Source organism: Vibrio sp. 2304, assembly GCF_033339475.1.
GTDB lineage: Bacteria > Pseudomonadota > Gammaproteobacteria > Enterobacterales > Vibrionaceae > Vibrio > Vibrio alginolyticus.
Map to the genome: position 1 here is coordinate 137,935 of NZ_JAWOUQ010000006.1, position 225,800 is coordinate 363,734.

At 44.3% G+C, this 225,800-nt stretch carries 200 protein-coding genes, 5 tRNA genes, 1 rRNA gene and 1 pseudogene; 83 read left to right on the forward strand and 124 right to left on the reverse strand.

Annotation, left to right across the window (positions count from 1 at the left end; translation table 11 throughout):
- Positions 1–1,001 precede the first annotated feature (1,001 nt).
- Positions 1,002–1,919, forward strand: a complete 918-nt coding sequence (locus tag R7P64_RS13830) for a 1,4-dihydroxy-2-naphthoate polyprenyltransferase (RefSeq protein ID WP_318123632.1) — start codon at positions 1,002–1,004, stop codon at positions 1,917–1,919.
- A 76-nt stretch (positions 1,920–1,995) separates the two neighbouring features.
- Positions 1,996–2,502 (forward strand): ribonuclease E activity regulator RraA, encoded by a 507-nt coding sequence (rraA, locus tag R7P64_RS13835; protein ID WP_005379537.1) that lies wholly within the window; start codon positions 1,996–1,998, stop codon positions 2,500–2,502.
- Positions 2,503–2,637: 135 nt separating this feature from the next.
- Here the strand turns inward: rraA and zapB are convergent, their stop codons facing one another.
- Positions 2,638–2,880: a cell division protein ZapB gene (gene zapB, locus R7P64_RS13840; RefSeq protein WP_005379536.1), complete on the reverse strand. Its 243-nt coding sequence runs from the start codon at positions 2,878–2,880 to the stop codon at positions 2,638–2,640.
- A gap of 348 nt (positions 2,881–3,228) precedes the next feature.
- Between zapB and glpX the strand changes: the two genes are divergently transcribed.
- The 3 genes from glpX (at position 3,229) to R7P64_RS13855 (ending at position 6,250) form a co-directional block, all read left to right on the forward strand.
- Positions 3,229–4,236 (forward strand): class II fructose-bisphosphatase, encoded by a 1,008-nt coding sequence (gene glpX, locus R7P64_RS13845; protein ID WP_005383180.1) that lies wholly within the window; start codon positions 3,229–3,231, stop codon positions 4,234–4,236.
- Between the two features lie 882 nt (positions 4,237–5,118).
- Complete coding sequence (locus R7P64_RS13850) at positions 5,119–5,739, forward strand: helix-turn-helix transcriptional regulator (protein WP_005379532.1); 621 nt, start codon at positions 5,119–5,121, stop codon at positions 5,737–5,739.
- Positions 5,740–5,899: 160 nt separating this feature from the next.
- Positions 5,900–6,250 carry a DUF3135 domain-containing protein gene (locus R7P64_RS13855; RefSeq protein ID WP_154204880.1) on the forward strand — a complete coding sequence of 117 codons (351 nt, stop codon included), beginning with the start codon at positions 5,900–5,902 and terminating at the stop codon, positions 6,248–6,250.
- Here R7P64_RS13855 and R7P64_RS13860 read toward each other — a convergent pair.
- The 3 genes from R7P64_RS13860 to R7P64_RS13870 form a co-directional block, all read right to left on the reverse strand.
- Complete coding sequence (locus R7P64_RS13860; RefSeq protein WP_054574236.1) at positions 6,244–6,537, reverse strand: GIY-YIG nuclease family protein; 294 nt, start codon at positions 6,535–6,537, stop codon at positions 6,244–6,246. The genes R7P64_RS13855 and R7P64_RS13860 overlap by 7 nt on opposite strands.
- A 726-nt stretch (positions 6,538–7,263) precedes the next feature.
- A complete protein-coding gene (locus tag R7P64_RS13865; RefSeq protein WP_222712346.1) occupies positions 7,264–7,686 on the reverse strand; it encodes a DUF805 domain-containing protein in 423 nt (140 codons plus the stop codon).
- Positions 7,687–7,848: 162 nt separating this feature from the next.
- Positions 7,849–8,196 (reverse strand): 5-carboxymethyl-2-hydroxymuconate Delta-isomerase, encoded by a 348-nt coding sequence (locus R7P64_RS13870; RefSeq protein WP_017820736.1) that lies wholly within the window; start codon positions 8,194–8,196, stop codon positions 7,849–7,851.
- A gap of 269 nt (positions 8,197–8,465) precedes the next feature.
- On the opposite strand from R7P64_RS13870, the gene tpiA reads away from it, so the two are divergent.
- Positions 8,466–9,236, forward strand: coding sequence for a triose-phosphate isomerase (gene tpiA / locus R7P64_RS13875; RefSeq protein ID WP_222712347.1), 771 nt, complete (start codon positions 8,466–8,468; stop codon positions 9,234–9,236).
- A 97-nt stretch (positions 9,237–9,333) separates the two neighbouring features.
- Here tpiA and galU read toward each other — a convergent pair whose 3' ends face one another.
- From galU to wecA, 14 genes and pseudogenes are all read right to left on the reverse strand, one after another.
- A complete protein-coding gene (gene galU / locus R7P64_RS13880) occupies positions 9,334–10,212 on the reverse strand; it encodes a UTP--glucose-1-phosphate uridylyltransferase GalU (RefSeq protein ID WP_021487153.1) in 879 nt (292 codons plus the stop codon).
- 67 nt (positions 10,213–10,279) lie between these two features.
- A complete protein-coding gene (locus R7P64_RS13885; RefSeq protein ID WP_222712348.1) occupies positions 10,280–11,446 on the reverse strand; it encodes a nucleotide sugar dehydrogenase in 1,167 nt (388 codons plus the stop codon).
- A gap of 97 nt (positions 11,447–11,543) precedes the next feature.
- Positions 11,544–13,643, reverse strand: a complete 2,100-nt coding sequence (locus tag R7P64_RS13890) for a YjbH domain-containing protein (protein ID WP_222712349.1) — start codon at positions 13,641–13,643, stop codon at positions 11,544–11,546.
- A gap of 258 nt (positions 13,644–13,901) precedes the next feature.
- Positions 13,902–14,086, reverse strand: a pseudogene (locus tag R7P64_RS13895) (transposase); the annotation flags it as partial.
- 411 nt (positions 14,087–14,497) lie between these two features.
- The gene (locus R7P64_RS13900) at positions 14,498–15,754 is read right to left on the reverse strand and encodes a glycosyltransferase family 4 protein (RefSeq protein ID WP_222712350.1); all 1,257 of its coding nucleotides are present in this window, start codon (positions 15,752–15,754) and stop codon (positions 14,498–14,500) included.
- Between the two features lie 2 nt (positions 15,755–15,756).
- A complete protein-coding gene (locus tag R7P64_RS13905; RefSeq protein WP_222712351.1) occupies positions 15,757–17,400 on the reverse strand; it encodes a heparinase II/III family protein in 1,644 nt (547 codons plus the stop codon).
- The gene (locus R7P64_RS13910) at positions 17,397–18,281 is read right to left on the reverse strand and encodes a glycosyltransferase family 2 protein (protein WP_222712352.1); all 885 of its coding nucleotides are present in this window, start codon (positions 18,279–18,281) and stop codon (positions 17,397–17,399) included. Before R7P64_RS13910 ends, R7P64_RS13905 begins: the two co-directional genes overlap by 4 nt.
- The gene (locus R7P64_RS13915; protein WP_318118486.1) at positions 18,274–19,461 is read right to left on the reverse strand and encodes an O-antigen ligase family protein; all 1,188 of its coding nucleotides are present in this window, start codon (positions 19,459–19,461) and stop codon (positions 18,274–18,276) included. The genes R7P64_RS13910 and R7P64_RS13915 overlap by 8 nt, the downstream gene beginning before the upstream one ends.
- Positions 19,442–20,554, reverse strand: a complete 1,113-nt coding sequence (locus tag R7P64_RS13920; protein WP_222712354.1) for a glycosyltransferase family 4 protein — start codon at positions 20,552–20,554, stop codon at positions 19,442–19,444. The genes R7P64_RS13915 and R7P64_RS13920 overlap by 20 nt, the downstream gene beginning before the upstream one ends.
- A gap of 4 nt (positions 20,555–20,558) precedes the next feature.
- A complete protein-coding gene (locus tag R7P64_RS13925; protein ID WP_222712355.1) occupies positions 20,559–21,641 on the reverse strand; it encodes a polysaccharide pyruvyl transferase family protein in 1,083 nt (360 codons plus the stop codon).
- A complete protein-coding gene (locus R7P64_RS13930) occupies positions 21,610–22,830 on the reverse strand; it encodes an oligosaccharide flippase family protein (RefSeq protein WP_222712356.1) in 1,221 nt (406 codons plus the stop codon). The genes R7P64_RS13925 and R7P64_RS13930 overlap by 32 nt, the downstream gene beginning before the upstream one ends.
- Before the next feature lie 10 nt (positions 22,831–22,840).
- A complete protein-coding gene (gene wecC / locus R7P64_RS13935; protein ID WP_222712357.1) occupies positions 22,841–24,100 on the reverse strand; it encodes a UDP-N-acetyl-D-mannosamine dehydrogenase in 1,260 nt (419 codons plus the stop codon).
- Between the two features lie 36 nt (positions 24,101–24,136).
- The gene (gene wecB, locus R7P64_RS13940; RefSeq protein WP_222712358.1) at positions 24,137–25,264 is read right to left on the reverse strand and encodes a non-hydrolyzing UDP-N-acetylglucosamine 2-epimerase; all 1,128 of its coding nucleotides are present in this window, start codon (positions 25,262–25,264) and stop codon (positions 24,137–24,139) included.
- 376 nt (positions 25,265–25,640) lie between these two features.
- Positions 25,641–26,720: a UDP-N-acetylglucosamine--undecaprenyl-phosphate N-acetylglucosaminephosphotransferase gene (wecA, locus tag R7P64_RS13945; protein ID WP_222712359.1), complete on the reverse strand. Its 1,080-nt coding sequence runs from the start codon at positions 26,718–26,720 to the stop codon at positions 25,641–25,643.
- A 1,145-nt stretch (positions 26,721–27,865) separates the two neighbouring features.
- Here wecA and R7P64_RS13950 point away from each other — a divergent pair.
- Both R7P64_RS13950 and R7P64_RS13955 read left to right on the forward strand, forming a co-directional pair.
- Positions 27,866–29,182: an MBL fold metallo-hydrolase gene (locus R7P64_RS13950; protein ID WP_222712360.1), complete on the forward strand. Its 1,317-nt coding sequence runs from the start codon at positions 27,866–27,868 to the stop codon at positions 29,180–29,182.
- Between the two features lie 239 nt (positions 29,183–29,421).
- Positions 29,422–30,429 (forward strand): sugar transferase, encoded by a 1,008-nt coding sequence (locus R7P64_RS13955; protein WP_005384832.1) that lies wholly within the window; start codon positions 29,422–29,424, stop codon positions 30,427–30,429.
- A 110-nt stretch (positions 30,430–30,539) separates the two neighbouring features.
- On the opposite strand, the gene R7P64_RS13960 is transcribed toward R7P64_RS13955, so the two are convergent.
- The 13 genes from R7P64_RS13960 to R7P64_RS14020 all read right to left on the reverse strand — a co-directional run bounded on the left by R7P64_RS13960 (position 30,540) and on the right by R7P64_RS14020 (position 45,800).
- Positions 30,540–31,304, reverse strand: coding sequence for a glycosyltransferase family 2 protein (locus R7P64_RS13960; protein WP_213972946.1), 765 nt, complete (start codon positions 31,302–31,304; stop codon positions 30,540–30,542).
- 46 nt (positions 31,305–31,350) lie between these two features.
- Positions 31,351–32,409, reverse strand: coding sequence for a glycosyltransferase family 2 protein (locus R7P64_RS13965; RefSeq protein ID WP_213972948.1), 1,059 nt, complete (start codon positions 32,407–32,409; stop codon positions 31,351–31,353).
- Positions 32,394–33,662 (reverse strand): ATP-grasp domain-containing protein, encoded by a 1,269-nt coding sequence (locus R7P64_RS13970; protein ID WP_005384826.1) that lies wholly within the window; start codon positions 33,660–33,662, stop codon positions 32,394–32,396. The genes R7P64_RS13965 and R7P64_RS13970 overlap by 16 nt, the downstream gene beginning before the upstream one ends.
- Positions 33,663–33,680: 18 nt before the next feature.
- The gene (locus R7P64_RS13975) at positions 33,681–34,946 is read right to left on the reverse strand and encodes a polysaccharide pyruvyl transferase family protein (RefSeq protein WP_213972949.1); all 1,266 of its coding nucleotides are present in this window, start codon (positions 34,944–34,946) and stop codon (positions 33,681–33,683) included.
- Positions 34,943–36,058 (reverse strand): DegT/DnrJ/EryC1/StrS family aminotransferase, encoded by a 1,116-nt coding sequence (locus tag R7P64_RS13980; RefSeq protein ID WP_206957946.1) that lies wholly within the window; start codon positions 36,056–36,058, stop codon positions 34,943–34,945. Before R7P64_RS13980 ends, R7P64_RS13975 begins: the two co-directional genes overlap by 4 nt.
- A complete protein-coding gene (locus R7P64_RS13985) occupies positions 36,059–37,492 on the reverse strand; it encodes a lipopolysaccharide biosynthesis protein (RefSeq protein ID WP_213972950.1) in 1,434 nt (477 codons plus the stop codon). It abuts the gene before it with no gap.
- A gap of 6 nt (positions 37,493–37,498) precedes the next feature.
- Positions 37,499–38,362, reverse strand: a complete 864-nt coding sequence (rfbA, locus tag R7P64_RS13990) for a glucose-1-phosphate thymidylyltransferase RfbA (protein WP_213972951.1) — start codon at positions 38,360–38,362, stop codon at positions 37,499–37,501.
- Complete coding sequence (gene rfbB, locus R7P64_RS13995) at positions 38,362–39,438, reverse strand: dTDP-glucose 4,6-dehydratase (RefSeq protein ID WP_213972952.1); 1,077 nt, start codon at positions 39,436–39,438, stop codon at positions 38,362–38,364. Before rfbB ends, rfbA begins: the two co-directional genes overlap by 1 nt.
- 36 nt (positions 39,439–39,474) lie before the next feature.
- On the reverse strand, positions 39,475–40,284 hold the full coding sequence (locus R7P64_RS14000; RefSeq protein ID WP_005384816.1) for a glycosyltransferase: 810 nt from the start codon (positions 40,282–40,284) through the stop codon (positions 39,475–39,477).
- Positions 40,271–41,521 carry a hypothetical protein gene (locus tag R7P64_RS14005; RefSeq protein ID WP_250155475.1) on the reverse strand — a complete coding sequence of 417 codons (1,251 nt, stop codon included), beginning with the start codon at positions 41,519–41,521 and terminating at the stop codon, positions 40,271–40,273. The genes R7P64_RS14000 and R7P64_RS14005 overlap by 14 nt, the downstream gene beginning before the upstream one ends.
- 37 nt (positions 41,522–41,558) lie before the next feature.
- Positions 41,559–42,461, reverse strand: a complete 903-nt coding sequence (locus R7P64_RS14010) for a Wzz/FepE/Etk N-terminal domain-containing protein (protein WP_213972954.1) — start codon at positions 42,459–42,461, stop codon at positions 41,559–41,561.
- A 53-nt stretch (positions 42,462–42,514) separates the two neighbouring features.
- The gene (locus tag R7P64_RS14015) at positions 42,515–45,217 is read right to left on the reverse strand and encodes an SLBB domain-containing protein (RefSeq protein WP_213972955.1); all 2,703 of its coding nucleotides are present in this window, start codon (positions 45,215–45,217) and stop codon (positions 42,515–42,517) included.
- A 64-nt stretch (positions 45,218–45,281) separates the two neighbouring features.
- A complete protein-coding gene (locus tag R7P64_RS14020; protein WP_017820722.1) occupies positions 45,282–45,800 on the reverse strand; it encodes an outer membrane beta-barrel protein in 519 nt (172 codons plus the stop codon).
- A 403-nt stretch (positions 45,801–46,203) separates the two neighbouring features.
- Here R7P64_RS14020 and R7P64_RS14025 point away from each other — a divergent pair, with 403 nt between their 5' ends.
- The 11 genes from R7P64_RS14025 (at position 46,204) to R7P64_RS14075 (ending at position 57,227) form a co-directional block, all read left to right on the forward strand.
- Positions 46,204–46,422, forward strand: coding sequence for a hypothetical protein (locus R7P64_RS14025; RefSeq protein ID WP_031780921.1), 219 nt, complete (start codon positions 46,204–46,206; stop codon positions 46,420–46,422).
- A 69-nt stretch (positions 46,423–46,491) separates the two neighbouring features.
- Entirely contained in the window at positions 46,492–47,172 is a 681-nt protein-coding gene (locus R7P64_RS14030; RefSeq protein WP_167415631.1) for a YjbF family lipoprotein, read from the forward strand.
- The gene (locus R7P64_RS14035; RefSeq protein WP_213972958.1) at positions 47,169–47,927 is read left to right on the forward strand and encodes a capsule biosynthesis GfcC family protein; all 759 of its coding nucleotides are present in this window, start codon (positions 47,169–47,171) and stop codon (positions 47,925–47,927) included. The genes R7P64_RS14030 and R7P64_RS14035 overlap by 4 nt, the downstream gene beginning before the upstream one ends.
- Positions 47,924–50,116: a YjbH domain-containing protein gene (locus tag R7P64_RS14040; RefSeq protein WP_213972959.1), complete on the forward strand. Its 2,193-nt coding sequence runs from the start codon at positions 47,924–47,926 to the stop codon at positions 50,114–50,116. The genes R7P64_RS14035 and R7P64_RS14040 overlap by 4 nt, the downstream gene beginning before the upstream one ends.
- A 148-nt stretch (positions 50,117–50,264) precedes the next feature.
- Entirely contained in the window at positions 50,265–51,206 is a 942-nt protein-coding gene (rfaD, locus tag R7P64_RS14045; protein WP_170893635.1) for an ADP-glyceromanno-heptose 6-epimerase, read from the forward strand.
- A 127-nt stretch (positions 51,207–51,333) separates the two neighbouring features.
- Positions 51,334–52,323, forward strand: a complete 990-nt coding sequence (gene lpxM, locus R7P64_RS14050) for a lauroyl-Kdo(2)-lipid IV(A) myristoyltransferase (protein ID WP_085343407.1) — start codon at positions 51,334–51,336, stop codon at positions 52,321–52,323.
- Positions 52,320–53,378, forward strand: a complete 1,059-nt coding sequence (gene waaF / locus R7P64_RS14055; RefSeq protein WP_213972961.1) for a lipopolysaccharide heptosyltransferase II — start codon at positions 52,320–52,322, stop codon at positions 53,376–53,378. Before lpxM ends, waaF begins: the two co-directional genes overlap by 4 nt.
- Complete coding sequence (gene waaA, locus R7P64_RS14060) at positions 53,372–54,643, forward strand: lipid IV(A) 3-deoxy-D-manno-octulosonic acid transferase (protein WP_171344433.1); 1,272 nt, start codon at positions 53,372–53,374, stop codon at positions 54,641–54,643. Before waaF ends, waaA begins: the two co-directional genes overlap by 7 nt.
- The gene (locus R7P64_RS14065; RefSeq protein ID WP_213972962.1) at positions 54,640–55,365 is read left to right on the forward strand and encodes a glycosyltransferase family 25 protein; all 726 of its coding nucleotides are present in this window, start codon (positions 54,640–54,642) and stop codon (positions 55,363–55,365) included. Before waaA ends, R7P64_RS14065 begins: the two co-directional genes overlap by 4 nt.
- The gene (locus R7P64_RS14070) at positions 55,362–56,243 is read left to right on the forward strand and encodes a glycosyltransferase family 2 protein (RefSeq protein WP_047103797.1); all 882 of its coding nucleotides are present in this window, start codon (positions 55,362–55,364) and stop codon (positions 56,241–56,243) included. Before R7P64_RS14065 ends, R7P64_RS14070 begins: the two co-directional genes overlap by 4 nt.
- Positions 56,244–56,270: 27 nt before the next feature.
- Positions 56,271–57,227: a polysaccharide pyruvyl transferase family protein gene (locus R7P64_RS14075; protein ID WP_318123643.1), complete on the forward strand. Its 957-nt coding sequence runs from the start codon at positions 56,271–56,273 to the stop codon at positions 57,225–57,227.
- A gap of 45 nt (positions 57,228–57,272) precedes the next feature.
- On the opposite strand, the gene R7P64_RS14080 is transcribed toward R7P64_RS14075, so the two are convergent.
- Positions 57,273–57,992 carry a 3-deoxy-D-manno-octulosonic acid kinase gene (locus tag R7P64_RS14080; protein ID WP_238777365.1) on the reverse strand — a complete coding sequence of 240 codons (720 nt, stop codon included), beginning with the start codon at positions 57,990–57,992 and terminating at the stop codon, positions 57,273–57,275.
- An 11-nt stretch (positions 57,993–58,003) separates the two neighbouring features.
- A complete protein-coding gene (locus R7P64_RS14085) occupies positions 58,004–58,411 on the reverse strand; it encodes a diacylglycerol kinase (protein ID WP_005395798.1) in 408 nt (135 codons plus the stop codon).
- A gap of 107 nt (positions 58,412–58,518) precedes the next feature.
- On the opposite strand from R7P64_RS14085, the gene R7P64_RS14090 reads away from it, so the two are divergent.
- Genes R7P64_RS14090 through R7P64_RS14100 form a run of 3 tightly spaced genes read left to right on the forward strand, consistent with a single transcriptional unit; the run spans position 58,519 to position 61,162 of the window.
- Positions 58,519–59,574, forward strand: coding sequence for a glycosyltransferase family 9 protein (locus R7P64_RS14090; protein ID WP_017820712.1), 1,056 nt, complete (start codon positions 58,519–58,521; stop codon positions 59,572–59,574).
- Positions 59,575–59,609: 35 nt separating this feature from the next.
- Positions 59,610–60,377 carry a glycosyltransferase family 2 protein gene (locus R7P64_RS14095; protein ID WP_005395793.1) on the forward strand — a complete coding sequence of 256 codons (768 nt, stop codon included), beginning with the start codon at positions 59,610–59,612 and terminating at the stop codon, positions 60,375–60,377.
- Positions 60,374–61,162 carry a glycosyltransferase family 2 protein gene (locus tag R7P64_RS14100; protein ID WP_005379421.1) on the forward strand — a complete coding sequence of 263 codons (789 nt, stop codon included), beginning with the start codon at positions 60,374–60,376 and terminating at the stop codon, positions 61,160–61,162. Before R7P64_RS14095 ends, R7P64_RS14100 begins: the two co-directional genes overlap by 4 nt.
- Before the next feature lie 29 nt (positions 61,163–61,191).
- Here the strand turns inward: R7P64_RS14100 and R7P64_RS14105 are convergent, their stop codons facing one another.
- From R7P64_RS14105 to R7P64_RS14140, 8 genes are all read right to left on the reverse strand, one after another.
- On the reverse strand, positions 61,192–62,127 hold the full coding sequence (locus R7P64_RS14105) for a glycosyl transferase family 90 (protein WP_136976544.1): 936 nt from the start codon (positions 62,125–62,127) through the stop codon (positions 61,192–61,194).
- Positions 62,114–62,596: a pantetheine-phosphate adenylyltransferase gene (gene coaD / locus R7P64_RS14110; protein WP_005379411.1), complete on the reverse strand. Its 483-nt coding sequence runs from the start codon at positions 62,594–62,596 to the stop codon at positions 62,114–62,116. Before coaD ends, R7P64_RS14105 begins: the two co-directional genes overlap by 14 nt.
- A gap of 86 nt (positions 62,597–62,682) precedes the next feature.
- Complete coding sequence (gene mutM, locus R7P64_RS14115) at positions 62,683–63,492, reverse strand: bifunctional DNA-formamidopyrimidine glycosylase/DNA-(apurinic or apyrimidinic site) lyase (protein WP_053349744.1); 810 nt, start codon at positions 63,490–63,492, stop codon at positions 62,683–62,685.
- Positions 63,493–63,594: 102 nt separating this feature from the next.
- Positions 63,595–64,071, reverse strand: a complete 477-nt coding sequence (locus R7P64_RS14120; protein ID WP_031777180.1) for a hypothetical protein — start codon at positions 64,069–64,071, stop codon at positions 63,595–63,597.
- A gap of 275 nt (positions 64,072–64,346) precedes the next feature.
- Positions 64,347–64,517, reverse strand: coding sequence for a 50S ribosomal protein L33 (gene rpmG, locus R7P64_RS14125; RefSeq protein WP_004410866.1), 171 nt, complete (start codon positions 64,515–64,517; stop codon positions 64,347–64,349).
- Positions 64,518–64,530: 13 nt separating this feature from the next.
- Complete coding sequence (gene rpmB / locus R7P64_RS14130) at positions 64,531–64,767, reverse strand: 50S ribosomal protein L28 (RefSeq protein ID WP_005384783.1); 237 nt, start codon at positions 64,765–64,767, stop codon at positions 64,531–64,533.
- A 302-nt stretch (positions 64,768–65,069) separates the two neighbouring features.
- Entirely contained in the window at positions 65,070–65,744 is a 675-nt protein-coding gene (gene radC, locus R7P64_RS14135; protein ID WP_213972968.1) for a RadC family protein, read from the reverse strand.
- Positions 65,745–65,858: 114 nt separating this feature from the next.
- Positions 65,859–67,532: a methyl-accepting chemotaxis protein gene (locus R7P64_RS14140; RefSeq protein WP_318123646.1), complete on the reverse strand. Its 1,674-nt coding sequence runs from the start codon at positions 67,530–67,532 to the stop codon at positions 65,859–65,861.
- A gap of 193 nt (positions 67,533–67,725) precedes the next feature.
- Between R7P64_RS14140 and coaBC the strand changes: the two genes are divergently transcribed.
- The 3 genes from coaBC (at position 67,726) to R7P64_RS14155 (ending at position 70,644) form a co-directional block, all read left to right on the forward strand.
- Positions 67,726–68,925 carry a bifunctional phosphopantothenoylcysteine decarboxylase/phosphopantothenate--cysteine ligase CoaBC gene (coaBC, locus tag R7P64_RS14145; protein WP_154204912.1) on the forward strand — a complete coding sequence of 400 codons (1,200 nt, stop codon included), beginning with the start codon at positions 67,726–67,728 and terminating at the stop codon, positions 68,923–68,925.
- Between the two features lie 171 nt (positions 68,926–69,096).
- Complete coding sequence (slmA, locus tag R7P64_RS14150; protein WP_005379386.1) at positions 69,097–69,687, forward strand: nucleoid occlusion factor SlmA; 591 nt, start codon at positions 69,097–69,099, stop codon at positions 69,685–69,687.
- Positions 69,688–69,693: 6 nt separating this feature from the next.
- A complete protein-coding gene (locus tag R7P64_RS14155) occupies positions 69,694–70,644 on the forward strand; it encodes a Kdo(2)-lipid IV(A) acyltransferase (RefSeq protein ID WP_318123648.1) in 951 nt (316 codons plus the stop codon).
- Between the two features lie 84 nt (positions 70,645–70,728).
- On the opposite strand, the gene pyrE is transcribed toward R7P64_RS14155, so the two are convergent.
- Positions 70,729–71,370 (reverse strand): orotate phosphoribosyltransferase, encoded by a 642-nt coding sequence (gene pyrE, locus R7P64_RS14160; RefSeq protein WP_005379384.1) that lies wholly within the window; start codon positions 71,368–71,370, stop codon positions 70,729–70,731.
- A 104-nt stretch (positions 71,371–71,474) separates the two neighbouring features.
- Positions 71,475–72,191 (reverse strand): ribonuclease PH, encoded by a 717-nt coding sequence (gene rph / locus R7P64_RS14165; RefSeq protein WP_031780917.1) that lies wholly within the window; start codon positions 72,189–72,191, stop codon positions 71,475–71,477.
- Positions 72,192–72,375: 184 nt separating this feature from the next.
- On the opposite strand from rph, the gene R7P64_RS14170 reads away from it, so the two are divergent.
- Complete coding sequence (locus tag R7P64_RS14170; protein ID WP_047103771.1) at positions 72,376–73,242, forward strand: YicC/YloC family endoribonuclease; 867 nt, start codon at positions 72,376–72,378, stop codon at positions 73,240–73,242.
- A 55-nt stretch (positions 73,243–73,297) separates the two neighbouring features.
- Here R7P64_RS14170 and R7P64_RS14175 read toward each other — a convergent pair whose 3' ends face one another.
- From R7P64_RS14175 to R7P64_RS14200, 6 genes are all read right to left on the reverse strand, one after another.
- Positions 73,298–73,723, reverse strand: coding sequence for a phosphate-starvation-inducible protein PsiE (locus R7P64_RS14175; protein WP_025768316.1), 426 nt, complete (start codon positions 73,721–73,723; stop codon positions 73,298–73,300).
- Positions 73,724–73,891: 168 nt separating this feature from the next.
- Positions 73,892–74,731, reverse strand: a complete 840-nt coding sequence (locus tag R7P64_RS14180) for an ABC transporter ATP-binding protein (RefSeq protein WP_005379372.1) — start codon at positions 74,729–74,731, stop codon at positions 73,892–73,894.
- Between the two features lie 35 nt (positions 74,732–74,766).
- Positions 74,767–75,624: an ABC transporter ATP-binding protein gene (locus R7P64_RS14185; protein WP_080960121.1), complete on the reverse strand. Its 858-nt coding sequence runs from the start codon at positions 75,622–75,624 to the stop codon at positions 74,767–74,769.
- 9 nt (positions 75,625–75,633) lie between these two features.
- Positions 75,634–77,460, reverse strand: a complete 1,827-nt coding sequence (locus tag R7P64_RS14190) for an extracellular solute-binding protein (protein WP_047103768.1) — start codon at positions 77,458–77,460, stop codon at positions 75,634–75,636.
- A gap of 38 nt (positions 77,461–77,498) precedes the next feature.
- A complete protein-coding gene (locus tag R7P64_RS14195) occupies positions 77,499–78,542 on the reverse strand; it encodes an ABC transporter permease (protein WP_005379369.1) in 1,044 nt (347 codons plus the stop codon).
- Position 78,543: 1 nt separating this feature from the next.
- A complete protein-coding gene (locus R7P64_RS14200) occupies positions 78,544–79,569 on the reverse strand; it encodes an ABC transporter permease subunit (RefSeq protein WP_005384771.1) in 1,026 nt (341 codons plus the stop codon).
- An 820-nt stretch (positions 79,570–80,389) separates the two neighbouring features.
- Here R7P64_RS14200 and R7P64_RS14205 point away from each other — a divergent pair.
- From R7P64_RS14205 to R7P64_RS14265, 13 genes are all read left to right on the forward strand, one after another.
- Complete coding sequence (locus R7P64_RS14205) at positions 80,390–82,990, forward strand: TonB-dependent receptor plug domain-containing protein (RefSeq protein WP_213972980.1); 2,601 nt, start codon at positions 80,390–80,392, stop codon at positions 82,988–82,990.
- Between the two features lie 65 nt (positions 82,991–83,055).
- The gene (locus R7P64_RS14210; RefSeq protein ID WP_005379365.1) at positions 83,056–83,820 is read left to right on the forward strand and encodes a DUF3450 domain-containing protein; all 765 of its coding nucleotides are present in this window, start codon (positions 83,056–83,058) and stop codon (positions 83,818–83,820) included.
- Between the two features lie 3 nt (positions 83,821–83,823).
- On the forward strand, positions 83,824–85,185 hold the full coding sequence (locus tag R7P64_RS14215; RefSeq protein WP_017634999.1) for a MotA/TolQ/ExbB proton channel family protein: 1,362 nt from the start codon (positions 83,824–83,826) through the stop codon (positions 85,183–85,185).
- Between the two features lie 9 nt (positions 85,186–85,194).
- Entirely contained in the window at positions 85,195–85,722 is a 528-nt protein-coding gene (locus R7P64_RS14220) for a MotA/TolQ/ExbB proton channel family protein (protein ID WP_005379363.1), read from the forward strand.
- Between the two features lie 25 nt (positions 85,723–85,747).
- Positions 85,748–86,155: an ExbD/TolR family protein gene (locus tag R7P64_RS14225; protein WP_005379359.1), complete on the forward strand. Its 408-nt coding sequence runs from the start codon at positions 85,748–85,750 to the stop codon at positions 86,153–86,155.
- A 4-nt stretch (positions 86,156–86,159) separates the two neighbouring features.
- Positions 86,160–86,792 carry an energy transducer TonB gene (locus R7P64_RS14230; protein ID WP_005379353.1) on the forward strand — a complete coding sequence of 211 codons (633 nt, stop codon included), beginning with the start codon at positions 86,160–86,162 and terminating at the stop codon, positions 86,790–86,792.
- A gap of 9 nt (positions 86,793–86,801) precedes the next feature.
- Positions 86,802–88,025, forward strand: coding sequence for a tetratricopeptide repeat protein (locus R7P64_RS14235; RefSeq protein ID WP_213972981.1), 1,224 nt, complete (start codon positions 86,802–86,804; stop codon positions 88,023–88,025).
- 435 nt (positions 88,026–88,460) lie between these two features.
- The gene (gene gmk / locus R7P64_RS14240; protein ID WP_005379347.1) at positions 88,461–89,084 is read left to right on the forward strand and encodes a guanylate kinase; all 624 of its coding nucleotides are present in this window, start codon (positions 88,461–88,463) and stop codon (positions 89,082–89,084) included.
- Positions 89,085–89,266: 182 nt separating this feature from the next.
- Positions 89,267–89,539 carry a DNA-directed RNA polymerase subunit omega gene (gene rpoZ / locus R7P64_RS14245; RefSeq protein ID WP_005379346.1) on the forward strand — a complete coding sequence of 91 codons (273 nt, stop codon included), beginning with the start codon at positions 89,267–89,269 and terminating at the stop codon, positions 89,537–89,539.
- Between the two features lie 39 nt (positions 89,540–89,578).
- Entirely contained in the window at positions 89,579–91,699 is a 2,121-nt protein-coding gene (gene spoT, locus R7P64_RS14250) for a bifunctional GTP diphosphokinase/guanosine-3',5'-bis pyrophosphate 3'-pyrophosphohydrolase (RefSeq protein ID WP_005379340.1), read from the forward strand.
- A gap of 52 nt (positions 91,700–91,751) precedes the next feature.
- Positions 91,752–92,435: a tRNA (guanosine(18)-2'-O)-methyltransferase TrmH gene (gene trmH, locus R7P64_RS14255; protein ID WP_017635001.1), complete on the forward strand. Its 684-nt coding sequence runs from the start codon at positions 91,752–91,754 to the stop codon at positions 92,433–92,435.
- A 253-nt stretch (positions 92,436–92,688) separates the two neighbouring features.
- Complete coding sequence (gene recG / locus R7P64_RS14260; protein ID WP_213972982.1) at positions 92,689–94,770, forward strand: ATP-dependent DNA helicase RecG; 2,082 nt, start codon at positions 92,689–92,691, stop codon at positions 94,768–94,770.
- Between the two features lie 227 nt (positions 94,771–94,997).
- Positions 94,998–96,386: a uracil-xanthine permease family protein gene (locus R7P64_RS14265; RefSeq protein WP_005379335.1), complete on the forward strand. Its 1,389-nt coding sequence runs from the start codon at positions 94,998–95,000 to the stop codon at positions 96,384–96,386.
- A gap of 71 nt (positions 96,387–96,457) precedes the next feature.
- On the opposite strand, the gene envZ is transcribed toward R7P64_RS14265, so the two are convergent.
- From envZ to R7P64_RS14290, 5 genes are all read right to left on the reverse strand, one after another.
- Entirely contained in the window at positions 96,458–97,750 is a 1,293-nt protein-coding gene (gene envZ, locus R7P64_RS14270) for a two-component system sensor histidine kinase EnvZ (RefSeq protein ID WP_318123653.1), read from the reverse strand.
- A gap of 102 nt (positions 97,751–97,852) precedes the next feature.
- On the reverse strand, positions 97,853–98,572 hold the full coding sequence (ompR, locus tag R7P64_RS14275) for a two-component system response regulator OmpR (protein ID WP_005379333.1): 720 nt from the start codon (positions 98,570–98,572) through the stop codon (positions 97,853–97,855).
- A gap of 129 nt (positions 98,573–98,701) precedes the next feature.
- Positions 98,702–99,097, reverse strand: coding sequence for a DUF1090 domain-containing protein (locus R7P64_RS14280; RefSeq protein WP_005379332.1), 396 nt, complete (start codon positions 99,095–99,097; stop codon positions 98,702–98,704).
- A 105-nt stretch (positions 99,098–99,202) separates the two neighbouring features.
- On the reverse strand, positions 99,203–99,694 hold the full coding sequence (gene greB, locus R7P64_RS14285; RefSeq protein WP_005379321.1) for a transcription elongation factor GreB: 492 nt from the start codon (positions 99,692–99,694) through the stop codon (positions 99,203–99,205).
- A gap of 117 nt (positions 99,695–99,811) precedes the next feature.
- On the reverse strand, positions 99,812–101,692 hold the full coding sequence (locus R7P64_RS14290; RefSeq protein ID WP_086013892.1) for an ATP-dependent zinc protease: 1,881 nt from the start codon (positions 101,690–101,692) through the stop codon (positions 99,812–99,814).
- 229 nt (positions 101,693–101,921) lie between these two features.
- Here R7P64_RS14290 and R7P64_RS14295 point away from each other — a divergent pair, with 229 nt between their 5' ends.
- Positions 101,922–104,243 (forward strand): Tex family protein, encoded by a 2,322-nt coding sequence (locus R7P64_RS14295; RefSeq protein WP_005379317.1) that lies wholly within the window; start codon positions 101,922–101,924, stop codon positions 104,241–104,243.
- A gap of 104 nt (positions 104,244–104,347) precedes the next feature.
- Here the strand turns inward: R7P64_RS14295 and R7P64_RS14300 are convergent, their stop codons facing one another.
- Entirely contained in the window at positions 104,348–104,812 is a 465-nt protein-coding gene (locus R7P64_RS14300) for a hypothetical protein (RefSeq protein ID WP_005379316.1), read from the reverse strand.
- 124 nt (positions 104,813–104,936) lie between these two features.
- Positions 104,937–105,704 carry a pimeloyl-ACP methyl ester esterase BioH gene (gene bioH, locus R7P64_RS14305; protein ID WP_213972983.1) on the reverse strand — a complete coding sequence of 256 codons (768 nt, stop codon included), beginning with the start codon at positions 105,702–105,704 and terminating at the stop codon, positions 104,937–104,939.
- An 84-nt stretch (positions 105,705–105,788) separates the two neighbouring features.
- Here bioH and R7P64_RS14310 point away from each other — a divergent pair, with 84 nt between their 5' ends.
- From R7P64_RS14310 to cysQ, 4 genes are all read left to right on the forward strand, one after another.
- Positions 105,789–106,514, forward strand: a complete 726-nt coding sequence (locus R7P64_RS14310) for an amidophosphoribosyltransferase (protein WP_033905914.1) — start codon at positions 105,789–105,791, stop codon at positions 106,512–106,514.
- Between the two features lie 97 nt (positions 106,515–106,611).
- On the forward strand, positions 106,612–107,196 hold the full coding sequence (gene nfuA / locus R7P64_RS14315) for a Fe-S biogenesis protein NfuA (RefSeq protein ID WP_005379313.1): 585 nt from the start codon (positions 106,612–106,614) through the stop codon (positions 107,194–107,196).
- Between the two features lie 176 nt (positions 107,197–107,372).
- Positions 107,373–107,942: an ADP compounds hydrolase NudE gene (gene nudE / locus R7P64_RS14320; protein WP_005379309.1), complete on the forward strand. Its 570-nt coding sequence runs from the start codon at positions 107,373–107,375 to the stop codon at positions 107,940–107,942.
- Between the two features lie 44 nt (positions 107,943–107,986).
- The gene (gene cysQ, locus R7P64_RS14325; protein ID WP_005379308.1) at positions 107,987–108,814 is read left to right on the forward strand and encodes a 3'(2'),5'-bisphosphate nucleotidase CysQ; all 828 of its coding nucleotides are present in this window, start codon (positions 107,987–107,989) and stop codon (positions 108,812–108,814) included.
- A 292-nt stretch (positions 108,815–109,106) separates the two neighbouring features.
- On the opposite strand, the gene R7P64_RS14330 is transcribed toward cysQ, so the two are convergent.
- Genes R7P64_RS14330 through gspC form a run of 12 tightly spaced genes read right to left on the reverse strand, consistent with a single transcriptional unit; the run spans position 109,107 to position 120,415 of the window.
- Positions 109,107–109,868: a type II secretion system protein N gene (locus R7P64_RS14330; RefSeq protein ID WP_258480472.1), complete on the reverse strand. Its 762-nt coding sequence runs from the start codon at positions 109,866–109,868 to the stop codon at positions 109,107–109,109.
- Between the two features lies 1 nt (position 109,869).
- Positions 109,870–110,361 (reverse strand): type II secretion system protein M, encoded by a 492-nt coding sequence (locus R7P64_RS14335; RefSeq protein ID WP_005383002.1) that lies wholly within the window; start codon positions 110,359–110,361, stop codon positions 109,870–109,872.
- 7 nt (positions 110,362–110,368) lie between these two features.
- Positions 110,369–111,571, reverse strand: a complete 1,203-nt coding sequence (gspL, locus tag R7P64_RS14340; protein WP_165401605.1) for a type II secretion system protein GspL — start codon at positions 111,569–111,571, stop codon at positions 110,369–110,371.
- A complete protein-coding gene (gene gspK / locus R7P64_RS14345; protein ID WP_005379302.1) occupies positions 111,540–112,550 on the reverse strand; it encodes a type II secretion system minor pseudopilin GspK in 1,011 nt (336 codons plus the stop codon). Before gspK ends, gspL begins: the two co-directional genes overlap by 32 nt.
- A complete protein-coding gene (gspJ, locus tag R7P64_RS14350) occupies positions 112,543–113,220 on the reverse strand; it encodes a type II secretion system minor pseudopilin GspJ (RefSeq protein ID WP_005382998.1) in 678 nt (225 codons plus the stop codon). Before gspJ ends, gspK begins: the two co-directional genes overlap by 8 nt.
- Positions 113,207–113,596: a type II secretion system minor pseudopilin GspI gene (gene gspI, locus R7P64_RS14355; RefSeq protein WP_005379300.1), complete on the reverse strand. Its 390-nt coding sequence runs from the start codon at positions 113,594–113,596 to the stop codon at positions 113,207–113,209. Before gspI ends, gspJ begins: the two co-directional genes overlap by 14 nt.
- Complete coding sequence (locus R7P64_RS14360) at positions 113,583–114,182, reverse strand: prepilin-type N-terminal cleavage/methylation domain-containing protein (protein ID WP_017635010.1); 600 nt, start codon at positions 114,180–114,182, stop codon at positions 113,583–113,585. The genes gspI and R7P64_RS14360 overlap by 14 nt, the downstream gene beginning before the upstream one ends.
- Positions 114,183–114,211: 29 nt before the next feature.
- Complete coding sequence (gspG, locus tag R7P64_RS14365) at positions 114,212–114,655, reverse strand: type II secretion system major pseudopilin GspG (RefSeq protein ID WP_005379298.1); 444 nt, start codon at positions 114,653–114,655, stop codon at positions 114,212–114,214.
- A 59-nt stretch (positions 114,656–114,714) separates the two neighbouring features.
- Positions 114,715–115,932: a type II secretion system inner membrane protein GspF gene (gene gspF, locus R7P64_RS14370; protein ID WP_005382993.1), complete on the reverse strand. Its 1,218-nt coding sequence runs from the start codon at positions 115,930–115,932 to the stop codon at positions 114,715–114,717.
- On the reverse strand, positions 115,932–117,434 hold the full coding sequence (gene gspE, locus R7P64_RS14375) for a type II secretion system ATPase GspE (protein ID WP_005379296.1): 1,503 nt from the start codon (positions 117,432–117,434) through the stop codon (positions 115,932–115,934). Before gspE ends, gspF begins: the two co-directional genes overlap by 1 nt.
- Positions 117,434–119,452 carry a type II secretion system secretin GspD gene (gspD, locus tag R7P64_RS14380; protein WP_005379295.1) on the reverse strand — a complete coding sequence of 673 codons (2,019 nt, stop codon included), beginning with the start codon at positions 119,450–119,452 and terminating at the stop codon, positions 117,434–117,436. Before gspD ends, gspE begins: the two co-directional genes overlap by 1 nt.
- Before the next feature lie 36 nt (positions 119,453–119,488).
- Positions 119,489–120,415, reverse strand: coding sequence for a type II secretion system protein GspC (gene gspC / locus R7P64_RS14385; protein ID WP_115385654.1), 927 nt, complete (start codon positions 120,413–120,415; stop codon positions 119,489–119,491).
- Between the two features lie 253 nt (positions 120,416–120,668).
- Here gspC and hslR point away from each other — a divergent pair, with 253 nt between their 5' ends.
- The 4 genes from hslR (at position 120,669) to R7P64_RS14405 (ending at position 126,238) form a co-directional block, all read left to right on the forward strand.
- Positions 120,669–121,055, forward strand: coding sequence for a ribosome-associated heat shock protein Hsp15 (gene hslR / locus R7P64_RS14390; protein ID WP_005379292.1), 387 nt, complete (start codon positions 120,669–120,671; stop codon positions 121,053–121,055).
- 31 nt (positions 121,056–121,086) lie between these two features.
- On the forward strand, positions 121,087–121,962 hold the full coding sequence (gene hslO, locus R7P64_RS14395; RefSeq protein WP_248487220.1) for an Hsp33 family molecular chaperone HslO: 876 nt from the start codon (positions 121,087–121,089) through the stop codon (positions 121,960–121,962).
- A gap of 336 nt (positions 121,963–122,298) precedes the next feature.
- Positions 122,299–123,927, forward strand: a complete 1,629-nt coding sequence (gene pckA, locus R7P64_RS14400) for a phosphoenolpyruvate carboxykinase (ATP) (protein ID WP_005379288.1) — start codon at positions 122,299–122,301, stop codon at positions 123,925–123,927.
- Positions 123,928–124,117: 190 nt separating this feature from the next.
- Entirely contained in the window at positions 124,118–126,238 is a 2,121-nt protein-coding gene (locus R7P64_RS14405) for an AsmA family protein (RefSeq protein ID WP_318118502.1), read from the forward strand.
- On the opposite strand, the gene R7P64_RS14410 is transcribed toward R7P64_RS14405, so the two are convergent.
- The 3 genes from R7P64_RS14410 to R7P64_RS14420 all read right to left on the reverse strand — a co-directional run bounded on the left by R7P64_RS14410 (position 126,224) and on the right by R7P64_RS14420 (position 128,598).
- Positions 126,224–127,141: a bifunctional GNAT family N-acetyltransferase/hotdog fold thioesterase gene (locus R7P64_RS14410; RefSeq protein WP_005379283.1), complete on the reverse strand. Its 918-nt coding sequence runs from the start codon at positions 127,139–127,141 to the stop codon at positions 126,224–126,226. The genes R7P64_RS14405 and R7P64_RS14410 overlap by 15 nt on opposite strands.
- Before the next feature lie 106 nt (positions 127,142–127,247).
- Positions 127,248–127,682, reverse strand: coding sequence for a D-aminoacyl-tRNA deacylase (dtd, locus tag R7P64_RS14415; protein ID WP_005379282.1), 435 nt, complete (start codon positions 127,680–127,682; stop codon positions 127,248–127,250).
- Entirely contained in the window at positions 127,654–128,598 is a 945-nt protein-coding gene (locus R7P64_RS14420) for a virulence factor BrkB family protein (protein WP_033905908.1), read from the reverse strand. The genes dtd and R7P64_RS14420 overlap by 29 nt, the downstream gene beginning before the upstream one ends.
- A gap of 34 nt (positions 128,599–128,632) precedes the next feature.
- Between R7P64_RS14420 and R7P64_RS14425 the strand changes: the two genes are divergently transcribed.
- On the forward strand, positions 128,633–129,274 hold the full coding sequence (locus tag R7P64_RS14425; RefSeq protein WP_005382972.1) for a DUF2959 domain-containing protein: 642 nt from the start codon (positions 128,633–128,635) through the stop codon (positions 129,272–129,274).
- 31 nt (positions 129,275–129,305) lie between these two features.
- On the opposite strand, the gene R7P64_RS14430 is transcribed toward R7P64_RS14425, so the two are convergent.
- Together R7P64_RS14430 and typA are read right to left on the reverse strand one after the other, a co-directional pair.
- Positions 129,306–129,848 carry an AAA family ATPase gene (locus R7P64_RS14430; protein WP_005382971.1) on the reverse strand — a complete coding sequence of 181 codons (543 nt, stop codon included), beginning with the start codon at positions 129,846–129,848 and terminating at the stop codon, positions 129,306–129,308.
- Positions 129,849–129,920: 72 nt separating this feature from the next.
- On the reverse strand, positions 129,921–131,750 hold the full coding sequence (typA, locus tag R7P64_RS14435; RefSeq protein WP_005379276.1) for a translational GTPase TypA: 1,830 nt from the start codon (positions 131,748–131,750) through the stop codon (positions 129,921–129,923).
- A gap of 530 nt (positions 131,751–132,280) precedes the next feature.
- On the opposite strand from typA, the gene glnA reads away from it, so the two are divergent.
- From glnA to add, 6 genes are all read left to right on the forward strand, one after another.
- Positions 132,281–133,690 carry a glutamate--ammonia ligase gene (gene glnA / locus R7P64_RS14440; protein ID WP_005379275.1) on the forward strand — a complete coding sequence of 470 codons (1,410 nt, stop codon included), beginning with the start codon at positions 132,281–132,283 and terminating at the stop codon, positions 133,688–133,690.
- A gap of 195 nt (positions 133,691–133,885) precedes the next feature.
- Positions 133,886–134,467, forward strand: coding sequence for a DUF4124 domain-containing protein (locus R7P64_RS14445; RefSeq protein ID WP_047103732.1), 582 nt, complete (start codon positions 133,886–133,888; stop codon positions 134,465–134,467).
- Positions 134,468–134,599: 132 nt separating this feature from the next.
- The gene (gene glnL, locus R7P64_RS14450; RefSeq protein WP_017821940.1) at positions 134,600–135,646 is read left to right on the forward strand and encodes a nitrogen regulation protein NR(II); all 1,047 of its coding nucleotides are present in this window, start codon (positions 134,600–134,602) and stop codon (positions 135,644–135,646) included.
- Between the two features lie 57 nt (positions 135,647–135,703).
- Positions 135,704–137,107 carry a nitrogen regulation protein NR(I) gene (gene glnG, locus R7P64_RS14455; protein ID WP_005379267.1) on the forward strand — a complete coding sequence of 468 codons (1,404 nt, stop codon included), beginning with the start codon at positions 135,704–135,706 and terminating at the stop codon, positions 137,105–137,107.
- Between the two features lie 102 nt (positions 137,108–137,209).
- The gene (locus tag R7P64_RS14460; RefSeq protein ID WP_138939675.1) at positions 137,210–139,756 is read left to right on the forward strand and encodes an EAL domain-containing protein; all 2,547 of its coding nucleotides are present in this window, start codon (positions 137,210–137,212) and stop codon (positions 139,754–139,756) included.
- Between the two features lie 147 nt (positions 139,757–139,903).
- Entirely contained in the window at positions 139,904–140,908 is a 1,005-nt protein-coding gene (add, locus tag R7P64_RS14465; RefSeq protein ID WP_005379257.1) for an adenosine deaminase, read from the forward strand.
- 69 nt (positions 140,909–140,977) lie between these two features.
- Here add and hemN read toward each other — a convergent pair whose 3' ends face one another.
- From hemN to R7P64_RS14490, 5 genes are all read right to left on the reverse strand, one after another.
- Entirely contained in the window at positions 140,978–142,369 is a 1,392-nt protein-coding gene (gene hemN / locus R7P64_RS14470) for an oxygen-independent coproporphyrinogen III oxidase (protein WP_318123656.1), read from the reverse strand.
- 184 nt (positions 142,370–142,553) lie between these two features.
- On the reverse strand, positions 142,554–143,042 hold the full coding sequence (locus tag R7P64_RS14475; RefSeq protein WP_005379254.1) for a DUF2489 domain-containing protein: 489 nt from the start codon (positions 143,040–143,042) through the stop codon (positions 142,554–142,556).
- A 7-nt stretch (positions 143,043–143,049) separates the two neighbouring features.
- Positions 143,050–143,592, reverse strand: a complete 543-nt coding sequence (gene yihI, locus R7P64_RS14480; protein WP_005379252.1) for a Der GTPase-activating protein YihI — start codon at positions 143,590–143,592, stop codon at positions 143,050–143,052.
- On the reverse strand, positions 143,592–144,230 hold the full coding sequence (locus R7P64_RS14485) for a class I SAM-dependent methyltransferase (RefSeq protein WP_005379250.1): 639 nt from the start codon (positions 144,228–144,230) through the stop codon (positions 143,592–143,594). Before R7P64_RS14485 ends, yihI begins: the two co-directional genes overlap by 1 nt.
- A gap of 838 nt (positions 144,231–145,068) precedes the next feature.
- Positions 145,069–145,686 (reverse strand): c-type cytochrome, encoded by a 618-nt coding sequence (locus tag R7P64_RS14490; RefSeq protein WP_318123658.1) that lies wholly within the window; start codon positions 145,684–145,686, stop codon positions 145,069–145,071.
- 159 nt (positions 145,687–145,845) lie between these two features.
- Here R7P64_RS14490 and yihA point away from each other — a divergent pair, with 159 nt between their 5' ends.
- Positions 145,846–146,505 carry a ribosome biogenesis GTP-binding protein YihA/YsxC gene (gene yihA, locus R7P64_RS14495; protein ID WP_031779017.1) on the forward strand — a complete coding sequence of 220 codons (660 nt, stop codon included), beginning with the start codon at positions 145,846–145,848 and terminating at the stop codon, positions 146,503–146,505.
- Positions 146,506–147,252: 747 nt separating this feature from the next.
- Here the strand turns inward: yihA and polA are convergent.
- The 3 genes from polA to hemB all read right to left on the reverse strand — a co-directional run bounded on the left by polA (position 147,253) and on the right by hemB (position 152,282).
- Complete coding sequence (gene polA / locus R7P64_RS14500; RefSeq protein WP_005379246.1) at positions 147,253–150,039, reverse strand: DNA polymerase I; 2,787 nt, start codon at positions 150,037–150,039, stop codon at positions 147,253–147,255.
- 619 nt (positions 150,040–150,658) lie between these two features.
- Positions 150,659–151,093, reverse strand: a complete 435-nt coding sequence (locus R7P64_RS14505) for a GNAT family N-acetyltransferase (RefSeq protein WP_005379245.1) — start codon at positions 151,091–151,093, stop codon at positions 150,659–150,661.
- 127 nt (positions 151,094–151,220) lie between these two features.
- On the reverse strand, positions 151,221–152,282 hold the full coding sequence (hemB, locus tag R7P64_RS14510; RefSeq protein ID WP_031777176.1) for a porphobilinogen synthase: 1,062 nt from the start codon (positions 152,280–152,282) through the stop codon (positions 151,221–151,223).
- Positions 152,283–152,466: 184 nt separating this feature from the next.
- Between hemB and R7P64_RS14515 the strand changes: the two genes are divergently transcribed.
- Positions 152,467–153,228 (forward strand): TatD family hydrolase, encoded by a 762-nt coding sequence (locus tag R7P64_RS14515; RefSeq protein ID WP_017635020.1) that lies wholly within the window; start codon positions 152,467–152,469, stop codon positions 153,226–153,228.
- Between the two features lie 459 nt (positions 153,229–153,687).
- Here R7P64_RS14515 and tatC read toward each other — a convergent pair whose 3' ends face one another.
- The 7 genes from tatC to rmuC form a co-directional block, all read right to left on the reverse strand.
- A complete protein-coding gene (gene tatC / locus R7P64_RS14520; RefSeq protein WP_171343029.1) occupies positions 153,688–154,440 on the reverse strand; it encodes a twin-arginine translocase subunit TatC in 753 nt (250 codons plus the stop codon).
- A 68-nt stretch (positions 154,441–154,508) separates the two neighbouring features.
- Entirely contained in the window at positions 154,509–154,907 is a 399-nt protein-coding gene (gene tatB / locus R7P64_RS14525) for a Sec-independent protein translocase protein TatB (protein WP_017635021.1), read from the reverse strand.
- A gap of 3 nt (positions 154,908–154,910) precedes the next feature.
- The gene (gene tatA / locus R7P64_RS14530; protein ID WP_005382958.1) at positions 154,911–155,156 is read right to left on the reverse strand and encodes a Sec-independent protein translocase subunit TatA; all 246 of its coding nucleotides are present in this window, start codon (positions 155,154–155,156) and stop codon (positions 154,911–154,913) included.
- A gap of 52 nt (positions 155,157–155,208) precedes the next feature.
- Positions 155,209–156,843: a ubiquinone biosynthesis regulatory protein kinase UbiB gene (gene ubiB, locus R7P64_RS14535; RefSeq protein WP_033905891.1), complete on the reverse strand. Its 1,635-nt coding sequence runs from the start codon at positions 156,841–156,843 to the stop codon at positions 155,209–155,211.
- Positions 156,840–157,475, reverse strand: a complete 636-nt coding sequence (locus R7P64_RS14540) for an SCP2 domain-containing protein (RefSeq protein WP_005379213.1) — start codon at positions 157,473–157,475, stop codon at positions 156,840–156,842. Before R7P64_RS14540 ends, ubiB begins: the two co-directional genes overlap by 4 nt.
- Positions 157,476–157,486: 11 nt before the next feature.
- Positions 157,487–158,266 (reverse strand): bifunctional demethylmenaquinone methyltransferase/2-methoxy-6-polyprenyl-1,4-benzoquinol methylase UbiE, encoded by a 780-nt coding sequence (gene ubiE, locus R7P64_RS14545; RefSeq protein WP_005379210.1) that lies wholly within the window; start codon positions 158,264–158,266, stop codon positions 157,487–157,489.
- Positions 158,267–158,343: 77 nt separating this feature from the next.
- The gene (gene rmuC / locus R7P64_RS14550) at positions 158,344–159,876 is read right to left on the reverse strand and encodes a DNA recombination protein RmuC (RefSeq protein WP_005379209.1); all 1,533 of its coding nucleotides are present in this window, start codon (positions 159,874–159,876) and stop codon (positions 158,344–158,346) included.
- A 168-nt stretch (positions 159,877–160,044) separates the two neighbouring features.
- Here rmuC and R7P64_RS14555 point away from each other — a divergent pair, with 168 nt between their 5' ends.
- On the forward strand, positions 160,045–160,950 hold the full coding sequence (locus R7P64_RS14555; RefSeq protein ID WP_064368891.1) for a DMT family transporter: 906 nt from the start codon (positions 160,045–160,047) through the stop codon (positions 160,948–160,950).
- A gap of 194 nt (positions 160,951–161,144) precedes the next feature.
- On the forward strand, positions 161,145–163,592 hold the full coding sequence (locus tag R7P64_RS14560) for an EAL domain-containing protein (RefSeq protein WP_318118504.1): 2,448 nt from the start codon (positions 161,145–161,147) through the stop codon (positions 163,590–163,592).
- 18 nt (positions 163,593–163,610) lie between these two features.
- Here R7P64_RS14560 and R7P64_RS14565 read toward each other — a convergent pair whose 3' ends face one another.
- Genes R7P64_RS14565 through R7P64_RS14580 form a run of 4 tightly spaced genes read right to left on the reverse strand, consistent with a single transcriptional unit; the run spans position 163,611 to position 165,852 of the window.
- On the reverse strand, positions 163,611–164,681 hold the full coding sequence (locus R7P64_RS14565; RefSeq protein WP_005379202.1) for an AI-2E family transporter: 1,071 nt from the start codon (positions 164,679–164,681) through the stop codon (positions 163,611–163,613).
- Positions 164,682–164,726: 45 nt separating this feature from the next.
- Entirely contained in the window at positions 164,727–165,053 is a 327-nt protein-coding gene (locus R7P64_RS14570; RefSeq protein ID WP_005379200.1) for a hypothetical protein, read from the reverse strand.
- A complete protein-coding gene (locus R7P64_RS14575) occupies positions 165,043–165,555 on the reverse strand; it encodes a phage holin family protein (protein WP_213968522.1) in 513 nt (170 codons plus the stop codon). Before R7P64_RS14575 ends, R7P64_RS14570 begins: the two co-directional genes overlap by 11 nt.
- Before the next feature lie 48 nt (positions 165,556–165,603).
- Positions 165,604–165,852, reverse strand: coding sequence for a hypothetical protein (locus R7P64_RS14580; RefSeq protein WP_005379196.1), 249 nt, complete (start codon positions 165,850–165,852; stop codon positions 165,604–165,606).
- A 361-nt stretch (positions 165,853–166,213) separates the two neighbouring features.
- Here R7P64_RS14580 and R7P64_RS14585 point away from each other — a divergent pair, with 361 nt between their 5' ends.
- Positions 166,214–166,651, forward strand: coding sequence for a DUF2383 domain-containing protein (locus R7P64_RS14585; protein ID WP_318123662.1), 438 nt, complete (start codon positions 166,214–166,216; stop codon positions 166,649–166,651).
- 148 nt (positions 166,652–166,799) lie between these two features.
- On the forward strand, positions 166,800–167,198 hold the full coding sequence (locus tag R7P64_RS14590) for a hypothetical protein (RefSeq protein WP_005379193.1): 399 nt from the start codon (positions 166,800–166,802) through the stop codon (positions 167,196–167,198).
- 203 nt (positions 167,199–167,401) lie between these two features.
- Here the strand turns inward: R7P64_RS14590 and R7P64_RS14595 are convergent, their stop codons facing one another.
- The 5 genes from R7P64_RS14595 to R7P64_RS14615 form a co-directional block, all read right to left on the reverse strand.
- Positions 167,402–169,066, reverse strand: coding sequence for a diacylglycerol kinase family protein (locus R7P64_RS14595; protein ID WP_258474622.1), 1,665 nt, complete (start codon positions 169,064–169,066; stop codon positions 167,402–167,404).
- Between the two features lie 144 nt (positions 169,067–169,210).
- Positions 169,211–169,642: a hemerythrin domain-containing protein gene (locus R7P64_RS14600; protein WP_005379185.1), complete on the reverse strand. Its 432-nt coding sequence runs from the start codon at positions 169,640–169,642 to the stop codon at positions 169,211–169,213.
- Positions 169,643–169,746: 104 nt separating this feature from the next.
- Positions 169,747–169,944 carry a hypothetical protein gene (locus R7P64_RS14605; protein WP_005379178.1) on the reverse strand — a complete coding sequence of 66 codons (198 nt, stop codon included), beginning with the start codon at positions 169,942–169,944 and terminating at the stop codon, positions 169,747–169,749.
- 8 nt (positions 169,945–169,952) lie between these two features.
- A complete protein-coding gene (locus R7P64_RS14610; RefSeq protein ID WP_005379177.1) occupies positions 169,953–170,129 on the reverse strand; it encodes a DUF1328 family protein in 177 nt (58 codons plus the stop codon).
- A gap of 45 nt (positions 170,130–170,174) precedes the next feature.
- A complete protein-coding gene (locus R7P64_RS14615) occupies positions 170,175–170,726 on the reverse strand; it encodes a BON domain-containing protein (RefSeq protein WP_005379174.1) in 552 nt (183 codons plus the stop codon).
- A gap of 436 nt (positions 170,727–171,162) precedes the next feature.
- Here R7P64_RS14615 and R7P64_RS14620 point away from each other — a divergent pair, with 436 nt between their 5' ends.
- Complete coding sequence (locus tag R7P64_RS14620) at positions 171,163–172,506, forward strand: sigma-54 interaction domain-containing protein (protein ID WP_005382945.1); 1,344 nt, start codon at positions 171,163–171,165, stop codon at positions 172,504–172,506.
- Positions 172,507–172,599: 93 nt separating this feature from the next.
- Here R7P64_RS14620 and R7P64_RS14625 read toward each other — a convergent pair whose 3' ends face one another.
- The 3 genes from R7P64_RS14625 to ftnA form a co-directional block, all read right to left on the reverse strand.
- Entirely contained in the window at positions 172,600–173,793 is a 1,194-nt protein-coding gene (locus R7P64_RS14625) for an NAD(P)/FAD-dependent oxidoreductase (RefSeq protein WP_205391072.1), read from the reverse strand.
- 179 nt (positions 173,794–173,972) lie between these two features.
- Positions 173,973–174,296: a universal stress protein UspB gene (uspB, locus tag R7P64_RS14630; protein WP_005379169.1), complete on the reverse strand. Its 324-nt coding sequence runs from the start codon at positions 174,294–174,296 to the stop codon at positions 173,973–173,975.
- A 91-nt stretch (positions 174,297–174,387) separates the two neighbouring features.
- The gene (ftnA, locus tag R7P64_RS14635) at positions 174,388–174,915 is read right to left on the reverse strand and encodes a non-heme ferritin (RefSeq protein ID WP_005379167.1); all 528 of its coding nucleotides are present in this window, start codon (positions 174,913–174,915) and stop codon (positions 174,388–174,390) included.
- A 282-nt stretch (positions 174,916–175,197) separates the two neighbouring features.
- Here ftnA and uspA point away from each other — a divergent pair, with 282 nt between their 5' ends.
- Both uspA and R7P64_RS14645 read left to right on the forward strand, forming a co-directional pair.
- The gene (uspA, locus tag R7P64_RS14640) at positions 175,198–175,623 is read left to right on the forward strand and encodes a universal stress protein UspA (protein WP_005379165.1); all 426 of its coding nucleotides are present in this window, start codon (positions 175,198–175,200) and stop codon (positions 175,621–175,623) included.
- Positions 175,624–175,687: 64 nt separating this feature from the next.
- The gene (locus R7P64_RS14645) at positions 175,688–176,566 is read left to right on the forward strand and encodes a carboxylate/amino acid/amine transporter (RefSeq protein WP_005379164.1); all 879 of its coding nucleotides are present in this window, start codon (positions 175,688–175,690) and stop codon (positions 176,564–176,566) included.
- A 72-nt stretch (positions 176,567–176,638) separates the two neighbouring features.
- Here the strand turns inward: R7P64_RS14645 and R7P64_RS14650 are convergent, their stop codons facing one another.
- The 3 genes from R7P64_RS14650 to R7P64_RS14660 form a co-directional block, all read right to left on the reverse strand.
- Positions 176,639–177,211, reverse strand: coding sequence for a hypothetical protein (locus R7P64_RS14650; protein WP_005379163.1), 573 nt, complete (start codon positions 177,209–177,211; stop codon positions 176,639–176,641).
- A 186-nt stretch (positions 177,212–177,397) separates the two neighbouring features.
- Entirely contained in the window at positions 177,398–178,177 is a 780-nt protein-coding gene (locus tag R7P64_RS14655; RefSeq protein WP_005379162.1) for a class I SAM-dependent methyltransferase, read from the reverse strand.
- Between the two features lie 89 nt (positions 178,178–178,266).
- Positions 178,267–181,392, reverse strand: a complete 3,126-nt coding sequence (locus R7P64_RS14660) for an EAL domain-containing protein (RefSeq protein ID WP_005379161.1) — start codon at positions 181,390–181,392, stop codon at positions 178,267–178,269.
- Between the two features lie 113 nt (positions 181,393–181,505).
- On the opposite strand from R7P64_RS14660, the gene asnC reads away from it, so the two are divergent.
- Positions 181,506–181,970 carry a transcriptional regulator AsnC gene (gene asnC / locus R7P64_RS14665; protein ID WP_005389595.1) on the forward strand — a complete coding sequence of 155 codons (465 nt, stop codon included), beginning with the start codon at positions 181,506–181,508 and terminating at the stop codon, positions 181,968–181,970.
- A 66-nt stretch (positions 181,971–182,036) separates the two neighbouring features.
- On the opposite strand, the gene prlC is transcribed toward asnC, so the two are convergent.
- Positions 182,037–184,079, reverse strand: a complete 2,043-nt coding sequence (gene prlC / locus R7P64_RS14670) for an oligopeptidase A (RefSeq protein WP_017635033.1) — start codon at positions 184,077–184,079, stop codon at positions 182,037–182,039.
- A gap of 399 nt (positions 184,080–184,478) precedes the next feature.
- Here prlC and R7P64_RS14675 point away from each other — a divergent pair, with 399 nt between their 5' ends.
- A complete protein-coding gene (locus R7P64_RS14675) occupies positions 184,479–185,318 on the forward strand; it encodes a 23S rRNA (adenine(2030)-N(6))-methyltransferase RlmJ (protein WP_248487186.1) in 840 nt (279 codons plus the stop codon).
- A 259-nt stretch (positions 185,319–185,577) separates the two neighbouring features.
- Positions 185,578–186,933, forward strand: coding sequence for a glutathione-disulfide reductase (gorA, locus tag R7P64_RS14680; protein ID WP_005379157.1), 1,356 nt, complete (start codon positions 185,578–185,580; stop codon positions 186,931–186,933).
- Positions 186,934–187,014: 81 nt separating this feature from the next.
- On the opposite strand, the gene R7P64_RS14685 is transcribed toward gorA, so the two are convergent.
- Positions 187,015–187,920, reverse strand: coding sequence for a LysR family transcriptional regulator (locus R7P64_RS14685; RefSeq protein WP_025533060.1), 906 nt, complete (start codon positions 187,918–187,920; stop codon positions 187,015–187,017).
- 121 nt (positions 187,921–188,041) lie between these two features.
- On the opposite strand from R7P64_RS14685, the gene xapA reads away from it, so the two are divergent.
- The gene (gene xapA, locus R7P64_RS14690) at positions 188,042–188,866 is read left to right on the forward strand and encodes a xanthosine phosphorylase (RefSeq protein WP_005379149.1); all 825 of its coding nucleotides are present in this window, start codon (positions 188,042–188,044) and stop codon (positions 188,864–188,866) included.
- A 105-nt stretch (positions 188,867–188,971) separates the two neighbouring features.
- Here the strand turns inward: xapA and R7P64_RS14695 are convergent, their stop codons facing one another.
- Both R7P64_RS14695 and R7P64_RS14700 read right to left on the reverse strand, forming a co-directional pair.
- Positions 188,972–189,583: a bifunctional 4-hydroxy-2-oxoglutarate aldolase/2-dehydro-3-deoxy-phosphogluconate aldolase gene (locus R7P64_RS14695; RefSeq protein WP_025624148.1), complete on the reverse strand. Its 612-nt coding sequence runs from the start codon at positions 189,581–189,583 to the stop codon at positions 188,972–188,974.
- A 9-nt stretch (positions 189,584–189,592) separates the two neighbouring features.
- On the reverse strand, positions 189,593–190,969 hold the full coding sequence (locus R7P64_RS14700; protein WP_012841240.1) for a GntP family permease: 1,377 nt from the start codon (positions 190,967–190,969) through the stop codon (positions 189,593–189,595).
- A gap of 153 nt (positions 190,970–191,122) precedes the next feature.
- On the opposite strand from R7P64_RS14700, the gene R7P64_RS14705 reads away from it, so the two are divergent.
- Positions 191,123–191,647 carry a gluconokinase gene (locus tag R7P64_RS14705; protein WP_005379140.1) on the forward strand — a complete coding sequence of 175 codons (525 nt, stop codon included), beginning with the start codon at positions 191,123–191,125 and terminating at the stop codon, positions 191,645–191,647.
- Positions 191,647–193,443 carry a phosphogluconate dehydratase gene (edd, locus tag R7P64_RS14710; protein WP_318123664.1) on the forward strand — a complete coding sequence of 599 codons (1,797 nt, stop codon included), beginning with the start codon at positions 191,647–191,649 and terminating at the stop codon, positions 193,441–193,443. Before R7P64_RS14705 ends, edd begins: the two co-directional genes overlap by 1 nt.
- A 1,244-nt stretch (positions 193,444–194,687) precedes the next feature.
- Here edd and R7P64_RS14715 read toward each other — a convergent pair.
- The 4 genes from R7P64_RS14715 to R7P64_RS14730 form a co-directional block, all read right to left on the reverse strand.
- Positions 194,688–195,017 (reverse strand): SMR family transporter, encoded by a 330-nt coding sequence (locus R7P64_RS14715; RefSeq protein ID WP_005478614.1) that lies wholly within the window; start codon positions 195,015–195,017, stop codon positions 194,688–194,690.
- A complete protein-coding gene (locus R7P64_RS14720) occupies positions 195,014–195,418 on the reverse strand; it encodes an SMR family transporter (protein WP_318123666.1) in 405 nt (134 codons plus the stop codon). The genes R7P64_RS14715 and R7P64_RS14720 overlap by 4 nt, the downstream gene beginning before the upstream one ends.
- 269 nt (positions 195,419–195,687) lie before the next feature.
- Positions 195,688–196,623 carry a LysR family transcriptional regulator gene (locus tag R7P64_RS14725; RefSeq protein WP_005379132.1) on the reverse strand — a complete coding sequence of 312 codons (936 nt, stop codon included), beginning with the start codon at positions 196,621–196,623 and terminating at the stop codon, positions 195,688–195,690.
- Between the two features lie 55 nt (positions 196,624–196,678).
- The gene (locus tag R7P64_RS14730) at positions 196,679–197,686 is read right to left on the reverse strand and encodes a LacI family DNA-binding transcriptional regulator (protein ID WP_318123668.1); all 1,008 of its coding nucleotides are present in this window, start codon (positions 197,684–197,686) and stop codon (positions 196,679–196,681) included.
- A 219-nt stretch (positions 197,687–197,905) separates the two neighbouring features.
- Here R7P64_RS14730 and R7P64_RS14735 point away from each other — a divergent pair, with 219 nt between their 5' ends.
- From R7P64_RS14735 to R7P64_RS14760, 6 genes are all read left to right on the forward strand, one after another.
- The gene (locus R7P64_RS14735; RefSeq protein WP_005384231.1) at positions 197,906–199,258 is read left to right on the forward strand and encodes a serine/threonine-protein kinase; all 1,353 of its coding nucleotides are present in this window, start codon (positions 197,906–197,908) and stop codon (positions 199,256–199,258) included.
- Between the two features lie 13 nt (positions 199,259–199,271).
- Entirely contained in the window at positions 199,272–200,744 is a 1,473-nt protein-coding gene (locus R7P64_RS14740) for a chromosome partitioning protein ParA (RefSeq protein ID WP_248487177.1), read from the forward strand.
- Between the two features lie 2 nt (positions 200,745–200,746).
- Positions 200,747–201,319: a sigma-70 family RNA polymerase sigma factor gene (locus R7P64_RS14745; RefSeq protein ID WP_104979902.1), complete on the forward strand. Its 573-nt coding sequence runs from the start codon at positions 200,747–200,749 to the stop codon at positions 201,317–201,319.
- A 2-nt stretch (positions 201,320–201,321) separates the two neighbouring features.
- Positions 201,322–202,881 (forward strand): hypothetical protein, encoded by a 1,560-nt coding sequence (locus R7P64_RS14750; RefSeq protein WP_318123670.1) that lies wholly within the window; start codon positions 201,322–201,324, stop codon positions 202,879–202,881.
- Positions 202,882–203,142: 261 nt separating this feature from the next.
- Positions 203,143–205,464, forward strand: a complete 2,322-nt coding sequence (locus tag R7P64_RS14755) for an acid phosphatase (protein WP_318123672.1) — start codon at positions 203,143–203,145, stop codon at positions 205,462–205,464.
- Positions 205,454–205,597, forward strand: a complete 144-nt coding sequence (locus R7P64_RS14760; RefSeq protein ID WP_012841245.1) for a hypothetical protein — start codon at positions 205,454–205,456, stop codon at positions 205,595–205,597. Before R7P64_RS14755 ends, R7P64_RS14760 begins: the two co-directional genes overlap by 11 nt.
- Before the next feature lie 75 nt (positions 205,598–205,672).
- Here R7P64_RS14760 and R7P64_RS14765 read toward each other — a convergent pair whose 3' ends face one another.
- From R7P64_RS14765 to R7P64_RS14785, 5 genes are all read right to left on the reverse strand, one after another.
- Positions 205,673–206,692 (reverse strand): SPOR domain-containing protein, encoded by a 1,020-nt coding sequence (locus tag R7P64_RS14765; RefSeq protein WP_318123674.1) that lies wholly within the window; start codon positions 206,690–206,692, stop codon positions 205,673–205,675.
- A gap of 157 nt (positions 206,693–206,849) precedes the next feature.
- Positions 206,850–207,800 (reverse strand): ABC transporter permease, encoded by a 951-nt coding sequence (locus tag R7P64_RS14770; protein ID WP_005384239.1) that lies wholly within the window; start codon positions 207,798–207,800, stop codon positions 206,850–206,852.
- A 2-nt stretch (positions 207,801–207,802) separates the two neighbouring features.
- Positions 207,803–208,780 carry an ABC transporter permease gene (locus tag R7P64_RS14775; protein WP_005379110.1) on the reverse strand — a complete coding sequence of 326 codons (978 nt, stop codon included), beginning with the start codon at positions 208,778–208,780 and terminating at the stop codon, positions 207,803–207,805.
- 147 nt (positions 208,781–208,927) lie between these two features.
- Positions 208,928–210,481 carry an ABC transporter substrate-binding protein gene (locus tag R7P64_RS14780; protein ID WP_005379109.1) on the reverse strand — a complete coding sequence of 518 codons (1,554 nt, stop codon included), beginning with the start codon at positions 210,479–210,481 and terminating at the stop codon, positions 208,928–208,930.
- A gap of 92 nt (positions 210,482–210,573) precedes the next feature.
- Positions 210,574–212,289, reverse strand: coding sequence for an ABC transporter ATP-binding protein (locus R7P64_RS14785; protein ID WP_318118508.1), 1,716 nt, complete (start codon positions 212,287–212,289; stop codon positions 210,574–210,576).
- 661 nt (positions 212,290–212,950) lie between these two features.
- Here R7P64_RS14785 and R7P64_RS14790 point away from each other — a divergent pair.
- A complete protein-coding gene (locus R7P64_RS14790; RefSeq protein WP_005379107.1) occupies positions 212,951–213,676 on the forward strand; it encodes an HAD family hydrolase in 726 nt (241 codons plus the stop codon).
- A 195-nt stretch (positions 213,677–213,871) separates the two neighbouring features.
- On the opposite strand, the gene R7P64_RS14795 is transcribed toward R7P64_RS14790, so the two are convergent.
- The 5 genes from R7P64_RS14795 to R7P64_RS14815 form a co-directional block, all read right to left on the reverse strand.
- Positions 213,872–213,948: transfer RNA gene (locus R7P64_RS14795), tRNA-Pro, on the reverse strand.
- 64 nt (positions 213,949–214,012) lie between these two features.
- A tRNA-His gene (locus R7P64_RS14800) sits at positions 214,013–214,088 on the reverse strand.
- A gap of 48 nt (positions 214,089–214,136) precedes the next feature.
- Positions 214,137–214,213: transfer RNA gene (locus R7P64_RS14805), tRNA-Pro, on the reverse strand.
- Positions 214,214–214,282: 69 nt separating this feature from the next.
- Positions 214,283–214,358 (reverse strand) — tRNA-His (locus tag R7P64_RS14810).
- 33 nt (positions 214,359–214,391) lie between these two features.
- Positions 214,392–214,468, reverse strand: a tRNA-Arg gene (locus R7P64_RS14815).
- Positions 214,469–214,803: 335 nt separating this feature from the next.
- Between R7P64_RS14815 and R7P64_RS14820 the strand changes: the two genes are divergently transcribed.
- Positions 214,804–215,217, forward strand: coding sequence for a c-type cytochrome (locus R7P64_RS14820; protein ID WP_005384252.1), 414 nt, complete (start codon positions 214,804–214,806; stop codon positions 215,215–215,217).
- Between the two features lie 74 nt (positions 215,218–215,291).
- Here the strand turns inward: R7P64_RS14820 and rep are convergent, their stop codons facing one another.
- Entirely contained in the window at positions 215,292–217,307 is a 2,016-nt protein-coding gene (rep, locus tag R7P64_RS14825; RefSeq protein WP_005379104.1) for a DNA helicase Rep, read from the reverse strand.
- A gap of 170 nt (positions 217,308–217,477) precedes the next feature.
- Between rep and R7P64_RS14830 the strand changes: the two genes are divergently transcribed.
- From R7P64_RS14830 to ubiK, 4 genes are all read left to right on the forward strand, one after another.
- Positions 217,478–218,059, forward strand: coding sequence for a TetR/AcrR family transcriptional regulator (locus R7P64_RS14830; RefSeq protein WP_005384254.1), 582 nt, complete (start codon positions 217,478–217,480; stop codon positions 218,057–218,059).
- 18 nt (positions 218,060–218,077) lie between these two features.
- On the forward strand, positions 218,078–219,184 hold the full coding sequence (vmeC, locus tag R7P64_RS14835; protein WP_005379101.1) for a multidrug efflux RND transporter periplasmic adaptor subunit VmeC: 1,107 nt from the start codon (positions 218,078–218,080) through the stop codon (positions 219,182–219,184).
- Positions 219,185–219,196: 12 nt separating this feature from the next.
- Entirely contained in the window at positions 219,197–222,319 is a 3,123-nt protein-coding gene (vmeD, locus tag R7P64_RS14840; protein ID WP_005379100.1) for a multidrug efflux RND transporter permease subunit VmeD, read from the forward strand.
- A 131-nt stretch (positions 222,320–222,450) separates the two neighbouring features.
- Positions 222,451–222,702, forward strand: coding sequence for a ubiquinone biosynthesis accessory factor UbiK (gene ubiK, locus R7P64_RS14845; RefSeq protein WP_005379099.1), 252 nt, complete (start codon positions 222,451–222,453; stop codon positions 222,700–222,702).
- Between the two features lie 266 nt (positions 222,703–222,968).
- On the opposite strand, the gene ilvC is transcribed toward ubiK, so the two are convergent.
- Positions 222,969–224,453, reverse strand: a complete 1,485-nt coding sequence (gene ilvC / locus R7P64_RS14850; protein ID WP_005379098.1) for a ketol-acid reductoisomerase — start codon at positions 224,451–224,453, stop codon at positions 222,969–222,971.
- 143 nt (positions 224,454–224,596) lie between these two features.
- Between ilvC and ilvY the strand changes: the two genes are divergently transcribed.
- Entirely contained in the window at positions 224,597–225,487 is an 891-nt protein-coding gene (gene ilvY / locus R7P64_RS14855; RefSeq protein ID WP_005379097.1) for an HTH-type transcriptional activator IlvY, read from the forward strand.
- 91 nt (positions 225,488–225,578) lie between these two features.
- Here ilvY and rrf read toward each other — a convergent pair.
- Positions 225,579–225,695 (reverse strand): 5S ribosomal RNA (gene rrf / locus R7P64_RS14860).
- Positions 225,696–225,800 lie beyond the last annotated feature (105 nt).

The following is a 225,800-nucleotide window of genomic DNA, read 5'->3' on the forward strand; positions in this document are numbered from 1 at the left end:
AATCTGGTAACAACAGACGCCTATTCTTCCTCGCTCACCTTAATCACCGCACAATCGGATGATCGATTCTGAATCACCTCGTTCCTCGTTGTTCAGAATGACGGTGACTTAGACAACATCTAAATCAAAAGGCCTGGTCATTCTAGCGAGCTCAAGCGAGACTAAGAATCTGGTAACAACAGACGCCTATTCTTCCTCGCTCACCTTAATCACCGCACAATCGGATGATCGATTCTGAATCACATTCGTTCCTCGCTGTTCAGAATGACGGTGACTTAGACAACACCCAAATCAAGGATCTCGTCATTCTAAGAGCTCAAGCGAGACTAAGAATCTGCTAACAGCAGACGCCTATTCTTTCCAACTCACCTTAACCACGGCACTATTGGGACGATAGATTCTGAATCACCTCGTTCCTCGCTGTTCAGAATGACGGTGACTTAGACAACATCTAAATCAAAAGAGCTCGTCATTCTAGCGAGCTTAAGCGAGACTAAGAATCTGCTAACAGCAAACGCCTTTCTTTCCCCACTCGCCTTCACCACCGCACAATCGGATGATCGATTCTGAATCACACTCGTTCCTCGCTGTTCAGAATGACGGTTACTGTGACAACACCTAAATCAAAAAGATCTCGTCATTCTAAGAGCTCAAGCGAGACTAAGAATCTGCTAACAGCAAACGCCTTTCTTTCCCCACTCGCCTTCACCACCGCACAATCGGACGATAGATTCTGAATCACACTCGTTCCTCGCTGTTCAGAATGACGGTTACTGAGACAACACCTAAATCAAAAAGATCTCGTCATTCTAGCGAGCTTAAGCGAGACTAAGAATCTGCTAACAGCAAACGCCTATTCTTTCTCTCTCACCGTAACACTTCACAATCGGATGATAGATTCTGAATAACTCTTTGACTTCTAGTTGAGTTGTTTTAGGTCAATAGCGTATCTGCCTCTTTGTGCTTATACTGGGCACATTGGTTACTAGCACGAAATTTCCATGAAACAATCTCTACAGATCTGGCTTGAAGCCGCTCGTCCAAAAACATTACCTCTGGCATTGGTCTCTATCTTAACAGGTAGCGTGCTCGCCTACTCGGCGGGTCATTTCTCACTGACGATTGCCATCATGGCTTTCGTAACCGCGACATTGCTGCAAATTCTGTCCAACCTGGCAAACGACTATGGCGATGCCGTTCAAGGTACAGATAACGACAAACGCCTCGGCCCATTACGAGCGATGCAGTCTGGCGCGGTAAGTGCTAAACAGATGAAACACGCGATTATCTTTAACATCGTTCTGACCGCCATTTCAGGCTTGGTGTTGGTTTTCTATTCACTAAGTTCACTGGAAAGCATTGTCACATTTATCGGGCTGGGAATTCTGGCCATTCTCGCCGCCATTGCTTATACCATGGGTAGCAAACCATACGGTTACGTGGGGCTTGGCGATATATCAGTGTTCTTGTTTTTTGGTCTACTCGGCGTATCCGGTACCTACTTCTTGCATACTGGTCACGTAGACACCACGCTATTCTTACCTGCTTTAGGCTGCGGTTTACTCGCCGTTGCAGTACTCAATATCAACAATATGCGTGATATAGAGAACGACCGAGAGTGTGGTAAACGCACGGTGGCGGTACGCTTAGGTCAACGTAAAGCCAAACAGTACCACTTTGTTTTACTTGGCGGAGCTATCCTTGCCTTTGCGGCTTACTTGTTAATTCAAGACAAACCCGTTTGGATTAGCTTGCCATTCTTACTTAGCATTTATTTCGTGGCCGATCATGGTAAAGCGGTTTGGCATACACAAAAGCCTGCTCAAATAGCACCAATGATGCCAGTCATCGTGAAATGCTCTCTAGTCACCAACGTTTTGTTTGCAACAATTGTGGTAGCTCAAACTCTAGTAAGTTAAAAAAGGATTGTCATTGCATTGACTTAATGCCTAGATATACTCAAAGACAACCAATTTCTGTTTAGAAAGGTACGCTATGGAATACAATACCTCAGCACTCTGTGATATCTACCTCGATCAGGTAGATGTGGTTGAACCAATGTTCAGTAACTTTGGCGGTCGCGCTTCATTTGCCGGGCAAATCACCACCATCAAGTGTTTTGAAGATAATTCGTTGATCCGCGAGACATTAGAGCAAGATGGACTTGGTCGCGTTTTGTTAATTGACGGTGGCGGTTCCCTACGTAAAGCCCTTATCGATGCAGAAATCGCAACCATTGCGGAAGAAAACGAGTGGGAAGGCATTGTCGTTTACGGCTGTGTTCGTGAAGTAGATGAACTTGAAGATATGAACTTAGGCATTCAAGCCCTCGCCTCTATTCCTGTTGGAGCGACCAGCCAGGGTATTGGCGAATTAGATGTACCAGTCAACTTTGGCGGCGTCAGCTTCTTACCTGAAGATTATATTTATGCCGATAGCACCGGAATTATCCTGTCGCCTGAACCATTGAATATTGATTTAGAGTTGGATGAAGAAGCATAGCGAGTCTTAGGTGTCTAAGTTATAGGGTCTTCTCTTAGCTATCAGCGCCTAGCCTTGTCTTAACATTTTCTACTTCCCTAAAACACAAACACCCGCTTAGCGCGGGTGTTTTTAATTTGGAATGAAGAAGCTGAATTATTCCACTTCGTCCATTTTGCCAAGTAGTGCACGAATGCGCTCTTGCCATTGTGCGTGCTCTTGCTGTGCTTGTTGTGCTTTTTGCTCTAGCTCTTCACGTTGAGAGCGAAGCTCGTTAGCTTCTTCCGCAAGTTTAGCTTTATCTTCTTTCAGCTCTTCGACTTCCATCTGAAGAAGAGTGATTGTGTCAACTGCAGTTTGAATTTTAGATTCTAGTTGTTCTAGTACTTCAAAAGACATCTTGGCCTACCTATGTTATTCCGTTGGGACGATGTGCGAGATTGATGCACACCTAACCTATATAAGGTTCATTCTACTCAGCGTCGCGATGAGAAACACTCACTATATTCGATATTTTGCATCATTCGGTCAAAAAATCAGCGCAATCTCACTAAACGCTGACTTTTCTTGTCGCCGAAGCATTTTTGAGCAAGGATTTTGCGTCTCGCTACGCTGAAAATCGCCCTAAGTATTGATCAAATTCAAGTTAGATAAAGTAAAAGCCTCGCAAAAAGGCAAACGTTTACTCGACCTTGTGATAGAATCGCCGCGCAAATTCTTCTTCCCTCTTGCTTACTTGGAGACATCATGAAACGCGATTTAGCAATGGCATTTTCCCGTGTGACTGAAGGTGCAGCTCTGGCTGGTTACAAATGGCTTGGCCGTGGCGATAAAAACGCAGCCGATGGCGCAGCTGTTGAAGTTATGCGCACGCTACTGAACAAAACAGATATCAGTGGTGAAATTGTCATTGGTGAAGGTGAAATCGATGATGCGCCAATGCTGTACATAGGTGAGCAAGTGGGTATTGGTGGTGATGAAGTGGATATCGCTGTCGACCCGATTGAAGGGACGCGTATGACGGCAATGGGACAATCGAACGCACTAGCCGTACTTGCCGCAGGTGAGAAAGGCAGCTTTCTTAAAGCGCCAGATATGTACATGGAAAAACTGGTTGTTGGCCCTGGTGCAAAAGGCGTAATTGACTTAGAAAAGCCGTTAAAAGAAAACCTAGAGAACGTAGCAAAAGCCCTGAACAAGCCACTTGATACCCTAGTCGTTATTACCCTTGCGAAACCTCGCCACGATGACGTTATTGCAGAAATGCAAGCAATGGGCGTACGTGTTTTTGCGGTGCCTGATGGTGACGTCGCTGCCTCTATTCTAACTTGTATGCCAGACAGTGAAGTGGACATGATGTACTGTATTGGCGGTGCGCCAGAAGGGGTTGTATCAGCAGCGGTAATTCGAGCGCTAGACGGTGACATGCACGGTCGCCTGCTTCCTCGTCATGAGGTAAAAGGCGATACTGAAGAAAACCGCATTTACGGCGCAGATGAACTAAAACGCTGCGATGAAATGGGCGTAAAAGCGAATGTTGTCCTCAAAATGGAAGACATGGCTCGTAGCGACAATGTGGTATTTTCAGCAACAGGCATTACTAAAGGTGACTTGCTGGAAGGTATCTCTCGTCAAGGCAATATAGCGACCACAGAAACGCTGCTCGTGCGCGGTAGATGCCGAACTATTCGCCGCATCAAATCGACTCACTACTTAGATCGTAAAGATCCAGAAGTGCGTGATATTATTCTTTAAGCATTTCTCGAGGCTCTCGCTCAGTCTGAGTTTGAGCCTTTCTTTCCGCACAACGGGCAATAGATTCTGAATCACACTCGTTCCTCGTTGTTCAGAATGACGGTGACTTTAATAAGCTCTAAATCGAAAGAACTCGTCATTCTAGCGAGCCCCAGCGAGACTAAGAATCTAGTAGTAACAAGCTCCTATTCTTTCCTGAACACCTCAACCACTACTCAACCGGACGATAGATTCTGAATCACCTCGTTCCTCGCTGTTCAGAATGACGGCTACCATAGCAAGCTCTAAATCGAAAAAACTCGTCATTCTAGCGAGCCCCAGCGAGACTAAGAATCTAGTAGTAACAAGCTCCTATTCTTGCCTGGTCACCTTAACCACTACTCAACCAAAAGATAGATTCTGAATCACCTCGTTCCTCGTTGTTCAGAATGACGGTGACTTTAATAAGCTCTAAATCAAAAGAACTCGTCATTCTAGCCAGCTCCAGCGAGACTAAGAATCTGGTAACAGCAAACTCCTATTCTGTCCTGCTCGCCTTAACCGCTGCTCAACCAGAAGATGGATTCTGAATCACCTCGTTCCTCGTTGTTCAGAATGACGGTGACTTTAATTAGCCCTAAATCAAAAGAATTCGTCATTCTAGAGAGCCCCAGCGAGACTAAGAGTCTAGTAGTAACAAGCTCCTATTCTTTCCTGATCGCCTTAACCGCTGCTCAACCAGGAGATGGATTTTGAATCACCTCGTTCCTCGCTGTTCAGAATGACGACATATATTGGCTCATATGAACATAGCCCCTACAAATCCACACTCAAATTAAGTCAACACTTTTCTTTACTAACCCTATCGCGCATAATATGTACTGACGTATAAATGGTGGGTATATGAAGACCGTAGATAGGATATTGCAAATCGTTAAGCGTGATGGCTCCGTCACTGCAAAACAACTCTCTTCTGAGCTAGGTATGACAACCATGGGGGCTCGTCAGCACCTGCAAAGTTTAGAAGATGATGGCATTCTTTCTATCCATGACGTAAAAGTAAAAGTTGGTCGCCCTGCTCGTCATTGGTCTCTCACTCAAAAAGGTCATGAGCAATTTGCTGACCGTCACGGTGAGTTGACCATTCAGTTTATAGAAGCTGTCGAACATATCTTTGGCAAAGATGGACTGGAAAAAGTCACATCAGAGAGGGAAAAACTCACGTTACAAAGTTATCGTCAGCATCTTGAGCAATGCGACTCTCTGCAAAGCAAACTAGAAACACTCGTCACATTAAGAGAGCAAGAAGGCTATATGGCTGAACTCGAGAAAGATGAGAACGGATTTATCTTAATCGAAAATCACTGTCCGATTTGTAAAGCAGCAACTCGCTGCCCAAGCTTGTGCCAATCAGAATTAAGTGTCTTTCAGTCTTTACTTGGACGTGACACCAAAGTAGAGCGTACCGAACACATCATTAGTGGCCAAAGACGCTGCGTTTACCGCATCCAACAACTGCAGTAACCACCACAACAAAACATCGACATGCCGCACTTATTCAATCTCAAGCTTGAAAGCTTCTCTTATAAGTGAGACGGCTGAAGAATTCATCCTCTCTCCTCTTTCTAGTGGTATAGGCTTTTAGTAACTAAAAGCAATTTCCATAAGGATTTGGAGAGCATCGATGTCTACTCTACGTCATATCCCATCCCAAACGCTTCCGCCATTCGATGAAATGGTTCGAATGGCAGAGCGAGACCCAGAAGCTTTTGAGCAATTTCGTCATGAGATGGCGAAAGAAATGATCGAGAGCGCATCAGAAAATATGAAAGAAAGATTGTGGGCTCAACAAAGCCACATCGATAGAGTCATCAGCACGTGTAAAAACCCTCATCACACCAATGTGGTATTGATGAACGAGTTGCAAAAACAGGTCGTGAAGTTCAAAGCAGCGCTACAAGGGGAAGCCGCACCGACACAAAAAGCGGATGTGGTTAGCTTAAACGCGTTTAAAGATAGGGATGATTTTTACTGATACTCAGTAGATAGATCGAGAAAGTTAGGGTTCGTTTCTCTTACCAAGGCTAACTTCCACTCACGCTTCCACTGCTTGAGCTGCTTTTCTCGGTTTATAGCCATAGCCATATCGTCGAATAACTCAAAGTAAACGAGCTTATGAACGTTGTATTTCTTAGTAAATCCTTCCACTACTCCATTTTTATGTTGCCATATTCTTTGGGGCAGCTGACTGGTAACGCCTATGTAGAGAACGGCGTTGTTATTTGACGTTAGGATATAAACGCAAGGTGCCTTATCGATGATTCATTCTCCTTCATTATTCGCTGTTACTTTTCCATTGTAATTCGCGAGCTCAGTCAGTTTATTTCAAACTCGGAGCACTCTGTGCGTAGATTCTGAATCACACTCGTTCCTCGTTGTTCAGAATGACGATGACTTTAAGAGCCTCTAAATCAAAAGAGTTCGTCATTCTAACGAGCCTCAGCGAGACTAAGAATCTGGTAACAGCAAGCTCCTATTCTTTCCCGCTCAGCTTAACCACTGCTCAACCGGACGATAGATTCTGGACCACGCTCATTCCTCGCTGTTCAGAATGACAGTGGCTTTAACAGCCTCTAAATCAAAAGAGTCCGTCATTCTAGCGAGCCTTAGCGAGACTAAAAATCTCGTCACAGCAAGCTCCTATTCTTTCCCGCTCAGCTTCACCACTGCTCAACCGGACGATAGATTCTGGATCACGCTCATTCCTCGCTGTTCAGAATGACGGTGGCTTTCACAGACTCTAAATCAAAGGAGCTCGTCACTCAATCGAGCTTTAGCGAAACTAAGAATCTGGTAACAGCAAGCTCCTATTCTTTCCCGCTCAGCTTAACCACTGCTCAACCGGACGATAGATTCTGGACCACGCTCATTCCTCGCTGTTCAGAATGACAGTGGCTTTCACAGCCTCTAAATCAAAAGAGTTTGTCATTCTAGCGAGCCTTAGCGCGACTAAGAATCTACTTTCAGCACGCACGATACTTGAAGCAATTACTCCGGCTCAGGGCCATATTGGTTTGGTCCTGATGTTCCCTTTAAGAAACCACATTCAATTAGAATCCATAAACCACAAATCAGAGAAATGGAAGCAACGAACATCTGTGGGGTCGACGGCTCTTGCGCGGCAGGGCTGGTCATTGGCGTGGCAATTCGTCCGATAATCAACGGAATATTCAGTGCTAGCCAATAGATCGATTTGTTGCGGTCGTGCCAACGCTTGGTGGTGATCGCCAAATCAGGGATCAACAGAACCACCAAGAAAATAGGAAGAAGCACATAGGAGAGAGTAGGAAGCAGTTGGCTGATACCGGCACCAAAGCCTATAATGGACACATAGTAAATGACGTTCCAAATCCAGTAGGTTTTACGGTTTATACGTCCTTGAAAAGAAAACAGTAACTCTTTAGTCGACATCAAATTTTACCCCAAAGTAGAAAGGTTATAGATTAGCCGAGTCGATATAGTTTGGAAAGGACACCGATAGCTTGGGTGCCCACAACGCCCTTATAACAAGCAGAGCCAGGCTAAGAATTTGTAACAATAACCCCTCGCTATTCTCAGGCAATTCAGCACAACCTAGTTCACTACCTTTTGGAAGCTATCTATATCCATATCTCGGATATTGACCGTTAAACTGTGCACGTGACTGGCTTGCTCTTGAAGTGTCGCCATCAAGGCTCGTGACAGTTCTCGCTTTTGTTCTTGGGAGCGACCAGATAACAAATCAAAGTTGATATGGATAAAATCGAGGCTATCTCCCTCCTCTCCTATTAACCAATTATGGCACCGGAGCGTTCTAGATTTCACTGATGCGAGTTCAAAAAGGCCACTTTCTAACGCCGTTTTATGTAAATCCTCCAGTAACCCCTGAACATTGACGCGTTCTTCCACCGAGTTTGAATACTCTAAAACGAGATTTGGCATTTTGATTCCTTTCTACAACAATTAATTCCAGCGCGTAGTAATACCAATCTCAGCAGCAATTTCCGAGGAATGAACTATCATTCTGTCTACGCGATCACCAATCGGTTGCTTTTGACAAAAATAACAGGATCGATGCTTGGTCGAATCAGCAAAGAAAGCCGGACAAGACATGACGCCAATCATGATCTGTTCACATTATTCTGTTATATTCCTACGTAGATTTTTTACATTAATTGACTATTTACATTAAAGATAAGGGAGATATTCCTATGCGTCGTCCTGTAGTGATGGGTAACTGGAAACTAAACGGCAGCAAAGCAATGGTAACTGAGCTGCTAACTGGTCTTAACGCTGAACTTGAAGACGTTGAAGGTGTTGACGTAGCAGTCGCTCCACCAGCACTTTACATCGACCTAGCAGAGCGCGTAATCGCTGAAGGCGGTAACAAGATCATCCTAGGTGCTCAAAACACTGACCTAAACAACAGCGGTGCGTTCACTGGCGATATGTCTCCAGAAATGCTGAAAGATTTCGGTGCTACTCACATCATCATCGGTCACTCAGAGCGTCGTGAATACCACAACGAATCTGACGAGTTCATCGCTAAGAAATTCAACTTCCTAAAAGAAAACGGCCTAACACCTGTTTTCTGTATCGGTGAATCTGAAGCGCAAAATGAAGCTGGCGAAACTGAAGCTGTATGTGCACGTCAAATCAACGCAGTTATCGACACTTACGGTGTTGAAGCTCTAAACGGCGCAATCATCGCTTACGAACCAATCTGGGCTATCGGTACTGGTAAAGCAGCAACAGCTGAAGATGCACAACGCATCCACGCTTCTATCCGCGCACTAATCGCAGCGAAAGACGAAGCAGTTGCAGCACAAGTAATCATCCAATACGGCGGTTCTGTTAAGCCAGAAAACGCTGAAGCTTACTTCTCACAACCAGACATCGACGGCGCTCTAGTTGGCGGTGCTTCTCTAGACGCTAAGAGCTTCGCAGCAATCGCTAAAGCAGCGGCTAAAGCAAAAGCTTAATCTCGTTTTTACTGAGAGTAGAAATAACAAAGGGATGCATCATGCATCCCTTTTTGTTTGTGTTGTACCGTCGGAATACCTAATAGGAAGTTCCGACTTACGCTGGCTCAGCAATTTTCACGGTTGGCTTTTTCGCGAGCTCCGCACTGGAATCTTTCTTATAAAGGTTCTCGTAGCAGTAATTTGTGGCTTCAATGTAGCCTTCTACGCTACCGCAATCAAAGCGCTGACCTTTAAATTTGTATGCCAAAACACAACCAGATTGAGCTTGTTGCATCAGCGCATCGGTGATTTGAATCTCACCACCTTTACCTGGCTCTGTATTTTCAATCAGTTCAAAGATATCAGGTGTCAGAATGTAGCGACCAATAATCGCTAGATTGCTAGGTGCAGTGCCTGGCTCTGGCTTTTCAACCATGTTATCAATGCGGAAGATATCATCTTTGATCATCTCGCCAGCAATCACACCGTACTTATGCGTTTCTGATTCCGGAACTTCTTGTACGGCAACGATTGAACAGCGGAACTGTTTGTACAACTCAACCATTTGAGCTAGAACGCCTTGGTCCTCATTCACACAAAGGTCATCCGCGAGCACAACAGCAAACGGTTCATCACCGACCAGTTCACGTCCCGTAAGAATAGCGTGACCTAAGCCTTTCATTTCACGCTGACGAATATAAGTGTAACTCGCAGAATCAATCAAAGAACGAATATCATCAAGCAGCGCTTCTTTACTTGTACCGCTAATTTGATGCTCTAACTCATAGTTTTTATCAAAGTGATCCATTAACGAGTGCTTACCACGACCCGTGACGATGCACATACCGTCCATGCCGGCTTCAATCGCTTCTTCAACACCGTATTCAATCAATGGCTTGTTCACCACTGGCATCATTTCTTTCGGCATCGACTTAGTTGCAGGAAGGAAACGTGTGCCGTAACCCGCCGCTGGGAATAAACATTTTTTAATCATAACCATTACCAACTAAAAAAAGGCTCCCTTAAGGGAGCCTATTATATTATTTGAATATAAAGACTAATTAATCGCTACCAAACAGGTCACGGGTGTAAACTTTATCAGCAACATCAGCTAGTTCTTCCACCATGCGGTTAGAAACAATAACATCAGACATCTGTTTGAACTCTTCAATATCGCGGATAACGGCAGAGTGGAAGAACTCATCATCCTGAAGTACTGGCTCATACACCACGACTTCGATGCCTTTTGCCTTAATACGCTTCATAATGCCTTGAATAGACGAAGCTCGGAAGTTATCTGAGCCAGCTTTCATAATTAAGCGGTAAATGCCCACAATTTTTGGTTCTCGCTTGAGAATAGACTCTGCGACAAAATCTTTACGCGTGCGGTTTGCATCAACAATAGCGCCGATAATGTTATTTGGAACATCCTGGTAGTTTGCTAACAATTGCTTTGTATCTTTCGGTAAGCAGTATCCACCGTAACCGAATGATGGGTTGTTGTAGTGATTGCCAATGCGAGGATCTAAACCTACACCTTCAATAATTTGACGCGCATCAAGGTTGTGTGCTTCAGCATACGAATCTAACTCATTGAAATAAGCCACGCGCATCGCGAGGTATGTGTTTGAGAACAACTTAACCGCTTCTGCCTCTGTAGAGTCAGTAAACAAAACCGAGATGTCTTCTTTTACTGCACCTTCAACTAAAAGGTTAGCGAACTTCTCTGCACGTTCGCTACGCTCACCAACGATGATGCGAGACGGGTAGAGGTTATCGTAAAGTGCTTTACCTTCACGAAGAAACTCTGGAGAGAACATGACATTCTGACAACCGAGCTCCTCTTTAATACGTACAGTATAACCCACAGGTACAGTCGACTTAATCACCATAACCGCACCTGGGTTAATCGCCATCACATCTTTAATCACTGCTTCAACTGAAGAGGTGTTAAAGTAGTTCGTTTGAGGGTCGTAATCCGTTGGTGTGGCAATGACAACGAACTCTGCGTCTTTGTAAGCCAGCTCTTTATCTAGCGTCGCGACAAAGTTGAGTTCTTTGTTTGCAAGAAAATGTTCGATTTCCGAATCAACAATTGGAGACTTCTTATCGTTCAACAAGTCCACTTTTTCTTGGATAATATCAACCGCCACAACCTCATGGCTTTGTGACAATAACATGGCATTGGACAAACCGACGTAGCCCGTGCCTGCTACAGCAATTTTCATTTTTATTTCCTATTATTTAACTGACGCTAGCATATCAAAACACCTACACTCTCGGTAGAGTACAGTGATTAACTCAAAGCCTAACTAGCAACACAACTTAATTCAATTGAGTACCCAAGTAACGCAAATAAGCATTGCGAATGCGCTGCCTGTTATGTTCAAAGTACTCTTGACCATAACGGCCTCGGTTAAAGTAGCGACGAAGCATGCTATTATCCATCACAAGTTCATCCCCTTGGCCTGCTGCTAAGTAATTATAATCATTGCCAACTCGCGTCGTAACGTTGAAATCATAAGCCTCGTTACCACGAACTTGTATCACTCCCGGAGACATATCACGCCATGGCGTTAATGGCAGCTTTACCGACACAGTGACAAACTGCTCTTCGTCTGTATCGTTAAACTTTGTCACCTGATAACTTGCAGATACTTCTATGTCCTCAAACCAATGTGATGTCGTGAATTTTGCGCCAACATCCCCTTTCCAAAACTCGCCAGCAGTTGCGTTAAACTGCCAATCCCACTCTGGCATAGAGAATGTGTAACGAGTTAAAAAGGTTTGGCGATCTGGGTTCGCATAACCATTTTTGTCTTTTTCGTCTTGATGTTGGAAATAGCTCATCTCTAATCCCAACCAATGGTTGCCCGATTGAGAGAACCAAGATGATTCACTACGCGCACCGATATAATCCGATTTAACCAAGCCTAGAGATACTTGGTTGGCTATATCGACATATGGCAAACGGAAGAACTGATGCACCATTGCACGCTCAATCTCGTTCTCGTATACGCTGTCTTCGAAATGCCCGCCCTCTTCAAAATCATCACTTTCTGCTAAAGGTAAAATATGACGAACATCAATTGCCGCGCCAGACCATAGGTAGGTGTATAAGTTGCTAGACATAGCAAAAGAGTAATCATACACACCGTACTCGGTTGCTACGCCATGCCTTACCATAGGGGAAAATACGATCTGCGAATCTAAAGTGCCTGAATTAACTCGCTCCGTTTTCCAATCAACCATGTCTAATCTTTCCGGCAAATCGCGCGTGATAAACTGAATGTCATCACAAGATGCGCTGCCATTTACAAAACTTTGATAACAGTTAGAGTTAGACAAAACGCTGACCACGGGTTTTTGGTTGGCAAGCATCACAAGTTCAAATTGATCCGATGCAGCGCCAATATCTTGCACCGCATTTTGACCGAAATAACTAGATACAATCCCCAGAGCCACACCTAATCCATCTGCTTGATTATGGTTGTATCGACGGTTCTCTAAAGCCACCACAACTTTGTCATTTGATACGCCAACTTGAACATTAACGAAGCCTTCATTTTTTAACGCACTCACCAAAGTTGAGATCGAAGCATCTTGAAACTTCTTCTGTTCTACAAAAAGCTTATCTCTCACAGATATATCGTTTTGAGAAAAGTTTACTGAGCGTGTATAGTCAGATATTAAGGGTATTGAAATAGCAGCATTCCACACCGTCGCCTCGTCAGAATCATGTCCTGAATAAAGCTGATAGCTGAGTGAAGCAGCTATGTCGTGTGGCAACACTCCTTTTGGTGTGAAAAATTTCACTGAAGAGTTAAACTCTACAGCATCGTACTCTGCTGTGAGTTGCATAAAACGAAATGGCTGATATTCCACACCTCCAAATACCCCATCCATGACTCCTAGATCGATATCTGAAATACTATAACCAGCAGAAAAACGTAATGGAGCAAAATGGGTTGTATAATCACCAACCACATAATTCGTCTGGAAATGGTTGGCCGCTCCTCCTAGATCCTGAACACCAACGGCAAGGTTAAAACTATCGACATTCAACCAATTGGGTAACTGATATTTAAATGACATAGATAGGTCTCGGATCCCACATCCCGCTTCCAAAAAAGCTCTACAATTATAAGTTTCAGTCACTATACGTGCATGTGCTTCCAAGCCTTCCAGCATCCCAAGCGAGAACTTAAGTGAATCTAGCTCGTTAATCCGCTCTCGCCATGGTAGACCTTGTGCATAGGTGAAAGAAAAATCACCGAAATTTAACGACTGAGCATTAGGTGTCAACGTTAACCCAGTAAAGCTCTGATTAGAGGGTAAGCGCTCTAACTGTTCAGTTCCCTTTGCTGCCCCTACATAAAAAGGCAATGAACACGCCACAGCCCCCACAGTTATCATTTTTATCATTGATCATGCCACTACTGAAGTTTCAAATACGTAATAAGGAGCCTAAGCACCTCTATTAAACTACTTATTTTTCATTAACTTTACATTTGCATCAAGTTTCATTTTAATTAATGCGCCGTCTACCCAAAGCTAACAACCAAGCTTGATATAAAAACTTCCACACAAATAGCCTCGAAAGAGACATATTTACCTACTAACCCTAGCTCTTCCAATACACATATTGCTACATTATTTTATGCTGAGAGCGGCTTTGATGTCAGCTCCCCTGGTTTTGGTTTTAAATGAAACCTCAACTTCGTTAACTCGACGGCTTATACAGGAGTTGCGGGGGGGGGGGGGGGACAAACAAGCGGGATATTAGCCAGCTTAAATACTGGGCCTAGAAAACCTTGCATCGCTCTCAATGGCATAGAGAAAACGCGTTTTACCATGAGCGCTGTAGTATGGAACATTGATTCATTTACAGTCAAAAGAAGTAAGAGAGTTTACTGTCACTACAGGAATTGTTCAGACGAAGTGATAAAGATAAGTATGGTGCTTGGATATGGGAGAGAATGAACTACTTATCTTACAATAGATCAAAATTGGTGATTGGCATCAAGGCTTACATCAATAAAAAACACTAAAAATCAATGCCTTATTAAATTTTAAATCATAAATTACGTTGCGAAATAAAGGTTAAATGGCAGGACGTTCGTTACTGAGGAAAGAACATCCTTAGGCCTCAACAAAGCAACAAAAAGCGCCTCACTCCTGTCTCACCGCTGAGACAGATGATATACTAACGCTCTGTTAATCAAAAAAAGGAGCCCCAACTATCACCACCAAGAGTTTTGACGATTGGAATTTAAACACTACTGATCGTTAATAATTTCGTTCTTCACACTTTGTGGAGCGTGAGATTCGAAAATTTGGCTCATTTTAACTGCCATTAAATCACGGCTGAAACTGGGTGCAGCGACTATACTTGAAGACCGAATATCCGAGTACAACTTAGCATCAGTTTGCAAACGTTCGATCGCTTGAGTTATCTGCTCTACATTCTCACTTTCTACAACAATACCTGACTTGGTTTCTTCAATAATTTGCGTTGCTTCACCTTCAGGCACACTCATGACCGTTGGAATCCCCATTCCCATGCATTCAAAAATTTTTGACGGGATAACGGTTCTAAACAATTCGCTATTCACTAAAGGAACTAACGAAACATCACACAAAGACCAAATTTTTGGCATCATTTCTTTTGGCTGTCTATCAATAAGAACCACGTTGGTAAGATTCTTCTCCTTGACTAAATCAACCACTTTTTGCCTTGCAGCACCTCCACCTGCAAACACAAATCGAATATTGTCATTATGTTTGAGTTTTTCTGCAACTTGAACGATGTGCTCAAGGCCATGAGCCATACCATGCGTACCAACATAACCCGCTACAAATTTTCCGGTCAAACCATATTGGTTTGCAAGTTCCGTATCTTTACCTTCTACTGGCTCATATTTTGTTAAATCAACACCATTTCTAACGACATCAATTTTATTAGAATCTATTCCTCTATCAACAAGCTCCTTCTTAAATGCATGCGTCACTGCAATTATCGAATCGGCTCGTCGATATAAAAACATTTCTATTTTTTCGAGCGTGCGGATGGCAAAGCTTTCTTTCATTGCGCCTACTGCAGTAATAGAAGCTGGCCAAATATCTCTTAACTCAAAGATGAATGGTTTTCTTCTTACTGCAGATAGAGCCCACCCTGCACACGCACAGAAAAACTGTGGGGATGTTGCAACTATTACATCAGGTTTCTTTTGAAATAATCCGGCCAGAAAGCCCGATACCATAAATGACATATAATCGAGAATACGCTTTACAAACCCTTCATTGGCAGTGATGTAGGTTTTAACCCTAACAACATCAATACCATCAAGTTGATGGGTGTCATACCAACGGTTTTTATACCCCTCGAACACTTTTCCTTCAGGAAAGTTCGGAGTACATGTTATCACAGTGACTTTATGACCTGCTTTCACCCAACGAACTGCGTGCTCATAAGTTCTAGTTGCAGGCGCGTTGCCTTCAGGAGGAAAGTTATCAGTGAGAAAAAGAATATGCATTTCTAAGCTCTTGTAAAAAAGAATTTAATTTCGTTCTGTTGAAAATTTAATACCAGCTTTTTATTCGCGATAGATAAACCAAACTCAGGGTGCCATGTCGTGTCTTGCACCCTTATATCAGCACCCTCAGCTCTTACCTTATATGAAGTGCCGTTTGGCAGGCGAAGTGTAACATGACCATCAACACTTGGGCTTTCCACATGAACTTCAGGGTGGATATGATAATGAGCTTCTGCATGATTGAACACACCCGATAATAGATCGCAAATAAGCAACTCGTCTTTTGCTAATTTCCATTTTCGTGTGTGCATAACTTTACCAGGTAAGCGCATATAGCCATCATGAGAGCACTCAACAATAACTTCATTATCACTCTCAGTGATAATGGGGTTGCTTGGATAAGCTCGTCTAGCTACGCGAAATCCGCTCCACACTTCTGAAGAATCTTCATCGTCAACAACTACCGTATTGTGAGCTTTAGTTTTTCGTTGTCTCAGTCTCTCATCACTTAATCCGTAAACTGAGGTTCCGCTGTTCACAAATACCCGCTGATCACCGACATTTAACTCAAACGAGAGGTTATCTGCATGGGCGTGACCAGGAATATAGTCAGGACCAACTTTTGCAACATCTAAAATAGCCTTAAAATGTTTATTCTGAGCAACTATGTATCCAGAACTCTCTAAAACATTACATACTATCTCTTTGCCCAATACTAAATTCTCTGAGCGGACATTAATGCCTAAACTATTTGCATACTCAAAAATACTTTCTAATTTTGGGGCAATTCCATTGGCAGAATCGTTAAAAAAAGCGACTTCATCATTAGGGTGGCCCATTAGATGAGACCAATTATACATCTTAACAATAATGCTCTCCCACTTTTCTTTTCTTGCCAAGGATAGTTTAGAGTCGTAGGCAATGCATAAACTATATAGATCCAACATGTCACTCAAAATTATATTGTGATACATTGGGCTTAGTTCAAAGTTTCCACCATCATTTAATATTTGTTCATTGATTTCTTTATCTAATATAAATAAACCTAACTTTAACCATTTTTCTGCATCTTCACCATCAAAATAACACCCCGCAAAAACAAGCGCTTTAGCATTTGCAAATAAATGATTTCCAAGCAAATGATACTCTAAGGTTTGATATAAAACATTAACTTGGTTATGCAGACTTTCTAAAGCTTCGTTTTTAAAATTGTCTGTTGATAAAAAAAATTTAACCCAGTTAACTATTCTCAAGGAAAGTGGGTAAGGTTCCCATCCATTACCGGTAGGAAAAGGATTGTTATCTATCCAGTGCTCAATCAGCGAAAAGTAGTCGTTTTTGTATTTTAATGGCTTATATTGAATATAATCAAAATAATGCAAATTATAAAGCCATAACTTTTCTAAATGTATATCGTTCCAAGTAATAACTTTGTTATACTCATTTAGAAAGTTAAAACTCATATCACCAAAAAAGCATCTAGTTCTAATTTGTTGTATCTTAACATCACCACTAACTTTACGTATAGAAAAGTTATAATTTGAATTTATGAGTTTTGGTTTAATAATTTTAATTTTAAGTCTATAAAAAACTTGAATTGGTTTGACATGAATGAGAGTGTGAAAAATTAAAGAAATTTTTTTCATTTTAAGAAAAACCTTTTCACTGACGTGCTATTTAAATATTTTATTAAACCAACACCGTTACTTTTAAAATATGCAATGGTTTTAACAAACTCTTTAAGACCGTACTTTCTACTCATATAGATTAAAGAAAGTGGAGACATACCGATAATTTTTTTTATTTCATAAGGAAGTAAGCTATACATTCTAGTGAAAACTTCCAAACGGATTCTAAATAACTCAACGTTATGAATTTTAGTTAAACTATCGTTTGATACTGTTACTTCATAAACTTCACGTTCTTTGCATTGAATACCACGTGAATTAAGTGAGCATTTAGCAGAGAACATACCATCATTAGCAATTAGAGTTTCATCAAAATGGATATCATTCAAATCAACTAAAGATTTCCTAATAACTTTACTCCAAGGTACATAATGACTATAAAGAAGCTTAACTTTATTCTCTATTGAATTGTCTTGAATGTATTCCTGAACTAAACCAGAATACTTTAAGTGCCTAGTGGCAGGAATTCCTGTAGATATGTAGGAAGATGTAGGTTTGTAAAATATAATATCAACAAAAGCAGGAGAAATAGCTATATCTTCTAATATATATTCAAATGCACCTGCATGGAAAAAATCATCTGCATCAGAAAAAATCAGCCATTGTCCTTTAGATACCGAAATGCCTTTATTTCGTGCACCTCCTGCCCCCTTACCACGATCGTTCAGATAATAATTAACATATGGAAATTTATCGACTAAGTCATTAATTGGAAAATATTCACTGTTATCGTCTACGACTATGACTTCAATATATTTGTCATTAGGTATTGAACTTAACAATGTAATTAATGAGTCAACAGAATTATAATGGGGAATTATGACAGATATTTTAATCATTATAATACTCTTTATGTTTATTACTATATTTAGAAAAAATTAGACTTATAGTTAATATTGGAAAAAGCAATCTAAGCCCCACGATCGAATAAGACTTCATAAAGTTGAATAAAACAAAAATTAATACTGTATAAAAAAACAATCTATACGTCGAGTTAGAACAAACACACCGAGAACATGCAATAATAATAAAAGCGAACGAAAACAACCCCATCAATCCCATTTCAAATAATATCTCTAAAGGGACGTTATGAGGATAATAATATTGATCAACTCCGTAAACAATAACACCAAAGGAACCAAGACCTTCGCCAAAAAAGATCGAAAAGTAACTATCGAACCCCTTTTCGTAGGTCATATTCAACGCATAGAAACGTTCACTTAAAGAATTACCACCACCATCAAATAGTAATAATAGCCTACGCCAAGAACGATCAAAAACATCCATAGAGAAGACATCAAAATAATAAACAAAAAATAACAAAAAAATTACAACTGAGATGGTAATTATTATTTTTGCTAGTTTTTTTCTTACTACCATAGATATCATATCTTTAGAAAACAAAAGAAGCAGACAGAAGACTAGAGCAATTAAAGGCCCTCTGGCGCCAGATATTAATATTGCAAAGATATTTATAGAAAGTGTTGAAATATAAATAAATTTATTATTTCTAAATGCGACAATAGAAAAAATTGCAGATATTGATAAATAAAATGGCAAGCTAAGGTATATGCTTCTTTCAACACTGGAATCATTGCCCGTAAATAATGTTGGAAGTATATATATGAAAAATATCGATAGAGGTATAGAAAAAAAGCAAAAAAATCTTAAAAAAGAGTCAAAAGAATATTTATGATAATCGATTGACATTATTAACATCGTTAATATTAGGCCGGGTGCCGTAGCCAGTAACTTATACAAATTGACATTATCAGACTTGCTATAAAGTGAAGATATCATCAATACACAAATAAATAAAGTACAGCCCAACATTACACTTCGACTAACTACGACTTTGTCCAAAAAACAAAATGATAATGATGCCACTATGAATGAAAGTGCTGTTATATCAACAGGCAAAGTTATAAGTTGCTTTATTACACTACTATATAAAAACAGAACTATGCTAAAAGCAAAGACGTTAAAAGTAATATCACCTTTATTGTAAACAGTTTTCATTACTTACTTTACCAATAAGTTTTTTCCATTTGCTTGTCCATCTAGCCTTAGAAAATGCTCCTTCAACTGATTTATAAGAATTTTCAGATAAATAATCCAACATATCTTTATCATTGATAAGAGATTCTATCGCATCATAAATAGACTGCTCATCAGGCTCTATCAAAAGGCCATTATATCCATCTAGTATAATGTTAGTCATACCTCCAACATTTGAAGCCACTACAGCACATTTTGCTGCCATTGCTTCTAATAAACTAAGAGATGTACCCTCACCAGCTATTGTAGGAACAACAGCTATATCAAAATTAGAATGAAACTCTATTGAGTCTTTCGCCTCATATGAAGTAATACAAACCCTATCATTATTAAAAAAACGGGATTCAATGTATGACTTCAAAGGTCCATCGCCAGCAAATGTTACTTCAAATGTATCGTAGTTTGATAATAACTTTTCAATGGCATTGCAAAAAACATAGACACCTCGTTTTTCAATAAAGCGTCTGGCAAAAACAATTTTTATTCTATTTTCATCTACTACTTTATTAGTGTAAATATTAGGAACTTCTGTAAAATTCGGTATCGTAACTAGCTTACTAGAAGTGTTGCGTCTTGTGTATGTTCGATACCAGTTTAGATAATTATAATCCACACAAACAATATAGTTAGACTGGGTTGAAAAATATAATGACTTTAGTCTTTGCACAAGCTTAAAAACATGCCCAAAAGGTGAGTGCATTATATATTTCTTCAAAACAGATTCAGTATTAGTATAATCAAACCCTACTCCATGTTGAATAGATATTGAGATAAAATCCCCTTTTTTGGAATAGCTGTCAGTACCCCAAATAACAATATCTGACTTTTTAATATCAAGATGTTGACTATTTACTATATCACATACCTTCTTCGAAGGTACATCAACAACATCAACACCTTCGATATTTCTAATGGCATAATTCTCTCCAATCTGACAAAGTCTCACCTCATTTTCAGATGCAAGTATATATGCTAAGTTATATAAGTATGTTTGAATACCGCCGATACATAATTTGTTATTATGAAAAATCTTATCATGTATGATATAAATCATTTTATTACCCTAGTCTACCTTTTAAATTATCAAACATTTCTAAGGACTGAGTATATTTCGAGTTTCTTATTTCAGAAAGAAACTGCATATATTCATCGTAATTTATTTCTAATTTTTTAATTAATTGTTCAAGGTTATCTAAAGTAAATTCGCCATTCCATATCAAACCTGTATTTAGTTCAGCACCAATCTTTAACTTAGGCTCTATCTCTATAGAAATGGCAGGAATATTTAACAACGTCGAGTAAATGATGCCATGAAATCTAGAAGAAATAACCAACTTGTATTCGGCTAACTTTTGAATAAATTCATTACTACTATATTTAGTTGAATCCCAAACTAAATAGTTAAGCTGATGTTCTATAGCAAAATCAATCCAATATTTGTCATTTGAAAATAAAATCAAATCACAACATTCACGGTTAATAAGCAAATAATCTCTTATAGCCTTAAAATGCTTCTTACCGAACTCATCATGCTTCCAATCACGTAGTATAACTGCAACTTTTCTTTTATCTAAAGAATTGGTTAATTTAAATTTTTTTGAGAAACAAAGATCTGTATTAAGCTCTATTTTATTTATATTGTGATCAACACAAAAATCATAGCTCTTCTTGTCTCTTAAATATAATTTATCAAATGAATTGAGCTCATTTATTATTCTGTTGAATTTTTTGCTCTCTCTTGTATAAAATGGACCTAAACCTAATCCAATACCAATTTTATTATCATAATCAACGCTCAAATTAAGAGATAACAGTTTTTTAATTATGTAAGTCGGATTTCTTAAGTGGTAATTTATCTTGTAAAATAGAGAATTTGTGTTAGGAAACATATAAAACTGAGTCCCTCCACCAAAAATATAATATTTACACTTAATATTTACCGAAGAGTTCGGATGGAATACTTTAACATTTTCAAAATTTGATTCTAGATACTCAGAATCTCTTGCAATAACTGCAACTTCCACGCCTTTAGGTAATTTATCATAAATAACTTCAAATAGGGCGTCGTCACCAAAATTACCAGTTCCATAAGCACCTTTAATTACAAAATCAAACTCGTATTCTTTTTTTTTCTTTAACATTAGTTAAACCTCCACAAAAATACAACACAATAGAAACGAATAGGTTTGATATAAGAGTACCATAAGGAAGATAAACAATTCCTTTATTAGCAAAAAAACTTAAATAGATAAAATATATCAGCAAACCTGATATGGAACTTATTGTCACAACTTTGACCTTGCCTACATAAACAAAATAGTTTGTTAGCAATAAATATGGTGCAAGTGTACTATTACCAATAGAAAATATGACTAGAAAGTACTTTAGGTTTTGATCCTGTATTCCTAAAATTTGGAACAAAACAGTCTCTGGGATTAATATCGTAACTAAAGAAAATACACATGATAGTATTAGTACAACAATACTCAATGACTTAACCTTACTAAAGTTAAGCTTTCCATTTTTTAAAAGTTGGAAATATCTAGGTTGAATGGCTTTATTTAAACTTAAGATTACCATAGTAAATGGCACAGCAAGTTGATATGCAGCACTGTATGCTCCAAGCTCATTTAGAGAGTAATACTCGTTAATATATAACCGATCTACTTGCCCTTTAAGTAATGCGGTAAACTGTATAAGCATTAGGTAAGGTGCTATTGATACAAGATATAGATATCCCAATCTTCTCTTTCTAAAACTAAATGAGTATTTTATATTTTCAGTTTTAAATTTTAATGATAAAAAAAACCAAGTTATATTTGAAACGAACATTGCTATTAATCTCATTTCAACACTAGGTTCACATAAAGAGAAAAGAGTAAAAGTCAATGCTATTGAAGTGGCCGAATAAAAGACATTTATAACCACATACTCTTTTACATTTTTTTGACAGATTCTTAGCGTTAATTGAGATAGATATAGTTCGGTAGTTAATGCGATAGCTATAATTAAAAAGTAAATTTCTTCATTATAAATTTGATAAAGAACAAAGGAACACAATAAACTAGAAAATAAACTGTAAAAATTAGCATTAGAAACAATTAAACCAATGGTTTTTTTTCCGTACTTATAATAATACTTGGATAATATTCCTCCTTGTGTCGCACCAAACAATATAGAAGTAAATGAAATATAGAATTGAAATAAAGAAAGCCTCCCAAAATCTTCACTTCCAAGCGTGTTGGTCAAATAAGGCAAGAGTAAAAAAGGTATTATTTTTACTAAAATATCACCTAGGAGATATAGGAAGCTATCTTTAACTAATTTCATTGTGGGAAATTTACCAAATACCTTTAGTGTCAATTACAAATGCATCATTCAATTTTATTTTTTTAAACTGCTTATGATCGACTAACATTACATGTATGTCTGTTTTAGACAATGATTCATCAATAGTTACTAAACGTATATTTTCTTCGTTCAAAGATTCGATATTTGGTTCAACAGCCAATACTTCAGATGAGTGCTGAATTGCAATGGTTCTTGCGATGGATAATGCAGGGCTTTCACGCAAATCATCAATATCAGGTTTAAACGCTAAACCATAACAAGTAATAGTGACATCTTTCGCAGTCTTACTCGGGTTAGCCTGTAAAAAATCCGCAATCGCAACTTTAACTTTTTCAATAACCCACTCTGGTTTGTAATCATTTACTTTACGAGCAGTATGAATAATTTGAGCTTGATTAGGAGTTTTCGAAACAATAAACCATGGGTCAACAGCTATACAGTGACCACCGACACCAGGACCTGGTTGTAAAATATTCACGCGCGGGTGGCGGTTAGCCAAAGCGATTAACTCCCACACATCAATATCTAATTCATCACAGATAATAGAAAGTTCGTTAGCAAAAGCAATTTGAACATCACGAGAGCTATTTTCAGTTAATTTCGCCATTTCCGCTGTTCTTGCGTTAGTGATTACGCATTCTCCCATGACGAATGTTTTATACAACTCAACAGAACGCTCTGAACAACGCTTTGTCATACCGCCAATAACACGGTCATTTTGAACTAATTCTGTAACGACTTTACCTGGTAACACTCGCTCAGGGCAGTGGGCAACGTTGATGTCGGCTATTTCACCTACTTGTTGTGGAAATGATAAGTCATTACGATATTCAGCTAACCATTCTGCCAGTTGCTCAGTTGCCCCCACTGGTGAGGTTGATTCGAGAATAACTAAGTCGCCTTTTTTTAACACGGGTGCAATGGCTTTAGCCGCGCTGTGGATATAGCTTAAATCCGGTTCAGGAATATCACCTTCGTTACATGGTTTAAATGGTGTAGGTACAGCAATTAAGAAAGCATCTGCAGACTTCGGTTCCGTGGTAGCTTCAAGATAACCCTGTTGTACCGCTGCGCTAACCAACATGTCTAGATCAGGCTCAACAATATGTATTTCACCTTTATTAATGGTATCCACAGCATGCTGATTTACATCAATACCTATCACTTTTTTCTTACGGGAAGCAAACATGGCTGCTGTTGGCAAACCAATATAACCAAGACCGATCACTGAAATCGTTTCAAAAGACATAATATGAACCTTAAAAAATTTATTTGGTATTAATACTTACTGCGCTGTTAACGCGTCTAAAATTCGTTCGCATGCTTTACCATCACCATAAGGGTTATGAGCAAAACTCATCTCTTGATATGCTTCTTCGTCATTTAATAGTGAACCGAGACTGGCCGTAATTTTTTCTACGTTAGTACCAACTAATTTCACTGTACCTGCAGCAACAGCTTCAGGACGTTCTGTTGTATCACGCATAACTAGTACTGGTTTACCAAGAGATGGTGCTTCTTCTTGAATGCCACCAGAGTCAGTTAGGATGATATGGGAACGACTCATTAAATAGATAAATGGAAGGTATTGTTGCGGTTCAATTAACAACACATTTTCAACATCTCCTAAAATTCGGTTAACAGGTTCACGAACATTAGGGTTCAAATGCATTGGATAAAGAATCTGTACATTGGGGTGTTGTTTCGCCGTTTGAGCTAATGCCTCGCAAATACGCTCAAATCCACCACCAAAGCTCTCTCTGCGATGCCCTGTTACCAAGATTAGTTGCTTGCTTTCATCCAAGAACGGAAATTGCGCCGCTAATGTTGCACTCAAATCACTGTCAGATTCGATTTTGTCTTTAACCATTAGTAGCGCATCAATAACCGTATTACCCGTAACAAAAATATCCTCTGGTGCAAAGTTTTCGCGCAGAAGGTTTTCTTTGGAGGTTTCAGTTGGGGCAAAATGATAGTTGGTGAGCACACCGGTCAGACGACGATTGGCTTCTTCCGGCCATGGCGAGTATATGTTCCCCGTGCGAAGTCCTGCTTCCACGTGACCAACTTCAATTTGTTCGTAATATGCGGCTAAGCTAGCAGCAAAAGTCGTCGCAGTGTCTCCATGAACCAAAACGACATCTGGCTGAAATTCTTGAAGGACAGGCTTTAGCTCTTGTACTATTCGAGCTGTCACATCATTAAGCGTTTGACCCGCTCTCATCAAATTCAGATCGTAGTCTGGCGTGATCTCGAATAACTCGAGTACCTGGTCTAGCATTTCTCGGTGCTGAGCGGTTACGCAGCATTTTGCTTCAAAGCGATCATCTGCTGCTAATGCGTGCACAAGAGGGGCCATTTTTATAGCTTCTGGACGAGTGCCAAAGACCGTAAGGATTTTCTTTTTAGTCATTAATATTTTCCTAGACAACTTAGTGACCCTAGACGTAAGGGACATATAATGCTTTACATTGTTCAACACGAGACACGTACAGAAACGTACTGACGTTATCAAATCCAAAGTTTGCAGCCAGCGTTTTTCTTATTGATTTTTGTTGTCTCTGTTTATTGCCGCATGCCCACTGTGTTAAATAGAAGCGGCTTTTAGAGAAGTGTCTGTAGAACTATTCACTTTAAATCGTGAAGTTTTTCTACATTTCATCTCAGACTTCGGATGAACTTGAGACAGTTTTTATTCATTTTGAGACTGTCAGATTTCACGAACTAATTGTAATTGTTTGATTTGTAATATTTTTCCTACCCCACCCCAATAGGCTTTTTTTAAATTTCTACTTAGACGTAAACTGAAGTCCTAAAGTATGAAACAGTTTATTGAACCAAGAAGAAATGCGCCAAATATGGCTAATTACCGAAAAATAGCATGCAAACAAAATCAAGAAAGCAATAAACATTATTGATTCACTAATGCCAACAAAGTCAGCCCACAAGCCGATAGCGGCACAAATTGATGCCATCGAACAGATGAAAATTAACGTTGCACCTGGAGAAAGCCCAATACGCTGACAAATATGGTGTAGATGTTCTCTGTCTGGTTGGAATGGTGACTGACCTTTACGAATACGACGGATCATAATGGTTGCCATGTCCATCAACGGTAAAGCTATTAACCACAGTGCTGTGACTGGCTTGAAGGCTACCGCTCCTGGTTCTTGCGTGCCGCGAATCAGCATCCAGACCACTGTAAAGCCGATAAACATACTGCCAGCATCACCCATAAAGATTTTAAAGCGACGACCAAGTGGGAAACCTAAGTTCAGGAAGATGTAAGGAAGCATCGCAGTCACGATCATTAAACAGATCGTGGCTAAATATTCGTTTCCGTTGTAGGCAAACACAATACCTAATGCTGTAAAGGTGACCGAGGCTAACCCGCCCAGCAAGCCGTCTATGCCATCAACCATATTAAATGCGTTAATTGCGCCTATTACCGCAATAACGGTGATCACTGCGCCAGCGACTTCATTAAGGGCAATGGTTTCGCTCCCCATCAAGTAGCCTAAATCGTGTAAGCTGTGGCCTCCGATGTAAATCATCGCAAGGGATATTCCGGCTTGGATAATAAGACGAATTTTGAAACTTACATCGTAGTAGTCATCTAATGCGCCGAGCACTATAAGCACAGCCGAACAAGATAAGTAGAGTGATAGGTTGTCATTCATTGGTAGGAACAGAAGGAACCCGACCAGTATAGTAGAGAAAATGGAGATGCCTCCTACAAGGGGTACTACTCCTTGGTGGAGCTTTCTTGCATTGGGTTTATCTACTAGACCTACGCGCTTAGCAACTTTGCGCATAACAAAAAGTAGAACGAACGACAAAATAAATACAAATAAATATGCATTATTCATGGTAGCCAACTGTGTTATTAAATAAGTTTGAGGTAAATCTATAACGCATCCGACTGATTCCCTTTACGGATTCCATTGCATCACAGGTCCGATACTGCTGATTCTTGCTTCGCTCGTATCTAGACACGCCGAACTCTAAGAATGAGCAGGTGATTTTTTGGCGTGACAAAACCACATTAGCCAACGTGGGTTGTAACGCATTGCAAACGCTAATTTCTAATATTGAATATGTAAGTAACTGAGTTCCACCGACACTAGCTCGTGACGGTCATCGGTTCTCAGCCTTTATAGGCAGGCCAAATACAAAGCTGAATACACTAACTAACGGTTTGGGCCGGTAGTTATGTACTTCTATAAACCTAGTATTTGGTTTTGATAGGTATGAGAAATGGAGATTTAAATTGTAACCTATGCCTAACCAACATTTGCTCGCCACTTTGTTAGCTTTGAGCGTCCCTCTGACAAAAGGGAATTACATAAATTTGTAATAGTTCTCGTTTTTTATAAATCAATCTTGCCAGAAATGCACTTAGGTGCTTATTATTATTAAAAATTATCTTGCTTGGTCTCTCTTCTGTTAGGAAAGAGACTAACAGATGATTTGGGCACGCTACCGCCCCTAGGTCTGGCTCCTAGAAGCAAGTTTTATACGTAGTGTTTAATGGTTGCGTTTCCAAACAGGAGACGAATTGTATAGTAAACACGTTGCAACTAAAAGTAGAACGTGTAAAAAGCTTGCAAAAAAATGTCTTTTTTCTGACACTTAACTCGCCATAAACGTGACGCTTTTTTGTTGGCTTACTAATTATTAAACTCCTTCCGGCATAGCTGATGTTTGTATAGCTAGCGCGTTAATCTCAGAAGTCTAAGTGAAAATAGTTGCAATAATATGAATTGCATCACAACAGGTTGCAATGCTACACAGTCAAATTTATGACGAATATCTAAGTCTCTCTAAACTTTCGGTTTTGCTGTTTTCTTACTCTCATTATCCTTGCCTACAATACGCTCACTTATTCACCACTTTCTGCTTACCTTGTTCATTGCGCGATTGACTGAGCCGTCTTTACGTCGCGAGGTGTCGCTATATATGAAAGCAAATACTCGTAAGCGTGGGTTAACAAAGGAAAAGACGTCGTTTCGTTATGAAAGTACTGCACCACGGTGGGAAAAATACGGTTACTGGCTCTTGTCACGAGCTCGTATTACAAAATGGAAGTGTGCTGATCGACTGTGGTTTGCTACAAGGTCAAGATAATGCTCAGCAGGAGAGTTTGAATATCGACTTTTCTATCTCTGATCTCAAAGCGGTTGTTCTAACCCATTCTCATATCGATCATGTTGGTCGGCTACCTTGGCTATTGGCTGCAGGTTATAAGGGGCCTATCTACTGTACGGAAGCCACCGCTGAGCTCGTACCGCTTATGTTAGAAGATGGATTAAAGCTCCAGTTAGGCATGAGGCGCCATCAAAGAGACAGCTTGCTCGATTTTATTCGAACGCTTATTCGCCCTTGCTCTTACTCCCAATGGATAGAGATAGAAGAACATACCTATCTTCGCTTTCAACCAGCAGGACACATTTTAGGGTCTGCATATGTTGAGTTTCATTTATCAAACAATGAAGTTGTTGTGTTCTCAGGGGATTTGGGACCTCGTAACACGCCTCTCCTACCTGATCCGGTATCGCCTGAAAAAGCTGACTATTTGTTTATCGAGTCAACATACGGCAATAAAGTTCACGAAGATGTTGAGTCTCGCAGTAGGCGATTGCTTTCTATTATTGAGCACGCACTTCAGGATGGTGGCGTAATTGTTATACCTGCTTTTAGCGTCGGGAGAACTCAAGAGTTACTGTTTGATATAGAACAGCTTATTCATGAGCACGCCTTGCAAGATTCTCTGCCTATTATTCTCGATTCTCCTTTGGCTAAAAAGGTAACTACTACCTATCGGCAATTTAAAAAGCTTTGGGGAGCTGAAGCGAAAGAGCGGCTCGAGCATCACCGACACCCTCTTGCGTTTGATCAATGTATTACCGTAGAAAGCCACACTGACCATTTAAAGCTCGTCAATCGACTCGCGAGCACGGCAGAAGCTGCTATCGTTGTTGCGGCCTCTGGTATGTGTGAAGGTGGACGTGTCGTCAATTATTTAGAAGCATTGCTGCCAGATAAAAGAAATGATGTGCTATTTGCAGGCTATCAAGCAGAAGGGACGTTAGGTCGGCGAATTCAGGATGGAGAAGAGAACATACTGATTGAAGGAAGACGCGTTAGAGTGGAGGCTCAAGTACATACCATGTCAGGTTACTCTGCACATGCGGATAGGGACGATTTAATACAGTTTGTTTCTGGCATTCCTACTCCTCCGAAAGAAGTTCACCTTATTCATGGTGAACAAGAGTCGAAAAGATCGCTTTATCAACAACTGATAACCCTCGGATATAACTGCGTTATATAGTGAAATGAACAATCATTTAATTTCGAGGCAATATAATATATCGCAAACATAGTTTTTCGAATTCATTGATATAATTTCGTTAAGATTCAAAAACAAGTCATAGACAAGGACTCAGGTTCAAGAAAATTAACAAAGTTATGAGCATGTTCTGGATTAAGGGATATAATTTCTATACGAAATAAATTATAATCGCCGACTTGTAAGCAATTGGCTAGTCGATAACAACTTATTCCATTCCTATGACAGACAGTATGAGCGACACGCTTCAAGAACGAGAAGCTTCTGAATTAACTAAGCATAATTCTATCAGCATAACATCAGCATTGGACGAGTTATCCGCAAGTGAATCAAATGCTTGCCTTTATATCTACTGTCCAAAAGAAGACGAAGCAAAAATTGCTCAAGTGCTTAAGAGGCATCCTGAGATTAACGCTCAGGTTAATAACTATGCTCTTAGAGACTTCAAGAGCAAAACGCTTTGCCACTTCAAAAGCTCGCATCTAGATCCTGAACAGCAAGCATTTCTTGTCGCGGCGACAGAGCTAGGTGCTTGGGTTGAGCCATTGGTGAGCTATTTTGACCGTTCACTCGGATATACTGAAACTGAGCTTTTGCACAGCGGCTACTTCTTACACCAAAAAGCTTTTTCTATCCTTTCTAATCGCAAGAACAGCTGGCAAAAACGCTTCATCGATCTGTTGTTTGTTTTCATGCTGTCATGGGTTGCTATTCCAGTAGGGCTTATTACGGCACTACTCATTAAGCTTGAATCGCCAGGTCCGGTATTCTTTAAACAGCGTCGTACCGGCCAGTATAATGAAGAGTTTGAAGTGATTAAGTTTCGCTCGATGCGGAACGATGCAGAAAAGAACGGAGCCCAATGGGCAACAAAAAATGACGCCCGCGTAACGAAAGTCGGCTGTTTTATTCGTAAAACTCGCATTGATGAGCTCCCTCAGTTAATCAACGTACTAAAGGGAGAGATGTCGATGGTTGGCCCTCGCCCAGAACGTGAAGTGTTCATCTCTGAGTTGGAAAAAGCCATTCCTTACTATCGCTTTCGTCACGCCGTTAAACCTGGGGTCACTGGCCTAGCTCAAGTAAAATATCCTTACGGCGCATCGGTAGAAGACGCTATTTGGAAGCATAAATACGATGTCTACTATATCAAACACCAAAACTGGATGATGGAAGTGAAGATTCTTTTCCTTACAGTCAAAACGGTGTTATTTGGGATGGGTCGCTAAAACACGGCGAAGTTAATCGAACGGATCACAGGTATAAAAAAGAGCAGCGCCTTACGGTCGCTGCTCTTTTTGTGTGTATATTCTGTAAGCTCTATCGAGGATTAAGGAAACTAAGATTTGCGCTTAGTCCGGTGTTTCATCGTACCTTTAACGGCGTAGACAGAAAATGTAAATAGGCTTCTTGGCAAGCTCAAGCCTACTACGTCTCTGTAAAACTTCCATTGATATGACAAAACGCTAAATTTGTTAGCTGTCATACCACTATCCATCCGATACTTTGCTAATGGCTTAGGTAGACAGTACGCTTTAGGAGTATCTTTCAGTATATCTAACCACAATCCCATATCCTGACGTTTACGAATAAGAGGCATATAGCGCTTACCGAGTGCCTGTGTATCATAAACGGCGGTCAGGCACCCGATAACATTACTGTACATAAGTTTTTTATACGTTGTATATTCGGGAGCAGTTACAACACTCAGCTCTTCTTCACTAGTAAAACGGCTGTAGTGAGTGTATGTGAGTGGGTAGTTATTCTCCAGCATGAATGGAATTTGCTCTGCAAGTTTGTCTTCTGTCCAAAGGTCGTCAGAATCCAAAAAAGCAATAAATCGCCCTCTTGCTTTTTTTATAGCAAAATTCCGGCTCGCTCCTGCACCTAGGTTTTCTTTGTTCTGATATACACGAATGTTATCGTATTTATCAGCATATGTTTGAATGACTTGCCAAGTATTATCGGTAGATCTGTCATCTACTATTATAAGCTCCCAGTTTTTATAAGTTTGGGATAGTACACTTTGAATGCTTTCTACAACCGTTTGCTCAGAGTTGTAAGTTGGCATGATAATAGAAACTACATCTTCGTTATTCTGCATCTATTCAGACCGTTTACTAGTTAGCTAAAATTTTTTCGTTAGTCTCTTAACAACTTTTTCTTCTAGCTTTTATTTTTGTTCCTAATCTCTGATAGAGCCTAAAAACATAGGTTGCTATATTTGGTATATGTCGAGTTCTGTATAAGATCGCTTGAACTCGATGCGCATTGGGGTAAAGATTCCAGGAACATACAATAAGATCTTTGACATATGCATACTCTTTATTTATCACAAGAGTAAAAGCTGTGTTATATAAGTTAACTGAAAGTGCATATTTGAGATCACTCTCATCTTGCCAATCACATAGACAGCCTCGAATTGCATTCTCCTGTCTGGCCATATTATCTAGAGTATTCGAAACAGATATTTTACTTCGCTCAGAAGACCAAGAACCAACTGCATTAATACGATAGCAAACTGTTTGATCAGGTAAAAATAGAGCCCCTTCAGGCTTAGAACCAACAATTTGCATATAAAAGTCCCCTACCGGCGCAGCTTCTTGAAACCAGGTTGGCATGGATTCGATAACCTCTCGCTTCATTAATAAAGATGGCGTCGGCATACCCGCGCCTCCCATCCTAATTACGCGAGAGGTGTCAACAATACATTCTGTATTACTAAATTTGGATATGTCTTTGTAGCTACCATCTCCATACAGCCCATAACCTGCCGTATAGCAAAGTTGAAACTTTGGCTCTTCAATCATTCTGCATAACTGCTTTTGCAGTTTTAATTCATCGACCCAAAAGTCATCGCCTTCGCATAAGGCTATGTATTCACCTTTTGAATGAGAGACGCCTATCGTCGAGATTTGCTTTCGCTGTGAGTACTGATTTTCTGTTTGTAAGATTAACCGAATTATTGAAGGATACTTTTCCTGATAAGCCTTTAAAATTTCGGGTGTACCGTCTGTAGAAGCATCATCGTGGACTACTATTTCAAACTTGTAGTCCAATTGTTGGGCCAGAAAACTATCCAAGGCATCAGCAATGTAATTTTCCTGATTAAAGCAAGGACAAACAACACTGACATATACTTTATCGGTGTGCTTCCAATAGCGAATGATTTTTTCTTCAGATGCTGGCGCACTTAGTTTCTTATACAAGATAAACCTCTAATCATATCAACAGAGAAGCACGGAATGCCCAATCGACTCGAAACATCTTTACGCTCACGGAAAGAGTCATCAATAAAAATAGCTTTTTCATCTGAGATAAAGTTTGATTTCAACGAGTCATTGTCTTTAATATGAATAACCTCATCGAATAAACCTGTCAGTCGATACTTTTCTAATGACTCTTTAAGGTTTCCAGCGTGGCGAGTGATAAGTTTTACTTTTTTACCTGCATTAATTGCTTCGAAAATAACTTTCACTAACTCCGAATTTATAAATCGTTCTTCTAGAAGAAGACAGTCATCATAGTCAGTATAAATCACATCGAAATCTAAGTTAGTTTCAAACTGAAAATTAAGATTTCTATATACTTTTACATTGAGGTTATTGTTCGATACAGAGATCGGAATGTCGTTTGAAACAAGTAACGATAATTCAGTAAAATTGATGCCATTGAATCGACTAGTAATCATTGACCCCGCAATTCGGGTCGCAACCTCTAAAAGGCAAAGCTCGCCATCTTTTGCTTCTTTTACCTGAAAAAACCATCCACCACGAAGATCTAGTGTAGAACTGATTTTAATAGCCAATTCTCTAAAGCGCTCTTGATCTTGTACAAGTTCTGTTTCTACAGCAATGCCGTTTCTAGTTTGATTGCGCTTACGAGCACTTGCAAAGATAAGTTCCCCTAGATGATTAGAAACACAATCGACTGTAAACTCTTCGCCTGGCAGGTACTCACATAACAGTTCATCATCATTGAGTTCTAAAGCGTTCTCTTCTCTAACAAGTCTTGTCCCAACACTCCCTTGACCGACATCCGGTTTAACAAAAAGTGGAAACTCTAATTCATCAGTCTGCTGAAACAACTTTGGCGTTTTAACAACATTTGTAAGTCTCTCGTATGTCAACTTTTTAGAACGACACACCATATTCGTCTCATAAGGAGAGCTTACAATTTTCGCAGATAGTGTTGGAGCAGACTCTGATAGTTTGAGTGCTGCAGAGTCGTGTGCTGGAATAATATGCGTGATCCCCCATTCTTTAATGAGGCTAGCAATAGATTCAATAAACCCTTCATCATCAATAAAAGGAATGTTATTTGAAACACGCTCACTCGGAATTTCTGTATAGGCTTTGATGCCATTTGCACCAAAAACAACGGTATTTTTCACATCTTTGAGAGAACGTACAATTTCGTGCGCAATTTCAGTACCACAAGGTACAACTAAAACATTCATCATAATCAAAGTCTATCGTATTTAATCTTGGAAATGAGTAGAAAAGAATTCAATTCTTTTGTTCGCAAGTTTATCTTTATTGGAAGAAAACTCACTTGATGCGTATAATGAACTTTGATAACTAACGATATGTTCATAATTATCAATGACATGTTGAATAGCGCCAGATAAGGACTCTTGCATATACTCATTATAATTAAAGTACATTCCTTCAAATGCATTATCTAGCAATCCTGCATTTTTATTATAATAATATCTTAGATCAAAAACTGGTTTTACTACATTAATTACGGGTATCTGATTAGTAACGGATAAAACTAACGCATGATATCTATTACAAAGTACTAACTCAGAGTTTTTAATTAGCTCAATCGCTTCATCAACTTTCAAATACCCAGTTTCAAAATCATAGATAAAGAAGTTATCTTCCTTTATTTCTTCTTTTAAATAGCTTGTTGTTTTTTCATCGACATCAAAAGTGAGAAAAACAACATTTATTCCTTTGTTTTTAAAGAATGTAATCAATGTGCGAATTGACTCAATATTTTCTTTAAATTTATTGATGTTTCCGTACTGCTCAAAAATTACATACTTACCATATTTAGATGATTTAGATTGTTCTCTTGGGTTAATTCCATCATTGATTATGTATAGGTCATCAGGTAGATAGGTAATGTCTTTAACCCCGATATCAGATAGATAAGTAGGAGATAACTTACGGTCTCGGCTAGTGATGATCGCATCTTTAGCCTCGGCAAAAATCATTTCATAGAAGTGTTTACTGCTGTCAAATGGTCCAAATCCATTTGCGGTAAAGACAATTTTTTTATTCATCTTAGCAGCGATCAAAATAGGAACAATGATTCTAAAGAGATCGTCATTTCGTGTCCACTCAAACCATAAATCATTAAAATAGCCGCCTCCAGAAACAAGTAATACATCTGAATTTTCAATCTCTTTTTCTATCGCAGAGATATTGGTACAACGATTCAAAAGTTCTAGTGGTGTTGGATAGTAAGATTTCTCTTTACCCAATAGAACTCTTCTTAATTTTTTTAGTTGCTCAATCGGACCGAGGTTATCTTTTTTCTTGTCTGACAGTTTAACGTCGACAAAATCAATACTAAACTCTTTCAGATAATCATTCTTTAGTTGCTCAACAAACGAACTATTGTAAGAAAAAACCACAAATTCATTTTTTGGTGAAATATCGTAAAGGTTGTTAATAAACATCCCATAATCACCAAGATTTCTATCTGCTAATGGGCCTGTGATTGCAATTTTCATTTTTTATTTTCACTTTTACAAATTTCAACAATTTTATTAATGTCAGCTATCGACAGCTCATGATGTAATGGTAGGCAAATTACTTTTTTTGAAATGCCTCGAGATATCTCATCACTCACAATTTCAATTTCAGGATTGTTCTTATAAGCAGCATAATCAGTAATTATTGGGTAAAAGTAACGTCTAGCTAATACATTACTATCTTTAAGCTTTGAAAATAGAGAATCTCTAGATTCTCCATACTCTTGTTCATCAATAAAAACTGGAAAGTATGAGTAGTTGTATTTAACATCTGGCAACTCTTTAGGAAAACTGATGCCTTTAACACCTCGTAGCTGACTACGATATTCGTTTGCAACGAACTTTCGTTGGGCAATGGCATCATCTATGATGTTCAGGGTTGCTAAACCAAAAGCTGCTTGCACTTCGTTCATTTTTGCATTGTGCGCAATTAGAGATACTTCAATATCAGAGTCAAAACCAAAGCTCTTAAGCTTGTCTAACTTCTCTTTCATCTCTTTCGTATGGCAAATGACAGCTCCCCCTTCTATTGTTGAGTAAGCCTTAGTAGCATGGAAGCTCAAGATAGAAAGGTCACCATAATTTAGGACAGAGCAACCTTTCTCTTCAACACCAAACGCATGAGCAGCATCATATATGATCTTTAGATCATGCTTATCAGCAACCTGCTGTAAGCGAGAGTGCTCACATGGGGTGCCGTAAACATGCACTGGCAGAATTCCAACAGTTTTATCTGTGATTGCTGCTTCAACTTTGGCTGGGTCAAGGTTTAATGTATCTGGGTCAACATCTACAAATACAGGTTTAAGTTTGTTCAGTAATAGCGCATGACTGGTAGCAACAAAACTATAAGGCGTTGTGATGACCTCACCCTCTAACTCTAGAGCCTGTAATGCGATCACTAACGCTAATGTACCATTTGAAAAAAGGCTGATATATTCAACCCCTAGATACTCACAAAGTGCTTGCTCTAACTGTCGATGATAAGTCCCATTATTTGTAAGCCACTTCCGTTCCCAGATGTCTTCTAAGCTTGCAGTAAAGTCTTCTAAAGGTGGTAAAAGTGGAGAGGTGACGGTAATTGGTTTCATTTAATTTTTCCTAAAAATGTTGTTCACCACATACAAGTAAAGGTCTTTTTGTATAACTCTAATACTGATAATGTATAGAAATAGTGCTGAACTTAAAACAATGATAATTTGAAAAATATCACTATCTAAAAAGTTGAACCATACAGATGATATTAAAGCACTAAATATGGCTATACTCCAAATTGGAAAGAGAAATCTAAGCTGCTTTGAGGAACTCAAAGATGTTAGCTTCCCTGTATAATATGTATTAATACATAAAGAAACGTATGATTGAACGACCATTCCAATGGTAATAGCCTTAATTCCTAACGGTATTGTTACAAACAAAATAATCGTTATTAAAGTTTTCTTTATAATTTCCAATTTCAAAAAAAGATCTGAACGTCCTTTCACTTGAAGTAAGTTAAGGTTAATTGCATGGATGGGGTATAGCATATATCCAAAACACAATATTGAGATTAGTTCAGATGTAGGGCCCCAAGCAGAACCGAGTAATATATTGACTAAAGGAGTGGATATTAACCCTATACCTAAGATGATAGGAAATATAAAAAGGGAAGATAGTCTTAGCGTTAACACATAAGCACTCTCTAACTTCTCATTATCATCTTGTATTTTACTTAATAAAGGATAATTAACTCTTTGAATAATAGTTGTAAGAGTTAGTGACGGAATATGAGATAAATTCTTTGCTTGAGAGAAGTAACCAAGTTGGCTTGCAGTAAAGAACTTACCAATCACTAACTGATAGATATTGTTATAAATAGTATCTATTAGACTTGAAAGTAAAAGCTTTGACCCAAAGCCAAATAACTCAGTGAAAGATTCTTTTGAGAGGCCAGTTTTAGGTATCCATGGCGAAAGTATATTAAGTGTAATGGCACTGACAGCATAAAAAGAAAGCGTTTGAGCGACTAGAGCCCAAACCCCATAGCCTAAATAAGCCATAGTTATAGCAATTGCAGCACTAAATACTACGGCCAGAAAAGATGCCTTCGCTTGAGTCTTAAAGTCCACCTCTATAGTTAACTTCGCTCTTTGTACGACAGCAAGAGCATTGATAACCACACCAATGCCTAATACTCTAAGTAATAAAGTGAGCGTAGGTTGCTCATAAAAAGATGCTATATAAGGAGCACTAACAAAGAGCAGTATATAACAGGAAATTGAAACCAAGATATTGAAGTAGAAAGTAGTCGAAAAATCGACCTCTTTTCTATCTTGTTTGCGTATCAGCGCACTGCTAAAACCACTATCAACCATTGTCTGAGAAATAGCGATAAATATTGTTAACATAGCTATGAGACCAAATGCTGAAGGCCCTAACATTCGGCCTAATATCAACATCACTATCAACTGTATAGCTTGTGTTAAAATCCTTTCTACAGCGCTCCACTTTAAGCCGGCTTTGGCTTTACTTTGAGTATCACTCACAAACGGTTAACCAGCTAAAGTTTTCAAGTACTGACCATAACTATTCTTGGCCATTAACTCTGCGCGTTGCAGAAGTTCATCTCTTGTTAACCAACCATTTGAAAAAGCAATCTCTTCCAAACATGCAACTTTGAAGCCCTGTCTCTTTTCAATCGTTTCAACAAACTGAGCAGCTTCAAGTAAACTTTCATGAGTGCCAGTATCTAGCCATGCGAAACCACGCCCTAACATTTCTACGTTCAATTGACCTTTCTTTAGGTAAGCTTCATTCAAAGAGGTAATTTCGAGTTCACCTCTGTCTGAAGGTTTCACCTCTTTCGCAAGCCTGACAACATCATTGTCATAGAAATAAAGCCCAGTAACCGCATAATTAGATTTAGGTTTTTCTGGCTTTTCTTCAATTGAAACCGCCTTTTGGTTGTCATCAAATTCTACAACACCAAACCTTTCTGGATCTTTAACTTGGTAGCCAAACACCGTAGCTCCCTGAGAGCGACTAGCAGCAAGCTTCAATTTCGGGCTAAACGCCTGTCCGTAGAAAATATTGTCACCTAAAACAAGGCACACGCTACTCTCACCAATAAACTCTTCACCTATAATAAAGGCTTGTGCTAATCCTTCTGGCTTCGGCTGAACTTCATAATTTAGTGATATCCCAAACTGGCTACCATCTCCCAGCAGACGTACGAAGCTGTCTTTATCTTCAGGTGTCGTTATGATTAGAATGTCCTTAATACCAGCAAGCATTAACACCGATAAAGGATAATAAATCATTGGCTTATCATAAACCGGAAGCAATTGCTTAGAGACACCCATCGTAATAGGAAACAATCGAGTGCCAGAGCCTCCCGCAAGAATAATACCTTTCATTAATTTGTCCCCTTTTCGATAACACCTAAGCGCTCACCGGCATATGAACCGTCTAAAACACGTGACCACCAAATTTTGTTTTCCAAGTACCACTCCACCGTTTTTCTGATACCTGAATCAAAAGTTTCTTCCGGTTTCCACCCAAGTTCACGCTCAATCTTTGTCGCATCTATCGCGTAACGAACATCATGACCCGGACGATCAGAGACGTAAGTTATAAGATCTGCATATTCTTTAACACCATTTGGTTTATTTGGTACGAGCTCTTCTAAAAGAGTACAAATGGTTTTGACAACCTCAATGTTAGCTTTCTCATTATGACCACCTATATTGTAAGTTTCGCCCACCAAGCCTTCTCTTACCACTTTATATAGCGCACGGGCATGGTCTTCTACATATAGCCAATCTCTAATTTGCATCCCATCGCCATATACGGGCAAAGACTTACCCTCTAAAGCATTGAGGATCATCAATGGAATAAGCTTTTCTGGAAAATGATAAGGGCCGTAGTTATTAGAGCAATTGGTAATGATTGTTGGTAAACCATAGGTACGTAACCATGCTCGAACTAGATGATCACTTGATGCCTTTGAAGCGGAATAAGGACTCGATGGAGAATAAGGTGTTGTTTCAGTGAATAAATCATCAGTTCCCTCTAGATCACCATACACCTCGTCGGTTGAGATATGATGAAAACGGAATTGTTCTTTGGATTCCTGATCCAATGCATTCCAGTAATTACGTGCAGCTTCAAGTAATGCGTAAGTTCCTACGATATTAGTTTCAATGAATGCAGCCGGACCATCGATAGATCTATCAACATGAGACTCCGCAGCTAAGTGCATTACTGCATCAGGTTTGTGCTTTGAAAAAACTGTTTCTAATGACTCTCTATCGCAGATATCAACTTTCTCAAAAACATAACGTTCGCTATCCATAACATCAGACAAAGACTCAAGGTTTCCTGCGTATGTCAGCTTGTCTACATTAACAACGGAGTCTTCCGTGTTATTGATTATGTGGCGAATAACCGCTGAACCAATAAATCCAGCGCCACCCGTTACCAAAATTTTCATAATTTACCCTTAATTGAAACTTACAGATGTTAGCGTCTAATTTTTATTTCTATAGTATTTAAAAAACACATCTATATTTTCTTTACAAAATGAAAAAAAACTGACTGATTTTCTATACTCAGGATATTTTTTTATAGCAAACAATAAAAAAATAAAAAATCCAATAGTATTAAAACATCTATACATAAACGATAGCTTGCTTGAACGCATTCTTTTATTTCCCCAATCTCTACCAGAACTTTCCATTGGATGTAAGTTGATAGTTTTTGGGAAGTAATTTAAGTTTAAACCTTTATTAAAGCAATCCAACAGGAATATATTTTCTTCCGATGCTGGAAGTTGAGTCCCCAAACCAAAGCGTTCATCAAATTTTACTTCTTTTTTCATGATAGATTCACGCTTGGCAGCGACTTCAATTGATGACACTTTAAATATTGTCTTGTTTGTATGTGCAAACGCGTCACTATTATATTTTTTAAAGTCTAATCCATCCGGAGTTTTTACTTTAAATGTTGCTATATCAATATTCTCATCAAAGCTACTTTTTATTATATCGAAGGCTTCATTTACATAGCTAACATCATCATCACAAAATACCACCACATCTGAGAATGACTTACTCAGAGCTAAGTTTCTACTTTTAGATAACCCACTATCGCTTGAACTGTAATATAAAAAGTCAACTCGACTCTCTAACCATTCCTTGATAGATTCCGTTAAAACATAGCCATCTTTTATCTGATGGACAACAATATATTTCACCGCTTCATCTTTAGGAAAATTCCCAGACATCAAGCGTTCAATCCCATCATTTAAGGTGCTTATTAGAACATTAATTGTTAACATTATTACTCTGAAATTCTGCTAGTTTATATATGGAAAAGATCATTAGTAATACCCATAAAAAATGAGTACTTAGATATTCAGAACGGTATGTGGAAGTTACTAGGAAGTGGAATGTCATTATAGCACCTATAAGATAAGTGTTATTCTTAAAACCATATTTCAAGCCTGGGTAAATCAGTTTGAAATAAAAAATCAAGATCAGACCAACGCCAACAACACCGCCCTCCCAAAACATATCCAATGTATAGTTATTAGTAATTCTGAATAAATAATCCTCACTTCTCATGCCAAAGCTATCTAAAACAGACATGGTACCAAGTCCATGACCAAAAATTAGTTGAGCTAGGTTAGACTCTGCTAATAAAGTAGTGAATGAAACCATAAATTGGCTACGAGAGGAGCCGCCAGTTGCTTCGTGCTGCAGCTTATAATAGATAAAATCTAAAAGCAGCGTACCTAAATACATCAGCACCAACAATAAACAAAAAACCAGTAATAACACAAAAAAGTGGCTAATTCTTGTTTTTCCAGTTAACACCGTTTTCAAGGCAATTAAAGAAAAAACAAAAGCACAAATTAGAGCAAAGTTAACATAGGCTCCGCCGGAGAAAGAAAGTACGACGATGACAACCGTCATTCCCAGCATTGCTAGTCTTATAGCTTTCTTTTCAACTAATACTGCAATAAGCAGCATACACTCCATCAAAACCGGGGAAAGGAAATTTGGTTCTTCCGCTATCGAGGTAACTCGAGAAGGAAAAATTGAGCGTAGAGCTGCTGGCACACCATGCATCCAGTCTCTAGTATCTACGAAAAATGGGATACCAAGAAACTTGCAAATAACTTGCCAATACCCAAGCAAAATAAAAGTAAATGCAGTTAGTAAGCCAAGCTTAAGGATACGTTTCACACATCTTTCATCAGCTACTGATAACCAAATTGTAAATAACATCAAATTAAGTGTTAGCGCTATTAGCGTAAACATCCTGCCTATAACTACTGATTTTAAGTAGTCAGCAACAAGATAGTCTCGATTTATCAATATGCTAAATAATGATATAAAAAAAACTAACAAAAATGTAAGAATCACACCAAAAGAATATTTATCAAATGTGAGTTTCTTGGAGATAGTAATGTAGTAGAAAAACGTAATTAGTGCCGATAGGAATAAGATAACTAAAATGAACTTGTTCCATTTTGTTACCGAAAGAGGAGCTAATATAGCAAAGAGGTACATATGTACCCCTAAGAGTTTGTTTGGATCAAGACTCAAATTAAACATGTTTTCTTGATAATGCAATACGGAACAAAGCAACAACCATTGCTAAAACCCCACCGATCAGCGTACCAAGAACGCAGATGATAGCTCGACTTGGGCTGTCTTTTTCTTCTGGTACCACAGGAGGGTCGATAATATCAAAAATGTAGTTCTCCTGAGCCTCTGCAAGCATCAATTTCTTAGTTTGCTCTTCAACTAGTTGATAAAAAACATTCTGCATTTCAGAGAGATTTGTCAGGTTTAGCTGCTTCTCCAAATATTGAATATTATTCTTCGCTTGGTTGATATCCTTGTTCTTCATCCATTCATTTAGATCCGAAATCAGCCAATCAAGCCATTGTTTTGCCAAATCAGGGGATTGGTTTGTCAGAGAGACAATGGTTGAACCACTGGTTTTATTTGAATCGATAACAAGCAACTCATTGAGAACTTTTGTGGCTTCTAAAATGGTTGGTTTAGGAGTTTTTCCTTCACTTACGACACGCGTCCAAGTATCAGTACTCTCATCATAAATTTTAGGATCAATATAAACTTTTCCAGAAGTTGCATCCCAATGCTCAATTGCCATCAGTGGAATCAAAATATTTCTGCGTTCAATAAAAGCTCCCAAGAATGCTCTTGAACGTAAAGACTCTAAGGCAATTGCTTGTTTAGAGCTCTTTTGGCTTCCAAATCCAGCTAATGCAGCGAGCCCCCCCAACTGCCCCATAGCTGAACTAGGCGTATTGTCTGCTACTGGAAACAATACTGCTTCGGATTTATAGAGGTTAGGCTTAGACATAGCAAAAAGCACTGATGCGACTGCAAATACAAATGTAATGGCAACTATCATTATTTTTTGTTGCCAAAGTGAGCGTATGAGCTCACCAATATCTAGTTCAAGTTGATTATTTTCCATTAATATTAAAGGAGGTATTTCTCCCCCTTTCTCTTGTTAAGTGGCTTAAGTCATTACTTCAGTGCGTTGATAGCAACACCCGTTTGGTAGAGGATCTGCGTTGCTGCAGTCCACGTACTTAATGCATCACGGTAGTCGGTATCAATTGGCACAACAATAGTATCGCCAGCTTTTAACCCTTCTTTATTGTTTCCGAACCAATAACCTGATGAAGGCTTGTAAACAGAACCATCTGCACGCACTACAAAAATACGGTCTTCGTCCGCTTGTTTCTTAGCTCCACCCGCTTTGTTCAAGTAATCATCAACATCAAGTTTGTTGTCCAACAAGTAGGTAATTGGAACCTGAACTTCACCCATTATCGAAACGGTGTTTCGGAAAGTCGGAACAAAGAGGAAGTCTCCATCTTCTAACATAAAGTCTGCTGAGCGTTCACCCTTTAAGATACGGTTTAACTGTACCACCATACGACCAAGTGCTTTGCTGCGACTTGCTTCCTCTACAAACGCTAACGTTTTCTCTGGGTCTGAAATTACAGAGCCCATATTACTATCGGCTCGGAACGTCTTCTTCGCGGTTTCTTTGCGCATATCTGCTGCATATTGGTTTAAAAGCTTCTGCTCTTGTAAACGCAATGCTTCACGCGTAAATATCGCTCCTTGAGGATGAGCAAACTCTGTGAGACCACCTGCTCGGTCCAATAACTCACTTAAGGTTTCACCTTGACGCACGGTATAGGTTCCTGGGAAACGAACTTCACCCTGTAAAGTGACTGTGCTTTGTAGCTTCACATTTGGCTTTTCTAAGATGTTCAAACGATCTCGCCCCACGATAACTGCATCGTCTGAAGCACTGCCTTGAATTGCTTTACGCAGATCAATACGTTCAACATCAATATAAGCACGTTCATCCGCACTATTAATCGCAGTTCGTGCTAGTTCTGCATTAATTGTAAATGCGTTGTAAGTCAAACCACCAGCTGCTTCAATAAGCGTTGATACCGTCATTCTTGGAGTAATCGGATAACGCCCTGGGTGCTTGACTTCACCAAAGACTTCAGCAATTTGAGGGGCTAGCCCCAAACGAGACTGTTGCTGAAGTTGTAACAACACAGGGGCAAGTAAAGTGCGACGAGTATTTTGCTTCAGCTTTTCAAAGTCTTCCTCTGTAATCTCTTTACCACGGAAAATGATTTTAGCTGGTTTCGCCTGCTCTGTGGTGCTCGGGTTGTTCAGCGTACCGTTTGCTGAATGCGAAACGGCAACAGAAGAACTCATCACTTCTTGCTCTTTCTGTTGTTCCAGCTCAGCTTGCTCTTGCGCTTGCTCCAATGTTTTTGCTTTTGCAACAGCCTCTTGTGTTGCCAATGTATCCAAGTCTTCGTTATTAAAGCGGTTGAAAACCAATATACGATCTCGTGATTGTAACTGGAGGTTGTCTTGGCTACCTGGTGATAGAATTGCGTTGGCTAAGCTTAGTTGGAACACTTCAATATCACGTTGCGGATTAATCTCTCTAACCACAACCGCATAGTTAACATCCGCTGTAGAATTAAAAGCTGAGTCAACAGATTTGAAAAGATCAGCAACACGAAGACCATTGCGCCATTCCACATAGCCAGGATGACGAACATCTCCCTCTATCTGTACGTAACGAGTAAGCTCTTCGCTTTTTTTCAAGATCTTGATGGCATCGCCATTTTTAACTTTACTCTGTCGATCTTGCGTTTTATTGAAATCAAGCGTCAGAGCCTCACGAGCGCCATGTGAAGCGTAGCGTTTTATCTCCAATTGCTCGACATGGGCATTCGCAGTAAAACCACCAGCCATCTGAATAAGTTGCTGGTATGTTTCACCTTGCTTGACTTCATAAATTGCAGGGCGGTTGATTTCGCCCTCTATAGACACTGTATCGTTAACAGAGCCAATTAAAACAACATCATCCGGTAGCAAGCGCACATCATTACTTGCATCACCTTTTAGTAAAAGGTCATACATATCCAACTTACGAATGATTTTACCATCACGCTTTAGCTGGATATCTCTCAGCGCCCCACTTTCACCAAAACCGCCGCTGTAGTAAATAGCTTGTGAAATTGTCGTTAATGCGCTAACCGTGTAGGCACCAGGCTTATATGCATCCCCCATTACAAACACTTGCATGGTGCGTAATTCACCCAATGAGATATCACTGCGCACACCAATCATTTGCTCTTTTACACGTTGCGTCAGAGAGTCACGAACATCAGAAAAGTGCATGCCAGCAACATTTACCGGCCCAAGTGAGGGGAAGTTGATTGTGCCCGCACGATTTACGCGTAAACGATGCGTTTCATTCTCCTTACCAAACAACTGCACAATGATTTCATCACCTGCACCCACGGTGTAATTTGCTGGCACAGGAACATCACTGATCGGAGCAAAGGTGCTTGGAGAACCAGCAAAAAGATCTAAACCAAAGCGTTTAAGCTCTCCCTGCTCACCTTTTTTGAGCCATTGTTCTTCGATATTGGAAGATACAGCGCTACTAGCTTCAGTTCTAGGTTGGATTACTTGCGGATTTTCGTAAGGAGACTTGTTTGAAGATGAACTAGAAGGAATGGAGAAACCATACTTACTCGCCAAGGCCTTTTGTTGGTCGGCGGGTAGTTTTTGAAACATTTTCATTTGTTCTGGAGTGGGTGTTTGTGCCATTGAATAAGACGCAAACGTACTTGCCAATATAAAAGCGGCAATAGAGAAATATCCTTTAAACATGGTATGTCACTATAATAATTGAATAAAAGACCCTAGCCCCAAGTTTGAGCTCTAGGTATTTAAATTAGAAACGGTGCTGAAAACCCAATGTAATCGAGTTAAGGCGAACTTGGTCTTCAGAGACGTTATCAACGAACTCAAATATCACCGCGCTTTGGTTATTTAAAGCGTAGTGCATACCTAACCCAAAACTAAATCCTTGTTCTTTGTGAGAACCTACATTTTGTAGATCAAGCTGAACGCTTGAATACCCAGCTAAACCATAAAGTGCAACTCGCTCTGAAACCGGCATATTCAACTTAACAAAGCCGCTCAAAGCGCTATCAACGGCAAGACCACTGTCACGTTGAACTGATGTCCCATAACGTCCTTCGAGACCAATGTAGTCATTAAAGAAGTACCCTGCTTGCGCACTAAGAAGGAAAGGACTCCCCTCTTTTACGGACTCAGAAGACGAGCTTTTCAATTCTGCATTTGAGTAGCTCACTAACGCACCAGCATAAAAATCGGCTGACGCTGAAAAAGAACTCAGGCTCAAGCCCAGTGCACCAAGTATTCCCAAACAATGCTGCTTTCTTATCACGTAAAAGTCCCTAGTACTGGTAATAATATGGGCTGCCAAAGCAAAGTTAAGCGTGCTATGCAGGCCATTAAATACTGAAGAGTTGGCACGCTACCGCCCTGAGGCGTTGAGCGTAAGCCACTGTATCGCTTTCTATATGGTGTAAGTAAAAACGACCTATTTCCTCCAAACCTCTAGTTCCGGAGGAAATAGGCCGACAAATTATGCACTCTTGATAGTTTATCAGCAAGCAAGGGAGCAAGATAACCGCGCAATGTCACGCTGGTGTTAGAAATGAGATCGAAAGCCATGGCAAAATAAGAAACTATTTACATGCTAAGGCTTTTTTATCTAGAATATAATTTGGAGCATTTTTATGCTACCAAACATCGATGTTTTTATACCGGATACACAAGGATTAATAATGAAGAATACAGCTCTAGCTATTCTTATGGCTCTAAGCGCAACAACTGCATTTGCAGCAGAAGAAGCAGGCTCAACAGGCACAGCTTCTGCGTCAGCAACTGGCACTACAGCTGTAGGTGTAGGCGCAGCAGCAGCAGTAACTGTAGTAGCAGTTGCAGCGTCAGATAGCGACTCAACATCTACTTCAACATCTACTTCTACTTCTACTTCGAACTAATTTCGTTTTGTAGAACAGAAGCCAATCGCCCTGAATGACTCAGGGCGATTTTATTTGTAAGAGGGAATAATGAATATCTTCCGAATACCTAAATGGATACGCCAACTCCTCATTCTTCCACTACTCCTTGTACTCTTTGGCTGCACACAGAAATTCAATGATGTTTCAGCAACCGTCCAAGAAGCCTACGGTAACTACATTGATATCGAGATGACACCAGAAGAAATCAATGCTATTCCATATGCCAGTGCCTATTTGAAACTTGGAAATCAAAAACAGGTGTTTGTTGTTTTAGCTTTTGCGGAACAAAACCAACTCAGCGGCAAAAAACAACTGAAATGGGTAAGCGCCGATAAAGCGATGATCGTTACAGAGAATGGGCACATCGTCAAAACGATTGGTCTACAGAGTGGGGACTTAGCAGGTGTTTACGGTGACGTTCCAGATTTTTCTTTAGACTCAACCTCTGTCAACTACACACTTTCATACGATTGGGCAACACAATACCGTTATGGCTTTCCTGCAAATATAACGCGTTCTTACTCAGGCCAAGAAACGTTAACAACACCTATTTCTAGCACTATGACCAACGTATATAAAGAAGTTGTTGAGTTTAGCAGTCTTTCTCAATCGGTCGAAAACTACTATTGGGTCAATGAACAGGGTCAGGTCGTTAAAACCTTACAACACCTAGGGCCAAATATGATTCCGGTTGAGTTAACCATTTTGAAGGGATATAGCAAATCATGAGCAAGCAACTACTCACATTATTCGTTTTGGTCATGCCGCTTTTGAGCATGCCTAGCTTCGCTCAAACAGAAACCTCTGCTATGCAACCATTAAATGTTGAATTGCTAGAAGCAGGCAAACGGCTACAATTTCAAGGGCCGGCTCGTTTAGAAAGTGTGTTAGCACTTGCTAGGGAGCAAAGCGTCTCTCTGCAATACTCTCTTGGTACCACTTTGTTTGATAAATCGGAACGCGCCGAGAAAACCTCTACCGCTTTAAAGAACTCGGTGCTCAATCAAATGATTCAACACAATTTGGTCGCACATCCATTCTACAAGTTCATTCAGCAGCAAAGCTTTGCACCGCGTTTACTGTCTGCGATCGATGTTGATAAAATTCGACTAGATAAATTCGACAACCCACTGTTGCGCGGCGATTACCTGCTCGCTAGCCCTCTACGCGAAGAAAAAGTGTATTACTTAGGAAACCTAAGTAGCGTGTATTCCGTTAAGGCGCAAGCAGGCATCCCTTTGCAAAGACAAATAGAGAATTTGAAAAATAACATTGGTGCGTTATCAACACCGCCAGTGTTGATCTACCCAGATGGTCACGTAGTTAAGCCGCATCACGGAGCTTGGTTAACGACACAATATTACTTACCACCTCTGACATTGGTATATATTCCGTTTGGTGATCTTGAATACTCCGAAATGGACCAAGATATTGTCCGCCTACTCACTCAATTGATACCAAGCTCCACAAAGAGACCACAATGATGCCAATTAGAAAAAGCTTAACCCTTTCTTTAATGGGCCCTGCATTGGTTTGGGCTCAAGATATACCCTTTGAGGCTCCCTCGTTACAGCCTTCTCAATCTGATTTTGGTGGTGTTGGTTTAATGCAGATGCCAACCGGACGTATGGCTCCTGAAGGGGAATTCAACTTTTCTGTAACAGGTAGTGATGAGTACCTTTTTTACAATGTGACTCTGCAACTTATGCCGTGGCTAGAAACAACCATCCGTTACACTCAAGTTAACGACCTGCCTTACTCATCATCCTTACCCGATGTTGATAATGAATACACAGACAAGGGGATAGATTTTAAATTTAGATTATGGGAAGAATCTGAATACATGCCAGAAATTGCCCTAGGTGTGAGAGACTTTGCTGGTACCGGCCTTTTTGATGCTGAGTTTATTGCAGCGACAAAACGATATTCTAATTCGAAATTAGGTACTTTTGATTTTACTTTGGGTATGGGTTGGGGCTACTTGGGAACCAGAGACAATATAACCAATCCATTTTGCAAAGCATCAGACAAATTCTGTGAACGTTCTGAAGAGTTTCTTGATTCTGGAGGAACAACTAATTTTGACAGAGCTTTCAAAGGGCCTACGGCTTTATTTGGTGGTATAGAGTTCCAGACGTTGCACGCTCCTTTACGATTTAAAGTTGAGTACGACAGCAATGATTATTCTACAGACTATGCAGTTGTGGGTGCAGATGTTGATATGAAGCCCCACACACCATGGAACTTTGGTGTCCTCTACCGTCTAGGCATGGCCGATTTTCGTTTAAGTTATGAACGCGGCGATACTTTAGTAGCAGGCTTAACGCTAAACACTAATTTCAATGACATGCCATCATTCTGGCGAGACACACCAACCCCAGAAGTGGAAGATAACCAACCCAAAGAACTGTCTGATGTTGATTGGGAACGTGTAACAGAAGATTTAGACAAAATTGCTGGTTATCGAAACACGCGTGTTTATGTTGATAACAATACAGTAACTGTCGTTGGTGAGCAGAAGAAATATCGTGACCGTACAGAGGCACACGAAAAAGCGGCAGCTGTACTCCATAATGAAATGCCTGACGATATTGATACCTATGCGATCAATGAACGTAGCCGAGGCTTAGTCGGCGAACAAACGATTATTTCCAAAGAGAAATATCGCGACTTTGCCCAAGTTAATTACATCAATCCGAAAATAGAAGATGCAACCTCAAGGGCTACAACTAAGCCAATGGGAGAATCTGTCTACGATGGTTTTAAGCGTTTTGATTGGGGCTTTGCACCTAAACTAGTTCAAACTCTCGGAAACGCTGAAGATTTCTATCTCTTTAGTGTAGGGCTAAGTGGTAATGCCTCATATTGGCTGACGGACAACCTTGAAATTGGCGGTTCGTTATACTGGGATTGGTATAACAACTACGATAAGTTTATTTATGTCACTCCACCTGATGGCACTACTGTTCCTCGTGTTCGCACCATGTTCCGCGCTTACCAAAATGAACATGCTGTAACCATGTCAAACTTACAATTGACTTGGTTCCAAGAGTATTCCGATACGATGGATCAGCAATTCTACGCGGGCTATCTGGAGAGTATGTTTGCTGGAGTCGGTACTGAGTTTCTTTACCGGCCACAAGGAGCTAACTGGGCAATTGGTGCTGACGTCAACGTAATTTCTCAACGTGATCCACAAAGTTACTTCGGTGTTTACGATGAGAAATGGCAAAACGTGCCGGAATATGGACATCCGTTCCAAGTTATTGATAAAGGCTTCACTGGTTTTGTATCTGGTTACTACTACCCTCAATGGGAATTCCTACAAGATTTGATGATCCAAGTCGATGTTGGTCAGTTCCTAGCTGGTGATGTTGGTACACAAATCAATGTTTCTAAGCAGTTCAAGAGTGGCGTAATTGCTGGTGCCTTTGCGTCATTTACAGACTTGTCTGCGGATGAATTTGGAGAAGGTAGCTTTACCAAAGGTTTCTACTTGTCGATTCCATTTGACATCATGACCGTTAAGCCAAGCAACAATCGTGCGAACTTTAGTTGGCAGCCTCTTACTCGTGACGGAGGACAGAAACTCGGACGTAAATACAGCTTGATTGAGTTGACCGACGAGCGAAATCCTTGGTATCAAAGGCCTAACCGTTCGGATGTGGAATAATAAAGTAATCAAGGGAGCTGCGGCTCCCTTTTTCATATCTAGATACTGAGTCATAGAAGACTCAAACCTATCTTCCTGCTTCCAATAGCGCTACTTTTCGTTTCTTGCTAGAATTCCTGAGAAAATTTTAATCTATGGTGGAAGTTCTATGATCATCGTAACTGGTGGCGCTGGCATGATCGGCAGCAACATTGTTAAAGCACTAAACGAAGCTGGTATTAACGATATCCTGGTTGTCGACAACCTAAAAAATGGCAAAAAGTTTAAGAACTTAGTTGATCTGGACATCACAGATTACATGGATCGTGACGACTTTCTGACCCAAATTATGGCGGGCGATGATTTTGGTCCGATTGAGGCAATTTTCCACGAAGGTGCTTGCTCTGCAACGACTGAGTGGGATGGTAAGTACATGATGCTAAACAACTACGAGTACTCTAAAGAGCTGCTTCATTACTGTTTAGATCGCGAGATTCCATTCCTATACGCTTCTTCAGCAGCCACTTACGGCGATACCGATACTTTCGTTGAAGAACGCGAATACGAAGGCGCACTGAATGTATACGGTTACTCGAAACAGCAGTTTGATAACTACGTTCGTCGCCTATGGCAAGACGCTGAAGAACATGGTGAGACCCTTTCTCAAATCACCGGCTTCCGCTACTTCAACGTATATGGCCCACGTGAAGACCACAAAGGTAGCATGGCATCAGTTGCGTTCCACCTAAACAACCAACTTAACTCAGGTGAAAATCCTAAATTGTTCGCGGGCAGCGAATCATTCAAACGCGACTTCGTTTACGTTGGTGATGTATGTAAAGTAAACCTGTGGTTCTTAGAAAACGGCGTATCAGGAATTTTTAACTGTGGTACTGGCCGTGCTGAATCTTTTGAAGAGGTAGCAAAAGCAGTTATCAAGCATCATGGCAAAGGCCAAATTGAAACCATCCCATTCCCTGAGCACCTAAAAGGCGCTTACCAAGAATTCACACAAGCGGATCTAACCAAACTGCGCACCGCAGGCTGTGATGTTGAATTCAAGACAGTTGCAGAAGGCGTTGCCGAATACTTGACTATCCAAAACAGTTAAGCACCACAAGGTGGTAGAACCATAACCTGCCACCTTTACTCAAGTGCAATAGCCTGTATCATTCCTAACTATCTTTTTTCTCATTTAAACCACTTCGCCCGTACACGAATAGGTAACTAGACACGCCATGACCATTAAACGTGATGACTTCGACCCTAAAGCATATAACCCTGAGTTTAAGCGCCACTTTCTGTCGCCTAAGTACTGGGGCACGTGGTTAGGTGTTCTCTTATTTTTACCTTTATCATTAATGCCACTAAGTTTACAAAAGTGGTTGGCGAAAACCATTGCCAAAAAACTGTCTAAATCCCACAAAGGGCCAGCTCACCGAGCGAGGGTTAACTTTGAGCTGTGTTTTCCAGAAAAGTCGTTCCAAGAACGTGAAGCTTTGATAGAAAAAACACTCTACACAGCGGCCATGTTCTTTTTTCGCTTCGGGTTACTAAGTTTACGCTCACCAAAGTGGCTTCAGAACCGTTGCCAAATTCGCGGCCTAGACATTTTACGACAGCACATTGATAACAACGAAAATGTGATTTTAATGGTTCCCCACTCTTGGGCAATTGATGTGCCTGCTATCTTGCTCGCTTCAATGGGAATGCCAGTTTCTGCAATGGCAAAGAAACAAAAGAATGATGTTGCTGACTGGCTGATGCACAAGCAAAGAGTTCAATATGGTGGTCGTGTTTATGAACGCTCAGGTGGCATTAAGCCTTTTCTGAAGTCTATTCGAGATGGCTATGTAGGGTATTATCTACCCGATCAAGATCACGGCCCAGAGCATAGTGTGTTTGTAGATTTTTTTGCCACACGTAAAGCAACACTACCTGGTTTAGGCAAAATTGCGAAACTATCACGCTCAAAAGTACTGCCTCTATTTGCGTCGATGAACACTGAAGATGGTACGTTTGATATTGAGATTTTACCAGCGTTTGAGCTGGATAAAGGCGAAGAGCAAGACGCTCGTACCTGTAATGAAGCCATTGAATATTTTGTCGGTGATAAACCCGAACAATATATGTGGGTACTACAGTTGCTGCACTCTCAAGAAGACGGCAATAACTATTACAATATCTTCAAGCCTAGATATGATACTGATTGGCAAGTAAATAAATGAAAAAGATTTTAATTATTGGCCCTGCGTGGGTCGGCGATATGGTAATGTCGCAATCGTTATATATCGTATTAAAGCAACGCCATCCAGATAGCCAAATTGACGTTATCGCTCCAGGATGGTGTAAACCGATTCTTGAGCGTATGCCAGAAATCCATCAAGCGATTGAAATGCCTATCGGTCATGGTGAGTTTAACTTATTAGGCCGCAGGGAAATTGGCAAATCATTACGTGAAAAGCAATATGACCACGCCTATATCTTGCCTAAATCAGCGAAATCGGCACTGATCCCATGGTTTGCCAACATTCCTCTTCGTACTGGCTGGAAGGGAGAAATGCGCTATGGTTTATTGAACGACTTACGCCCTAACATGAAGTCTTTTCAGTACATGGTAGAGCGCTATGTAGCGTTAGCTTATCCAAAAGCAGAAATGGCGGATTCTAACTCTCTCGGCGGGCTTGAAACCTTGCCTCGCCCACGCCTTGCAATCAACGCGGCAGAGCAACAAGCCACGATCAAAAAGTTCAACTTAGCCCAAGACCAACCAATTATCGGACTATGCCCAGGAGCAGAGTTTGGTCCCGCAAAAAAATGGCCCGAAACACACTACGCTGAAGTTGCGACGCAAATGGCTCGATCTGGGCATCAAATCTGGTTGTTTGGTTCTCAAAAAGACTTAGAGACTTGTAACAATATCCGCGCACTTGTTCCGACGCAATTCCATGAGGGCATTCACGTTCTATCAGGCCAAACCAGCTTAATTGAAGCGGTCGACTTACTTGCTGCATGTAAGACTGTTGTCGCGAATGACTCAGGCTTAATGCATGTGGCAGCTGCGGTTGGTTGTAATGTTGTTGCAGTGTATGGCTCAACTTCACCGAAGTACACCCCCCCACTCGCAGAAAAAGTGGAGATTGTTCATACCGATATTGATTGTCGCCCTTGTTTCCAGCGTGAATGTCAGTACAAACACCTTAAGTGCTTGACAGAACTTTCGCCTAAGCAAGTGCTAGATAGTATCCAAAAACTTGACGCCATTACGATAAGCTCATGTTAGTTCGTATTGTTTATACCTTACTACTCGCTCTAGCGTCACCGCTGCTTTTATTTGGTTTGTACAAGAGCAAACCAAATAAGCCTAAGTTCGGCTCTCGCTGGAAAGAGCACTTTGGTATCACTCCCAAGCTAAAAAGCAACGACAAACCTATTTGGATACATGCCGTATCTGTTGGTGAAAGCATAGCAGCAACACCTTTAATTAAAGCCCTTAAGGAACAAAACCCCGAACAATCTATTCTAGTTACTACAACAACAAGTACCGGAGCTGAACAGATTGCTAAGTTGGGTGATTTAATTGAACACCGCTATATGCCAATTGACTTTGGGTTTGCTATCAAAGGCTTTCTTAAAGCAGTGCAACCAAAACAGATGTTGATCATTGAGACTGAGCTGTGGCCAAACACGCTTCACAATGTTCACAAAGCGGGTATCCCTATAACTGTCGTGAATGCGCGCCTATCTGAAAAATCGTGTCAGAACTACGCCAAAATACAGCGGCTTTTTAACCAGCTTCATCCATGCCTAACTCAAGTACTCTGCCAAACGGATTCAGATGCAGAGCGCTTCGAACGCTTAGGCGTTGAGAAAAAGAAACTATCCGTTACTGGCTCGATTAAGTTCGATATTCAAATATCAGAGCAAGTGAAACAGCAAGGACAGCAGCTTCGAGCCCAGCTTGGAAAGGATCGTCCAATTTGGATTGCAGCTAGCACCCACAAAGGCGAGGACGAACAGGTATTAGATGCACATAGACAAGTTTTAAAATCTCATCCAAATGCTTTACTCGTTTTGGTTCCTCGCCATCCAGAGCGATTTGATGATGTATTCACGCTTTGCCAACAGCAAGGATTTAAAACTGTGCGTCGTACTTCAACGCATGCAGTAAAGACGAATACTCAAGTATATCTCGGCGATACAATGGGTGAGATGCTAACGTTGATGGGCGCAGCGGACATCTGCTTTATGGGCGGTAGCCTAGTTGGAGATAAAGTCGGTGGGCATAATGTGCTAGAGCCCGCAGCACTGGGAGTACCAGTAATCACGGGACCAAGCTATTACAACTTCCAAGATCTGGTTGTTAAGATGCTTCATAAGAAAGTTATCAAACTGATTGAGTCACCTAACGATATGAGTCTAAAGGTTGAAGCTATGTTTCAAGGTGCGTTAGCAAAAAGTATCGTTCAAGAAAACCTCCTTAGCTTTGTCAAAGATAATGTTGGTGCGCTAACTAAGACAATTAGATGTATTGAGAGTATAAAATGAAAGTTTTTGTTATTAACATGAAACGCTCAGTTGATAGAAGAGTTCGTATGGAAAATGCACTCAACAAAGCCAACATACCATTCGAATTTATAGAAGCGATAGATTCCTCTGCGCCAAACTTTCTATACTCTGAACGTAGCAATGATGATCTTACTCGAAAACGATTTGGCTATAGGCTAGTTGAGAACGAAATTGCTTGCTTCTCTAGTCACCACCTAGCCTGGGAAAAGTGCTTGGAGCTAAACGAACCAATACTGGTTCTAGAAGATAACTGCGACTTATTACCTGAGTTTTTTGACGTGTTTTCACATTTCGACACATTAGCGGAACAATACGACTTTCTAAAACTTGCTGCAACCAAGCCTAAATCATTTAAAGTCATATCTTCAGTTAATAACAAACTTAATATTGTACGCTTCAACAAACGCACATGCGGCATTATGGGATATATTCTAACTCCACATGCTGCTTCGAAATTCATAAAAAACGCAACTCAGTTTATAGAACCTGTAGATGACTACATGGAAAAACCGTATAAACATGGTGTATCCACGTATGTTTTAAGACCAGATATTGTCAAAAGAGCCGATATTCCCTCAACAATAGGCAGTTCTCGAAAAGATAAATCTGGTATCACCTCATGGAATAAGATCTATATAGAAATATTTAGGTTATACGAGCAACTTTCTGATTTTCTATATAACCTTGAGAATAAAAAATGAGTAATAACAATCCATTAGTCAGTATTATAGTTCCTATATATAATGTAGAAGAGTATTTACCTGAATGTCTAGATTCTGCTGTACAACAAACATATAGAAATATAGAAATAATTGCTATTATTGATGGCTCTCAAGACAATAGCATAAACATTGCTAAGCAATATCGAGATGAGGATCCTCGAATAAAAGTCATAGAGCAAACTAACCAAGGGCTATCAGCAGCGAGGAATACAGGGATAAAAAACTCTCGTGGAGATTTTTTGTTTTTTCTAGACTCAGACGACTGGTTAGAAAAAGATGCAATTGAGAAATTATTGTTGCATTCTACTGGATACGATATTGTTTCAGGAAGAGTAACTAAGTTTTATCAAGAAGATAAAAGATATGAAGACTATCGAAAGAGAAGAATTATAGGGAAATTAGATTTGGACAAAAAATTTTTCTCCTTAGAGTTCGTAGTTTGGAATAAATTATATCGAAAAGAAGTGCTTGACAATATATGGTTCGTACCCGGATTAATTCATGAGGATGAAGAGTTTTATTGGCAGGTATTTACTAAAAAATTAAGAATATACTCTATCTGTGACAATGTCATATTTTACAGAATTAGACAAAATTCTATAATGAATAGTAAAGTTAATGATGTTAATTACCAAAATAATTTTGTGAAAATCATTGACTCTGCATATTCTACTATGAAAGGCAGTAACAAACTTAAGTATAGTTTTTACAAAACAGCTATTAAATATTTAAGAAAGCTAAAAAATGAATCAATACCATATGAAAAATATGAAAAACATATAAAGTCAATGTACAACATTAGTGATTCATTTTTATTCAGAATAAAAATGAAAATATACAAAGTATTTAGTGGTTAATTATCGTTTCATATAGCCGGAGGAGCTATGAGTAGAAGTAGAAGAGAAAACAAGTGGCTTGAGATTATGGATAGCGCAAAATCTCAGCATAACCTTATTGCATCTCTGATAAACGGAAAGTCCATTGCTTATATAGACATACCGATACATTTTAATGTTGGAGATCTTCTTATATACCTTGGAACGGAAGAATTTTTTAAAGAACATGATATTAACGTTATATATCGTAGTGGTTGTGAAAATTTAGATTTTAAGAAGATTAAAGAAGCTGATGTCATAGTTTTACACGGTGGCGGTAACTTTGGAGATCTTTATAAAGTTCACCAAAATCTAAGAGAAAATATCATATCTAAATTCCCTACTAAAAGAATTATATGTCTTCCACAAACAATATTTTTTGAAGATATATCAAATGAGGAGTCTAGCGCCAAAATTTTTTCTAAACATAAAGATTTCCACTTTATTACTCGCGATGAAAGAAGTTACGAAATATCGAAAAAATTCACAAATAACTATCACTTGCTTCCTGATATGGCTCATAGTCTTCATCCGATGATCGAAAAAGAAGAACTTTGTGATGAACTTCCTCAACAACGACGAATTTTAAATCTGATTAGAAAGGATATTGAGTCACAAAATAATGACTTGAGACTACAAAAAAAAGGGTTTGACTGGGATGATCTTATTTCAATATCAGATATTAATATCAAGAAAAAGTATTCATCGCTAGAAAAGTGGAAATTTAAACAAAAGAAAGCTAATGACCTTTGGTATAGACTATCAAAAGAGATAGTCTTTCGTTCAGAGAATTACTTTCATATGCATAATGAAGTTCATACTGATAGACTACACGGACTGATTTTTTCATGCTTATTAGGAAAGAATATACATCTCTTTGATAATTCCTATGGTAAAAACACCTCTTATTACAATAAGTGGCTTTTTGGCCTCCCTAATATAACTGTTAATTTTAATAGTAAATAGAATTAAGGAGTATAGTTAATTACTTAATCAACTATACTCCTACATTTAATTTTTATCAGAATATATATCATAGTGTTCTTTCAAAAATTTAAAATCCTTCTCGTTCCAATTAATACTCTTACGAGAAAGCTCTTTATTAAATGAACGCAGAAGTCTATTTAGATTTTGATGCTTCCAGTCACCAGAAGTTTCAAAACGACACTTATCAAAATCGATAATCCATACCTTATCTTTGTCGTCGATCAAGATATTGTGGATATTCAAATCGGTATGGTTAACGCCAACCTGATGCATCTTGGCAATTTCTTGCCCTATTTTCTGATACATTTCTACCGATAAAGACTGTTCTTGCAAGATACTAACCAGATCTCTGGCGTTTGGGATTCGCTCACTTAATAAATCAGCTTGATAGAAGAGTCCTGACTTTACGGCTCTTGCTGCAATAGGACGAGGAACGTGCACCCCAGCCTCAATTAGCGCCAACAAAAGCTGAAACTCTTGCGCACAACGGGTGTTATCCCAGCCAGAGAACCAATAATGATCGTTAACTAACTTCCCAAACAAACCGCCACGACGGTAATGACGTAGTGCCGCTTGCATGTTCTCTAGTTGGATAAACCATGTCGTGCCTCGCCCCGTCGCACTGCCAACCACCTTGTCTAAGGACTGCCAGTATTCCGCATCAAATATCGGTTGGCTAGGGTCTGTAATGATCTCGTCATCAAACCAGATCACTTGGTTGTTGTTTTTATACTGTTGAGTCATGCGCTCACCCTCTAGCCTAAATACCGGCTGGCTAATATATACAACCAAGTAAATGCAGCAAACGCCAAAGCAACCATAACGGCAGCAGAGCCTATATCTTTAGCTCGCCCACTGAGTTCATGCCGTTCAATACCGATACGATCCACTACCGCCTCAATCGCTGAGTTTACAAGCTCTACAATCAAGACTAATACCACGACCCCGATCATTAAGATACGCTCAACCATGCCGACATCCACTAGCCAAGCCAAAATCACAGCAATACTCAACAGAGCCAACTCTTGTCGAATGGCAGCTTCATGCTTAAAAGCCGCTTTTAATCCTTGGATCGAATAACCCGTCGCTTTAACGATGCGCTTTAGCCCGGTGTTACCCGGCTTGCCAGATTCTTGCGATTGATGTGGTGTTGTCTTTGACATTGCAGAACACTTATCAGTACTTAGCTATATTCGAGCCGTGTATTTTACATTTATTGGGGATGTCTGCATAATTTACCTGCCTCTATTCATCGAATCAGACAATAATTATGTTCACTTCTGCCCCATCGTCACTATGCGTCTTGCGTTTGTCCGCTATCGGAGACGTTTGCAATACTATCGCCAGCATTCAAGCTATTCAGAAACACTGGCCTTCGACCCAGATTACTTGGATAACGGGTAAACTTGAAGCCCAGTTATTAGCCGCCATCGATGGTGTAGAAGTGATTGTTTTTGATAAAAAAGCGGGACTTGATGGCTACAAATCACTTTGGCGACAGCTGAAAGGCAGAGAGTTTGATGCGCTATTGCATATGCAGTACGCGATTCGAGCGAGTGTCGCAACGTTGGGCATTAAAGCAAAATACAAACTTGGTTTCTCTTCTGATAGAAGCCAGGACTTTCAAACACTATTTACCAATGTCAAAGTGCCTTCCCCGCAATCTCTGCATGTCGCAGATGGCTTAATGGCCTTTGCCCATCAAATTGGGGTACCAAAGGCAGGACTAGACTGGGTACTTTCTTATTCAGACCACGATCAAGCTTGGGCAGAGTCTCATATTTCTCGTAGTAAACCTAACCTGCTGATTGTGCCTGGTGCGAGCAAAGCTTATAAAAACTGGAACGCGGAAGGTTATGTGGATGTGATTCATCACGCCAGAGCAAAAGGCTGGAACGTGATTCTGGCAGGCAGCCCTGCTCAGGTAGAATTGGATCTGGCAGAGGCCATTCAATCTCGCTTGGAAGAACCGTGTCTAAATTTAGTTGGACAAAGTTCAATTCTGCAAATGCTTGCGTTAATAGATAAGGTTGAAATGGTCATCGCCCCCGATACCGGACCAGCACACATGGCGAATGCAATGAAAACACCAATCATCGGGCTCTATGCACACCATAATCCGCTGCGAGTGGGACCTTACCGTTATCTAAAATACGTTGTCTCAGTGTATGAAGAAACGATCTTTGCGGAAACAGGTAAAAACAGTCACGAGTTAAGCTGGCGAACTCGCGCTAAAGATGAAACGGCAATGAACCGCATTACCAGCACTCAAGTAATGAGCATGTTCGATCAAGTCTTAGAAGATTTGTATCCTCAATACCAGTAAACTTACTGTCTTGATTTGTTAAGAAGGAAATGACCTTGTCCAAACCAACCTTAGCCGTTGCCTTAATTGTAAAAAATGAAGAGAAGCACTTACAAGCTTGTCTAGACACAGTAAAAGATTGGGTCGATGAGATTGTCCTTCTAGACTCGGGCAGCACTGATCGCACCGAAGAAATCGCCCGACAATACACAGATAAGTTTTACACCAACCTAGATTGGCCAGGATTCGGTAAACAGCGCCAACTGGCGCAGCAATACGTTACGGCAGACTACGTTTTGTGGCTTGATGCGGACGAACAAGTCACTCCAGAGCTAAAAGAAAGTATCTTACACGCGGTATCAGCCAATAAGCCGAACGTTTTATACAAACTTAATCGACTAAGCTCAGCGTTTGGTAAGTTCATCTACCATTCTGGTTGGTCTCCAGACTGGATTGTGCGCTTATATCGCACCGAATATACACAATATAATGATTCGCTCGTTCATGAAAAAGTTGATGAGAAAAACTATCAAACTGAAAAACTGGATGGTCGACTGCATCACTACACTTACGAGCACCTTCATCATTACATCAATAAAACCACTGGCTACCTCAAGGCCTGGACGGATGAACGTGAAGGTAAAAAGAAAGCGGGTTTAACGACCGCTATCGTTCACGCTCTTGCTAGCTTTTTGAAGATGTATGTTCTCAAACGAGGCTTCCTTGATGGCAAGCATGGCTTCATTCTAGCTTGGCTAAGCATGCACTCTACTTTTGTAAAATATATCGATCTCTACTTACGTGAACAGGCAAAAAAATCATGAAAACGACTTTAATTATCACCACTTACAACTGGAAAGAAGCATTAAAAGCGGTGTTAGAAAGCGTGAAACGTCAAACCGTTTTGCCTGACGAAGTCATTGTTGCAGATGATGGCTCTCGAGAAGACACCAAAGCAATGGTTGACCAAATGCGTGAAGGTTTTCCGGTTCCACTGATTCATAGTTGGCACGAGGATAATGGCTTTCAGCTTTCAATGAGCCGCAACCGTGCGATCGCCAAAGCATCAGGTGACTACCTCATCATGATTGATGGCGACATGGTGCTGTCCCAAACGTTTATTGAATCACATAAGCAAGTCGCAAAACCAAATTGGTTTGTGCAGGGTGGACGTGTGTTAACGGATGAAAGCTGCAGCAAGGCTATCATGGAAAACGGCTTAGTGCCTTCCATTTTCAGCAAAGGCATTCGCAATCGTAAAAACTGCATCACCAACGCCTTGCTATCGAAATGGTTCTCTTACGAGCGTAATAACGATAAAGCCACTCGCGGCTGCAACATGGCGTTTTGGCGACAAGATGTCATCGAGGTGAATGGCTTCAACCAAGATTTTGTTGGATGGGGACGCGAAGACAGCGAGTTTGTTCATCGCATGTTGAATGCGGGTAAGTCACGTCTTTACCTAAAATTTGCAGGTGTAGGCTACCACTTGTACCACGTAGAAAACTCTCGCGCGTCACTCGGACAAAATGACGAGATTTTAGAAAACACAATTAAAAACAAGCTTAAACGCTGTGAGAATGGTGTTGATCAATTTCTAGAAGCTTAAGATTATAAAAAGGGGCGTTTCGCCCCTTTTTATTGTTGCTGAGATAAAGCGAAGTACTTATCGGCAACCATCAATGAGATCAAACGCTCTTTACGTTTATCTTTGAACTGCTCAACCCACTGGTGCGCATTTTCAATGATCGCTAATGCTTCTTGCTCATTCGCTAGGTAATAATCCATCTTTTCGGGCAAATCCGAATAGTCATCCTTCACTTCAACATAGTGGACGCCTGCCTCTAACTTACCTTCCATAAACCAAGTCTCATATTTTGGCTTTGACATAATAACCAAGGAGTTAGACGACATAGCCCACTTAAGGTTGGTGGCCACATCATTGCCTTCTATACAGAGCAAAAACTTATACTGCAGTTGCTCTTCAATACTCATAAAGCCCTTTTCCCATGGTTTCCCTTCTACCGGGCGGGTCTGGCCAATATTGCATTGCGGATGGTTGTAAAACGCATGAATCACCTTTTTACGATGCGGCTGAAAACCCACGCCGCGCCACGCTACCATGTCCTTTTTATCTTGATAGCGAACAGGATCGTCAATAAATTTAAAATGACGAACTTGATTAAGTTTCAACACCACTGAATTTTGGTTGTTACCAAAAATAGGGCGGCTTTTTATAAAGCTCGGTACATTGGGGATGTGTGTAACATCGCCATTGATGTAGTTAAACGCAAAACTGGAAGGGAAATAGCGTACAACTTGGCGAAGATCGAAAAAATACGTCCAGCCTTTCGTTTTTTTGAATGTATCGATGGTCGAGTAACTTTGTTCTCGGCTATCGACTGAAAACGGCGTTTCACACTTATTGTAATAGTTCACCCGCTCAAGACAGCGTTGCAGCTCTGCCTCGGTCAGATTCGAAAGTAAACGCTTGGCTTGTGCTCGATATACAAAGCGAGGGATAAGTGTCGAGAGAGCGTTTGAGAAATAATAAGGGAACTTACTGTCTTTCATTCAGTTTTTCCCCAATCGCGATGGCTACTGGCTTGGGAACGAATTGTTCGATACTTCCGCCATGAATCGCTACTTCTCTCACGATAGTCGACGATAAAAACGCAAACTCTTCTTCAGGAGTTAAAAATACGCTCTCGATTCCTGGTAATAGCTTTCGGTACATGTTGGTCAGTCCAAACTCGTATTCAAAGTCTACCGTTGTTCGTAAACCACGAATAAGAACCTTAGCTTTCTCATCTCTCGCGAAATCCACTAATAACCCGGAGAACCCCTTTACCGTCACACCAGGTAAATGCGCTACAACGTCCTGCATCAGTGCAACGCGCTCTTCCAATGAAAACATAGTGTTCTTCGATGGGCTTGCGGCTACGCCAATCACAACCTCATCAAACATTTCGTGAGTACGTTCTATTAGATTGAGGTGACCATTAGTCACTGGATCAAAAGTGCCCGGATAAATGACTTTCATATAATTTACTAAGTTATTCGAAACTGATTGAATTATTGAGGCTCGAACGCAAGATTACAACAACTTAAGCTCGATAATAGCTCGACTTACTTCTGACACTCACTACAAAAGAAGGTATTACGTTGGCCAATCTTTAGCTCTTGAAGTCGTTCGCCGCACTCTGGGCATGGCTCTCCTGCTTTTCCGTAAACCAATAACTCTTGTGCAAAGTAACCCGGCTTTCCATCGGCTTGCGCAAAGTCTTTCAGCGTAGTCCCACCTTGCGTAATGGCAATCTCAAGTGTCATTTTGATATTTTCAACAAGTAACCCCCACTCTTGAGAAGTCAACTTACCTGCGGGCCTTGAAGGGTGAATTCGAGATTTAAACAACGACTCATTCGCGTAGATATTTCCGACACCAACCACGACTTTGTTGTCCATGATGAACTGCTTGACGGCAACACGCTTATTTTTAGCTTTCTCCGCTACATATTCCGCATTGAACTCTTCAGTTAAAGGCTCAGGCCCCATGTTTGCTAGCACAGCATGTGACTCGCCAGGAGCACACCACAGCCATGCCCCAAAACGACGCGGATCGTTATAACGCAGTATTTTTCCACTGCTTAGTTTGAGATCCACATGATCGTGCTTTGCTGGCGGAAAGTCAGCATCTAGAACACGTAAAGACCCCGACATGCCCAAGTGAACAATGGCTGTACCTGTGTTTGTCTCGATCAGTAAGTATTTCGCACGACGGCTAATCGCACGGATCACCTGCCCTTCCAATTTTTTAAGCTCTGTAGGAATATCCCAGCGCAATTTAGGCGTTCGAAAAGTAAACGACTGGATCGTTTGTCCAACCATGTGAGGGCTAATCCCCATACGGCTCACTTCAACTTCTGGCAACTCAGGCATTAGATTCTCCAATTCACCGGCTAATAGTTCTCGCTGCTAGCATAATCGAAAAGAAAAACGATAAATAGGGAGGCTTATTAGGGGTATAGACGCAAAAAGGCTCTACTCTGGCATAAGGTAGTTTTCATCGACGGAGATAGCGACCCATTTGTCTTGCCAGGTTTTAAATAGCCAAAAATCAGGTAAACGAAAGAAAGTCACCCGCTGCGGCTCTTCGAGATCCTGATACCAAACTTCTACCGTTTCAGGTACCGTCAGGTTAGGTTTTAAATGATCGTACTGTTCTGAGGTGAGCTCGGTCCCTTCCAATGATTGCCAGCGTGATACAAGTTCACTGATCGGTGCATCAACTTTGATGTTGGATTGCCATCGTCCATCATGCAGTTCAAACTCCCAGCCACTATAGTACAAAGACTCCACCGTATAGTCGGAGCGAAGTACATTTGGGTAAGGGTCTGCTTGGTCTGTTAATAGGTAAGTTTTGATCCACATCGGCGCATTTAAGATCACTATAAACGCGATAATGCCCAGAATAAGAATATTGTTCCATCGGCGGCGACGAGCCGGACTCACACGCATAACCATCTCTACTCTCTTATAGTTATGAGTAAGTTACCAAAGAGTATTGAGCTTGACTAGAACAACGGTGTGCAAGTGTGTAGGGAAGTGGTAACTAAGCGGCAGAGAGCGATCAATCAAAAATTCGAGTATAGAGTCGGACCAGTAAAATAACTTCAGCAGTACTTTATAATCCGATGACGTACTGAACCTTTTCTTCAGCACTTTTATTCAGGTAATAAAAAAACCCAACTCGAAAGTTGGGTTTTTCAATTCATCAAAGAGACTGAAACCAATTATTTGATTTTTGCTTCTTTGTACATAACGTGCTGGCGAACTACTGGATCAAACTTTTTGATCTCAAATTTGCCTGGCATGTTACGCTTGTTCTTATCAGTTGTGTAGAAGTGGCCTGTACCTGCAGAAGATACTAGACGGATTTTCTCACGAACGCCTTTCTTTGCCATTGCTTATTTCCTCTTAAACGTTTTCGCCACGTGCACGCATGTCTGCAAGAACAGTATCAATACCTTTCTTGTCGATGATGCGCATACCTTTAGCAGATAGACGTAGTTTAACAAAACGTTTTTCGCTCTCTACCCAGAAACGATGAGTTTGTAGGTTCGGCAGAAAACGACGCTTAGTAGCATTTCGTGCGTGTGAACGGTTGTTACCCGTTACTGGACGCTTACCAGTTACTTGGCATACTCGTGACATGAATGTCTTCTCCAAAATCGTTTCAGCTCGATATCAACCTTGGTGGCCGAACCTCTCTATCTCTCGAAAAGAAGTTAGAGGTTAAGAACCGCTATGGAAAATCCATACAAGGCTATCAAAGGTCGCGCATTATACTAACTTGATATGCATTGCTCAAGACCCGAACAGATCCTTTTTACAGGTTTTCGTGATCTTTTTTTAGACAGCAGATTTTTTTAGCAGTCCAAGCTGAATTCAGTTAAAAATTTAGTGGCGTGGATGATAGCAGATTTTTAGCAACTAACAACCTAAAAAACGCACAGTTATATCCAGCCTCTTTCAGCAAAAGAGACACTTTCCCCATCTCCGATGACGAAATGGTCCAAAATACGAATATCCACCAATGCTAATGCGTCGATGAGACGCCTTGTAATCCTTCTGTCAGCTTGGCTCGGCTCAGCGACGCCTGAAGGATGATTGTGCGCTAGAATCAAAGCCGCCGCGTTATGATGCAGAGCACGCTTGACGACTTCTCTCGGATACACCGACGCTGCATCCAACGTTCCTTCAAATAAAATTTCGTCTTTTATCACTCGGTGCTGGTTATCGAGAAAAAGAATATAAAAAGCCTCTCTTTGCCGATCCCTTAAAACAGAAGACAGATATAACTTAGTTTGGTCGGGGCTGGTTAAGGCATCACCACGCTTTAGCGTCTCCGCCAAGTAACGTTGTGTCATTTCTAGTACAGCTTGCAATTGAACATACTTGGCTTGCCCCAATCCTTTGTGACGACAAAACTCTTCTTCTGATGCTGAAAATAGTTGTCTGAGCGAACCAAAGTCTTGAATAAGGAAGTCTGCGAGCTCAATCACGTTCATTCCGCGGGTGCCTGTGCGCAAGAAGATGGCCAGTAGCTCAGCATCGGTCAAAGCTTGCGGCCCTCGTTGCAGTAGCTTCTCTCTGGGCATGGACTCATTTGGCAAAGCTTTCAGTATCATCTGATGTCTCTTTATATAGAAAGTGTCCCTATTCCACAAAACAAAAAGCGAAAGTCGAGTATGACTTTCGCTTTCTTCGTACCATCAGTGCTTTCCATGCAACTTAACAGTTCATCAGAGTTTAAAGTTGCCAACCAAGCCGTGAATTTCTGTTCCAGACTGTGATAGCTGCGTGCTGATTGACTCGGCATGCTGCAACGTCTCATTAATGTTGTTCACGATCTGTTGAATAGCCACTAAGTTTTGGTTGATGTCTTCTGCAACCGCGCTTTGTTCTTCTGCGGCAGACGCGGTTTGAATACCCATATCTCGAATTGTTCCGATAGAATGATGAACACCAGAAAGAGATTGCTGAATGAGCGCAGATTCTTCCGCCGTTTTGACACCTCGTTTTTGGCTCACCGACATCGTACTGACCGCTCTTGATACACCATTTTGTAGCTGCTTGAGCATGTCGCCAATTTCATGAGTACTATTTTGCGTACGACTGGCTAACGAGCGCACTTCATCCGCAACGACGGCAAACCCTCGACCTTGCTCACCGGCTCTAGCCGCTTCAATCGCCGCATTTAGGGCCAACAAATTCGTTTGCTCGGCTATCTCGCCAATCACATCCAGCACTTTGGTTATTTTTTCGGTCTGTAAACTCAACTCAGAAATTGCATCTGACGTGCTGTCTATCTCCGTCACGAGTTCGGTAATGCCTTCTATTGCTTGCTCGACCTCATGCTGAGCGGCGGTGACTTGACTGTTGGCATCGTCAATTGCCTGCGCGGTCGCATTGGTATTGCTGGCTACTTCTTTGGCAGTCATGCTCATTTGCGTCACTGCCGTCACAACTTTGTCCGTCTCTAAACAGTGATCCTGCATTTGACCGCTCGCTTGGCTGGTCTGAGTGTTCAGGCTTTGAGAAACGGTCTGTACTGTCGTCGCAGAGCGATGAATGTCCTGCATCAGTGGGTGCAGCTTATCCATAAACTCATTAAACGCGGTCGCCACTTCACCAACTTCATCCTGACTTTCGACTTTTAAACGAGCCGTTAAGTCACCGCCGCCTGCGGCAACATCTTTTAATGAAGCCGCGACATGTTGTAATGGCTGAATACCTTTAGACACCACGATACTGGTGAGAACACTGGTAATGATCAATCCAATAACGGAAATCAACACGGCAGATAATGTATGCTCTTTTAGCTCTTGAGTCTTTAACTCTCTGTGCATCGCAACTTGCTGGTCGATGTCATCAATATAAACGCCAGTACCTAAAACCCAGTCCCATTTCGATAGATATTCTGCATAGCCCAACTTAGGCGCTTGTGCGTCAATGGTCGGTTTGTGCCACGAGAAATAGAGGAACCCATCCCCTTTTTGAGAAGCGTCAATCAAGCCCGCAATAACTGCGACCCCATTTTCATCTTTTAAGTCGTAAAGGTTTTTACCCTCTAATGCAGGTTTGATGGCGTGCAACGTATTCACACCTTGAGAGTCGTAGGCAAAAAAGTAACCATCGCTTTCAAAGCGCATGGCTTTCAGAATTTCTTTTGCTGCCTCTTTATTACTTCCATTTACATCCGTGTCGTATAACGGTTTTATCGCCGTCACGCCCATCATCATATAGGCTTGTAACTCTTTCTTTTTCGTTTCGATGAGCTCTTGCCTGTCTCTTGCCAGCTCCGCTTCCAAACTTTTACTGCTGTTGATGTAATACACCACTGAGATCAACGTGGTGATCAACAACAGCGGAATTAGGGTTATCAGCAGCAATTTGTTTCGACTTTTCAACACCATGGTTTCCACTACCTCTTTTTCTTTTCAGACTTGCAAACTCCGCGCAACTTGTCTGTGAGGTAGGCGAGAATTTTCCCTTCCTCGGTCAGATTAACACTATGGAGTTTGATGTGAATTATCTTCTCGTTATATATGCTCGGGCGGTCAGACTTTGAATTGTGTTAAAATCCGGTCATCAAATTGGAGATCTCACATGCAAACACTAGCAGGAAAGAAAATTCTACTCGGCATCAGTGGCGGTATTGCTGCGTATAAATGTGCGGAGTTAACCCGTCGCCTCATAGAGAGAGGAGCGCAAGTTCAAGTTGTAATGACGAAAGCCGCAAAAGAGTTCATTACCCCTTTAACCATGCAAGCCGTTTCGGGCCGTCCTGTCTCGGACAGTTTACTAGACCCAGCAGCGGAAGCCTCTATGGGCCATATTGAATTGGCCAAATGGGCAGATTTAGTGCTATTAGCGCCCGCGACCGCGGACTTAATCGCGCGCATGTCCGCAGGCATGGGGAACGATTTACTTACTACGCTCGTGCTCGCGACGGATTCCCCTGTTGCTGTTTCTCCTGCGATGAATCAACAGATGTATCGCAATATCGCAACCCAAGAGAACATCGCTACGTTAGCGCGTCGTGGTATGCACATCTGGGGCCCTGCGGCAGGAGAGCAAGCCTGTGGTGATGTGGGACCAGGTCGAATGCTGGAACCAATGCAGCTAGTACATCTATGTGAACAGTTCTTTCAACCAAAATTGTTAGAAGGTAAGTCGATACTCATTACCGCCGGACCAACTCGCGAAGCGATTGATCCAGTGCGTTACATTACTAACCATAGCTCCGGGAAAATGGGCTATGCATTGGCGAGCGCCGCAGCGCAGATGGGAGCAAAAGTCACCCTCGTGAGCGGTCCTGTCAGTTTAAATACGCCCGTAGGTGTTGAGCGCATAAATGTTTCCAGTGCACAAGAGATGCACGAAGCCGTTATGACACATGCAAACAGGCATGATGCGTTTATTAGCTGCGCTGCCGTTGCCGACTACCGCCCACAAACGATCGCGTCTCAAAAGTTGAAAAAGACAGAAGACAACGACGAAATGGTCATTAATATGGTTAAAAATCCTGATATTGTTGCATCTGTGGCAGCAATGACGGAGAAGCGTCCGTTTACCGTCGGTTTTGCGGCTGAAACCAATGATGTAGAGACCTATGCTCGAGGCAAGTTAACAAAGAAAAACCTCAATATGATCTGTGCAAACGACGTTTCGGTTGCAGGGCAAGGATTTAACAGCAACGACAACGCGATTACCCTTTACTGGCCTGAAGGTGAACTTGCGCTCGCTTTAGAATCAAAAGAAGCATTGAGCTTTAAAATTCTCGAAAAAATGCATCAATTGATGTAACTAACGTTTGAAAACCCTGCCAATTTTTTACAAAAGCTGGCATAAATTTGGTACAAAAATGACAACTAAGGGTGTTAAATCTCCCATTCCACCCTTAGTGGTCTAGTTTGAGGCGAAATAGCGTCTTATAATCCCCTCCGCTCAACTTTGTATTTTGAAAGGAAGTAACTAATGGCCGGCAGTAAAAAATCCAACCGTCGTGAAGAGATCTTACAAGCATTGGCAGAAATGCTTGAATCAACAGATGGCGCTTCACGCATTACTACGGCAAAACTGGCCAAGCAAGTCGGCGTTTCAGAAGCCGCGCTGTATCGTCATTTCCCAAGTAAAGCGCGCATGTTCGAAGGGTTGATTGAGTTCATTGAAGAAGCCTTGATGACACGCATCAACCGTATTCTAGACGACGAAAAAGATACACTAGAGCGTATTCGTATGGTGATGCACCTTATTTTGGCGTTCTCTGAACGTAACCCAGGTCTGACACGCATTTTGTCAGGTCATGCTCTAATGTTTGAAAATGAACGTCTACGTGAACGCATCAATCAACTCTTTGAGCGTATAGAAACACAATTGCGCCAAATCCTGCGTGAACGTAAGATTCGTGAAGGGAAGTCTTTCCCTGTCGAAGAGCGCATCCTAGCTGCGCAAATTCTGGGACAAGTTGAGGGGAGCCTAAACCGCTTTGTGCGTAGCGACTTTAAATACCAGCCGACTGCAAACTTTGACGAGTACTGGGCGCTTTTAAGTGCACAAATAAAGTAAAAGACTATGAGTAAAGACAAATACACGCAGCCCGAGTTTTCTCTTTCACTTCTTCACCCTCGTAACTGGGGCGTATGGCTTGGTTTTGGTCTGTTGGCCATCCTCGTCAATATTCTTCCTTATCGGCTGCTGCTTTCATTTGGTCGTTCACTCGGTAAACTTGGCATGCGCTACGGTAAAAAGCGTGTCCACGTTGCTCAGCGTAACTTAGAATTGGCCTTTCCAGACAAAACACCTGAAGAGATTCAACATATTGTTGAAGAGAACTTCAAAAATACCGGTATGGCACTGATAGAAACCGGAATCACTTGGTTCTGGCCGACTTGGCGCTTTAAAAACCTGATCGTCGAGAAAGATCTCGGCGCACTGCGTGAAAAAGCCAAAGAAGGTAAAGGCGTCCTACTTTGTTGTGTCCATGCTCTTAATCTAGAGATCACTGCGCGTGCTTTCGCCGTGTTAGGCGTGGCCGGGTACGGCGCGTTTCGTCCGCATAATAATCCTGCTTATAACTTTATCCAGTATTGGGGACGAACACATAACGGCAATAAACTGATTGATCGTAAAGATGTAAAAAAGATGATTCGTGTTTTACGCAGCGGTGAGCGTCTGTTCTATTTACCGGATCACGATTACGGTCGCAAAAAATCAGTATTTGTGCCCTTCTTTGCCGTAGACGATGCGTGTACGACAACAGGCACGAGCATTCTGGCGTATACCTCAAAATGTGCGATCATCCCAGGCTCAGGGTTTCGCAATGACGAAGGAAAATACGACATCATCGCCGATAAGTGCATTGAAGCCGACTATCCACAAAAAGACGAAGTCGCCGCTGCCGCTTATATGAACAAGTATGTGGAAGAAGTCATTCTACGCGCTCCAGAGCAATGGATGTGGCTCCATAAACGCTATAAAACCATGCAAGATGAGCATGTCGAGAAAGGCATTCGCTATAAGTAAGTGGTCACGGCGATAAATCCAAAAACAAAAAAGGGCAGATGAATATCCATCTGCCCTTTTTACTTTTTCAGAAAAAGTAACCAATTAAATGCCGTATTCTGCGCGGTACGCTTTAACTGCTTCTAGATGCTCTTTGTCTGTGCCTTTCTCTTCAAGGAAAGTCACAAGGTCAGTCAGGCTAACGATTGAGATGATTGCACAACCAAAGTCACGCTCCACTTCTTGGATCGCAGACAACTCACCTTTGCCTTTTTCTTGGCGGTCAATCGCAACCAACACACCAGCAAGGTCTGCGCCATTTGCTTGAATTATTTCCATCGATTCACGAATCGCAGTACCTGCTGTGATTACGTCATCCACTAGCATTATTCGACCTTCAAGCGCAGAGCCTACAAGGTTACCGCCTTCGCCGTGATCTTTCGCTTCTTTACGGTTGAAGCAGTAAGGCGTGTCGATATCGTGGTGATCCGCCAGCGCGACTGCTGTTGTCGTCGCGATTGGGATACCTTTGTACGCCGGGCCAAACAGTACATCAAACTCAATGCCAGAGTCAGCGAGCGCGGCTGCGTAAAAACGACCAAGACGCGCTAGGTCACGACCAGTATTGAAAAGACCAGCGTTAAAGAAGTACGGGCTTTTACGGCCAGATTTCAAAGTAAACTCACCAAACTTAAGAACTTCTTTCTCAAGTGCAAACTCAATAAATTCACGCTGGTATGCTTTCATTATTTCCTCTCTATGTCCTTGGTTTCTTGTGTCTCTTCTCGACAATCAATCATTTCTCTATTGTCGAGATAAAAAAATAGCCCCCATAATGGGAGCTATCTAAATCAATTGGCTAACGCCGCCTTCTGCGCTGCGACAATTTCCGTAATGCCGACTTTCGCCGACTCGAGCAATGCCATCAGCTGTTCGTGACTGAACGGTTCACCTTCTGCGGTGCCCTGAATTTCAATCATCTTGCCTTCTTCGGTCATTACTACGTTCATGTCTGTGTCTGCCGCTGAATCTTCAACGTATTCAAGATCACACAATACTTCGTCGCCTAGTAAGCCGACAGAAACTGCCGCTACGTGGCCTTTCATTGGGTTTGCTTTTAGCTTGCCGCTATCTACTAGGTGTTGGAACGCATCGGCCATTGCAACACTTGCGCCGCTGATAGATGCAGTGCGAGTGCCGCCGTCTGCTTGGATAACGTCACAGTCAACGGTGATCATGAACTCACCCATGGCTTTTAGATCGACAACAGCACGTAGGCTTCGCGCGATAAGACGCTGAATTTCCATCGTACGGCCGCCTTGTTTGCCACTTGCCGCCTCACGACGAGTACGAGAATGTGTTGCTCGAGGTAGCATGCCGTATTCAGCTGTAACCCAGCCTTTACCTTGACCTTTTAGCCAACGTGGCACAGATTCTTCGACGGTCGCATTACACAACACTTTGGTGTTACCGAACTCAACTAGCACTGATCCTTCAGCGTAAGCTGTGTAGTTACGAGTAATTTTGATAGGGCGAACTTGATCCGCCTTGCGATCGTTTGGACGCATGGGCATCTACCTTAAATATGAGGAGAAGACGATTTGGTTGGGCGAAGATTATAACGGAATCGATTCCGGATTCATAGGTTACGCCGCTGGCACAACATAAACAATCCATACATCCCGCGCACCTATCGACGCAGCATGATACACTCTTGAAGTAATTTTCAAAAAATGAAGACAGGAAAATTCGATGATTTACAGTATGACAGCGTATGCACGCAAAGAAGTAAAAGGCGATTGGGGCTCTGCGGTATGGGAAATCCGCAGCGTGAACCAGCGTTATTTAGAAACATACTTCCGCATGCCAGAACAATTTCGCGGGTTAGAGCCCGTTTTACGTGAGCGCTTTCGTAAGCGCTTAGCGCGAGGCAAAGTAGAATGTAATCTGCGTTTTGAAGCAAACCCTGCCGCAAAAGGTGAGCTTAGCATCAATGAAGCGCTTGCTAGCCAGGTAATTAAAGCCGCTGAACAAGTCATGCACATGACTGGTGAACTGAGCCGAATCAATCCATTTCAAGTCATGCAATGGCCGGGGGTAATGGAAACGCCAGAGCAAGACATGGATGCGGTAAATAAAGTGCTACTAGAAGCATTTGATGGCGCAATGGATGAATTTATTGAAGCGCGCGCTCGTGAAGGCGAGAACATGAAGGCGCTGATTGAACAGCGTTTGAACGCCATTTCTGCAGAAGTCGTAAAAGTGCGCGCACGCATGCCAGAAATACTAGAGTGGCAACGTGAGCGTCTGTTCTCTAAATTTGAAGATGCGAAAGTAGAGCTAGACCCATCTCGCGTTGAGCAAGAGCTTATCCTTCTGGCACAGAAATCAGACGTAGCAGAAGAGCTAGACCGTCTTGATTCTCACGTAAAAGAAACCACGAACATTCTGAAAAAAGGTGGCGCAGTGGGTCGTCGTCTAGATTTCATGATGCAAGAGTTCAACCGTGAATCGAACACGCTAGCGTCGAAATCAATCAGCACCGACATCACCGCATCGGGCGTTGAACTGAAAGTTCTAATTGAACAGATGCGTGAGCAGATCCAAAACATTGAATGATCTAAAAGTCATCGAGTATTGAAACAAAAAAGCCCCGCTAATACGGGGCTTTCTTTTATTCGTCTTTTTCCAAGGTACTGTTATCAACGTAGGGCCAATAATGATGTCCAATTCTGATCAGCAAAGTAGCCGCAGCCAAAATAAACGCAGCCAGAGATAACCACACAACCAAAACTGCATCCAGCTCTTTCATTCCGAGAGTGATATAGCGGGCGATCGCCATCATCGCGATGTAGATAGGATAGCGTACCGGAATTTTACCGTTCATCACGAACTGCTGCACCATGGCGAGCACTTCCAGATAGATAAACATCAAAAGAATATCTGTGAGTAAGACACGCTTCTCTACAAATACGTGCACAAACTCTTGCATCATGGCGTACAACGTCGCCAAGGTAATAGAGACTAATAACACCGCCTCCAAAATATGGAAGATTTTCAGGAAAGGTCGACTAAAGGATTTCGGTAAATTCGACGGCATGGTCCATTATCCAAAAAAAGAAAATAGGCCTTGAGTTTAGCATGCAACGATCTTCAATCAATCAGAATAAACATCAGTGCGAATCGACTCCAAGTCCTGGCATTTGCTTATAAAAACGCTCCGCTTATTTGGCGGAGCGCTTTTGTGTTATAGGACCTGTGGCATCACTTACGCCACTTGCTGCTTTTTTTCAGCTACGCGCTTTTTCTTCCGATATTTAGGGTGAGTGATCGGAATCGCAGATAGGAGTTTTTTGGTGTATTCGTTTTGCGGGTTTGCATAAATTTCTTTAGCACTGCCTGCTTCTACCACTTTACCAAAATACATCACGGCAACTTTGTCAGAAACATGTTTCACCACCGAGAGATCGTGAGAGATAAATATGATCGCCAAGTTCATTTCTTGTTGCAGCTGTAGCAATAGGTTCAAGATTTGCGCCTGTACCGACACATCTAACGCAGATACCGATTCATCACAAATCAGTAATTTAGGCTTCAATGCAATCGCGCGAGCAATACCGATACGCTGCCGTTGTCCGCCTGAAAATTCATGTGGATAACGGTTTACTGCCGTTTCTGGTAATCCCACTTTGATTAAAAGCTCTTTTACCCACTGTTTACGCTCTGTTGGCGTGCCAATTTTATGAATAACAAACGGTTCTTCCAGAATCATACCGATGGTATGACGCTGATTGAGTGACTCCATTGGGTCTTGAAAGACGATTTGCATGTCTTTACGCAGCGAGCGCATCTCTTTAACAGACAATTTAGTGATGTCTTTACCTTCAAAGAAAATCTTACCTTCTGTTGGCTCGTATAACTTTAAGATCGTGCGACCAAGGGTGCTTTTACCACAACCTGACTCACCAACTAGCCCCAGTGTTTCACCTTCAGAAACAGACAGTGAAACCCCGTCTACCGCTTTGATGGTGTAGCCTTTCTTGAACAGCCCTTTACCAGAAACAAAGTGCTGCTTAAGATTTTCAATTCTTAATACTTCTTTTGCCATAACATCCTCTTTTATGACTGGTTCACTTTGCCCAGTTAACTGGCAAACATACTGGCATCAATAGGCTTGATATCGATCATCTGCTTCGGCTCATTATCTAAGCTCGGCATCAACCCCATCAAACGCTCTGTGTATGGGTGCTGCGGGTTATCAAACAACTCAAAAATTTCTGCTTTTTCGACAATACGTCCGCCATACATCACGGCAACATCATCACACACTTCTGCCACAACCCCGAGATCGTGAGTGATGAAGATCATCGCCATGCCCGTTTCTTCCTGAAGCTCGTTCATCAGTTCAAGGATAGACGCCTGAACCGTAACATCCAACGCTGTAGTCGGTTCATCACAAATCAGAATATCCGGCTTACAGGCCAATGCCATCGCGATCATGACACGCTGGCGCATACCACCAGATAGGTTATGGGGATACTCATTCAATCGCTTCTCTGGCATTGGAATTTTTACTTTTGCCAGCATCTCAATCGCGTACGCCTCCCGCTCCTTTTTGTCGAGCTCAGGTCGATGGAGCTCAAGCACTTCACATATTTGACGACCAATGGTGTGCACTGGGTTGAGCGCAGTCATCGGGTCTTGGAAGATGATCGAAATGCGATCGCCACGCATGGCGTACATCTCTTCCGCAGGCAAATCAACTAGGTTGGTGCCGCGATAATTCACTTCACCTTTAATGATGTTGCCATATGGCTTAGGTAATAGCCCCATGATCGACATTGAGGTTACGCTCTTACCACTACCTGACTCTCCCACCAGGCCGAGTGTACGTCCAGCTCGCACATCAAAGTTCACACCATGCAGAACCTTCACTGGCCCATCATCGGTGGTAAATTCAACTTCGAGATCTTTAACACTTAGGATTACATCGTTTTCCATAACCAATCCTTACAGCTTATAAGTGTCATCTACGACAACGACAGGTTCAAAAGCTTTGTCTGACTTCATCGCTTGTTTCGTTTCTTTTTTGATATCACTATCAATCCAGTAAGTGCCATCGCCTATGATTGCACCACTGAACAGCGCCTCTGTCATGCGATTCATTGGCTTATCTGGAAACTTTAACCAGCGCCAGTGACCATAGCGGACATAAGGAACCATGTAGCCTGGGACGATAACGTGAGCATCAATGATGTCACGCTGAATCTCATGACCTAGCTGGATCTTTTTATCCATATCCATGCCAAAACGATACTCGATGATCTTTTCATCCAGTTCAGGCGTGCTGTAGTTTGTGAAAGAGTTAGTTTGCGGCTTGTTCGCATTGACAGAATGGAAGTACTCCCAATACGTTGGGATCTCAGACGTACCCATATCTAAGAAAGCCAAATCGTGCTTTTTCTCACGTACGTATTTGAACATGGATGAGCCATCAACTAACTTGAGCTCAATATCCAGCCCTGCTAGCTTGGCTTGCTCACGCAAAAATGCAATACGAGGAGTATGAACAGGTGTTCCGTAGGTCAGCTCGAAGCTTAAGCGCTCACCTTTATCATTAACACGAATACCATCAGAACCAATTTTGTTAAAACCTGCGGCTTCGAATGCCTCGGCCGCTTTTGCGGGATCAAACTTCGGTGCCTTAGCATCTGGTAGGGTGTATTTACCATGACCATAACCGGTCGGGTTCGGTTTACGGGAGTAGTCGCCACGCATGACATTCTCTATCATGCCATCAAAGTCAATCGCGTAAGTAATGCCCTTGCGAATGTTTAAATCATCCAGCAAAGGCATCGCGGTGTTCATCCATACACCACCAGCCCCAACTGGAAATTGGTTGTAACCCCAGAACTTTTGAATGTATCCCTTTTGGTAAGGTTCCGTATTCGATTTATCATGCCATAAGCTTGGTAAAACAAGACCAAATGCGTCCAGCTTCCCTTTCTCAAAGTGCTTCATCGCGATATCACTGTCGCGAATCACTGTGATGCGGATTTTGTCGACATTATAACGATGTTGATAATACTTATTGCTGTAACCCCACCAGTCTTCACCAACATGTTTGAAGGTAACACTTTTACCTTTTTTAATGTCATCTAGGTAGTATGCACTGGTCGTTGGTTCACTTTTAAAATTGTAGTAGCGGACAAAGTTGTCATGTATACCGTCACCATTTTCATCTTTTGAAGGGTTAGCATAAAAATGTGCGGGGCGTGGGCGCAGAGCCCCCATTCGTAACAGCAACTCTTCCGGATTGAACTCTTTCGCCGCCTTAACAGCAAACGTATGAGTGTCGTACTTGATAACATCCGCAATCGTTTTGTTGTAGTAATCGTTGTACCAAGGTTCCAAGATGTCCTTGGAACGATAAAACTTCAGCATGAACACGAAATCGTCGGCAGTCACAGGTTTGCCGTCCGACCATTTGGCTTCAGGGTTGAGTTTAAAATAGACCGTTTTGTTGTCACCTGCTAACGCCCACTCGTTAGCAAGCTCAGGTATGAACTCTAAAGTATCTGGGTGGCGGACCACCAAGCCTGGTGTTTCATCTAAGATAAAAGAACGTAGCCCTGCATTAGCGTCTGGACCAACACTACGTAACGTCTGCGGGAAACTTGACATAAAGGTGCGATAAGTCCCTCCACGTTTCGCTTCTGGAGAACCATATTGAGGCTCATCCCAGTTTGTTTGCCAGTTTAAGTCAGTCGGAAGCGTTGCTGACATTGCACCAAAACTCAGGGCGCTCAGCGTGGACGCTAAAAATAATTTCTTCATAAAACTTCCCTTTTTTATGTTTTGCTCACAATGCTCGCTTAAACATAGCGTGTGAATTTTTTCGGGTCGAAAGCCGCTCGAATGGCTTCACCAATAAAGGTCACCATTACCAGAACCAGAACAATAGAAGTCACTACTGACGCAACAATCCATGGCGAATCTAAGTTTGACTTACCTTGTTGCAGTAATTCCCCCCAACTTGGTGTTGGTGGCATCAAGCCTAAGCCTAGGTAATCGAGAGCAGTCAATGCAGTGATGTTAGCTGCAATAGTGAAAGGTGCTAGGGTTACAATCATCACCATCGTATTTGGCAAGATGTGATTAAACAAGATACGTCCAGTCGATGCCCCTAAAGCACGTGCCGCCATTACGTATTCTCGTGCCGCTTCTTTATAGGTCATGGTCCGCATGTACCATGTCATCCCCATCCAAGTGAAAAGCACGTTAATAGCGACAAAGAGAGCAAACGTCGGTTGAACGATTGAAACAAGAATCATTATGACGTACAAAAACGGTACCATTGACCAGATTTCGATAAGTCGCTGTACAAACAAGTCAAATTTACCGCCCCAAAAACCCATAGCACAACCGACTGCAGTACCGATCGCGTAGGAAATGGCCATCGTAAGCAACGCAAATCCCATCGCCGTTCTGAATCCGTAGACGAGTCGCGCCAAAATATCGCGACCTATCACATCTGTACCTAAATAATGCTTATTTTCGGCACTAGGTGCTGTTGGCGGGAAATCACCACTAAAATCTTGTTCATATGGGTTCCACGGCACAAGCGGCAAAATAACAAAGTTGTCGCCCCCTTCAGCCTCAAACGCTTTTTGCAGTACACGATAATCGGCTTCACTGGATGACTCTTGGCCGAATTCGCTACCTAAACGTACGTCACTGACAACAGGAAAATAGTAGCTACCATCGTACTTGACGACTAGCGCTTTACTGTTGATCAAAAGTTCGGCGAATAGAGAAAGGATCAACATGATAGAAAGAGCAACAAACGACCAATAGCCTCGTTTGATCTCTTTAAAGTGACGAATTTTCTTTTGGGTTAATGGACTAACTTTAATCATGTTACGCTCCAAACTTCACACGTGGGTCGACTAAAGCAACACAAATATCTGAAATGATGTTACCAATGAGCAGTAACAACGCATTAATGGCGACAATACCCATAACAACAGGGTAATCACGCTCCATGATTGATTCGTAACCTAATAAGCCAATGCCATCAATATTGAAGATAACTTCAATCAGGAAGGCACCGGTCATGAAGAACAACAAAGAGTTACCAAAGTGACTCGCGATTGGAATTAAGCTGTTACGCAACGCGTGCTTACGAACTGCTTTTTTGAAAGGTAATCCTTTCGCAATTGCGGTGCGGATGTAATCTGAGGAAAGGTTTTCCATCAGGTTATTTTTCATTGTCATCGTCAGCGTGGCAAAATCACCAATGAGGTAACAGATCAAAGGCAACACCGCATGCCACATAATGTCTTTAGCGCGTTCAAAGAAGGTTTCGTAATCGTCGAAGTCATCGCCGACAAAGCCTCCCATCGGAAACCATTCCAAGTGATAACTAAATAACGTGATCAGCAATACACCCACCACATAACCTGGTAGCGCGTAGCCTACGAAAATGAGTACTGAAGAAGCGGAATCAAACACAGAACCGTGCTTGAGTGCCTTATAGTAACCAAGAGGAATCGAGATAAAATAACTAATAAAGAAGGTCATGCCGCCATAAAACAACGACACTGGCAAACGCTCTGCGATCATGTCCGAGACAGGCTCGTAGTAACGCGTCGACTCGCCAAGATCTAGCATTACCAAACGACTTAACCATTCGACGTACGCTTCCGTTACTGGTTTATCCAGGCCATAAAACGCATTCAGCTCCGCGATTTGATCGTCAGAAAGGGCCGTATTACCACCCGCAGACGTCATTGATGCGGCGCCGTCCCCCTGGGACTGCATTTGTGACAACATGCGTTCAACAGGTCCGCCAGGCACGAAACGAGTGATAGCAAAGATGAGAATAGTTATCCCGAGAAACGTTGGGATAACCAACGCCAAACGGCGTAAAAAGTACGACAGCATATACAACTTGCTCCTTGTCTACTGTCCAGTTCAAACGGAGTGAAAGAGGATATTTTCCGCCCAAAATGGTGCATATTTATCTCGTAGTAACTAAAACTGTTGAAGCACACTCCCTGCGCCTCAAGAGCTAGACTTTTCTACTACTGCAATAATTTCAGCGTCATATTTATCTTGAATCCACATCAGCTTCAAGTGTTTGAAACCAAAACATGACAAACTTCCTTCGATGTCGAAAAACAGAAATGTTTTTGTAAAAAATTATAAAAAACCACAAAAATAATTCATACAGAATATCAATCTAGGCTGTTTAGAGCCAAAACCCTACATAAAAATGCACCCTACACACATAAATAGACACATAATCCAAGGTTATATTTGACCTAAAAATACGAGTGAGCCCTTTAACCGCAATGGGTATCATATTTTGATACCACCTAATAAGTTCGAGCTAACAAAGTATGGATTCGATATAAAACTCATCTCAGAACAATTCACTGGAAAAATATCTTTTTCCAGATTCAATTACCCACTAAAAAACCATAGGCAAGATAAGTCATTAAAGTTTATAAGAAACACAAAATACGGTGTTTTATTGAAATTTAATCTCGATGCATAAACCTTATTCGGTTTTTTATTCCGCCTTTTAAACAAAGCCTGGTTATTTACATCTTTTTTACATTTAAGCATCCCCGTTTACCACTGGTTTGACTTCCTTTTTTCATCTCGGTTATACATTGGCCGAACGTTAACGAAATATTAACGTCACATTTGGCCGCTATGCGGCCAGACATAGGAAATAATAATAATCGGAGCAACAAGGATGTATAAAAACACAACCGCTTTATCTGTTGCGATAAGCCTTGCTTTGGGGACAGCAGCAGTTGCAGCCCCAGCAACAGCACTGGCAGAAGAGCAGCAAGTTGAAAAACTTCAAAAGATGAAAGTTACTGGTTCGCGTATCTCCACGACGGATATGGAAGGTCCTTCACCAGTTACTGTTATTAATAGTAAAGACATTGAGTCTAAAGGCTTTAACAGCGCGCAAGACGTATTGAACAGTTTGACCCAAAACACAGGTGGTGTAATGGCTCAAACAGACTCTTTCTCGTTTACACCAGCAGCGCAGTCAGTCAACTTACGTGGCCTTGGCGCGTCACGCACATTGATTCTTATTGATGGCCGTCGTCTTCCTCAATACCCGCTAGCACAAAATGGTACATCTAACTTCCAAGATATCGGCCAAATCCCTGTCGCCGCCATTGAGCGTGTTGAAGTAATGACCGACTCAGGTTCTGCTATCTACGGCTCCGACGCAATCGGTGGTGTCGTAAACTTCATTTTAAAGAAAGACTTTGATGGCGTTTCTGTAAAAGTACGCGCGGGTGACGCGACGGATGGTGGTTACCAAAATGGTCGTTTAGACGTTGTAGCTGGCAAAAACTTTGACGACAAACGTATTCTCTTCGTTGGCCAATTTGCGGGCAACGAAATGCTAAAGCAATCTGACCGAGATGATTGGGCTGGCGATGACGGTTCTAGCCGTTCTCAGCTAAGTGGCTACTCTAGCTACGGTGCAAACTTTGAAGGCGCCAACGGAACACTTCTAACACCAGCTGATGCTGGTTCTTCATGTAAAGAAGTCGTTGGTGATGCCGCGATTGAACGAGCGGATGGAAAGTGTGGTGTTAACCGTTCTGCATACCGAACATTAAAGCCAGAAAACAAACAAGTAGACCTACTTTTACGTGGTGAAATGGACATTAACGACAATGTCACTGCCATGGCAGAAGCCCGTTTTGGCTACAAGTCTACAGAATCTGAATTCGAACCTAACCCTTACAGCGTTGAAGTTGATGCCTCTCACTTCCGCGGCGAAGGCGAATACACTCGCCGTATGGTCGAATTTGGACCACGCGAAAGTAACACTGAAGCCGATTCTTTTGGCTTAACCTTAGGCTTGAACGGCCTGCTTGCTGATACGTATGATTGGGACCTATCCGCTGGTTACTCTGAGCAAAGCGTTGAAACAAGCAACCCAGCAATCTTTCTAACTCTCGACCAAGCTGTACAAAATGGTGATGTCGATCTTCTAGGGCCTATCTCACAAGACGTTGTAGACAAATACAGCGGCACTTCAAGCAAAGAAGCTTACTCAAAGCTTTACTCTGTTAACGGCTCACTGGCTGGTGATTTGGTTGAACTTCCTGCAGGTATGTCTGGCTTTGCTGTTTATGGTGAATGGAACCGTACTGACTACAATGAGACGATTGATGCTACAACAGCAGCTGGTGGTTTCTCTGGTCTAGGTGGAACGTCAGGCGGCGGTGACCGCGATCAGATTGGTCTTGGTGTTGAAGCTCTTATTCCTATCATTGAAGATTTAGAAATGACTGTCGCTGGTCGTTACGACCACTACTTCGACGACTCGGCAACTGGTGGCGCATTCACTCCTAAAGTAGCCCTAGCATACCGTCCTACTGACACCCTATTGCTACGTGGTAGCTACGGTCTAGGCTTCCGAGCTCCAGACTTGAAGCGACTATTTGGTGATCAAACTCGAGGCTTTGGTTCTGGTTTTGACCCTGTGCTTTGTGCCAACGCTGGTGGTAGCGGCCCACAAGATAAAGATAAGTACCCAGAGTGTGATACTCAGTACTTCGATACGCTTAATGGCCCTAACTCAGAGCTGAAAGAAGAAACAAGTACAAACATTAACTTGGGCCTAGCGTGGGAGCCTGTGGATGATCTTGGTGTAACCGTTGACTGGTACCACATCAAAATGGAAGACGTCGTAACTGCACCAACTTACCAAGATGTAATTAACGATCCAGGTAAATACCCAGGTACTGAAGTCGTTCGTAACCCAGATGGCACCATCAAGTCGGTATCCTATGGTCCAGTGAACCAGTCGTATGAAGAGCGTTCTGGTATTGACCTAGCGATCAAATACGCATACGACACTAATGAGTTCGGTTCATTTAACACGCGTGTTGCTGTAACGAAGATCTTGATTGCTGAATATCAAGAAAACGACAGCGAGCCTGTAACGGATGAAAGAGATTTCATGCCTGAATACACCGCAACGTTAAATCTTGGCTGGGCATATGAAGATGTCGCTATCAACCTATTTGGTAAATACCGCGACCGTATGTGTTCAAGCTACGCAAACCGTTACTACTTTGATGACTGTGATTCTGCTAAAAAAGCGGGTTACAAAGCAGAAATCGCTAGCATGACAACGTGGAACCTAACGGCTTCTTACCAATTCAACGAGAGTGGTCGTGTAACTCTTGGTGCTATCAACATGTTTGACAAAGTACCGCCTGCAGATCCTCTAAGCGATACCTCTCCATTCTATGCAACTGGGTATGACGATCCAATCGGACGTCAGCTATACGTCGAGGCATCATACGACTTCTAAAAAATATTTGGCGCGGGTTTTCCGCGCCCTTTTCGACTGACTAAAACACTGACAAGGATGCAACCATGAAATTCAAGGAATTTGGTCTCAGTGCCATAGCTGCAGCATTGCTTACTATCAGTAGTAGCTCTATAGCGGCCAACTCTGGTGCTGTCGTTTCCACACAAGCAAAAGCAAATCAATCTTCAGAAGCTTCGCAACAAAAAATCGACAATTATGCCGAAAGTACTGAAGGCATGTTGGCAGAATACAAAGGCTTACTACGTCAAATCGACAGCATGAAAGTCTACAACGAGCAAATTAATCGTATGGTTCAATCACAGCAAGGTGAATTGGACTCATTAAATAACCAAATTGCTCAGATCGATCAAACGGCAACAGAAGTAGTGCCACTAACACTTAAAATGATCGATGCACTCGATGAGTTTGTGACTCTCGATCTGCCTTTCCAGAAAAAAGAACGTAATAAACGTGTCCAAGAACTGCGTCGTCTCATGGATCGCGCCGACGTAACGACTTCTGAGAAATTCCGTAAAGTGATGGAAGCCTACCAAATTGAAGAAGGCTTCTCTCGCTCAATTGAATCTTACAAAGCTAGCCTAGATAGAAATGGGGAAACCGTGACTTACGACTTCCTACGTATTGGTCGCACGGCGCTTTTATTCCAATCTCCAGACGGTGGTGAGACAGGTATGTGGAACCAACAAACACGTCAATGGGAAACATTACCGGAAAGCTACCGCATAGCGGTGCAGCAAGGCCTTCGTATCGCGAAGAAGCAAGCGCCACCAGCGCTAATCAAATTGCCTGTATATGCTGGGGAGGAATAAGAGATGAAAGGATTCAAAACTCTAGCCGCTGGTCTACTAGCGAGCTTATTTATGGCTTCAGGCGTACAAGCAGAAACGCCTAAAAACTTATCTGAACTACTCAAAAACGTAAAATCAGAAAGCATCGTTGAGTCAAAAGAGAACAAAGCCCGTGAAGCTGAGTTCAAGAACAACCGAGATAAGCAAGCAGCATTATTGCAACAGGCTCGTGAAGAGCTAGCTTCACAGCAAGCACTGGGCGATCAACTTAAAGCGACATTTGATGAAAACGATAAGCAGCTGACTGAACTAACAGAAACCTTACGTGTTCGCTCTGGTACTTTGGGCGAAATGTTTGGTGTGGTCCGCCAATATGCGGGCGAGTTTAAAGGCTTATTTGCAGCCTCTCAAAACGCAGTTCAGTTCCCAGAGCGTGACGCTCTACTAACGAAACTGGCTGAAAGTAAAGAACTGCCATCAACACAAGAGCTAGAAGCATTCTGGCATACCATTCTTCAACAAGTGGTTGCCTCAGGCGAGACAGCAACAACCCAAGCAACGGTTGTTTATGGCGAAGGTAAAGAAGCGGTTCGCGATGTTACTCTTGTCGGTGAATTTAACGCGATTGCCGATGGTAAGTACGTTACTTATGTACCTCAAACAGGTAAGTTCGAAGAACTCTCTCGACAGCCTCGCACCAATATTACACGTCATGTTGCGGGCTTTGAGTCAGCGTCAAACAGCTATGAGCCACTGTTTATTGACCCATCCCGTGGTGTAATTCTGTCTCTACTTGTACAAAGCCCTACCGTTCAAGAACGTATTGATCAAGGTGGCATTGTAGGTTACGTCATCCTTGGTATGGGTGCAGTTGGCGCTATCATTGCTCTAGTTTGCTTCCTACGCCTTCAAGTGATTGGCGGTAAAATGCGTAAGCAAGCGAAATCAGAAACCGTGATTCCTGGTAACCCTCTGGGTGAAGTTATCCAGGCTTACCAAGAGCACAAAGGTGACAACCTTGAAGATCTTGAAGCGAAACTGGACGAAATCATCCTACGTAACGCACCGAGCATTGAACGCTTTATCAGCTCAATCAAACTGTTCGCTTCTGTAGCACCACTTCTAGGTCTACTGGGTACGGTTATGGGTATGATCGGTACGTTCCAAGCAATCACACTATTTGGTACAGGTGATCCTAAGCTAATGGCTGGCGGTATCTCTGAAGCTCTTGTTACAACCATGCTAGGTCTGGTTGTCGCAATTCCATTGCTGTTCCTTTACACCATCGTACACAGTAAAGGTCGTCGTTTGGTTCAAACTCTTGAAGAACAGAGTGCAGGCTTCATCGCTCGCTATCAGGAAAAACTACATAAAGCCGAAAGCTAAGGAGGCGTTATGTGGTGGTTAGTTGGAGAACTTGAATCAATTAGGCGCTTCTTGGGAATGGGTGGCGATGTACTCGTCGCCATCTTCATCCTCAGCTTTATGCTTTGGGCAGTATTGTTAGAACGTTGGTTCTATTTTGCTGCCGTCGCTCCAAAAGCCATGAAAAAAGCCGTTGGCTCATGGCAGGGGCGATCAGAGCACCAGAGCTGGAACGCTAAGATGATCCGACAAGAAATTGTTTCTCGTCAGGACATTGAGAATAAAAAGGGCCTGCCAATCGTGAAAGTGTTGATTGCGCTTTGTCCCTTACTGGGTTTGCTCGGCACCGTTGTTGGCATGATCCAAGTATTCGACATCTTAGCGGTAACAGGAACAGGAAGCCCTCGAGCAATGGCCTCGGGGATCTCAAAGGCAACAATCCCAACGTTAGCCGGGATGGTGGCTTCTCTATCAGGACTGTTCTTTAGTTCACGTCTTGATCATTTAGCCAAAGTCACAACGCAAAAGCTGGAAGATAAGCTAAAGCATATTGCCTGAGTAAATGGAATTAGAGGTATAGGTCATGAAAAGACGCTATAGCAGTGATAGCAGTGATGAAACCGCTATCGATATGACACCGATGCTCGACATCGTATTCATCATGTTGATCTTCTTTATCGTAACAACATCGTTCGTAAAAGAAGCTGGTCTAGAAGTAAACCGCCCTACGGCAAGCTCTGCGCAAACCGTGAAAAAAGGTAACATCATGGTCGCAGTTGGTGCGGCGGGTGATGTTTGGGTTGATAAACGCCGCATCGAAGTGGACGCAGTTCGCGCGAATATTGAACGTCTTCGTGCAGAAAGCCCTGATGGCGCAGTTGTTATCCAAGCCGACACTGAAGCAAATGCTGGCGTAGTCGTGAAGGTTATGGACCAGATCAAAATGGCAGGTGTAGAAAGCATCTCCATTGCCGCAACCAATAAGGATTAAGCTTATGCGGTATCTGGCCTCAATTGCACTGGCGCTCATTGTCTCCCTCGGGTTGTTCTGGGGGATGGACAAGCTAGTAAACAAAGAGCGCCACGAGTTAGTGTCGAATGATGACCTGCGTATGGTCGAGTTTATTCGCATTAAACCAGACGAAAAAATACAGGAGAAAAAACGCGAACTTCCAAAGCCACCACCGCCTAAGCGTCCGCCGCCGCCGCCAGAAATGAAAGTGACAGCGACAGTAAAACCGGTGATGGAGCAGACCCCAATGGATATGCCAAAGCTTGACCTACCCGTAAATGTTACAGGTGGTTCGGTGCTTGGACATTATAGCCAGGGTGGAGGTGCGCAACTCGCGGGTAGCGGAGGCCCAACACCTCTAGCGACATTCCAACCTCAAATGCCTAGGAAGGCTGCGAAAGCAGGAATAGAAAAAGGGGTCGTCTTATTAGAGTTTACTGTCAACGCACGTGGTGCCGTAGAGGACATCAAAGTTCTTAAAGAGCAACCACGACGCTTAGGCCTCGGTCGAGCGGCAAGAAAAACAGTCTCTAAATGGACATTTAAACCAAAATTGGTTGACGGGAAACCTGTTAGCTCGCGCCTATCGCAAGAAATAGAGTTCTCAACCAATTAAGGAGTCACGATGAAAAGTTTATGGAAAAGCAAAGTGGCTTCTTTAATTCTCTTCGCAGGAGTGGCAATGGCCGCTCCTACGATGGCAAAAGAAGCTCCTCAGTTATCAGATCGGACATTTCGAACCGTTAACAAAGTGCAAGAGTTGATCGCAACTGAAAAATATTCAGCAGCGAAAGAAAAACTAGCAAGCGCTTTAGAAAGCACAAGTTCGAAAAAATACGACCGAGCAGTTTTACTTCAGCAGACTGGCTTTTTGTATTCGCTACAAGACAATTATGTGCAAGCAGCAAAATACTTTGCCGAAGCATTACAGCTCGACGCACTTCCCGTTCCTGTTGCTCAACAAGTTCGCTACAGCTTGGCTCAGCTTTACCTAGCTGAAGAAAAGTATACGTTGTCTGTAAAAACGATGAAGGAATGGTTCAAGGTTGCAGAAACAACCAAAGAGAAGCCTCAAGCTCATGCTTATATCACGTTAGCGAGCGCTTATGTTCAGTTGGAAGATTACAGAAATGCAATCCCACCAACCAAAAAAGCCATCGCGATGAGCAAGAGCCCAAGTGAGTCTTGGTACTTAATTCTCGTTGCATCTCACTACGAGTTAGGCCAGCTGAAAAGCGTTGCCAGTGTACTCAAAACTCTGACTTCAAAGTACCCTCAGAAAAAGCGTTACTGGATGCAACTTTCTGGTGTCTACATGGAGCTAGGTCAAGAACGCAACTCTCTAGCCACCCTAGAAATGGTTTACAAAATGGGGAAACTAGAAGGAGAGAAGGAATATTTACGCTTTGTAAACTTCTTGGCTTATCAAGGTATTCCATATAAAGCAGCCAAAACTCTTGAAAAGGAAATGGCAGCTGGAAACATTGAAAAGACGAAGGAAAACTATGACCGCCTAGCCAGTTTCTGGCAGCAAGCTAAAGAGCTAGATAAATCAATTCTCGCTTATAAAAAGTCATATAACCTCGCTCCTTCTGCTAAAACGCAAATTCAGATTGCTCGCTTAATGATACAAGACAAGCAGTATTCTGAAGCAACTCGTTTTGTAGAAAGCGCGACATCCAGTGCCTCTAAAGAGCAAAAGGCAGAACTTGAATACATTCGCGGGATGGCCTATTTCGAGCTTAAGCAGCCACAAAAGGCCTTGCAGGCGATGAAAGGCGCTGCTCAATCGCCAAAATTCAGGTCAACCGTTAGCCCTTGGATAAATTTCCTAGAGTCTCAAGGATAATTCGAAGATTAAGTGTGAGTCAGTCGCACGCCTGGGGAAGTGAAAGCTTCCCCTTTTTTCCGTCTTATCATTATTAACCAGAGTCACTCACGCAAGCCAAATCGGGACTCTAAACCTAAAATCAGCACACTAAACGGTTGTAGAAATGGTTTTAATAACAGAGTGCGCGGATGGTAAGTCCTGTATCACGCTCCTTCTTCGCTGTTTAGGAACACTCTGGCGTAAGTAACTATTTCATCAGAGACGATCACAGACAGAAAGATCAACTGGTAACAAAATAGAGATCATGATACTCTTCGCCTCCATTTTTCTGGCGGGATTATCACCAATATCCACCCCTTTGGTGGTTGATTTCTCAATGCCAGTACTATCGTTATAAGAATGTCGAACTTTCCTTCGGCACTCAATCAATCCAATCAAAAGTGGAACAGTACAATGGGCAAAGGTACTCTCTATATCGTATCTGCACCTAGCGGCGCAGGTAAATCTAGCTTGATCTCAGCGATGTTGGAACGCAACCCAACCTACGCAATGAAAGTGTCTGTGTCTCACACCACGCGCAACATGCGACCTGGTGAAGAAAATGGTGTCCACTACCATTTTGTAGCGAAAGATGAGTTTGAAGCCCTGATCGCTAAAGGTGACTTCCTAGAATACGCAGAAGTGTTTGGTAATTATTACGGCACATCTCGTGTATGGATTGAAGAAACACTAAATAAAGGTATCGACGTTTTTCTAGATATCGACTGGCAAGGCGCACGCCAAATCCGTGAACAAATGCCAGAAGCCAAAAGCATCTTCATCCTGCCACCATCAAACGGTGAGTTAGAGCGTCGCTTGAACACTCGTGGTCAAGATAGCGATGAAGTGATCGCAAAGCGTATGGCTGAAGCCAAGTCGGAAATCTCTCATTACAACGAGTACGACTACGTGATCGTAAACGACGATTTTGATACCGCTTTGATGGATTTTAAAGCTATCTTGCGTGCTGAAAGATTGAAGGAAGAAAAGCAAGCTGCTAAATATAAAGGTATGCTTGACGCGTTGTTAGCAGAGTAACTTCAAAAAAGTCACGCTGTAAAACATAAAAGAATTTCCCGTTTTTTGCCCAGTGCGAAAAACACAATAAACTACCTGAGAAAGTCCACAAACGGTGGCTTGTCTAATTGCTAGTAAATAAAGTAGTTAGGTTGTATACTTTCTCGTCATTCTAAAATTTTAGTTAACTATTTGGAGTCCTCATGGCACGCGTAACTGTTCAAGACGCTGTTGAAAAAGTTGGCAACCGTTTCGACCTAGTACTGATTGCGGCTCGCCGCGCTCGTCAAATGCAAACTGGCGGTAAAGATGCACTAGTGCCAGAAGAGAACGATAAGCCAACGGTTATCGCTCTACGCGAAATCGAAGAAGGTTTAATTACTAAAGAAGTTCTAGACGCTCGTGAACGTCAAGAACAGCAAGAGCAAGAAGCGGCAGAGCTAGCGGCAGTAAGCAGCATCGCTCACAACCGTTAATTCTGACTTTAGAATTCAACAACCTCCCGGGCCTATAATTTGTATCTATTCGATAGCCTCAAAGACGTTGCCCAAGAATACCTAACAGAGCCTCAGATTGAGGCTCTGCGTCAATCTTATGTGGTAGCGAGAGATGCCCATGAAGGGCAAACCCGCTCTAGCGGTGAACCATACATCATCCACCCTGTCGCTGTGGCTCGTATCTTGGCCGAAATGCGCCTTGATATCGAAACCCTCCAAGCTGCTTTGCTGCATGACGTCATTGAAGACTGTGATGTAACTAAAGAAGATCTCGAAGAGAAATTCGGCAACACTGTCGCAGAATTGGTTGATGGTGTATCTAAACTGGACAAACTCAAATTCCGCGATAGGAAAGAGGCTCAGGCTGAGAACTTTCGTAAGATGGTTCTGGCCATGGTGCAAGATATCCGCGTCATTCTGATCAAACTGGCTGACCGCACGCACAACATGCGTACGCTTGGCGCGCTTCGACCAGATAAAAAGCGTCGTATTGCTCGTGAAACATTAGAAATTTACGCGCCCCTCGCTCATCGTCTTGGTATTCACAATATCAAAACCGAACTCGAAGAGTTGGGCTTTGAGGCGCTATATCCCAACCGCTACCGCGTACTGAAAGAAGTGGTTAAAGCCGCACGTGGTAATCGTAAAGAGATGATCCAACGCATTCACAGCGAAATAGAAGGCCGTCTGCAAGATTTCGGCTTGAATGCTCGCGTCGTTGGTCGTGAGAAAAACCTGTTCTCTATCTATAACAAGATGAAAACCAAAGAACAGCGCTTTCACACCATCATGGATATCTATGCGTTCCGAGTCGTTGTTGATACCGCTGATACTTGTTATCGCGTTTTAGGCCAAGTACACAGCTTGTATAAGCCACGTCCTGGTCGCATGAAAGATTACATCGCGGTACCAAAGGCGAACGGCTACCAATCGCTACACACTTCCATGGTTGGTCCACACGGCGTACCTGTTGAAGTTCAGATCCGTACTGAAGATATGGATCAAATGGCGGACAAAGGTGTCGCGGCACACTGGTCTTACAAAGACAAAGGCGACAAGTCTGGTACCACTGCGCAAGTGAAAGCTCAGCGTTGGATGCAAAGCCTGTTAGAGCTACAACAAAGCGCGGGTAACTCATTCGAATTCATTGAAAACGTAAAATCCGATCTTTTCCCAGATGAGATTTACGTCTTCACACCAAAAGGTCGTATCGTTGAATTACCTTTAGGCGCAACGGCTGTCGACTTTGCCTATGCCGTACATACCGATGTAGGCAACTCTTGTGTTGGCGCTCGTGTTGATCGTAACCCTTACCCATTGAGTAAGGCATTGAAAAACGGTCAGACGGTGGAAATTATCAGTGCCCCTGGTGCGCGTCCGAATGCGGCATGGCTAAACTATGTCGTGACTTCTCGTGCCCGCACTAAGATTCGACAAGTACTGAAAACGATGCGTCGTGAAGAGTCGATTACTTTAGGTCGTCGCCTACTTAATCACGCACTTGGCCGTCACTCGATTGATTCAATTTATCCAGAAAATATCCAAGAAGTCTTGAATGATCTTCGCCTAGAAAGCATCGATGATTTATTGGCTGCTATTGGATTGGGTGAGTTGATGAGCATTGTGATCGCACGTCGTCTCCTTGGTGACACCGAAGAGCTCACAACAACAAGTTCAATCCCAACGGACTCGAAGAAGAAGCTTCCGATTCGTGGCGCAGAAGGCTTATTGCTGACGTTTGCAAATTGTTGTCATCCTATCCCAGATGATCACATCATTGCTCACGTATCGCCTGGTCGTGGTTTGGTTGTTCACCGAGAAACATGTCCGAACGTTCGTGGTTATCAGAAAGAGCCAGACCGTTATATGGCTGTCGCTTGGTCTGAAGACTACGATAAAGAGTTCATTGCTGAACTTAAAGTCGACATGCTTAACAACCAAGGTGCTCTTGCAGAACTGACCAACGTGATCTCGAAAACAGGGTCAAACATTCATGGTCTTTCAACGGAAGAACGTGATGGTCGTTTATACACTGTGACAGTGCTGTTGACGACGAAAGATCGTGTCCACCTTGCTGGTATCATGCGTAAGATTAAGGCAATGCCTCAAGCAACCCGAGTCAGACGCAGAAAGAACTAACCTCTATCGCCACCTACTCTGTTAGGTGGCGATTTTTTATACCTCAATAAATATGAACCTAGAACGTTACAACCGTATTCACCAAGTCCTAAAAACTCGCCAAACTGATCTGACACTTTGTCTCGAAGAAGTACATAAGCCAAACAACGTCTCTGCTGTGATCCGCACCGCTGACGCGACAGGCTTACACAAAGTTCACGCAATTTGGCCAGACAAAATGCGTACGCTGAGCCATACCTCAGCTGGCGCGCGTAACTGGGTTGAAGTGGATACTCACGATTCGATTGAAACTGCGATTACCGAACTCAAAGCGCAAGGTATGCAGGTTTTGGTGACCAATCTTTCGGACACCGCCGTCGATTTTCGCGAGATCGACTACACCAGACCAACGGCAATCATTTTAGGCAGTGAAAAAGTTGGCGCTTCGGAGCAAGCCAAACAGCTTGCCGATCAAGACATTATTATCCCGATGGTGGGCATGGTGCAGTCACTAAACGTATCGGTTGCCAGTGCCGTAATTTTGTATGAAGCGCAACGTCAACGTGAAGCCGCAGGCATGTACGACCGAGAAGAAAGCGCTCTGCCTAAAGAGACAATCAACCGTATTCTCTTTGAACGTGGTCACCCTGTTCTGGCAAAAGTCGCGAAACGAAAAGGGCTCGTTTACCCACCACTCGATGAAGAAGGTCAAATCATCGCCGATGACGCGTGGTGGCAAGAGATGCAAAGCAAGTAACAGACTTTCGTCATCCTGAACGGTGGCGAAGGAGCGTGGTTCAGGATCTAATTCTCAAATATACAGATGCTGATAGTGTTAACTTCAGCGACATACTTGTTGGAAATAGGCTCCTGATGTCGCTAAAGTTCCTCGGAACTATAGTTTATCAGTCAAATCATGACACTAACTAAAGCATGACTATTTTTTCCTGTACAAAAACACAGCTCCATGGTTAACATACTGCAATGTTAACCATTTTCTTGAGCCCTCTATGTCCGCCCAAATGTTATCTGCCGTCCCATTAACCTCCCTTTCTGGAGTTGGCGCGAAAGTCGCAGAAAAACTCGCCAAAGTTGGCTTACATAGCGTTCAAGATTTGCTGTTTCACCTTCCGTTACGCTACGAAGATCGTACTCGTATTTACCCTATTGCCAAACTGCATGCTGGCCTTTGGGCGGCCGTGCAAGGTAAGGTCATGGCAGTCGACACTATCTTCGGTAAGCGCAAAATGCTAACGGTAAAAATCAGCGACGGTAATGGCACTATCACGCTGCGCTTTTTCAACTTTACCGCAGCCATGAAGAACAATTTCACGCAAGGTAAGTTAGTGCATGCTTACGGTGAAATTAAGCGCGGTGGCATGGGTTTGGAAATTGTTCATCCTGACTACAAGTTTTACGTCAGCGAGCAAAAGCCCGATGTAGAACAGAGCTTAACCCCTGTTTATCCCACCACCGATGGATTGCGTCAAATCACATTACGCAACCTTACCGAACAAGCTTTAGCCCTGCTTGATAAAACCGCAGTGCAGGAATTACTTCCAGCGGGGTTGTATGACCATCAAATCACGATGTCGCAAGCGCTGCACACCATTCATCGCCCACCACCAACCATTAATTTAGATGAGTTTGACGAAGGCAAACATCCTGCCCAAATCCGCTTGATCATGGAAGAATTGCTCGCACAAAACTTATCGATGCTGGCGGTGCGTAGCAAAGGTCAGAAGGATTCAGCGCTACCTCTCGGTCCTTGTAATAAACTAAAAACGCAGCTTTTAGCCCAACTGCCTTTCTCTCCTACAAACGCTCAAACCCGAGTCGTACAAGAGATTGAAGCCGATCTAGAAAAACCGCACCCAATGATGCGATTAGTGCAAGGCGATGTTGGTTCGGGGAAAACATTGGTTGCCGCTTTGGCCGCTGTTAGAGCCATTGAGCATGGCCATCAGGTGGCACTCATGGCGCCAACCGAACTATTGGCCGAGCAACACGCTATCAACTTCGCAAACTGGTTTGAAACAATGGGCATTCAAGTCGGTTGGTTAGCGGGCAAACTCAAAGGTAAGGCAAAGGAAGCCGAGCTGGCTCGTATTGCCAGTGGTGAAGCGCAAATGGTAGTGGGTACTCACGCGCTATTCCAAGAGCACGTTGAATTTCATCACCTTGCTTTGGTCATCATTGATGAACAGCACCGCTTCGGTGTCCATCAGCGATTAGAATTGCGTGAAAAAGGCGCAAAACAAGGCGCCTATCCACATCAGCTCATCATGACAGCAACGCCGATTCCGCGAACGTTAGCCATGACTGCTTATGCTGACTTAGAAACGTCGGTGATTGATGAGTTACCGCCAGGTCGAACACCAATCCAGACTGTCGCGATTCCAGATACCAAACGCAATGATATCGTCGAACGTGTCCGAAATGCCTGCTTAAACGAAGGCAAGCAGGCATATTGGGTGTGTACCCTGATTGATGAGTCGGAAGTATTAGAAGCGCAAGCCGCGGCAGATACCGCAGAAGAGCTTCAACGTAAGCTACCGGAAGTAAAAATTGGTCTAGTACACGGACGAATGAAGCCGGCAGAGAAACAAGCGGTGATGCAAGATTTCAAAGACAATAAACTGCATTTGCTGGTCGCAACGACAGTGATTGAAGTTGGTGTGGATGTGCCAAACTCTAGCTTGATGATCATAGAAAACCCTGAACGTCTTGGTTTGGCACAATTACACCAGTTAAGAGGTCGCGTGGGCCGAGGTTCCGTTGCTAGCCATTGTGTGCTGCTGTACCACTCTCCGCTGTCAAAAACCGCGCAAAAACGTCTCGGAGTACTACGTGAAAGTAACGATGGCTTCGTCATTGCGCAGAAAGACCTAGAAATTCGCGGCCCTGGAGAACTATTGGGTACAAAGCAGACAGGTCTTGCTGATTTCAAAATCGCAGACTTAGTTCGAGATCAACGCCTGATTCCCGAAGTTCAGCGTATTGCGCGTCATATTCATGACAATTACCCGACTAACGCAACAGCGATTATCGATCGCTGGTTGGGTGAGCGGGATATTTACTCCAAAGCGTAATGATTGAAAGCGAGCCAAATGGCTCGTTTTTTAATACGCCAAAAGCAAACGTTTGCTTTTTGAGAAAATCTCTCTATAATCGCGCACAAATTTTTAAGTGTGTTAGATCACACTCCACCAACCTGAGTTGACTCTGATTAACAGCAATCACAGGTAACGACGTCAACTCCACCCTGCTCTCCCATTCAGCGAGAACTAGGGAAATATTGCGACTAGCGAGACAAACAATGACAACTTCAAACCGATCTTCGGAACTGGTCTATCAACTCAACGATCGACCACCTTTGCCTCAAACCATTTTTGCCGCACTTCAGCACTTATTGGCGATGTTCGTCGCGGTTATCACTCCGTCACTGATCATCTGTCAGTCTTTGGGTGTACCAGCAGACCAAACGAATACCATCATCAGCATGTCTTTGTTTGCGTCAGGCGTGTCTTCGTTTATTCAAATTCGCACCGTTGGCCCAATTGGCTCTGGTTTGCTCTCTGTTCAAGGCACCAGCTTTAACTTTTTAGGTCCTATTATTGGTGCAGGCCTATCGCTGAAAGCCGGTGGAGCAGACATCAGCACCATGATGGCTGCCATTTTTGGTACGATTTTAGTCGCATCATTTGCAGAAATTTTCCTATCTCGCGTATTGGAGCATGCCCGCCGAATCATCACTCCGCTCGTTTCAGGCATCGTCGTCACTCTTATCGGTCTCACACTGATTCAAGTCGGCTTAGTATCAATGGGCGGTGGCTACGCAGCATTAAATGAAGGAACCTTCGGCAGCTTAGACAAACTTGCTCTGGCTGGGACGGTACTTGGATTAATTGTGATTTTAAACCGCTCGAAAAACCCATACATCCGTGTGGCTTCAATAGTGATTGCGATGCTAGTGGGTTACATCATGGCGTATTTTATGGGGATGGTAGATACTTCTCAGCTAGGCGCAACCGAGATCGTAGCACTGCCCGTACCAATGCAATATGGCTTATCGTTTGACTGGTCTCTGTTCATTCCGCTGGTACTGATTTTCTTTATTACCGCACTAGAGGCCATCGGTGATATTACCGCAACATCTGAAGTGTCTGGTGAGCCAGTAAAAGGCCCAGTGTACATGAAACGTATTAAGGGCGGTGTGTTAGCAGACGGCTTAAACTCTGCAATCGCAGCCGTTTTCAACAGCTTCCCGAACTCAACGTTTAGCCAGAATAACGGCATCATCATGCTAACAGGAGTCGCGAGCCGCTACGTGGGTTACTTTATTTCTGGCATGTTAGTGATTCTTGGCTTGTTTCCTGGCGTCGCTAGCTTTGTTCAGCTGATTCCTGAGCCAGTACTTGGCGGCGCAACGATTGTTATGTTTGGTACGATTGCTGCCGCTGGTGTGCGTATTATCTCTCGTGTTGAGCTCGATCGCCGCGCAATTCTGATCATGGCCTTATCCTTCTCAATGGGACTTGGTATCGCACAAAAACCAGAGATCCTGCAATTTATGCCAGAATTTATTAAGAGTATTTTCTCAACTGGTGTTGCAGCAGGTGGCATCACAGCGATCATTTTAAATCTACTTCTGCCAGAGAAACTGGAAGACGAAGATGAACTTCCTCAGGAAGTGAAAGAGTCTTAAGATTATTGAGAATAAGAAAAGCCCAACCTATTTAGGTTGGGCTTTTTGTTTAAAGGGTGCAGGCCATCGACTTACTTGGTAGGAAAGCTGATTTGAGCGATTAAACCGCCTTCACTGCGATTACGCATCACCACAGAGCCTGAATGCTGGCTGATTATGCGCTTCACAATCGCCAACCCTAGCCCAGTGCCTTCACTACCGCGAGCGGTGTCACCACGCGTAAAGGGTTCAAATAACCTCGCGATTTGAGAATGCTCGATACCCGGTCCGTTGTCCTCTACTGAAATCCACACTAGCTGCTTATCTGCTGTCACACCAGTGCTGATTTTGACCCAGCCATTGCCATAACGTAGCGCATTCACAACTAAGTTACTGATCGCCCGCTTAATCGCAATCGCGCTTCCTTTGGCTGGCGGCAAGTTAAGATTAAGATCTGTTTCAATTTCAACCTCATAGCCACCTTCAGAACTGGCGACGTCACTGGCAATCGTACTGATATCAACCGCTTCAAACGATTCTTGGTTCACCGGTTTGAGATAATCCATAAACTGACTGATGATCTCATTACATTCTTCCGTATCGCTAATGATCCCCTCCGCAAGATAGCTGTCCTCAGGAGACATCATTTCTGTCGCTAGGCGAATACGCGTCAGAGGCGTTCGTAAGTCATGGCTAATCCCCGCCATTAATAAGGCTCGGTCTTCTTCTAGCTCTTGAATACCTTTCGACATTTGATTAAAGGCTCGAGTTACAGAGCGAATCTCCGATGCGCCTTTCTCTGCTAAGGGGGGCGGGATCTCACCTCGACCGACGTCTTTCGCGGCTCTCTCTAAAGCCAAAAGTGGACGGTTTTGCAAACGAATAAACAACCAACCACCAGCAATGATCAGCAGCGCCATAATCAAGCTGTTACGAAACAGCGGTGCAAAATCTTCTTCTTGCAGCTCAGATAAAGGAATACGAATGATGGAGTTCGGCAACTTTTCGATCTGCATCCACAAGATGTAACTTTCATCGCCAAGCAATAAGCGCACTTCGGTGGGCGAACCTAGCTCTTGGCTCATTTCTTCAGACATCAAATCAATCGACATCGCGTGATGAAATTCAACCGCTTTATCGCTGTCAAGGCTGTGAACCGTCACCCCTAGTCTTTCCAATAATTGACGCCTTAATGGTGCATCAGACTTTAAAGGTCCTTCATCATCAAGCACCAAATTGAGCTCATGGGCGAGAATTTTATTGAACTGCTGCAAACTCGGCATCAACGCGTAGTTAAAAACGGCGTAGTAAGAGAAAACTTGGCTCGCGAGAAGCAAAGAGATGAACAGCAGAATAGATTGTGTCAGTGAACTTCGGATGCGCATGGAACGTTCCTAGTGGTCCTAATCGCGAAATTTCAGCCTTCAAAGGGAAGGTAATGAAGGCTGAAGTTGCTATAGCCAAGTGCTGGCTATGGAGTGAAGAGATTACACCTCTTTGCCGTCAGGGACGAAAACATAACCTAGGCCCCACACGGTTTGAATGTAGCGCGGCTTGCTCGGATCGTCTTCTAACATGCGACGTAAACGTGAAATTTGTACGTCAATAGAACGTTCCATTGCAGAATATTCACGGCCACGCGCCATGTTCATCAATTTGTCTCGTGACATTGGCTCACGTGCATTCATCACGAGCGCCTTTAGGACAGCAAACTCTCCAGAGGTGAGTGGCATTGCCTCATCACCGCGGAACATCTCGCGAGTGCCTAGATTGAGTCGGAACTCCCCGAACTCCACCACTTTTTCTTCCGTGCTTGGTGCACCCGGCAACTCTACGGTTTGGCGGCGTAATACTGCCTTGATGCGAGCCAACAATTCGCGTGGGTTAAACGGTTTTGGCAAATAATCATCCGCCCCTACCTCAAGACCTACGATGCGGTCCACTTCATCACCTTTCGCGGTGAGCATTAAGATTGGCAACATATTGTTCGCGTGGCGTAGACGACGACAAATTGACAAACCGTCTTCACCTGGCAACATTAGGTCCAGCACCATTAAGTGAAAGTTTTCGCGCGTTAGTAGGCGATCCATCTGTTCGCCATTGGCGACACTTCGTACCTGAAAACCTTGCTCAGAAAGGTAACGCTCCAATAGAGCACGTAAACGAGCATCGTCATCAACCACTAAAATTTTATGATTTTCTTGCATTGAAACATCCTTTCAGAAGCGTCTATTGTCGAAAATGTATCACTGTTTTTCCTAACGTGCTCAAGCAAATTGTTACTCTTTTTATCTTAAGCGCTTTATTCTCTCTCTAGCAGGTATTTTCAGCACCTACTATTGACCATAATTCCATTCCAGTTCACGTTTGGCCTCAAGCAGCTCTTGCTGTGCCTCAGCCAGCTTGTGACGTTTTTTCTCAATTTTGTCTGCTTTCCCTGAATGCTGAGCTTCGACTAATTCTTCCTCTCGCTCCTCAACTTCTTTAGTCTTTTCTTCCACTTCTGTTTGCAGCTCTTGGCGCAGCTCACCTTCCGAGCATTCATTCTGGATAGCGGAAAGTGCTTGCTCCAAGCCTTTAATGCGATGCTCATTACCTTGCGCTTTTGCATACTCAAGCTGCTGCTCTACCGCTAACTCTTTAGCGTCACAGCCTTTCACTTCATCTTGAGCAAAAACTGAAAGTGAGAAACCTATTGTTAGTGCAGCACTACACATGACTGCTTTGTTCATTTTACTTCTCCGAGAAAGGCACCATGCCTTTATACCAAATATTCTGACATTGAGACCCAAGTCACTCCTAGTGAACTTCATGAGACTTGAATCGGTGATAAAGCCTCAGTCTTCCGAGGCCGGTTGAGTATATTCAATTGAGTTGATGAACCACTCTTTTTCACCTTCTGGGGTGCGTACCGTGAACTCTTCATCCACTTGTTTTTTCAACATCGCTCGCGCCATAGGTGAATCGATAGAGATGTAGTCTTTCGCATCGCCATAAATCTCTTCAGGCCCGACAATACGAAACTTTTTCACTTCTCCTGCCTCATTTTCTATTTCCACCCATGCACCAAAAAAGACTTTGCCTTCTTGTTGCGGAGAATAGTCAACGATCGTGACTTCTGGCAGGAATTTACGAAGGAAGCGGACACGACGGTCGATCTGACGGAGTAAACGTTTATTGAAGGTGTAATCCGCATTTTCTGAGCGATCGCCCAGGCTCGCCGCCCAAGTGACGATCTTGGTGATTTCCGGGCGCTTTTCATTCCAAAGGTAATCATGCTCTTGTTTGAGTTTGTTGTAACCTTCTCGTGTAATCAGCTTAGTTTTCAAATTAACTCCTATCTCAACTAAAAAATGCTGCTCTTTGGCAGCATTAAGGAGATGATATACCCAAAGATCCAATGTTGTTCAGGCTTTGGGTATCAAGGTGATAAGGCGGCCAGAGTGTTACTTTTCGTAATCCGGTTTTTGCGTCACGATGTAATTCGTATCACTCGAAACAACCGCGCCATGTTTTAGGAAGTTTTTACCTAAAATCATGCTGTAATGGAAGCGACCTCGGTCCTGTAAGTTGACTCGGATCTTCTTCTCTAATTCGCCAAGCTTAACATGCATTTCAACCACAGGGCGTACGTTCGCTTTCTCGCCTTTCTTCGCTTTAATACGCATGACATCAACAACAGGCTTGGTAAACGCCTGTTTCATGCCAAGATCGTTCTCATAGGTAAAGCTCACCATGTCTTTGCCGTCTTTCTTAAACTGCTTGATGTTCTTAGCATTGATTGAGCTTACATCTGCACCCGTGTCTAACTTCACAGGGAAAGACATCCCCTCAACTTCAGCCACTTCGATATGGCCAGCTTTGAAAAGTGGCCTTGCATCTAGTAGATGGTCTGCGCGAGTGTTCAGCAACACACCACCCTTGGCTATGTCATGACCAAAGACGAAAAAGGGTTGAGTGTCACCCTCATCAAGCACATCGAGCGCAAACTTCATTGATGTGTCTTTTCTACCGAGAAGAAAGTCTCCTTCGACAACAGGGCGAACCGCGCTGCCAACCTTGAGCTTTTTCAACACTGGTTTGGTGATTTTTTCTTCTTTCCCCTCATCGTTCATTAAATAAAACGTGACGGATTCATCCTTACCTTTTTCTGTTACTTCAAACCCATTTACACGCAGTAATGGCGTTTTCACAGTAAAAGTGGGGTAAGCAGGGACGGTATAACCATCAATGGTGACCTGTTCTTCTGGTGAAACGACAAGAGGTTTTGATTTGAGTGCGCTTTTGAACGTTTTTTCTACGCCACCCAGTAGATTTTCTCTGTCCGTATCAATAACAAAGTGCTGACTCGCGACGTCCCGACCTAAGCGAATTTGCGAACTGAACTTACTGCGATCACGCAGATACACCAACCAACGTTGAGTTTCATTTTCGCCGACTTTGACGGGTAAATAGACTAAAGGGCGCTCGCTTTTGGTCGTTTTCAGCATTCGTACCAAGGGTAATGTCATTGGATGACGCTTGCCATTCTCGCCCTCTAACATAAAAGAGACTTCGTTATGCTTTTTGTCTACCTTGATGTCCAGTGCATGGACGTTGGTATAACGGCTAGAAGTTGAGATGCTGATCTTATATGGCACACCTTCGACTTCAACCGTCTCTTTTTTGCCAATCATTTTTGCGCGTGGCTGTTCTTGAAGGTAATCGTAACCAGCGAAGACCCATGCGTTATCATCGAGATAGGTTTTACCAATCAAGATAGGAGAAGAGAATTGCGTACGCTTGGTCAGGTTCACTTCCGTATCAACGGTGTGACCAGCGATTGTCATCGGCATTTTTATTGTCGGGCGTAGGATGGGCTTTTTGCTTGTTCGACTGCGAATCGCGCTCACTCTTTCCAGATCATCGGTAATCTGTATTTCCTTCCCTGTATAAGGGTGAGGAACCGTAAAGCTAACCTTTACTTGATATGGCTTAAAGCTGTCGGCGTCCCACTTTGCCTTCGTACCACCTAAGTCATCGACAATCGCCCAAAGTAACTCGTTATCTTTCAAATCTTGGTAATCTGGGTGTGAGCTACTGACATGGATATTCTCCGCATGCATCGATGTCGTATCTGCACCAGTATCAATCTTGCCAATAAATGGCACCGCTTTTAGTTCCGGAATGTCACTGTAGTAGACGCTCTCCACACGCCCTAGTACCAATTTGTTATCGAGCTGATAAACGGGAGCTTGTGTGGTTCCTGAGATAGACTGCGCCCAACTAAGCGGGGCGACAAGTAAGGCACTCGTAAGCGCTAACGCCAAAGACATTTTTTTCATCATGATTATCCGTATAAGCCGAGGTACATTTAGTGATATCAACAACCGTGGAATTAGGTTAGTCGATAACTGCGGATATAAGTTCTCAATTTAATTACAGTTTTGACATAAATCTGACTGATGTCCACCAGCGCCCGGTAAATTTTTGCCTCGTTAATTTAAAACATTGCAAATTCTTCGAACGACCCCAATGTTCTATACAACCAAAACCGAATTAAAAGAGAAAACACGGATGAGCCAAGCTATCTGTCGCATGATTGCTCAAGAACTGAATGTTCGCCCAGAGCAAGTCAACGCCGCTGTCACCCTAATTGATGATGGCAACACTGTCCCTTTTATTGCACGTTACCGCAAAGAGGTGACGGGGGGCCTTGATGATACCCAGCTTCGTACTTTGGACAGCCGTCTGTCTTACCTTCGTGAAATGGATGATCGCCGTCAAACCATCCTCAAATCAATCCAAGAGCAAGGCAAACTGACGCCAGAGCTAGAACAAGAGATCGCGCAGGCAGACAGCAAAACTCGTCTTGAAGACTTATACCTACCTTACAAACCCAAGCGTCGTACGAAAGGTCAGATCGCGATTGAGGCTGGTCTTGAGCCGCTCGCAGATCAGCTTTGGAATCACCCACAAACCGAGCCAGAAAGCGAAGCAAGCAAATACCTTGATGCAGACAAAGGCATCGCAGACACCAAAGCTGCATTGGATGGCGCTCGCGCGATCATCATGGAGCGCATCGCAGAAGACGCAAACTTACTGGAAAAAATTCGCAACCACTTAAATCGCAATGCGGAACTGGTCTCACGAGTCGTTGAAGGCAAAGAGCAAGAAGGCGAGAAGTTTAAAGATTACTTCAACCACAACGAGCCCCTAAGCAAAGTGCCATCGCACCGAGCACTGGCGATGTTGCGTGGCCGTAACGAAGGCTTCCTGACATTGGCGATGAACGCTGATCCAGAACAGGAAGAAGGCGCTCGTCAGTCTTACTGCGAAACGATTATCGCCGACCATTATGGCGTAACGCTAAGCAGCGCACCTGCGGATACCTGGCGTAAGCAAGTGATCAGCTGGGCATGGCGCATCAAAGTATCGATGCACATGGAAACCGAGCTAATGGGCGCAATGAAAGAGCGCGCTGAAATCGAAGCGATTGAAGTATTCGCCACTAACCTAAAAGACTTGTTGATGGCAGCACCGGCTGGCCCTCGTGCAACACTTGGTCTCGATCCGGGTCTGCGTACAGGTTCAAAAATCGCGGTTGTCGACTCAACAGGTAAAGTGCTTGCAACCGAAACCATCTACCCTCACCCACCACAAAAACAATACGACAAGTCAGCACAAATCGTTGAGCAGTTGGTGCGTAAGTACAACGTGGATTTGATTGCGATTGGTAACGGTACGGCTTCACGTGAAACCGACAGCTTTGTCGCAGACGTCATCAAACGTGGCAACCTGAAAGTTCAGAAGATCATAGTAAGTGAAGCGGGGGCTTCGGTTTACTCAGCGTCTGAGCTTGCAGCAAAAGAGTTCCCGAATATGGACGTATCACTGCGTGGTGCAGTGTCGATTGCACGTCGTTTGCAAGATCCATTGGCTGAACTCGTGAAAATTGATCCGAAATCTATTGGTGTGGGTCAATACCAGCACGATGTAAGCCAATCTATGTTGGCAAAACGCCTAGATGCGATTGTGGAAGACTGTGTAAATGCGGTTGGTGTTGATGTGAACACCGCTTCTGCCGCACTATTAACACGCGTAGCAGGCTTATCAAGCACCATCGCGCAGAACATTGTCGACTTCCGCGATGAAAACGGTCGCTTTGAAGCACGTACAACCTTGAAGAAAGTACCTCGTTTAGGTCCTAAGGCGTTCGAGCAGTGTGCGGGCTTCCTACGAATCATGGATGGTAAGAACCCACTTGATGCGTCTGCGGTTCACCCAGAAGCGTACCCAGTAGTCAAAGCGATTTCTGAGAAGAACAACAAAGATATCAAAGCACTGATTGGTGATTCAAGCTTCCTTAAAGGTCTGCATGCGGTCGATTACACCGACGATAACTTTGGCGTTCCAACCATTACAGACATCATCAAAGAGCTGGATAAGCCGGGTCGTGACCCACGTCCAGAATTCAAAACGGCGACGTTTGCAGAAGGTGTAAACTCGGTATCTGACTTGGAACCGGGCATGATTCTAGAAGGCGTGGTGTCTAACGTAGCCAACTTCGGTGCCTTCGTTGATATCGGCGTTCACCAAGATGGTCTTGTGCATATTTCTGCACTGACAGATCGTTATGTGTCTGACCCACGTGAAGTGGTGAAAGCAGGCGACATCGTCAAAGTGAAAGTGATGGAAGTGGACGTGCAGCGTAAGCGCATTGGTCTATCGATGCGTATGAACGACGAACCGGGTCAAGACAACCGCAGCCAACGCTCATCAGCAGCGCCACGTCGTAATGACCAACCGCAACGTCGTCAGCCTCGCCGTGATGACTCGTCATCTAACAGCGCAATGGGCGGTGCGTTTGCTGCAGCGTTTGCTAAAGCGAAAAAGTAACCTTACCTAGGCTTCACCGCTAACGAGCTTTCATAACTAAAAAGAAAACGCTCCAATCAGTCAACCTGCTTGGAGCGTTTTTGTTTGAGTAGGATATTGAGTCGTCATAATACTGCTATCACTTCTGACGGGGTATGGGGAGCGACTGCATGACCATAATGAAACTTGATCACCTTCCTGCGCTTTTCCATTAATCCTTCATTGATCGCAGCATCCAAAATGCGCTTTGGTAAGCGAAAGCGGATCGCGTAGCCTTTCCCCTGGTCTTCACTATACGATTTGAGCGCAAGCAAACTAAAAAGCCGTTCTAGTGTATCTTCCGGCTCTTCTTGATAACGCGTGTCGACTTCCGTTTCCATATCATAATCAGGATGCTCTGAAGGATCCCAAGAAGACTGACGTCGGCGCTTGTCATCACCTTTTACTTTTCGCTCTGCATTGGTTTTGGCCAATGCGACCGTTGGCGTTACAGGCTCTCGGACTTTATTGTCGCGAGCTGCTTGTTCCGTCTGCACATTCACGGATGGGGCGATCAGTGGCACACTTACGTTGGTCGGTGACACAATCATTGCGAACCCTCCTCAGAGTCGCCCAACTCGTCAATATGGCTTAGCTTTATTGGCTAATAAAACCTCACCAGCCTTTATATCGACCACTTTTTAAACAACTTGAGGTGTTTCCGCTCGCACTTGCTCAATCGTGAGCAAACTCTCGGATTTGAACACAAAATTCGTCATGTTCGGTGATAAAAGGCGCATGAGAGGACTGATTAAAAACAAACTGCTGGGTATGAGGCAACTGTTCACTTAAATCGTTAGCTACTTTAATTGGCACCAACCCATCTAAACGGCCATAAAGACGCAACATTGGAACAGAAAGAGACGTCAACGCATCGCGCAGATCCACATCAGCAAGGATGTTTAGCCCAACCAACAGCGATTCAGGGTTTGGCTGAGGGCGCGATAGTATCGCTTGCTTGAGCTGTTTAACGTCTTTACGCGCTGATGGGCTGCCCATCGCTTGCAACGCCATAAAGCGCTCAATGGTCAGTGAGAAATCTTCTAGCAACTGAGAGGTGAACGCACTCAGTACATTCGATTGAATGCCGCGCCACGGTTTTTCTGCGGCAAATTTAGGTGAGCTGGCAACCGTAATCAACTTAGCCACGCGCTCGGGCATATTTAATGCCACATGCGTCGCCACTAAACCTCCGAGGGACCAACCAAGCCAAATCGCTTTCTCTGGCGCACCTTGCACCACCAAGTTAGCAATATGGTCTAAATCTTCAGCATGAGATTCGGCGCTATGTCCGTACCCCGGAAGGTCAACCACATGAACTCGGAAATAAGGTTGAAGAGACTCGACTGTCTGCTGCCATACCGCACCATTCATGCCCCAACCATGCAGTAACACCAAATCTGGTCCCTGACCAAATGACTGCCAGTGTAATTTCGTGCTCATGCTCTCAATCTCTCCCACTTATTTTATTCCCTACGGCTTCAGCCAAGCGTTAGGCTGAGTAAAATATCACCATGAATAAACGCTATGTTATCTCATCACTGGCAAAACATCATGCATCGCGTATTGAGCAGTCAATGCGGCCTGTGTCGGTTCCCTATTCAAACACCAAGCCACACAAATACTCTGCGCTGGTGCGAGCACTGTTTAAAATACCTAACTCCGGTAAAACGATGTCAACGCTGCGGTTTATCATTACAGAAAGAAGAAATGAGTACGGATAGTATTTGTGGTGAATGTCTTTCAAAGCCACCGCCATGGCAAAGGCTATACACGTTAGGCGATTACGACTTTCCCCTTTCACGGGAAGTACAACGCTTTAAAGATCACGGAGAGTCTTGGCATGTAAAAGCATTAACCGAGCAACTGGCACAGCGCATCACCACGCCAGCTCCAATCATTACCAGTGTGCCATTGCACTGGCAGCGTTACCTGCGCCGGGGTTTTAATCAAAGTGATGTTTTAGCCCGACACCTCGCCAAGCAATTGCAGACTAATTTTGATGCGAAGGTCTTTCGTCGAGTAAGGCTCGCCCAATCACAGCGTGGTAATACCAAAACAAGCCGTGAACAAAACTTAAAAGGCGCGTTTATTCTCAATAAGCGCCCTCACTCTTCCCATGTTGCCATCGTCGATGATGTAGTCACCACAGGCAGTACCGTCCGACAATTATGTCATTTACTACTTGAAGTTGGCGTAGAAAGCATCGATATTTACTGCATCTGCAGAACACCTGCTCCTCGTTCTCTCTAGATCGCTTCGCCATGCCTTAGCATCAAAAAGACTAGACCCATACGTCAACAAGAGTAGAATAGCAGCAGTAACCTACAAATTTACTCGGGTATTCGTCGTGTCAAATATTACTATTACAGAAACTGCGCAAACGCATTTCGCTAACCTTTTAGGTCAACAACCTGAAGGCACTAACATTCGTATTTTCGTTGTGAACCCAGGTACACAAAACGCTGAGTGTGGCGTGTCTTACTGCCCACCAGAAGCAGTAGAATCGACCGACACTGAACTCTCTTACAGCGGTTTTTCAGCTTACGTGGATGAGCTGAGCCTGCCATTCCTTGAAGACGCTGAAATCGATTTTGTTACCGATAAAATGGGCTCTCAGCTAACGCTAAAAGCACCTAACGCTAAAATGCGTAAAGTTGCGGACGACGCACCACTGGTTGAGCGCGTTGAGTACGTTATCCAAACCCAAGTCAACCCACAGCTTGCTGGCCACGGTGGTCACGTAAACTTGGTTGAGATCACTGAAGACGGTGTTGCAATTGTTGCATTTGGTGGCGGTTGTAATGGCTGTTCTATGGTTGACGTAACACTAAAAGAAGGCATCGAGAAAGAGCTGCTAAACCAGTTCATTGGTGAACTAACCGCAGTTCGTGATGCTACAGAACATGACCGTGGTGATCACTCTTACTACTAAGAGTAAACACTGTCAGAAAATGGGAGGCTTCGGTCTCCCATTTTTGTATCGATACTGAGGTGATGCTGAGATGCTTAGCTCGACTCGTAAAATCCGCTAGAAACTCAGGCGGAGTTCTCATATATTAAGAATCTTACGCATCTCGTAAACGCCAACGACACCAAGGAGCCAGCGTCATGCCGAAACGAACCCCACCAGAGATACTCTCATGCCAGACGGTTGCAAAATCCAAACTGTTTGCTGTGGAAGCGCTCGACCTTCGTTTTTCCAATGGTGAGCATCGTACTTATGAGCGTATGAAGCCAAGTGGACGAGATGCTGTAATGGTGGTTCCTGTAACAGAACAAGGCGATTTATTACTGGTGCGTGAATACGCCGCTGGAACTGAACGTTACGAGCTAGGTTTCCCAAAAGGGCTGATTGACCCAGGAGAAACACCACACCAAGCTGCGGATCGTGAGTTAAAAGAAGAAATCGGCTTTGGCTGTAATCAGTTAACCCCGTTGAAACAAGTTATCCTCGCGCCATCTTACTTTTCGAGCAAAATGACTCTATTTTTAGGACAGGCGCTTTATCCAGAGAAGCAAGAAGGCGATGAGCCTGAACCACTGGAAATTGTGCGTTGGCCACTTGCGCAAGCCGAAGAGTTATTAACTCACATGGATTTCTGTGAAGCACGAAGCATCACAGCGCTAATGTTGGCACTGAAACACTTACCAAACACCACTCACAAGCATAACCAATAACGGTCATTAGAACCGAATAACACTGTGAGTAAGGACTATCACTTATGCCAATGACAAAAGATCTATCTCACCTACTTCCTCAAGTCATCGAGATTGCCCGCAGTGCTGGGCAAATGATCCTCGAAATATATGAAAAGAAGCAATACGAGGCCTACACCAAAAGTGACGAAACTCCCGTAACAAGTGCAGATATTGCAGCTCACAAGTTCATCACTGAACGCTTGAGTGATCTGACGCCTGACATTCCCGTGTTGTCAGAAGAAGACGCAGACATAAGCTTAGAGCAACGCGCTCAGTGGGAACGTTATTGGTTAGTCGACCCTCTTGATGGTACTCAAGAATTCATCGCTCGCAGTGGTGACTTTGCCACTATTATCGCGTTGGTCGACAACAATCGACCAACCATGGGCGTCGTTTACGGTCCTGTATCTGGCGTGACTTACTACGCTTATAATGGCAAAGGCGCCTGGAAAATTCCCGACATGTCGGACAGCGTCAAAATCCATACACACAAACACGAACAGCCAGAGCAAAGCATCGCAATTGCTATTAGTCGTCGCCAAGACATCAATCGTATTACTAACCGTATGAGCAGCGCCTGGAATTACGACTTAATACCGCTCGGTTCTGCGGCATTGAAAGCATGCCTCGTCGCGGAAGGGGCGGTAGATTGCTATCTCCGACTAGGTCCAACAGGTGAGTGGGACACCGCTGCGACACAATGCATTGTTGAAGAAGCTGGCGGACGTATTCTCAGCACGCAATTAGAACCGCTGTCATATAACGAGCGGGAAACACTAGAAAACCCGAATTTTATTGTTCTTGGTGATGCGGATTTACCTTGGAATGAGATTTTACAACGCAAAGATTAAGCGCCCTATCGGTAAAATTTAGAGCACAAAATTCTAGCAATAGAAAGGCCACGAATATCTTCGTGGCCTTTTCTTTTTGACCTTCTGTACAGCACTTGGAGTATTTGGCCTACTATGTTCCAATTGCCTGTAAAGCTGAACGAAAGAAAACAAATCAATTAAAAATCATGGTTTTAAATTTCCATTCATTCCCAATGTACAGCGAATAGAGGTTTTAGCTTACAATGATCCAAAAGCAAAAAGAGCTGCACAATAGCAGCTCTTTTAAGATATTGGATTTTGTCACGATAGGTTAGAAGCGCCCTTGGTAGTTAAACTCATATTGACCTTGAGCATTCGGCTTACCCAACCATTTCAGTTGCTCCCCCATGCTGGATGGGAACTCTGCACCAGGTTTGAACCACGCTTTGGTTGAGTACCGTTGATTAGGCATCAGTTCAGCGGAAAACGCCGCAGAGACTTGTTTGCTGCTCTGCTCACCAGTTGCCGTCAATACACTATCCTGACAGTTTATATCGGCAATCACAGGACCGAGATCTAAGCTGCCAACGGGGCTTTGAATACCACTGGCATTCCATACTAAAGTGCCTTCACCGTTCTTACACCAAGGCGCAGCATAAGTCGCATGACGAATATTCAGCTCAAGCTGCCCATCAACACCAACAGGCACAGGGAGGCGCGCTTGCTCAACAACTTTTACCGCCGGAATTGAGGCAACTAAGTTTTTGGCATAAGGGCCATCACTTAAGCTATAGCCGACAAAACCGCGCCCACGAACGTCCATTTCACTACCACGACCAAAGCGCACAGCAAACTCAGTTTTACCTGTCAGTAGACTCGACCATTGGAAATCCCAATTAACTTCTCCAAGGTTCTGGCGCTGCCAACGAATACTAGCAGCTTGACCTTGCCATACCGAACCGTTGGCTCCTTGAATGTCCAGGCCTCTCACTGTTGGTGCTTGTTGTAACACCCAAGAGACTGGTAATCCCATTAAAAGACTGACTGAAAAAAAGACGATAAAGATAACAACGTAAAGTACTGCTCGCTTCACCTTAACCTCGCTTAAACTGAAGGCGGTTTACATCGATCATGCCCGCTTGCTCTGTTCGGTCGATATCTAAAAATTCGACTTCAATACCCTGTTGCTCTTTCAAGTAACGTAACCAATCCACTAGTTGATTAAACGCGAGTGGTTTGATCCACACTTGAACGCTCTCATTACGAGGTTGTACGCGAATCAACTCAACTTTATAACGACGAGCTGAAGAAGAAACCAACTGATTCAACGGTTGACTAGAGTAGCTCACACCGCTGCTTTTTCGCAGTGCAGTGATGCCATCCGCTTTATCTTGTACCCAAGCTAGCAACTGTTTTTCGCTTTGAATACGTGACTGAGCTAGCTCCGCACGTTGGCTCATTGGCTGTAATAAACCCCAATAAATAATACCGATAACGGCAATAGCGCCACATCCCATGACCAAACGCTGCTCACGCTGCGAGATGCTGCTCCACCAAACCTGAGCTTGAGAAATTAAGTTTTTCATCATCACCTCACAAACGCTTCAAAACAAAGCTGCCAACCACAACGTTATCGCTACGGTTCAACTGACCTTGCTCAACATTAAACTTCTCTGCCAATTTCACACGAGCCTGCTCAAAAGGTTGGAAGTCTGAACTACGAGCCTGAATACGTACTTCGCCACGTTGTCCGTCGTATTTAAAGCTAGTGATCTCCAAGTCGCTGACCTGACCAAGCGTCGCGGGTAATGCCGCCAACCATGACAACATTGCCTGCTGACCACTTCCACCAGATAAGCGGCGCTCTTCATCATCCATTTGTCGTTTGAGGTAACTAACGGTAGGAATGCGTCGTTTATTTGGGAACACCTGGCGGAAAATACGCTCACTCTCCTCACGATACGCTTGAGCTTGTGCTTCGTACTTGTGGACCACGAGCAACTGCTGCGCAACCATGACGACGATAAGCACCCCCGCAGCAATGGTGGCTTTTTGCCAGAGCTTCCAGTATTTACCCCAAGAAGATTTCGGCTTGAAGATCCCAGTCAGCAAATTGACTTTGCTTTCTGTCACCCCCTTCGCCAGTAAAGCCATCGTCATTTCTTCTGGTTGCGGATCCCATATTTCAGGTAACGCAGATTCCGGGACCGAGCTAAAGCAATCGAGCTTCCAACCTTCATGATTTTGTAGATAAGAAGAGAGGTAAAGGTCTAACCAAGAAGCGTCGACAACCGCGCCCTCTGTCGCAGAGTGACGAATTAGCCATTGCTCGCCAATCATTGCAGCACTGCTGTGATCTCCACGAACCGGTAACGCAAGCACATCGGGTAAAATGCGTTTAATGGCGATACCTTGGCTTGAGAAACGTTGCAGTACAGTCTGAATCCAAGCACGTTCAACTGCGCAAATCTGCGCTTTATCCGCTTGTTTACCCAACACGCTAAAGTGCAGGCCATCAACGTCCTGAGCAACTTCGTCTTCCACTAAGTACGGTAACATAGCCTCGAATTGGCGTGTTGCACCAGGTGGTATATCCACTTGCGTCAGGACTACATCATTACTCGCCAACAGCGCCACAACTTGGCGCTGACCAGCATATGAGACCAATTCATCTAAGTGTTCCCACCCGGCGATTTCACCGCTAGCAATCACTTCCTGTTGATCTGTCGACCACACCACCCAAGGAATGGTACTTTGTTGTTCGCTACTCAGCCGAACGGTCAGAAACTCGCTCACTGATCCCTCCAAAACGACGGCGAACTACGGTCACCGTTTCTCTATTTGTACTTTGCAAAAGGCTTCGGATACGTACACGTGATTCATCCACCAACACTTGTGCATCCAATTCAAAAAAGGCGCTATCCACACCCAAATAGCCTTTGGCGTTTTTCTTTACATCTTCACTTAAGCCAGCCATTTCTGACTCTGCTAAAAATTCATCAATGCTATCCCACCCATCAAATGGGCGTTTTTCAATTAGCTGAATCGCATCACTACTGCTTAAGTTTGGTGAGAACATTGCCACCAAAATCGGAGCTTGCTCAACATCAATCGTATTCACGTTTAAACGCCAGTCATCACTTGGTAATGCACAGACCAGCGGCTCCAATTTTTGGAAAATTTCACCACTCACCTGATAGACAGCCCGTAACTCGGAAGCATCTGCCATCCAACCATTTGATGCTAAATAGGAAGGCTTCATCGCTTCATATGTGCTGTCTTCAACCCCAGTAGTCGAACGGACAGAGTCGTCAGCATCAATGTATTCCCAAGTAGAGTCTGCAATGATTTCTGCTTGATATGGCTCGACATCCAACTCTTCTAATAAGCGCTGCAATACATTCACTAAATATGGTCTTGTAATTTGCTGACCCGTTGGTTGCACACGACTCAATACATTTAGATTAAAGCACGCTTGCTTGTCTCTAATTCGTCCCGCCGCTTGACCATAATCTAACGGATAGACTTGCTCTTTTATCGCCCACGGTTGACTCATATTAATCGTGTCGGTGTCTTTATAACTTTGTTCGATACCCACTTTTGCTAGCGCCTCGACGCCAAGGCTGTACCAGTACGCTTGCTGGTAATTGATTTGATTAGCGCCTCGCTGAAACTGCAAGAACAAACGTTCTGACATACTGGCAGCAACCGTCGCCATAATCGCCAGCAACATCAACACTATAATCAAAGCAACACCGCGCTGACGGTTAACCATTATTGCTGTCTCCTGAACTTTCCTCTTTCTGACTCAATGTGCCATCAGGAGTGAGATAAGTGCGGACAATTTCTCCATAGTCTTTGAGAGTGAGAACAACAGAAACCGCTTTCGGCAGCGCTTTTTCTTCAGCCCACTCTTTTTTCCATTGCTTACCATCATAGAAACGCATATCAAATGACTCGACCTGCGTTAGCAATGGAGTAACAGTACCTTGTTGCCCAACCGGCGTATCAGGATAGCGCCACCATACTCGCTGCAGTGTTTCTTCTTTTAAGCGATAGCCAACCTTGGTTACTTCTCCACGAGGGAACTGCTGCTGAGGGTTGTGCCAACCTAAACGGGCAAACATCAGTCCTTTGGTATCGGAGTCCAACAGGTAATCGGACCAAAAAATTAGCCGGCTAGCAGGCTCTTCACCATTAGTACGTGTTTGACGCATCGCCATTTGACGAAAATCGTTATCCATCATAACCATGGCACGCTGAATTTCGTTTAAGCGTTGGGTTCGTTCTTGTGATAGCGCATTGCTACGCTGTACTTGCGATACCACTTGGTACGCTGCGACACTTAAACTGGCAAAGATGGCAATCGATACCAACACTTCAATAAGTGTAAAACCTTTTACCCTTTGGCGCGTGTTTGCGCGGGGATGATTATTGCGCCACATAGCTTCGTACCGTTAATACAGGGCTCGCGCTTTTCTCTACCGAGACGCTCACATCAAATGCTTTCAGCAATGGCTGCGTCGTGGCGACTGGCGTGACTTTCCAGAACCAAGTGCGTCCTGCCAGCTCTTCTGTGCCGTTTTTCGCTTTGAGTTCTCCGGTATTCAACATCACATTTGCCATCTGATTATCCACAACCATGGCTGCAAACATTTTTTCTTCTAAATAACTGATTGTATTAATATGCTGGCTCACGGAGCGAATGACACTGATGGCAGCGGTGGCGAAAATTGCCAGTGCGACCAATACTTCCAGTAAGGTCATGCCTCTCGTCCGGCGATGACTCAAATTTGGGCGAGCTTGCTTAAAATTGCGCATTCTCATCCTCTTTCACTTCTTCGCCCGGAGCTAATAACAAAATTTGTCCACTTTCTTTGCCAATGACTCGCCAACCGTCATTAAAGGCATCACCATTTTGCGGAAAAAAAGACAGGGTAAATGGCGTGACTTCGGCGCTGGAAAATATAAACACTTGCGGTGGCTCAATTTTCTTTTCGTCTTCTTCTTCTGCGAACATGTCTTCATCAAAAAGAGAACCTGGTTTGAATAAGCGCTCATCATTATCCCAAGCACCACCTCCGAGCTCGAGTTGTAGCGTAATATCTTCTTCTAGCTTGGTTTTGCTCGGAATCTGCTTTAATTTCAGAGGCTGCCAACCTTCTGAGGTTAAACTCAGTAGAGCGTAGGTCGATTTAGCATCATCCACTCGAACGCCAAAATCTTTACCGCTCAGCACCGCTTCTTCATTGAGCAGCTGTAAACGCTGAAAAAAGCTTTGAGCATACTGTTTGGAAAGATCTTTTTGGCTAGTCGGTAACGTCGAGATCACGGCCACAGCCGTAAGAGATAGCAAAACCAGCACCAATAGAATTTCTATCAATGTAAAACCGTTATGTTTTCGCATTTGTTTCATTAGTGCTGGCTTAGGCTCAATTATTGGAAATCTTGCATGTTCCAGTTGCCAATATCTGCAGCTGGACCTTCTCCACCCTCTTGGCCATCTGCGCCTAGAGTGAAGATATCGATTGTACCGTTATCACCTGGGCTTAAGTATTGGTACTGGTTGCCCCAAGGGTCATTAGGAAGACGTTTGATGTAACCACCATCACGGTAGTTGCGTGGCTCTGGGTTAGATGGCTTGCTAACCAATGCTTCTAGACCTTGGTCCGTTGTTGGGTAAACGCTGTTATCCAACTTGTACATATCTAGGGCATTTTCCAGCGCTACGATGTCCGTAATCGCTTTTTGTTGGTCAGCCTTCTCTTTGTTACCCAATAGGTTTGGAACAACGAAACTTGCCAAAATACCCAGGATAACGACAACAACCATCACTTCTAAAAGTGTAAAACCCTGTTGTTTACTACGCTTAAACTTCATTTTTTTCTCCGAAAGTTAGATTAAAGCCATGCCGTTAGTAGACACGTCTTAATTCGAAATTATCCGCTCATCAAGTTATTCATTTCTAGCATTGGCATCAAGGTCGCCATCACAATGAACAACACTAATCCAGCCATTAATGCAATCAGCGCAGGAGTAAACACACCCAGAGCAATATTAACTGTTGATTCAAAGTTTTGATCTTGGTTATCGGCTGCCCGCGTCAACATGCTCTCTAATTCACCACTTTGCTCACCACTGGCGATCATGTGTAGCATCATTGGTGGAAACAAGCGGGTTTGGTCCAACGCCTTACGCAAACTAGCGCCCTCTCGAACGTTATCCGCTGCAAGCAACACTTGCTGCTTCACATAGCGGTTAGACATAACATCTACCGCAACGCGCATACCCTCTAGAATTGGAATCGCACTGGAAGTACAGATCGAAAGCGTTCGTGCGAATCGTGCGGTATTCAAACCTCGAGAGATCTTACCTATTAGCGGTAAGCTCAAGATTTTTCTGTCCCAAGCTAAGCGAAAGTCTGGCTTTTGCAACGCCAGTTTGAGGCCATAGAAAAGCGCCACCAGCACAACGAAAATAATCAGCCCCCAATCTTGCACAAACTCACTGGCTGCCAGTAAAAATTGCGTCGATTGAGGTAACTCTTGGCCCATCTGAATGATGGGTTCAATGATTTTAGGAACCACTGTCGCCAATAAGAACGAAACGATGACAACCGCGAATACCACCAAAACTACAGGATAAATCATGGCTTGAAGCAGTTTGGAACGCATCTTCTGACGGTTTTCGACGTAGTCCGCCAAACGCTCTAATACCGTATCAAGATGGCCTGACTTTTCACCCGCCGCAACCATGGAGCGATAGAGTTCATCAAACACGTGTGGGTAATCAGCAAAACTGTCGGCGAGCGGATAACCCTCGGTTACTTTCGAGCGAACCGCAGCCAGCATAGAACGAATTCTCGGCTTTTCAGCCTGCTCAGAGACCGCACGCAAACACTCTTCCAAAGGCATTCCTGATTGGACTAGCGTAGACAATTGCCGTGTGATGAGTGCCAGCTCAGATGTCGAGATGCCGCGCTTAAAGCTGACTGAACCTGAAGACTTAGCCGATTTAGCTTTCGTCTCGACCACTTCAATCGGGATCATCCCTTGCTCTTTGAGTCGCTGGCGCACTTGTCGGGCGTTGTCCCCTTCTATCGTGCCTTTTTTATGCTTGCCTTTTGCATCTAGCGCTTTGTACTCAAATGCCGCCATTAGGTTTCCTTCGTCACTCGCATCACTTCTTCAAGTGACGTAATACCACGACGTACTTTGCTTAAACCATCACTGCGAATACTTGGCGTATGGGCGCGAACGGCTCTCTCAATTTCTTGTTCACCAGACTCTCGATGAATCAACTCTTGCACTTGCTCATCAACCATAATGAGCTCGTGGATACCTGTTCGACCTCGGTAGCCTTTTTGGTTACACGCTTCACAGCCTTTTGCTCGGTGCAGTTCTAACGGTTCATGCGCTTCCATACCAAACAGTTTTTTCTGTTCCGCATCGGCTTCATACGGCTCTTTACAGCTTGGACAAAGCGTTCGAACTAAGCGCTGCGCTAGCACCCCTAATAACGAAGAAGAAATAAGGAATGGCTCAATACCCATATCACGTAGACGCGTAATCGCACCCACTGCGGTGTTGGTGTGGAGAGTCGACATTACCAAGTGACCCGTTAAGGACGCTTGCACTGCAATTTGTGCGGTTTCTAAGTCACGGATCTCACCGACCATCACCACATCCGGGTCCTGACGCAGAATGGCACGCAAGCCGCGCGCAAACGTCATGTCGACCTTTGGGTTCACCTGAGTTTGACCGATGCCATCAATATCAAATTCGATCGGGTCTTCAACCGTTAGAATGTTGCGCTCGTTGCTATTGATCTCTTGAAGACCGGCATACAAAGTGGTTGATTTACCAGAACCTGTCGGGCCCGTCACCAAGATGATACCGTGAGGGCGACCAATCAAGTGACGGAAGTTGTCATGCACTGAAGGGGTCATGCCCAAACTATGTAAATCAAGACGAGTCGCGTTTTTATCCAACAGACGCATTACCACGCGCTCCCCATGAGAGGACGGCATCGTAGATACACGCACGTCCACCGCACGACCACCGATACGCAACGAAATACGGCCATCTTGAGGCACACGCTTTTCTGCGATATCTAGTTTAGCCATAACCTTCACACGAGAAACTAGCAAAGGCGCAAGCTTACGACTTGGGGTCAGAACTTCACGCAATACGCCATCGACACGGAAACGAATCGAAAGGGTTTTCTCGAACGTCTCAATATGAATATCCGACGCACCTTCTTTGATCGCTTCGCCCAACATGGCGTTGATCAATTTGATGATTGGCGCATCGTCTTCCGATTCTAATAAGTCTTCATCATGCGGCAGTTCTTCAGCCAAAGAGAAGAAATCATCGCTATCAGCACCAATATCTTCCATCAACTGACGCGCTTCAGACGAGTCGCGTTGATATGCTTCAGTCAGCTTTTTATCAAAGGCTTCTTTATCGATAGGTTGCGGTACGAAGCTTTTCTTTAATACACGACGGACTTCAACCAGAGCCGCAGGGTTAAGCGGCTCGACATAGTAAAGAATAGGTGGACGCTCAGGATGCTCTGTCTCCAGCACCAGTTTAAAGCGGTTGGCAAAACTGAATGGCAGACGACGCATACTTGGCGCTGTGTCTAACATATCAACCATTAGTTGTTTTCCATTTGATCAATAAACGCTTGAATCTCTGTTGGGTGCTGACGCTCCTGGCCAAAGGCAGGCATAACCGGGATCTTCTCGTCAGCCATCAACTTCAAACCTTGATCCGCTTTGTAAAGCTGTTCTGCGCGAATAAAGTTGTATTTACGCTGCGTAATACCGTCGGCCGTCACACCATCGCGAATAATCGTCGGCTTGATGAACACCATCAAGTTACGTTTTTCTGTTTGCGTGCTAGTTGACTTGAACAGATGGCCAAGTACCGGAATGTCACCCAATAGCGGCACTTTAGACTCACTTTCAAGTGCGCGTTCATCGACCAAACCACCAAGAACCAACATCTGACCATCTTGGATCATGACAGAGGTGTTTAACTGTCGTTTAGCAAAGCGAACGTCAACCGCACCGTTTGCGCCTAATACGTTGGAAACTTCTTGTTCAATGTTTAACTGTACAGAGTCACCTTCGTTAATTTGTGGCACTACTTTGAGTTTGATACCGACTTCTTTACGGTCAACCGTTTGGAATGGGTTGTCGTTGTTTGAGCCAGCCGTAGAGCCCGTAATAACCGGAACCTCTTCACCCACAATAAATGATGCTTCACCATTATCCATTACAGTGATACTTGGAGAAGATAGAATGTTTGAGTTGGAGTCAGAAGCAACAGCACTAATTAGCGCTGTCCAGTCACCCATGACAATACTCATTGCCGCACCATTTACTCCGCTAAGCGCTGACGCTAGCGTAGAGTAGTCACCTGATTCAGTAACATCATATGGCGTTCGTTCGCCATTAGAGTTGGTATAGTATTCAGTTCGGGTTTGATCTTTTGCTTCTTCTAGACCAACCATCACCTGACCAATCGGGGCTCCTGAGTTACCGTACTGAATTACAGCACCCGTTTCTAATGAACCCCACTGAACACCTAGGTTAATACCATCACCTTCAGACATTTCGACAATTAACGCTTCAATAAGAACCTGAGCACGACGAATATCGAGTTGAGAAATGACGTCTTGTAATGCCATCATAATATCTGGTGGCGCTGTTAAAACTAACGAGTTAGTTGCAGCGTGAGCAGCAATGACGACCTCACCACGCGATGCACCTGATGTTTTCTGACCAGCTTGCTTTTCAGCTTGCAGGTTATCGGAAACACCTTTCAATACATCCACCAAGTCTTCAGCTTTCGCATTTTTCAGGTACACAACTCGGTTGTTACCTTTTGTCGCCATTTCAACATCAAGTTGACGAATCAAACGTTTCAAGCGGGCTCTTACTTTTGGATCACCAGAAATTAAAATCGCGTTAGTACGTTCATCGGCCACAATTTTAGGTTCAAGGAACTCTGGCGTGCTTTTCTGATTCGCACTTTTATTCAGTGCTTCGACAATGCGTACCATTTCAGCAGCAGATGCATTACGCAGCTCCACCAATTCAATTTCTTTATCGCCGGCTTGGTCAACACGCTTGATGATCTCTGCTAAGCGATTCACTACTGCCGCACGACCAGTAATCAAGATAATATTCGCTGGATCATAATGAACCACGTTACCGGCACCGGCGTTATCAATCAGCTGACGAAGTAGAGGAGACAACTCACGGACCGACACATTACGCACCGCGACAACTCGAGTGATAACACTATCGCCTTGCGCGCTACCATCACCTAACACAGGGATTGCTGAGGTTTTTGAGTCTTTTGCTTTGATAACCTTAAGTACCCCATTGTCCATCTCTACGACTGCGTAACCGTATACTTCAAGGACATTAAGGAAAAAGCTGTAATATTGCTCTTCGTTAAGTACGTCATAGCTGCGGACATCGATCTTACCGCGTACTGAAGGATCAACAATGATGGTCTTTTCGAGGTTACGACCCACTATGTTGATGAATTCTTGAATATCAGTGCCTTTAAAGCTCGCACTAAATTCGTTTGCCATTGCACCTGGTACGCAGAGTAAACTTCCTGCTAGTAGCCAAGCACTTTTGCTGAACCAATGTTTCACGTATGTCTCCCTGAACTTACGCCGGTTGCCTAAGTCTTACAATTGGATATAGATATCGTACTGTTGGCCGTCTCGCTCAACAGTTAAATTTAATTCTTGCGGATCGCTCATCACTTGCATCAGTTGTACTGAAGAAGACGGATCACTTAAATCGATCCCGTTCAGTTGAACCGCAATATCACCAGGTTGTAGCCCTACATCATTAAATAATGCGGCATCACGACCAGGTGATACTCGATAACCAACAATGTCTCCGTCTTTTTTGACGGGTGAAATGGTGATGTATTTAAAAACGCTTTGTGGATCTTTCGCAATTTCCTCGCGGATTTGCTCTAATTTCTCTCCAACGTCAGACGTCGCTGCTTCTGCTCGCTGAGCTTGCGCCCTAGCTACCTGCGGCGATTCAGATAGCTTCTTATATTCTATACCTTGCATCATTAAGGTCTCGTCTCGACCTTGGTTATCAATGATGACGCGATCCACCAATACCGCTTTTAGCGTCGCACGTGTCCCTTCGATTTCTTCACCCAAACCGTACGTAGCTTGCTTACCTCGGTTAGCAATAACAGCAAGGCTGGTATTGGCATCACTGCTGGCAACCGCACCGACTAGGGTGAGGTTAAGGCGCGTCTTAGGGGCGTCTTTAACAATAGGCTGTTCTACAACTGCCGCTTTTTGCTCAGTGAATTTACCGAATAGGTTGGCATTCTGAAGGGCATTAAAATCTATCGCGTCGCCTTTATTACTCGCAGTAACGCTACTCGCCGATGGACGCCATTGCGGCACTTCCGACGATTGAGGTATGGCTAACCACACAATTTTGCCAAGTATCCATCCGGTTATCGCAATAAACAGACAGGTAAGCAACAAGCTAAGTTTGGCTTGAATGGTATAATGATTGGACTTGATCTGAGCCAGTAGCGGTCTGCTTGATAATCCTGCACTTAGCTCTAAACGTTTCACTGAATGGATTCCTTTATTCTAACGTCCGTCATTTAAGCTATAACGATAGCTATCGACTTTAAATTGCTAAATTTGCAATAAAATTATTACTCAACAAAGAGCAGTGAACTATATCACAAGTTGTCTTTCATACCTTTTTCTTATGCAGTTTTTGCCAACTCCCTTGAAAAAAATACGCCTTGACTCCATCTGTAGGTGAATAATCCATCACTCATTGCCTTATTCGGGCAGTGATTAGATAGCGTAGTGTTCTATGAGTTCCCTAAATGAAGCCGTTAGGCTAGATAAATGGCTATGGGCCGCAAGATTTTACAAAACCCGCTCCATCGCGCGTAACATGGTCGATGGCGGTAAAGTCCACTATAATGGCCAACGAAGCAAGCCGAGTAAAATCGTTGAAGTGGGCGCTGAAGTAAGACTTCGTCAAGGCAACGAAGAAAAAATCGTGATCATCGAACAAATCTCAGATCAACGCCGAGGCGCTCCCATCGCACAAACCTTATATCGCGAAACTAATGAAAGTATAGCGAAACGTGAGGAACACGCGACTCAACGTAAGCTTAATGCCCACAACCCAAGTCCGGAACGCCGCCCAGATAAAAAGCAGCGCCGAGACATCATTAAGTTCAAACACCAATAAAAGCCGGAATTACCAACGAGGAAAGCACTCCATGGCAAATAATGTTTTAAACCGCTACCTATTCGAAGATCTTTCAGTACGTGGCGAGTTGGTACAATTGGATGAAGCGTACCAACGTGTTATCTCCAGCAAGGAATATCCGGTAGCAATAGAGAAACTGCTGGGTGAGCTACTCGTTTCAACTACTCTTTTAACTGCCACTCTTAAGTTCGAAGGTTCAATCACCATCCAGCTACAAGGCGACGGTCCTGTGTCTCTTGCCGTTATCAACGGTGACCATAACCAACGTGTTCGTGGCGTAGCTCGCTGGGAAGGCGATATTGCCGATGACGCAAACATTCACGATCTAATGGGTAAGGGCTACCTTGTGATCACTATCGAACCGAAAAACGGCGAGCGTTACCAAGGCGTCGTTGGATTAGAAGGTGACACTTTAGCAGAAGTGCTAGAAGGCTACTTTGCAAACTCAGAGCAGTTAAAAACGCGCCTATGGATCCGCACTGGCGAGCATGAGGGCAAAGCACACGCAGCAGGTATGTTGATTCAAGTGATCCCCGACGGCACTGGCTCTCCAGATGATTTCGAACATCTAGAGCAGCTCACTGATACAGTAAAAGATGAAGAATTGTTTGGTTTAGAAGCGAACGAGTTATTGTATCGACTATATAACCAAGACAAAGTACGTCTGTACGAGCCGCAACCTGTCGAGTTCCATTGTGGCTGTTCTCGTGAGCGTAGCGGTGCCGCAATCATCACCGTTGAGAAATCTGAAATTTATGACATTTTGGCAGAAGTTGGATCAGTTTCTTTACATTGTGATTACTGTGGCACAACTTATACGTTCGACGAATCTGAAGTCACTGAACTGTATGCACAAGCTTCTACGGACAAGAAAACCCTGCATTAATTTACATAGCTTATCAAGCACGTAATTTACCCTACAAAAGGCCAGCTTAATGCTGGCCTTTTTGTGATCAACCCCTCGTAATAACTAGCCTCAAGCGTAATAAAACAACTGCTTAATTTTAAACAATTAATAATGATTTTGCCCTAGCGCAAAGGATTGCGTGCACGATAGACTATTCCCACCAATATGTGACGGGTTACCTAAAACCTTATTGAAATCATGGGTAAATTTTGAGCTATCTCCCTGTTTTCTCCCCGCCCCGTTGCTAGCATGGTGAGCAGATTAAAATTAAAACATTCTTACAAAATCCCTACAAAATCCTTATAAGGAGCACCTATGACCGTTATGGAACATACTAAGGCTGCAACACTTGATCTAACCAAGCACGGACTGCATAACGTAAAAGAGGTTATTCGCAACCCAAGCTACGAAATGTTGTTTGAGGAAGAAACGCGTGAAGACCTAACCGGTTATGAGCGCGGCGTGGTTACTGAACTAGGTGCGGTTGCCGTTGACACTGGCATCTTTACTGGTCGCTCACCAAAAGATAAATACATCGTCAAAGACGCTACGACAGAAGAACATATGTGGTGGACGTCTGATCAAGTGAAAAATGATAACAAGCCAATCACTCCTGAAGTGTGGGACGAGCTAAAAGAACTGGTCACAAACCAGCTTTCTAACAAACGCTTGTTTGTTGTTGACGGTTACTGTGGTGCAAACCCAGATACACGTTTGAGCATTCGTGTTATCACAGAAGTCGCATGGCAAGCGCACTTCGTTAAAAACATGTTTATTCGCCCGACAGAAGAAGAGTTAGCGACATTTGAACCAGACTTCGTAGTAATGAATGGCGCAAAATGCACTAATCCAAAATGGGAAGAGCAAGGCCTGAACTCAGAAAACTTCACCGTATTTAACCTAACCGAGCGCATGCAACTTATCGGTGGTACTTGGTACGGCGGTGAAATGAAGAAAGGTATGTTCGCCATGATGAACTACTTCCTTCCACTAAAAGACATCGCATCAATGCACTGTAGCGCTAACATGGGCAAAGATGGCGATGTAGCGGTATTCTTCGGTCTATCTGGTACAGGTAAAACGACCCTGTCGACTGATCCTAAACGTGCGCTAATTGGTGATGATGAGCACGGCTGGGATGATGACGGTGTCTTCAACTTCGAAGGTGGTTGTTACGCAAAAACCATCAAACTTTCGAAAGAAGCAGAGCCGGACATCTACAATGCAATTCGTCGTGATGCACTGCTAGAAAACGTAACAGTACGTGGCGATGGCTCTATCGACTTTGATGATGGTTCGAAAACAGAAAACACACGTGTTTCTTACCCTATCTACCATATCGATAATATCGTTAAGCCAGTATCAAAAGGCGGTCACGCGAATAAAGTGATCTTCCTATCAGCCGATGCATTTGGCGTACTGCCTCCAGTATCTAAATTGACACCTGAGCAAACTAAGTACCACTTCCTGTCTGGCTTTACCGCCAAACTAGCGGGAACAGAGCGCGGTATTACTGAGCCAACACCAACTTTCTCTGCTTGTTTCGGCGCGGCGTTCCTAACACTTCACCCAACTAAATACGCAGAAGTACTGGTTAAACGCATGGAAGCAGCAGGCGCTGAGGCTTACCTAGTGAACACAGGTTGGAACGGCACTGGCAAACGTATCTCCATTCAAGATACACGCGGAATTATTGATGCCATTCTTGATGGCTCGATTGAAGAAGCACCAACTAAGCACATTCCTATCTTCAATCTTGAAGTACCAACGTCACTACCAGGTGTGGATCCTAGCATTCTAGACCCTCGCGACACCTACGTTGACCCACTTCAGTGGGAAAGCAAAGCGAAAGATTTAGCAGCGCGCTTTATCAATAACTTTGATAAGTACACAGACAACGCTGAAGGTAAATCTCTGGTTGCGGCTGGTCCTCAGATTGATTAAATCGAGTAGCAGCGACGTCGCGTAAACTCAGTGAAAAGTTGGCATTAACTTATCACCTTTACGTAGGCCAAGTTACAAAAATTGCTTCAAGCCCCTCTTTTGAGGGGCTTTTTATTGAATACCACAGAATATTGATACAAGCTAAAGCCTATCTAGTTTTATTTAATAACACACGTAGGTTCTAGCAAAGATGAAAACAGCGCGTCGAGTTCTACTTCTGTTACTGGTTATCTTGGTTGCCATTCCGGCCGCTACGATTGCGCTGCTAACAACATCTTACGCGGACGCAACCTGGCGCTTGCTGTCAAACACCTTTTCTCTTCCCTTCCGGGCCGAAAACGTGCGTTATGGCTTTCCCTATCACCTAACTTTACAACGCGTGAACACCAGCGGAGACGATGCGTCTTACATCGAGCAAGTCGATTTATGGATGAATCCCGATGTTTATCGCGATGGTAAATGGATCGTTGATAGTTTATTGATTGATGGTATGAGCTTGCAGTATGGCGCACCAAAGCTCCCACCTTTAGATAACGTTTTATTCCATCAAATCGCGCTCAAAAATATTGATTACGCCGACGAGCAGTTCTCTGCCAATGGCATTGACCTTCAAATTCAATCACCACAATGGAATGGTCAATTAATACCATATGGCGAAGTTCAACTTGCGGCCGACCAACTCTATTGGAATGGCGAAGCCTTTAATCAAGTCTTAGTCGATATAGACTACAAACCGCAAGACAGTACGCTTTATGGCACCTCTTTTAACTGGCGTAACAGTCAAATATCTGGGCAAGGGGAGCAGTATCCTCAAGGCTGGTCTTTAGTAAATGTGACCATCAACAAGCTGAAACTGAATAATACGCAGCGCCAATCACTGCTTGCAAAACCTTGGCACGATCTACCATTTAACATTAATCATATTAATAGCTTAGATTTGCTTAACGCCGATATTGAATGGGGCGACTGGCACTGGCAGAACTTGGATCTTTCTGTGGAAAACGCCACACTGCCACTGTCTCTCTGGAAGACAAAAGCTCAAGTGTCATTGCAGGCGGATAGCGTTCGATTCCAGCAGCAAACCGCAATAGAGCCACGTTTGAGTGCCGCTATCGAGCCAGGAGTAATCCAGCTCAACGAGCTCAGCTTAGATTGGCAGCAAGGTCGAGTGCAAGTTTCTGGATTGTTCACGCCAACACAATGGAAGCTCAAAGAAGCCTCTATTCAAGGCCTCAAGTGGGCAACACAGCCAAAAGACAACCTAAATTGGTGGCACGCCGCCACCAGCGAGTTAGAGCATGTTGCAATCGAACGACTCGACATTGAGCGCAGCCAAATTATCCAGCTATCTCACGAACCTTATTGGCAACTTTCCGGTTTAAATATCGAAGGGCAACAGCTTGATATTAAACAGTCGGCTCAACGTTGGGGCCTTTGGCAAGGCGAATTGGAAGTCAGCGTTGTCAACGCCAGCTATGACCAAATACTCACGTCTCACGCAGCACTTGCCATGCAAAGCAAAGATGGCTTTTGGCAATTGACTCGCCTTTTTGCGCCACTCGAGCAAGGCTACGTAGAAGGCATCGGACAAATAGATTTGAGTACCCCGAGCCAACCTTGGGCGCTCAACGTCAATGCTGATGGTATTCCCTTATCGCTCTTCCACGATTATTTTTTACCCGACACACTGGCTATTGATGGTTTTTCCGATCTCAGCCTCGATCTACAAGGGTTATCAGGTGATCGCAACATGCTGGCCTACAGCTTATCGGGTGAAGTGGAAGCCAATCTCCGAGATACCCGCTTGAAGTCCCAAGCGGATCATTCGCTCAAAGCCATTACCTTAAGTCCACTGCGTTTAAGCGCGCAACGAGGGGAAGTTGCCATAAAGCCGGTCACCATCTCAGGAAAAGCCATAAGTGGTAAGGTTTGGGGAACATTTGATATGGCCAACAACCCGCTAAGTGGCATTACTTATCAATTGGAAGAGTCGTGCGGAAACATTGAAGGCGATCTACTAAGTGGCGAAACCCACCGTAATGAGTGCGTGAACGCATCAAAACTGGCCGAGCCTACTGATATTGAGACTCCACAGAAAAATGAACCTTCCATCGAGCAGCCAATCGTAATTGATAACATCAATTTGGAGACTCAAGAGGAAGAGCTTTACGAAGAAGTTATCGAAGAAGATGAAGTACCCAACACGCATTCCGCAGCAGAAGAACAAATCCTCTCACCGACAGAGCAAGAAGGTGAAACAGATAGGCGCCCAGCAGGTCAGTCGGCGCTTAACCCATCAGCAACTGAGTAACTGCGAGTAGTTCGGTATCAACATATAGGTACCGACAAAATCCACAGCTGGCGTGTCACCACTATAAATCACTACGTGAATAACGATGCGTGCTTTGCGTCCCGACTCCAATCGGTCTAGGTCACCACTGATCCCATCCAACGAAGTACTCGCCACGGGGTTTTGTTCGACTGGTTGACGATAACGAATAGAGCTGTCGGCCAACACAATATCACCGTGCAACCCACGCTCTTTAAGCAGCAGCCACGTCATCCCCCACCCTGTCAGGGTTGCTAAGGTAAAAGCTGACCCGGCGAACATGGTGTTATGCGGATTAAGGTTAGGATTAAGCTGCGCACAGCATTCAAACTGGTAACCCGTGTACTGGTTAATTTTGATCCCCATTTTGTCGCTAATTGGGATTTGTTGCTCCCAGCGCTGTTGAAGCTCAGTACACCATTCAGGGCGACGTAACACATTGGCCATCGGATCCAGTTGCTTCACCATTTGCTGATGGCGCACAGGGCCACGCTCATCGGTCAGCTCGCCTCGACGCTCAAAGCCATTTTTTTCATAAAAGGCGATGGCATCTTCACGGGCATTACACACCAAGCGTTTCGCTCCTTCTTGGCGCGCTAACGACTCTAGTGCAACCAAAACCAGCGAACCCATCCCTTTGCTACGGCGATTATTTTTAACCGCCATATAGCGGATCTGGCCATCATTGTCCGGCGTAATGTATAAACGGCCAATCGCCATAGGACGACCTCGACCATCAACAATCATGCGGTGATGGCTCATTTCGTCGTATTCATCGCGCTCAGAGCCGATCGGCATACGCCATGGCTCACGAAGCAGTTGCCAGCGAAACTGATAATACTTGTTTATCTGATTATCGGTTTTGGGAGTAATGAGTTTGAACATATCAATCCTTTGAAAGCACAACACTAATCAGTGTCGGAAAAATTACTCCAAGCCAATTCCATGAGCTTGGAGTTAAAGCTTAGACTATGGCGCCTGTGTTACCAGATTAGACCTGCAACCAAAACGTCACTGGACCGTCATTCACCAAAGACACTTTCATATCGGCAGCGAAGCGGCCACGCTGTGTGGGTAAGACTTCTTCACACAAGTCAGAAAAGTAATCATACAAGCGCTCTGCATCAACAGGATGCGCACCGCGAGAAAAACCAGCTCGCGTGCCTTTTTTTGTATCCGCAGGCAGCGTAAATTGAGAAACCACCAGCACTTTACCTTCCACCTGTTTAACGTTCAGGTTCATCTTGCCTTCGTCATCTTCGAACACACGGTAGGTTGTAACACGCTCCATTAAACGCTTTGCTTTAGCTTCATCGTCGTCCTTCTCTACGCCCAATAAGACCAGCAGACCACGATCAATTTCTCCTACGACTTCACCATCCACACGGACGGCTGCTTCACTGACTCGTTGAATTAGCGCTATCACTACTCTCGCTTCCTTCATCTGTTAACTGAGATTCAGCGGTCGAGTGTATCATGTCTAAATCTTCACTCCAGTGCTCTCGCTCACCAAGCGCAGCCGTAACTTCCGCCCCCAATAACACGATCATCCAGCATAAATACACCCAAACAAATAAGATAGGAATCGCCGCTAACGCGCCGTAAATGAGCTGATAAGACGGAAACTGAGTGATGTAGAGTGCAAAGCCTTTTTTACTCAACTCGAACAGTATCGCGGCGACTGCTGCCCCCATGGCACCATGAGCGAGGTGTACTTTTTTATTCGGCACTAGAATATACAAGCCAAGAAAAGCAAAAAAGGACAGCAACAACGGTAGCCAACGCAGAAATAAATTAAACGCACCAGATAATGTCTCGTTCTCTAAAATTTGCAGCGAAGTCACGTACGACGTCGCCGCAATACTCGCACCGACCATGATCGGCCCTAACGTGAGTACCATCCAATACATAGAGAATGAAAAGACTAAACGGCGCTTATCTTTAACTCGCCAAATGTAGTTTAAGTTCTTATCAATGTTGGAAATCAGCATGACCGCTGCGATGAATAAAAACCCACCGCCAACCGCGCTCATTTTGCCCGTATTCGCCACAAATTCCTGTAATGCCGTATGTACAGCTTCTCCAGAAGCTGGCACAAAATTCTCAATAATGTAGCCTTGCAGCACTTCACCAACGTTCGCAAAAACGGGAAATTTCGACAATATTGATAACAATACCGTCAGCATTGGCACGATGGATAACAAGGTAATGTAGGCAAGATAGCCCGCGTTCACATTCACACGGTCATGCGTTAATCGCTTAAGAAGGTACGTAAAAAACGCGACGCAACTTGGCAGTAGATTGATTAATCTCGCCTTGTAACTCTCTGATAACTGGTTCATAGTTCATCCCATAATTAGCGCCGAGGACATAAGAATGCCTTATTTATTAGCAATTGTACTATCAATTTTCACTTTAACAGGGTGTCAATCTGCTTATTACTCAGCAATGGAGCAGGTTGGGTATCATAAACGAGATATTATGGTCGACCGCGTCGAAGATGCCAAAGAATCTCAACAAGATGCACAAGAAGAATTCACCAGTGCACTTGAAGCCTTATCTGCGATCACCAACTTTGATGGTGGTGAGCTAGAAAATGTCTACAACAACATCAATGACAAATACGAAGATAGCGAAAAAGCGGCTCAAGACGTACGTGACCGTATTGCTGCGATTGAAGACGTATCCGGCGCACTGTTTGATGAGTGGCAAGATGAGCTAGAGCTGTACTCGAGTGCGAAACTGCGTCGTTCAAGCGAGCAAAAGCTACGTGAAACCAAAGCCTCGTACAAAACCATGCTTAGCGCTATGAAGCGTGCAGAGAAAAAGATGACACCGGTACTGGACACGCTGCGTGACAACACGTTGTACTTAAAACACAACCTTAACGCCAGTGCGATTGGTTCTTTGCAAGGTGAGTTCTCTAGCTTAGAGAAGGACATTCAGTTTGCGATCAAACAAATGAACGAAGCGATTGCAGAGTCCGATAAATTCCTACAAAAGCTCAATCAAAAGTAAATGATTTAGACCTCCTCCTAGTGAGGAGGTTTTAGTCGGCGACCTTACCGAGTAAACCGATGACTCTTCGAACAAAGCCTACTCTCTCTGGCACAGTTCCCCATGGTACTTCTATCACTTCATAACCCAACTCAGTATAGACACTCACTAACGACTGATGAATCTCCAATGCTTCTTCAAAGCTGTGCGGACGCACTTCATCTTGTACGTAAATGGATGCTTCAGGTCGACAAGTAAACACCTGACTATGGTACCCAGCGCTTTCGGTTAAGAAAGCTTGGTCAACCTTACAGCCGCCCACTTGTAGGTATGCAATGATGTCGGGGATGGCGCGATCAACAAACGCAACATCATGACAACGCGCATCACTCTTTTGTTTGTCCATCAACCCAAGGCATAACTTGGCAAACTCAGGTAAATTCGTCCACGGCAAAATACCATTTTCTAACTGGCTTTGCTGCTCAATCAAGTCGCGGGACCCTTCAGGAAACGTGGCGTAACCACACGCGTCTAGCGCATTCAGCAGTGTTGTTTTTCCCGCACCAGGCCCACCGGTGATAATAATCGGGTTCATATTCAACTCCAGAAAACAAAAAGCCCCGAGCATAACTCGAGGCTTCTTCTTAATTGAATCGCTTAACGAAAATTATTTCGCGCCACGAGAAGCACGCTTACGGTCGCTTTCCGTTAGGAACTTCTTACGGATACGGATGCTTTCAGGCGTTACTTCTACTAGCTCGTCGTCATCGATGAATTCTAGTGCTTGCTCAAGAGTCATCTTGATTGGCGGAGTAAGAACCTGTGCGTCATCTGTACCTGATGCACGAACGTTGGTTAGCTGCTTACCTTTCAGTGCGTTTACCGTTAGGTCGTTGTCACGGCTGTGAATACCGATAACCATACCTTCGTAAACTTCAACACCGTGACCGATAAATAGACGACCACGCTCTTGAAGGTTGAACAGTGCGTTAGTTAGCGCTTTACCCATCGCGTTCGCGATTAGTACACCGTTTACACGTTGACCGATGTTACCGCCTTTGTGAGGGCCGTAGTGATCAAACGTATGGTAAAGAAGACCTGAACCTGAAGTCAGTGTCATGAATTCCGTTTGGAAACCGATCAGACCACGTGATGGCATAACGAAGTCCATACGCACACGACCTTTACCGTCTGGAGACATGTCTTTCAGCTCACCTTTACGTAGGCCGATGTTCTCCATGATGCCGCCTTGGTGCTCTTCCATTACGTCGATAGTTACCGTTTCGAACGGTTCCATCAACTGACCATCTTCTTCTTTGATGATTACTTCTGGACGAGATACTGCTAGCTCGAAGCCTTCACGACGCATGTTTTCGATCAGGATAGAAAGGTGAAGTTCACCACGACCTGATACGCGGAATTTATCTGGATCGTCTGTTTGCTCAACGCGTAGTGCAACGTTGTGTACCAGTTCCTTCTCAAGACGCTCAAGGATGTTACGTGACGTTACGAACTTACCTTCTTTACCCGCGAATGGAGACGTGTTTACTTGGAATGTCATCGTTACTGTTGGTTCATCAACAGACAATGGTGGTAATGCTTCTACTGCGTTTTGTGCACAGATAGTGTCAGAAATTTTCAGCTCGCCAAGACCAGTGATTGCGATGATATCACCCGCGTTAGCTTGTTCCACTTCGTGACGCTCTAGGCCAAGGTAGCCCATTACTGTACCCACTTTACCGTTGCGAGTTTTACCGTCAGCACCAATAATGGTTACCTGCTGGTTTGGCTTAACGCTACCACGAGTTACGCGAGCCACGCCGATAACACCAACGTAAGAGCTGTAGTCTAGCTGAGAAACTTGCATCTGTAGTGGACCATCAAGGTCAACATTTGGCGCGTCAACAACATCAACGATAGTTTGGAATAGTGGTTCCATATTCTCGCCAGTTTCGCCTTCTTCTAGAGAAGCCCAGCCGTTAAGTGCTGATGCGTAAACTACTTTAAAGTCTAGCTGGTCATCAGTTGCACCTAGGTTGTCGAATAGATCGAACACTTGGTCCATAACCCAATCAGGACGTGCACCAGGGCGGTCAATCTTGTTGATTACAACGATTGGTTTTAGACCGTGAGCAAACGCTTTTTGTGTTACGAAACGCGTTTGAGGCATTGGACCATCGACTGCGTCAACGATAAGTAGTACTGAGTCTACCATCGACATGATACGCTCAACTTCACCACCGAAGTCCGCGTGTCCCGGAGTATCTACGATGTTGATACGGTAATCGTTCCAGTCGATTGCTGTGTTTTTAGCAAGAATGGTAATACCGCGCTCTTTCTCGATGTCGTTCGAGTCCATGACTCGCTCTTCAGCTTCACCGCGAGACTCAAGCGTGCCTGATTGTTGTAGCAGCTTGTCAACCAACGTGGTTTTACCGTGGTCAACGTGCGCGATGATCGCGATATTTCTTAATTTATCAATCTGTGGAGTAGCCATGGATATTGATTCACTTAGATAGATGAAATGCCCCCACGCTGAGAACGGGTGCTCTCTGGCGACATTTGCTGATTAAAAAAACGGCCATAATGTACCAGATTTTAGCAAAAAGCCTAGAAATATGTGATCTACTCCCGAGCATTTCTGCGATTTTTACGCTTAATGCCCATTTTCTTCCTCAGAACGAATTGATTAAACGCAACTTTATTCTAATCGATGCATAATTCAAATTGACTCTTGCTCAAAAACTGGGCTGAATACGCAATGTACCTGTCACATTATGGTGCAACAATGATTTTTGGCACCATAATAGTGCAAGCAAAGATCATTTTGGTGCAAGCAAGTGCACCAAACTAGCATTCAAAAACACAATTGCTTGAAATTAATGGAATATTTTTTTTGGCACGGTTTTGGCTTTAGTGAAAACAGCATCGATTAATGAAAAGTCAAATTGATTAATCAATGCCAGGTTTCATGAGTAATTCATAAATCGAGCTTTTACCGCTTATTAACACTGGAGGTTATCCAAGATGTCAGTAGAAAACGTTCTATCGCTGATCCAAGAAAACGAAGTTAAGTTTGTTGACCTACGCTTCACTGATACAAAAGGTAAAGAGCAGCACATTTCGATCCCTGCTCACCAAATCGACGCAGACTTCTTCGAAGAAGGTAAAATGTTCGATGGTTCATCAGTTGCTGGCTGGAAAGGTATCAACGAATCAGACATGGTAATGATGCCTGACGCATCTTCTGCTGTGCTTGACCCATTCACGGAAGACGCAACACTAAATATCCGTTGTGACATCTTAGAGCCTGCAACAATGCAAGGCTATGACCGTGACCCACGCTCTATCGCAAAACGCGCTGAAGACTTCATGCGTTCTACAGGTGTTGCAGATACTGTACTTATCGGTCCTGAGCCAGAATTTTTCCTATTTGATGACGTGAAGTTCTCGACGGACATGTCAGGCTCTTTCTTCAAGATCGACGACGTAGAAGCGGCATGGAACACAGGTTCTGACTACGAAGAAGGTAACAAAGGTCACCGTCCAGGCGTTAAAGGTGGTTACTTCCCAGTAGCTCCAGTAGATTCATCTCAAGACATCCGTTCTGCTATGTGTCTAGTAATGGAAGAAATGGGTCTTGTTGTTGAAGCGCACCACCACGAAGTGGCAACGGCGGGTCAAAACGAAATCGCAACTCGTTTCAACACGCTAACAACCAAAGCTGACGAAATCCAAATCTACAAGTACGTTGTACACAACGTTGCTCACGCGTTTGGTAAAACAGCGACGTTTATGCCTAAACCACTTGTTGGCGACAACGGCAGCGGTATGCACGTTCACCAGTCTCTAGCAAAAGATGGCGTAAACCTATTTGCTGGTGACAAGTACGGCGGTCTATCTGAAATGGCGCTTTACTACATCGGTGGTATCATCAAACACGCTCGTGCAATCAACGCATTCGCTAACCCATCAACAAACTCGTACAAACGTCTTGTACCAGGCTTCGAAGCACCAGTAATGCTAGCTTACTCAGCGCGTAACCGCTCTGCTTCAATCCGTATCCCAGTGGTACCAAGCCCGAAAGCACGTCGTATCGAAGTTCGTTTCGGTGACCCAGCGGCGAACCCATACCTATGTTTCGCAGCAATGCTTATGGCTGGTCTTGACGGTATCAAGAATAAGATCCACCCAGGCGAAGCGATGGATAAAGACCTTTACGATCTTCCAGCTGAAGAAGCAGCAGAAATCCCAACTGTTGCATACTCACTAAAAGATGCGCTAGCAGAGCTAGATGCTGATCGTGAGTTCTTAACAGCGGGCGGCGTATTCTCTGACGACTTCATCGATTCATACATCGACCTTAAGTCTCAGGACGTAGAGCGTGTAAACATGACAACTCACCCTGTTGAGTTCGAACTTTACTACTCTGTGTAAGGTCGACACTGTGTAAAATGTAAACACAGCAATAAAATATTAGGCTCGCCTCGCAGGCGGGCCTTTTTTGTATTCGCCACTCAAGCTTCGACGTTTAACATGAGGGGATAATAAAAATACGCTTAGAATTTTTCCTTACAGGTCAAAGAGCTAAGCCATTGAAACGTGAAATCATCGAACAAGAGAAGGTGAGCAATGAAAGTTCAGCTTATTCCATCACTGTGTGCACTCAGCGGATTGTTAATCGCCTCTATCGCCTTCGCGCAGGTCGCGTATACGTGGGTAGATGAAAATGGCGTGGTTCACTTTAGTGATACGCCAAACAAAGGAGCAAAAGCGATCGCACTGCCAAACCTTGAAGCCAGCGCACCAGCTCCTGAGGTAGAAAGTACTGAATCGCTCGCACCTCAGACTACGCCATCTACTGCATCACAAAACAAGCCAGAGAAAACAACCGAGAAGCCTCTTCCATTAGAACTCTCGATGCTGACTCCCAAGCACAACGAGACCATCCGCAGCAATCGAGGCATCATCAATATTCAATTAGAAACCAATCGCAAGCTTGGTATCGGTGAGCAATTGCAATTGTTACTCGATGGAAAACCTTATGGTGCACCACAAAACCATATAGTGTGGCAGTTAAACAATATTGACCGAGGCACTCACACACTTGCTGTGCACGCGAAAAGAAGCGGCAAGCTTATTGCATCTACTAGCCCTATAACGGTGCATTTACATAGAGCAAGTGTTAAGCCGACCGTAAAAGGGGCAAAATAGAATATCTGGTGAAAAAAATCACATCACAGCGATGCTTTTCACTTTTTCTTCTAAGATTTATTCGCCATACTTAACGTTCAATTGCACCATTATTGTGCATCGCACAATCTTAAAGCAAAACAAGGACGTAATGTGGATACCAGTCTTCCTAGTGCCATTCTCAACAATATGGTGACAGCAACGCTGATTCTTGATGATGGATTGGCCATCCGTTATGCCAATCCGGCTGCCGAATTGCTGTTTTCTCAAAGCGCCAAACGAATTATTGAACAATCACTTTCTCAATTGATTCAGCATGCGTCGCTGGATCTCGCGCTGCTCACTCAACCGTTGCAAAGTGGCCAAAGCATCACCGACAGTGACGTCACTTTCGTTGTTGATGGCCGCCCTTTAATGCTAGAGGTGACGGTTAGCCCTATCACTTGGCAAAAGCAGTTGATGCTTCTGGTCGAGATGCGCAAAATTGATCAGCAGCGCCGACTCTCTCAAGAACTGAACCAACACGCCCAGCAACAAGCAGCGAAGCTGTTAGTCCGAGGGCTTGCACATGAGATCAAAAATCCGCTTGGCGGCTTACGCGGTGCGGCGCAATTGTTAGAAAAAATGCTGCCAGAGCCCTCTCTCACCGAATATACACACATCATCATTGAGCAAGCAGACCGTTTAAGGGCGCTCGTGGATCGATTACTAGGACCGCAGAAGCCAGGTAAGAAGACACAAGAGAATCTGCACCAAATTCTTGAAAAGGTTCGCCAGCTGGTTGAATTAGAGTCACAACGCTCAATCATCATTGAACGAGATTATGACCCAAGCTTGCCAGAGATTTTGATGGATACAGACCAAATCGAACAGGCAATGCTTAATATCGTCAGCAACGCCGCACAAATTCTTAGCCATCAAGAACACGGGAAAATAACCATTCGCACCAGAACGGTGCACCAAGCCAATATTCACGGCAAACGCTGTAAACTCGCTGCTCGTGTCGAAATCACAGACAACGGCCCAGGTATTCCACCGGAACTACAAGACACGCTGTTCTATCCCATGGTCAGTGGCCGCGAGGGAGGAACTGGATTAGGGCTATCTATTTCGCAAAATTTGATCGACCAGCACAATGGAAAAATAGACGTAGAAAGCTGGCCTGGTCACACAACATTTACTATTTATCTGCCGATCTGAGTGCGCTAAAGGACTTCAAGTCGCGTCAGTTTTTCGGTTTGCTGCAAGGATTACTACATGAGTAAAGGATATGTTTGGGTCGTTGATGACGACAGTTCAATTCGCTGGGTAATGGAGAAAACGCTCTCCTCTGCCAACATCAAATGTGAAACCTATGCCGATGGGGAAAGCGTGTTAATGGCGCTCGAACGCGAAGTGCCGGATGTTCTAGTATCAGACATTCGCATGCCAGGTATTGATGGGTTGGAGCTACTAAAACAAGTACAGCGCGATTACCCAGACCTTCCCGTGATTATCATGACCGCGCACTCAGATTTAGATGCAGCAGTGAATGCGTACCAAAAAGGTGCTTTTGAATATTTACCAAAACCTTTTGATATTGATGAAACTTTAACTCTGGTTGAACGAGCCATTGCACACAGCCACGAAAACAAACGCGAGCAGCTCTCTCCAGAAGACATTCCAGCAGAAACGCCTGAAATTATTGGTGAAGCACCAGCGATGCAAGAGGTGTTTCGCGCCATTGGTCGTCTTTCTCGCTCCTCTATTTCAGTCTTGATTAACGGTGAATCGGGCACGGGTAAAGAACTCGTTGCTCATGCACTGCACCGTCACAGTCCACGTGCTAACAAACCTTTCATTGCGCTCAATATGGCGGCGATTCCCAAAGACTTGATTGAATCAGAACTGTTTGGCCACGAAAAAGGCGCGTTTACGGGGGCAAACAATGTTCGTCAAGGACGATTCGAACAAGCCAATGGCGGCACTCTATTTTTAGACGAAATCGGCGACATGCCATTGGACATTCAAACTCGTTTACTACGCGTTCTAGCTGACGGGCAGTTTTATCGAGTGGGCGGTCACTCTCCGATCAGTGTCGATGTACGAATTGTCGCGGCAACACACCAGAACTTAGAAAAGCTGGTGCACGAAGGTGACTTCCGTGAGGACCTCTTTCATCGCTTAAACGTGATTCGCGTGCAGATCCCGGCACTGCGTGAGCGTAAGCAAGACATTGAAAAGCTTACACAGCATTTTCTTATCCGTGCGGCTGATGAGCTTGGTGTGGAAACAAAAACTCTCCACCCGTCGACCGTGGAGATTCTTAACCGCCTTGATTGGCCTGGCAACGTTCGTCAATTAGAGAATATTTGCCGTTGGTTAACCGTTATGGCCAGTGGTAGCGAAGTGTTACCAAATGACTTGCCAAGCGAACTACTCGAAGAGAAAAAATCCATTTCAGACTCTGCACATGGTAGTTGGCAAGAACAATTGGCGGATTGGGCACGGCATTCACTCGCAGCAGGAGATAAAGAACTACTTTCTTACGCTTTACCAGAATTTGAACGCATTTTATTAGAAGCAGCCTTAGAGCACACTAAAGGTCATAAGCAAGATGCCGCTAAAGTATTAGGCTGGGGGCGAAATACACTCACCAGAAAATTAAAAGAATTGTACTGACAATCACTTACGTGGTGCATTAACAACGAGCGTCGTTTGTCACTCGATATTAATAAAAACATCAGTACAATTGTGGCGCACCACCATCTATGTGATTAGGCGATGTCTACTGCTACGACTCAAATTACACTGCGTACTGCTGTTTTGATTCCATTTGTCATGATCTTCTTACTGGCGATCGGTGTCATTGTCTACGTCCAAAAACAAAGTTACGAAGAAGTGGTCACGGATATCAGTGACAAGCAACTTTCCGTGTTAACCGAAAGTGTCCACGACCACCTCAATAGCTATCTACGTAAGCCTTTTACTGCGGTTATGGCTCTCGCGCACAACGTCAGCTATCACAACCTTTATCGCCCTCACGATACCTCAGACATTCAAAACTACCTGCTGAGTGCATTCAAAAATCTTTACCAATCGATACCGCAGTTGGATGTAATCGCATTTGGTTCAGAAAACGGCGACTTTGCAGGCTTTCGCCGCGAGCTTTCCGACGATTACACCTTAATGGTGCAAGATCGCTACACCGATGGTGATCTGGTTATTTATGGGACCAACCATGTGAGTAACAACATTCGAACGGTTATCTCCCAATACGATCCTCGCACTCGCCCATGGTATAAGCCCGTTGCGGAGAGCCAAAACGCCACTTGGTCTGAAATTTATACCAACGCTGATGAACGCCAGGATATTACGCTATCAGCCATGACGCCGGTGTACAAACACGACCAATTTGCTGGTGTTTTGGTGACAGACATTCGTATCAATACATTCAACGAATTCCTGCGCGAGTTAAAATACAACACTAAAGCGTCGGTCTACATCATGGACCCAGATCATCGTTTAATCGCTCACTCAGGCCCGGGAAGCGTCATCTCATGGGGCACAAAATTTTCGGATAAAGGGCAGCGTTTGCTTGCCGCTGAAAACGCAGACCCGATCATCAAAATCAGTGCGAGCCGCGTCCGGTCTTTCGATCTCAACAACACCAAGCAACCTTATACTTTTTCATTTGAACATGATGGACAACGTATTTTCAGTCGGCTAACCCCGTATCGAGACCAAAATGGCTTAACATGGTTTATTGGCACCTCCATTTCGGAGTCCGAGCTTCTCGGCCTGTTACCAAAAAGCCAGCAAGAGAGTTGGCTCGTTGGCATTATTGTAAGCCTATTTGGGATCGCCATCAGTTGGATCATTTTCAACCGAGTTACCAGACCAATTAACGCGACGGCCGCCGCCGCTCAGCACCTGGCAAATGGGGATTGGGATAGCGGCATGCCAAAGCCTGGTTATGTGTATGAGACAACCGTACTAGTTCATGCTTTTAATGAAATGGCGAACAATCTAAGAGCTTCATTCAAAGCATTGCGTGAACAGTTAGTTTATGACTCTCTAACACGCTTATATAGCCGTCAGGGTTTGGTCGAAATCTGTGAAAATCAGTCTCATCTTTGTCACGGCAGTTTATTTTTACTTGGTATCAACAAATTTAGAGATATCAACGACAGTGTGGGTCATCACAACGGCGACCAGTTGTTGGTCAGCATCGCTGAAAGGCTAAAACAGCAGTTTCGTGACAACGCATTATTGGCTCGGATTGGTGGTGATGAGTTCGCGGTGTTTCTCTCAAATGTCGACACTGAAACCAAAATTAAACAAACCGAGCGTCGATTACAGCAACTCTTTTCCACCCCATTTATGGTGGAAGGCGAGAATGTAGTGATGAAGATTTCACTTGGTATTGTACAAACCCAGCCAAACGAAACCATGCCTTTATGGTTACGCAACGCCAGCATCGCATTAAGTTACGCTAAACAAGACTCACTGACTGGTGTTTGTCACTACAGCCCAGAACTAGCGAGCGCTTCAAAGTTTCGTACGCAAATGCTGACCAAGATCCAAACTGGCATTGAAAACCGAGAGTTTATTCCTCATTACCAACCGATTGTGGATCTCGTCAGTGGCACAGTGTGTGGCGCCGAAGCACTTGCGCGCTGGCATAGCGACTCAGGTATGGTGTCACCATTAGATTTTATCCCAATCGCGGAAGAAAGCGGCATGATCAAAGCCATCGGCCAACAGATTCTGTTACAAGCTTGTCGCGACACTTACCAAGCGATCGAAAGCAAACAGTGGCCGTCGGACTTCCAACTGCATGTGAATATCTCTGTTAATCAACTATCCTGCCCAAGTTTTGTTGATACGGTGACAAGCGTATTGGATATCACGAAATTACCAGCAAGTAACCTCACACTAGAGATCACAGAATCACGTATCATTGATAGCGCACCGACCACACTAGAAAACATGACTAAACTGCGTGAAATGGGTATTGGTATCGCGATAGATGACTTTGGCACCGGCTACTCATCACTGGGTTACCTCCACTCTCTGCCGTTTACCTGCTTGAAGATTGATCGCACCTTCATCAATCAACTCACACAAGAAAACTTAAACAGTTCAGTCGTCGCTGCCGTCATCAATATCACAGCAGGTCTCAAAACTAATGTCGTCGCGGAAGGTGTCGAGGATAGCAATCAAGCACAATTACTGCGCTCTTTAGGCTGTAATCAGGTGCAAGGCTTCTACTACAGCCGCCCTATGCCACTAGAAGAATGGCCAACACATTTGGTGAACATGAAGTAGAAAAGAGCGAGAATCGTTGATTTCCTAGTCATCCTCTACTGACAATCTACCCAACTGTTATTTATACTTAACTGCAAATCTTACCCATGTATTGTCACAGATGATGTTTGGGCCCTGTTCCAGTTCATAACTATCCGGATCGACAAAATGATAACGAAGAACCTTCCTCTTACTGATTTGCACCGTCACCTCGACGGTAACATTCGTACTAAAACGATTCTTGAGCTAGGCCAAAAGTTTGGCATTGCCCTACCAGCGTACGATATTGAGTCTCTCACTCCTCACGTTCAAATTGTCGAAGCGGAACCCTCTCTTGTTGCTTTCCTTTCTAAGCTCGACTGGGGTGTTGCTGTCCTGGGCGATTTAGATGCGTGTCGTCGTGTCGCGTACGAAAACGTAGAAGACGCGCTAAACGCACAAATCGATTACGCAGAGCTGCGTTTCTCTCCTTACTACATGGCGATGAAACACAAACTACCAGTAGCGGGGGTTGTTGAAGCCGTCGTGGACGGTGTGCAAGCGGGTATGCGCGATTTTGGCGTGAAAGCCAACCTGATCGGTATCATGAGTCGTACATTTGGTACTGACGCATGTCAACAAGAACTGGACGGCATTCTGAGCCAGAAAGATCACATCGTTGCCGTTGACCTTGCGGGTGACGAGCTAGGCCAACCGGGTGATCGCTTTGTGTCTCACTTCAAGCAAGTACGCGATGCTGGCCTTGGGGTAACGGTCCATGCTGGTGAAGCAGCAGGTGCAGAGAGCATGTGGCAAGCAATCAATGAGCTGGGCGCAACTCGTATCGGTCACGGCGTAAAAGCGATTCACGATCCAAAACTGATGGATTACCTAGCAGAAAACCGCATTGGTATTGAATCTTGCCTGACGTCAAACTACCAAACAAGTACGGTAGAAACGCTAGAAAACCACCCTCTCAAGCAGTTCCTAGAGCATGGCGTTCTTGCGTGTTTGAACACTGACGATCCAGCGGTTGAAGGCATCGAACTGCCATACGAATACGAAGTAGCGGCACCAGCCGCTGGCCTGAGCCAAGACCAGATTCGCCAAGCGCAAATTAATGGCCTTGAGATTGCGTTCCTTTCAGAAGCAGAAAAAGCGGAACTGAGAGAAAAAGTAAAAGATCGCGCTTAAATCCAGCGAAAACATAAAAAAATGCCAGCATCTGCTGGCATTTTTTATATCTTGAATCTGTATCTCTGATTAAATAACACGAGAGAATTGTTGCTGACGCGCCTTCGCTCGCAGGTACTTATCGAAGCTCATACAAATATTACGGATCAACAAACGACCTCGCAGCGTCACACGAATTTCATTGTCATCCACTTCCACCAGCTCATCGTTGATGAAGGTCTGAAGTAGCTGTAAGTCTTCTTTAAAGTACTGATCAAACTTCACTTTAAACTCAGACTCAATGGCTTTCTTGTCTAACTTGAAGTTACAAATCAGCTGCTTAATCACTTCGCGACGGAGCAAATCATCAGAGTCCAGCGAGACCCCTTTCCACAGAGCGTGACGAAGTTCGTTGACTTGAGCGTAGTATTTCTTCAGCTCTTTCTGGTTTTGCGCGTACGCATCGCCGATCATCGAGATTGCAGAAACACCAAAGCCAACCAAGTCACATTCACCTTGTGTGGTGTAGCCTTGGAAATTGCGATGCAAAATACCTTCGCGCTGGGCAACAGCAAGTTCATCGTCCGGCAAAGCAAAGTGGTCCATACCGATAAATTGGTAGCCAGCACCAGTCAGTGTCGCGATGGTGTCTTGCAGAATTGCCATCTTCTCTTCTACCTTTGGCAGATCTTCGTCTTTAATCTTACGCTGCGCTGCAAATAGCTGTGGCATGTGCGCGTAGTTAAACACGGATAGACGGCCCGGCTGCATCTCTAGTACTTGTTCTAGAGTCTTGGCAAAAGATTCTTTGGTCTGCTTCGGTAAACCGTAAATCAAATCTAGGTTCGTCGAACGAAAGCCTAACTCTTTTGCGCGCGCAACCATCGCAACGATGAACTCTTCATCTTGCTCACGATTCACCAGCTTTTGCACTTCTTTGTTGAAGTCCTGAACACCGATGCTCAAGCGATTGAAGCCTTCACTACGCAGATGATCCAGCATGGTCAGCTCGATTTCACGCGGGTCAACCTCGATACTGATTTCAGCATCGCTGCTAAAAGTAAACTCTTGGCGTAGCAGGCTCATTACACGCGTGATTTGCTTTTCAGAGAGAAACGTCGGTGTACCACCACCAAAATGCAATTGCGTCACGGTGCGACTAGCAAGTAATGCAGCACGTTGACGAATTTCGTGTTCAAGCACGTCGAGGTATTCATCCGCTTTGTGCGAGTGGCGTGTAATGACTTTATTACATCCACAGTAGTAACAAAGCTTGTGACAGAACGGAATGTGTACGTACAGCGATAATGGGCGTTCTGGGTATTGAGTGCATGCCATATCATAATCAGAAATGGTGAACGCTTCATGAAACTCCAGCGCCGTTGGGTACGACGTATAACGAGGCCCGGAATAGTTGTACTTATCCAATACCGCTTGATCCCAGACGATTTGCTGTTTCGATTCAGTGTGTTGATTCGACATGGTGGTACTTTCCGTTAAATGCTAGGGCAACGAAAGCCGTCACCCGATATTCAGAGCCGCTATTTTGCCATACGACGATGACAAGCGTGGCAACGCCGACTGGCTTTTTAAGTATAAAACTAAAGAAGTGCTAGCGTGATCACGATACCCCCATTAGCCATAAGGAGACTATTGGGGGTCGCGCTTAAATCATCTGAATATTGATTTGATTATTCAGTGGCTGGACGTTTTTCTGCAACACTTTGAGCTCCTCAATAATCGCATCAGTGAGGCGGCTTTCCGCTTTATGACGCGTCAAGTTCTGTTGCATACGCTCTTTCTTGGCAAGTTGTTGGCGTTCTTCGCCACGCGCCATATCTTTCACGATGTGGTAAAGCTCAGAAATCGCAGGGTACGTTTTATCGAAATCAACGCGGTCTTCACCTTGTACATAATCCATGATGTTATACACACGGATACTGATTTCAGATAAATCGCACTGGCCTTGAATGCCCGCCTGACACAAGGTATGCACATTCTCAAAAATGTTGGCGTTACGTTTGTCTATCGCCAATTTTTGATGCTTCAGCTGCAATTCCTTTTGCTTTTTCAATTGAAGCAGAAGGTAACCTGCATAAGAAGCGAGTGCGATGATAATCACAACACCAGCAATAGCTAATAAGGTTACATTCATAGCTTAATTATCCTTTATAGTCGTCGAAGTTAATGTCGTCGAAATCTGCCAGCAAGTCATCATCGTTGCGCGTGCTTTTCTCAGCAGGTGCAGTGAAGTCTTCCTCTTCTTCAGGTTCCAACAAACCTAGTTGGTCCATTAGCTTCTCAATGCGATCGAGTTTCTCATCGACGAATTTCTGTAGACCTGTGCCCAGGTTTTCACCCGCTTCAATACGGTCTAGCAACACGTTCAATTGCGCGTCATTTTCTAGCATCTCTAGTTCTTGCTCTGCCGACAAACGACGCTCTTGCTTCGTCATTTTCTTCGCAGGTTCAACAATCAGAGGTATTTTCTTTTTGCTGCCTAAGCGCGGGTCGCGATTTTGTGCAGCAGCTTGCTTTTTCTGCTCGTTAACTTCTGAGTTACGGTTACCCGTTTTCAGACCCTTACGCTTTTTAGCACGCTTGCGTAAGCGGCCTTCCACATCAGATTCTGTACGGTTACGAGTTACAACAAACTCAGGTGCACCAGCGGCACCCGGTTTTCTAGATTTTTTACTACGGCTCATTACTGGGGTTTCCTCAGTAAAATTACATCATTACCAATAAATTCGAGTTCGAGCTTATCCCGCTCTGCTAGGAACTGGAACGTGTCACGACTAAAGAACACTACGTGAGTGAGATCGTTCTTATAATGCCATGATTTGAAAGCCTCCACGTCGATGACCATTTTCGTCATCAGGCCTATCCAGCCCCCTGGCTTAACTAAATTCAACCATTGCTTCCACACCAAATCTGGGTGGTAGAGGTGCTCTATCACCTCTGTTGCTGTCATGAAGTCGTACGTTTTTTCTAAAACCGACGTATCAGGGTGGTAATAGAGATCGTACAACGCCATGTTGTGCCCCGCCTCTTCCAGCATCAAGGAGAGCGTTGGGCCAGGACCACAACCAAAGTCGATACCATTTGATTGTGGAGAAATTCGCTCTGTGATCGGGTCAGCAATACGCGACAAAAAGCGTCGGTAACCCAAATCATCGGGGTTGTTCTCATGCAAATCATAGTGAGCTTTTTCGCTTTCCGCATCCAAACGTTGGTCTGGATTTACGAATACCAAGCTGCACTGCTCACATTGAAGATATTCACGACGCTTATCTTCAAAATAATGGTGAGTGCGCTGATTTTGGCATAAAGGACAGGTATGCATGCTGACTTCCTCAAACAGGGATGCGAAACATACCAGAAAGTGAACTCGGATTGGAGTGTTGTTGAGTATTTTTTCAGCAATTTTTGTTAAAAAACTTTGTTTACAACCTATAAAGCTAAATAAGTGCAGTAATCTCAATTCAAGTTACGACTGAGCAAGTCAACGGATATAAAAAAAGCGACAGTCAGACTGTCGCTTTCTAAGTGCCATCAATTGGCGAAACTGTGTTGCACACATTTGGTGCACCAATGATCCCTTTGTTTTTAGAGCTTTCCCTGCCAAAAAGAGTTGTTTTTCATCTTCCTGATGAGTTTTGGCTATCCGTTTACTTCCTGTCTACTGAGCAACTTCCTGTGCCTGATCCGTTTCACTGTCTTAACCGTCAGACGAGATGACCATCCTTATCTGATAGGCTCCCTACCTATCTAAATCCCTTTCTAAATCACCAAGCATCCGAGCTACATCCTCGGAGACCTAAACCGTGGTCTTAAATCCTTACATTCACTCCCTGTGAACGACTTCTACTTTACGCCATCCCGTTATGCTCACAAGTAATGGGTTGAAAAAATAATCCGCCTATTTTTCTAAAAAATCAAAATTATCATTTAATCAAAAACTTAAAAACACTAACAAGAAAAAGCCAACATCAAGTATGGCAAATGTCTCACAAACTGCCGAGCCAACTATCGCTTTCGCATCCAAACTCGACTGTGATATCTGTCACGAACAAAAATGCCCTAGTGGATTCACTAGGGCATTTTTGTACAAGTTGCTCGAACGATGTAGGGACATCTACCCAACCAGCTCAAGATGCAGGTTCTTGAGCGATTTAGGTATATTAGTGCAGACCGCCAACGTATTTAGACAGCACTTCGATATCTTCGTCTGTCATTTTCTTCGCGATGTCGCGCATCATGGCATTCATATCATTACCACGGTCGCCATCACGGAATTTTTCTAGCTGAGCTTTGATGTAGTCAGCATGCTGACCAGAAATTTTCGGGAAACCTGAAAGCTCAGTACCATTGCCACGAGGACCATGACATGCAATACATGCGGTTAGGCCACGCTCGGCATCACCAGCGGTATAAAGCGTTTTGCCTTTTGCTACTACATCTTCAGGTGTTGCGTTTTCTGAAACTGGTAGCGAAGCGTAGTAAGCAGATAGGTCTGCGATATCTTCATCGCTCAGTGGCATTGCCATACCACTCATTACAGGATCGTAACGACCTTGTTTACCACCACTTGTCATGCCTAGCTTAAGTTCTTTTAACTGCTTCTCAAGATACTTAGCGTGTTGGCCTGCGAGTTTCGGGTACGTTGTTATTGCACTGTTGCCATCTGCTCCGTGACAGGCGACACAGGTTTGTGATTTTGCTTTACCAGCCTCAATATTACCTTGGGCCCATACTGAGCAACTGGCTAAAAGACTCAAAATTAGCGCTAATTTCTTCATGACATTCCATTATAATTATCAAGCTTCCAGTACCACGGAATGTGAACATACCGCGTACACTCATGGTACAATAGGCGACCTTATGCCGAGCACGGTTATTTTACACATTTTCACAAAAAAGTAATCAATCGACTACACAAAGTCGAGATGGAGTTAACAGTGAGCGTAAAAATTCATTACCAAAATACGCATTTCATCACCAGCGCACCCGATATTCGTCACCTGCCGGAAGACGAAGGTGTCGAAATTGCGTTTGCAGGACGCTCAAACGCTGGTAAATCGAGTGCACTTAACCGTCTAACTAATCAAAAAAGCTTAGCCAAGACATCAAAGACACCTGGTCGTACGCAATTAATCAACCTTTTCAAAGTAGAAGAAGGTTGTCACATTGTCGATCTACCTGGATACGGTTTTGCGCAAGTACCGGTAGAGATGAAAAACAAATGGCAGAAATCTTTGGGTGAATACCTACAGAAACGCGAGTGCCTAAAAGGCTTAGTGGTTCTAATGGACATTCGTCATCCAATGAAAGATCTCGACCAACAAATGATTTTCTGGGCCATCGATAGCCACATTCCTGTGCAGGTTTTGCTAACCAAAGCAGATAAACTAAAAAGTGGTGCACGCAAACAAACTCTACTGAAAGTTCGTAAGCAAGTAGAAACTTTCGGTGGTGACGTTTCTGTTGATGTGTTCTCTTCACTTAAAGGATTAGGTGTCGATCAACTACGTGCAAAACTGGATATCTGGTTTGCACCAGCACTAGCGCACCTGATAGAAGAAGACGAACAAGAGACACCTGCGAGCGATGAAGAATAATTAACAATATTTGTTAAATTTCTTCGACACGGCCCTACCATTTGGTGGGGCTTTTGTTTATCTGAACTAAATAACAGGCAATAAAAATCCCCGCCTTCCTGGCAGGGATAACGGGAGAGAAAAATTGGTAATTATTGTTATGTGACGAAGCATTGCTGAACTGAGATTCGATTTCAATAGGTTAAAAAGCGCTCTTGTTTCCTGTTTATCACCAAACATTCACTCCCAAAACACCCAATAGCATTACAATTCAGATAGTTAAGCCAAGCAAAGCTTCAAAAAGATGTAACTTAGTTTCCTTCAAGAAAAAATAATAGTGTGACTGGCGTAAATTTACAGGATGAATAACGCAATAAATTTGAAGGAAAAATCGAGATTTTGCAGTGACTTAGAAAGGTCAAAAAAGAAGGTTTTTGAAGGCTTACTTTAAGCTACTGATCCAAAAGAATAATTTTCTTTCGCCCAATAAAAAACGCCCCAGTCAAAAACTGACTGGGGCGGCTGAATCAGCCTAATCCAATAACGTGAAACAAAAGGTCTGAAAGATAGAACATCTTACCTCTGTACCCTACGAGTATTAATGTACAACAATTGGTCAGAATTGCAAAGAATTTTTGTAGTTTTTTTTCATGAAATTTTTATTAAGCAACATCAAAGTTAACTTTGCGCTAGCTTTTTTAATCTCAAAAAAAAGCCAGCGTTTGTGCGCTGGCTCATAATTAATTGGTTATTTTGGTCTAAAAGTGACTAATGAGCTTGATCCCAGTTATCACCATGACCTGCTTCTGCAACCAACGGTACTTTTAGCTCTGCTGCAGATTCCATCAATTTCTGTACTTTACTTTCAATTTCGGACAATGATGACTCTTCAACTTCAAAGACCAATTCATCGTGTACTTGCATTAATAACTTCACACGACCATTGCCTTCTTCCTGAATCCACTGATCAACCAACAGCATCGCTTTCTTAATGATGTCCGCAGCCGTACCTTGCATTGGTGCGTTGATTGCCGCACGTTCAGCAGCTTTACGACGCATCCCGTTGCGCGATTTGATTTCTGGTAAATGCAAACGTCGACCAAAAATCGTTTCAACATACCCTTTATCTGCTGCCGTGCTGCGTGTGTCTTCCATGTACTGCATCACGCCTGGGTAACGTTCAAAGTATGTATCCATATACGCTTGAGCTTCACCACGAGGAATGCCTAATTGCTTCGCCAAACCAAACGCACTCATGCCGTAAATAAGACCGAAATTAACCGCTTTCGCACGACGACGTTGCTCACTTGAAACGTCTTCAATAGAAACACCCATGATTTCTGCTGCGGTTGCCGCGTGGATATCTTTGCCATCACGGAATGCATCCAATAACGCTTGGTCACCAGAAAGGTGCGCCATGATGCGAAGTTCGATTTGCGAGTAGTCGACCGCTAAGATTTTATGCCCTGATGGCGCGACAAACGCTTGACGAATACGACGGCCAGCTTCGTTACGAATTGGAATGTTCTGTAAGTTCGGATCAGTAGAAGATAGACGACCCGTTGCAGTCACTGCTTGGTGGTAAGAAGTATGCACGCGCCCCGTTGATGGGTTGATCATCTTCGGCAGTTTGTCGGTGTAAGTTGATTTTAGCTTCGCCAAACCACGGTATTCCAAAATCAGTTTTGGTAGTGGGTAGTCTAGCGCGAGTTCTTGCAGAACTTCTTCATTCGTCGATGGTGTGCCTGATGGCGTTTTCTTCACAACCGGTAAACCCATTTTTTCAAATAGGATGGCTTGTAATTGCTTTGGCGAGTTCATGTTAAACTCTTGCTCTGCAATTTCGTACGCTTTCTTTTCAAGCTCATCAAGGCGAGCGGTAATCTCGACCGACTGCGCACTCAGCTTCATTTCATCGATAAAGACCCCAGTGCGTTCAATGCGCGAAAGAACTGGCACCAACGGCATTTCAATCTCTTCGTAAACTGTCTTCAGGCTTTCATCCTGCTCGATATTAGCAAACAAGCGATTGTGCAGACGAAGGGTCACATCCGCATCTTCTGCCGCGTATGGCGATGCTTGTTCCAGTTCGATTTGGTTAAACGTAAGCTGATTTTTGCCTTTACCTGCAATTTGCTCAAAAGAAATGCAGCTGTGCTGTAGGAAGCGAAGCGCCAAGCTGTCCATATCGTGTTTACCGCCGACACTGTTGTAGATATACGATTCCAACATCGTGTCGTGCTTGATACCTTTTAGCTCAATGTCGTAACGAGCGAGTACAGACGCATCATACTTTAAGTTTTGACCGACTTTTGCTTTCGCTGCATCTTCAAGAATTGGCTTCAGCTGTTCTAGTACCCAATCACGATCAAGCTGTTCAGGCGCATCTAAATAGTCATGTGCAACTGGCACATAAGCCGCAATACCTTCATCGACAGCGAATGACAAACCAACTAGATTCGCTAGCATGTAATCTAGGTTATCGGTCTCCGTATCAAATGCAAACAGCTCAGCCGTTTGAAGTTTATCTAGCCAAGCATTGAAGGTTTCTTTATCCAGAATTGTTTCATATTGGCTGCGATCGATTGTTACCGCAGAAGTTTCCATCTCAGCTTGAGAAGAAGAAGCTTGTGAAGATCCTGCAAGCTCTACGGCCTCCACAGATCCAGAACCGCCTTCAAGTAGTTCATTCAACCAAGATTTAAACGTCAGTTGGCCATACAGCTTCACTAATTCGTCTTTATTTGGTTCCGCTTTCAGCAATGATTCTGGCGTTTCCTCAAGCTCAACATCCAATTTGATGGTCGCGAGCTCATACGAAAGCATGGCATTTTCTTTGTTGTCGATGAGCTTTTTCGCCATGGTTTTAGAACCACGGAAACCAAGCCCTGCAATATCATCGAGGTTTTCATACAACTTCGTCAGACCACCAATACCTTGCAGTAGTGCGGTCGCTGTTTTATCACCGACACCCGGTACACCAGGAATGTTATCTACTTTATCGCCCATCAGTGCTAAGTAGTCGATGATCAACTCAGGTGGAATGCCAAACTTTTCAACCACACCTTCACGATCCATTACGACGTTCGTCATGGTGTTGATCAAGGTAATGTTATCATCCACTAGCTGCGCCATGTCTTTATCACCAGTACTGATCAATACAGGCATGCCCTTTTGTGATGCTTGGTATGCTAACGTACCGATGACGTCATCCGCCTCGACGCCAGGAACACAGATCAGCGGCAAACCCATTGCACGAATAACATTGTGTAATGGTTCAATTTGACAACGCAGGTCATCCGGCATTGGCGGACGATTCGCTTTGTATTCTGCATACATATCATCACGAAAGGTTTTTCCCTTTGCATCGAAAACCACCGCGATGCGCTCAGACGCAAACTGACGCATCATGCTGCGTAACATGTTCACGACGCCGTAAACGGCATTAGTTGGAATTTCACCATTGCTCATGGTGCCCGGGTAGGCGTGAAAAGCGCGATATAGGTAAGAAGAGCCGTCGATAAGGATCAACGGATTTTCAGGAATACTTGCCATAATTGTCTGTATCCAATTCAGTACTTGAGAGATCTGCCTAGGATGCCATGACTGCTGATCTGAATCTATCTTGTTCGCTCGATCTAGGTCGCGTAAATTTTTCCGACTTTATTCACGAAAACACCACCTCCTGTGGATAACTCTGTTTATAGAAATTATCCACTGGTTATCCAATAACAAAAAACACAAGAAAACACCAACTCAAACCATTGATTTATAACAATAAATTCGCATAACGGCGAGAAGAGCAACGATCCTAAAATGATCATCGCATGTGGAAAAGATATTAATAGTGACGTCAAATAGAAATCGTAGAAAAGAAAAAAGCGACCCGAATGGGGTCGCCTAGCAGAAGTGGTAAAGCAAATTCTGTAAATAGAGCAGCTTAACCAAGAAGCTATAAATTACACTGGAAGCAATGTGAGCAATGTCGTGTCAAAAAGAATTCGTGCAAGTTCTCGGAAAAATGTTTCATCACTTCTCAACTTTCAGTTAATTAACTTCTGTTAATAAGTCACTCAACGTCCTTGTGAACTTTCCTCATTCCCTAAGACAGGTTTAATAATAATGATTCTCATTTCGTAGTCAACAGTTAAATGAGAAAAAATCTCATTTATTTTCACATTGCTTTAATGAAATGCACTCTAGATTCTCGAAGATTTACTTTTTCTTCAAACTTTTCAATGATATAGCCATTTCTCAATAACAAGCGAAGCATAGCCGGAAACTGGTTTCGAGATTTCACTTTTAATGTGTTGTAGCCTTGTTCTGCCACCCAATCCTCTTGAGCTTCCAAAAGCAGTTGTGCCACGCCTTCATTTCGAGCTTCAGGGACAACACCACCTAACCAGCTATAGAAAACACCATCCTCTAATTCGTAACCTATTTTGAAGCCGACAATCGTGCCATTTTTTTCTGCAACGAGGATTAAACTGTTTTTCTCTTCTAAACGTTGAGTCATGGAGTCTACCGTTTCTCCTTTCGAAAACTCGGTAACACGCGCCACAACTTGAAGTGCTTCTTCCAATGTGCCTTCACGAATCAGCATTGTCATTGTTCTCTTCTCCAAAATAAAAATACCCAAGCACCTTGGATTGTTACTGTTGTAATCCGCCTGAGGTTACTTGGGTATATACAGACGAACAACTCTTGTTGGTCTGGTATTTCTCACTGAGCGATAATTACTCTTCTGTCGCTTCCGGAGTACGATTTAGGTGTTGAGCAGTTTGTGCATTCTCTTCTGCCAACCACTCAGCAACGTCTTTCGCAAAGTACGTTAAGATGCCATCTGCACCTGCACGTTTGAAGCACAATAGTGATTCCATCACAATTTCACGCTCTTTGAGCCAGCCATTCATGATCGCCGCTTTATGCATCGCGTACTCGCCAGAGACTTGATAAGCAAATGTCGGTACTTGAAGTTCAGTTTTTACTCGGCGAACTACATCTAAGTATGGCATACCAGGTTTAACCATCACCATGTCCGCACCTTCATTGATGTCTAGCGCCACTTCGTGAATCGCTTCATCAATGTTTGCTGGATCCATTTGGTAGTTTTTCTTGTTGCCGCCTTTTAGATTTGAAGAAGAGCCAACCGCATCACGGAATGGTCCGTAGTAGTTCGATGCGTACTTAGCCGAGTAAGCCATGATTTGTGTATGAATGTAGCCCGCGTTTTCTAATGCTTCGCGGATCTTACCAATTCGGCCATCCATCATGTCTGAAGGCGCGACTACGTCAGCTCCCGCTTCTGCATGAGACAAAGCCTGCTTAACCAATACTTCTGTGGTTTCATCATTCATTACGTAGCCATCTTCATCGATGATGCCGTCTTGGCCATGTGTCGTGAATGGGTCAAGTGCCACGTCTGTGATTACACCAATTTGAGGAATGTGTTCTTTAAGCGCTCGTACTGCTCGCTGAACCAAACCTTCTGGGTTGTAGGCTTCAGTAGCACATAAGCTTTTAGCGTCTTGGTTTACGACAGGGAAAAGCGCGATTGCTGGAACGCCTAGATTTGCAAGGTATTGTGCTTCTTCTAGCATTAAATCAATCGACAAACGCTCTACACCCGGCATGGACTCCACGCTCTCACGACGATCTTTACCCATAAGAATGAACATTGGGTAAATCAGATCATTAACAGAAAGTTGGTTCTCAGCCATCAAACGACGACTAAAATCGTGCTTACGTAAACGACGCATACGGCGTGCAGGGAATGGACCTTGAATTGATACAGACACCATTTTCTCCTTGTCTGGACGGTTATGATGATCAAATCATCTGGTGAACAAAATCATATCACTCTTGATGCATGTTGCGAGTGACAATCTGGAAAAAGGTAATGAAAAAAACTGAAAATGACCCAGCACTCACACTCAAGTATACTTCGAATACGAAACCAACCATGAAGCACAGAGAGTAACGATGATCGATACCCACGCGCACATCTATGCTAGCGAATTTGATAACGACCGCGATGAAGTAGTACAACGCGCCTTAACGCAAGGCATTAATAAAATCCTGTTGCCAAACATCGATCTGGACTCAATTGAGCCCATGCTAAAAACCGAAGCGGCATATCCTGACGTATGCCACTCAATGATGGGGCTGCACCCTTGCTATGTGGATAACAACGTTGAGCAAACGTTGGAGATCATCCGCGGTTGGTTTGAGAAACACAAGTTTATTGCGGTGGGCGAAATCGGTATCGACCTGTATTGGGACAAAACCTATCGTGCTGAGCAAGAAATGGCGTTCGTAGCTCAACTTGACTGGGCAAAAGAGATGGATTTACCGGTCGTTATCCACACTCGTGATTCGATTGAAGAAACACTCACTTTGCTACGACAAGAGCAAGATGGTCGTCTGCGTGGTGTATTCCACTGTTTTGGAGGCAGCTTAGAAGAAGCGCAAGCAATCAATGAGCTAGGCTTCCACTTAGGCTTAGGTGGCGTATCAACCTTTAAGAATGGCGGGATGGATAAAGTCATTCCACATTTGGATATGCAGTGGGTCATTTTAGAAACCGACTGTCCATATTTAGCGCCGGTGCCACACCGTGGTAAACGTAATGAACCAGCCTACACTTCTCTCGTTGCACAACGTGTTGCCGACTTGCGTGATGTCGACATCGCAACCATCGATGCCATAACGACTGAGAATGCCAAAACGCTGTTTAATATTTAATTCACGAGAATTGAAAAAAGCGACGAAATCAACGTCGCTTTTTTATCACCTAAACTATTGAATGAACGATTCAACCCGTTGAAATAGTAGAACAATCCATACAAAATTATTGATAAACATAATAATTAACTAGCAACTCTACTTACTTCTCATATCGTCACTTTACTTCGTCCGCTTTGCAAAACTGTCGACAACTCGACACATTATTTTTCTATACTGATTTACGCCCATTAATTAGCACAAATGTAAAACAGCATGAATATGGAAGTTGAAGTGTGTACACATGGTGCTTACTTACAACGCGTACCGCGCAGTTTGTTTCAAAAGCTGCTGGGCATCAAGGAAGTATACGTATGCACAAAATGTGGTTACGTCATGAAAGTTAAGTAATTAGCCCAAGAAAAAACCAACCGCAAAAAAAGCGGCTCAATTGAGCCGCTTTTCACATCTAGATTAGCCTTATTCTTTGGTTTCCGCTTCTACTTCTTCGCTTCGACGAGTATAAAAACGCGCGAAGAACAAACCGACTTCAAACAGTAAACACATCGGAATAGCGAGTAAGGTTTGCGAGATCATGTCTGGTGGCGTTAACACCATACCTACGACAAACGCAGCCACTATAATATAAGGACGTTTCTGTCTTAAATCTTCTGGTGTAGTGGCCCCAGTCCAACACAACAAAATAATCGCAACAGGCACCTCGAATGCGATACCAAACGCCATAAATAGCGCCAGCACAAAGTCGAGATAACTCGAGATATCAGTTGCAAACTCTACTCCACCAAGAGAGATGGCGGTAAAGAAGCCAAACACCAATGGAAATACCACGAAGTAGGCAAATGCCACTCCACAGTAGAACAATAGCGAACTCGAAAACAGCAGTGGCATGATCAATCGACGTTCATGCTTGTACAAACCTGGCGCTACAAATGCCCACACTTGATACAAGATAAAAGGCACCGCAATAAATACCGAAGCAATTAACGTCAGCTTAAGTGGCGTAAAAAAAGGTGACGCTACATCCGTAGCAATCATGGTCGCGCCTTCAGGTAGACGCTCTACTAAAGGTGCGGAAACAAACTCGTAAATGTGGTTAGAGAAATAAATTAGTCCAACAAACACGACCAACACTGCGAGGATTGAACGCAGTAGTCGGTTGCGAAGCTCCAACAAATGACTAATTAAAGGTTGTGTCTGCTCGACGGTAGACATGGCAAACCTCTTATTAAAAACCAGATCAAAAAGGAGCTACCAATCACTAGTAGCTCCTCCTAATGAGACTATTCGGCTTTCTTATCTGCCGCTGTAACCTTGCTCTCTTGCGCTTTCACGGCCTCTTCGACTGCTGGCTCTGTTTTTACAGGCTCAGCCTCTGAATCGGTGTTCTTTGCGTAAGGACGATTTACAGATTGCGCTGCCTTCTTCAACTCTTCAACTGAAGATTTCAACTCAGGGGACAAATCATCCATCCCCATTTGTTCTGCTTTGCGCAAGTTTTCTTGCAGCTCTTGGACTTTCAGCTCGTGTGACAATTCGTCTTTGACGCTATTTGCCATACTCTTAGCGGCACCGATAAAGCGAGACACGCTGCGAATAGCATGAGGCAAACGCTCCGGCCCAAGAACGACCAGACCAACAACAGATATTAATACCAGTTCCCAAAAACCGATATCAAACACGTTTTACGCCTGCTCTTTGTCTTTTTTCGTTTCAGGAGCAGCTTCTTTTTTCTGCTGCTCTTCTAGACTTTTTGGTTCGAAGTCTGCGTCTTTGTCATTTTTCGCAGGTTCATCTTCGCTCATCGCTTTTTTGAAGCCCTTAACGGCACCACCCAGATCGCCACCGATACCGCGTAGTTTCTTTGTTCCGAATAGCAATACAACAATTACAGCAATGATTAGAAGTTGCCAAACACTGATACCACCCATTCTCTTTACCTCGGGTCTTTAAACAAACAAAAATATTTCAAGAGTTTAACGTCTATTGACGATAAGCTCGCCAACTAAGCAGCCAAAATGTGACACCTGCGATACCGCAGGCCAACGAAAGCTGCTCAAAAGCATCGTTCACCAATATTGCCGAGCATACGACTAAAGTCGCGCCAACGCCAAACAAAAACTTTCCTGTCGCCTGCTGGCGCTTGCTCTGGCGATACCCTTGATAAAGCTGATCCATACGTTGATTCATCGCTTTACCTTGTTTCAGGCTATCGTAAAGTAGCTCTGGCAGTTCAGGTAATTTCTCTGCCCAAAATGGTGCGCGGTCTTTAATCGCATTCACTAGAGCTTGTGGCCCAACTTGATTCATCATCCATTCCTCCAGGAATGGTTTTGCGGTCTCCCACAAATCAAGTTGAGGATATAGCTGCCTACCAAGCCCCTCCACGTACAACAGCGTTTTTTGCAACAGTACAAGCTGTGGCTGAACCTCCATATTGAATCGACGTGCCGTGTTGAACAAATTCAACAACACATGACCAAAGGAGATTTCGCACAATGGCTTAGCAAAAATAGGCTCACACACAATGCGAATCGCGAACTCAAACTCATCGACATTGGTATCCGCAGGCACCCACCCTGAATCCACATGTAACTCCGCCACTCGGCGGTAGTCACGATTGAAAAACGCCAGGAAGTTTTCCGCCAGATAACGCTTGTCTTCGCTATTAAGTGTACCAACGATTCCGCAATCTAGCCCTATCCACATTGGGTTCTCTGGATGTTCGGGGTTGACGAACACATTACCCGGATGCATATCGGCATGGAAAAAGCTGTCTCGGAACACCTGAGTGAAGAACACACTCACACCGCGTTCCGCGAGCAATTTCATATTGGTGCCATTTGCTTTCAAGCCTTCAATATCAGAGACTTGAATGCCATATATTCGCTCAGAAACCATGACAGTTTCATTACTGAAGTCGGGAAAAACTTCAGGAACATACAATTCTTCGCTGCCCTCAAAGTTGCGGCGCAACTGAATGGCATTCGCCGCCTCACGTCGCAAGTCGAGTTCATCAAGCAGGGTTTTCTCGTACTCACGCACGACTTCAACTGGTTTTAAACGACGTGCTTCAGGCATCGCTCCGGCGACTATACGCGCCATTCGGTGCATCAGTTTTAGATCTGAATCAATGACTGGGCGAATATCTGGGCGGATAACCTTTAATACCACTTCTTGGTTAGTGTCTTTTATGCGCGCAGTATGTACTTGAGCAATCGACGCAGACGCCAGTGGTTTGATATCAAACTCGGTAAACCATTTTTCTAACGGACCACCTAATGCTTGCTCCATCTGCTTTTTTGCCAACTCGCCATCAAAAGGCGCGACTTGGTCTTGAAGTAAAGCTAGGGGATCAGCGATATGCGGAGGAAATAAGTCACGGCGCGTCGACATCATCTGACCGAACTTAATCCAAACCGGCCCCAGCTCTTGCAGTGCTAAACGCAGACGTTCACCGAGTGGTTTTTCTGGGTGCTTGTTCTTAATCCAAAACAAGCTTTTGCGCAGTAAAAGCGGCGCTTTGGTCAGTTGGTGATCGGGAAGCAGCTCATCTAAGCCGTATTCCAGTTGTACTTTGGCGATGTGGTATAAGCGCTTTAGTTCTGCTGGCGTCATGGTTTCTCCAATGCAGGCTTATCTGCATCCAGCTTATTCAGCAAAGCCGTTAAACGAGCTTCAATGCGAGAAGCCTGGCTGCGAACCTCATCAACTTGGTCGCAGAAATAGGCCACTTCTAACGGAGCGGGAGCCAGTTTCCATTCTTCAGTCACTACTTGCGCAAGATGACGTTGGTGTTTTTCTGCTTGAGACGCAAGAAAGTTGCCGATGTTTTTTGAGCCTTGCACAAAGGTATGTGCGGCGACATCGCCAGTCACGCGAGACAACCACTCTTCAACATCTGGTTTGCAATCCACCATCAACTGAGAGAATTTCTGCGCCAATTGAATATCGCCTTCAAGTTCAAGTTTATCTTGTTTAATAAGACGAGTGATGTTGGCCTGATCGCGCAGCTCTGGTAACACACTCAAGTTGAGCGATAGATAGCAGTTAGGCTGCCCTTCGTAATGACCAAGCACATCAATTTGCTGACTAAAAACGAATGTCAGTGTTTTATTGATCTCTTTCAGGTGAACTTGAATAACTTGACCTTTTAGACGCGCTAAACGACGGCCCAATGCAGGGTCGTCTTTGATCAGTGTATTCAGTGACGTTTCAATCACAGCGGTGATAAGTGGTTCAAATGGCATGCCGTTAACCCTTAGAATTTATAACCGCGATGCAAAGCCACAATACCACCAGTTAAGTTGTAGTATTTGGTGTTTTCAAAACCTGCGTCTTGCATCATGCCTTCCAGCGTTTCTTGGTCTGGATGCATACGGATTGACTCCGCTAGGTAGCGGTAACTCTCTGAGTCATTCGCAACTAGCTCACCGATTCTCGGCAACAAGTGGAATGAATATGCGTCGTATACTTTCGATAACGGCTCTAGCACTGGTTTTGAAAATTCCAACACCAATAGACGGCCGCCTGGCTTCAGTACGCGGAACATTGAACGAAGCGCTTTGTCTTTGTCAGTCACATTACGCAAACAAAAACTGATGGTGATCACATCAAAATAATCATCTGGGAACGGCAGTTCTTCTGCGTTGGCTTGAACGTAGTGCACGTTACCCACAATACCGTTATCACGCAGTTTATCGCGACCAACGTTAAGCATTGAGTTATTGATATCGGCAAGGATGACATGGCCTTCATCGCCAACAATGCGCGAGAATTTCGCCGTCAAATCACCCGTACCACCACCTAGGTCAAGAATACGTTGGCCAGGGCGAGCACCACTACAATCGATAGTGAAGCGCTTCCAAAGGCGGTGAATACCACCAGACATCAGGTCATTCATGATGTCGTATTTTGTTGCCACGGAGTGGAATACTTCGGCAACCTTAGTCACTTTTTCGTCTTTTGCCACTGTAGAGAAACCAAAGTGAGTGGTTTCATTCTCTAACGCTGTATTGGATTGCAAACTTGTGTCCGTCATTCTAATTCCTCTTAGGCAGCGCTTTCCTCTACGGGGCGTTTGTTGACAAATAAAATCGCCCACTGCACTGCGGGCGATTAGTTTACTTTATCCTCAGCCGGATGTCTTTCTACTAACGGGTCATTTTCTGAAAATGCATCACTCTGCGCTAACTGCGCGAGGTCGGAAGAAATCGGTCGTTTAATTTCAACTCCCAAGTGTTTAAAGCTTTCGGCTTGGCGAATCACATTTCCGCGCCCTGTGGCAAGCTTGTTCATCGCACCTTGATAGCTTTGATTCGCCTTATCCAGCGCACCGCCGAGCCCCTCCATGTCGTCTACAAACAATCGTAATTTGTCGTAGAGTTTTGTCGCACGCTGCGCAATCATTTTGGCGTTTTCATTTTGGCGTTCATTGCGCCATAGATTATCAATGGTGCGCAATGCCACCAGCAACGTTGTTGGGCTCACCAAAATGATGTTTTGCTCCATCGCGTCTTTAATCAAGCTCGGATCGGCTTGAATCGCGACTTGGAACGCCGGCTCAACCGGGATAAACATCAGAACATAGTCCAAACTCTGAATACCTTTGAGTTTGTGGTAGTCCTTCATGCTTAACCCTTTGATATGTGCACGTAGAGCAGCTAAGTGCGCATTCAAAGCCTGATCGCGCTCAGCATCAGTTTCGGCGTTGAAGTAGCGCTCATAGGCAACCAGCGCCATTTTAGAATCCACAACCACTTGTTTGTTTTGTGGGAGATGCACAATGACATCAGGTTGGTAACGCTTGCCTGCTTCATTTTGTAAGTTCACCTGAGTCTGATATTCGTGCCCTTCACGCAAGCCAGATTCGGCAAGTACCCTAGCGAGCACCACTTCGCCCCAGTTACCTTGCTGTTTGTTGTCCCCTTTCAACGCTTGGGTCAAATTAACCGCTTCGCGCGTCATTTGCTCGTTCAAACGTTGCAGGTTTTTCAGCTCATGCACTAAGGTATGGCGCTCTTTAGCTTCTTGGCTAAAGCTGTCATTAACGTGCTTTTTGAACCCTTCTAACTGTTCTCTAAGCGGTGACAACAAGCCTTCTAAACTCTGACGGTTTTGCAAATCGACCTTCGCGGTTTTTTCTTCAAACAATTGGTTGGCCAAGTGCTCAAATTGTTGTTTCAAGCGTGCTTCCGCTTGTTCTAAAATTTGCAGTTTTTCGGCATTAGCTTGGTTAATTTGCTCATGGCGAGCTTGCTGTTCACGCAGCTGCGTTTCTAGACGTGATTTGTGTTCACGCATTTGACCAAGCTCATCAAAGTATTGCTGGCGCTCTTGCTTTACAGCCTCGAAGTAACGCAGTTTTTCCATAGCTGCCATCAGCTTTCCGTGCGTTTGACGCACTTCAAACGCGGCTTTATCGCGCTCATCATCTAACTCATCCAACTCTTGCTGAGCATCGGCAAGGCTTTGCTTGACCTGTTCAAGTTGCTGTTGATGAAGCTGTTTTTCTGAAACAAGTTGTTGCTCGAGAAGCTGAGTTTGGGTGATAAAACGCTGTTTCACCCACCAACCGGCAGCGACACCACTAAGCGTGGCAGCACAAAGAGAAGAGAGAATGAGAGATTGGTACTCAAGAATCCATTGCATAATAGCGAGTTAGCCTGTGTTTTGTATCTATAACAATGGTATTTAGACACTGGATAAATGTCCAGTTTGTTGGATGAAAAATCCTCGCATACACTAGGCCTTCCTATAATATTCTTTCTTCCGCTCAAATTATCCAAACCGAGCGGCACATCATCACGCAGAGGCATCATGAACGAGCGTCGCGCCCTAGGATTTGGGCTCTCAGCAGTATTACTTTGGTCTACCGTTGCAACCGCATTTAAACTCACGCTGGCAGAATTTACGCCGATTCAAATGCTATGCATTGCCAGCATCGTCTCTGCGATTGCACTAACAGTAATCTGTGGTGTGCAAGGTAAATTGGGCCAGTTAAGCGCTACATTTTTCTCAAACCCTTGGTATTACCTACTGCTTGGGTTGATTAACCCTTTGGCGTATTACGTTATTCTGTTCAAAGCATATGACTTGCTGCCCGCATCTCAGGCTCAAGCGATCAACTACAGCTGGGCCATCACCTTAACGCTAATGGCTGCTGTTTTCTTAGGACAAAAGATCCGTGGTAAGGACTGGCTGGCTTGCGGTTTTAGTTATGTCGGCGTGATAGTGATTGCCACACAAGGCAATCTTTTAGGCATGGAATTTGAGAGCCCGTTGGGTGTTGGTCTTGCGCTGCTATCAACGCTGCTGTGGGCCGGTTACTGGATTTTAAATACCAAAAATAAGGCCGACCCTGTGGTTGGCGTTCTGCTCGGCTTTTTGGTCGCTATTCCATTCGCCATTGGTTTAAGTCTTTATGAAGGTGCTGACTGGCAGGCAATCTCAGCTAAAGGCTGGGCAGCGGTGACGTATGTCGGACTGTTTGAAATGGGGATCACTTTCGTTTTGTGGCTGAGCGCACTCAAATCAACGCAAAACACCGCGCGTATCAGTAATCTGATCTTTGCTTCTCCATTTATCTCACTCATGTTGTTAGCTACCATCATCGGCGAAGAAATTCATCCTTCAACCTTGATTGGCCTGGTATTGATCATCAGTGGCTTAGTCATTCAGCAAGTCTCATGGGGCAAGAAAACCAAAGCGGTAAACGCTTCTTAATCACCTATCAAAAGCCCTAAAAAACGATGCAATAAGTTGGATAAAAAAGAGATATAGATAACATTTTAATGATAGAAAGCACTTTACGCTGCTAGGATTTAGCTACGCGTTGGATACGATACTCACAAAGCCCAATAGCTTACGCTAGATTCTAATATAATTACCTTTGGGCGATTTAGGACTCGTTATTAATTATGTTTCGCTTCGCTATTCCTTCGCCTTTGATGGCAGACTGGCAACACGTTCTGCGACAATGCTGTGATGTAACTCAAGCTCAGGGACAGCTTTATACTCTGAGCGATACTCAGCAGTGGCTATCGACTGAGGTGTCCACCTCAACCCAAAATCATCGTGCTATCATCGATGTGATAACGCAAGTTGTCGATCACTTTACGCCGACAGATTTTACAGTTAGCCATACCCCCTTTGAAGAGCAAACCTTGAGCATAGGACCGATTTGGCTACCTAATGGCGAATTGCTTGCCGTACTGACATTGACTCACCCTAATGATCAATCGACGGTTGTTTCGGCATGGCTAAGCGCAATCGCGGGGCGGATCAGCTTTGATATCAACTTGCACTGTCAGCAAGAACAAACGCGACATCAAAGCGCGGAAATAAAGCCAACACCAACACTACAAGAGTTTATCGACTGCCTTGAAGACCACGTATGGATAAAAGGCATGGATGGCCTTTATTCGATGACCAACCGAAGCGTAGAAAACGCGTGGCAAAAAACCAACAGTGAAATCATTGGAAAAGACGATTTTGCCCTGTTTAGCCATGAACGTGCGGAAAAATTCATTGATGCCGATAAATTGGTGGTAGCCACTGGCACGCAAAATATTGTTGAAGAATGCCGTCAAATTGATGAAAACAATAACCCCACTTGGCTAGAAACCATTAAGTCTCCTGTCCGTGATCATGCGGGAAACTTAATCGGCATTCTGGGGATGACACGTAACATCACCCGCCGAAAAATGGTAGAAACGCAGCTCTCCTTAGCGTCCCAAATTTTCAACAATTCGCAAGAAGGCATGGTCATTACAGACCGCAATGCCAACATCATTGATGTAAACACGGCTTTTACCCAAATTACAGGTTACCGCTCTGAAGAGGTGATAGGAAAAAACCCACGAATTCTGCGCTCAGGCCATCATGATCAAGGTTTCTATCAACAGTTGTGGCATCAACTCGAAAACAAAGGCCAATGGAAAGGCGAATTCATCAACAGAAAGAAAGATGGCAGCATTTATCCGCAATTAGCGACCATTAGCGCCGTAATGGACGATAAAAACCACCTTATTAACTACATTTGTGTGTTTGAAGATATCTCTGTGCGTAAGGCACACGAAGAAAAGCTGCAGCGCATGGCTTTTTACGATCCATTAACCAATCTACCTAATCGCACCCATTTACTCAGCTTACTCGAACAACACATCGAAACCGGACACAAAAACCAGCAGACGTTTGCCACCCTATTCTTAGATATCGACCATTTCAAACACATCAACGATAGCATGGGCCATTTCTGTGGTGACCAATTGCTGTCTAAGTTAGCGATTCGTCTGCAAGATGTCCTTCACCTCAATGCACATGTGGCTCGTATTGGCGGCGATGAATTTGTGATTATTTTGCCAGATATCCATAGTGATGTTGCCTTATTGGAAACCGTCGGCGATATTCTAAGCGTATTCCAGCAACCATTCGACTTGGTAAATCACGACTCACTTCGTGTCTCGACCAGTATTGGTATTGCCTTGTACCCAAGAGACGGTCAAGACAGTGAAACCTTACTGAAAAACGCAGACACCGCGATGTACTTAGCGAAGAAAAATGGACGCAACGGCTACGCGTTTTACTCACCGGATTTGACCGATAAATCCGTATCCCATGTACGCATTCAATCCGCTTTGCATCAAGCAATAGAAAAACAACAACTCCGGTTAGAATTCCAACCGCAATACAATTTGGAACAAAATACGATTGTCGGCGTGGAAGCTTTATTACGCTGGCAGCATCCAGAGTTTGGCCTTGTACCACCAGCAGACTTTATTCCAATTGCAGAAAAAACAGGGCTGATTCAAAGCATTGGTGAGTGGGTGTTACAACAAGCTTGTTTGCAAGGTAATGCTTGGCTGGACCAAGGCATCGAGTTTGGCAAAATCGCCGTAAATGTTTCTGCGTTGCAGCTTCAGCAGTCAAATTTCATTCAGCGATTAAGTACTATCCTCGATAACACCGGATACCCTGCCCAACGGTTAGATTTGGAGATCACAGAGAGCTTTTTACTGATCGACCCTCAACAAGCCATTGCATCGTTAAATCAATTACGAGAACTGGGTATTGAGATTTCTCTGGATGACTTTGGAACTGGCTATTCGTCTTTGTCTTACTTGAAAGGTTTGCCAATCAACAAACTGAAAATTGACCGCTCATTTGTCAGTGATGTCCCAAGTAATAGCGACAGCAACGCGATTGTGAATGCCATTATTGCCATGGGAAAAACGCTGTCGTTGAAAGTCGTCGCGGAAGGGATAGAAACTCGGGAACAAGCCGATTATTTATTCGAAAAAGGCTGTATTTATGGTCAGGGATATTTATTTAGTCAGCCAGTGAGCGCTGAAAAACTGTTTCGTTGAACCAGCTTGACCCTCAAGTCACTCTCGCGGTGCCACGTCCGCGGAGGTGATTTGCTTTGCTTGATTTTGGGTTGATTGGCATAGCTCTAGACGATCAACCAAAATATTGATACAAACCAGCAACGGCACACCGATCAATAGTCCCATTCCGCCCCAAAGCCAGCCCCAAAAAACAAGCCAAACAAAAATCACTAACGGGTTTAAGTTAAACCTTTTCCCCAATAGTGTTGGTGTAACAAACTGACTTTCAATCAAATTGAGCAGTAAATAGATAGACACCACCGTCAGCATAAAACTGACCGACTCCAACTGAAGATAAGCAACAAAGCCAAAGCTCACCATGGATATGACAGGGCCGAGGTACGGCGCAAAATTCATCACGCCTGCAAATGCGCCCCATAGAAATGGATCTTCAAGGCCTAGAACAAAAAACACGGCCCCAACACTCAACCCCAGCCCCGCATTCACTAAAGTGATGGTGCCAATGTATCGAGATAGGTCTTTCTGTAGCGCTTTGACCAACTCAATCGCTTGGCGCTGTTTGGCGAACCCATGTAAGTAAGACACTGACTTTCGAAATAAGCTTCGTCCATGATTGAGCATAAAGTAAACCATAAACAGCACGATCATCGCTTGTGTCAAAATCGTCGGCGTAGTGGTCGCGAGCGTTTTTACCAAAGAAAATACGGTGTTGTTCCCGACCTCATCCATACTCATATCGTTGGCGATATTCAATGGAGTATTAAGGTGATCAGCCGAAGCTTTAGTAACTTCGCTTACTTCTTGCGACACATTTTTCACGATACTGGGCAGCTCAGACCACCATTGCTTGGCGGGCTCCGACATGGCGGCAAGACCAATAATTGAGGCGCCAACGAGGAATGACAGCGTCAACACGACGGTAATAGCACGTGGTAAACCTTTGTCTTCAAGATAATTAATGAAAGGGCTGCACAGCAGAGAAATAAAGGTGCTAAGCACAATAGGTAACAATATTGGCTTGGCAAAATACAGCCCTGGGACGAGTAACAGGACGAGAAGCGTTGCACCAATCGCAGTGTTGGCAGGAATGTTCAATTTCGCTGTCATAATAAGCTCAGAATCGGTAAGAAAATTTTGCGGTGAAATCCGCTATTAGAGTGGTTCGCCCTCTGTCGTCGCAGCGTTGCTTACTTGTGTTGCTGCATTTCCATTTTGCTCCGCATCTGACTCATCCAGAGAAGCTGCCGCGACCGGCTTTGTGAGCGAATCGGTAATATCAGACACGCTGCTAACCAATAGCCCCATTGACGAAATAGAAGAAGTCAGTCGAGACAATCGACCTGCTTTTGCTGCGGTAACGGCAACGACAGCACTAATGCCTAATGTCGTCCAAGGGTTTTCTCTCACAAACTTCTTGGTGGTAAACGTGAACATTTCCATCGACAAACAACATTGCTCTAGAGATGCTTTACCTTCCATCCGCTTGATCCGCATGGCTCGATTGAGCTTTTGTAGCGAGCGCATCCCACCCCTCCTGTAATTGTTCTGTCGTATTTTTGAATCCAAGAAATCCAACTAAACGCTTCTGCCACCAGGCTAAAGCAAATAATGCCAAGCCTAATGATGTGATAAATACACCCACGGCAACATATACGTTGGCAGTTAACTGATAAGCCACCACCCCAGAGGCAAGGCACAAACTGAATACGAACAATACCGACAATAGGGTAAAAACAACGGTACACAGCAAAATCTGACGCACTGCGGACACGTTAACTTTCATCTCCAAGAGGAACAAATCCAACGTTGAACCTGACCATGCTTTTAGCGATTTCGTCAGTTGGTCCAATTGCGCAAGAATGTTGCTCAAACCATTAATGGTTTGTTGGATATCCTGTTCTTCTGCCCCATCAGGGGCTCGGCCGCTGTCTGAAGCCGCCGAGCCTGATTGCTGATTGGTAACTTGCCCTGAGTTATTCATGTGAAGCCTCGCCTTTCTGTTGTGTGGCTTAATCCTTGGTGACCACTATTATTTGATCAGCTTCGAAACCGCCCAACCAGCAAGGAAGGCACAGCCTATGCTCAGCAATGGGCGCTCCTTGATTACATTTTCTGCCGACTTAGTCGCCTGCTGAACTTGCTGTGCACCGACATCCAGCTTCTCTTTGGCTTGGTCTTTCATCGCGCCAACGGCTTCCGTCGTGGCTTGTTCCGCTAAGTGATATGCTTCTTCTAACTGCTCTTGAGGTTTTACTGTGCTTTCTTTTGTAGTAGCCATAACTAGCCTCCATTAATGAGTTGAATAGTGAATCAAGTGAAACAATGTTTGACCTCACTTACTCCCTACAAAGCCATATCCATGCCAGAATTTTAAGTTATTGTTTTTTATTAATTTTATTTTCATTTCGATAAAAAGCCGTATCTGTACGTGTAATTCTTTCCAAGCTTTCCCCGCCATTCTTGTAATTTTTTCTTAGCGCCTTACCGACTGTTAGCAAGTTATTGCAAAAAAAGACATTAAGCCACTGATTAATAAGACTTAAAATTCATTGGCATACAACCTGCAATTAAAGATGAAACATCGTGTTTGTATTCCATACGCTCAAACACCCCTATCACCAGTAAATAAGGAGTGGCATATGAAAAATGAAAACATCGCCTCAATCATTGAGCTTATCGAAAGCGGAAATGAAATTTACAACAAGGCCATCGAGAACATTGACAACACTTCTTTGAATAATGTGTTGGTAGAACTGCTCAGAGTACGTGAGCGTGCAGTCATTGAGCTCACTCCCTACTCTCTAGCAAGTAACAATGAAGAATCTGCCGACGACACTCCGGTTTCCTACACCATCAAGGCGCGTGAGGTCTACAGCGACGTGATGAAGGAAGTGTCCTCTGACAAAGAGTCTATGTATTTAGAACAGCTTGAAGGTGTCGAAAGCAAGGTACTCAAAGAGATTGAGAATTTGATTACTTGCCACCCAGAGCAGGCGGATAACTCGGTTCTGCTGAAAGTTCGTAGCGATATAAAAAGCTGCAAAGAAAAACTCAGCAGCATCAGCCTTATTAGCTAAAACTTGGTGGTCGCCTTTGCAATAAAGCTCGGTATTGATCAAAGAAATGGCCAACTTGCTTTGGCCATTTCTGACAAGCCCACAGGCGCATTAACATAACCATCACGAGAAATGTCCCACGACAATAGTCATAAATAAAGAGGTCACTATGACATTGGATAACAATCGAGTAAGGGAGCTACTCGTAAAAATGACACACCATCGCCAAACGTGTTTGCCTCTCGTTAACCCGCAATCACATATGACACTCGCAAGAGCGGCATATCGATTCGTGAAAATAGAAAAAGTGATGATCAAAAAGATGGCGAAGCTGTTCTTCGATCAAGATGGTGAACAATTCATTGCAGAAAATGCCACCGAATACGGCGTTGCCGAGTTAGGCAATTACAAAGAAATGCATTTTATGAATAAATTACTGTTAGATGATTTAAAAGCCCTGCTTAGAGCCATTGACGACACCAACTTAACCGCACTTGTTTCTTATTGGTTAGCTGCTTTACAAGTTGAAAACGATGAAATTGAAAAGCACTTACCTCAGGGTGAGTAATTGTACTCGCCCTTCTTTCTTTCACTTTGTTTAAACCACATCCCCAATCAACCTAGTAAAAGGTGCAGATAAAAAAAAAGCCGCTGCATCTACACAGCGACCTTAATAGCCTTTTTACGACGCACACCAAATCATCAAACAACACAGAAAAAGCGCCATGTAGAATACGAAGCAAATGGCGCGTTATCCGCGGATTACCTGTGTTAAAGCGAAGCTGATTTACGTCTCTGACTTGGAACAAATACGTTCAATGACTTTGGACGCAGCTTGATTGCCAGTTGCTCATCAGAATACAGTTCACCATCAATCACATACTCAATCGGTTTATTCGCAGAAATAGTGACGCTCTGAGCCGTCGCGTATTGAAAATGTGTCGATTCTTCCTGTGCGCCTACGCTCGTTAATGTCAGATCCGACAATGCGATAAGACGTCCGCCTAAAGACTCGGTGTTATCTAAATATGTGATATGCAGCTTGCCATCATCAGGCTGCGGCGCATCACCACCTTGGGCAAGCAACGTACTAAATGGAGCGATATTCGCAACGACAAAACTATGGACTTCAAGCGTTTGTGTATTCTTGTCGTGGTTTCCATCTTCAGTTGGAGCGTCTAACGAAACGGTTAAAGCTTGCGTTTCTTCCGCCACTACAGCATTAAAAAAGCCGGTGAGGTAAGCGAGTTGTCCAAAAACATTTTTCTCTTCTCGCTGAGCGTGCTCGATCATTTTCTGTTCTAACCCAATACCTAAGACCAATAAAATAAGCCGCTGATTGCAGTCCGCAGTATCAATACGTTGGCAGTGTCCGCCAAGCAACGCTTCACACGCTTTTTCCACCGGTGAGAATTTGGCGCCAACGCCATAGAGCACATGACATAACGCATTGGCAGTTCCGAGCGGAACAATACCGAGTTTTAGGTCGGTATCCACCAATTGGCTAGCCACCTCTGTTACTGTGCCATCGCCACCAGCTACGATGATTTGCTTAGCTCCACTTTCTTTTGCCTGTTGTGTTAGCTGCTCGGCGCTGAGGTTTGTGGTGGTTTGATGAATACTCAAGCGATATTTTTTGGTTAGCTCACGAATCAAGTGCTGTTCGTTTTCCTCCCATTTGCCGCCACCTGAAACAGGGTTAACCACCATCCAAGTGGATTGATCCAGCCCCAGTACGCCTTTTTCACTGATCGCTCGTAACGTCCTAATCTGTAATTTATTCAATCTCGCGGTACTACGTACGTCATTGATTTTTTTCATCACGGATTCAACCGTCAGTGACGGGTCTTTGCTCAGTAAATACGCCGCCACAACAAACACTGAACGACCACGCCCTAACGCACAATGCACAACCACAGCCCGCGAGCACGAGATTTGAGTATCAATCCAGTTAATCGCATGGCGAAGGCGCTCGAGCGTTGGGGCTTTGTGGTCGAGTACCGGAATCGAAAGGTAATGAAACTGCTTGTCGGTCATCGCACTTTCAAGGCCTGCAAATTCTGCGGTGACATCGACAATACAAGAGATCTCATTGGATTCGAGAAAATCTAAGTCACTCTGAAACAAACGGCGAGATAGGTATAAATTGTCGCTGACTTTTTGGATTGGAGGCACTGTATCACGCCGTCTTTCCCAGGCGTTATACGCTCTAGCCCCCAATAAAAATGGGATGAATGCCCAGCGAATCCATCTGACAATCTTGCCATCTTGGTTTTTTCTAAAAATAGAGGGAATGTCGAATACGTAGGCTACGCTGACCAACGCTAAAGAAAGAGATATCCACAAGAACAGCAGACTAACGATAATTTGAGGCGTATAGATAGCGGCCAATAAACTGATCAGAGCGCCAAGAATATAATATTTGATGATAAACATTCGCTCTCCTTGCCTTCAGCGAGTGCACTTTTTAGTAGAAGTTAGAATACGCGGGGGATTGAGCTTGGATACATGAACTTGAGTAAACGCCTTGATTGAGTGCCTTCCCGTGCCGAAATGGCACGAAAAGGTCCAACACTCTACCTAGCTTGCCATCTCTTCAACATAACCATCCGCTAGTTTCATTTTCTGCTTATCGGTCATTACCTTACCGGCTAACTGGAAGAAACGCTGCTCTTCTTCCTCAAGATGGTGCAACACTTTGTGACGCAAGGTTTTCATTAGGTTGAGCCACGCTGGCGAGCTCATATCGGTTGCATCAAGCTGTGCAATCACTTTATCAATTTCATGATGCTCTGCGATGCCATGGCGAGTGAGATCAATGGTCTTATCGCTATCTATTAAAGGCGCGTAGAAAAATCGCTCTTCTGCCGCTGCGTGCTGTTCGAGTTCCTCTTTAAGGTTGTGGTAAAACTCTTCACGAGCGGGGGAATCTCCAGACGTTTCCATCAGAGCATCGAGTAAAAGGCGCTGCTTTTCATGACTCTCTTTCAGTACATCAAATATGTTTTTCATCTTTGACTCCTTATCTGATTGTAAACAATTGGGACAAAAGGAAGGGCGGTGATTGACCGCCCCTCTCTTACATAGCTATGCGTAAAAAACCTAACCTGATTCGGCTAACAATCTTGGTCTTCAGCGTTTAGGTTTTCTTTAATGTTTTCACATTCATCTTCAATCGCATTTTGGGTTTCTTCGGCGGCTTCATCTATCTTTTTGCCGGCCTGTTCCATTGGCCCTTCTTCACTACAAGCTGCCAACGCAAACACCAAACCGAATACTGCGGCGATACGGTAAATAAATGACGTAAGTCGCATGGAATCTCCTATCTATTTACGTTTTTTCTTCCCAGCAGAACAATCACTATTGATACAATTAATGACAATAGGAATAGGTAAAATATCACTTGCGCGATAGAGGCAGCAGCTCCTGCAATACCGGTAAAGCCTAATAGTGCAGAAATTAGTGCCAGTGCCAGAAAAATAAACATCCAACGAACCATAGTGTTACCTCCTAATAAAAGTGGGTTAAATCACTCGGCTCGCTATTATTGAACCACTTCTAGCTTATCAATCACCTTATTTACGTCATTGGTGTTATTTGCAATTGAAATTGCAAGATCATGCTCCGCATCTGAATTAACTTTACCTGCCAACGTTACCGTTTTGCGTTCTGTCGTTACATCAATATCCGTACCACTCACATTGGTATCCATTAGTAGGCGCGTTTTAACTATAGTCGTGATTTTAGAATCGGTCAGTGTAGCTAAAGCTTCTGAATCAGTTTCTTTCTTGCCTTCATTCACTACTGACAATTCGTTGTTTACTTTTTTCACACCATCAAGACCAGTAACAAGCTCTTCGGCAAGTGATTTTTCAAGATCATTGTTTACCGAACCAGAAAGGGTAACGACCTGATTCTCTACATCGGTATTGATATCAAAAGAGTTGAGATTGCTGTTTAGCAGTAGTGTGGTTTCAGCTTTACCATCTAGCCAAGCGTCCATGGATTCTTTTTCCCATTTATCACTCGCTAAGACTGCTGTAGATGAAGTAGCAAGAACTGACGTAAGTACAATTTTAGCTGCGATGTTATTCATGGTAATTCTCCTTTATTGACGTTGCACTTCCCTAGGAGCAAACCATGTGCCAACTTTATAACTCATTGTTTTTAAGTGACTAATAAAGGAAAGAGGTAAAAATGAGATGAGCAATAAAGTATAAGCATGAATTATTTACACGTAAAAAATGTAATTTTTAATCGGTGATAAAGCCTCCGCCACTTGTGCAGAAATAACCTGATAAAACAGAAAGGCTATTTCTCCAGGATCAATTAATAGCAAAATTATTATTTTAAAAATAAAAATCTGAACAAAAGGAAATATCTACTGATGGCTCTCACCGATATATATCAAAAAGGGGCTAACAACATAAAAATACCGAACAAATCCTTAAATCTATGCTGACAATATTTTGTCTTGTGAAGTGAGAATAATCCACGTACATTGTTTCTGTCATAGTAAAGAGGACATTTCTATGTCGATGCCAAGCCTGTTTCTAAGAATACAAGATCCATCACTTAAAAATGCCATCGCTTCTTGCCAGGAACTGAACAAATTTCGTCTGCATGACATCGATGCCGCAGACCAATGGATTGAAGATTTCCTACAACTCAAACCGGAAGTTGCGATTGTTGAAGTCGCCCACTTTACTAGTGCAGATTATCAACGTCTTTCTAATATCGAAGACATCTACGATATGGACTTGATCATCATTAGCTCAGGCGCTCCAAACGAGAACTTGGATAAACTGATGAACTTGGGTGCTATTTTTCACTACAGAAAGCCCGTTGATATTGCCATTCTGACGGACACCCTGAGCGAAGTCAGCCAGTACTATCAACACAAACAAGATCAAGGGCGTAAAGTGTCCACCAGCGATCTTGACCAATTTGGTCTTTTGGTCGGATCTTCCTCTCCGATGCATCAGCTCTATCGTATGATCAGGCGCGTTGCTAAAACAGAAGCCAACGTCCTTATTGTCGGTGAAAGTGGATCAGGCAAAGAACTGGTGGCGCAGACCATCCACTTAGCGAGTGAGCGTAAACAACAGCCCTTTATAGCGATTAACTGTGGTGCCATTAGCCCTGAATTGGTTGATAGTGAACTGTTTGGTCATGAGAAAGGCGCTTTTACTGGAGCAAATAAAACTCACCAAGGTGTATTTAAGCAGGCAGAGGGCGGCACACTATTTTTAGATGAAATCACCGAGATGCCTATCGAGCATCAAGTGAAGCTATTGCGGGTGCTAGAAACCGGAGAGTATCGCCCAGTTGGCAGTAATACAGTTCATATCGCTAATACTCGCATCATTGCTGCTACAAACCGTGATCCTAAAATCGCCATTGAGGAGCAGTTCCTGCGTGAAGATCTGTTTTTCCGGTTATCGCATTTCCCATTAACGATACCGCCACTGCGAGAACGAGGCGGTGATATCGTCGGTCTGGCCAAGCACTTTATCGCGCACCGCAACGCCAATGAGGCAAAAACCAAAACGATTCTTGACTCTGCGATCCAAAAAATCGCTGCACACGACTGGCCAGGTAATGTCCGTGAGCTCAAACACACGATCGAACGTGCATTTATTTTGGCTGATGACACCATCCGAGATGAACACCTTATCTTCGACACACCACCATTGGAAACAGGCACCAGCATCGAAGACCTTGTTCCGGCGGGCGTTTCGTTAGAAGAGCTAGAAAAAGCCGCCATTCTCAATACCCTTGAAGAGAATCAAGGTAATAAAACGGAATCAGCGCAGGAGTTAGGCATTAGCGTGAAAACGCTCTATAACAAACTCGAAAAGTATCAAGACGAGTAACTCGCTATGGGAATACAAAAAAAGCACTGAATAAAACTCAGTGCTCTTTTTGTATCTTATCTTTTATGCAGTTAGGCTGCGTTTGGTGTTTGATTAAACCCACTGCCCCGCAACAAAGCCGCTCGACCAGCACCACTGAAAATTGTAGCCCCCTAGCCAACCAGTCACATCCATCACCTCACCAATAAAATAAAGCCCTTTAATGTCTTTGCATTCCATGGTTTTCGAGGATAAGTGATCAGTATCGACACCGCCGAGTGTCACTTCCGCAGTTCGGTAGCCTTCAGTGCCATTCGGGGCGATATCCCAATGCTCTAGGCGCTCCACAATCGCCGCAAGCTCCTTTTGATTGAACTGTTTTAGCGGTTTATCGACTAGCTCTTTACGTTCAATTAAGACTTCAACCAGACGCTTAGGCAGCACTTTGGCAAGCGTATTCTTGAGTGACTGATTTGGATGCTTCTCACGACTGCGTTCTAATAACTCAGCAACATCATCGTTTGGCACAAGATTGATCAACACCTTTTGTCCGGCCCGCCAGAATGAAGAAATCTGTAACACTGCTGGACCAGATAACCCACGATGTGTGAACAACAGGGCTTCTTTGAACATGGTGCCATCTTCAGCCGTAATTTCCGCAGGTACCGCGATACCAGATAACTCAGCAAAGTCTTCTTTGTCTTCTTTATGCAGAGTAAATGGTACAAGCCCTGCCGTGGTTGGGATAACTCGAAGACCAAATTGTTCCGCGACTTTATAACCAAATGGTGTCGCCCCCAGTTTTGGCATCGACAAGCCACCTGTTGCGATAACTAAAGACTCACATTCGACAATCTCAGTGCCAGCATGCAAACGAAAGCCTTCATCAATTTTTTCAATCGAATGAACATCGCATTGGTAACGCTGTTCGATGTTCGGCATGTCACACTCAGCTAACAACATCTTCACGATATCTTTGGCCGTAAATGCATCGACACAAAACAACTGGCCGTGATCACGCTCTTCGAACTCAATGCCATGTTTACACACCATCGAGATGAAATCCCAGTTAGTGTATTGGGAGAGCGCCGACTTAACAAAGTGCGGGTTTTGACACAAATAGTGATTAGCTGAAACGTCGTAGTTAGTGAAGTTACAACGACCACCGCCCGAGATAAGGATTTTACGTCCTGGCTTTTTAGCATGATCGAGCACCAAAACACAGCGGCCTCGCTTGCCTGCTTCTGCAGCACACATTAAACCTGCTGCGCCTGCGCCAATTACAACAACATCAAATTTCTTACTCATCGGTAGCTCTTAGACTGATTGGTATCGAATCAAAATAAAAAAGGATGTGCACATTGCACATCCTTGCTTTCTAGGCGCGACATTCTACCGACAAATACCGAAAGGGAAAAGCGCTTAAACTCTAAGCGCTCTGTATGTCCGCAAAATCTCAGACAGAACAACTTCTGGATTATTGACTCTTAGAGAATGAAGGCCGCAAGTAGCGTCACGCCGAGCAACGCGGTCGATAGAACAAACAATTCACGCACTCTTTCACACTTACCAGTAAAAATTTCATCGTGGTGATGATGATATTCTTTACTTTTAATGTAGTGATACAACCTCACCTGCTTGGTGACATTTCCATGAGTGGTAAAAAAACCATTACCATCAACTTGCTGATATAACAGCGGATGCGCTTCACGCATGATATAAATTAGAGAACGAAGAGCGGTGAGATACCGGACCATATTAACTCCAGTTACCACCATTAGCGCAAATAAGATTGTGTCTCCACTGATCATCTTTTCCTCCCTACATCTTCAACAATGCTCAAGAGAAAAAGACGACCAACACTTCGTCTTTACCCGCTACTTACAACGTCCCAAAACGCGTTTACGCAGCTGGAGCATCCATGATTGAAGATGAACCTTCTTTCGCCATTTGTGCTAGATCTTTGTCAATGAAGAACAACGCTTTACCGTCTTCACCTACCAGTTCGATCTTATCTAAAATCCCTTTAAACAACTTCTCTTCTTCGTGCTGTTCTGACACGTACCACTGTAGGAAGTTAAACGTTGAGTAGTCTTGGCTAGTAAATGCAACGTGCGCCAGTTTGTTGATTTTTTCCGTGATCATTTGCTCATGTTCAAATGTCTCGCGGAAAACGTCACCTAGGCTCGCAAAGTCATGCTTTGGCGCATCAATAGCGCCTAAGATTGGCATTGAGCCAGTTTCACTCACGTAAGTGAATAGGCGTTGCATGTGCTCCATTTCTTCTACGGCGTGAGCGCGTAAAAATTCAGCCGCACCTTCAAAACCTTTGTCTTCACACCAAGCACTCATTTGTAAGTATAGATTGGATGAGAAAAATTCTAGGTTAATTTGCTCATTCAATTGTTCGACCATAGTTTGAGACAGCATGTTAACTCCTATTATTGTGCATGCAATATACCCAAGTAACCTCGAAATAAGTGACGCTGCGAGAATAGCTTGGTCCGGCAGACACGGCGAAGTTTCACTTCAACTCTAGTCAGTAACACTACGCTTATTTCAGCATATCAAAGTCACTTGGGTACAACGCCACTATAACATGATTACTGAGACAAGACTTTGTACCTACGGCACCGATATGAGATCACTTCAGCAAATTTTTTTTGGGGTTGGTGCTAATCTAAAACTATGACCTTACAAGGAGATAGCAATATGAGTTACAAACACATACTTGTGGCAGTCGACCTTTCAGACGACAGTAAAGTGTTGATTAAGAAAGCCGTATCACTGGCTAAACCTCTGGATGCGAAAGTCTCTTTTATTCACATCGACGTGAACTACGCAGAACTCTACACCGGGCTTATCGATATCAATATGGCAGAAGCGCAACATCAAGCAATGGAAGCATCGCGCACACAATTGGCAAACTTCGCTGAATATGCGCAATACCCAATTGCCCATACTTTAGTCGGTAGTGGCGATTTGAGTAATGAGCTGTGCGATACCATTCAAGACTACAGTATCGATTTGGTGGTTTGTGGTCATCACCAAGATTTCTGGAGCAAGATTCTATCTTCGACTCGACAGCTGATTAACTGCTCACCAGTCGATATGCTGGTCGTACCGCTAAAAGACTGATTGGCGCAACGATAAAACTTGGTTAGACTGCGGGCACATTTGTTGTTGATAAAGATTCTCATCCATGGCTTATCTATCCGCAGTTACCCTACTTTGGGCATTCTCATTTAGCCTGATCGGCGTTTACCTCGCCGGTCAGGTTGATTCTTGGTTCTCGGTGTTCATGCGCGTGGCACTGGCGAGCCTGGTTTTCATTCCCTTTTTGAAATTCCGTGGCGTTAGCAAATCCCTAATCGCGAAACTGATGACCGTCGGTGGCTTCCAGCTCGGTTTGATGTATTGCTTCTACTACCAATCTTTTTTGCTTCTTTCCGTGCCAGAAGTATTGCTGTTCACCGTATTCACACCCATTTACGTCACGCTCATCTATGACTTCTTGAAAGGTCGCTTTTCACCTTGGTACTTAGTTACCGCAGCAATAGCCGTATTTGGTGCCGCCTGGATTAAATTTGCAGGCATTAATGAAGATTTCCTACTGGGCTTTTTGGTCGTACAAGGAGCAAACCTCTGCTTTGCCATCGGTCAGGTGGGCTACAAATATATCATGGAGAGTGAACCCGTCGATTTGCCACAACACACCGTGTTTGGCTACTTCTACTTAGGTGCACTTTGTGTAGCAACCGTGGCTTTCGCGCTCATGGGTAACCTAGACAAATTACCAACCACTACAACGCAATGGGGCATTCTGACATACCTTGGTTTGATTGCTTCTGGTTTTGGTTACTTTGCTTGGAACAAAGGCGCGACCATGGTGAACGCAGGGGCACTGGCAGTAATGAACAATGCATTGGTTCCGGCGGGCTTGATTGTAAACATTGTGATTTGGAACCGCGATGTTGATGTCATGCGACTCGCCATTGGCGGTGCGATCATCATGCTATCCCTATGGATTAACGAAACCTGGGTGAAAAAGCGCGTCGAAATGAGCTACGCCAAGAAGTAAAGCGACCGCTCCCAACACACATACCGACAATAAAAAACGCTCTCCAACTGGAGAGCGTTTTTTTGGATTAGATTAATGCACTTTGACTTGCGAGCTTGCGCTCATCAACGCCTTGGGCGACGTTGGCAGCAACACTTCTAGTTTCGCATTGCGCGCTTCAAGCTTGCGCTGACGCTTAAGTAACTTTTGTTGTTTTTTCGCCACTTTTAGTAACTTCTTTTGCTGCTTATAGTGCTTTTTCAGTGCTTTTTTCGCTTTCTTGAGCGATTTTTTATCCGCTAAATCAAACCATACTGGTGCGTCGGCTCTTACTGGCTCCAGAGATTTTTCGGCTTGTTTTTTCTCTTTCACACGCTCAACAACACGCTTCACAATCGCGGCTTTTTCGTTGCTTTGTTTAGTGGTCACTGGAATCGCTTGTGATGGCAGAGCTTCAACCAATAAGCCACATGCTTGTTGCTCACTCAATGGCTTGTCTTGGCATTTTTGTGGAGGAATTGCGGCTGGCTTACAAAGGGTATCTTTGGCCGATGAAGAGCGTGCGCAAGAACGACAAACGAATTTTGGTGCGACAACTAAACGATGGATATCACCAAGTTCTGCCGCGATCTGTTTGCGACTCATTTTACATAAACGTTTAGCCATTCTACTACTCCAGCTTCCCAGTTATCGACCGCATCACAACAAGTGAAATAATAATAATTCTTAGTTAGATATACAGTCAGGGAAGGGAATTAGCAAGAGAAAACTATCAATAGAGACGAGGAAAGAGAGGCTGAGTCACAGCACGATACACCATACTGTGACAAGAAAAGTTGAGCCGTCAGGAAGTTATGCCATCGATGCTTTAACGTAGACATCGAAGCGATTTTTTTTCGTTTCAATCGCCATGGTCGGTTTTTTCTCGTTCAGCCAGTTAGCATAGTCTGGGCGTTTAACTACTACACGCTTTGTGGCTAACGCCATGGCTGGTTCTAGTAGGCCATCGGCGTCCAAATCGGCGCCAACCAACGATTGGAAAACGCGCATTTCTTTTTTTACGAGCGCCGACTTCTTTTTATTTTCTGGGTGCGGATACATCGGGTCAAGATACACCACATCTGGCTGGACAAAGTCTTTATCTTGCGCCAATTGTTCCAGCGCATCATGGCTAGAAGCATGGATTAGCGACATGCGCTCAGATACCCAGGTGCCGATTTCTGGGTCTTGTTTCGCTCGATCCAAGCCATCATCTAACAAAGCCGCTACGACTGGATGACGCTCGACCATCTGCACTTTACAACCTAGCGAGGCGAGCACAAACGCATCACGACCAAGACCTGCCGTGCCATCTAACACGGTTGGCGTTGCCCCTTTGTTCAAACCCGCCGCTTTCGCAATTGCCTGGCCTTTACCACCACCGAACTTGCGACGATGACCGACCGCACCACCAATCAAATCCACAAAGATTGCACCCAGCTTTGGCTCATCCACTTTACGTAGCTCCAAACGCTCGGTGGTTAGCACCAAAGCAAAATCGCTATCGTCAGTGTGTGAAAGCTGCCAACGCGCAGCGAGTTCATCAAGATGAGATTGTTGAGACGGGTTTTCACAGATCAATTGCAGTTGCAAAAGGAGGCTCCAATAAAAATCGAGGTAACTGGCGCTGAGTGTATACCTAAGTTACCTATTAATGCTAGGTTGAGCTTGCTACGAAGAGGTTATACAACCGTCAGTTGCTCCACTAGCTCAGAAAGCGGCTTAGGATGACCAATACCGTAGCCTTGACCGTAGTCCACACCGAGGTCTATCAAATGCTGCATAACCTGGTCATTTTCGACAAACTCCGCCACCGTCACTTTACCTAGTTGCTTCGCCAAGTCATTGATTGAACGAACCATCACGCGGTCCATTTCATTTACGTTGATATCTTGCACGAAAAGACCATCAATTTTCACGATATCGACAGGAAGTTTCTTTAAGTAACCAAATGAAGACAATCCAGATCCGAAATCATCCAATGCAATCATACAACCCAAAGCCTTTAGCTTGGTAAACAGCTCAATGGCTTGATCCAGATTGCTCATCGCCGCTGTCTCGGTGATTTCTAAGCAGATTTTTTCACACGGCAGAGTCGAACTTTCCAATCGCTCCAATAAGAAGTCAATAAACTCTTGATTCCCCATAGATTGACCTGAAAGGTTTATCGAACAGCGACCAAGCTGTTCAACCACCTCAGGACGCTGTTCAAACCACTCTAGCGTTTGAGTAATAACCTGCTTATCAATCCAATGGGCAATGTTGTAGCGCTCGGAAGCAGGGATAAACAGCGCAGGAGAAACATAATCACCGTACCCATTGCGAATACGCACCAAAATCTCAAAATACATTTGAGTCTCGTGCTTTTGTAAGCTTTTTATCGGTTGAGCAAACAGTTCTAAACGTTGATTCGACAATGCCTCATGCACCAAATTGACGCTCTGCATTTCCATCTGACGACGCTGCAACTCTTCGTTATCTAAGCTGAATAGATTATAGCGGTTACGGCCTTGCTCTTTAGCGGCGTGACAAGCAGAGTCTGCTTGAGCGTGCACCATTTGTGGCGTATCAGCGGTATGATCGATGATACGGATACCAATTGAGCAACTGATGAACAGGCGTGTGTCTTCCCAAATAAAGAGGTGTTCGCTTAGTGTCGAGATGATCAGTTTGGCAATATTGATGGCGCCATATTCGTCACAGTCTTTGAGTAACACCGCAAACTCATCGCCTCCCATTCGAGCCAAGATGGAATTGTACGGCAGAACGCCTTCCAGCATACTGGCGCAGAATTGAATCGCCGCATCACCTGCATCATGCCCAACCGTATCATTGAGGACTTTTAGTTGATCTAAGTCGAGGTACAACATGGCGTGGACTCGACGATGGCTGTCCACTTCGCACAGTGCGGTCTTAAGCTCTAGTTCAAAATGGTTTCTGTTGTAAGTCCCCGTCAGTAAGTCATAGCGAGCTTGGTATTCCAATTTCTCGGAAAGCAGTTTGGTTTCGGTAATATCTTCGCCCACAATCAGCAGTTGCTCAGATTCACTCAGCGGACGAATATTCTCGCGCACCCAAACACGATGACCATTTGCATGACGATACTCGACTTCACGTCGCCAAACACCATGCACTTGCTGGTTGGGTTGCAATAACACTTGGCGAGGGAACAGCACTTTGTCATCAAAATAGAACTCCCTCAGGCGATGTCCGAGCATGTCCATCGGTTTGTAGCCAAGAAGTAGTTGAGCAAATCGATTCACTTCTTGAATTCGGTTATTACTATCAAGCGTCACCATCATCACGGGCTGCTGCTCGTAATAGTTGCGTAGGGTTGACTCACGTTGGTAGAGCTTGTCCTCCATCAATTTACGACTGGTAATATCGCGCGCTTCAAACAAGTATTGCTTATGATTCCCTACTTGCTGAGAAAAAGGCTTGAGCGAAACTTCTAACACCAATGCGCCGTGTTCTTTACTCCAAATTTCAGCTTCAAACGTCGACACTTGATGGTGAGGCGCGTGGAAATACTCCTCAAGCAACGCTTGTGCTTTTTCACTCCAGTTGGGGTGAAACCAAAGTGGTCGGTCTAAGCGCAGTCCTTGGTGATAAAGTAAGGATTGAAGGTGATCGTTGCCCGATTTAAGCACACCGTTGGCATCCAAAATGCCCATATACTGCATGCTCTGATCGAAAATCGATTCTAGAATAGCCTGGCTTTCTCGCGCAGCGCTCTCACTTCGACGCATCCGCTGTAAATAATAACCCATCAGCAAAATGACCACCGACATCACCACAAACAGGCTACCAAACAGGCGAATTTCCTTGGCAAAACGTTCAGAAAGCTTCATTGGCTTATTAAAAAATACCGCAGAAACCTCTTGTTCAGCCCCCAATCCCCAACGCGCTACCGCTTGGTAATCGAGCTTTATTTCAGAATCACTTTTTTTCACCGCAGGCAGAGGCTGATCAGGGTTATCCAAAACGAACTCAAGCATCTCTGCGCTCTCAATACCATGCCGATAACCACTTTGAATAACCCCTCCAACTGCGCCATGACCCAAACCAATGTCATGCACCATAAACAGCGGCGCGTTTGAGACTTTGTTGACACCAACCCAGTCACGCTCGCTGCCAACCATACCTTGTTTATCTCGGTAATAGGTCCAGAACAAGACGACTTTATCGGAACTCAGTTTTGCGACTTGTTGTTTTAGATCGATGATGCTGTCTGGGACAAGTTGTACGATTTTGTCTCGATATTGCGGGAACTTGAGGACAAAATTGTCGATTTGATAACGCAACACCTCACCGGTCACCGAGTGGTCACTGACGATGAGAACTTGTGTGTAGTTCGGATGTAAGCGCTCAATAAGAGCGAGATTCGCTTCCAAATCGACATCTTCCATGACTCCGGTTGCATTCAGAGAACGATGTAAAGAAGGATGGTAGTTATTAATGCCGTTAAATATAACTGGGGTGTCTTTGATGATTGGGGCTAAACGCTGCATGAGTTCAAGCGCATTGTTATCGCTCACTAAAATGGCATCGAATCGCTCTTTGCGTAATTTCGTAAGATATAAGGATTTTAGTTGTGCAAAAAACTGCTCACTCTGGTTACGTTTCGAGTCTAGATAGAGCACACGCATGTCCAGCGCTCGATCGCCCAGCTGTTGCTCGATGCCTCGCTGTATGGAGTCCGTCCAGAAAAAACCCTGATGATAGGAGTGCACGACTAACACCTTCGGATCTGAGGCCGTAGCAAACGCGCTCCAACATAGCGCGGCAATAACCAGAAAACGCTGCACATTATCTCCATAGCTCGGAGTTAACCCGCAGTTACTCCTGCCAAACCTTGTGAATCCTATCCGCTATGAGTATAAAAGGGAGGTAAAACTCTATCCCTAACGGAAATCATAGTATGAATGCGAGCCTGCCGAAACTCGACGACCTTGACCGCGCAATATTAAAAACACTGATGGCTGACGCCAGAACGCCCTACGCAGAAATGGCAAAGCAGTTCGATGTCAGCCCTGCCACTATCCATGTGCGTATCGAGAAGATGAAGTCGGCGGACATCATCGAAGGAACGGAGGTGATCATCAATACTAAAAAGCTTGGCTACGATGTGTGCTGCTTTATTGGTATTAACCTCAATGCAGCTCGTGATTACCACTCCGCGTTAGAAAAACTCAACGCGCTCGACGAAGTCGTTGAAGCTTACTACACCACGGGCGCGTATAACATATTCGTCAAATTGATGTGCAAATCGATTGAAGAGCTGCAATTTGTACTGATCGACAAGCTGCAAGCCATTGATGAGGTTCAGTCCACGGAGACATTGATATCGTTGCAGAACCCGATCAACCGCAACGTAAATCCGTAAAATTTTTTATAAAAAATGTACAAAAAAGGCCAACCGTTCGGTTGGCCTTGATGTTTTTTGCTCAATTTACGCCGCAATACCCGAATGGCGCAACAGTGCATCGATTTGTGGCTCGCGGCCACGGAAGCGCTTAAACAGCTCCATTGGCTCTTCACTGCCCCCCATTTCTAGGATGTTGTTCAGGAAGCTTAGACCCGTCTCTTTGTTGAAGATGCCTTCTTCTTCAAAGCGAGAATACGCGTCTGACGACAGCACTTCAGCCCATAGGTAGCTGTAGTAACCCGCACTGTAGCCACCAGCAAAAATATGGCCGAAGCTGTGTGAGAAACGCGCCCACTCAACCGCAGGAACTACCGCGACTTTCTCTTTCACTTTCGCCAGAGTTTCCAGTACACGCGCACCCACTTCAGGGTCATATTCGGTGTGAAGCGTGAAGTCGAACAAGCCGAATTCTAGCTGACGCAAAATACCCATCGCAGATTGGAAGTTTTTCGCTGCGAGCATTTTGTCTAGCATCGCTTTCGGTAGCGGCTCACCTGTCTCATAGTGACCAGAAATGAACGCCAGAGCGTCCTCTTCCCAACACCAGTTTTCTAGGAACTGACTTGGTAGCTCAACCGCATCCCAAGGCACGCCATTAATACCTGAAACAGCACCTGTATCAACTTGCGTCAACATGTGGTGGATTCCATGACCAAATTCATGGAATAGCGTCACGACTTCATCGTGCGTGAACAGTGCTGGTTTGTCGCCCACTGGACGGTTGAAGTTACACGTTAGATACGCAACCGGCGTTTGCAGCTCGCCAGATAGCGTAACGCGACGACCACGACAATCATCCATCCACGCGCCGCCACGTTTGTGTTCACGAGCGTAGAGATCTAGGTAGAAGCTGCCACGGAGTGTGCCTTCAGCATCAAAGATATCGAAAAAGCGCACGGACTCATGCCAAGTGTCTACGCCTTCGCGCTCAGTAACGGTCATGCCAAACACGCGGTTTAGCACTTCAAACAGACCGCTCACGACTTTTGACTCTGGGAAGTATGGGCGCAGTTCTTCATCCGAAATTTGGAACAGGTGCTGCTTTTGTTTCTCGCTGTAGTAAGCGATATCCCAAACGTTCAGCTCTTCAACACCAAACTCACTTTTCGCAAACTGACGTAACTCTTCGACTTCACGTTCACCTTGCGGCTTCGCTCGTGTCGCTAGGTCATTCAGGAAGCCCAGCACTTGATCCGGCGTTTCAGCCATCTTTGTTGCTAACGACTTTTCACTGTAAGTATTGAAACCTAGCATACGTGAAATTTCATGGCGCAGTTTTAGCTGCTCAGTAATGATTTCTGAGTTATCCCATTTGCCTGCGTTTGGACCTCGATCAGAAGCGCGCGTCACGTACGCTTCGTACACTTCTTTACGCAACTCTTGGTTATCGCAGTACGTCATGACAGGTAGGTAAGATGGGATATCTAGCGTAATGAGGTAACCATCTAACTCTTTTGCTTCTGCGGCAGCTTTCGCTGCTGCCAGCGCCGATTCTGGCATACCTGCTAGGTCTTTCTCGTCTGTGATGTGCTTGGTCCAACCCATGGTGGCATCCAGCACATTGTTAGAGAATTTAGAGCTCAGCTCAGACATACGTTTGCTGATCTCGCCGTAACGGTGCTGCTCATCGGATGGCAAACCAATGCCTGATAACTCGAAATCACGCAGTGCATCAGTGATGGTTTTCTGCTGTGCACGAGTTAACGTTGCAAATTCTTCGCTCGCTTTGATGGTTTTGTACGCTTCGTACAACCCTTTATGCTGACCAACCCAAGTGCCGTACTCTGACAAAATTGGTAGGCAACTTTCGTAAGCTTCACGTAGCTCTTCGCTGTTCACTACCGAGTTCATGTGACCCACTGGCGACCAGATGCGGCTTAAGCGATCATCCGCTTCTTCAATTGGCGCAATCACACTGTCCCAAGTTGGATGAGCGTTGTCTTGTAGAACTTCATCGATTTTTGCTCGGCAGTCAGCAATCGCTTGCTCAACGGCAGGCTTGATGTGTTCTGGTTTAATTTGAGAAAACGGAGGTAGGTCCGTAAACGTCAGAAGAGGATTAGACATGAATAATTCCTTTTGTGTTTTGACTCTGTGATTGCCTGTCTATTTTGTGTAGATAGGCCAACTCAATGTACAGACGAGCCAGCAACATGGATTGGGGGAGCTCCGTTCCCTTTCTCTATGCCGCGATGACCATCATATAGTCAACCAGCGCTACTCTGTCCTTGAGTCTTGTTATACCTAAATGAAATTTCACACCCTTTTGAGTGCGAGAAACTCACCTAGTTCAATTCGATTACCAATAGTAAGTGTGGGTGACTTAAAGAAATTTCAATAGCGTCCCCTTATCAGAGGAACAGATTTGATTGGAAGTTCTACATCTTTAAGTTACTTGAGTATAATACCGCCATAGAGTGAAAATCACAGACCACACTCAACCAAAGAGTGTTTCGAGAGTTTAATTTGTTAAGTTACCGCCACAGCTTCCACGCTGGCAACCATGCCGACGTGGTCAAACACATCGTTCAAAGCCTCATTCTTGATGCGCTGAAACAAAAAGATAAGCCATTCGTTTATCACGATACCCACTCGGGTGTGGGCCGTTACGATCTGACTCACGAATGGTCTGAAAAAACGGGCGAATACAAACAAGGCATCGCACGTATTTGGGATAACCCAAGCATTCCCGAAGACATCAAAAGCTACATCGATGCCATTAAAGTGCTCAACAATGGCGAGAAGCTGCGTTACTACCCAGGCTCACCACGTGTGGCGCGCGCGCAAATCCGCCCACAAGATCGCATGGTGCTGACCGAGTTGCACCCGGCCGATCACCCATTGTTAGAGCAAGAATTCCATCGTGATCGCCAAGTGAGCATCTTCAAAGAAGACGGATTCCAACGCCTCAAAGCAAGCTTACCGCCACAAGAACGTCGTGGTTTGGTGCTGATTGACCCACCATACGAACTCGCGAAAGAGTACCGCGATGTGGTGCGAGCGATTCATCAGAGCCATAAACGTTGGGCAACCGGTATCTACGCGATTTGGTACCCAGTGGTAAACCGTCACGACATCGAAGATATGATCGAAGGCTTGGAAGCACTGGGCATTCGTAAAATTCTGCAAATCGAGTTAGGTGTTGCACCAGATACCAACGAGCGCGGCATGACGGCATCCGGCATGATTCTGATTAACCCGCCATGGAAACTGGAAAGCCAGATGAAAGAGATTCTGCCATTCCTGCAAGACGCGATCGCACCAGCAACTGGCCACTGGAAAGTGGACTGGATTGTGCCAGAGTAAGCACTTCAGTACTGATATCTTCAAGCGCAACGATATTCTCGTTGCGCTTTTTTATGCTCTCACCTTCTCCCTCCAATCGTGCTTATTCTTCTTTTTGTGCCTCTCATCGCTATTTGTCATAAGTATTGTCGCTTTTTCCCATTTAGGAATTAGTCGAATTCGATTTATGATAGTGGGATAACGGTGGCATTGAGTTCGGGCAAGGTCATCCCAATCTATCTATGTACCAGATAAAATTTATAAGCTCTTGGAGAAAGTAATGGCGACTCATTTTGACTATATCTGTATCGGTGGCGGCAGTGGCGGCATCGCATCTGCAAACCGTGCGGCGATGTACGGCGCGAAAGTTGCGCTAATCGAAGCTCAAGACCTTGGCGGTACCTGTGTAAACGTAGGTTGTGTACCGAAAAAAGTGATGTGGCATGGCGCGCAAATCGCAGAAGCAATGAACCTGTACGCAGAAGATTACGGTTTTGATGTCGACGTGAAAGGTTTCGACTGGAGCAAACTGGTTGAGAGCCGTCAGGCGTACATTGGTCGTATTCACCAATCTTACGATCGCGTTCTTGGCAACAACAAAGTAAACGTGATTAAAGGCTTTGCTAAGTTTGTTGACGAAAAAACTGTCGAAGTAAACGGTGAACACTACACAGCAGATCACATCCTGATCGCGGTTGGTGGTCGTCCTACTATTCCAAACATTCCAGGCGCTGAATACGGCATCGATTCAAACGGCTTCTTCGACCTAGCAGAGCAACCAAAACGCGTTGCGGTTGTGGGTGCTGGCTACATCGCAGTTGAAATTGCTGGCGTACTGCACGCGCTAGGTACAGAAACGCACCTGTTCGTACGTAAAGAGTCACCACTGCGTAGCTTCGATCCAATGATCATCGATACGTTGGTTGAAGTGATGGACGCAGAAGGTCCAAAACTGCACACCCACTCTGTACCAAAAGAAGTGGTAAAAGAAGCCGATGGCAGCCTAACTCTACACCTAGAAAACGGTGAAAGCCAAAACGTTGACCAACTGATTTGGGCAATCGGTCGTCACCCTGCGACAGACGCAATCAACCTAGCGTCAACCGGTGTGGCAACGAACGAAAAAGGCTACATCAAGGTAGACGAATACCAAGAAACCAACGTGAAAGGCATCTACTGTGTGGGTGACATCATGGAAGGCGGTATCGAGCTAACGCCAGTAGCAGTGAAAGCGGGTCGTCAACTTTCTGAGCGTTTGTTCAACAACAAACCAAACGCGAAGATGGACTACGATTTGGTACCAACTGTGGTATTTAGCCACCCACCAATCGGCACTATCGGTCTTACAACGCAAGAAGCGGAAGAGAAGTACGGCAAAGACAACATCAAAGTCTACACATCTGGCTTTACGGCGATGTACACCGCCGTTACTAAGCACCGTCAACCATGTAAGATGAAGCTTGTATGTGCGGGTGAAGAAGAAACGGTTGTTGGTCTACACGGCATCGGTTTCACGGTAGATGAAATGATCCAAGGCTTCGGCGTAGCAATGAAGATGGGCGCAACCAAAGCAGACTTCGACTCTGTTGTGGCTATCCACCCAACGGGCTCAGAAGAGTTCGTAACGATGCGTTAATTGCGCGCTAATCGCATTGCTGATTTCAGCGAATCATTTGAAAAGGTCATCTTAGGATGACCTTTTTTTGTTTGCCCATGCTTAACTCGCATTCTCCAATAACGTGCGAATAAACTCGGCTTTGATAGCACTCTCCTGCTTACCATCATGAATCAGACATAAGTCTGCACGCAGTGACTCTTTCAGCTTGATAAAACGAATCCCATGCCAATGATGCTGAGAAAACGTCGACGGCACCAACGTCACGGTATTGCTGTTTGCTACATACGCCATCAAGGTGCTTGGTTCCACCACTTGTTTGCCAATATGGGGTGAAAAGCCTTCTTGCAGACAGGCATTGATGATGAAGTTTGCCGAGGCAGAATTCGCCAAACTCATAAACGCAAACTCACACGCCTTTAAATCTTGGAGCCGCAGCAAAGATTTGCTGGCTAACTCATGTTGCTCCGACACCGCCACCACAAACACATCTTTGCCCAAAGATACCGACTGATACGGATAAATGTTGAGTGCATCAGCAAAACGCACAATGCCCACATCGATTTTCTTCTCGCTAAGGTGCTTCTTTTGCGTCTCTGGGTTAAGGTCAAAAATGTCGGCGTGATAAGTGTCATGCTCAGCATGGAAGCGCTGTAACAGACGATCAAATCCGCCCCAAAATGCGCTACTTACCACACCAACTCGCAGGATATTTCTCTGGTTCAACCCCACTTGCTGCACTTGATTGAGCGAGACATCCAAGGTCTGAAAAATCAGTTGGCATTTGGACTCCAACAATCGCCCGGCCTCCGTCAGCATGACGTTTCTTGAATCGCGCTCAAACAGTTTGACGTTAAGCACCTCTTCCAACTCTTTGATGCGATTGCTCAACGGCGAATTGGTGATATTGAGGTTCTCGGCCGCCTTAGTGAAATGCTTGGTTTGTGCGACCTCGTAAAAGTAACGCAGCATCTTCAGCGTCACGCGCTCAAATGGTTCTGACTTCATGCATTGAGTCCTAGCGAATTTCATCATCCTCTTTTTAAGGATGATAGTAGCGAATAAAGCAAAGATAACCAGCGCAGAAAGTCACACAATGGAATCAACACACAACCAGAAGGTGACTAACATGAATCACGATCCAGTAATCGGCGCGCTACAAACCATTCGCGAACGCAAACCAAACTTCCAACCTAAAGCGGCGTTTATTTTAGGCTCAGGCTTAGGCGTATTGGCAGACGAGCTACAAGACAAAGTGGTCATTCCATACGAAGAGCTCGAAGGCTTTCCGGTTAGCACCGTGCAAGGCCACTCTGGTGAGTTGGTACTTGGCACCATGGGCGGCGTAGACGTAGTGTGCATGAAAGGTCGCGGTCACTACTACGAACACGGCTCAATGAAGGTCATGACCACGCCCGTGCGCACCTTTAAAAAGCTGGGCTGTGAGTTTCTGCTCGTCACCAACGCGGCAGGCTCACTTCGCCCTGAGCGTATTGATGTCGGCTCTCTGGTGGTATTTCATGACCACATCAACACCATGCCTGAATCGCCAATGATCGGTCCGAATGATGAAGAGTACGGCCCGAGGTTCTTCAGCCTCGCCAATGCGTACGACAAAGACCTGCGCGCAGAAGCGTTTGAAGTCGGCAAAGCCAATGGTATTCACCTCAATGAAGGCGTGTTTGTCTCTTACACAGGCCCCAACTTTGAGACCGCAGCCGAAATCCGCATGATGCAAATCATCGGTGGTGATGTGGTGGGTATGTCGGTCGTGCCAGAAGTGATTTCTGCGGCGCATTGCGGCTTACCCGTATTGGCAGTATGTGCGATCACCAACATGGCAGAAGGCTTGGGAGATGTAGAATTGTCTCACGCCCAAACATTGAAGTGCGCGAAGCTAGCCGAAGCAGATTTCATTCGCTTTATTAAGCGCTTTATGAAGCATCACTTCTAAAGCTGTTTCATTCCAAAAAGCAAAAGGGTCATCAAGTAACTTGATGACCCTTTTTCGTATCACTTTTTCTAACGTTCGGGGATATTTCGGAGCCGTTTGTGCGTTTTACTTAACTGCGCGCACCAATTCAGCAATGCCTTCCCAATCGCCGTTGTCCATCATTGCGGTTGGCACCATCCAAGTACCGCCACAAGCCACAACCGATTTCAGCGCTAGGTAATCTTCCACGTTGGATGGGCTTACGCCACCTGTCGGCATGAATTCCACAGGGTAAACCGCCGTCAGTGCTTTCAGCATGTTTACGCCGCCTGATGGCTCAGCAGGGAAGAACTTCAACGTACGCAGACCCATTTCCATCGCTTGCTCAACCAAGCTTGGGTTGTTTACACCCGGTACGATAGTCACACCACGTTGCTGACAGTATTTCACTGTGGTTGGGTTGAAGCCTGGGCTAACGATAAAGTCCACGCCCGCTTCGATCGCGATATCCACTTGTTCTGTGGTCAGAACGGTGCCCGCGCCAATCAACAATTCTGGGTACGCTTCACGCATGATGCGAATCGACTCCGCCGCCGCTTCGGTGCGGAATGTCACTTCCGCACATGGTAAACCGTTTTCTACCAACACTTTTGCCAGTGGCAGAGCGTGTGCTACGTCGTTGATTGCGATAACTGGGACGATTTTGATATCTCTTAATCGTTGTTCAAGTGTTGTCATGGGGAACCTCTAAAGAATAAAGCTTAATGTTGCGACGATAATAAACGCGATACCGCCAAGTAACGTTTCCATTACCGTCCAAGTTTTTAATGTGGTTTTCTCATCCATCTCAAGCAAACGAGATACCAACCAGAAACCAGAGTCATTGAAGTGAGACAGTACCGTTGCACCACCCGCAATCGCGATTACGATAAAGCAAAGGTCTAGTTCACTCAAACCTGTTGATGCAGCCACAACTGGCGCGATAAGAGCTGCCGTAGTGGTTAGCGCTACCGTTGCCGAGCCTTGAGCAACACGCAGACAGGTTGAAATCACAAACGCCGCCACAATCACAGGCATACCTGTGTCTGTAAGAACGTCAGCCAGTGCATCACCGATACCACTTGAACGCAGTACGCCGCCAAACATGCCACCAGCACCCGTTACTAGGATAACGCCACAGATTGGAGCCAATGACTCACCACACAATTTTTCTAGTTTTGCCATGCCGTAGTCTTTGGCAAACACAGCCAGACAGACAATCAAAGTAATCAGCAACGCGACTGGAGTTTTACCTAGCATACGTAGGAACTCAACCAGTGCCGTTTTGCCATCAATCACACCCGCAACCGCCAGTGTGTTCAGTACCGTATCCAAACAGATTAGCAGGACTGGCAGCACAAGGATGGTCATAACCGTGCCAAATTTTGGTGCGTTGCGCTCATCCACCATCGCTTCGCCATTAAAGAAGGCTTTAGATAGTGGGATATCGAATTTTTTGCCCGCGTACAAACCAAATAGGTAAGCGCCAAGGTACCAAGTTGGAATAGCCACCAGAATACCCACCACCAATAACAGACCGATGTTTGCACCAAGGAATTCTGCCGCTGCAACCGGACCTGGGTGTGGTGGAACAAACGCGTGCATAACCGCAAAAGCACCAGCTGCAGGCAACGCGTATTTAATTGGTGAGCCACCAAAACGAGCCGCCACACTTAGGATGATTGGCATCATCACTACAAGGCCAGCATCGAAGAAGATTGGGAAGCCAAACAGTAATGAAGCGACGCCCAAAGCAAATGGTGCGCGCTCTTTACCAAAGCGACCAATCAAAGTGTCTGCCAGCACTTTCGCACCGCCAGTCACTTCAAGAATTTTACCGATCATCGCACCAAGACCAACCAGCAATGCCACGGAAGCCAGCGTGCCGCCGAAGCCGCCCATCATGGTCGATACGACTTTCTCTGAAGGAACGCCAGTGGCGATTGCCGTACCTAAACTCACCATAGTAAGGGAAGCAAAAGCATGGACTTTCAGTTTAATGATCAGAACGAGTAACGCTGCAATGGCAAGGCCTGCAATCGTCAGTAGGAACGTAGGATCTGGGGCTTGGGTTAATTGCTCCATAGGTTCACCTTTAAGAATTATTGTTTGTGTTATGGTTCACATTTATTTCAGTTACCGGTAACATGTTACCGATAACATGAATAAGATAAACCCATATTTTAAAGTGAATTCAAAAATTGAGATCACGCGCAAATTTGGTTATGAGGATAAGTTATGGCTGGTAGTAGTGTCATCGTTATGGGCGTTTGTGCTAGTGGTAAAAGCACAATTGGTGAGCATCTAGCGAAAAAGCTAGGGCGTAAATTCATTGATGGTGATGATCTTCATCCACGAGCGAACATTCAGAAAATGGCATCGGGCCAGCCTCTGAACGATGATGATCGCAAGCCATGGCTAGAACGCATTCGTGATGCGGCGTACAGCCTAGAAAGCAAAAACGAACACGGCATTATTGTCTGTTCAGCACTGAAAAAGATTTACCGCGATCAGATCCGCGAAGGCAACAACAACGTGACCTTCCTGTTCCTTGATGGCGATAGGGAGTTGATCCTTAATCGCATGCGTATGCGCAAAGGCCACTTCATGAAAGAAAACATGGTGAAGAGCCAATTCGAGACGCTAGAGCGCCCAGACAACGAGCCTCAAACTCTGATCGTCAGTATCGACGGAGACATCAGCGACGTGGTGGAACGCTCTGCCGCTGAGCTAATCAAAATGCAAGCGATCGAGGTGGCGTAATGACTCACTCTGTTGTTCTTGAGGTCACACAGCGTTTGACCGAGCGCAGCCGTGAAGCGCGCGCTGCGTTTCTTGCTCGCACCGAAGTGCAAGCCGAAGCGGGCAAAGGCCGCGTTGGTTTATCTTGTGGTAACTTAGCCCATGCAGTCGCCGCTTCTTGCTCTTCTGAAAAGAAAAATATTCTCGATTTTACTCATGCCAATGTCGCGCTGATCAGCGCCTACAACGACATGTTGAGCGCCCACCAGCCGTACCAAGACTACCCAGCACAAATCAAAAAAGTGCTGGCGGACTACGGCCATACAGCGCAAGTCGCAGGTTGTGTGCCAGCGATGTGCGATGGGGTGACTCAAGGTCAAGCCGGCATGGATATGTCACTGTTTTCGCGTGACTTAATTGCGCAATCAACGGCGTTGTCTTTGAGTCACAATGTCTTTGATGCCACATTACTGCTTGGCATCTGTGACAAAATCGCACCGGGGCAACTGATGGGCGCGCTGTCTTACGCACACCTACCAACGGCGTTTGTGCCAGCGGGTCTGATGGCAACAGGCATCAGCAACGAAGAGAAAGTCGACGTGCGCCAAAAATACGCAGCGGGAGAAGTCGGCAAAGACGCTCTGCTGGATATGGAGTGTCGCGCTTACCACTCTGCGGGTACGTGTACATTTTACGGCACCGCCAATACCAACCAGTTGGTGTTCGAAGCCATGGGCTTGATGCTGCCAGGTTCGGCATTCATTCATCCCCATACCCAACTGCGTAAAGCGTTAACCAATCACGCGGCTCTGAAAATCGCCTCAATGACGGCGGGTTCTGCACACTTCCGTCCGCTGGCCGAGGTGGTCACAGAAAAGAGCTTGGTCAACGGCATCATCGCTCTACTTGCATCTGGCGGCAGCACCAATCACACCATTCATATGATCGCCGTGGCGCGTGCTGCTGGCATCTTGCTCACCTGGCAAGACATCAGCGATCTGTCGGATGTGGTTCCTTTATTAGCGCGCGTTTACCCGAACGGCCCAGCCGATATGAACGCGTTCCAAGACGCGGGGGGCGTGCCAGCGTTATTGCACCGCTTGAACCAATCCGAGCTTTTGCATCGCGATGTGAAACCCGTGTTTGGTGAATTTGAAGACCAAATGACGCTACCGAGCCTTGTCGATGGCCAACTGACCTGGACATCGTGCCAAGGCAGCCAAGACGGTGACGTGATCGCCAAACCAGACGCCACATTCCAAAATACTGGCGGCACTCGCGTATTGACTGGCAACTTAGGCAAAGCCGTGGTGAAAGTGTCTGCGGTGAAAGAAGAGCAACGCGTGATTGTGGCACCAGCGATCGTATTCCAATGCCAACATGAAGTGGAAGCCGCGTACAAACGTGGTGAGCTGAACAAAGATTGCATCGTTGTAGTCACACACAACGGCCCAGCAGCAAACGGCATGCCTGAACTGCACAAGCTGATGCCAATTTTAGGTAACGTGCAAAAAGCGGGCTTTAAAGTCGCGCTAGTGACGGACGGTCGTTTATCTGGTGCATCCGGTAAAATTCCGTCTGCGATTCACGTTTCTCCAGAAGCCATTCGTGGTGGCGCGATTGGTTTGGTGCGCAACGGTGATTTGATTCATCTGGATTGCCAAACGGGCGAACTGAACAACTTAAGCGATACCACTGGTCGCGAGTTGATTCATTTCGATACCGAATCGACCCAACAAACTTGGGGACGAGGCTTGTTTAGCGTGATCCGCCAAAACGTATCGAGTGCAGAAGAAGGCGCAAGCTTTATTGTTTAAGGCGAGAAGAAAAACCTCGTCATTCCGACGAGACTAAGCAAGATCAGGAATCTAATATCAACGAGCTGTGAAGCCAGAGAAAATCCCCTCTGCCACTGCACTTTTTGTTGGTAGATTCTGAATCACACTCGTTCCTCGCTATTCAGAATGGCAAGCTTTGGAGTTGGCCTCGGTTCTTTCTAGAAACGAATGAATCCGTCATTCCGACGAGCCTAAGCAAAATCAGGAATTTAATATCAGCGTGCAGTGAAGTCAGAGAAAACTCCTCTGCCACTGCACTTTTTGTTGGTAGATTCTGAATCACGCTCGTCCCTCGCTGTTCAGAATGACGAGCTTTGGGATTGGCCACTGCTCTTTCTAAAAACGAATGAATCCGTCATTCCGACGAGCCTAAGCAAGATCAGGAATTTAATATCAACGAGCTGTGAAGCCAGAGAAAATCCCCTCTGCCACTGCACTTTTTGTTGGTAGATTCTGAATCACGCTCGTCCCTCACTATTCAGAATGACGAGCTTTGGGATTGGCCACTGCTCTTTCTAAAAACGAATGAATCCGTCATTCCGACGAGCCTAGGCGAGATCAGGAATCTACTATCAACGTGCTGTGAAGCCAGAGAAAACACCTCTGCTACAGCACTTTTTGTTGGTAGATTCTGAATCTTGCTCGTCCCTCGCTGTTCAGAATGACGAACTTTAGGATTGGCCTCTGTTCTTTCTAAAAAACGAATGAATCCGTCATTCCGACGAGCCTAAGCGAGATCAGGAATCTACTATCAACGTGTTGTGAAGCCAGAGAAAACTCCTCTGCCACTGCACTTTTTGTTGGTAGATTCTGAATCACGCCCGTCCTTCGCTGTTCAGAATGAAAAACTTTGGGGGTTGATCGCGGTTCTTTCTAAAAAGTGAATCCGTCATTCCAACGAGCCTAAGCGAGATCAGGAATCTAATAGCAAGATGCTGTGAAGCCAGAGAAAACACCTCTGCCACAGCACTTTTTGTTGGTAGATTCTGAATCACACTCGTCCCTCGCTGTTCAGAATGACGAGCTTTGGGATTAGTCACTGCTCTTTCTAAAAAAGTGAATCCGTCATTCCGACGAGCCTAGGCGAGATCAGGAATCTAATATCAACGTGCTGTGAAGCCAGAGAAAATCTTCTCTGCCACAGCACTTTTTGTTGGTAGATTCTGAGTCACGCTCGTCTCTTTCTGCTCAGAATGACGATATCTAGCATTCAGTAAATTACATCAAGCGGTCTTCATCACCACGACGGCAGCAATCACCACAAAGATACCAAACCAGCCGATTGGTTTGAGTTTCTGCTTAAACAGCAAGGCTCCACCTACTGCGGTACCCAAGATACCGATCGCACCCCAAGAGGCATAAGCAATGGCTAAGTCGATCTCTTTCACCGCTTGTGCCAACAGCGTGAATGCTGTCAGTACCAACACAATCGCCGCAATGCCCCAGCCTTTATATTTAAAACCTTTTGAGCGTGTCAGCGCCATATTGGCCATGATATCGACCAAGGCAGCCATCACGACAAATCCAAATGACATCGTAAAAAATTGACTCATGATTCGCACCTTGTACTAGTAGAAAATGAACGTTCTTTTGCCGATTTATCGGCATTTTTCTTGGCGTTAGGTTGACCATGTGATTCCCCTAAGGTCACACACACAATGCCAACAACGGCTAACATCAAACCAAACAACTCTTGATGGTTTAAGTTGGAATCAAAGGCGATGATCGACACCACGGTGATCAACGAGATACCTAACCCTTCCCAGACAGCGTATGCCACACCGATAGATATTTTCTTCGCGGCAAACGCGAGAAAGTAGTAAGAGATTGCGATCAGCACATACATTACGATGTAGCCCCACCACCCGTGCCCTTGTCCGATAAGAGACATAGTGCTTGTGCCAGCTACTTCGGCAACGATGGCGAGCAATAAAAATAGACGTGCAACTAGCATGATTAATCCTCCATCAGAAATTAAAAAAATGCATAACGGAGAATGGTGAATGTCGCGTACCTATATCGACATTCAAAAAGTTAAAAAGATAAAAATGAGCCACTTCTCCTGACTATTTGAGATAAGGTTAGCGCTGGGTAGGAAAAAGAGACAGGTAATTGAGATATTCATTTTTGAATATCTTAAGAAGTAAGTTGTCTATGTAATCACACAACATTGATAAGGTTAAAGCATCTGCTCTCTCATTCAGCTGATGCCATCAGGTGACGTCACTGCGTAAAAATCAGCGGCGTATTGAGGGTTTGTCGCACCACTTTATGTAGGTGTCTGTGCAAAGGATGGTTGCGGTTGGTTTGAAGGAAACCGCCAGAGACCACAAACTGGCTAAACTCACGATTAACGGGTGGCATTGCGTAAGAGGCGAGTTCTGGCATCAACAATGCCGAGCTTTGACTGGCATACATAATCGCGTCGGTTTCTTGCAACATTTGGCAAGCTAAACGCAAATTATAGGACTTCAGTAACACTACTGGCTCATAACCCATGCGTCGATACTCGGACTCCACGGTACAAAGCGGTTTATATGACGCAGGCGCAGGCAAAGAGACGAGTGGTAGTTTGGACACCGTGTCCCAATCATTGCTGACTTTCGACAACGTTGGGTGGTTTTTGCGCGCCAAAATCACTCGTTTTTCAACGAATAACGGGCGCATGTAAATGTCTTTCGACAGCTCGGTCTCTTGGTCAAGAATGCAGTAATCGTGCTCACCTTCTAACATTTCATCGTGCGAGTAAGTATTCCAGCTGGAAAAGGCAAAGTGCGCTTTGGGAAAGGCTCGATGACAACCAGTGAGCAGTCGCTGCCCTTGCTCATCCATCAAATAAGGGTCAGTTACAATCGCAATCTGCCCTTGGTATTGCAGTGGGTCGAACACTTCAAATTCTTGCACCACTTTTTCCAATGGTGCAACCATATTGTCGAACTCGGCGGCGAGACGAATCGCCATGGGTGATGGCTCTACCCCATGTGCTTTACGCACAAAAAGCGGGTCATCAAACACTTGCTTCAACTTCATCACGCCGCGGCTGGCGCTCGGTTGAGAAATGCCAAGCTGCATTGCGGCCAGCTTGATGCTGCGGTTTTCCACCACGGCTTTTAATAAACGCATTAAGTTGAGATCCAATGCATCCAGCTGATGTGCCATACCCTAACCTACCAATACCATTGATGAGCGAATACAAAGAGCAGTTAACAATTAGTTAAACACTCTCTCCCGACGTGATCTGATAACCCATATCGAAGACTTTTTCTTCTTGCGTTTCGCCTTTCAGGCGCGCAATTAATAGCTCTGCGCTCTTTACACCAATTTGGAAACGCGGCGTATCAACGCTGGTCAGTTTCGGACTGATGGTTTGACCGATATCCAGCGCGTTATAGCCCGCCACTGCCAATTGCTGTGGAACTTGAATGCCACGTTGCTGCGCACTCAGCATGGTGCCAATTGCGATGTCATCGTTGGTACAGAACACCCCATCGAGCGTTGGGTGCATTTCCAGTGCGCGTTCGAGCAAATCATGCGCTAAAGAAAAACTAGAATGATCACCAGTTAATACATGTTTGGGTTCTAGCCCTGCTTCTGTCATCGCGCGCTCGTAACCTTGCATCCGCAATTTGGTTCGCGTATCCAGACGCGCGCCAAAATAGACGATTGTACGCTTCCCCGTATCTAGCATCTGCTTAACCACGGTGTACGACGCATCTTCATGATCGAGTCCAACCGCCATATCAATCGGCTCCGATGGCAGTTCCATGGTTTCGACCACCGGAATGCCCGCATTTTTGATCATCTGTAATGTACGCGGCGTGTGATGGCTTTCAGTTAGAATAAGCCCATCGACTTGATAAGAGAGTAATGACGCGATCTTGCGCTCTTCTTCAAGCTCATCGTAGCTAAAATGCGCTAAAAGCGTCTCATAGCCATTGGCTTTGGTCACCATCTCTATGCCCTGAACAAAGGAAGCAAAAATTTGGTTGGACAAAGACGGCAGTAAAATACCAATGGCTTTACTGGAGGACTTTGACAACATCGCCGGTGCACGGTTTTCGATGTAACCCATCTCTTCAATCGCAGTCGCAATCTTGGCCCGAGTCTTTTCTGCCACCGATTCAGGGTTACGCATATAGCGTGAAACGGTCATCTTCGTGACACCAACCTGGTCTGCGACATCCTGCAATGTCGTACGAGTTTTCTTATTCTGTTGAGCCATAAATATGTGATTTATCAGTAATGTTACAAGTAACATTATGACGAATAGACTCTCTGCCGACAAGCTCAGTGAAAATAATTCGCAAAATCATGACGTTATTACTCCATTAGCCATCAAATTGCGTTTCATGGGTTGTGAATCAAAACCAAATAAATAAATGACATTTATATCAAAGTTCTTATAAAATGCCGTACCTAAAAGAATAAGACATTAGTCACAGTGCAGTTAGGCTCTAGCGAAACCCAGATTTACTACCACCTGCTTGATCTGGACGACTCCCAAAAGCAGCAATACCTCCAAGCATTGCAACGAAGTCAACCTGAGCTGTATCGACAACTCGTTCCTCTTTTAGCCAACGAGACACCGGAAGAACAACTAACGCAGTTACTTTATTTTGGTGCTCATCAGGCAACGAACCAAGACGTCGATCTAAGCGGAGAAATCATCAGTAAGTACCGCCTAACTCATGAGTTGGGGCGTGGTGGCATGGGTGTCGTATACGCAGCTCTACGTGCAGATGAAACGTTCGAGCAAGATCTGGCTATCAAGTTTATTCAAAGCAATTTGAGCAATGTGTTAGGGCAACGCGCACTCTTCGATGAAGCTCAACTTCTCGCGCGTCTAAACCATCCTTACATCGCGAAAGTGTTTGACGGCGGTCTCCATCAAGATTCGGTTTACATCGTGATGGAGCGGGTGTTTGGTCAAACTTTGGATGAGTACCTATCTGAAAATAAGCTAGAAAAAACGGAGAAGCTGCTGTTGTTTAAGCAGATCTGCCAGGCGATGGAGCACGCCCACCAGCACCAGGTTTTGCATGCCGATCTAAAACCAGAAAATATACTGATTGATCGTAGCAAGCGTCCCAAGCTGCTTGACTTCAACTTGACTCAAAAAGCGCACTCCAACCGAGAAGATTCACCCTCAGCGCTGATTGCGTTTAGCCAAAATTTTGCCAGCCCAGAGCAGCAAGCAGGACAGGTTCTAACAGAGCAAAGCGACGTGTACTCCTTGGGCAAAATTCTCGCTTTGATGTTTCCATCACCAACAATTTGGTCTGATGTTTACTGGGTGATAAGACGCGCAACGCGTCCTGCCACTCAAATGCGATATACCGATGCTAGAGCATTGCGCATTGATATCGAACGAATTATCGAACGCCGCCCAATCGAGCAGAAAAAAAACTGGCCATTGTATAGCGCCTTTCGCTTGGTACAGCGACGTCCCCTTGCTTCGGTATTGTCAGGCATCATTGTGCTCTCTGGTGTGTTATTTGGCAGCGCCATGATGCAAAAGAATATCCAGCTGCAACAAGAGAAGAAGATTGCAGAAGATATGATGTACGAAATGACTCGCCTCATCTTCCACGCGAAGGGGCAAAATGTCGAACATCTCTCAGTGAACTCCATGATGGAGTTAACACGAAGGCGGATACTCTCTAACCCAGATATCCCCAAACATATAAAACAAAAAATGTTGTTGGCGATGATGACACCGGTGCCAGAGAAGCACCTAACTACACCAATGAGTTGTCAGCCAAATTGTGCGTCTAAGGACAGCACCAACCAATAAGGCTTAAAACAAGATGTATACACGTTCAGTGGTATTTTGGCTGTCTGCATTGACGGCTACGTCCACGTTGGCAGCAGACGTTTCAGCTGCCACTTCACACCCACCAGCTTCAACCTTGAAGCAAGGTTACTTTATCGACGCCCCAGTGACTGGCCTGTATTACAAAACCAGTTCCAATATCACTGGCGTCACTCAACAAGGAGCATTTCATTACCAACCCGGTGATGTAATTAGCTTCTTCCTTGGTAACGATGATAAAGGTTATCTGCTGACGACCTTATCAAGCCAAGAAGTGCTGACGCCGACGATGGCGACAACCAAACCTAGCCGCAGCATCAATATGACGCGTCTGCTGCTTTCTCTCGACAGCACGCCTGAGAATCGTGAGGAAATTGTCCTAGCAAACCGTGTGCTTTCTGATCCTCACTTTCAAAGCCAGCTCAAAGGCCTTGATCTCAATTACCTGGATGACGCTAAACGCTACCTCAATCTCGATTGGGTATCTGTCAATGAGGCGATTGAGCACCTAAACGAAAGCCAGCAGTACATTGAAAAAAATTTTTCCTCTGATGAGATCATTTTTGAACCTCGCGACATGACGTTCAAAAACATCGTCATCAAAAAGAAGGATTGGCAAGGCCGCGCTTGTGCTTACGATCTACGCTATCAGCATCATCCCAAATATCGTCCTCCTATTGGTGAAACTCGATTCACCATCACCAAAGACTCATTGATTGAACACCCAAGCATTGGCGATCATTTTCAAGGCTGCTTCCTCTCGATGAAACGCCCTATCACGGAAGATGTCGTCGAACCGATAAGCAAGTTTGCGGATTGGTTTAATATCGTTGGTTGTTCAATCACAGGGTGCACCCGCAACGACTTGAATGGCTTTTCTCTCGAAGACTTCGATGATGAAGGCGACTGGAAGTACCGCTCCGTTGCCCTCAATTTTGATCCGAGCACCGAGTTATTGATGGAAAAAGTACAAGGTCTCGGGCGTAAAAAAAACATCCAACACAATAACCGCACAGAAATGCTCTGGTTTACGTATCCCAATACTAGCGAACACGACATTGACTACCTCGGTGTGTGGCAGCAAACCGAATACCACCAACAGTCCATGACACAATCGTGCCTATTGATGCGCCATCAACAAGTCATGCGACTGCCGCAAAATACGGACACCTGCCCAACCGATATAAGCCTGTACACCCAAGATGTTACCCGCGAATTTTCCGACATGTGGTGGGTCAACAATAGCGCCCCCAAAGCCGAACTCGCGCAAATGAACGTCATGGTACGTTGGTCAACAACCCCATCCGAAATCAATTACACCACCTGGGAATACTTGCCAGCTGGTGCAACTTGGGAGCAAGGCATTTTATATCGCTATCAACAAAATGTTCTGCGCAACCAAGACGGCTCTGATCGCATTGAAACCCACACCATTTCTGAATTTGTCAAAGTGAGCGAGGATGTATAACCATGGCAACAGCAGTAGCACTGACACAAATCATTCAACAATGGCAATCTGGTGATAAACAAGCTGAGAGCGAGCTCTATCAGTTTGCTTATTTACAGTTGCGTAAGATCGCCCAACACGAGCGTGAACGAAATGCAGAAAAGTACGGCACCGACAACAAAGTACTGGCAGACAGCGTCAACAGCACCACGGCATTAATTCATGATGCTTACCTGAAAATGTCCAACTGCGACATGAGTGAAATTGAAACAAAGCGCGATTTCTTTTTGATGGCCGCCAAAGTGATGCGTCAAATCTTGATCGACAACGCACGCTCGCACCAAGCACAAAAGCGTCAACACATTACATTGATGAGAGATGAAGAAGATCGTTTCGAGCAATTGATTATCATGGATAAAGCTCTGGATAGTTTCAGTAGCCGCTATCCACGCCAATCGAGCGCACTCAAACTCAAGTATTTAATGGGCATGAAAAACCAAGAAATCAGTGAGCTACTCGAATGCAGCGCAAGCCTGATAGAGAAAGACCTCAAATTCTCTCGCAGTTGGCTACAATCACGAATGGCGCACACGTAATCATGAACAAAAAGCTTTGGATAATCGGCGCAGTATGCGTCGGTTTGTTCGGTATTTACTTCATTTCAAACAAACACAATTTGGCATCTGTGGAAGACTCGTCAGACAACGCCGACAAGTCAACCCAGCAAGCACATCGTCAATATGAGCGCACATCTTTAGTTGAAGTAAAGCAAGCGTTGACAGGTTCTGCGTTGGATCGCACTCATAAAAAAGCGGGAGATGACGCATTTAACTCCGCCCTTTTAGGACAACCAGGCCCTGTTACGAATCCATTTCATACCACAGAAGACAACACGTTTTACGAGTCAGCATTGGGTGATAAGAACAGCCGACCACAAGAGGACCCATCAGAGAATAATAAACCCATCATCAACCTCACTGTGGAACAGCAGCTACAAACCATTATTTATGCTTGGGAGCTGAAACAAAACTCTCCGGTGAGTTATTCGCTCAACCTTAACCAGCTTTTTGAAGACCCAGATGGCGATCTCCTCACCACTCAGATTTGGCTTGAAAACGCCAATGGGTTAAGAGTCCTCAACCAAGGACAAATGATGGTGCAAGGAGCGCCTGAGGAAATAAAAACCACCACATATTTGGCGGTAGCAGCGCGCGATGATTATCACGGTAATAGCGATCATGCATGGGTCACAACGCGCTTTGAGTTACCCGTTATCACACCAGATCAAAATGACACAGAACACTCGTTAGTTGGCGATGTAGTTTATCGCCTAGAGACGACACAAAATCTTGCAGGTATCGCGTACGCGTATGAAGTGGTGTATTGCGAGGCCTTTCAGTTTGAGGGGGGCGAAGTAAGTTATGCCGCCTCACACAACAAACGCCAGTGTCCTGAAAAGGGAGACTTGAAAAAAGTGGGCAAGTACAAAATCAGTGATGACTCGTTGATCGTTTATGTCCAAGGTGTACGCCAAATTTGGACCATCAAAAAAGAATACCCATCTCAGGTTCATGAAGATACTCGGAACTACTTCACCACCGTGTTTGATGGTAAACAATTCGAAAGCTATACCATGCAAAAGAACAAGCAGTCCATGGAAAAGCGCATCAATGTCCACACTGGCGAGTACGAATATCAAGGAACGTCGTTTGACTACCTCTTTCCAATTTCAGGAGGAGGTTACATAAACGGGACTGCTAGCAACTACATATTTGATAGAAGTGTTCAGGGTAACGAACCAGTGCACAAACTGGACTCTGATCTCAATATGAAATCAAATCAACATGACCTCTTTTGTCATGATTATTTATTTTACTGGTACAGCTCTATCGTAGCGGGGCGAGGCGAGTTTGCCGATATTATCTCTAGCTCAATGGATTTTGACGGCGTGACACCAATACATTGTGCTGACTGGCCAGATAATTACTGGCAACGAACATTTATGTTTTACAACCTTGAATACACAGATTACGACATATTCATTCCAGGCGAAGTCTACAGTTATGTGCTTAAACCTCACCCTCAATTTGCTGATCGCGTTGAGGAATTTAAGATCAACATGATTTATCACGCCCCTGTCCTTAGCGACACCCAATAAACCTTTTTACCGGTGGTTATTTTAACAAAACAATCATTCCCAAAATAAAACTGGAACCGTGATCAAATTATAAATTTTCCATCATAGACAAAAAATAGAAATAAATTTTACGGGTTTTGTGCGGATTTTCGTGTCTTGAACCTAAGCTCAATAGTCATTAAAAAGACACCACTCTCTTATATCTCACTAGTGAGATATAAAGAAAAAAATAATAAAAAAAGCGACTTTCTCATTCGGAAACGAAACAAGGACAAATAAATAATGAATAAGGTGAGTTTACTAGCAGCGTCAGTGGCTATCGCTCTTACAGGCTGTGGCGGTTCAGATGGTGGTTCAAACAGTGCTAACGACGGCGTTGTGATCACAGGTTTTGACGGCTACTTCAAGCATGCCGTTGTTTTTGAAGATACGAACAACAACGGCCAATGGGACACTCAAGAAACATTCCTTGGTCTGACCGATGAGAAAGGTCAACTGAAATTGGATGCAAAACCAGAAAGCACTCTAGCGCTACAGACCATCACACCAAACGGTTCAAAGCAGAAACAGCTCATCGCCTTGGATGCGAAAGAGTACGCTGGCAAATACACGGTAGATATGGATCATCCAGGCCAAGCTATGGCGCACGAAATCGTATTCCGTGCACCAACATCATCAAACGTGATTTCACCTATCACGGATCTTGTGGCGATTGAAATGGCAAAAGATCCAGCCATTAGTGAAGAAGACGCGAAAGCGAAAGTAAACCAAGCGCTAGGAGGCTCAGAAGAAGCACCAATTGATCTGTACAGTGATTTTGTTGAAGGTGCGACAAAAAACGCCGAACTACATAAAACCGCTCAGATTCTGACCGACTCGAAAGCACAAAACCCAACGAATTACGAGAAAAAAGCCACGGAGTTTGCTCAAGCGGCAAACCAAGAAGTGGAACGTCTTGTTGCATCTGGCGAAAACATCAATGACCCAAATCTACGTCCAATCATCACTGACGCGACCCCAGACAGCGACACCTTAGCACCTGAAACGGCAGTTAATAACAAGCTAACCGTAAACAAAATCGTCGAAAAGGCAGCTAAAGATAAGCTAGAAAAACTACCAAAAATCGTACAAGGCGTGGACTTTGATGGCTTAGAGCTAGACATTGAAGGTCTATTTGCAGACAAAGACCAAAACCTTGTGACAACCAAACTGACGCACAACTTTGCAGGCACAGGCATTGAAGTTGTGCAAACTGGCAACCTGATTGTTCTACATCCAACTGCAATCGTAGAGAAAGCTGGTGATTTTGAGATTGTTCTAACGGCGCAAGACATTGATTCGTCAGGTAAGGTTTTGGGTACGGTAAGCACCGTATTTCAGTTCGAAATCGAATCGGCAAACTTACCACCAATGGTTGTAGAAACAGAACAAGCGCGTCTGCAGTCCATCGTTGATGGTTGGTACCTACAACAAGGTGAAGTGTTTGAACAAACACTCGATATTTCTGGTTTGTTCCAAGATAAAGACGGTCAAATTACCGACTACTCAGCGGACTATGTAGACATTGAAGGTCTAACAGTATCTGAGGATGGTAATGCAATTATCACCATTAAAGGCACACCAACAAAAGCAGGTGAAGCTGGAGCAGTACTGGCGATTAGCGCAACAGATGGCCATACCGCGGTACAAATTGCGCTCAGCATGCCAACGGTTATCGAAGGCGTCACGCCACCACCAGTAGTACCGACTTTGGGCTTCACTCACGAGCACTTCAACGGTCAAGAATGGAAAATGGGTAGCTTTGCACAGAAAGATGGTGAAATTGGCTACGCCATGTTGATGCAAGATTCTGAAGGCCTACTATTCTGCTGGGGTTCAAACCACGATGAGATGAATCAAGAGTACAAAGCGAACATCAGTGACTTCCTAAAAGACACATGGGAACACGATGCTTACGCCACTCTTGCCGATCTGGACCAACAAACTGGTTACACGGAATACAACAATAAAGACTGTAACGACGTTGAGCTGAAAGACGGTAAGCTATACAACAGCTACGGCGACGAGTATGAAATGTTGTACCAGCACAAAACCGAGCATAACGGCACTCAAATGATCGTTAAAATATCAGATGATGAGCTGTTCTGGATGGACTCAAGCAATACCCTATTTGCAGAATCACTTTCGGTTGCAGAACACATCAAACACGGCACGGTAGAGCATGACTTGATGGTAGAAAGTAATGGCACAGGCGACGACACAGTCCTGAAATACTCGTCAGGTGCGTACGAATACGACACTGATACTTACAACTACACTTCGTTCATGCCAACAGGATTCCAAACTCCAGGTAATTGGGAAATCCAGAATGATGAAGACCGTGAACTGCTGATTCTAGAAGAAACAGGCTCAGAGTCAGATTACAAAACTCGTCATCGTTACATCAACCGCGATTTTGGTGACTTTTATATTGGTATTCGTTGGAGTAAAGAACAAAACGGTCATGAATCCGCACCGGAATATGGTCTGTACTCTAACAGCAAAGAAGCCATGACAAGCATCGCGAGTTCACTACCGATTTTGGAGCCTGGTGATGATGACTAAAGCAACCATCGTTAACCCTTGCTGTGATAGCGTGCATTTGCGTAGAAGACGCAGAACACTTTGGGAACGATTGGTCGGCATCAAAGAAGTGTATATCTGCTCTAACTGTCACAAAGAAACGCCACTCAAATAGCGATAATATTTGAGACCGCAAAATAGCCCCGAACTCGGGGCTTTCTTCTATATTTTGACCACAATATCTGAGTCGTTATTTCACGCACACCACGTTCAATAATGAGGTCCCGGTGAGCTGATTGGGCTCACGATCGGCGAACAAACCTTTCTTATCTTTGCCCCAATACGGCAGTTGCAGTGGCCATTGATTTTTTTCCATCACCCCAGACGCCCTCAGCGCTTTAAACTCTGCAGGGTTAGCTAAGTTCATACCCAGTTGCTGACATACTTTGTGCGAGTTTTCGTAGTTGAGGCGGTTCCACGGCTTATCATGTTCCATGTAAAACTGATTATGGTGATCGAGTAAATATGGGACCACGTACGTTTTGCCCTGTACTGAAGTTCTCAACCGAACTTCAATGTCATCATTTCCAGTGACAATTGGCTTCGCTTTGGTCTTAGCAACAGGCGTAGACGAAGAGCTATCACGTGAACTTTTTGCCTTGGTATCTGGCTTCTCTGCCCGCGCTTTAAAGGCGTCGGTATCAGCTCGCACAGCAGGAACTGGCGCGGGTTTCGGGGTCACCGTCGGTGTTGGCTTAACCGAAGATGCGGCTGATTTCGACGATACAGTAGATTTAGGTGTAGGTGGTGTTACTGGTTGTTTCGTCCCTTTCCCAACCACTCGGATGAACGCCTCTTTGTAATTCGACAAGGTTTTGACTCCTCGTAAGTCATCCCTCGCATCAGACAATGCCTTGTAAGGTCCAATCAAACAGCGATAGCCTTTGGATTCAGGCTTCATCCATACGTCAGTCGTGATTTTACTATAGAGAGGCTTAGCTTTCGCGAGAGACATAGGCTTGGGTAGCAATCCGCATTGAATCCAGTAAAGGTAGTTGCCCCCCTGCGGCACTTTCTTTCCCCATACTCCGTTACCAATTGGGCACGTTTTCTCAAGCATCGGTAATTCTTTCTCGCTGGCTTGAGTGGCTTGGCAAAGGAACTCCTCCGCCTCAACTGGATTAGAAAACTGGGCGCATACCAGCAACAAACCCAAAGCCAGGCTTGCTTGGAAGACGTTAGATGGGCGTTGGGCCTTCTTCATTTCCATACACTTCACTCTAAATTAGTGGGTAAGGTCATCATGGCGGAAAAGCGCCAAAAAAATGTGAACAAAGAATAACTAGCAAAAAAAGAGCCGGAATTTGCATCCGGCTCTCAGTTTAGGAAGGAATTAAGTGAATTTACAACGCTTGGTGGGAAAATTCTTATCCTTTGTACAGTTTCGGGTTGAATACATCACGTAGCCAGTCGCCCAACAGGTTGATAACCAAAACCAATGTTACTAGCACGATGCCAGGGAAAGCAGTAATCCACCATGCACCAGAGAAGATGTAGTTAAAGCCGATGCTGATTAGCGCACCCAGTGACGGCTGATCGACTGGCAGACCCAAACCTAGGAATGACAGCGCCGCTTCCGACATGATCGCGTTCGCTACCTGTACCGTCGAGATAACCAAGATTGGCGATAGACAGTTTGGCAGAATGTGACGGAACATGATTCGCGGAGCTTTAAAGCCCATCACACGCGCCGCTTCGACGTATTCTTTCTTCTTCTCTGCCAATACCGAGGCACGAATAGTCCGTGCGTATTGCGGCCATTCTGCCACACCGATGATCACCACCAGCATGACCACCGCATATTGGCTGTAAAAATCACTGCCAAAGCTGGCTTTAAAGATTGCAGAGACGATGATCGCCACCATCATGGTCGAGAACGATAGTTGAACATCCGCAAAGCGCATCAAGAAGCTATCGATACGACCACCGAAGTAACCCGCCGACAAACCAATGATGATACCCAGAATCAACTGAAGACCGACGGCTAAAAAACCGATCGTCAAAGACAAACGAGAACCGTAAAGAATGGTCGATAAAATATCGCGACCTTGCTCGTCAGTACCCAACACAAAGCGCTCATCGCCATCTTCCATCCACGAAGGTGGCAACTCAGAATCCATGATGTCGATAGACGTCAGATCGTACGGGTCTGTTGGCGCAAGAATCGGTGCAGCCAATGCCAATACTAAGAACATCATAAAGACGGTAAAACTCGCCATCGCCACTTTGTCGCGTTTGAAGTAATACAGAAAATCTGACTCTTTGAAACGCTGCCACGCTGATGGAGCAGGAGCTGGTGTTAAATTTGATTGGCTCATGATTAAGCTCCTTTTCCAGTTAGGTTCACAGTTGGGTTGATGATGCCGTACAGCAAGTCAACGATGGTATTGGTTACCACGAAGATCAGACCAACAAAGATAACGTAGGCAGTGATCAGCGGTGTATCTACACGGTTGATTGCCTCTAGGAAAAGGAAGCCAGTGCCCGGCCATTGGAACACGGTTTCAGTAAGAATGGTGTAGGCCACCATGGTACCAATCTGCACACCACCTACTGTCAATACTGGCAGCATGGTGTTCTTAAGTGCATGTTGGTAATAAATCTTTTGTAAGTTCAAACCTTTTGCTTTGGCGAACTTAATGTATTCCGAACTCAGAACTTCCAGCATTTCTGAACGCACCAAGCGGATGAACAACGGCAACATGATAGACGCTAGCGCAATACAAGGTAGGATGAGGTGCTTGATACCATCAATGGTAAAGAAGCCAGATTCCCAACCGAGCACATTAGCGGTCTCGCCCCGCCCGTAGGAAGGCAGCCAACCGAGTTCTATGGAGAAGACATACATCAGCATGATTGCAGTTAAGAACACCGGAATCGAGATACCGACACTGCTCATCGCCATGACAAATTTGGTAAAAACACTCTTAGGATGAATCGCAGAGTACACCCCAAGCGGAATAGAGAAAACAATGATGATAAGCGTCGCGCCAAACACGAGCTCTAATGTCGCTACCAGCTTGTCGAGAATCACCTCAACCGCAGGTCGCTTGAAAAAATATGAGGTACCCAAATCACCTTGCAATGCATTACCCACAAAGCGCGTGTACTTTGTGATAAAGGGATCGTTCAGGCCCAAGTCGTCGCGTAGCGCTTGACGCTCCGATTCCGAAACCGACTGACCTACAAGCTCACGCAGCGGATCACCCAGGTTGTCCTGAATGGCAAACGCCACCAAACTGATCACAAACATCACTATCAGTGCCTGAAACAGGCGCTTGACCAGAAACGAAAACATTCCTTGCCCCTTAACTATCCATAGATCTCTAAATTAGAGAGAAAATTCAGTCTAAATAACCAACTCAATCCGACTGAAACAAAACTGAGTCGAGTGCTTTAAGTTGAGGAGGGAAACCCATCCCTCCTCAAAGTCGACTAACCGTGATTATTCAACCACTAGGTCACCGAAGTAAGGCATTACCATTGGGTTAACGATATCTGCCGCTTTCACGTTAGACTTCGCGCCCCATGCTTCACTTTGCCAGTGTAGCGGTACGAATGCTGCGTCGTTGTATAGTGTCGCTTCTACGCCCTTCAGCATTTCTGCACGTTTCGCAGGATCCGTCTCTACGTTCGCAGCTTCAACCACTTTGTCCATTTCTGGGTTTGAGTAGTAACCACAGTTGTACTGACCACGACCGGTTTCTTCGTTACGAGTCATCGTTAGGAACTCGTTGAAGTTCGCTGAGTCTTCTGTATCTGAGTGCCAACCGATCATCAGCATGTCTGCCGCACACTTGTCGAACTCAGGCCAGTACTGCGCTTTTGGCATGGTCTTCAGATCAACCTTGATACCGATCTTAGACAACATTGCCGCCGCCGCTTGTGCTACTTTCGCATCATTCACGTAACGGTTGTTTGGTGCGATCATCGTTAGCGTCAGGCCATTTTCGTAACCCGCTTCTTTCATCAGCTCTTTCGCTTTCTTCAGATCGTAGCGAGGAACCAGTTTGTCATCGTGACCCACGTAACCTGCCGGGCTTTGCTGACCAGCGGCCGTTGCGAAGCCTTTCATGATTTTCTTCACGATACCTTCGTTATTGATTGCGTGAACAATCGCTTGGCGAACGCGAACGTCTTTCAATGCTTCGTTGCTGTTTTGGTTTAGTTGGAACGTGATGATACGAGTACCAGGTAGCGTAACTAGGTCGATGCCGTCAGCATCTTCAACGCGTTTGTGGTCGTTTGGCGCTACAGGGTGAATCATGTCAACACCGCCAGAAAGCAGCGCTGCTACACGAGTTGCGTCTTCTTTGATTGGCACAAGCGTTAGCTTATCAACGTTACCTTTCGACTCTTTGTCCCAGTAATCTTTAAAGCGTTCAAATTCCACTTTTACGCCCTGTTCACGAGAAGTCACAATGAATGGACCCGTGCCAGAAACGTTAGTCGATGCGAATGAATTACCGTGCTTCACTAGCTCAGACTTATCTTTGCCGTCCGCAGTTTTGCCAGTGTAGAACTTGCTGTCCATTGGGAAAATGTACGTTGCGGTTTGCAGCACTAGTGGGTAAGGACCTTTAGTTACAAGATCGAACGTGTTGTCGTCAACTTTGACGATTTTCTCGTACGGGTCGAAGATGTTTTTAAAGTCAGGAGAGCTTTGTAAACGCTGGAACGTCCACACGACGTCGTCAGCCGTTAGAGTATTGCCAGAATGGAATTTCACACCTTCACGCAGTTTGAAACGAACAGTCGTATCGTTAATACGTTCCCAGCTTTCCGCTAGGCGAGGCTCGAAATCCATTTTTTGAGTAAAGCGAACCAACGGATCAAATACCATGTGTGACATTTGCAGTGTGCCACCTGATAGCTGCTCATGTGGGTCAAGCGATACTGGGTCAGCTGCATAGCCAACTTTGATATCTGCTGCCATTGCGTTAAAGCTTAGGCCCGCAGCCATTAGCGCCACTGCTAATTTGCTTTTCATGGTTTTCATTTGCATAACTCCTTCATGCGGGGATACGGATCCCTTGTTGTTGTGTTTGCGTCTTTGTTATGACTAAAGGTTAGCCAAGCGAATTGCTTGGTTTATGCCGTTTCGATCTCTTCTCGCAAGCCAGTAAACTCCGGCATCAGAGAAATCAATTTTTTGCTGTATTCGTGTTGAGGTGCCGTGAATAACTGTTCTGTTGGTGCCACTTCTAAAAGTGTACCCATTTGCATCACACCTACTCGGTCACACATCTGACGAATAACAGGTAAATCGTGGCTGATAAACAACATAGTCAAGTTCAGCTCACTTTGCAGATCTTTCAGCAAGTTTAGAATTTGTGCCTGTACCGATACGTCCAGTGCTGAGGTCGGTTCATCACAAATCAAAAGTCGAGGACGAGTCGCCAACGCACGCGCAATAGAAATACGCTGACGCTGACCACCGGAGAATTCATGAGGGAACTTAAGCCCAGCCATTCGACCCAAACCAACATGATCCAATAGGTCATTCACGATTTGGCGAGTTTCCGACTCGTTTTTCGTCAATTTATGGAAACGGATTGGCTCAGCAATAATATCGAATACCTTCATACGAGGGTTCATTGAAGTATATGGGTTTTGGAACACCATCTGCATTTGACGACGCATCGGGCGGCGCTCTTTCTCAGAGGTTAAAGCGGTCAGGTCAATGCCCTCGAATTTCACCTGACCAGAGTTAGGTTGGTATAAACCAGCAATCACACGTGCAATGGTCGATTTACCTGAACCAGACTCGCCCACCAAACCAAAGGTTTCGCCTTCGTGCACTTCAAAGCTCACATTATTAGATGCTTGCACGTATTCTCGGCGGCTCTCGAACAAAGAGTCTTTGGTCACAAAGCGAAGATTGACGTTCTTCACGTCCAAAAGCGGGCCAGTGTACTCACGCTCATCTTGGCTTTGTCCTAACCAGTGGTTCTTGATATCGAGTGGCTCCATTTCCGCCGCTTCTTCGATATAGCTTACTAACGGGAAACGATCTAGCTTTCTGTCTGAACGTGGTACCGCTGAAATTAGACTGCGAGTGTAAGAGTGATCAGGATCGCCCAATACTTTGGCTGTTGGTCCAAACTCCACCAAGTCACCACGATACATTACCGCCACGCGATCGGTGACGTTGGAGACGACACCCATATCGTGAGTAACCAACATACAGCCGACATTGTTCTTGATACACAGCTCGCGGATCAAGTTGAGGATTTGGTCTTGGATAGAAACGTCTAACGCCGTAGTTGGTTCGTCCGCGATGATGAGATCAGGCTCACCAGCCAAAGCAATAGCAATGACAACACGCTGACGCATACCACCAGAGAATTGGTGCGGGTACTGTTTTAAGCGGTTTTCTGGTTGCGGAATACCAACCTGCTGCATAAGAGAAAGCGCGCGCTGATACGCCTCTTCATCAGAGACCTTCATGTTGGCGTGGATCGTCTCTTTCAGCTGTTGCTCAACAGTAAAAAGTGGATTGAGCGAGGTCATCGGATCTTGGAAAATAAAACCTATTTTCGAGCCGCGAACCTTACGCATCGCTTCTGGTGATAGGCCAGAAATTTTTTCTCCATCCAAGAATACATCACCGCTAGCAACGCGACCTGGGGGACTAAGCAAATCGATAACAGCGTTACCAACGGTGGATTTACCCGCACCTGATTCGCCAACAACACCCACGATTTCACCACGTTCAATATGAAAAGAAAGTGACTTCACGGCAGCGTGAACGCCGTGTCGGGATGGGTATTCAATACGAAGGTTTTTCACTTCTAATAGTGACATTTCAGACCTCTACTGCCTTGTCTGTGGTATCGAATCATGCCAAAGGCACCATTCATCACCTGAATGAATCCGTTCAAATTCAGAATAATACTCTGAAATCTTAATGCGGAAATAATTTGGCAAAAATCACACAAAAAAGCAACAATTAAAGTATATTCCGCCGAAAAAACATTAAATAAACGCACAATTAGCGAATAAAAATGCATTAACAAGTATTTAACCATTTTCATATCACACTATTTTTGTGCGTCATGCACCAATAAAACTAGAAAAATGCTCTAAAAGTAAACATGAGCTAAACAAGATCATTAACCATATTATTCATGTGCATTTATTAACATTTAACAAACAATATCATATGCAAAAAGTGTTTTTTCAACATAAAAAACTATTAATAAAATAGTCGGCAAATACAAAAAGCCAAACTTAGGAAGAGAAAGGATAGGTTAAAACGTGAACAAAACAGCAAAACCACACAAATCATGCTCCAATGCAGATTATGCGCCACTTAAGCGGTTTATTGACTAAGCAAAGGAAAGTACCGCTATCCTCATTCGTACGTCATAAGAAAACTCGCCGGTTTTAACCCTTTACGACACAATTGAGAGTGGGATAATAGATGAACAGTGTCAAAGCCAAGCCGTAAATAAAAGGAGCCCCTGTGCTTAAAGCGATTTTTTTTGATATGGACGAGACTTTATGTGCAACGTCACAAGCCGATAAAGTTGCAGGACAAGCGTTTACAACTTGGATTCATAAGACCTACCCACAAGTTACCGAGCCAAAAGCGTTTTTGCAGCGCTACTTGCAGGGTGTATACAAAAAGCTGAATGCTGAGTTCCCTCACCTTGTGGCTCTGCTACCCGATGAAAATGCCTTCCGTTGTGGCCTGATCCAAAACATCTTGGCGGAGCAAGGCGTCAGCATCACTGCAAAAGAGGCTCAACAAGCTCAAGACTACTTTGACTCTGCACGTATGGGCGCGTTCACTTTCTTCCCTGGTGTAAAAGAAATGCTCAGCGACCTTCGTCAACATTACAAACTCGTCGTGATCACTAACGGCCCGATTTTTTCTCAACACCCTAAATTAAACGCGACACAAATGAGCAACTGGGTGGACCATATTATTGTGGGAGGAGAAGAGCCAGAAGAGAAACCTGCTACAAGTATTTTCCAAAAAGCGCTCGACTTGGTCGAAGTAAAACCAGAAGAGGCTCTACACGTGGGCGACTCTTTACCTGCTGACATTGCTGGCGCTAACAATATGGGCATTTTGAGTGTGTGGGTGAATGCGACAGGCGCAAGCAACTCAACGGATATAACGCCAAGTTTTGAAATCCAAGAAACGGTAGAACTGAAAGAAATCCTTAAAACACTCGCCCAATAAAAGCAGCGGATTAGAAAACTACAAAACCCCAGACACTGCTCTGGGGTTTATTTTGTCAGCTCGAAAAGCATTTGGATCATAGGTGGTCAAAAGCCCCTAGAGCTGTACACTTTTGGGGAAAATTGAAATGGAATGCCGATTCTTTTCAGGAGAGATGCAAAAAAGCCCCAGTCTTTCGACTGAGGCTTTAAATAGTGGTCGGTGAAGAGGGATTCGAACCCCCGACCCTCTGGTCCCAAACCAGATGCGCTACCAAGCTGCGCTATTCACCGAACTGTATTTACTGATTTTCTCAAATCAGACAGGACACTTCAACTAAGAAGTCACCTTAATTAATGGGGTGGCTAACGAGATTCGAACTCGCGACCACCGGAATCACAATCCAGGGCTCTACCAACTGAGCTATAGCCACCATCAATTTTTGCTGTTTACCGCTCTATTTTAGCCATAAACTAAATAGTGGTCGGTGAAGAGGGATTCGAACCCCCGACCCTCTGGTCCCAAACCAGATGCGCTACCAAGCTGCGCTATTCACCGACGATGTTTTATCTTGATTGAATCAAGATTGGGAGCAATGCTACCGCATTCAATCTAAAAAAGAAAGAATGGGGTGGCTAACGAGACTTGAACTCGCGACAACCGGAATCACAATCCGGGGCTCTACCAACTGAGCTATAGCCACCACTGATTTTTACCGATGTATCCTCCGAGGCAATGGCACGCCCGAAAGGATTCGAACCTTCGACCTTTGGCTCCGGAGGCCAACGCTCTATCCAACTGAGCTACGGGCGCATGCCCTATCGGCGGAGTGGAATAATACGGATATCACACTATGCCGTCTAGTACTTTTTTTACTTTTTTTATCGTTTGGTCTCTTTTTCGACAGTTATCTTCCGTTAAAGTGGATTTTTGATGTGATTCACGCCCTGTCATGGATAACTTGTTGTTTATTGCAACAAGTTATCGGGATATAATCACCCATTATTTACATTGATTTAACAGCTGCAACCAAGTTGTCTAATCATTCTATGCCATTCAGTGGAATTTAATGATTTCTCTGCTCGGCATTAATACTCTAACTATATAAATAGGTAAGTCACTTACCTCGGGAATGTGAAGTGGGTTTAATGGATATGTCTCGACAAATGATTAGCGTTTTGTTCGCTGCCTTAACGTTTTCTACGGCAGCTTTAGCTTCTGACATCAGCCAAACTGAATACGATGCGATCGCAGAACGCATCCAACCTGTCGGTGATGTTTATCTAGCGGGTTCTGAGCCAGTGAAAGAAGAACCAACCGGTCCACGTGATGGCGCCACAGTTTATGGTACTTTTTGTATTGCTTGTCACGCATCTGGTGTAAACGGCGCACCTAAAACAGGTAATGCCGATGATTGGGCACCACGTATTGCACAAGGCAAAGATACGTTAGTGAAGCACGCATTAGAAGGCTTCAATGCGATGCCAGCCAAAGGAACCTGTATGGACTGTTCTGACGATGAAATCATCGCAGCAATTGACCACATGATTGAAGGTCTATAAGTAAAGACATCAACGAAAAAGGCTTGCCAGTTGGCAAGCCTTTTTGTTTTTTAGTCAGTGAGAACAAGGTTACTTTACTTCTTAAACATTGCTCGAATATTGGCAATGTGTGCTTGACCTTTCGCCATACGCTCTTCTGCTGATACTGGCTTTTTGTTTACTTCCCATTCAACGTCATCAAATGGCAACTCATCCAAAAAGCGGCTTTGAGTCGGTTTGATCAACTCGCCGAACTGCCGACGCTCTTTGCACATAGTGAAAGTCAGTTCACGTTGCGCTCGAGTAATACCAACGTACATCAGGCGACGCTCTTCTTCTACGTTATCTTCATCAATACTGGTTTGGTGCGGTAAAATACCTTCTTCGGACCCAATTAAGTATACATATGGGAACTCAAGGCCTTTTGATGCGTGCAAGGTCATCAGTTGTACTGCATCACTGTCTTCATCTTCTTCACCGCGCTCCATCATGTCACGCAAGGTCAAACGTTGAACGACTTCTTTTAACGTTTTCTCTTCTTGATCGTAGTTGTCACCCTCTAGGTCCGCCACTATCCATGAATAAAGATCAGAGACGTTCTTCATTCGCATTTCAGCGGCTTTCGGACTCGCTGAAGTTTCGTATAGCCAATCTTCATAATGGATATCACGAACTAGCGAACGAACCGCTTCGACGGTATCACCACGCTCAGCTTGATCAGCAATCGCCACTAGCCATTGGGTGAAACGACGCAGGTTTTCTAGGCCACGTCCCGTTAGGTGCTGTTCGAGCCCCATTTCAAAGCTCGACTCAAACAGGCTCTTCCCTCGCATATTGGCATAACTGCCTAACTTCTCTAACGTTACTGGGCCAATTTCACGTCGTGGAGTATTCACAATGCGCAAAAATGCATTGTCGTCATCCGGATTAACCAAAACGCGCAAATACGCCATGATGTCTTTAATCTCTGCGCGCGCAAAAAACGAGGTGCCGCCAGAAATTTTATACGGTACACGGTTTTGCATCAGAGACTTTTCAATCAAACGTGATTGGTGGTTACCACGGTATAGAATCGCATAATCTTTATATTCGGTACGGTTTAGGAACTTATGCGCAATTAGTTCACCCGTTACGCGCTCTGCTTCATGCTCTTCATTTTTAGCCAACAACACTTTGAGTTTTTCACCGTCAGGAATTTCAGAGAACAAGGACTTCTCATAGACGTGAGGGTTGTTAGCTATCAAAATGTTGGCCGCACGCAGGATTCGACTCGTTGAACGGTAGTTTTGCTCTAGCTTAATCAAACGCAAATTTGGATAATCTTCACCCAGCAACACGAGGTTCTGAGGTTTCGCACCACGCCATGAATAAATAGACTGATCGTCATCCCCTACAACCGTCAATCGCCCACGTTCTCCGACAATTAATTTGACCAGCTCATACTGACTCGTGTTGGTATCTTGATACTCGTCAACCAGTAGGTAACGGATACGATTCTGCCAACGCTGACGAACATCTTCATGATTACGTAAGAGTAAAACGGGCATCAAAATTAGGTCATCAAAATCGAGCGCGTTATAGGCTTTCATTTGCTTTTGGTACATATCAAAACAGAACGCAAACAATTGTTGCTGTTCACCTTGCGCACGCGCTTTGGCTTGCTCTGGCGTCAACATGTCGTTTTTCCAGTTGGAAATACAACTCAGAAGCTGACGTAGCAGATCTTTATCACCATCAAGCTGCTTTTCAGTAAGCTCTTTGAGCAGAGCTAGCTGGTCTTGGTCATCAAACAGTGAGAAGCCCGCTTTCAACCCTAAATGCTTGTACTCACGCTTGATGATGTTCAATCCTAAAGTGTGGAATGTTGATACCATCAAACCTTTAGACTCACCTTTCCCTAACGTTTGACCTACACGCTCCTTCATTTCACGTGCCGCTTTGTTGGTAAACGTCACCGCCGCAATGTTACGCGCTTTGTAACCACATTGCTGAACCAGATAAGCGATTTTATTGGTAATAACACGAGTTTTGCCCGAGCCAGCACCAGCTAGCACTAGGCATGGACCAGACACGTATTTCACGGCTTCATCTTGACTAGGGTTCAGCTTCATAGAAATTCTCTGCGGGTGATGAATGTGGCGCCTATGATAAAGGGGTGGCCTCGTGAAAGCTATGCTGATTTCTTGTAATTTTTACACCAATTAAGTGCAATATTCTGTTGCATAAATGGCGGGTATTTAAGCTATAATGAATGAACGTTCATTCACTAAAGGGTGACATTATGAAGGATAACCCTGCTGTAGATAAACGAGAACAAATCTTAGTCGCTGCTGAACAACTCATTGCTGAATCTGGCTTTCAAGGGCTTTCCATGCAAAAGCTCGCCAATGAGGCAGGTGTCGCAGCAGGGACGATTTACCGTTATTTCTCAGATAAAGAACATCTTTTAGAGGAACTACGCCTTAACGTTGCTAAGCGTGTTGCTACTGCGGTGCAACTAGGTGTTAGTGAAGAGATGCCTTTAAAACAGCGTTATCGAACCATGTGGCTCAATATTTGGAATTTAGCGAGCTCGAACTTAAGTGCGATCAGCAACCGAGTCCAATATGAGTCTTTACCCTGTTCAAATAGTAGCAAAGCTCGGGAACTTGAGAGACAAATGTTTGCCCAAGTAGATCTTCTTTTTAATCAGGGTAAAGACGAGGGAGTATTCAAGCTTCTCGATAACGAAGTACTTTCTGGATTAAGTTTTGAGGCAAGTGTTGCACTTGCTCGGAAACACGCTTTGGGATTTTATCAACTGGATAAGACGGCATTAGAGGCCGCTATTGAAGCCAGTTGGGATGCAATTATTAAACACTAACTTGGAGTTCTTAATAGAATGAAAAAGTGGACTTTCTTTATGTTACTTATCGCCGTTCTCTTGTTCGGCAGCGTGATAGGTTTCAATTTATTTAAGCAACAAAAGATCGCTGAATACATGGCAAACCGTCCTGAACCTGAGTTCCCAGTAACCGTGACAGAAGTGCAAGCGGTGGACTGGGTACCAGTCATCGAAGCAATTGGTTTTATCGAGCCAAACCAAGGCGTGACGGTAGCAAATGAGACCAGCGGTGTTATCGATAAAATCGCGTTTGATTCCGGTACTCAAGTTAAATCGGGTCAGCCATTAGTGTTGCTTGATTCTGAAGTCGAAAAAGCAAATTTGAAGAGCTCGCAAGCTAAGTTGCCAGCGGCAGAAGCGAAATACAAACGCTACCAAGGCCTATTCAAAAAAGGCTCTATTTCTAAAGAAGCGTATGACGAAGCAGAAGCAAATTACTTCTCCTTAAAAGCGGATATTGAAAGCCTGAAAGCAACCATCGACCGACGCGAAATCAAAGCGCCATTTGATGGTGTGGTAGGTATTCGTAACGTGTACCTCGGTCAGTACCTACAGGCGGGAACCGACATTGTTCGCCTTGAAGATACCAGCGTGATGCGCTTGCGCTTCACCGTGCCACAAACCGATATTTCACGTATCAATATCGATCAAGAAGTGGATATCTTTGTTGACGCTTATCCAGACCAACCTTTCAAAGGGTCTATTTCTGCGATTGAACCAGCTGTAAACGTACAAAGTGGTTTGATTCAAGTTCAAGCGGATATCCCTAACAGTGACGGCAAACTACGTAGTGGTATGTTCGCGCGTGCAAACATCATTCTGCCTAAATTAGAAAATCAGGTCACTCTACCTCAAACCGCGATCACATTTACGCTGTATGGCGACAATGTTTACATCGTAACAGAAGAAGATGGCGAAAAACGCGTTAAGCAGCATGTGGTAAAAGTTGGCGAACGCTCTAAAGATATCGCACACATTCTAGAAGGCGTGAAGCCAGGTGATGTAGTGGTGACGTCGGGTCAAGTCCGTTTGAGTAACCATGCGAAAGTAAGCATTGTCGAAAGCGATGCAACTACCCCACCTGCTGAAACACCAATGCTTTAAGTTGGAGGCATCATGCGCTTTACAGATGTTTTTATAAAACGTCCAGTTTTAGCGGTATCGATCAGCTTTTTGATTGCATTGCTTGGTTTGCAAGCGGTGTTCAAAATGCAGGTTCGTGAATACCCTGAAATGACGAATACGGTGGTCACCGTGACCACCAGTTACTACGGTGCAAGTGCCAACTTGATCCAAGGCTTTATTACTCAGCCATTGGAGCAAGCGGTAGCGCAAGCCGATAATATTGATTACATGACTTCGCAATCGGTACTGGGTAAATCGACCATTACTGTCAACATGAAGTTGAATACTGACCCAAATGCGGCGTTGTCTGACATTCTGGCGAAAACCAACTCGGTACGTTCACAGCTACCAAAAGAAGCCGAAGACCCAACCGTAACCATGTCGACAGGTTCGACAACGGCGGTACTGTACATCGGCTTTACGAGTGACGAGTTATCTTCAAGCCAGATCACTGACTACCTTGAACGTGTAATCAACCCGCAGTTGTTCACCGTAAACGGTGTGTCCAAAGTTGACCTGTATGGTGGTATGAAGTACGCACTGCGCGTATGGCTAGATCCTGCCAAAATGGGCGCTTTGAAGTTGACCGCAACCGATGTGATGAGCGTTCTTAACGCCAACAACTACCAATCTGCAACCGGTCAAGCGACGGGTGAGTTCGTGCTTTATAACGGTAGCGCAGATACTCAGGTATCAAACGTTGCTGAACTTGAAGCATTGGTCGTGAAAACTGGTGAAGGGGATGTCATCCGCCTAGGTGATATCGCTAAAGTAACGCTAGAGAAGAGTCACGACGTTTATCGCGCAAGTGCAAACGGTCAAGAAGCTGTGGTTGCAGCGATCAACGCAGCGCCAAGTGCTAACCCAATCAACATTGCAGCAGACGTACTTGAACTGTTGCCTCAGCTTGAGCGCAACCTACCAAGTAACATCAAAATGAACGTAATGTACGACTCAACTATCGCCATCAACGAATCGATTCACGAAGTAGTGAAAACGATTCTTGAAGCAGCAGTAATCGTACTTGTGGTTATCACACTGTTCCTGGGCTCATTCCGCGCGGTAATCATTCCTATCGTGACCATTCCACTTTCATTGATTGGTGTGGCAATGGTGATGCAGGCAATGGGGTTCTCTTGGAACTTGATGACGCTACTGGCGATGGTGCTTGCCATCGGTCTGGTGGTGGATGACGCGATCGTTGTACTAGAAAACGTTGACCGTCACATCAAAGAAGGGGAATCGCCATTCCGAGCTGCAATTATTGGTACGCGTGAAATTGCGGTTCCAGTTATCGCGATGACATTGACGCTAGGTGCAGTGTACGCGCCGATCGCATTGATGGGTGGTATCACCGGTTCATTGTTCAAAGAGTTCGCTTTGACACTGGCAGGTTCAGTATTCGTATCCGGCATCATCGCTTTGACACTATCACCAATGATGTGTTCGAAGATGCTGAAGGCGAACGAGAAGCCAAGCAAGTTTGAGCAAAAAGTTCACCATATCCTTGATGGCATGACCACTCGTTACGAAGGCATGTTGAAAGCGGTAATGGCTCATCGTCCGGTTGTTATTGCGTTTGCAATCATTGTATTTGCAAGCTTACCGGTCTTGTTCAAGTTTATTCCTAGCGAACTAGCACCATCTGAAGATAAAGGTGTGGTCATGCTGATGGGTACCGCCCCATCAAACGCGAACTTGGACTATATCCAAAATACCATGGATGACGTAAACCAAATACTCTCAGATCAACCGGAGGTGGAATACGCACAGGTCTTTAATGGTGTACCAAACTCAAACCAAGCGTTTGGCCTAGCAACATTGAAGCCTTGGAGTGAACGAGAGGCAAGCCAATCTGAAATCACGAAACGTGTGGGTGGCCTAGTATCAAGTGTGCCTGGTATGTCTGTCACTGCATTCCAAATGCCAGAGCTTCCAGGTGCAGGCTCAGGTCTACCTGTTCAGTTTGTAATTACAACACCAAATAGCTTCGAGAGCTTGTTTACTATCGCTAGCGATATTCTAACCGATGTTGCAAGTAGCCCAATGTTTGTCTATTCCGACCTGGATTTGAACTACGATTCAGCAACGATGAAGATCAAGATCGATAAAGACAAAGCGGGTGCCTACGGTGTGACTATGCAAGACATTGGCATCACCCTCAGCACGATGATGGCAGATGGTTATGTAAACCGAATCGACCTGAATGGCCGCTCGTATGAGGTGATCCCTCAAGTTGAGCGTAAATGGCGTCTAAACCCAGAATCGATGAAGAACTACTATGTACGCTCTGTGGATGGTAAAGCGGTTCCATTAGGCAGTCTGATTACCATTGATGTGGTCGCTGAGCCTCGCTCTTTGCCACACTTCAACCAGCTAAACTCAGCGACTGTGGGTGCAGTACCATCGCCTAGTGTTGCTATGGGTGACGCAATCGACTGGTTTGAGAATATTGCACAAACCAAGCTGCCTGCAGGCTATAACCACGATTACATGGGTGAATCTCGTCAGTTTGTAACGGAAGGTAGTGCCTTGTATGCAACCTTCGGTCTTGCACTTGCGATCATCTTCCTCGTTCTGGCGATTCAATTTGAATCACTCCGCGACCCTATTGTCATCATGGTATCTGTACCTCTGGCAATCTGTGGTGCCTTGATCGCATTGGCCTGGGGTACAGCCTCGATGAACATCTACTCGCAGGTTGGTTTGATCACGCTGGTCGGCCTAATAACCAAGCACGGTATCTTGATCTGTGAAGTCGCCAAAGAAGAGCAGTTACATAATAAACTGTCTCGTATTGATGCGGTGATGGAAGCTGCGAAAGTGCGTCTTCGCCCTATCCTAATGACCACTGCAGCGATGATCGCAGGTCTGATCCCGCTGATGTACGCAACAGGTGCAGGTGCCGCGCAACGTTTCAGTATCGGTATCGTCATCGTTGCAGGCCTTGCAATCGGTACACTGTTCACACTATTCGTACTACCTGTGATTTACAGCTACCTAGCTGAAAAACACAAACCTCTGCCAGTATTTGTTGAAGACAAAGACTTGGAGAAGTTAGCGCGAGTTGACGAAGCGAAAGCAGCTCATCGTGAATTAGCGGATAACAGATAAGCTATTAAGGCATTCAAAAAGGTCACTTCGGTGGCCTTTTTTATTGCCGCTCTCTTTTTTGCCATCTAAGTGGCGACTTTCACGTATCATTTACTTAAAATGAGGACAAATCAAAAGGAGTTTTAGCCACTATGTTTGACCCAAAGAAATTAGAGCAAATTGCTAAACAGATTCACGACTCAATGCCTCAACCTGTAAAAGAATTGGGCTCTGATGTCGATCAGAAAGTTCGTCAAGTAATCCAAGGCCAGCTAAACAAGCTAGATGTTGTAAGTCGCGAAGAGTTTGATGTTCAAACTCAAGTTTTACTACGTACACGTCAAAAGCTAACAGAAATGGAACAGAAGTTGGCGCAACTTGAAGAAAAGCTTGCTGAAAAATAAGTATCAAAGCGCTCCTCACAAAGGAGCGTTTTTCTTATCGGCGCGCAGATAAATCGGCTAAAAACAAAAAGGCTTGGTCAACGGCGACCAAGCCTTTTGATTAGATGTTGTGTTTTATTTTGTATTTATCACTCCAGTCTGCCTGGAGTTTATCTACTGCGTTACTTGAGACTAAGTAAATTACGCTGTATTAAGGTTTCATTTCTAGGAGAAGGCGCGGACTTTACGATAGTAAACGAGCACCTTCGACACCGAAATGGAGTCATTTAGCCGCCCACCGCGATACGCTTCATATCAGTCATGTAACCACGTAGCTCTTCACCGATGTACTCTACAGGGTGGTTACGGATTGTTTCATTCACAGCGATAAGAGTCGCGTTATCCACTTGGTTAGACGTTTCACCTAAACCTTTACCAATTACGTCAGTATTTACGGCTGGCATAAACTTCTCACGTAGAAGCGGCGTTGCTACGTTAGCGAACAGGTAGTTACCGTATTCCGCAGTGTCTGAGATAACCACGTTCATCTCGTATAAACGCTTACGTGCGATAGTGTTTGCGATAAGTGGCAGCTCGTGTAGAGACTCGTAGTAAGCAGACTCATCAATGATGCCAGATGCCGTCATCGCTTCGAATGCTAGCTCAACACCCGCACGAACCATAGCAACCATCAAGATACCGTTATCGAAGTACTCTTGCTCAGAGATTTCTACGTCAGTTTCTGGGTAGTTTTCGAAAGCAGTTTCACCTGTTTCTGCACGCCAGCCTAGTAGATTTGCATCGTCGTTTGCCCAGTCAGCCATCATAGTGCTAGAGAAGTGACCGGTGATGATGTCATCCATGTGCTTGTTGTATAGCGGACGCATCAGTTCTTTTAGCTCTTCAGAAAGCTCAAATGCTTTCACTTTTGCAGGGTTAGTTAGGCGATCCATCATGTGAGTGATACCACCAAACTTCAGTGCTTCAGTGATGGTTTCCCAACCGTATTGAAGAAGCTTACCAGCGTAGCCAGGATCGATACCATCAGCAATCATCTTCTCGTAACATACGATAGAGCCAGCCTGTAGCATGCCACAAAGGATAGTTTGCTCACCCATTAGGTCAGATTTCACCTCAGCAACAAAAGAAGACTCTAGACAGCCTGCACGGTGACCACCTGTTGCTGCAGCCCAAGCTTTCGCGATATCCCAACCTTCACCTTTTGGGTCGTTCTCTGGGTGAACAGCGATAAGAGTCGGTACACCGAAACCGCGCTTGTATTCTTCACGAACTTCCGTACCTGGACATTTAGGTGCAACCATTACTACCGTTAGGTCTTTACGGATTTGCATGCCTTCTTCAACAACGTTGAAACCGTGAGAGTAACCTAGTGCTGCGCCTTCTTTCATTAACGGCATTACCGTCTCAACAACGTTTGTGTGCTGCTTATCTGGAGTAAGGTTTACTACTAGATCAGCTTGTGGAATTAGCGTTTCGTAGCTACCTACCTCAAAACCGTTGTCTTTTGCGTTTTTGAATGACTGGCGTTGCTCATCAATCGCGGCTTGGCGAAGCGCATAAGCAACGTCTAGACCAGAGTCGCGCATGTTCAGACCTTGGTTAAGACCTTGAGCACCACAACCTACAATGACTACTTTCTTACCTTTCAGATAATCCGCTTCTGAAGCGAACTCACTGCGGTCCATAAAACGACAACGACCTAATTGGTCCAACTGCTCGCGCAAGTTTAGGGTATTGAAATAATTAGCCATCTGGGTGCTCCTTTGAGATTCTTCCATTGAGGTCAGTAATTGCCTTACCGAATAACTTCATACTAAAACAGACATGAGATTGCTTAAAGTGATATATTCACAATTAGTTATTGCAATTTATGCAACATGGAAATGAAAATTTAATGAATATCAAAAGCCTGCAACTTTTCATTCATCTCTGTGAGAGTAAAAGTTTCGCCAAGACCGCAGCGGCAATGCATATTAGCCCTTCAGCCTTAAGCCGACAGATACAAAAATTAGAGGAGGAAACCAGCCAACAATTGTTTTTACGCGACAACCGTAGCGTTGATTTAACTATCCAAGGTAAAAAGCTAGTCCCAGTTGCCTTAAAGATTCTTGGCGAATGGCAGCAGTATCAGAGTCACCTGAAGGGAACCGAGGATGAATTGAAAGGAGAAATCCGTCTCTTTTGTTCTGTTACTGCAAGCTACAGCCATCTTCCGGAGCTAATCTCTGACTTTCGTATTCAGAACCCTTTCATTGAGTTCAAACTATCAACCGGCGATCCAGCTCAAGCGATCGACAAAATACTAGCAGATGAAGCCGATATTGCCATATCAGCCAAGTCAGAACAGATGCCAAATAAAATCGCATTTGAAACGATCAGTGAAATCCCACTTTCTGTCATCGTACCTGTTGGGGTTAGTGCGTTTGCTGAAGAGCTACAAAAAGAAAAACCAGACTGGTCGGTCATTCCATTCATACTCCCAGAAGCAGGAACGGCAAGGGACAGGGCCAATACTTGGCTCAAACAAATGAAAATAAAGCCAAAGATCTACGCACAAACCTCCGGACATGAAGCCATCGTAAGTATGGTTGCATTGGGGTGTGGAGTAGGTATCGCACCTGATGTTGTAATCAACAACAGTCCGGTAAGAGAAAAGATAAATCGTTTAAAAGTCTTACCAATTAAACCTTTTAAACTTGGTGTTTGCTGCAACAAAACTCAGCTGGAGAATCCGCTTGTTAAAGCCTTTTGGAAGGTTGCAGAGAGCAAGTATATCGCACCTTAGATGAACACTTTTTAGGTATAAAGTGAGCTAATTTTAAAACTCTATAGATGCAAAAAAGCCCGCTCTTTCGAGCGGGCTTCTTAAATTTAAAGCCTGGCGATGTCCTACTCTCACATGGGGAAGCCCCACACTACCATCGGCGCTATTTCGTTTCACTTCTGAGTTCGGCATGGAAATCAGGTGGGTCCAAAACGCTATGGTCGCCAAGCAAATTCTTTAATCTGGAAAGCTGTTTTTTAATTCTCGTTCTTACACATTCAATGTTCTTTCATTGAGTCCATCAAAACCCCTTGGGTGTTGTATGGTTAAGCCT

Coding starts and splice junctions, on each gene's coding strand:
- R7P64_RS13830 (WP_318123632.1), top strand. CDS start 1,002: ATGAAACAATCTCTACAGATCTGGCTTGAAGCCGCTCGTCCAAAAACA.
- rraA (WP_005379537.1), top strand. CDS start 1,996: ATGGAATACAATACCTCAGCACTCTGTGATATCTACCTCGATCAGGTA.
- zapB (WP_005379536.1), bottom strand. CDS start 2,880: ATGTCTTTTGAAGTACTAGAACAACTAGAATCTAAAATTCAAACTGCA.
- glpX (WP_005383180.1), top strand. CDS start 3,229: ATGAAACGCGATTTAGCAATGGCATTTTCCCGTGTGACTGAAGGTGCA.
- R7P64_RS13850 (WP_005379532.1), top strand. CDS start 5,119: ATGAAGACCGTAGATAGGATATTGCAAATCGTTAAGCGTGATGGCTCC.
- R7P64_RS13855 (WP_154204880.1), top strand. CDS start 5,900: ATGTCTACTCTACGTCATATCCCATCCCAAACGCTTCCGCCATTCGAT.
- R7P64_RS13865 (WP_222712346.1), bottom strand. CDS start 7,686: ATGTCGACTAAAGAGTTACTGTTTTCTTTTCAAGGACGTATAAACCGT.
- R7P64_RS13870 (WP_017820736.1), bottom strand. CDS start 8,196: ATGCCAAATCTCGTTTTAGAGTATTCAAACTCGGTGGAAGAACGCGTC.
- tpiA (WP_222712347.1), top strand. CDS start 8,466: ATGCGTCGTCCTGTAGTGATGGGTAACTGGAAACTAAACGGCAGCAAA.
- galU (WP_021487153.1), bottom strand. CDS start 10,212: ATGATTAAAAAATGTTTATTCCCAGCGGCGGGTTACGGCACACGTTTC.
- R7P64_RS13885 (WP_222712348.1), bottom strand. CDS start 11,446: ATGAAAATTGCTGTAGCAGGCACGGGCTACGTCGGTTTGTCCAATGCC.
- R7P64_RS13890 (WP_222712349.1), bottom strand. CDS start 13,643: ATGATAAAAATGATAACTGTGGGGGCTGTGGCGTGTTCATTGCCTTTT.
- R7P64_RS13900 (WP_222712350.1), bottom strand. CDS start 15,754: ATGCATATTCTTTTTCTCACTGATAACTTTCCTCCTGAAGGCAACGCG.
- R7P64_RS13905 (WP_222712351.1), bottom strand. CDS start 17,400: ATGAAAAAAATTTCTTTAATTTTTCACACTCTCATTCATGTCAAACCA.
- R7P64_RS13910 (WP_222712352.1), bottom strand. CDS start 18,281: ATGATTAAAATATCTGTCATAATTCCCCATTATAATTCTGTTGACTCA.
- R7P64_RS13915 (WP_318118486.1), bottom strand. CDS start 19,461: ATGAAAACTGTTTACAATAAAGGTGATATTACTTTTAACGTCTTTGCT.
- R7P64_RS13920 (WP_222712354.1), bottom strand. CDS start 20,554: ATGATTTATATCATACATGATAAGATTTTTCATAATAACAAATTATGT.
- R7P64_RS13925 (WP_222712355.1), bottom strand. CDS start 21,641: ATGTTAAAGAAAAAAAAAGAATACGAGTTTGATTTTGTAATTAAAGGT.
- R7P64_RS13930 (WP_222712356.1), bottom strand. CDS start 22,830: ATGAAATTAGTTAAAGATAGCTTCCTATATCTCCTAGGTGATATTTTA.
- wecC (WP_222712357.1), bottom strand. CDS start 24,100: ATGTCTTTTGAAACGATTTCAGTGATCGGTCTTGGTTATATTGGTTTG.
- wecB (WP_222712358.1), bottom strand. CDS start 25,264: ATGACTAAAAAGAAAATCCTTACGGTCTTTGGCACTCGTCCAGAAGCT.
- wecA (WP_222712359.1), bottom strand. CDS start 26,720: ATGAATAATGCATATTTATTTGTATTTATTTTGTCGTTCGTTCTACTT.
- R7P64_RS13950 (WP_222712360.1), top strand. CDS start 27,866: ATGAAAGTACTGCACCACGGTGGGAAAAATACGGTTACTGGCTCTTGT.
- R7P64_RS13955 (WP_005384832.1), top strand. CDS start 29,422: ATGACAGACAGTATGAGCGACACGCTTCAAGAACGAGAAGCTTCTGAA.
- R7P64_RS13960 (WP_213972946.1), bottom strand. CDS start 31,304: ATGCAGAATAACGAAGATGTAGTTTCTATTATCATGCCAACTTACAAC.
- R7P64_RS13970 (WP_005384826.1), bottom strand. CDS start 33,662: ATGATGAATGTTTTAGTTGTACCTTGTGGTACTGAAATTGCGCACGAA.
- R7P64_RS13975 (WP_213972949.1), bottom strand. CDS start 34,946: ATGAAAATTGCAATCACAGGCCCATTAGCAGATAGAAATCTTGGTGAT.
- R7P64_RS13980 (WP_206957946.1), bottom strand. CDS start 36,058: ATGAAACCAATTACCGTCACCTCTCCACTTTTACCACCTTTAGAAGAC.
- rfbA (WP_213972951.1), bottom strand. CDS start 38,362: ATGAAAGGTATTATTCTTGCGGGAGGCTCTGGCACTCGATTGTTTCCT.
- rfbB (WP_213972952.1), bottom strand. CDS start 39,438: ATGAAAATTTTGGTAACGGGTGGCGCTGGATTTATTGGTTCAGCGGTT.
- R7P64_RS14000 (WP_005384816.1), bottom strand. CDS start 40,284: ATGTTAACAATTAATGTTCTAATAAGCACCTTAAATGATGGGATTGAA.
- R7P64_RS14005 (WP_250155475.1), bottom strand. CDS start 41,521: ATGTACCTCTTTGCTATATTAGCTCCTCTTTCGGTAACAAAATGGAAC.
- R7P64_RS14010 (WP_213972954.1), bottom strand. CDS start 42,461: ATGGAAAATAATCAACTTGAACTAGATATTGGTGAGCTCATACGCTCA.
- R7P64_RS14015 (WP_213972955.1), bottom strand. CDS start 45,217: ATGTTTAAAGGATATTTCTCTATTGCCGCTTTTATATTGGCAAGTACG.
- R7P64_RS14025 (WP_031780921.1), top strand. CDS start 46,204: ATGAAGAATACAGCTCTAGCTATTCTTATGGCTCTAAGCGCAACAACT.
- R7P64_RS14030 (WP_167415631.1), top strand. CDS start 46,492: ATGAATATCTTCCGAATACCTAAATGGATACGCCAACTCCTCATTCTT.
- R7P64_RS14035 (WP_213972958.1), top strand. CDS start 47,169: ATGAGCAAGCAACTACTCACATTATTCGTTTTGGTCATGCCGCTTTTG.
- R7P64_RS14040 (WP_213972959.1), top strand. CDS start 47,924: ATGATGCCAATTAGAAAAAGCTTAACCCTTTCTTTAATGGGCCCTGCA.
- rfaD (WP_170893635.1), top strand. CDS start 50,265: ATGATCATCGTAACTGGTGGCGCTGGCATGATCGGCAGCAACATTGTT.
- lpxM (WP_085343407.1), top strand. CDS start 51,334: ATGACCATTAAACGTGATGACTTCGACCCTAAAGCATATAACCCTGAG.
- waaF (WP_213972961.1), top strand. CDS start 52,320: ATGAAAAAGATTTTAATTATTGGCCCTGCGTGGGTCGGCGATATGGTA.
- waaA (WP_171344433.1), top strand. CDS start 53,372: ATGTTAGTTCGTATTGTTTATACCTTACTACTCGCTCTAGCGTCACCG.
- R7P64_RS14065 (WP_213972962.1), top strand. CDS start 54,640: ATGAAAGTTTTTGTTATTAACATGAAACGCTCAGTTGATAGAAGAGTT.
- R7P64_RS14070 (WP_047103797.1), top strand. CDS start 55,362: ATGAGTAATAACAATCCATTAGTCAGTATTATAGTTCCTATATATAAT.
- R7P64_RS14075 (WP_318123643.1), top strand. CDS start 56,271: ATGAGTAGAAGTAGAAGAGAAAACAAGTGGCTTGAGATTATGGATAGC.
- R7P64_RS14080 (WP_238777365.1), bottom strand. CDS start 57,992: ATGACTCAACAGTATAAAAACAACAACCAAGTGATCTGGTTTGATGAC.
- R7P64_RS14085 (WP_005395798.1), bottom strand. CDS start 58,411: ATGTCAAAGACAACACCACATCAATCGCAAGAATCTGGCAAGCCGGGT.
- R7P64_RS14090 (WP_017820712.1), top strand. CDS start 58,519: ATGTTCACTTCTGCCCCATCGTCACTATGCGTCTTGCGTTTGTCCGCT.
- R7P64_RS14100 (WP_005379421.1), top strand. CDS start 60,374: ATGAAAACGACTTTAATTATCACCACTTACAACTGGAAAGAAGCATTA.
- R7P64_RS14105 (WP_136976544.1), bottom strand. CDS start 62,127: ATGAAAGACAGTAAGTTCCCTTATTATTTCTCAAACGCTCTCTCGACA.
- coaD (WP_005379411.1), bottom strand. CDS start 62,596: ATGAAAGTCATTTATCCGGGCACTTTTGATCCAGTGACTAATGGTCAC.
- mutM (WP_053349744.1), bottom strand. CDS start 63,492: ATGCCTGAGTTGCCAGAAGTTGAAGTGAGCCGTATGGGGATTAGCCCT.
- R7P64_RS14120 (WP_031777180.1), bottom strand. CDS start 64,071: ATGCGTGTGAGTCCGGCTCGTCGCCGCCGATGGAACAATATTCTTATT.
- rpmG (WP_004410866.1), bottom strand. CDS start 64,517: ATGGCAAAGAAAGGCGTTCGTGAGAAAATCCGTCTAGTATCTTCTGCA.
- rpmB (WP_005384783.1), bottom strand. CDS start 64,767: ATGTCACGAGTATGCCAAGTAACTGGTAAGCGTCCAGTAACGGGTAAC.
- radC (WP_213972968.1), bottom strand. CDS start 65,744: ATGATACTGAAAGCTTTGCCAAATGAGTCCATGCCCAGAGAGAAGCTA.
- R7P64_RS14140 (WP_318123646.1), bottom strand. CDS start 67,532: ATGGTGTTGAAAAGTCGAAACAAATTGCTGCTGATAACCCTAATTCCG.
- coaBC (WP_154204912.1), top strand. CDS start 67,726: ATGCAAACACTAGCAGGAAAGAAAATTCTACTCGGCATCAGTGGCGGT.
- slmA (WP_005379386.1), top strand. CDS start 69,097: ATGGCCGGCAGTAAAAAATCCAACCGTCGTGAAGAGATCTTACAAGCA.
- R7P64_RS14155 (WP_318123648.1), top strand. CDS start 69,694: ATGAGTAAAGACAAATACACGCAGCCCGAGTTTTCTCTTTCACTTCTT.
- pyrE (WP_005379384.1), bottom strand. CDS start 71,370: ATGAAAGCATACCAGCGTGAATTTATTGAGTTTGCACTTGAGAAAGAA.
- rph (WP_031780917.1), bottom strand. CDS start 72,191: ATGCGTCCAAACGATCGCAAGGCGGATCAAGTTCGCCCTATCAAAATT.
- R7P64_RS14170 (WP_047103771.1), top strand. CDS start 72,376: ATGATTTACAGTATGACAGCGTATGCACGCAAAGAAGTAAAAGGCGAT.
- R7P64_RS14175 (WP_025768316.1), bottom strand. CDS start 73,723: ATGCCGTCGAATTTACCGAAATCCTTTAGTCGACCTTTCCTGAAAATC.
- R7P64_RS14180 (WP_005379372.1), bottom strand. CDS start 74,731: ATGGCAAAAGAAGTATTAAGAATTGAAAATCTTAAGCAGCACTTTGTT.
- R7P64_RS14185 (WP_080960121.1), bottom strand. CDS start 75,624: ATGGAAAACGATGTAATCCTAAGTGTTAAAGATCTCGAAGTTGAATTT.
- R7P64_RS14190 (WP_047103768.1), bottom strand. CDS start 77,460: ATGAAGAAATTATTTTTAGCGTCCACGCTGAGCGCCCTGAGTTTTGGT.
- R7P64_RS14195 (WP_005379369.1), bottom strand. CDS start 78,542: ATGATTAAAGTTAGTCCATTAACCCAAAAGAAAATTCGTCACTTTAAA.
- R7P64_RS14200 (WP_005384771.1), bottom strand. CDS start 79,569: ATGCTGTCGTACTTTTTACGCCGTTTGGCGTTGGTTATCCCAACGTTT.
- R7P64_RS14205 (WP_213972980.1), top strand. CDS start 80,390: ATGTATAAAAACACAACCGCTTTATCTGTTGCGATAAGCCTTGCTTTG.
- R7P64_RS14210 (WP_005379365.1), top strand. CDS start 83,056: ATGAAATTCAAGGAATTTGGTCTCAGTGCCATAGCTGCAGCATTGCTT.
- R7P64_RS14215 (WP_017634999.1), top strand. CDS start 83,824: ATGAAAGGATTCAAAACTCTAGCCGCTGGTCTACTAGCGAGCTTATTT.
- R7P64_RS14220 (WP_005379363.1), top strand. CDS start 85,195: ATGTGGTGGTTAGTTGGAGAACTTGAATCAATTAGGCGCTTCTTGGGA.
- R7P64_RS14225 (WP_005379359.1), top strand. CDS start 85,748: ATGAAAAGACGCTATAGCAGTGATAGCAGTGATGAAACCGCTATCGAT.
- R7P64_RS14230 (WP_005379353.1), top strand. CDS start 86,160: ATGCGGTATCTGGCCTCAATTGCACTGGCGCTCATTGTCTCCCTCGGG.
- R7P64_RS14235 (WP_213972981.1), top strand. CDS start 86,802: ATGAAAAGTTTATGGAAAAGCAAAGTGGCTTCTTTAATTCTCTTCGCA.
- gmk (WP_005379347.1), top strand. CDS start 88,461: ATGGGCAAAGGTACTCTCTATATCGTATCTGCACCTAGCGGCGCAGGT.
- rpoZ (WP_005379346.1), top strand. CDS start 89,267: ATGGCACGCGTAACTGTTCAAGACGCTGTTGAAAAAGTTGGCAACCGT.
- trmH (WP_017635001.1), top strand. CDS start 91,752: ATGAACCTAGAACGTTACAACCGTATTCACCAAGTCCTAAAAACTCGC.
- recG (WP_213972982.1), top strand. CDS start 92,689: ATGTCCGCCCAAATGTTATCTGCCGTCCCATTAACCTCCCTTTCTGGA.
- R7P64_RS14265 (WP_005379335.1), top strand. CDS start 94,998: ATGACAACTTCAAACCGATCTTCGGAACTGGTCTATCAACTCAACGAT.
- envZ (WP_318123653.1), bottom strand. CDS start 97,750: ATGCGCATCCGAAGTTCACTGACACAATCTATTCTGCTGTTCATCTCT.
- ompR (WP_005379333.1), bottom strand. CDS start 98,572: ATGCAAGAAAATCATAAAATTTTAGTGGTTGATGACGATGCTCGTTTA.
- R7P64_RS14280 (WP_005379332.1), bottom strand. CDS start 99,097: ATGAACAAAGCAGTCATGTGTAGTGCTGCACTAACAATAGGTTTCTCA.
- R7P64_RS14290 (WP_086013892.1), bottom strand. CDS start 101,692: ATGATGAAAAAAATGTCTTTGGCGTTAGCGCTTACGAGTGCCTTACTT.
- R7P64_RS14295 (WP_005379317.1), top strand. CDS start 101,922: ATGAGCCAAGCTATCTGTCGCATGATTGCTCAAGAACTGAATGTTCGC.
- R7P64_RS14300 (WP_005379316.1), bottom strand. CDS start 104,812: ATGATTGTGTCACCGACCAACGTAAGTGTGCCACTGATCGCCCCATCC.
- bioH (WP_213972983.1), bottom strand. CDS start 105,704: ATGAGCACGAAATTACACTGGCAGTCATTTGGTCAGGGACCAGATTTG.
- R7P64_RS14310 (WP_033905914.1), top strand. CDS start 105,789: ATGTTATCTCATCACTGGCAAAACATCATGCATCGCGTATTGAGCAGT.
- nudE (WP_005379309.1), top strand. CDS start 107,373: ATGCCGAAACGAACCCCACCAGAGATACTCTCATGCCAGACGGTTGCA.
- cysQ (WP_005379308.1), top strand. CDS start 107,987: ATGCCAATGACAAAAGATCTATCTCACCTACTTCCTCAAGTCATCGAG.
- R7P64_RS14335 (WP_005383002.1), bottom strand. CDS start 110,361: ATGAAAAACTTAATTTCTCAAGCTCAGGTTTGGTGGAGCAGCATCTCG.
- gspK (WP_005379302.1), bottom strand. CDS start 112,550: ATGGTTAACCGTCAGCGCGGTGTTGCTTTGATTATAGTGTTGATGTTG.
- gspJ (WP_005382998.1), bottom strand. CDS start 113,220: ATGTGGCGCAATAATCATCCCCGCGCAAACACGCGCCAAAGGGTAAAA.
- gspI (WP_005379300.1), bottom strand. CDS start 113,596: ATGCGCAATTTTAAGCAAGCTCGCCCAAATTTGAGTCATCGCCGGACG.
- R7P64_RS14360 (WP_017635010.1), bottom strand. CDS start 114,182: ATGCGAAAACATAACGGTTTTACATTGATAGAAATTCTATTGGTGCTG.
- gspG (WP_005379298.1), bottom strand. CDS start 114,655: ATGAAGTTTAAGCGTAGTAAACAACAGGGTTTTACACTTTTAGAAGTG.
- gspF (WP_005382993.1), bottom strand. CDS start 115,932: ATGGCGGCATTTGAGTACAAAGCGCTAGATGCAAAAGGCAAGCATAAA.
- gspE (WP_005379296.1), bottom strand. CDS start 117,434: ATGGTTGATATGTTAGACACAGCGCCAAGTATGCGTCGTCTGCCATTC.
- hslR (WP_005379292.1), top strand. CDS start 120,669: ATGAGTTCCCTAAATGAAGCCGTTAGGCTAGATAAATGGCTATGGGCC.
- hslO (WP_248487220.1), top strand. CDS start 121,087: ATGGCAAATAATGTTTTAAACCGCTACCTATTCGAAGATCTTTCAGTA.
- pckA (WP_005379288.1), top strand. CDS start 122,299: ATGACCGTTATGGAACATACTAAGGCTGCAACACTTGATCTAACCAAG.
- R7P64_RS14405 (WP_318118502.1), top strand. CDS start 124,118: ATGAAAACAGCGCGTCGAGTTCTACTTCTGTTACTGGTTATCTTGGTT.
- R7P64_RS14410 (WP_005379283.1), bottom strand. CDS start 127,141: ATGTTCAAACTCATTACTCCCAAAACCGATAATCAGATAAACAAGTAT.
- R7P64_RS14420 (WP_033905908.1), bottom strand. CDS start 128,598: ATGAACCAGTTATCAGAGAGTTACAAGGCGAGATTAATCAATCTACTG.
- R7P64_RS14425 (WP_005382972.1), top strand. CDS start 128,633: ATGCCTTATTTATTAGCAATTGTACTATCAATTTTCACTTTAACAGGG.
- R7P64_RS14430 (WP_005382971.1), bottom strand. CDS start 129,848: ATGAACCCGATTATTATCACCGGTGGGCCTGGTGCGGGAAAAACAACA.
- typA (WP_005379276.1), bottom strand. CDS start 131,750: ATGGCTACTCCACAGATTGATAAATTAAGAAATATCGCGATCATCGCG.
- glnA (WP_005379275.1), top strand. CDS start 132,281: ATGTCAGTAGAAAACGTTCTATCGCTGATCCAAGAAAACGAAGTTAAG.
- R7P64_RS14445 (WP_047103732.1), top strand. CDS start 133,886: ATGAAAGTTCAGCTTATTCCATCACTGTGTGCACTCAGCGGATTGTTA.
- glnG (WP_005379267.1), top strand. CDS start 135,704: ATGAGTAAAGGATATGTTTGGGTCGTTGATGACGACAGTTCAATTCGC.
- R7P64_RS14460 (WP_138939675.1), top strand. CDS start 137,210: ATGTCTACTGCTACGACTCAAATTACACTGCGTACTGCTGTTTTGATT.
- add (WP_005379257.1), top strand. CDS start 139,904: ATGATAACGAAGAACCTTCCTCTTACTGATTTGCACCGTCACCTCGAC.
- hemN (WP_318123656.1), bottom strand. CDS start 142,369: ATGTCGAATCAACACACTGAATCGAAACAGCAAATCGTCTGGGATCAA.
- R7P64_RS14475 (WP_005379254.1), bottom strand. CDS start 143,042: ATGAATGTAACCTTATTAGCTATTGCTGGTGTTGTGATTATCATCGCA.
- yihI (WP_005379252.1), bottom strand. CDS start 143,592: ATGAGCCGTAGTAAAAAATCTAGAAAACCGGGTGCCGCTGGTGCACCT.
- R7P64_RS14485 (WP_005379250.1), bottom strand. CDS start 144,230: ATGCATACCTGTCCTTTATGCCAAAATCAGCGCACTCACCATTATTTT.
- R7P64_RS14490 (WP_318123658.1), bottom strand. CDS start 145,686: ATGAAGAAATTAGCGCTAATTTTGAGTCTTTTAGCCAGTTGCTCAGTA.
- polA (WP_005379246.1), bottom strand. CDS start 150,039: ATGGCAAGTATTCCTGAAAATCCGTTGATCCTTATCGACGGCTCTTCT.
- R7P64_RS14505 (WP_005379245.1), bottom strand. CDS start 151,093: ATGACAATGCTGATTCGTGAAGGCACATTGGAAGAAGCACTTCAAGTT.
- R7P64_RS14515 (WP_017635020.1), top strand. CDS start 152,467: ATGATCGATACCCACGCGCACATCTATGCTAGCGAATTTGATAACGAC.
- tatC (WP_171343029.1), bottom strand. CDS start 154,440: ATGTCTACCGTCGAGCAGACACAACCTTTAATTAGTCATTTGTTGGAG.
- tatA (WP_005382958.1), bottom strand. CDS start 155,156: ATGGGTGGTATCAGTGTTTGGCAACTTCTAATCATTGCTGTAATTGTT.
- ubiB (WP_033905891.1), bottom strand. CDS start 156,843: ATGACGCCAGCAGAACTAAAGCGCTTATACCACATCGCCAAAGTACAA.
- R7P64_RS14540 (WP_005379213.1), bottom strand. CDS start 157,475: ATGCCATTTGAACCACTTATCACCGCTGTGATTGAAACGTCACTGAAT.
- ubiE (WP_005379210.1), bottom strand. CDS start 158,266: ATGACGGACACAAGTTTGCAATCCAATACAGCGTTAGAGAATGAAACC.
- rmuC (WP_005379209.1), bottom strand. CDS start 159,876: ATGCAATGGATTCTTGAGTACCAATCTCTCATTCTCTCTTCTCTTTGT.
- R7P64_RS14555 (WP_064368891.1), top strand. CDS start 160,045: ATGAACGAGCGTCGCGCCCTAGGATTTGGGCTCTCAGCAGTATTACTT.
- R7P64_RS14560 (WP_318118504.1), top strand. CDS start 161,145: ATGTTTCGCTTCGCTATTCCTTCGCCTTTGATGGCAGACTGGCAACAC.
- R7P64_RS14565 (WP_005379202.1), bottom strand. CDS start 164,681: ATGACAGCGAAATTGAACATTCCTGCCAACACTGCGATTGGTGCAACG.
- R7P64_RS14570 (WP_005379200.1), bottom strand. CDS start 165,053: ATGGAAGGTAAAGCATCTCTAGAGCAATGTTGTTTGTCGATGGAAATG.
- R7P64_RS14575 (WP_213968522.1), bottom strand. CDS start 165,555: ATGAATAACTCAGGGCAAGTTACCAATCAGCAATCAGGCTCGGCGGCT.
- R7P64_RS14580 (WP_005379196.1), bottom strand. CDS start 165,852: ATGGCTACTACAAAAGAAAGCACAGTAAAACCTCAAGAGCAGTTAGAA.
- R7P64_RS14585 (WP_318123662.1), top strand. CDS start 166,214: ATGAAAAATGAAAACATCGCCTCAATCATTGAGCTTATCGAAAGCGGA.
- R7P64_RS14590 (WP_005379193.1), top strand. CDS start 166,800: ATGACATTGGATAACAATCGAGTAAGGGAGCTACTCGTAAAAATGACA.
- R7P64_RS14595 (WP_258474622.1), bottom strand. CDS start 169,066: ATGTTTATCATCAAATATTATATTCTTGGCGCTCTGATCAGTTTATTG.
- R7P64_RS14600 (WP_005379185.1), bottom strand. CDS start 169,642: ATGAAAAACATATTTGATGTACTGAAAGAGAGTCATGAAAAGCAGCGC.
- R7P64_RS14605 (WP_005379178.1), bottom strand. CDS start 169,944: ATGCGACTTACGTCATTTATTTACCGTATCGCCGCAGTATTCGGTTTG.
- R7P64_RS14610 (WP_005379177.1), bottom strand. CDS start 170,129: ATGGTTCGTTGGATGTTTATTTTTCTGGCACTGGCACTAATTTCTGCA.
- R7P64_RS14615 (WP_005379174.1), bottom strand. CDS start 170,726: ATGAATAACATCGCAGCTAAAATTGTACTTACGTCAGTTCTTGCTACT.
- R7P64_RS14620 (WP_005382945.1), top strand. CDS start 171,163: ATGTCGATGCCAAGCCTGTTTCTAAGAATACAAGATCCATCACTTAAA.
- R7P64_RS14625 (WP_205391072.1), bottom strand. CDS start 173,793: ATGAGTAAGAAATTTGATGTTGTTGTAATTGGCGCAGGCGCAGCAGGT.
- uspB (WP_005379169.1), bottom strand. CDS start 174,296: ATGATCAGTGGAGACACAATCTTATTTGCGCTAATGGTGGTAACTGGA.
- ftnA (WP_005379167.1), bottom strand. CDS start 174,915: ATGCTGTCTCAAACTATGGTCGAACAATTGAATGAGCAAATTAACCTA.
- uspA (WP_005379165.1), top strand. CDS start 175,198: ATGAGTTACAAACACATACTTGTGGCAGTCGACCTTTCAGACGACAGT.
- R7P64_RS14645 (WP_005379164.1), top strand. CDS start 175,688: ATGGCTTATCTATCCGCAGTTACCCTACTTTGGGCATTCTCATTTAGC.
- R7P64_RS14650 (WP_005379163.1), bottom strand. CDS start 177,211: ATGGCTAAACGTTTATGTAAAATGAGTCGCAAACAGATCGCGGCAGAA.
- asnC (WP_005389595.1), top strand. CDS start 181,506: ATGAATGCGAGCCTGCCGAAACTCGACGACCTTGACCGCGCAATATTA.
- prlC (WP_017635033.1), bottom strand. CDS start 184,079: ATGTCTAATCCTCTTCTGACGTTTACGGACCTACCTCCGTTTTCTCAA.
- gorA (WP_005379157.1), top strand. CDS start 185,578: ATGGCGACTCATTTTGACTATATCTGTATCGGTGGCGGCAGTGGCGGC.
- R7P64_RS14685 (WP_025533060.1), bottom strand. CDS start 187,920: ATGAAGTCAGAACCATTTGAGCGCGTGACGCTGAAGATGCTGCGTTAC.
- xapA (WP_005379149.1), top strand. CDS start 188,042: ATGAATCACGATCCAGTAATCGGCGCGCTACAAACCATTCGCGAACGC.
- R7P64_RS14695 (WP_025624148.1), bottom strand. CDS start 189,583: ATGACAACACTTGAACAACGATTAAGAGATATCAAAATCGTCCCAGTT.
- R7P64_RS14700 (WP_012841240.1), bottom strand. CDS start 190,969: ATGGAGCAATTAACCCAAGCCCCAGATCCTACGTTCCTACTGACGATT.
- R7P64_RS14705 (WP_005379140.1), top strand. CDS start 191,123: ATGGCTGGTAGTAGTGTCATCGTTATGGGCGTTTGTGCTAGTGGTAAA.
- edd (WP_318123664.1), top strand. CDS start 191,647: ATGACTCACTCTGTTGTTCTTGAGGTCACACAGCGTTTGACCGAGCGC.
- R7P64_RS14715 (WP_005478614.1), bottom strand. CDS start 195,017: ATGAGTCAATTTTTTACGATGTCATTTGGATTTGTCGTGATGGCTGCC.
- R7P64_RS14720 (WP_318123666.1), bottom strand. CDS start 195,418: ATGCTAGTTGCACGTCTATTTTTATTGCTCGCCATCGTTGCCGAAGTA.
- R7P64_RS14725 (WP_005379132.1), bottom strand. CDS start 196,623: ATGGCACATCAGCTGGATGCATTGGATCTCAACTTAATGCGTTTATTA.
- R7P64_RS14730 (WP_318123668.1), bottom strand. CDS start 197,686: ATGGCTCAACAGAATAAGAAAACTCGTACGACATTGCAGGATGTCGCA.
- R7P64_RS14740 (WP_248487177.1), top strand. CDS start 199,272: ATGTATACACGTTCAGTGGTATTTTGGCTGTCTGCATTGACGGCTACG.
- R7P64_RS14745 (WP_104979902.1), top strand. CDS start 200,747: ATGGCAACAGCAGTAGCACTGACACAAATCATTCAACAATGGCAATCT.
- R7P64_RS14750 (WP_318123670.1), top strand. CDS start 201,322: ATGAACAAAAAGCTTTGGATAATCGGCGCAGTATGCGTCGGTTTGTTC.
- R7P64_RS14755 (WP_318123672.1), top strand. CDS start 203,143: ATGAATAAGGTGAGTTTACTAGCAGCGTCAGTGGCTATCGCTCTTACA.
- R7P64_RS14760 (WP_012841245.1), top strand. CDS start 205,454: ATGATGACTAAAGCAACCATCGTTAACCCTTGCTGTGATAGCGTGCAT.
- R7P64_RS14765 (WP_318123674.1), bottom strand. CDS start 206,692: ATGGAAATGAAGAAGGCCCAACGCCCATCTAACGTCTTCCAAGCAAGC.
- R7P64_RS14770 (WP_005384239.1), bottom strand. CDS start 207,800: ATGAGCCAATCAAATTTAACACCAGCTCCTGCTCCATCAGCGTGGCAG.
- R7P64_RS14775 (WP_005379110.1), bottom strand. CDS start 208,780: ATGTTTTCGTTTCTGGTCAAGCGCCTGTTTCAGGCACTGATAGTGATG.
- R7P64_RS14780 (WP_005379109.1), bottom strand. CDS start 210,481: ATGAAAACCATGAAAAGCAAATTAGCAGTGGCGCTAATGGCTGCGGGC.
- R7P64_RS14785 (WP_318118508.1), bottom strand. CDS start 212,289: ATGTCACTATTAGAAGTGAAAAACCTTCGTATTGAATACCCATCCCGA.
- R7P64_RS14820 (WP_005384252.1), top strand. CDS start 214,804: ATGGATATGTCTCGACAAATGATTAGCGTTTTGTTCGCTGCCTTAACG.
- rep (WP_005379104.1), bottom strand. CDS start 217,307: ATGAAGCTGAACCCTAGTCAAGATGAAGCCGTGAAATACGTGTCTGGT.
- R7P64_RS14830 (WP_005384254.1), top strand. CDS start 217,478: ATGAAGGATAACCCTGCTGTAGATAAACGAGAACAAATCTTAGTCGCT.
- vmeC (WP_005379101.1), top strand. CDS start 218,078: ATGAAAAAGTGGACTTTCTTTATGTTACTTATCGCCGTTCTCTTGTTC.
- vmeD (WP_005379100.1), top strand. CDS start 219,197: ATGCGCTTTACAGATGTTTTTATAAAACGTCCAGTTTTAGCGGTATCG.
- ubiK (WP_005379099.1), top strand. CDS start 222,451: ATGTTTGACCCAAAGAAATTAGAGCAAATTGCTAAACAGATTCACGAC.
- ilvC (WP_005379098.1), bottom strand. CDS start 224,453: ATGGCTAATTATTTCAATACCCTAAACTTGCGCGAGCAGTTGGACCAA.
- ilvY (WP_005379097.1), top strand. CDS start 224,597: ATGAATATCAAAAGCCTGCAACTTTTCATTCATCTCTGTGAGAGTAAA.